This window comes from Streptomyces spororaveus (genome assembly GCF_016755875.1).
Lineage (GTDB): Bacteria > Actinomycetota > Actinomycetes > Streptomycetales > Streptomycetaceae > Streptomyces > Streptomyces spororaveus.
Genome location: NZ_BNED01000005.1, coordinates 7,810,313 through 8,036,537 on the forward strand (window position 1 = coordinate 7,810,313; position 226,225 = coordinate 8,036,537).

The window sequence follows — 226,225 nt, forward strand, 5'->3', positions numbered from 1 at the left end:
CGTGGCATCACGGGCCCGCGGTGGCACCCATGGGACATGCCGCCGGTGTCAGCGTTCCTGCGTACGGCAGCGTCGTACGCCTGGCGCCTGCTGGTGGTCGGCGCCGCCGTCTACGCGCTCTTCTCCGTGCTCGGCAAGTTCCACGAGATCGCCGTGGCGCTCTTCCTCGGCCTGGTCGTCGCCGCCCTGCTGTGGTGGCCGACCCGGCGCCTCGCGCGCGTCCTGCCCCGGTCGGTCGCCGTCGCCGTCGCCCTCCTCGGCAGCGCGCTGGTCCTGCTGGGCGTACTGACCCTCGTCGGCACGGCGGTGGCCGGGGAGAGCACCACCTTGGCCCGGGAGTTCCGCGAGGGACTCGACAGCATCGAGGAGTACCTGGAGCGACCGCCCTTCCGGCTGAACCCGAACGCGCTCACCGACCTCCAGTCCCGCCTCGGCGAGTACGTCTCGAGCCACCGCTCCACGCTGCTCAGCCAGGCGCTCAGCGGAGCCGGGCGCCTGGTACAGGTCCTGACCGTGCTCGCCCTCGCCGCCTTCTCCTCCTTCTTCTTCCTGCACGGCGGCGACCGGCAGTGGTCCTGGTTCTGCGCGCAGCTGCCCCCGTCGGTCCGCGCCCGCGTGGGCATCGGCGGCGCCGCCGCCTGGCGTACGTTCACCGGCTACACCCGCGGGATCATCCTCGTCGCGGCGACGAACGCGGTCCTGGTCGGCCTGGCGCTGTACTTCCTCGGGGTCCCGCTGGCCGTGCCACTGGCCCTGCTGGAGTTCTTCGCCGCGTTCATCCCGCTCGTCGGATCGCCGGTCGCGCTGGCGGTCGCCGCGGTGGTCGCGCTGGCCGCCAAGGGGCCGCTCGTCGCGGGCCTGGTGGTCGCGCTGATCGTGGTCATCGGCCAGATCGAGGGCCATCTGCTGCATCCGCTGGTGATGAGCCGGGCGGTGAGTCTGCACCCGCTGGTGGTGGCGATCTCGGTGGTCGCGGGGGCCATCGCCGCCGGGGTGGTCGGCGCGGTGGTCGCGGTCCCGCTGGTCTCGGTGACCTGGTCGGTGCACACGGCGCTGCGCGACGCCCGCCTCGCGCCCGAGGGTCCGGCGGCCGGCGACCCGACGGCCGGCGACCCGACGGCCGGCGACCCGACGCCCGGCGGCCCGCCGGGCGACGACGGCTGAGGGCCGGACGGCGGACACCGCCGGCCGCTTCCTGCACAATCGCCTGATGAGCGATGAAGACCCCTACCTGTGGCTGGAAGACGTATCCGGCGACGCCGCCCTCGCCTGGGTGCGGGAGCGCAATGCCGAAACCGTGGACGAGCTGACCGGTTCGCCCGGATTCAAGGTCCTCGAACAGGAGATGCGCGAGGTACTGGACGACGACGGCCGGATCCCCTGGACCGTCCGCAGAGGCGGTCACCTCTACAACTTCTGGCAGGACGCCGACCACGTACGCGGCCTGTGGCGCCGGACCACGCTGGAGGAGTACCGGACGGACCGCCCGGCCTGGGAGGTGCTCCTGGACCTCGACGCGCTCGCCGAGGCCGAGGGTGAGAAGTGGGCCTGGGCGGGCAGCCGGGTCCTGGCCCCCGAGCACCGGCACGCCCTCGTCCTGCTGTCCCGGGACGGCGCGGACGCCTGCGTGGTGCGCGAGTTCGACCTGGAGACCCTCGCCTTCGTCGAGGACGGGTTCGCCGTCGCCGAGGCCAAGACCCGGATCGGGTGGATCGACCACGACCGGGTCTGGATCGGTACGGACTTCGGCGCCGGCTCGATGTCCTCGTCCGGCTACCCGCTCCAGGTACGCCGCTGGCGGCGCGGCACGCCCCTCGCGGACGCCGAGCTGGTCTACGAGGGCCGGCCCACGGACCTGTCCGCCTCCGGATGGCACGACGACACCCCCGGCTTCGCCCGGGACTTCGTCCACCGGCAGATCGACTTCTGGAACCACGAGCTCTTCCTGCTCCAGGAGGACGCCGCCGGCCCGCCGCTGAAGATCGACGTCCCGGACGACGCGGGCGCCTCGGTCCACCGCCGGTGGCTAACCGTCACCACCAAGTCCCCGTGGCTCGGCCACCCCGCGGGCAGCCTGCTCGCCTTCGACTTCGACGCCTTCCGGGCGGGGGAGCGCGAGGCCGAGGTGCTGTTCACGCCGGACGAGCGCACCGCGCTCGCCGGGTACAGCTGGACCCGCGACCACCTCATCCTCAGCACCCGCGCCGACGTGTCCTCCCGGATGGAACTCCTCACCCCGGGCGGCGAGGGCCCCGGCGGCTGGCGTCGGGCCCCGCTGCCGGGCCTGCCACCGCTGTCCACCGCCTCGGTCACCGACACGGACCCGGACGTCGGCGACGAGTACTTCCACCAGGTCTCCGGCTTCCTCCAGCCCGCCACCCTCTACCGGGGCACGGCCGGCGACGGCCGCGAGAGCGAGAGCCTCAAGCAGAGCCCGGCGCTCTTCGACACCGCCGGCCTCGCCGTGCGCCAGTACTTCGCGACCTCCGCGGACGGCACGAGGGTGCCGTACTTCGTCGTCGGACCCGAGGACCGCCCGGGCCCGGGCCCCACCCTGCTCTACGGGTACGGCGGCTTCGAGATCTCCATGGTCCCGCAGTACAGCGCGGTCACCGGACGGGCCTGGCTCGCGCGCGGCGGCACGTACGTCGTCGCGGGAATCCGGGGCGGGCACGAGTACGGGCCCGGCTGGCACAAGGCGGCGCTCGGCGCGAACCGGGTCCGGGCCTACGAGGACTTCGCCGCCGTCGCCCGGGACCTCACCGCCCGGGACATCACCACCCCCGCCCAGCTGGGCATCGAGGGCGGCAGCAACGGCGGGCTGCTCATGGGCGCCATGCTCACCCGCGACCCCGAACTCTTCGGCGCGGTCGTCGCGCACGTGCCGCTGCTGGACATGCTGCGCTTCCACAAGCTGCTGGCCGGAGCCAGCTGGATCGCCGAGTACGGGGATCCCGACAGCCCGGCCGACCGGCCGCACCTGGAGGGGATCTCCCCGTACCACCGGATCAGGACGGAGGGGCCCGCGTACCCGCCGCTGCTCCTGCTCACCTCGACCCGCGACGACCGGGTGCACCCGGGCCATGCCCGCAAGATGGCCGCCCGACTGCGTGAGCACGGGCATCCCGTCCTCTTCCACGAGCACCTCGGGGGCGGTCACGCGGGCGCCACCGACCACCGGCAGACGGCCTTCAACGAGGCCCTCGTCCACACCTTCCTGTGGGAGCGGCTGACCCCGCGGAAGTGACCGGTCCCGGGCCGGAGGTGAACGGCAGGCATCCGTACGGGGGATTTGCGGGGTCAGACGCTGCCGAGGGCCGGGTTTTGCCCCACCATCGGCGGATGCGACCCCGGCCCGGGAGGACCCCATGAGCACCCCGTACGCGTCCGCCGCCCCGTACTACGCCCGCTACCGTCCGCCGTACCCGGCAGAGCTCTACGCGCTCCTCGCGGACCGGTTCGCGCTCGACGGCTCCCGGACCGTCCTGGACCTCGGCTCCGGGCCGGGCACGCTCGGCCTGCCGCTGGCCGCGCTGGCCGAGCACGTCTACGCCGTCGACCCGGAGCCGGCCATGCTCGCCGAAGGGTGCAGGCTCGCCGAGGAGCACGGCCTCGGGAACATCTCCTGGCTGCGGGGCGACGCCGCCGGGATCGGCAGGCTGTGCCTGCCCCGGATCGACCTGTGCGTCATCGGCGGGGCGTTCCACCTGATGGACCCGGCACGGGTACCGGCCGACCTGGACGCCGTGCTCGCGCCACGTGGCGGGATCGCCGTCGTCACCTCCCTGGCGGCGGCCTGGCCGGCCGTCGTCGACGAGGTGTGCGCCCGCTTCCTCGGAGGGGTGGACGCACCGTACGACGCGCGGGACGTCCAGGACGTGCAGGGCGTGGGGGACCTGCGGGACGTCGAGGACCGGCTCGCGAAGTCGCCGTTCTCCCGCGTCGAGACCAGCACGTGGGAGAGGTCCACGCGGTACAGCGTGGACCAGGTGGTCGGCCTGCAGTTCTCCCGCGCCTGCTCCGGCCCGGCCCTGTCCGGCGACCGGAAGGACGCCTTCGAGGCCGAGCTGCGCCGCGCCCTGCTCGACCACGACCCCGGCGGCACCTACGTCCGGACCGTCACCGTCGCGGCCACCGTCGCGACCAGGCCGCGGCGTTGACCGCGGGCCCCGCCCGCCCGGCCCGCACGCCTCACCCGGCTCGCTGATCCTGCCCGGCCGCGGGCGAGCGGTGCGCGAACCGGTCGGCCGCGCGCCGGCCGCGGCTCTCCAGGGGCAGTACCCCGGTGGCCGCGGCCAGCCCGAAGGGCGGCATGTCGAAGTAGATCGACTCGTACGAGCCCTCGGGCACGATGTAGGACTCGTGCCACAGCCCCACATGGCGGCGCAGCCGCCCCGCGCGATCCTTGCGGTTGACGATCGACCAGGCCTTGTGGTGGAGCATGTCCGGGGCCGCGGCGTACGCGTACAGCTTCTCCTTGGACTCCCAGTACTGGACCACGTAGTACGTGCGGGGCGACGCGGTGAGCAGGACGTGGCCGAGCAGCCCCCGGGCAGGTTGCCTGGCGAGTTCCCGGAGCATGCGCGGCATGGCGAGGATCACCGGCACCCAATGGTGCACGGCCCAGAAGTGGTTGATGCGCATTCCGATGAGCAGGACGACGACGTCCCCCTCGGCTGCTGCGGTGGTACGGCCCGGTAAGGGTTTCGCGAACACGTCGGCCTCCCGATCGCCTTGTTGGATAGCGCTGCTGTCCAACCGTCACGTGATGGGATAGTGGCACTCTCCAAAGGAAGGTTCAAGAGAGTGCGGCTCGCGGAACTGAGTGAGCGGAGCGGCGTGGCCATCGCCACCATCAAGTACTACCTGCGCGAAGGGCTGTTGCCGCCGGGCCGCCGCGTCGGCGCGACGACCGCCGACTACGACGAGGGCCATCTGCGCAGACTGCGGCTGGTACGCGCGATGATCCAGGTCGGCCAGGTGCCGGTGGCGCGGGTCCGCACGGTGCTCGCGCACGTCGACGACGAGTCCCTGGGCCGGACGATGCGCCTGGGCGCCGCCCTGTGGGCCCTGCCCCACGAGCCCGGGCCGGCCGACGGCGAAGGCGAGGGCACGGACGGCGCCGAGGGCGACGGCGGGGACGCGGTCATGGCCGCCGCACGCGCCGAAGTGGACGAGCTGCTGAGGACGTTGGACTGGTCCAGCGCACGCGAGCTGGGTGGGATCTCCCAGGTGCACCGTTCGCTCGTGGCGGCGGTGGCCACGCTGATGCGGCTCGGCTATCCGTGGGACGCCGCGCTCATGGCCCCGTACGCACGGCTGATGCACCAAGTGGCCGTGCGCGACCTGGACTTCGTGGAGACCTTCCCCTCGGAGGCGGAGAAGGTCGAGACCGCCGTGGCGGCGACCATCCTGTTCCAGCCGGTGCTGAACGCGCTGCACCGGCTGGCCCAGGAGGAGGAGTCGGCCCGGCGGTACGGACTGGAGTGAGCGGCCACCGGTGCCCCGGTCCCCGGCCGTCGGGTTGGTGCGTCAGGGCGCCGGGGGCCCGTCCACGGGCGGGACCTCGGCGGGAAACGGCGGCCGGACCCGGTCGACGCGCCGCCGTTCGCTCGCGCCGAAGGCGCGGTAGTTCTCGCGGGCCGCGCGGAGCGTGACGTGGTTGGGGCCGCCCACGTAGTGGTCCGGGTCCCGGTAGTCCCCGCCGTCGTCCTGCCAGCCGCAGACGGGGCAGATCTCGTGGTGCCCAGGCACCCCGACGGTCAGGTTCCCGCAGACGGCGCACGGGAAGGGCCCCGAGGGCGCCGCGCCGGCGAGCGCGGTGAGCAGTTCCTGCTCGCGGGCCGTGCTCAGACCGGCCCGGCGGGGCCGCTCCAGCCCCTCGGCGCGCTCCCACCGCAGGAGGTCCTCCAGCATGTCCGAGCGCGGGCGGTCGCGCAGCCCGGCCGCGTGCGCGGCGGCTCCGCTGCGGGCGCAGAAACCGGCCCACTTCGGGTCCGGCATCCACATCGCCATCGACTCCGGGCCCATGAAGACCCCGACGCCCTGATCCAGGAGCCACTGCGGGTCCGCCACCGCCACCGGTCCGGTGTACCCGGCCACGCGCGCCGACAGGCCGACCCAGGTGTCGAAGGGGACGACGGGCCCGACGGCGTCGAAGGTCCCGGTGGTGCCCGCCTGGGCCAGGTCCAGCAGCCAGGCGGACAGATCACGCACGTCGACGGCCTGGGTCGGCACGTCGGCGGACCGGGGGAGGAGCACGGGCTGGTCCACCTCACGGGCGAAGCGCGCCGCCCAGTACCCCGACCGTCCGCTGTGATCGCCCGGGCCCCCGATCAGACCGGCCCGGGCGATGACGAGACGGTCTCCCACCGCGGCGCGCGAGGCCTCCTCGCAGGCGACCTTGGCCTCGCCGTACTCCTCCCGCCCCACGTACGCGCTCCCGGCCGGCGGCAGCAGCGCGGCCGTCTCGTCGGCGCCGACCGTGCCGTGGTCGGCGTAGGCGCTGATGGAGGAGACGTACGTCCAGTGCCGGGCCCGCCCCGCCAGGGCCGCGAGCGCGCCGCGGACGAAGGCCGGCTGCCAGGACACCTCGATGACGGCGTCCCAGTCACGGTCGAGGAGTTCCGCGTAGGCGGACTCCTGGTTGCGGTCCGCGGCCACCAGCCGCGCACCGGGTGCGACGGCGCCGCTCTCGCCGCGCGCCAGGCAGGTCACCGCGTGACCCCGCTCCAGTGCCTGCCGGGTGATCTCACGCCCCAGCCATGCGGTCCCGCCGAGTACAAGAAGATCCATCAGGTCACCTCAGCACATCGCGGGCACACCCGCGACGCCGGTTCGCGCTCGGCGGAGAAGGACGGGCGGGCGCGTCCGCGTGCCGGCCGTCACAGGTCCCGGCGCATGCAGACGCGCGGCCACCGGTCCAGGCCGTGAGCCGCCTCCCGTGCGCGGATCTCCCGGAGGCCGGGAGTGAGCCCCGCGTCGTCCAGCGGCCGGAAGCCGCAGCGCGCGTAGTACGGGGCGTTCCACGGGACCTCGGTGAAGGTGGTGAGGGTCAGGGCGGGCGCGCCCGCGCGCACGGCGAACTCCGCCAGGTGCTCCAGCAGGCCCCGGCCGAGCCCGCGGCGCGCACGGTCCGGACGGACGGACACCTGCTCGACGTGCAGATTGCCCTCGACGTACTCGGCGATCAGATAGGCGCCCGGGGCATCGGCCCCGTCGACCGACACCCACGCCAGCCCGGCGCGTTGGCAGGCGGCGAGCTCGTCGAGCGTCGGCGGCTCGTCGTCGGCGATCTCCGGCATGCCGATGTCCCGGAAGCAGAGCCCGGCGGCCCTTTCGATGTCCTGGAGGAGGGTCAGCTCGTCCAGCCGTGCTGTGCGGATGGCCATGGCCGCATTGTCGCGGGCGGCCGGGCCCGAGGGCATCCGAGTATCGAGCCCGAATCCGTTCCCCGCCCGTCCGGGGCGGGTTCTGTGCTCCGTCCGGGTTCTCTTGCATGCCCGTTCGGACGCAGCGCCGAGGGAATGATCATCATTTAGGCGCCCCATCGCTTTGATACGGCTATGCCACGAATGCGACGGAGACAACCGACCAAGGCGTGGGGCGCCGTGGCTGCGGTGACGGGGGCCATGCTGGTCGTCGCCGCAGCGCCGGGCCGGGCGCCCGCCACGGACACCGCGGACGGGGTCGCCGCGGGCCCCCCGCGGGAGGCCGCGGTCACCCTGCTGGTCGGGAGGGTGCTGGACGAGGGCCAGGAGTCCGGCGAAGGGCCGTGCGCGGTGCGCATGTTCCGGCCCGGACTGTGCAGCGGCTGGCAGGAGCAGCGCGTACGGGCCACCGCGCGCGGGGTGGGGTCCGTCGTGAAGGAGCCCGCCCTCGGCGGCACGGCGCGCACCGCCCGGACCGGGGTGCTTCCCACCGACTCCGGCGGGCCGCTCCAGATCGCCCTCGCGGAACCCGGCCGCCTCACGGACGTGACCGTGCGCGACGGCCGCGGCCGCCATCTGGCCGGCGAGCTCGCCCCGCACGGCGAGCGCTGGCTGAACAGCGAGCCGATGCGGGCGGGGGAGACGTACACCGTGCAGGTCGGCGCCCTGGACGCGGACGGCACCGCGGTCGGCGTGACCATGGCGTTCCGGACCGGCGCCGCGCCGCCCGCGGACGACGGCAGGCTGACGGCCGAGTTCGGCCCGGGCCCCGGCACGTACGGCGCGGGGGAGATCGTGACGGCGAGCCTGAGCCGCCCGGTGCCCGCCGACGACCTCCCGGCCCGCGCCCGACTGGAGCGGGCACTCCAGGTCACCTCGGAGCCCCATGTCGAGGGCGCGTGGCACTGGGTCGACGAATCGACCCTGCACTACCGGCCGCGTACGTACTGGCCCGCCCACACCGTCGTCCGCGTGCGCAGCGGTCTCGACGGGGTCGAGGTCGGGGACCACGACTACGGCGGCCCCTCCGACGCCGTGCAGTTCACCATCGCGGACCGGATCGAGGCCGTCACCGACTCCGCCACCCACCGGATGACCGTACGCCGCAACGGACGGGTCATCAGGACGATCCCGGTCACCACCGGCAAGGCGGGCTTCAGGACCCGCAGCGGCATCAAGGTCGTGCTGCGCAAGGAGCCCAAGGTGCGGATGCGCGGTGACACCGTCGGCATCCAGCGCGGCACCAGCGAGTTCTACGACCTGCCCGTCTCCTACGCGACCCGGGTGACCTGGAGCGGCGAGTACATCCACGCCGCGCCCTGGTCGGTCGAGGCGCAGGGCGAGGAGAACGTGAGCCACGGTTGCACGGGCATGAGCACCGAGGACGCCGCCTGGTTCTTCGAGACCGTACGGGAAGGAGACATCGTGGAGGTGGTCAACAGCGGCGGAGCGAAGATGGCCCCCTTCGACAACGGTTTCGGCGACTGGAACGTGGACTGGCGGACCTGGCTGGCGGGCAGCGCCCTGGCCGCCGTCGACGGGAGTCCGGAGGGTTCACCGTCCTCCACGTCCGTCGCGTCCCGGCTGCACCCGACCACCTGATCGCGGACTACGATCAGCAGATGATCAAAGGAGTGATGTTCGACTTCTCCGGCACGCTGCTGCGCGTCGAGCCGACCGAGGAGTGGCTCGCCGCCGCCCTCGCGGAGACCGGTACCCCGCGCGTCGAGGAGGAGTTCGGCGAGACGGTCCGGCGGTTGACCGAGTACGGTGCCCTGCCCGGCGGCGTGTCGCCCCGGCACCTGCCGGCGCACCTCGAAACCCTGTGGGGCCGGCGCGACATCAGCGCCGAAGAGCACCGGGCCGCCTACGGCGGCCTGACCCACGCCGCGGGTATCACGGACCCGCGGCTGGCGCAGGCGCTCTACGACCGCCACATGACCCCCGCTGCCTGGCGCCCCTACCCGGACACGGAACCGACCCTGCGCGAACTGCGCCGCCGCGGGCTCCCGGTGGCCGTGGTCAGCAACATCGGATGGGACCTGCGGCCGATCTTCCGCGCGCACGGACTCGACGAACTGGTCGACGCCTATGTGCTCTCCTTCGAGCTGGGCACCCAGAAGCCCGATCCGGAGATCTTCCGGACCGCCTGCGAGCGGCTGGGCCTGGCCCCCGCCGATGTCCTGATGGTCGGGGACGACCGCCGTGCGGACGGCGGGGCCGCGGCGCTCGGCTGCCCGGTGCACTTCGTCGACCACCTCCCGGTCGACCGGCGGCCCGCGGGCCTGACCCCGCTCCTGGACCGGCTCGGGTCCGCGTAGCCGCCGTCGGCCGTCGGCCGTCCGTCACCCGGTCTGGCGGCGGCCGACACCGCCCGCCGTCCGACTGTGGCGGCCGCGCACATGGGAGCGGCCCGGGGGTGTCCCGGATGATTCCGGGCATGACAAGCGGAAACCCTCCCGGGCCCCACGGAACGGCCGCCGCCGCGGGCGTCGACCTGACCGGCCGCACCGCCCTGGTCACCGGCGCAGGCAGCGGTATCGGGCGGGCCTGCGCCACGGCGCTCGCCGCGGCCGGGGCCCGCGTACACGTGGTGGACATGGCCGCCGCCGCGGCGAACACCGTGGCCGAGGCGATCGGCGGGCGGGCGCACGTGGTGGACCTGGCCCGGGCCGAGACCGTCGGGGAGCTGCCCGCCGACGTCGACATCCTGGTCAACAACGCCGGGCTGCAGCACGTCGCCCCACTGACCGAGTTCCCGCCGGACCGCTTCGCCCTCATGCAGCGCGTGATGGTGCACGCGCCGTTCCTGCTGATCCGCCGGACCCTGCCCCACATGCGCGCGCACGGCTGGGGCCGCATCGTCAACGTCTCCAGCGCGCACGGGCTGCGCGCCAGCGCGTTCAAGGCCGGGTACGTGACCGCGAAGCACGCCCTCGAAGGGCTGAGCAAGGTCGCGGCCGTCGAGGGGGCCCCGTACGGCGTCACCAGCAACTGCGTGAATCCCGGCTACGTCCGCACACCGCTGGTCGAGAGGCAGATCGCGGCCCAGGCCGCCGCCCATGGTATCGATGCAGGTCAGGTGGTGTCCGACGTGCTGCTGAGCCGCTCCGCGGTCAAGCGGCTGATCGAACCGGAGGAGGTCGCCGCGGCCGTCCTGTGGCTCTGCGGCCCGCACACCGGCTACGTCACGGGTGCCTCGATCCCCCTGGACGGCGGCTGGACCGCCGCCTGACCCCCGCCGCGGCGGTCGGAGCAGGTCAGAGGCCGGTCAGAGGCCGGTCAGAAGCCGGGCCGGGCGTCCGTGGCGCGGTCCCACGCGGAGCGGGTGGCTCCGAAGCCGCTCTCGTGCACCCAGACGTGCGTGCACCCGGGGCACTGGAGGTGGAGCATGCTGCCCGTGTTGGTGAGCAGGTAGCGCCAGTGCGTGGAGCAGGTACGCCGCTGCTCGCAGGGTTCGCAGCCGTGCGCGTCCGCACACCTCGGGCAGGCCACCCAGGCACGGCGCCCGGGGTCGGCCTGCGGGTCAAGCGGCAGCACGGCCGTCTCCCCGGCGGGGCAGTACACCGGCCGCGACCAGGTCGTCGTAGAGGCGCTGCTGTCCGGCGTCGAGCCCGGAATAGAGCAGGTCGTAGGCGGCCTCCTCGCCGAGGAGCACCTCCATCGGATCCCAGTCCGGGCCGAGGGCCGCCATCACCTGGGCGCGCCGGAGCACCTCCTGCGAGGTGAGGTCGACGGCGAAATCGACCAGCTCGGACGCGTCGGGGGCGCCGGAGGCGTCGGAGGGAGGGGTGCGGTCGTGGGGGGCCATGACATCGAAGTTAGGTAGCCCTTCCTTCTCCGGTCAAGGGAGGGTGGGCGGAGTCACAGCCCGTGGATCGGGGCACCGTGGGACGTCGCGGCCGCGCCGGGCTCCGTGACAAATGTAATGGCCTGTCAAGGTGCTTCTCCTTCTGGAGGTTGATGCCCGGTTCGTCCTGGCGGACGAGGTCGCGCCCCGGGCCGGGGCGAAAAATGGGGAGTGACCAAGATCGCCGGGCCCCACCGGGCCACCGACGAGGAGCCGCCGTGCCCCACATCCGTCCCGCAGACCGATCCGCACCGCGACTGCGTCGCGCCGCCTCGGCCACCGCCGTCGCCATAGCCCTGCTGGCAGGCCTCGCGCCGGCCGCGAGCGCCGCCGTCCGGGAAGCGCCCGGCGCCTACGGCACGGACGCCGGCCGGCGCCTCGACCGGACCCGGCTGCAGGCCGGGCTGAACGCGATCCAGGAGGCCGGCGTGTACGGCGTCTACTCCGGGGTCCGCGACGGCCGCGAGCGCTTCGACGGCGCCGCCGGCCTCGCCGACACCGCCACCGGGCGCAAGGTCCGCCCCGACCTCAGGCACCGCGTCGGCAGCGTCACCAAGACCTTCACCGCCGTGGCCGTCCTCCAGCAGTCCGCGAAGGGCCGGGTCGACCTGGACCGGCCGGCCGGCGACTACGTGCCCGAGCTGCTGCCCGGCGAGCGCGGCCGCAAGGTGACCGTACGCATGCTCCTCAACCACACCAGCGGCATCCACGACTACATCGGCGACGCCTTCCCCTCCCTCCTGAAGGGGACCACGGAGAGCCTGGACGAGCACCGGTACCGCACGATCGGGCCCGCCGAGCTGATCGGCTACGGGGTGGCCAGGCCGCAGCTGTTCGAGCCCGGCACCAGCTGGTCCTACTCCAACACCAACTACCTGCTCCTCGGCGAGGTGCTCCGCAAGGTCACCGGTCAGGACCCGGAGCGGGTGATCACCCAGGACGTGATCCGGCGGGCGGGGCTGCGCGACACCTACTTCCCCGGCACCGACCCGCGCATCCGCGGCGCCCACGCCCGCATGTACGAGAGCTTCTACGGGATCATCGACCCGCCGCGCGACTACAGCGACTACAACATGACCTGGGCCGGCACCGCCGGAGCCCTCGTCTCCACCCCGCAGGACCTCAACACCTTCTACCGGGCCCTGCTGGGCGGCGACATCCTGCCGCGCCGCCAGCTGGACCAGATGCGCACCACCGTCGACGTCAAGGACGAGACGGGCGCCGTGGCCATGCGCTACGGCCTCGGCATCTACTCCATGGACACGCCGTGCGGCCCGGCCTGGGGCCACGACGGGGGAGTCTTCGGTGCCGGCACCTGGGCCCTGTCCAGCCCGGACGGCAGCCGTCAGTTCGCCATCGGGTACAACCTGATGAAGTACCAGCGCCTCAACGAGGCCGGCACCGCCTTCGACCCGCACCCGGCCGACGCCGCCATGCGGGACTACCGGGACCGCGCCCTCTGCGGCACCACCGCACCGCAGACCCCGGATCCGGCCGCGAAGAACCGTCCCTCCGTGCCCTCCGTGCCCTCCGCGCCCCAGGCGCCGTCGGCGCAGGGTCCTTCGGGTGAGGCCCCGGCCGCCCCGCGCGCACTGCCCCCGGTCATGCCGGCACTCCCCGGACCGCTGTCGGGCCCCATCCGCTGAGCAGGCCGGACGGGCTCCCCGGAGGTTCTTACGGATCCGTGACGTGCGGCCCGGTGAGCACGTCACGGGGCCGTGGGACGCCTACCGTCGGGGCATGCGCGTACTGGTGACCGGAGGCGCGGGCTTCATCGGCTCGCACATCGTCGACGAACTGACCGACCGCGGCCACGAGCCGGTGGTCTTCGACCTGGCGGTGGACGGACGGGAGGACGTACGGGACCCGGATGCCGTGGCGGCGGCGCTGGCCGGCGTGGACGCGGTCTGTCACCAGGCGGCCAAGGTGGGGCTCGGCAAGGACTTCGGGGACGCGCCCGGCTACGTGTCGGCCAACGACCTGGGCACCGCGGTGCTGCTGGCCGGGATGGCGCGGGCGCGGGTACCGCGGCTGCTGCTCGCCGGGTCGATGGTCGTCTACGGCGAGGGACGCTACGACTGCCCCGACCACGGCACGGTCCGGCCGGGCCCGCGGGCCGAGAGCGATCTGCGGGCGGGGCGGTTCGAGCCGCGCTGCCCGTTCTGCGGCGCCGACCTGGCGCCGGGGCTGGTCGCGGAGGACGCCCCGGCGGACCCGCGGAACGTCTACGCCACGACCAAGCTCGCCCAGGAGCACCTGGCGTCCTCCTGGGCCCGGGCCACCGGCGGACGCGTCATCTCGCTGCGCTACCACAACGTGTACGGGCCGGGGATGCCCCGCGACACCCCGTACGCGGGGGTCGCCGCGCTGTTCCGGTCCTCCCTCGCGCGGGGCGAGGCGCCGCGCGTCTTCGAGGACGGCGGGCAGCGCCGGGACTTCGTCCACGTACGGGACGTGGCCGCGGCCAACGCGGTCGCGCTGGAGTCCCTGGTACCGCAGGCCGCGCACACGGACACCGCACCCGGACCCGGCCCCGAGGGCTTCACCGCGTACAACGTCGGCAGCGGCGACCCGCGGACCGTCGGCGACATGGCGGCCGCGCTGGCCGCCGCGTGCGGGGGCCCGGACCCGGTCGTCACCGGCGAGTACCGCCTCGGCGACGTCCGGCACATCACCGCCGACTCGGCCCGCCTGCGCCGTGAGCTGGACTGGCGCCCCGCGGTCCCCTTCGCCGAGGGCATGGCCGAACTGGCCACGGGCCAGGCCGCTTCCCTTGCGACGGGACCGTGACACAGCCGTGGCCGACCTTGATCATCCGCCGGGATAGAGTCGCCCCTGCCTGTCGGCGCTGAGCCGCCGCGGGCCATCGTGATCAGAGAACCTCGGGGGATTCACACCATGCTGACCAACCGTCTGCTCCGCGCTGCCGTGCCGATGGCCGTGACGGCCCTGGCGCTCACGGCCTGCGGGCCGGAGGACGACGCCGGCCCCGCCGCCACGCAGAAGGGGACCTTCACCGAGCCCCTCGCCCTGAAGACGTCGGCCGACGTGTCCGAGACCCACTTCCCGGACAACGCGAAGACCCAGCTGAGCGTCACCCCGGTCTCGGTCGTCAAGGGCGACAAGGCCGCGGTCGAGAAGCTCGGCGTGGGACTGCTGGAGGGCAAGACGCCCTACTACGTCACCACCACCTACGCGCACAAGGGCGGTGCACCGGACACCGGCAGCTTCAACTTCAAGCTGCTCCTGCACGGCACCGACCAGCAGCGTGCCTACTTCTTCGCCCCTGCCTGGGGAGCCAAGTTCGAGCCCTGCCAGGAGGTCGCGGAGTCCGAACTGCCGCTGGCCGCCGGAAAGTCCGTCACCACCTGCGAGATCTACCTGGTGCCGGAGAACGTGCAGCCCCTCTTCGTCGGCTTCCAGGGCGACCGTGACAACCGCTCCCCGAGCCACGAGACCGGCAGCGCGGCCGAGGTCGTCTGGAAGGTGGGCTGACGGTCCGTCGCCCGCCCCGTCCCCGGTGGTGTCCGCCGCTCGGCCACCGGCAGCCGCACCGGCCGCATCCGGCCGCTGACCCGCCCGTCCCTCACCACGTACCTGGCGGTGCAGCCGGGGCCGCCCGGACCGGCCCTGCGCCAGCTGCTGGCGGCGGCCGGCCGTCCCCCTGGATGTCCTGCCGACCTCGACCTGAGGACGTGCAGGTCTGCAGACCTGAGACACCCCTAGGGGGTGCCCATGGCCGCGGGCAGGGTCAGTTCGAAGCGGCAGCCGCCGGAGACGTTGCGGACGTCGGCGTGGCCCGCGTGGGCCTCGACGATGCCCCGGACGATCGCGAGGCCCAGACCCGCTCCCGACGGAGGGGTACGGGCGGGGGTGCCGCGCCAGCCCGTGTCGAAGACGCGCGGGAGGTCCTCTTCGGGGATGCCTCCGCAGGCGTCGGTGACCGAGAGCACCACGGACTCCGCACGGCGTTCGGCGGCGATCGCGACCGTACCGTCGGCCGGGGTGTGGCGGATGGCGTTGACCAGGAGGTTGGACAGCACCCGCGTCATCTCCTTGCCGTCCACCTCCACGGGCAGCGAGGCGACCCCCTCGCCGACCAGCCGTACCCCGTGCTCGCGGGCCAGCGCGTCGGTGCCGGCCAGGGCGTCGCCCACCAGATCGTGGAGGGACATCCGGGTCAGGGTGAGGGACAGCGCGCCCGCGTGGATGCGGGAGAGTTCGAAGAGGTCGCCGACCATGGAGTTGAGGCGGTCGACCTCAGTGCGGATCTGCCGGTGGTAGCGGGCGGGATCGGCCGCCATGCCGTCCTCCAGCGCCTCCGACATGGCGCGCAGCCCGGCCAGCGGGGTCCGCAGATCGTGCGAGATCCAGGCCACGAGCTCGCGCCGCGAGGCCTCCAGGGCCCGCTCGCGCTCACGGGAGGCGGCCAGCCGTTCGCTGGTGAGAGCCAACTCGCGGCTCAGCGCCGTGAGTTCGGCGGGGGCGGGTATCACCGGCGCGGCGAAGCTGCCCTGTTCCCCGAAAGCCCGGGCCGCGGCGGCGAGTTCCCGGCAGCGCCGGACGACCTGGCGGCCCAGCAGCAGCGCGGTGGCCATGGAGACGGCCGCCGCCGTGGCGACGACCATGGTCACGACGGCCAGGTCGTGGGAGGACAGGAACATCGCCCAGGCCACCGTCAGCGTCCCGGCGAGCATCGCGGACACGGCGACCGCGGCGACGATCGCGAGGGAGACGGCGACGCTGCGCCGGCGCAGCAGGCGCAGGGCCGCGGCCCCGAGCAGCCCGGCGGCGCCCGCGCCGAGGAGCGCGTACAGGGCGATCAGCAGAAGGTCACGCATCGCCGTCCTCTGTCCGGAGGGCCTGCCTGGCCCCGGTGTCCGGGGCCGCCTCGAAGCGGTAGCCGGCGCCCCAGACGGTCCGGATCAGCTGCGGGTTCCCCGGATCGTCCTCGATCTTGCCGCGGAGGCGCCGGACGTGCACGGTGACCGTCGAGAGGTCGCCGAAGTCCCAGCCCCAGACCTCGCGCATCAGCCGTTCCCGGTCGCAGACCTGGCCGGGGTGGCGCAGGAAGAAGGCGAGGAGATCGAACTCCCGCAGGGTGAGCGCGAGTTCGCGGCCCTCCTTGTGGACCCGGCGAGCCGCCGGATCCAGGACCAGCCCCGCCACCGCGAGACGCGGCGCGCCCTCCGGACCACCCTCGGGACCGCCCTCCGGGGCGCCGGCCTGCGCCCGCCGCAGGACCGAACGCACCCGCAGCACGAGCTCCCGCGGACTGAAGGGCTTGGTCACGTAGTCGTCCGCGCCCACCTCCAGGCCCAGGATCCGGTCGTCCTCGTCACCGCGTGCGGTGAGCATGATGACCGGGACGGGCCGGCCGCGGTGCTCCCCGGCGCGCAGCCTGCGGCAGACCTCCAGGCCGTCCATCCCGGGGAGCATCAGGTCGAGGACCATCAGGTCCGGGCGGTGCTCCTCGGCGGAGCGCAGGCCGGCCGGGCCGTCCGCCGCCAGGCGCACCGCGAAACCGGCCCGCTCCAGGTACCCGGCCACGACCTCCGAGACGACCGGGTCGTCGTCCACCACCAGAACGCCGCCCAGAACGCCGCCCTGGGCGCCCACCTGCGGGTCCGCCGCCGCGCCGGGCCGCTCGTCCGTACTCTCCGCCTTGCTCTCTGCCATGCCCCCAGGCTGTCACCCGCCGGGGCCCATGTGTGGCGCGGACCCCCTCCCGTGCGACGGCGTCCGCGTTTCGTAAGGTCTGCGGGCCCCGGTTCCCCGGTTCCGATTCCTACGGTGTGGAGGGTGACTTCATCAGCTAGTGCTCCGCCCCGCGCGGACCTCGTACTGCCGTGCCTCGACGAGGCGCAGGCGCTTCCCTGGGTACTGTCCCGCGTACCGGCCGGGTGGCGCGCCATCGTGGTCGACAACGGCTCGACCGACGGTTCGGCGGAGCTCGCCCGGAGCCTCGGTGCCACCGTCGTGCACGAGAACCGGCGCGGTTTCGGCGCCGCCTGCCACGCAGGGCTCCTCGCGGCCCGCGCCGACCTGGTCTGCTTCTGCGACTGCGACGCCTCCATGGACCCCGGGCTGCTCGCCCCCATGGCGGTCCGGGTCGCCTCCGGCGAGGCCGACCTGCTGCTCGGCCGCCGCCGGCCCCAGGGGCGCGGCGCCTGGCCCGTGCACGCCCGTGCCGGGAACCTGGCGCTGGCGCGGATGCTGCGCCGCCGTACCGGACTGCGGCTGCACGACCTTGGACCGATGCGGGTCGCGCGCCGCGAGGCGCTGCTCGGGCTGGAACTGACCGACCGGCGCAGCGGCTACCCGCTCCAGATGGTCGTACGGGCCTGCGACGCCGGCTGGCGGGTCGCCGAGACCGACGTCCCGTACCTGCCCCGCTCCGGGAAGTCCAAGGTCACCGGCACCTGGCGGGGCACCTGGCAGGCGGTACGGGACATGCGCAAGGTGCTCGCCGAGCCGCCGGGCGTCCGGCCCGCGCCCCCCGAGGGGGTGTCCGCGTGAGCACCCTCCTGGTCATCGCCAAGGCTCCCGTCGCGGGCCGGGTCAAGACCCGCCTCACCCCCCACTTCACCCCCGAGCAGGCCGCCGGGCTGGCCCGCGCGGCGCTCCAGGACACCTTGGCCGCCGTACTCGCCACCCCCGCCCGGCGGCGCGTACTCGTACTCGACGGGGCGACAGGTCCCTGGCTGCCCCGCGGTATCGAGGTCGTCCCGCAGTGCGCGGGCGGGCTCGACACCCGGCTGGCCGCGGCCTTCGCCCAGGCCGGCGGACCGGCCCTGCTCATCGGCATGGACACCCCGCAGGTCACCCCGGACCTCCTCGCGCGCGGCCTGGACTTCGGCGAGACGGACGCCTGGTTCGGCCCCGCCGACGACGGCGGGTTCTGGGCGCTCGGCCTGGCGGAACCCGACCCGGCCCTGCTCCTGGGCGTGCCCATGTCCCTGCCGACCACGGGCGAGGCGCAGCGCGGCCGGCTGACCGCCTCCGGGCGGGCGGTACGGGACCTCCCCGAACTGTGCGACGTGGACACCCCGGCCGACGCGGCGCGGGTCGCCGCCGCCGTCCCCGGTACCCGCTTCGCCGCCCTGCACTCCGACCTCCGCACGGTGACACGATGACCGCCCAGCTCGCCGAACCCGCCCTCGCCTGGCGGGCCGACCCCTACGCCGACGCGCTGCGCGCCGGCCGGGGCCCGCTCTACCTGCGGCGCTCGGACGGCTGGCTGCTGCCGCTGGACGTGGAGCGGTGGTGCGCCGAACCGGACGAGGCGGACGAGGGCGTCCTCGCCCGCTGCACGGGGGCCGTCCTGGACATCGGCTGCGGCCCCGGGCGCCTCGTCGCCACCCTGGCCGCACGCGGCCACCGGGCGCTGGGTGTGGACGTCACCCCCGAGGCAGTGGCCCGTACGACGCGGGCGGGCGGCACCGCGCTGTGCCGGTCGGTCTTCGATCCGCTGCCCGGCGAGGGCCGCTGGGGGACCGTCCTGCTCATCGACGGCAACATCGGCATCGGCGGCGACCCGGCCGCGCTGCTCCACCGCGCCGCTCGACTCGCCTCACCCGACGGCACTTTGCTGGTCGAAGTGGCCACCGCCGACGTGGACGAACGCGTCGAGGTGCACGTCGTCGACGGCCGCGGCGGCCACGGGGCGCCCTTCTGGTGGGCCCGGCTCGGCGCCCGCGCCCTGTGCGCCGAGGCCGCGGACGCCGGCTGGACCCGGTCCACCGCCTGGCAGGCCGCGGGCCGCGCCTTCGTGGGCCTGCGGCGCTGACAGGACAGCGCGAAGGGGGAGCCGGTACCCGCGCCGGCACCGACTCCCCCTTCGCCACCCCGCCTCAGCGCTGCCGGGCCGCGTGCCGCCGCCGCGCCCACGCGCGCGCTCCCAGGTACCCGGCCGTGAGCACGGCGACCGCGGCCATCGCCAGCAGCCAGTTCCGCGGATAGTCCAACGGCAGCACCGACGCGTTGGCCACGCCCCGGCGCCCGTGGAGCGGCGCCCTCCTGGTCACCGGCTGGGCCTTCGTGCTCCTCACCCCCGGCTACTCCTGGTATGCCCTGCTCCTGATCGCCCTCGTGGCCCTGGACGGACGCTGGGAATGGCTCGGCATCGCCCTCGCGGGCGCCGCCGTGTACCTCCTCGCACCGGTCTTCGGCCACCGGTCGGCGCTCGGCGCGACCGCGTACGGCACCGCGGTCCTCCTGATCCTGGCCGTCCCGGCGGTCCGCGGCTGCGCGACCGGGACCGTTGCCCGGACCGGGGCCGCGGCCGGGGCCGGGGCCGGGTCAGGACGTGAGGACGACGAGTCGCTGCGTCGCCCGGGTCATGGCGACGTAGCGGTCGACCGCTCCCTCGACCCCCGTACCGAACGCCTGCGGGTCGACGAGCACGACGAGGTCGAACTCCAGACCCTTCGACAGCCCGGGGGTCAGCGACCGGACCCGGGAGGTCTCCCGGGCGGCCCCGGCCCCGGTGCCGTCGGCGCTGATGACGCAGGCGACCCCGTCGGCGTGCGCGTCCAGCCAGCCGTCGAGGACGGAGTCCAGGTCCGTGACGGACCCGTGCACGACGGGGATGCCGCTGCTGCGGACGGAGGTCGGCACATTGGCGTCCGGGAGCGCTTCCCGGACGGCCGGCTCCGCCACCGCCATGACCTCTTCGGGCGTCCGGTAGTTGATGCTCAGGGACGCCACGTCGATCCGGTCGAACCCGATCCGCTCCAACCGCTCCCGCCACGACTCCGTGAACCCCTGCCGGGCCTGGGCCCGGTCCCCGACGATGGTGAAGCTCCGGGACGGGCAGCGCAGCAGCAGCATCTGCCACTCCGCGTCGCTCAGTTCCTGCGCCTCGTCCACGACGATGTGCGCGAACGGTCCGGCGAGCAGGTCCGGGTCCGTGCCGGGCAGCGCGCCCTCGTCGACCAGGCTGTCCTGCAGGTCCTGGCCGCGCAGCATCGTCACCGCGCCCTCACCGTCGTCGTCGGCCGCGAGCAGGTCGTCGATGACTCCGGCCATGCGTTCACGTTCGGCGGCCACCGAGGCGGCCCGCCGCCGCAGCCGCCGTGCCGACTCAGGGTCGCCGAGCCGCTGCCGCGCCGCGTCCAGGAGCGGCAGGTCGGACACCGTCCAGGCCCGGGCGTCCGGGCGCTGCAGCTTCGCCACGTCCTCGCGGCCGAGCCAGGGAGCGCACATCCGCAGGTAGGACGGTACCGACCAGAGGTCTCCGACGAGGTCGGCCGCGTCGATCGTCGGCCACGCGCGGTCGAGCGTCCCGGCCAGCTCCTCGTCGTACCGCAGCGCTCTGCGGAACACGTCGGGCGAGAGGTCCTCGTCGTCGAACTTGTCCAGCAGGATCGTCAGCAGCTCCTCCCAGATCTGCTCGCGGGCCTCGTTGTGCGGGGTGCCGGCGGCGGCCTCGAACGCCTCGGCCCAGTCGTCCGGGCTCAGCCAGACGTCGGACCAGGGGGTGGTGACCGTCATCCCCTCGGTGGGCGGTTCCTCGTAGATGCCGACGGCCTTCTCGATCGCCTTCACCATGTCCGCGGACGACTTCAGGAGCGCCACCTCCGGGTCGGCCTCGGCCGTGGCCGCGGCCCCCTCGGCGACGAGGTCCCGCACGGTGCAGGTCTGCACGCCCTCCTCACCGAGGCTGGGCAGGACGTCGGCGACGTAGGCCAGGTAGGGCTGGTGCGGACCGACGAACAGCACCCCGCCCCGACGGTGCCCCAGGCGGGGGTCGGAGTAGAGGAGGTGCGCGGTGCGGTGCAGGGCCACCACGGTCTTGCCCGTGCCCGGACCGCCGTCGACGACGAGGGCGCCGCGGGAACCCGCGCGGATGATGGCGTCCTGGTCGGACTGGATGGTGGCGAGCACGTCGCGCATCCGCGGCGACCGGCTTCCGCCCAGTCCGGCGATGAAGGCCGACTGGTCGTCGAGCGCCGCATGCCCCTCGAACCCGGCGGTGGTGAACACCTCGTCCCAGTAGTCACCGATCCGCCCGCGGGTCCAGCGGTACCTGCGGCGGCTCGCCAGACCCATCGGGGTGGCGTGGGTCGCGGCGAAGAACGGCTCGGCGGCGGGCGAGCGCCAGTCGATCAGCAGCCGGGTGCCCGCGCCGTCGGTGAGGCCGAGCCGCCCGATGTACACGGGCTCCGGGTCGTCCTCGCCGACCATGCGCCCGAGGCACAGGTCCAACCCGAAGCGCCGCAGCGCCCGCAGACGGCCCGTCAGCCGGTGGATCTCCACGTCCCGGTCCATCGCCTCCCGGCCCAGGCCGCCGGGCGCCCGGCGCAGAGCCTCCAGGCGGTCGGACAGCTCGGCGATCGTCCGCTCCAGGCTCTGCGCGACGGCCGCGAAGTGCCTCTCGTCGCCGCCGATCAGCGCCGGGTCGGCCTTGGGGGAGAGGCGGGCGGGCAGGTCGAACGCACTGGTGGTGAGGGAGTCCATGTCAGCAGCTCCGATCTGCGGTGGCACCCGCGAACTCATCGAACGACCCGTCAACCGACAACAGCACACGCACTATGGGGATCTCCCGTTTCCGCAGGTCCTGGCTTCGAGGAGCGATTCTGCGGTACGAGAGGGGCCTTGCCGCAAGCCCCCCTGTGCGTTATAACTTGAGAGTGGAAAGGAGTGGGTACTCCTCCCTTCCCTTGATCGTCCGCTCCGTACGGACGTCCTCCCCGCCGAGTGGCAGCGCGCAGCGCGCACACCCCGGCCTCTCCTCACCGTCCTGTGAAGCCGGCGACCCCGGCGAACCCCGCGCATCCACCGCGTTCATTCGTACGGCCGAACTGCGGATGCCGCACCCGGCGCGCCCGGGCAGGCTGTGGGGCAAGGGGAGCCGCCTGCTCCGGCGCAGGTTCAGCGTCATCCACCGATCCTCCGGGATCCACGGCTCCCGACCCCGTAGGAGGTCAGCCATGCAGGGTGACGAAAGCGCGGGCGAACTCGCGGCACTCCGAGCCAGGGTCGCCACCCTGGAATCGGAAGCCGCGCAACGGACTCCGCCGAAGCACCGGATGAAGTCGCTGCTGTCCGCCGTCCTGATCATCATCGGCTGCGTGCTGGCCCCGCTGGGCATCGTCGCGTCCTGGACCTCCAGCATCGTCGGGGACACCGACCGCTACGTCTCCACCGTCGCCCCGCTGGCCTCCGACCCGGATGTCCAGGCGGCCGCCGCGAACCGCGTCACCGCCGCCCTCATGGAACACCTCGACCTCGCCACCCTCCTGGAGGACGTGGCCCCCGACCAGCGGCCGCTGCTCCAGAAGGCCCTGGGCAAGCTCGGCGGTTCGCTGGAGGGCGCGGTCAGCAGCTTCGTCAAGGAGAAGGCGCAGGACGTCATCGCCTCGGACCAGTTCGAGACGATCTGGACCAACGCCAACCGCACGATCCACACCTCACTCGTCAAAGCCCTGACCGGCAGCGGCGACGGCGCGGTGGAGATCAAGAACGACGCGGTGACCATCGACCTCGCGCCGGTGATCGAACAGGTGAAAACACGGCTCGTGGACGCCGGTATGGGCGTCGCGGCCAAGATCCCGGAGATCCACACCGACTTCACCGTCGTCCAGTCCAACGACATCGGACGGGTCAAGACGGGCTTCCGGCTCCTCGAGATCCTCGGGCTGTGGCTGCCCATCATCGCCGTGCTGCTCGTCGCCGCGGGCGTCCTGCTCTCCGCCCACCGGCGCCGCGTCCTGGTCACCGCGGCCCTCGCGGTCGCGTTCGCCGTCGCGGTCCTCGGTCTCGGGCTGACCGTCTTCCGTACGGTCTACCTCAACGCGCTCCCGGACACCGTCAACCAGGCCGCCGCCGGCTCCGTCTACGACGCGATGATCCGCCTGCTGCGCACGACGATCCGCATGGTCGTGGTCCTCGGCATCGTGATCGCCCTCGCCGCCTGGCTCTCCGGCCCGGGCAAGTACGCCACGGCCGCCCGCCAGATCTGGCACTCCGGCATCGTCGCCACCCGCGCCACGGCGGACCGGCTGGGCCTGCGCACCGGTCCGGTCGGCCCGTTCATCCGGCGCCACCGCGCCTGGTTCACCTGGGGCCTGGTCGCGATCGCCGTCATCGTCTACGTCCTGTGGTCCTACCCCACCGGCTGGGTGGTCGTGGGCCTCGCCCTCGCCCTGCTCTTCGCGCTCGCCGTCGTGGACTTCCTCGCCGAGGACACCGCCGTCCCCGCGGACGAGACGCCCCCGACCGCGAGCCCGCACCCGTCATGACGGGGCGGCACCGGCCGGACCGCGCGCCGCGGACGGCTGGGCCGCCGGGATGCGCTGGGTGAAGAAGAGGGCGAGCAGCGCCGCCAGGGCGAGGAGGGCGAGTGCGGCCCGCAGCCCTTCGATCCGTGCCTTCTCGTTCGCGTCGAGTGCGGCCTGAGCCACCACCGGGTCCGTGCCCGCCTCTTCGAGGGCCGTGGTGAGCTGCTCGTCCGAGAGGAACGGGGCGCTCCCGGCGAGGGCGGTGTGCGCGTGGGTCTTGACGTCGGCCGGGATCGCCGGGTTCTGGTCGACGGTGGTGAGGAACGAACTCGTCAGCACGGCGATCATGATCGACCCGGCGAGGGCGGTGCCGATCGAGGCGCCGAGGTTGGTGACGGTGTTCTGGATGCCGCCGACCTCGGCGCTCTGCTCGTCCGGTACGGCCGACACGGTGACGGCCCCCAGCTGGGAGGCGAGCAGTCCGATCCCCAGCCCGATGAGCAGCATGGGGACGGTGACGACCTCCGCGCCGGAATCCGGGGTGAGGGCGCCCATCAGGATGGCGGCTCCGGCGAACATCGCCAGGATGCCCCAGCGCACGACGCGCCGGGGGGAGGCGTTCGGGCTGAACCTGGGGACCCCGATCGCGGCGGCGAGCAGCGTGATGGAGAGCGGCAGGATCAGCGCGCCCGTGTGGAGGGCGGACAGGCCGAGCGCGACCGACAGGTAGAGCGGGACGACGAAGAACACGCCCATCTGCACGAGGTACTGGAAGAGGAACATCGTCAGTCCGCCGGAGAGCTGCCGGTTCTTCAGCAAGTCCGGGTCGACGAGCGGTTCGGTACCCCGCGCCACCAGGCGTGCCTCCCAGCGGAAGAACAGCCAGACCAGCATCAGCCCGGCCATCACCAGCCAGACGACGGGCGAGACGCCGAACCACGAGGGGCCCCCGGCCTTGGGCCGGAACCAGCCCCATTCGCTGGTCCGCAGGATGCCGAAGACGAACAGCCCGATGCCCGCGGCGGACAGGATCGCGCCGAGTACGTCGATCCGCGGCCGGTGTTCCGGGGGCGCGTCGGTGATCGGGCGGGCCAGCAGCAGGATGACGAGGACCATCACGACCTCCCCGGCGAACACCCAGCGCCAGGAGAAGAAGGTGGTCGCGGCGCCGCCGATGAGCGGTCCGACCGCGATCGCCACGGCTGCTGCCGCCGCGACCAGGCCGTAGGCGGCGGGCCGTTGCTCCTTGCCGAAGTTGGAGGCGACGAGCGCCACGATCGCGGGCAGGATCAGCGCCGCCCCCACGCCCTCCAGGAACGACCAGCCCAGCAGCAGGACCGTCAGGTTCGGGGCGAGCGAGGTCGTGAGGGACCCCAGCCCGTAGATGACACAGCCGATCATGAACGCCCGTTTGCGGCCGATGAGCGCGCCGACCTTGCCACCGCTGATCATGAGCATCGCCATCACCAGCGTGTAGGCGGTGATGGCGCCCTGCATTCCGCTCACCGTGGTGCCGATGTCCTCCGCGACCGTGGCGATCGAGACGTTCATGACCGAGCTGTCCAGTGCCATCAGGAACTGCCCGGCCGCGAGTGTCAGCAGGATGAGCTTCGTGTTACCCGCGTTCCCCGCCGCCCTGGCCGGTCCCGCCTTCGCTGCCGTCATGGGCGCAGCGTGCCATGGCCGCGGGAGGCGGCCGGGCGCCTCGCCCTCCGTGTCAGCGGTGTCAGCCGACTGGCCGAAGCGCCGGCCCGGACCGGGCCCGGATCGCCCCGGCCCGGTCCGGGCCGGCTCAGGCCGCGACGGCGGTCAACCGGCCGGACGCGATGGCGTCCACCAGACGCTGGTGGTCGCGCTCGTTCAGGTCGGCGTAGCTCTCCGCGAACCGCACGAGCGCCCGGTCGAAGACGTCGCCGCCGCCCAGGTACGCCGCGATGGCGATCCGGTCGCCGGACCGGGCGTGCGCCCGCGCCAGGGTGACCCCGCACAGGCCGGCGAACACCCGCATACCGCGCGGCACCATCCGGGCGGGTTCCGCGATGCCCTTCCAGTCGCGCAGCTGGCGCACGTAGAAGTCCCGGTCGACGCCGTCGAGCCCGTGCGTCTGCTGCCAGCCCAGGAAGATGTCGCTCGCGGCCTGCATCAGCCGCTGACCGGCCACGACCCGCTCGCCGCCGGTGGCGTACCCGCTGGCGCCCACGTACGGGGCCAGCACCGATTCACCGGCCTCCTTGGCCTGCAGGATCAGCGGGTCCTCGCCGTCGCGGCCCAGCAGCAGTACGATCCAGCACCGCGTGCCGACACTGCCGACGCCCACCACCTTGCGGGCCATGTCGACGATGGAGTACTGCTCCAGCAGGTGCCTGCGGTCCGTCTGGAGACTGTCCCCGTACCGTGCGACGAGGTCCCGGATCTGGTCCTCGATCGCCGCGCCCTCCTGATCCGGCAGCAGTTCGGAAGCCGGTGTGATCAGCTGCGGCACGGCGGCGAAGCGGCGGCGACCGTCGACCACCTCGGTGAGCTTCTCGAACGCCTGCAGGCTGTCGCGCCCGCGCGCCTTGCTCAGCGCCTCGGTCAGGTTCTTGCGGCCCCGGGTGTGGAGGGCGCCCTCCGCCACCGCCTGGAGGTGCGACTCGTCCACCCTCGCGTACCAGACGTCGAGGTTGTTCATCCGGGCGAACGTACGCATCTGCTCGCGGTAGCCGGCCACCGCCGATGTCACGATCGACGCGCGCTCGCTCTCGGAGAAGCCGTTCTCCCGCCCGGCGATGACCAGGCTGGTCGCGAGCCGCTTGACGTCCCACTCCCACGGTCCGGGCAGCGTCTCGTCGAAGTCGTTGATGTCGAACAGCAGGTTCCGCTCCGGTGAGCCGAGCAGCCGGAAGTTCAGCATGTGCGCATCGCCGCACAACTGGACCCGGATACCGGAGTCGGGTGTCCCGGCCAGATCGCCCGCCATGATCGCGGCGGCGCCCCGGTAGAAACGGAACGGCGACTCCGACATCCGGCCGTAGCGGATCGGCACCAGCTCCTGCAACCGGGTGGCGGACTGCCGCTCGATGACATCCATCGGATCCAGCCGGTCGGCCGACGGCTCGAAGTCCCCGTGGGCGGATCTCGGGGAGGCGGCCCGGGCGGTCCGGCCGTTCACGGCCCGGTCCTCCGCGGAGAGCCGGGGACCACCGCCCGTCGCCGTCGTGGCCGCGGTCACTGTCGTGTCGCGCATCGTCATCGTCGTCGACCTCCCGGCCACCAGGACCCCCGCCTCCCAGCATGGCACTCACCCCACACCGCTGCCCCACGGCGCCGCCGCCGTCCCTCAGTCATCCTCCAGCCGCATCCCACCCGGCGCCGGACTGCCCAGCCGCCGGGCCAGGTACGGCTCCTGCGCGAGGGCCGCGCCCAGGGTGATGCCGACGGCGACCGCCACGCACAGCACGATCAGCCACGACAGGATGACGAACACCGAGCCGGTGGACCCGTACGTGTCGAGCGACCGGTTGAGGGCGATCGGCATGTAGACCCGCGCGCCCAGCGACAGCGCGGTCACCGCGGCGGCCGTGATGAGGGCGCCGGGCAGCAGCGGGGGCCACCGGATCACTCCGCCCAGCAGGAGGTGCTGGCTCCACCACCAGGCCGCCGTCTGCAGGAGGAGCGTGAGGGGGATACCGAGCCACAGGCCGAGTCCGAATCCGTCGCGGACCGGCCCCTGGAAGATCAGCAGGACCATCCAGGCACCGATCCACGCGAACCAGCGCCAGATCGCGATCCGCGTCCCACCCCGCGGGATCTGCCAGGCACGCTTGCACAGCCGCTGCATGGCACGGCTCACCGCGGTCGCCGACAGCAGCACGATCACGGCGCCGACCGCTCCCACGGCGTTGCGGATGTCCTCCTCGCCGGAGCCGTCGAGCACGTCGCCCAGCTGATCGCTCGCCTGACCGGTGAGCCCGAACATCGTGCGTACGGAGGAGACCAGCTGGTCGCGTACCCCCTCCGGCGCGAACGAGGCGACGACGAAGAGCAGGGGCACGGCGGTCAGGAAGCACTGGGCGGCCAGGCGGGTGGCGGAGTCGAAGATGTTCACGCCGATCATGCGCTCCGTGACATGGGTGATCACGGGGAACCGGGTCTCGGCCCGCTCCTGCGTCCGTTTGGCGGCCGCGGCCAGCTCCCGGGAGCGCGTGCGCCACCGTTCCTTGCGCTCCTGCCACATCAGCGGCCCGCAGCGGGGCGCGGCACGGACCGCGGATGCCGGGTCGTCGTCATGGCGGCCTCCTTCGTCTGCGTCCAGGTTGGTGGACGCGGACCAGGGCGGCATCTCGGTGGGCAAAAGGTGTCGGAGCCCGGTCCGGTGCGTAGTGTCGTATGTCGTCGCACGATTGGGGCGCCATGGTCCTCGACCTCATGCTGATCGCGTTGGCGATCGCCCTCTACCCGCTGCCCATGATGGCGTTCATCCTCGTGGTGTCGTCGCCCAGAGGCGTGTGGAAGGGGCTGGCCTTCCTCCTGGCCTGGCTGGCCAACCTCGTCGCGGTGATCGCGATCGTGCTGGCGCTGACCGGCGGCCAACCCCCGGCGCCCCGGTCCCCGCCCGGCGTGGCGGCTCTCGCGCTCAAGCTGGCCATCGGGGTGGGACTGGTGGTCTACGGGGTACGCCGTTACCGCCGCCGGAAAGTGAAGGCCGCCCGGGACGCCACCCCGAAGCCCTCCCACGTGGACGTCGGCTCGGTGTGGGCCGCCGCGGGCCTGGCCGTGCTGATCCAGCCCTGGGGCATGGTCGCGGCGGGCGCGACGACCGTGATCGAGGCCGACACCTCGCACGCGACCACGTTCATCGCCCTGCTCGGCTTCTGCCTGCTGGCCAGCTCCGGCCTGCTGGCCGCCGAGCTGTACATGGTGTTCGCACCGGAGGCCGCCCAGACCCGGCTGCTGCGGATGCGCACGTGGATGGAGGGGCACAAGGACGAGGCCATCGTGTTCGTCTGCCTGCTGCTGGGCCTGTGGCTGACCGCGCAGAGCATCTACGAGCTGACCGGTTGACCGTCCGGCGGGACCGGCCAGACATGCGGGGGCGCGGGCGGCGTGCTGGAATGAAAAGACCTTCCCCCCTCTGCGACAGGAGCTGCCATGAGCAGCGAGACCGAGCCGCGAGCCGATTTCGGCGACATCGACGAACTCGGCCCGGTCGACTACATCGTGGTCGAGTTCCCCGGCAACCGGATGACGGGCGAGGGGTTCCCGATCCTCGTCGACCTCGTCGACCGGGGCATCATCCGCATCTTCGACTTCGCCTTCATCCGCAAGGAGGAGGACGGCACGGTCACCGCGCTGGAGCTCCAGGACCTCGGTGGCGGCGAGGTCGACCTCACCGTGTTCGAGGGGGCATCGTCCGGCCTGCTCGACGGCGGCGACATCCAGGAGGCCGCCGCCGCCCTGGAACCCGGCAGCTCGGCCGGGGTCATCGTGTACGAGAACACCTGGGCGGCGCCTTTCGCCCGTGCCCTGCGACGCGGCGGAGCGCAGCTCGTGGCCGCCGGACGGATTCCGGTTCAGGCCCTGCTGGCGTCGCTGGACGCCCTGGAGGAACCGCCCGCCGGACCGTAGTCACACACCTGGAGATGAGCAGCATGCCCGGACTTCTTCGCGGGGTCGCCCGCACCGCCGTCATCGCGGGCACCGCCACGGCCGTGTCCAACCGCGTGTCCCGCCGCCAGGGCGGCCGATGGGCGCAGCAGGACGCCCAGCAGCAGGCACAGCAGGAAGCCCAGCAGCAGGCGGCGGCACCCCCGCCCCCGCCTCCGCCCGCCGAGGCACCGGCCGACGACATGACCACCAAGATCGAACAGCTGAAGCAGCTCAGCACCCTCAAGGAACAGGGCGTGCTGACCGAGACGGAGTTCGCCGAGCAGAAGCGCCGGCTGCTGGGCTAGCGACTGGGAGCCCGGGAGGGGGTACGGACAGCGGTCCGTACCCCCTCTTCGGCGCGTGCGGGTCAGGAACCCGTGTTGACGTTCGCCGAGGCGACCGCCCCCGTTCCCGCACCCCACTTGTCGAGTGCCTTCTTGTACGAACCGTCCTCGATGATCGCCGCGAGCGCGGCCTTCAGCGCGTCGCGCAGTTCCGGCCGGTCCTTGGCCACAGCGATTCCGAAGGGGCCGGCCTCGATCTGGTTGCCGACGATCTCGAAGGCGTTTCCGCCGTCGGCCTTGAGAGCCAGGTAGGCCGCCACCGGGTAGTCGTTGACCCCGGCGACGGCGCCGCCCGCCTTGACGCGGGTCTGCGCCTCGGCATCGGTCGGGAAGGACTCGATCGAGACGGCCGGCTTCCCGGCGGCCTCGCACTCCTTCGACCGGGTCCTGGCCACCTCCTCGAAGGTGGTGCCCCGCTGCACGGCGGTCTTCCTGCCGCACAGATCGGCGATCGACTTGAGCCGGTGGGGGTTGCCCTTCTGGACGTACACGACGGAGCCCGCGACGAAGTAGTCGACGAAATCGACACCGTTACCGGTCTTGGCTCCCTTGTCGTCCAGACCCTGCTGGCGGGCCGTCGTGTCGCTCATCGACGACATCACGACGTCCTGCCGTCCGGAGTTGAGGGACGTGATGAGGCTGTCGAAGGTGCCGCTGGTGAAGACGAACCTCACGCCGAGCTGCCGGCCGAGCGCCGCGGCGACGTCCGGGTCGACACCGACGATCTTCCCGTTCTCGGTGAACTCCATCGGCGCGTACGTGGCGTCCGTGCCGACCTTGATGACACCGGCCCGCCGGATGTCCGCGGGCAGCCTGGCGAACAGCGGTGCGTCGCTCTTCCCGCCACCGGTTCCACCGCCTCCGCCGGCGGCGGCGCTCCGGCCCGCTTCGGTCTGGTCCCCGCACGCGCCCAGCAGCAGGGCGGCGGTGGTGGCGGCGAGGACGGCGGCGATCGTCCGCCGGGTCGGTATGCGTGCGGCCATGGCTGTGCTCTCTCTCGGGGCGGTGTGACGGGAAGCGCCGGGGGTGCCGGCGGGCGGGACGGCGCGACGTGCCCGGCGGCTCAGGCGACGACGCGCAGGCGTGTCACGCCCGGGTCGAGCGCGCCGCGGACATGGCCGTTCGGCGCGGCCGCTGTCCGCTGGAGGAACTCCACGGCCTCGGCGGTGACGACTTCGCCCGGCAGGACGTTGGGGATGCCCGGCGGGTACGCCGCCAGGGTGTCCGCGGAGATCCGCCCGACGGCCTCCTCCGCGGCCACGACCACCGCCGGGCTCAGGAACGCCTCGCGGGCGGTGAGCTTCGTGGCACCGGGAGCCGGCAGCCGCAGCACGCCGTGCGCGTGGGTGTGGGCCGGGCCGGTGGTGAGCGGGGAAGGCAGGGTGTGCAGCGCCTCGACGAACCGGTCGGTGTCCGGGACGGTCCCCGCCCCGATCACGGCGACGATCGCCGCGTCGGTCGCCACCTCGACCATGATCTGGTGGTCCCGGAAGAGTCTCCGCCTGGCCTCGTGGCCCGTGATCCCGCCGGCCCGGGTGTCGATCGCGATGCGCAGCGGGTCGGCTCCGACGATGTCGGTGAAGGCGTGGAACCCGTCGCTCACCACAGTGAAGCGGCCCAGCGCGCGGACGGCGGCCCGTACCCGGTCCGCGGCCCCGACCGAGCTGCCCGTCGCGGCGGCCGCGGTGACCAGACTCCTCCGGGCGAGATCGAGCGACGCCGTCAGCAGCGCACTCGCGCTGGTGGACTGCACGAGCCGGAACGCCCGGTCCACGAGCGGTTCGAGCAGGCCCGCGAAGGGGCCCTCCGCCAGGTGGAGCATCGCCGACTGCGTCAGGCTGCCCGCCAGTTTGTGCGTACTCGAAGTCGCCAGGTCCGCGCCCGAGGCGAGGGCGTTCGCGGGAAGGCCTGGGTGGAAGCCGAAGTGCGACCCCCACGCCTCGTCGACGATCAGCGGTACCCCCGCGGCGTGGGCGGCGTCCGCGATGGCGCGCACGTCGGCCACCGCGCCGAAGTAGCTCGGGGACACGATGTACACGGCGGCCGCGTCCGGTGTCCGTTCGAGCGCCTCCGCCACGTCCGCCGCGGTCACACCGTGGGCGATGCCCTGCTCCGGGTCGACGGACGGCTGGACGAAGACGGCGTCCAGGCCGGACAGCACCAGCCCGTCGATCACGCTGGAGTGCACGCTGCGCTGCACGACGAGCGTGCGTCCCAGGGCGGGGGCGACCATCGAGGCGATCTGATTGCCCTGCGAAGCGCCGTTCGTCAGGAACCAGGTGCGCCGCGCGCCCCAGGCCTCGGCCGCCAGCGCCAGCGCCCTGTCCAGCGGGGTGTCCGGGCCGAGGTCGATGCCGTCGAGCAGCGGCGGGAAGTCCAGGGCCGTGATCCGCGGGCCGAAGAAGCCGGCGAGATCCGATCCGGGGACGGCGGCATGGCCGGGGACGTTCAGTCGCAGCCAGTCCCGTCCCGCATGGCCGAGCACGGCCTCGGCGTACGGGGCGCACAGCTGGCCGCCGTTCCGGCGGGAGGGGGTGGGGGAGGGGGTGCGGTGATCGGTGGTTCTGTTGTTCACCCGTGGAGCGTGACAGCCGTCCGGTCATTGAGGAATGGTGGACTTTTCGTTACCCCTCCATACGATGTCTATATGCTCGACGTCAGGCATCTCCAGGTGCTCCGCTCCATCGCGCAGGAGGGCTCGCTCGCCGCGGCCGGCCGCGCACTGCACTACAGCCAGCCCACGATCACCCACCATCTGGCCTCCCTGGAAGCCCACTTCAACGCCCGGCTCGTCCAGCGCGGACCGCGCGGCGCCACCCTGACCGAGCTCGGCGAAGCCCTGCTGCCGCACGCCGAGGCCGTACTCGACCGCCTGCGCCACGCCGAGCTGGAGGTGCGCAACCTCGCCGAGCGCGGTGCGCGCACCCTGCACATCGGCACGTTCCCCACGGCGGGCGCCCTGCTGCTGGCCCCTGCGGTCAAGCGCCTCCACCAGCAGGGGGTCCACATCTCGCTCACGGAAGGCGAGCTTCCCCTGCTGCTGCGCGGGTTGCGTGCCAAGGAGCTCGACGCCGCCCTCGTCTTCTCACAGCCAGGCGACAGCCTCGACCTCGACGAGGACTTCGAGATCCACCCGCTGCTGTCCGATCCGCTGCTCCTGGTCATGCCGGAGGACCACCCCTGCGCAGCGCGGGACAGGGTGTCCCTCGGTGATCTGCGGGACACCGCATGGGTGGGCGCCGCAGACCCGCACGACCCCTGCGACCGCGTGCTGGCATGGGCGTGCGGCCAGGAGGGGTACGAACCCCTGCACGTGATGCGCACCGACGACTACGCGGTGGTCCAGGGCCTCGTGGCCGCGGGCACGGGCGTGGCCCTCGTCCCGCGGCTCGCCCTGGGGCCGCACCGCCCCGACCTGGCCGTCCGGCCCCTGGCCACACCCGCGCTCGCCCGCGAGATCAGCGTCGCCGTACTGCGGTCCACCTCGGCCACCGCAGCCCAGGAACTGATCGAGGCGCTGCGCGAGCAGGCCGCGCTGATCACGGACCGCTGGGCGGGGGCCTGACCCCGGCGCGACGGGGTACGCGTCGCCCTCGCCGAGCGGGGCGCCGGCACGGGGCGGGTGGTCAGTACCCGGCGGCCGGCCCTCGCCCCGTACGGGCGTCGAGGACCGAGCCGGTGAAGCCCGCCAGCTGAGCCCGGAGCTCCTCGCGGGGCACGCCCTGCTCGCCGGCCAGGTACGCGACCAGGTCCGCCCGGGTGGCCGCGAGCAGGGCGTGGGCGCAGAAGTCGGTGTCGGCGGGTCCGGGGATGAGCCGCAGCAGGTCCCGGAGCAGCGTGTGCCACTGCTCGTAGTGCTCCGTCCGGTAGGGGCTGTCCGCGCCGCTTCCCTCCAGTGCCAGGGCGAGGTGGCGGTTGTCGAGCTTGAAGCACAGGAGGGCGTCGAGCAGGGCCGGTACGCGACGGGGTGCCGGGGTGGCCGGCCCCAGCGGCTCAGGGCCCTGCTCGACCGCTTCCCGGATCGGTTCGAGCCGGGCCTCGTAGAGCGCGCGGATCAGTCCGTCGCGGTCACCGAAGGCGCGGAAGAGCGTCGCCTTGCCGACACCGGCGGCTGCCGCGATGTCGGCCATGGTGACTTCCGCGGGGCTCCCGCAGTGGGCGAAGAGGGTGTCGGCGGCGGCGAAGACGGCCGCCCGGTTGCGGACCGCGTCCTTGCGCGGCTTGCGTTCGACGGTCATCGGGTTCCCTCCGGTTGCGATACGGACCGCCGGTCCGTATCTTTCGGGGGAGAGAAACGGACCGTCGGTCCGTATCGTAGTGGACGGAGAACCGTCGTGCCCGCAACCACCTCACCCCCGGACCTGTACCGCCACAGCCTCCGCCTGCTCCTGGACAAGGACATCGCCTCCTGGGTCGGCCTGTGGGCCGAGCACGGCGCCATGGAGTTCCCCTTCGCCCCTCCGGGGTGGCCCGCGCGGCTGGAGGGGCGCGACGCCGTCGCCGCCTACATGCGGGACTATCCCGACCACATCGACCTGCACGACTTCCCCGGCCTGCGGATCCACGAGACCACCGACCCGGAAACCATCGTGGTCGAGATGCGCGGAGTGGGCCGTCTGGTCGCCACCGGTGCCCCCTTCGACATGACGTACATCGCCGTCGTGACCGTCCAGGACGGGCAGTTCACCTCCTACCGCGACTACTGGAACCCCCTTGCCGTCCACGAACCCGGGGCGGCCTTCACGACGGACCCCAACCCCACGAGGAGCAGCGCCCGATGACCGCCACCGCCACCACCCCGACCGGCACCACGCCGACCGGCACCACCCTGGTCATCGGCGCCACCGGCACCACCGGCAGCCGCACCACGGCGCACCTCGTCGCCGCCGGTCGGCGCGTCAGGGCCGGCAGCCGCCGGGCCACGCCGCTCCCGGGCACCGAGCCCGTCCGTTTCGACTGGTACGACCCCACCAGCTTCGGCGACGCCGTCGCCGGGGCCGACCGCGTCTACCTCGTCCCGCCCGTCGGCGACCCCGACCCGGCCGCGGTCATGCTGCCCTTCCTCGACCGGGCCCGCGCCGCCGGCGTACGCCGCGCCGTACTGCTGAGCTCCTCGGCGATCCCCGAGGGCGGCCCGGCGGTCGGACAGGTGCACCGGGCCCTGCCCGGCCTGTTCGACGAATGGGCGGTACTGCGCCCCTCCTGGTTCATGCAGAACTTCACCGGCACGCACGCCCACGCCGACAGCATCCGTGCCGACGGCGTCATCCTGACCGCGGCCGGGACGGGCCGGGTCGGATTCGTCGACGCCGACGACATCGCCGCCGTCGCGGCCCGCGCCCTCACCGACGACCGCGCGCCCGGCACCGACCTGGTCCTGACCGGCCCGGAGTCCCTGAGCCACGACGACATCGCCGCACTCCTCACCGAGGTAACCGGCCGTCAGGTCGTCCACCACCACCTCACCTTCGAGGCCATGCGCGACCGCCTGGCCACGGCCATCCCGCCGGCGTTCGCCACGATGCTGGCCGGGATGGACCGGTCCATCGCCGAAGGAGCCGAGGACCGCACCACGGACACCGTCCGCCGCCTCACCGGCCGCCCGCCCCACGACTTCCGCACGGTCGCCGTACGAGAGCTCTCGGCCTAGGGGGTGTTTTGCCGATCAGGCCGGGCTCGCGGTGGTCGGCACCGCGCCTCGCCGCGTTGTCCTCGGTCGGCGACGCTCCGCGTCGCCTCCCTCGTCCGCCTTGCGATCCTTCCCCTCGGCCCTGGCGGGCCTGGGGAGACCCCATGGCACCGACCACCGCTCCCTGATCCACCCTGATCGACAAGACACCCCCTAGTACCGCGACGGTGTGTACCGTGGCGGCCGCGGGAGTCGGCTCTTGCCTACATGCGGGGGCTGATGGCTCCGCTGGAGCGGAAGAACGGCTGGACGCTGGCGGAGGAGGCCGGGCATGCGGATCCGGACCGGATCCACCGGCTGCGGGTACCGGATCGACTGGGACGCGGATCAGGTCCTGGACGACGTGCGTGACGACGTCGTCGAGCATCTCGGCGACCCGGAAGCGGTGCTGATCGTGGATGACACGGGGTTTCTGAAGAAGGACCGGATCCCGTTCCGGTGGGTGACCGCCGACGCCGCCTACGGCTTCTCCAAAGGCCGGCGGTCCGAGCTCGGCGGCCGGATGTCTTCCACGTCATGGCCACCACCTGCCACGACACCGCCGTCACCCGCTGGGCCATCGACCACCCCGTCCACGACCTGTTCCCCGGGCTGCCCGGCAGAAGTGGTCGCGGTGGTCGTAGCAGTCGTTGCAGGCCCGCTGGAATACTGGCGGTCATGACGAACACCCCTGCCACACCCGCCCCGTTCTCCCGGATCAAGATCCGGACCGGGGCGCTGGTGTTCTGCGGCGACGAGGTCGCTCTCATCCGCCGCGACCGCGCCGACTCCACCCACTACACCCCGCCCGGCGGCAACGTCGAGCACGGCGAAGACCTGACCCTCGCCCTCGCCCGCGAGCTCGCCGAAGAACTCGGCCTGGACACGGCGGCGGCCGAGGGCGGGGACCTGATGTGGGTCGTCGACCAGCGCGTGACCCGCCCGGGACCGACCCCGCCGCCGCGCAAGCTCCACCTGATCTACCGCTTCCACATCAGCCCCGACATCCGCGCGACCCTCGCCGAAGAGGAGCTGGACGAGCTCCCCGACGGCAGCCACGAGGTCGGCGTCATCGAGTGGATCGACTACCGCAAGACCGCCGAGCTGCCCATCTTCCCGCCCATCGGCCCCGCCCTCGCCGCCCTCACCGACCCGCATGCCGCCGTCACCAACGCAGCCCTGGACGCCGTCACCGACGCGAACTACACCTGGGTGTAGCGCTCAGACGCCCCGGCCCGTGGCCGGCCCGGCACCAGGCTCTCCCCGCGCGAACCGGCCGCGGCGATACGGCGGACACCGATGCTGACCAGGTCAAGGCCCCCGGGGTCGGGGCCGGGGGGACCTCAGACGTTCGGGGAAGCGGTGTAGTCGTGTTGCTGGTGGCCGCGTCCGTTGCCGTGCCAGTCCAGGAACAGCACCGCGTCGGCCAAGGCCCGGTTCCCGGCGCGGTGGCTGATCGTCGAAACCAGTTCGGACTCCGGGATCGTGGCCTTGATCCGGCGCCTGCGGAGGTAGGCGCGGAAGGCTCAGGAGAAGTAGCTCTTGTCCGCGATGACGCGCTCGGGCCGCGCGCGGGGTCGTCCGGGCCCGCCAGCCGGATGACGATGACGGTCTCGGCCTGCTCCCACCCGCATGCAGCACCCTCCTCGAACTCCGACGCCTGATGAGCCGCCTCACCCGGCCCCGCCCGAGCATCGACCACGTCCTGCACTGGGCACACCGGCGACGGCGACGACAGTTCCAGGCACGTGTCAGCCGCTGCAAACAACGTGGTCACACACCAGCAGAGGCCAACAAACCATCACGGCAAACACCGTTGCAGTACTAGTTGGAGGAGCCCGCGGCAGTGTGCTCGAGGATCGCGGCGGCGATCGTCGCCCAGTCGGCTCGCTCGACCCCGTGGCCGGCATCCCGCAGAGCCAACAGCCGGGCCCCGGGGATCCGTTGCGCGAGTGCCTCGCCGTGCCGGAGCGGGAACATCGGATCGGCGGTTCCGTGGATCACCAGCGTGGGCACGGTGATCGAGGACAAGGGGGCCTGTGAGACCTCGCCGTCCGCGAGCGAGTCGTGGTTGCGGGCCGCGCCGAAATCGTGCGCGCGCTCGACGTCGCGGCGGACCAGTCCGAGGGCCGCGGCCTCGTCGAACGGGCGCCGACCTCCCGCGAGGACACGCGCGTAGGCGACCTGGTGGTCGATCACCGCGCCGGCATCCGCCGGATCGGGTGGGGCGGCCACGGCGAACCGGGTGAACTCCTCCGCCGGCGGGGGCAGCTCCTCGTCGCCGGGCACGGCGGAGGACGTACTGATCAGGACGAGCGACCGGACACGGGCGGCGTGATCCAGCGCCAGCAGCTGCGCGAGGGCTCCGCCGGCCGAGACGCCCACGACGTGCGCGGCCGGGACCTCGTGGGCGCGCAGCACGCGGACGGCGTCGGCCACCAGGTCCGCGGCGTCGTACCCGGGACGGCCCGGCGCGTAGGTGACCGACCGGCCGGTGTCGCGGTGGTCGTAACGGATCACGAAGCGCCCGCCCGCCGCGAGCATCCGGCAGAAGCCCTCCTCCCACCAGAGCATCGAAGCCCCCAGGCCCATGACGAGCAGGACGGGCGGATCGGAGGGATCGCCGAAGGACTCGGTGCACAGCTCGATGCCGTCCACCTCGATCACGCGCTCAGCCATCGCCGCTCCTCCTCGCCCGTCCCATCATGCCCACGCGCGGGAGGCACCGGTCAGTCGGAGGATCCCGCCGCCGACAGCAGTACGTCCACCAGCCGGTCCGCGGCGTCCGGCCTCCCGTACGCACGCGCACGCTGCGCCATCGCCGTCCGCCCGGCGGCGTCGGTCAGCAGCGGACCGACCGCCTCCGCGAGGGTCCGCCCGGTCACCTCACCGAGCAGGGCCACCGCGGCGCCCGCATCGGCCAGGTGCCGCGCGTTGTGCGCCTGCTCGTTCCCCGCCGAGGTGGCCAGCGGCACGAACACCGCGGGCTTGCCCAGCGCGGTCAGCTCCGCCAGCGTGCCCGCCCCGGACCGGGACACCACCACATCGGCGAGCGCCAGTACGTCGGGCAGCTCCGGCCCGACGAAGCCCGTCAGGTGGTACCGGCCGGCGAGGACCGGATCGAGTGCCGCGGCGGCGGACCGGAGCTCGTCGACGTTGGCCGGGCCGCACTGGTGGATGACGTTCGCGTGGCTCAGCAGCCACGGAAGCACCTCTCGCACCACGCCGTTGATCTGCTGGGCGCCCTGCGCCCCGCCGGTGACGTAGACCGTCGGCAGGCGCCTGTCGAACCCCGTCAGGTTCAGCGCCTGCACCGCCTTGTCGGGGTGCCCGGTCAGGATCTCGGGCCGCACCGGATTGCCGGTGACGACCGCCCGGCCGCGCACCTCGTCCGGCAGCAGCGGCAGCGACGACTCGGAGGACACCGCGATGCGCGTCGCAGAACCGGCCAGCTTCCGGTTCGCCAGACCCAGCCGGACCGTCTGCTCGTGCAGCACCAGGGGGCGCTTGCACAACCGGGCGGCGAGCCCGGCCGGGACGGCGACGTAGCCGCCTGTCGCGAGGACCACGTCCGGCCGGAACTCGGCCACGACCGTACGGGCCTGGGCCACGCCGAGCGGCACCCGCGCCATGTCCTTGACGTTCGCCGCGGAGAGCATCTTCAGGGGATTCGCCGATCTGCGGATCTTCCCCGTGGCGACCGTCCTGAACGCGATGCCCTCCGCCGGGGCGACCCGCGCCTCCAGACCGTCCGCGGTTCCGATCCACAGCACGTCGAGCGCGGACCCCTGGGCGGCGAGGCGGCCGCGCAGCGTGCGGATCGCCGTCAGGGCAGGGTAGGTGTGTCCGCCGGTCCCGCCGCCTGTCACGAGCAGCCGGAAGGGACGGGAGAGCGAGGAAGCGTCCATCCGGCCACCCTACTGTCCGGTCCGCCCGCGGCCTCCGATGGGGCACGGGCACCTGCGAGGCATCCGCCGGGCACCCGCCAGGCACCCGCGACCTGCGCGTATTCGCCCGGACGGCCCAACGGGCGCAGGCTCCGGGGGACGCCTACGCTGAAACGGCCACCCGCCGGCACGACCCCGGTCCCGCGGCCGGGGTCGGCGCGTCCGGCTCAGTTCAGCACCGAAAGGCGGTTCCGACATGGCCACCAGGTCTGACGCTCCCGTTCTCGACACGCTCGCCGCGATGACCATCGACTCCATCGAGCACTGCGGCATGGACGAGAAGACACTCATCACCACCCGCATCGCCGCCCTCGTGGCCATGGACGCCCCGGCCATCTCCTACCTGGCCCACATCAGCCCCGCGGTCAAGGCCGACTTCACCGTCGAGCAGCTGCAGGACGTGCTCGTCGCGATCGCCCCCGTCGTGGGGACCGCGCGCGTCATGTCGGCCGCCGGTCACATAGCCCAGGCGTTCGGCGTCGCCATAGCCATGCTCGAAAGCGAAGCAGAAGCCATGGCCAACGCCGAGGCCGAAAGCCGCCACAAGACCTGATCCCTCCCGACGGAGCCCGCGCGCGAGGCGGGTCGGCCGATCCTCCGGGCGGCCGAACCCGCCTCGCGCGCCGTGTGCGCAAGGGGGAGCCTGACGGGAACAGCCCTGTCCCCGGAGGCCCCCTTGAGCGCGATGGATGTTCCCCTTCCGGACGAGCGGCCGCAGGGCAGGCCGACGGAGGCCGCAGCGGCCAGGACCGGCACCCCCACGCTCACGTGGGTGACCCTCGCGATGATGACGACGGCCTCCGTCGCCAGCCTCCGCGCGGCGCCCACCATGGCCGTGTACGGCCTGGCCTGCGTGTTCCTGTACCTGGTACCCGCGATCGTGTTCCTGCTGCCGACCTCGCTGGTCTCCGCGGAACTCGCGTCGGGCTGGTCGGGCGGCGTGTACCGCTGGGTGAGCGAGGGACTGTCCAAGCCCCTCGGATTCGTCGCCGTCTGGTGCCAGTTCGCCATGACGATCTTCTACTATCCCAGCCTGCTGGCGTTCGTCGCGAGCACGCTGGCGTACGTCATCAACCCGGCTCTGGCCTCCAACGGCATCTACACGGCCATCGTGATCGTCGTCCTGTACTGGACGGGCGTCTGGATCTCCGCGCAGGGCACGAAGGCGCTGTCCGGCCTCGCCTCCTGGGGCCTGATCATCGGCACACTGATCCCCGGCACGCTGCTGGTGGTCCTCGGCATCGTGTTCCTCGGCCAGGGCAACCCGTCCGCGGCCCCGATGACCGCCGCCAACATCCTCCCGGCCTGGACGGGCCTGGCCAGTCTGGTGCTCATCGTCAACAACTTCCTGAGCTACTCGGGCATGGAGATGAACGCCGTCCACGTGTCGTCGCTGAAAGACCCACCGCGCGAGTTCCCCAAGACGATGTTCCTCGCGATGGGGATGGTGCTGCTGATCTTCGTGCTGCCGGCCCTCGCCATCAGCTGGGTGGTTCCGGCCGATCAGCTGTCGCTGACCGCAGGCGTCATGCAGGCCTTCGACGCGTTCTTCTCCTACTTCCACATCGGCTGGCTGACCCCGATCGCCGCGGTGGCCCTGGTGTCCGCCTCCCTGGGCGGAATGCTCACCTGGCTGGCGGGCCCCTCGAAGGGTCTGCTGCTGATCTCGCGTCAAGAGGGCTACCTGCCGCCGTTCCTGCAGCAGCTCAACGGGCACGGCGTCCAGCAGAACATCCTCGTCACCCAGGGCCTCGTCACCACGGTGATCGCGCTGGGCTACGCGCTGATCCCCGACGTGTCCAGTGTCTACTGGATCTTCTCGGTGATCACCACCCAGGTGTACTTGATCATGTACCTGCTGATGTTCCTGGCGGCCATGCGACTGCGCAAGCTCCAGCCCGATCATCCGCGCGGCTACCGCGCCCCGGCGCTGAGCCTGGTGTGCGTCGTGGGCTTCCTCGCCTCCGCCGCAGCCATGATCATCGGATTCGTGCCGTCCTCGCAGTTCGGCGGCGGCAGCGTCTGGGCCTACATCGGCATCGTCGGCGGCGGCCTGCTGCTCCTCGGAGTGGTCATCCCCTGGCTGTGCCTGCGGCTGCGCAAGCCCAGCTGGCGCACCCCGGCCGCGGAGTCGACGGGAGACGCGGCATGAGCCCCACCCGCTTCGCCTCCCGGCACAAGTGGATCTACATCGGCGCCATCGTCCTGCTCGTCGGCTTCGTCGTGGTGGGGCTGATCCAGTACAAGGCCGTACGGTCCACCAACCAGTCCCTGGACAAGGCCAACCAGCTCGCCGACGAGCTGGCCGCCGCCGGCTTCACCCGGCCCGATCCCGCCACCCTGGCCCGCGCGCTCGGCGAGGACGGGGGCATCGTCTGCGAGGACCCCGCGTCGGCACTCAAGTCGGCCCTGTGGAAGATCAACCTTTCCAACGGGGCCACCGGCCCCGGCCAGCGTCCGGTCATCGCCGACCGCCGGGCCGTTCAGGCGGAGGCGCTCGTGCTGAAGGTCTACTGCCCCGACCAGCTGCAGCGCGTCCAGGACGAGATCGACGACCTGAAGACCGAGCAGACGGTGAGGCGCGGCAACGATGGCTGACCCCGCCCGCGACGTGCCGGACGCCCGCGTCCTCGCCGAGCGCATCGACGCGCTGATGTCCCGCGCACAGTCCGACCTGGCCGAACTGGTCGCCCTCCGCTCGGTGGCCGACCCGCGGCAGTTCCCTCCCGAGGAATGCGAGCGGGCCGCCCGGTGGGTGGCCGACGCGTTCACCGAGGCGGGCCTGGACGACGTACGCCTGGAGGAGACCCCCGACGGCAGCCATGCCGTCCTCGGCCACCGGCCGGGCCCGGAGGGCTCCCCGACCGTGCTGCTGTACTGCCACTACGACGTACAGCCCCCGCTCGGCGAAGCCGCCTGGACCTCTCCGCCGTTCACGCTCACCGAGCGCGACGGCCGCTGGTACGGACGCGGCGCCGCCGACTGCAAGGGCAACATCGTCATGCACCTCACGGCACTGCGGGCCCTGGGCGACGCACTGCCCGTGGGGCTGAAGTTCGTCGCCGAGGGGTCCGAGGAGCAGGGCACCGGCGGGCTGGAGCAGTACGTGGCCGCGCACCCGGGCGACATCTGCGCCGACGCGCTCCTCATCTGCGACACCGGAAACGCCGCCGTCGGCCGCCCCACCGCCACCACCGCGCTGCGCGGCCTCGCCAACGTCGTCGTCACCGTCACCACCCTCCGCGGCGACCTGCACTCGGGCATGTTCGGCGGTCCCGCCCCCGACGCCCTGGCGGCCCTGATCCAGATGCTCTCCACCCTGCGCGACGCCGACGGCGGGACCCGCATCGACGGCCTCGACTGCACCGGCACCTGGACCGGGGTGCCGTACGAGGAGGAGCAGTTCCGGGCCGACGCGTCCGTCCTGGACGGGGTCCGTCTCACCGGCTCGGGCTCGGTGGCGGACCGGCTCTGGGCGCGCCCGGCCGTGACGGTGCTCGGCATCGACTGCCCGCCCGTGGTCGGCTCCGCCGCCGCCGTACCGGCGAAGGCCCGGGCCCGGGTGAGCCTGCGCGTGCCCCCGGGGACGGCCTCGGAGGCCGCGCTCGCCGCCCTCACCGCGCACCTGTTGGCCGCGGCACCCTGGGGCGCCCGCGTCTCGGTCGAGAAGGAGGGCACCGGCTCGCCGTTCCGCCCGGCCACCGACGGGCCCGCCTACCGGGCCATGGGGCGGGCCATGGAGCAGGCGTACGGCCGCCCGATGGAGTTCCTCGGCCAGGGAGGCTCCATCCCCCTGTGCAACGTACTCGCGGGAGCCTGCCCGGATGCGGAGATCATCCTCATGGGGGTGGAGGAGCCCCGCTGCCTGATCCACGCGCCCGACGAGAGCGTCGATCCGAGCGAGATCCGCAACATGGCCCTCGTCGAGGCGCTCTTCCTCCTCGGCTACGCGTCGGCGCGCTGACACAGCGGAAAGCCGGAGCCGCGACGTCTCGCGGCTCCGGCAACCGGCCCCGGGGGGAGGGCCGTTCTCGGTGGGCGATGGGGGGACGCGCCAGAGCGCGATCACATCCCCCGCCCAGGGTCAGCCCGCGGAGCCCTCCAGGGCGGTGTCGGGGATCCAGGAGCCGTGGATGCCGGCGGTGACGCGGTGGGGGAGGTGGACGGTGGCGATGCGATCGAGGCCGGCGGCGTCCAGCACGAGGAGCTGCGAGGCGTTCTGCTTGAGGTCGGAGACGACGGTGAGGAGGTAGCCGTCGTCCTCGCGGGCGGTGCCGGCGGCGGGGACGAAGACCGCTTCGCTGGGCAGGCGGGCGTCGCCGACCTGGTGGATGCGGCGGGCGCCGGTGGTGCGGTCGTACTTGACGATGCCGTAGCCGCCGAAACCCTTCTCGTCGGGGAAGGAGATGGCGTACTGGTAGCGGTTCTCGGCGCCGGTGTAGTCCTCGTTGATGGTGGGGAACTCGACGGGGAGGTCGTCGATGATCTGTTCGTCGACGGTGCCGGCGGTCAGGTCGAGGACCCAGCGGCGGGTGTAGGAGCGGGCGTTGGGCTCGCTGCCGCGTCCGGGTGCGCCGACCCACCAGTTCCAGGAGAGGCGGAAGCCCTCGCGGTCGACGGTGGGGCCTTCCAGGACGATGCGGCCCTGGCCGTCCTCGTAGGCGTTGGAGACGTGGAGCATGTTGCCGGGCTCGATGGAGAACCAGCGGGTGTGGCGGGCGCCGTCCTCGCCGCGGGGCATGACGCCGATCCGGGAGGGCTGGTGGTCGCTCCAGCTGTAGGGGATGCCGGAGGTCTCGGTGTGGTCGAAGGTGACGTTGCCCTCGACGAAGACGACGTGGCTGCGGGTGATGGCGAAGTCGTGCTTGAGGGCGGCGGTCGCTCCGGGGACCTCGGCGCTGTGGGTGATGGCGCCCTTGGCGTCGGAGACGTAGTAGGTCAGGAACGGGGGGAAGGGCGAGGAGGCGAAGAAGTGGAGCTCCCCGGTCACGGGGTCCTCCTTGGGGTGTGCGGTCATGGCGGTGCGCAGTGTGCCGTCGAAGTCGTAGGCGCCGACGGTGTCGAGGTCCGGGGTGAGCTCGAAGGGCAGGTTGGCCTCGCACAGGGCCAGGAGGCGTCCGCCGTGTTCGATGACGTGGGTGCCGGCGGGGCTGGCGGTCAGGTCGGGGCCGTGCTCCGTCATGTACGGGGCGCCGTCGAGGGCGGGGGTCTGGACCCAGCGGTTGCGGTACCACTCGGCGCGCCCGTCACGGAGCCGGATGCCGTGGACCATGCCGCTGCCCTTGAACCAGTGGGTGGGGGTGACACCGGGCTTCGGGTTGTGCCCGTTGCGCAGCAGCCGGCCCGTCAGCTCGGGCGGCAGCGTGCCCTCGACGGTGAGGCCGGTGGCGGTGACCTCCTCGACGACGGGGGTGTAGTGGCCGGTCAGGTACGGCGGGGTGGTCGTCATGGCGGGAATCCCTCTCATGGATACGTGGATGCGTGGAACTGCAGGTGCGCGCAGGCGCGGATGGGGTGCCCGGTCAGGCGGACTGTTCGGCACGGCTCTTGAGGTGGGCGAGCCAGCCCTCCAGGGAGTCGTGGAGCGCCTTGCCGAGTTCGTCGGTCTCGGCGTCGACCGGGGCGCCGCTCCAGGACTCCTCGGTGTGGACGACGACCCCGGCGCCGGACTGTTCGAAGGTCCACACGTGGATGCCGACGATGCCGGCGACGGTCCCGCCCCAGACGATCCGCTCCCCGGGGACCAGCTCCTGCACGGTGGAGGTGATGTCCAGGCCGTGGGTGAGCCAGCTGAAGGACCTGCCGGGCTGCAGCGGTCCGTCGACCTCGGTCCGGTCGATGTCCGTGTTCCAGGCGGGCCAGGCCGCGACGTCGGTGTGCAGCGCCCACACGGTCGCGAGCGGGGCGTCGATCACGGTGCTCAGGCGGACGATCACGGGAGCCGTCTCGTCGATGGTGACCATGGCTGTACTTCCTGTCTGGATGAGATGGGTCGGTGGTGCGGCTGTGGCGGATCCAGGGGGTGTCCGGCTAGCGGGCCGGCCCCGTGGGGGAGAGCGGGGAGGCTCCCGGGTCCGTGGCGGGCAGGGCGGTGGCGGCGGCCGGGGTAGGCGCCCCGGCCGGACGGGTCAGGAACAGTGCGAGGAGTGCGGTGGCGGCGAGGACCGCGGCGGAGACGGTGAAGGCGGCCCGGTAGCCGGCGGTGAGGGCTTCCAGGGGAGGCTGACCGGTGGCTGCGCGGGAGGTGACGGAGCCGGCCAGGGTGGCCAGGGCGGCGAGGCCGATCGCGCCGCCGACCTGCCGGGTGGTGTTCACCAGTCCGCCGGCCAGCCCCGCGTCCTGGCGCGGTACGCCGTCCACGGCGAGCGCGGTGAGCTGGACGAAGGCGATGCTCAGGCCCAGACCGACCAGGATGCTCGGCCCGAGGACATCGACGAGGTAGCTTCCGTCCGCCCGCATCCACGACAGCCACAGCAGACCGGCCGCCTCGGTCAGCAGGGCCGCGGTCACGGTCGCGGTGGCACCGATGGCCCGGGCGATGCGCGGGGCGAGAGCGGAGCCGATCATATGGGCGACGGCGAGCGGGAGTTGACCCACCCCGGTGACCAGGGGGCCGGACCCGAGGACCTGTTGCTGGTAGAGCGGCAGGAAGAAGAACAGGGCGATCCATACGGACCCCAGCAGCGCCATCAGCACATTGCCCGCGGCGACGCGGCCGGCGGTGAGCAGCCGCGGCGGAACGAGCGCGTTCGGCCGACGCCGCTCGATCACGCAGAAGGCCGCGAGCAGTACGGCGGCGCCACCGAGGGAACCCAGCACCCGGGCGTCGGTCCAGCCGGCGCCGCGTGCGGTCGTCAGCCCCCAGACCAGGCAGGTCAGGGCCAGGGTGACGGTGACGGTACCGAGCAGATCGAACCGGCCGCGCCGCCGCTCGTCCTTTCCACCGGCCGCCGCCGACGCGTCCCGGGGCACGAGTGCCACCACGGCGGCCAGTACCACCGCCGCTCCGAGCGCCACCGAGTGGAAGATCCAGGGCCAGCCCCAGGCCTGGGTGAGCGCACCGCCCAGCAGGACGCCGCCCGCCGCTCCGGCGCCGGAGACCGCTCCCCACACGCCCAGCGCCCGGCCGCGCCCCGGGCCGGGCGGGAACCGGTCCATCACCAGGGCGAGGGCGGCCGGGGCGATCGCGGCGGCGCCGACGCCCTGCACCGCACGGGCCGCGATCAGCACACCGGAGGAGGTGGTCAGTCCCGCCGCCAGCGAAGCCAGCGCGAACAGGGCGAGCCCGGCGGACAGCAACCGGCGGCGGCCGAGCAGGTCGGCCACCCGTCCGCCAGCCAGGAGCAACGCGCCGAACGCCAGGCCGTAGGCATTGACCACCCAGGTGGTCCCGCTGTCCGAGAGGCCGGCTCCCGCACGGATCTGCGGGAGCGCCACGTTGACGATCGAGGTGGCGAGCATGACGGTGAACTGGGCCGCGGCGAGCGCGGCGAGCACAGCTCCCGGCCCGGGGGCCGGGCGTGCCGACCGGCCCGTCTGCGTGAGTGCAACGTTCATGCCGCACAGACTCGACGCGGCCGGTGTCCACTATCCAGGCCCGGCGGGAGCGGCCACTGTCCATTCCTGTCCGCACCTGTCCACCCGGTCCCGGCGAAGGCGCGCGTCCGCCGTCACCGACGGGGGTCGTGCAGCTCCTGCTGCCACAAGACCTCGCAGAGCAGGTCCAGGCCCTGGCGCAGATGGCGGCGGTAGGTGCCGTACGGAAGGCCCAGGCGGCGGGCGGCGGCCTCCTGCGTGGGCGCGCCGGAGAAGTAGCCGGCCGCCAGGGCCTCACGGGCGCGCACCCCGCGCGGGTCGAGCGCGAGGTCGTCGACGGCCCGGCGCAGCAGGGCGCGCAACTCCCCGACAGGATCGCCGAGGTCGGCCGCGAGACGGGCACGCATCAGGGCGCAGGCGGCGAAGGCGTCCACGTCACGCCAGTGCGCGAGCGCCTCGCGCACGGCCTGGTCGAACGCGGAACGCGACACGGGAGACGGCCCGGACGGGGCTGCGGGCGGCTCGGTGGCCGATATGAAGTTCATCAGCCATGCCTCCACCGGCAGTTGACGCCAGTCGACGGCGAACAGCCCGTAGGTGTACTCCCCGACCCGCGGCCGCGCCCCCGTGTCCGCCAGGGTGCCCTTGACGCGTTCGGCCCACGTCTCGGCGTCCCGGAAGACGGCGAAACCGTACGCGCGCCCGCGCGCGCGGGCCGCCTCCGCCTGGGCCCGGGAACTGCTCAGGTCGATGACGCGCGAGGGCACCTGGTACTGCTCGGGGTAGACCGAGAAGCGGCTGACGCCGATGTGCTCACCGGGGCCGACCGGCGCGGCGGCCTCGGTGTACCGCCAGGCGGCGGCCACGACGGGATCGGTGGCCAGGTCCTGGGCGTCGGGAGGCGACGGCAGGACCAGTCGCGCCGTGAACGCCACGATCCGGCCCGTGCTCACGAGCCGGTAGACGCTGAAGGCCTGCGGCTGACGGTGCGCCCAGTAGCGGACCAGGTCCGCGGAGGCGGCCCCTTCGGTCTCCGTGGCCATGCGCAGGATGACATCGATGTCCTCCGGGCGCAGGGGACGGTCGTGGACCTCGTCCTCGCGGGACCAGGAGCGCAGCCGGGCCAGCGTCGCACCCTCCCGGAACAGGTAGAAGAGATCGTCCGTGACGGTCCACACCCGCTCCTCGGGCGCCTCGCGCAGGATGCGCAGGTATTCGTCCGCGAGGCGCTGGCGCACCGCCTCGAAGGCGTTGGGCGCCCGCCAGCGCAGGTCGGCGGCCAGCGTCTCGCGGGCCGCGTCGTGCGGGTGCAGACCCCGCAGGGTGGATTCGATGAAGGGCAGGTCCCGCAGCCAGGAGAAGAGCGGATGGACGTCCTCCCCGGGGAGCACCGCGGCCAGCAGCTCCTCGGACGTCGAGTGGGCCTGCGCCGCCACCTCCAGGGCGCGACGGTGGGCCGCCGTGGGCACTTCCCCGATCAGCCCCGCCAGCAGGGTGCGCAGCACGTCCGCCGTGGGGGCCCAGATCTCCTCCCGGCCACAGCCCGCCGATCCGGCCGCGGCCGCCAGCGACAGCGCCAGCGGGTTGCCGCCGGCGAAGCGCAGTACGCGGTCCCGCAGTTCGGGCCGGATCTCCGCGGCCACCAGCAGACTCCGGGCCTGCTCCGCGGAGAACGGCTCCAGCTCGCTCACGTGCAGGAGCCCGGACCAGGCGGGGTCGGCGGTCCACTGCGGCTGCGGAGCGCGCCGGCCGCCCAGGACGACCAGGGTGTCGTCCGCGGCGCGCGGCAGGAAGTGGTGCCACAGCCAGCTCTCCAGCCACTGGCAGTGCTCGAAGGAGTCCACGAACAGGACCGTCCCCGGAACGTCCAGGAACGGTCCTGCGGCGCGCTCGAAATCGGCCGGGTCCCGGCTGACGAACCGGCCGTCGAGTTCGACGAGCAGCCGGCCGGCCGCCCGGGCGTGGTCCGCCAGGCGCCGCAGCAGCGTCGACTTGCCGATGCCGCCCGGCCCGTACACGTAGAACGCGAACGGCGCATGCGGATCACCGGCCAACGCCTCACCGAAGCGGCTGAGTTCCTCCTCCCGGCCGAGGAAGGCCCGGACGCGCGCCCTGCTCAGTCTTTCCCCTACGGACACCATGGTTGCTCCATCTCTTCGTTCCAGCGGCGGACAGCGACGGCGGTTCGCGAAGCGGCGCTCCGCGAAGGCCCGTTCACGTCATTTGACGAGTCCGAGGTTCCCGTCGTCGGCGTGACCGCTGACCAGGAGGGTGGTCTCCTCCACGCACCGGAAGCGGCCGTCGGGGGCCATCCGGGCGAACAGGTAGACCTCGGTACGGGAGGTGTGTCCGTCGTGGTGGACGAGGGTGACGGTGTGGCGGTCGGCGTAGCGCGGTCCGTCGCGGAGCTCGTCGTGGACCTCGATGTGCCCGCTGCGGATCAGGGTCCGCAGGCGCGTCATGTGCTGGATGAAGGAGGCCCGGTCACCCCACACGCCGTTGGTGCGCTGGCGGTAGTCAGGGGTGAAGTGCCGGTCGACGGCTTCGGTGAGGTCGAGGCTCCGGTCGAACAGCAGATCGTTGATGGCCCGGGTGATGTCGGTCGATGTCATGGTCGTCTCGCCTGGGTGAGTGGGGGGTGGGTGGGGGGTGGGTGGGACGGGTGGGAGCGGGTGGGGATGGGTGCGGTCGGGTGGAGGGCGGGCGGAAGGGGTACGGAAGCCGGGCACGGCCGCCGGAGCCGCGTCAGCGGACGGGGGTGAAGTCCAGCGACAGCGAGAGCGGACCCCGGGTGTACAAGCCGCTCTCCTGGTACCGGAAGCCGGGGCTGTAGCGGACCTCTTCGAGCAGCGGCAGGAGCATCGCGGCGACGGTCTCGATCTCGGCGCGCGCGAAGGCGGTGCCGACGCACTGGTGGAGTCCGGTACCGAAGGACAGGTGCTCGGCGGCCGCGGTGAAGGAGCGGGCGGTGCCCAGGTCCGGGCGGTGGATGTCGAAGGCGTCCGGAGCGGTGAAGACGCCGGGGTCGCGGTTGGCCGCCCCGATCATGCAGAAGACGGTGGCACCCGCCGGGACGGTGGTGCCGGCGAACACGGCGTCCTGCGCCGCCTGTCGGGGAATCAGCTGGACGGGCGGGGTGTAGCGCAAGGTCTCGGCGATCGCGGCGGCCAGCAGGTCCGGGTCCTGGCGGACCTGCGCCAGCTGATCGGGGTGGTCGATCAGGTGCTTGAAGAGCAGGGCCAGCGTCTTGTCGGCAGGCTCGGCGGACGCGGCCAGAACGTTGATGATCAGTGCGGTGACGTCGCGATCGGTCATGGTGACACCGTCGATCGCGGTGGTGCACAGCTTCGATATCAGGTCGTCGCCGGGGTCGCGGCGCCGCTGTTCGATCACGGGGCGGAGATAGGCCTCCAGCTGCTCGGCGCACTCCACGCAGTCGCGACGGCGCTCCGGGGTGAGCGTCAGACCGGTGATGAACTCGATCACTCCGCTGTGCCAGGCTGCCACCTGCCGCCAGTCCCTCCGGTCCAGGCCCAGGACGTCGAGCGTCACGTTGAGGGCGAAGGGTTTCCCGAAGTCGTTGACCAGGTCCATCCGGCCCTGGGGGAGGAAGGGGGCCATGAGTTCGGCGGCGTTGGCCCGGATGACGCGTATCTGGTCCTGGAGCGCCCGGCCGGTGAAGGCGCGGACGACGATTCTTCGTTTGGCGGTGTGCTCGGCCCCGGTCATCTGGGCGAGGACCGGCCCGCGCATCACCGGTTCGGCGCGCACCTGCAGGGTCTGCGTGGTGAACGCCTCATGGTCGGTCAGCACCCGCTTCACGTCCTCGTGGCGGGAGAGGAAGTAGCCGTCGATCAGCGGTTCGTGGTGCACCGGGTCCTGGTCCCGCAGCTGTGCGAAGTAGCGGTAGGGGTCGGCGGCGAAGTCCTCGGACAGGACGCTGGGACGGTTGTCGACGACGGGCACGGTGCGGGCCTCTCCAGTGGTGCGATGCGCGGCGGGGCAGGCTGTTCTGGCTGCTAGACGGGTGAACACCAGTATGGGTTGCGTGAGTTGGGCCGACTTCTGACCAGGCAAATGGCCTGAAGTCGACGCAAGATTCGCGTCTCTCGTCGCCCGTCGGGCCGGGTGTCGTCCGCTGTCGCAGGGCTCGCTCGTGCGCATACGGTGTCCGGAGCGGATCAGGTCGGGGGTCAGCCGTGTTGTACAGGCGGATCATCGCCGGGAGGTCGGCCGGCGCGCCGCTGCGGACACCCGGTACCGCCGCATCCGCTACGCCGCCCGCCGCGCGTTCGACGTTGCGTACGGGGACGATCAGCCGGCCCTCGGACACGGCACTCGCCAAGCCGGAGGCGTTGTCGGTGCCGGGTGAGACCATCCGGGCATGAGCGGCGAATTCTTCAACTGGCAGGCGTTCCTCGGACGGTGGGACGAGGAGTGGGTTCCGCGTGCGGGCGAGGACAGCGGGGAGGCTCTCGTCCGCCCGGGGCGGCAGGGGGCCGACGAGGCGGCGATCGCGGCGGCCGAGGAGCGGCTGGGGCGGCGCCTGCCGCCCTCGTACCGGGCGTTCCTGGCCGTGAGCGACGGCTGGCACGTGGACCAGACGGCCGGCGTCTATCAGCTCGGCGGCGCCGCGGACATCGACTGGTTCCAGGATCCGTTCGACATGACCCCGCTGTACGAGGAACAACTGGACGACAGGTCCAGCGAGGCGGAGATCCTGCTGGCCGGCATGTGGCAACGGGCTCTGCGGCTGGAGACGGACTCCGACATCACGTACGCCCTGCTCGACCCGGGCGACACCGACCGGGACGGGGAGTGGGCGCTCTACGTCTACAAGGGCTGGAGCGGTGAACTGCCGGACCGGTACCCCTCGTTCCGTGCCTACATGGAGGCCATGTACCGCGGCTTCCACTCCGACCGGGTGGAGAGGCCGGACTTCGAGAACGCGACCACGCGAGCCCAGGACGCCCGTGTGGCGCAGGCCCGTCGGCTGGTCCTGCTCGGACAGTACGAGGAGGCCCTGCCCCTGCTGGAGGAGGCGGCGTCGTTCGCACGGCCCGGGTGCGCCGTCCTGCTGTTCCAGCTCCGGCAGATGCTCGCCCCGGACGGCACCCGGGACTACGGCCTCCTGGCGGCCGACCCGCGCTACCTGCCAGAGGTCCTTCCCGTGCAGGCCATGGCACCGGCGCGCGAGGAATGGCGGACCGGCGGGGACGGCCACTGGCTCGGGATGATGGCCGCCCGCGGGGTCCCCCGGGAGACGGCCGAAGCCGTACTGGGCGCGCTGCGGGACGGCACCCATCGCTACGCACCCCCGGGTCCGTGGGGCCGAGCCGTCGACGCGGCCCGGGAGTCGGCCCGCTGGGGGGCCACCGACGCCGCGTGGCGGATCCTGCGGGACGCGGTGGGGCTGTGGGAGGCTCCCGGACCCGAACTGATCGCCCCGATCGGTCTGCTCGCCGATCCGCTGCTGGGCCCGCTGATCACCCCGGAGCGGGGGCGGGAAGTCCTCGCGACGCCGAGGGCCGGGCGGAACGGCCCGGCTCCCGAGCGGGTTCCCGTTCCCGATCGGCCGCCCGTCTCCGGGCGGGTCCCTGATCTCGACCCGCCGGGCCTCGCCTGGCTGACGGAGCCCGAGCCCGCGCCGAACCGCCGTCCGCTCGACGGATACCGCTGCATCTGGGTCGAAGGGATCGACCCCGCCCGCCTGCCCGCCCTGATCGGTGACGAAGGCGCCGAACTGACCGGGCCCACGGACCGGCACGCCGCCCGGCGCGGGTCCGGGCCCTACGCGCGTGACGGACGCGGGCGCGGGGGAGCGGAGCCCTGGGAGGACCGGGCCGTGGTCGCCGTCGGCCGCGCCGGCGACGGGTGGGCCTTCGCCTTCGACGGCGACTCGCCGCACCTGAACCACCTGTTCCTGTCCCCGGCCCAGGCGGCCTCCCCGGCCGGCCGCGCGGTGGTCGTCTGGCGGGACCCGAGGCGCTCGTACCCGGGCGAACACCCGGACACGTTCCACCTGTCGGTGGCCGAACGGGGCGAGGAGCTCTACGCGTTCACGGTCCGCGGTACTGAGATCCGGAGCACCGGCGCGATACCCGAAGCCCTCGACCCCGCACGGCTGTTCCGCCCGGAAGACCCCGCGCCGGTCAACGAACTGCGGGTGTTGGAGGCCCTCCACGCCGAACTCGGACTCTCGCTTCCCCGTTTCGCGCTGACCCGGGGCAGGCTCCACACCCTCACCACCCGGTCCTGGACCCGGGCGCCGCGCGCGGGCGAGACGTTCGCCTACGCGGTCATCACGCGGCACGGGACCTGACCGCAGGGCGCGGCGCGGACGGGCTCTGCGCCGCTACCACCAGCGGACGGGGTACCGGGCCGCTCCCCGGCGTACGCGGGACGCGGCGAAACCGCCGAGGACGAGGACCACGGTCGCGCCGAGCAGCAGGGGGACGAACCGGGCCGCCGCCGGGGTCTGCAGCACGACGACCACGGCGGTGGCGCAGGCGGGGGAGTGCGGAGTCCGGGCGAGGGTGGTGGCGGCGAACGTCAGCCCCCCGGCCAGCGCCGCGCTCCAGGGTCCGCTGCTCTGCGACAGCGCGAGGACCAGGTAACCGGCTCCCGCGCCCAGGAGGTGCGCGACGACGACACTCCGGGGCTGCGCCACGGGCAGGGTGGGAGTGCTGTGGAGGACTCCGGCACTGGCGGCGAGGGACGGTATGAGCACCGGTTCGCCGATCACCGCCCCGATGGCCGCGAGCAGCAGCAGAACGGTGGTGACCGCGCCGACGCCGTGAAGGGCGCCCACCGCGCTGTGCCAGGCGGAGTTCCGGCGCCCGCGCCCCGTCGGGAGCGGTGGGTCGGCGCGAGGCGCTCCGGGGCCGGGCAGGCGCGGGCGGGGCAGCACGGAGTCAGCGTTCACGAGGGCGGCTCCTGGCACGGCGGTACACGGGGCGGAGGTACGACGGGAGAGGTCGTACCTCCGGCCACCCTGCACCGCCGATCTGTCACCGGCCTACAACGGCCCTGCCTCTAGGAGTTGTCTTGCCTTCTAGGACCGCGTCGCCTTCCCGCACTCGTCCCCGGCGGACCCGCCCTGCCCGACCGGCGCGGTGCGGTCGTACGGGTCGATCTCCGTCCCGGCCGCGTCGGCCTGGCGGTCCGAGCCGAAGGGCGGGTCGAAGTACCCCGTGGTGGCGCCGCAGCCGGCGTTGGTCATGTGGCTCTTGTACGAGATCATCGAGAACGTGCCCGGCGCGGTGAGTACCTTGTCGGGGTCGTCCCAGCTCAGGACCAGCTCGCGCCGGACGATGGTGCGCACGATCTCGTCGTCGTCGCCGCCCGCGCGGGTGACCGGGTAGACGAAGGTGACGTCGGCGGTCACCTGGAGCGCTCCCCGCTCGCCCTCGCGGTATTCGAGCCGGCCCCGGGTCTTCACGACGTCGCCGACGAGGTGGGTACGGGAGGGCTGGAAGCGGCTGAAGAGGAGCAGCGGGTCGTTCTTCTCGCTCGGGCTCTGGAACGCGGTGCTCAGAAGGGCCTGCATGTCCTTCTGCTGCGGGTTGATCAGTGCGATCGCATTCTCCGGGCGCTCGCCCCGCAGCACCCCGCTCTCCACGCCGGACGCGACGAGGAAGTCCCGGCTGCGGGCGAGGGCCTGCTCGACCTCGGCCGCGCTCATCCAGCCGACCGCCCTGGCCTCCGGCACGGTGATCCCCGCCGCGCCGCTCGCCCAGCCCTCCGCAGGCGAGCCGCGGAACGGCTCGTCCTTGGTGGGGCGCAGGGCCGCCTCCGCCGGGGGCGCCTTGGTCGGGCGGGCGGTCTCGGCCGCCGACGGCGGGGAGTCGGGGCCGTCGCCGGCGAACAGGTCCACCACTCGCCCCGGCGCGAACGTCACCACCAGCAGCACCAGCGCGGCCAGCAGACCGGCCGCGTACCAGCCCGTGCGCCGCTTGGGCCGCGCGGGCGTGTGGGTACGCCAGCCCTCCGCGCCGCGGCCGGGCTCGTCACGCAGCCGCTTCGCCACCTCGCGGGCGCGCGCCGAAGGCTCCTTGGGCGCGTCGGAGGCCCCCGCCATCGACTCGCGCAGAAACCGCTCCCACTCCTCGTCGGACCGTGACGAGCCGTCAGGCTCCGTACCCGCTCCCATCCTGAACCCCCTGGTCATTGAACGATCGCGCCCACTCCCCTGGGGAGCGTCCGCATAATGACACAGAGCCCCGACAGCGAGACCGGCCGGCCGTGCGGCCCCGGCGCGCCACCCTCTGTCAACTGGTCAACTGGTCAGTTCTGGCCTGGCTTCCGTACGGTCCGGGGAGTCGGGAGGCGTCCGGCCGTCGTGTGCCTTTGGATGGGGCCGTACGCGGACGGACGCCCACCAGTTCCCGGAGACCGGTATGAGGAAGATCAAGGCGCAGCTGTTCATTTCGCTCGACGGCGTCGTCGAGGCGCCCGATCAGTGGCACTTCCCCTACTTCAACGAGGAGATGGGGGCGGCCGTCGACGCGACCCTCGGCGAGGCCGACACCCTGCTGCTCGGCCGCAGGACCTACGACAGTTTCGCGGGCGCCTGGCCGGAGCGGGAAGCGGCCGGCGGGGAGGACGCCCCGTTCGCCAAGGTGCTCGGTGACGCCCGCAAGATCGTGGTGTCGAACAGCCCGCTCGACTTCACCTGGCGGAACTCCGAACAGCTCGCCGGTGACCTCACTACGGCGGTCGCCGCGCTGAAGGACGAGCCGGACACCGATGCCCCCGTCTGGATCAGCGGCTCGGTCTCCGTCGTACGCCGCTTGGTCGCCGCCGGGCTCCTGGACGAGCTGAACCTCCTGCTGCACCCGATCGCCGTACGCACCGGCATGCGCCTGTTCGAGGAGGGCACCCCGTCGGTCCCGCTGGAGCTGCTGTCCGCCGAGACCTTCCGGACCGGCGTCCTGAACCTGTTCTACTCCGTGGCCGCCGCGCCCGGCGAGGGGACGTACGAGGATGCCAAGACCTACCTGCCCCAGCACTAGGAAGCGTCGGATTCGGCCGGTCGGGTCATGAAGGAGACCCCGCGCGGTGCCCGGTCCGGTCGGGGGAGATCCGGCCGCCTCCGCGCCTTCGGGATCGCGGCGGTGGCGGGCTGCCTGGTCGGGCTGGTCGGCGGCGCCTTCCGGTGGTGCCTGGCGCACGCCGACGCGCTGCGCGGTTCCGTTCTGGAGACGGCCGCCGCGCTGGGGCCGGCGGGCCGGCTGATTCCCGTTGCCCTGACCGCACTGGGCGCCGCGGTGGCCTGCGCGATCGCCCAGCGGGTCCCGCACGCCGCCGGGAGTGGGATCCAGCACGTGGAAGCCGTGTGGCGGCAGGAGGCCGAGGCCCGTACGGCCTGGCTGGTGCCCGCGAAATTCGTGGGCGGCCTCATCGCCATCGGCTCGGGCCTGGTTCTCGGAAGGGAGGGTCCGATCGTCCACATGGGCGCCGCGATCGGGTCCGCGGCGGGTCGGCGCGGCGGCCTGGACGCCGAGTACGCCGAGAAGGCTTCTGACGCCGACGATGCCCGCATGCTGCACACCGCGCTCGGCGGCGCGGGTCTGGCGGTGGCGTTCAGCGCTCCGCTGGGCGGGCTGCTGTTCGTCTGCGAGGAAGTGACCGGCACCGTCCGGCCGCGTCTGGTGCTCCTGACCCTCGTCGGCACCGTCACGGCGGTGGCCACCTCCCGACTCCTCGTGGGTGACGGCCTCGTCCTGCCGCTGGCGGCCCTCCCCGCCCCACCGCTGGGGACGCTGCCGGTCTTCCTGCTGTCCGGAGTGACGGCCGGGGCGCTCGGCGCCGCTTACAGCGCTCTGGTCGTACGGACCCTGGAGGTGTGCGACCGGCTGACCCGGGTGCCGCTGGTCGCCCGTGCCGCCGTCATCGGGGCCGGGGTCGGCGCACTGATGGCCTTCGACCCGCTCCTCACGGGCGGCGGTGACCAGCTGAGCGAGCGCCTGCTGACGGGCGGCACCCTGACGGTGGGGGCGTTGGTTCTCTGCCTCGCCGTCCGGTGCGTGGCCGGGCCGCTGAGCTACGCCGCCGCGACCCCCGGCGGGCTGTTCGCCCCACTGCTGGCCCTGGGTGCCCTGTGGGGGACGCTCACGCACGCGCTCGCCGCCCCGCTGCTCCCGGCCGGCTCGGCGGGCATGGGCACGGGCGCGGCCGCGTTCGCGGTGGTGGGGATGGCCGGGGTGTTCACGGGCGTCGTACGGGCACCCCTCACGGGCGCCGTCCTGGTCGTGGAGATGACAGGCGCCGAGGCGCTCCTGCTGCCGTTGCTGATCGCGTGCTTCGCCGCGACCGTGACCGCGGACCGGCTGGGGAGCGAACCCGTCTACGACACCCTGCGCCGCCGGATGCTCGAACGTGCCTGACGGGCCGAGGCGGCAGGCCCCCGAGGCGGCAGGCCCCCGAGGCGGCAGGCCCCCGAGGCGGCAGGCCTCAGGAGGGCACCTCGTACCTACCCGGAGAGCTCCGCCCGCCACTGCCGTGGCCACTGCCCCGACGGCGGTGGAGCTCCCGCTATCCCGAGGTCGCGCCGCGCGCTCTCGTAGAAGGCGTCACGCGCCGCACTCACGAGCCGGTGCGCCTTGGTCCACCGCTCGCCGTCGACCGAACCCTCCCGTACGAGCAGCTCGACGGTCCAGACCGTCTCGTGCCAGTGCCGCGCCGCCGCGATCGTCGCCGCGTCCCCGACGAGCAGGACGGACTCCCACTCCGTGGCCCGGTGGGACTCCGCCTCGGCGAGCAGGGGCAGCCCCTCGGCCGGCGCCAAGGGATCCGCCACGTCCGCGAATCCGAGGGAGGCGCCGATGCGCTGGGCGACGCGTAGCTGTGCCTTGAGGGCGTTGGCGTAACGGCCGTACGTCTCGAAGCGCTTCTCGTCCCACCGCTCCTCCCGCTGCCGCCTCCACCGCCGGCGCTCGGTCAGGGTCTGCACGGCGTAGGAGCCGAGCGAACCGACAACGACGCCTATCAGAGCGGGCAGTTGATCGAGCAATGCCACAGTCCCTCCCCGAACCGGTTCCCTGATGCCGCACGATATCCGTACCGCGGCGGGCGGGTGCCGGCCGTGGGCGACGTGGCTGAACCCGACCCAGGAGGACCGGCATGGCCGGCATAGTGATCGCCCAGACGACCATGGACGACGAGACGAAGGCGTACGAGATGGCCCGCGCCGCCGTGGAGGCCCGGCTGGCGGCCGGCGTGCACGTCGACGCGCGGATGACCTCCTTCTACTGGTGGAAGGACGCCGTGCAGCACGAGCGCGAGTACCGGGTCTCCTTCAACACCAGCACGGAGAAGGTCGCCGAGCTGGAGGCGTGGGTGCACGAGCGGCACCCGTACGGGGTGCCGCAGTGGATCGTGCTCCCGGCCGGCGCGGCCTCGCAGGAGTACCTGGCGTGGGTGGTGAAGGAGACCACGACGGAGTAGTCCCGCCACCGACGCGAAATTCATGAGCGACGGCGACAGGCCCGCGTTATGGTTGGCCGCATGAACGTCACCGGCCTCAGCACCACCGCGACCGCGCGAGCGACCAGCTCGCCGGTTGCCGCCGCCTGACCTTCCCCCTCTCCCCGGCGACCGGACAACGGTCCGTCGGTTGTGCCGTGGCGTTCCCGCCACCGGTCGGAGACTGAACGGTTCCGTTCTCCGGTGCCTCTCCCGCTGTCATGCGAAGGAGTCACCCCATGAAAACCGAGAACCTGCTCAGCACGTTCGTCGAGTACTTCGAGGAGCGCGGGCATCGCCGTATCGTCGGCTCGACGCTGCTGCCACCGCCCGGCGACCCCGTGCTCTTCACCACCTCCGGCATGCATCCCCTCACTCCGTACCTGGAGGGCCGCCCCCACCCGCTGGGCAGGCGGCTGGTCAACGTCCAGCGATGCCTGCGCACCACGGACCTGGAGGAGGTCGGCGACGCCACCCACCTGACGGTCTTCGAGATGCTCGGCACGTGGTCGCTGGGTGACTATGACGGCCCGCTCAGTCTCGACTGGGGATACGGGCTCCTCACCGAGGGGCTGGGCGTGGATCCGGGCCGGCTGCACGCCACCGTGCACGCCGGCGACGACCGGACCGGGCCGGACACGGCTTCCCTGGAGCTCTGGCAGAGCCGCGGGGTTCCCGTCGAACTCACCGTGGAGGACAACTGGTGGTCGAACGGACCCGTCGGACCGTGCGGCCCCGACTCGGAGATCTTCCTGTGGAGCGGGGACGGCCCGCCCGAGTCGACGCCCACCCGCGACGACCGCTGGGTGGAGGTGTGGAACCACGTGACGATGACCCACCGCCGGCTCGAAGACGGTTCCCTGGTACCCCTTCCCCAGCGCAACGTGGACACCGGCCTCGGCCTGGAGCGGCTCGCCTCCCTGCTTCAGGGCAAGCCGTCCGTGTTCGAGTGCGACGTGTTCGATCCCTGGCGCAGCCTCGTACCGGTCCTGTGGCCCCTGGACGAACGGTCGCTGCGCGTGGTCTGCGACCACCTGCGCTCGGCCGTCGTGGTACTCGGCGACGGCGTGCGCCCGGCCAACACCGGCCAGGGCTACGTACTGCGACGCCTGGTGCGCCGGATGCTCACCGTGCTGTGGCGGGACGACCCCTCGCGCGGCATCGGGGACCTGCCGAGCGAGCTGGTACGGCACACCCTGGACCACTTCCGGCAGGACATGGACCCGGGCGACGTGCTGAGGGTCCTGTCGGAGGAGGAGCGCCGGTTCCGCCGGCTCCTGGAGCGCGGGCGACAGGTGCTCGCCCGGCCCCGGTTCCGAGGCCCGCTGACCCGGGAGGACTTCCACTACCTCCACGACACCCATGGGCTGCCGACCGAGCTGGTCACGAGCCTGCGGCAGGGGTGACGACGCGAGGTGCGGGCGGGGCGGGCCGGTGCCCGGTGACCGGTGGACCGTCGTGTCCACCGGTCACCCGGGCCGGTACATCTAACCGGCGCTGATGGCCGCCAGGTGCGTGGAGCCGTCACGCAGGGCGGTGATGCGGACCTGCCCCGCGGGGAAGGGGTCCCTCCCGTTCGGGCCGGGTATCTGCGAGAAGGGGGTCCAGGAGCCGTCCGGCAGCCGGACGTTGTGCCAGAGCCGTCCGTCGAGCCCCACCGCCACGACCTGGGCCGAGCCGTCCGGTGTCCCGGCGATGCCGATGGCGCTGGCCCCCATGGTCGCCGTGCTGACGCCGCGCGGGGGCCGGAAGCCGGTCCACGAGCCGTCCGTCCGCCGCGACTGGTGGTACACCATCCCGTCGAGCCCGATCGCGAGGACCTGGGCGGACCCGTCGGGCATCCCGGTGATCGCCAGGGCCGGACCGGAGAACGCGGGGGCACCGCCGTAACCGGCCATGCGGCCCCAGGCCGTCCATACGCCGTCCCGCCCGCGCACACAGTGGTACATGGCACCGTCCGTGCCGTAACTGAGCAGGTGGGCCGACCCGTCGGGCATGGCGGCGATCGACACCTTCGTGGCGCCCCAGCCGCTCTTCGCGGTGAGGCCGGGCAGGGCCCGGAACCCGGTCAGCCCGCCGTCGGCGCGGCGCTGCTGCCAGATCGTGGTGCCGTCCATGGCCGTCGCCACGATCTGGCAGGTGCCGTCGGGGAAGGCCGCGATGTCCGCCTCCCGTACGGTGAATCCGTTCGCGCTGTCCGGTCCCGCGAGGCGCTGCCAGGGCTGCGGTGCGGCCGAACCCCGTACGGCGGTCAGCCACAGGCCGTTGTCGGGCGCGATGCCCAGCATCACGACCGAGCCGTCCGGCATACCGGCCACGGCGCTCTGTACCCCCGCGAACGATCCGGACCCGGACCCGGAGCCGGACCCGGATCCGGCGGGACCCGGCAGCGGACGCATTGCGCTCCACGATCCGTCGGGCCGGCGCTCGGTGTGGAAGAGCACCCGCCGCTCGACGTCGTACGGGGGCAGTTGGGCGGAGTAGAACCACACCGGGTTGGTGATGGCCACCAGTTGGTCCAGCGTGGTGGAGGCGGGCTTGAGCCGGCGCACCTCGGCCCGGGCGAACATGGAGGCCTTGCCCCAGCCGCGCCAGCGCAGCTGCCCCTTGCCGCCGGCGTCGATGCAGGTGGCGGCCATGATGCCCCACTCGGTGTACAGGGTGGCGATGGTGTCCGGGGCGCCCGTCACGTTCAAGGTCACGTCGACGGCGTCGAAGAACGACAGGGGCAGTTCCTGGCCGGGTCCCGCGACCGCTCCGCCGGTGCGGGCGGTGAAGTCCAGGGTCACGGCCGCGGATTCGACCGCGTACGAACGGCCCTGGCGGAGGGCGTCCAGTACGGCCGACGTCGACAGGCTGGAGGCGTAGACGACGTTGTGGGGCCGGCCGACGGCGTCCGAGGGGCTGTGCGCGTCGCTGTTGCCGACGGCGGCGACCCGTTTGCCGAGGCAGAGCATGACGTGCCAGGCGGCGATGTTGGCGGCGTCGTCCAGAGTCCACGGCCCGTTCCACACCTCCAGTGCGTCCACGCGGTCGAGGCCGAATTCCCAGAAGGATCCCGCCGCCGGGGTGAGCGGGTGGGCGGCGATCGTCAGTCCGCCCAGGCTGTGCACGCGCCGGGCCTGACTCTCGAAGGCCCCCTGGTTCGCGGGGCCGTAGCGCCAGTCCACCCACTCGCCCTGCGGCAGGCCGACGGCCAGCCAGTGGCCGTGGCGGGTGGTGACCTCCTCGGCGTTGACGACCAGCAGGTCTCCCGGGACGTTGCCGCGCCAGGTCACGCCGGTGGAGCTGGTGTTGTGGTCCGAGGTGGCGATGAAGTGCAGCCCTTCCCGGCGGGCGGCCGTGACGATCTCGTCCACCGTGCGCTGCCCGTCGGAGTGGACGCTGTGCAGGTGCAGGTCGCCCCGGTACCAGCCGGGCCCCTGCCCCGGCACCGACGCGGGCAGGATGTCGTACGGGGTCCGGGGCAGCGGGTCGCCGTGGTGCAAGGTCACGTCGACCTGCCATGCCATACCGCCGGTGCTGCCCACCATCGGCCCCAGGATGACGGACCAGGCGCCGGGCTCGACGGGCCCGGGTACGTAGCCGGGAGTGGCGTCCGCCGCGGACAGGGTGAAACCGGACCGTGCGCCGCCCGACCAGCCGCGGAAGCCGGACGGGCCGAAGACGCCGAGGTCCAGGATCCCGGCCGCCGCATCGTGGGTCGTGGCGACGGAGATCCGCTGGACTCCGGCGGGGACGTCGAAGGGGACGTACGCCCACTGGTCGTTGCCGTAGGGGGAGCGGCCGCGGTAGGTGGTGGTCACGGTGTCGGTGCCCTGCCCCCTTGTCGCGGCGTGCGCGATCGGTGCGGGAACCAGCGCGGCGGCTCCGCCCGCGGCCAGCAGGGCTCCTAATCGGAGCAGGGACCGGCGCTCGACACGCGGGCCGGAGCCGGGGGCGGGGCCGTAACCGGGGGAGGGGCAGGGGTCGGGTGCATCGCTCGGTGGACGTTCACTCGGCACAGCCGTGCTCTCCGTTCACGTGGGTGGCTTGGAAGGCGTGCGTGCTGGTGCGAGGGCGCGAGGGTGTGACCGGCCTAGCGGCGTGAGCGCTGCGCCTCGACGATCTGTCGCACGGAGCCGTCGACGTCCGTACGCGCCTGGACGCGCTCGGCGAACCCGGGGAACTGGCCGGCGATGGCGCTCAGCAGCCGCAGCTCCAGCGGTGCGACGTTGACCTCGCACCGGTCACGGCGGACGGCCCGTACGACGCCGTCGGCGACCTGGCCGGGCGTGACGGTCCTGATGCCGTTCGGCGGGGTGGCACCGGTGGCCGCGAACATCCCGGCGTCACGGACGAAGCCGGGCTGGACCAGGGAAACCCCCACCCCCGTACCTCTGAGCTCCTGGCGCAGCGCGAGCGCGAATCCGCGCAGCCCGAACTTCGTCGCGTTGTACAGGGACGTCGACTTGGTCGCCGCCTTGCCGGAGAGGGAGCCGACCAGCACGATGTGGCCGCGGCCCCGGGCCACCATGTGCTCCGCGAGCAGCCGGGACAGCAGGACGGGCGCGCGAAGGTTGACGTCGAGGGCGCGGTCGAGCTGATCCTCGGCGTAGTCCAGCAGGTCGCCGCTGGCGGGCAGGGCGGCGTTCGCGACGAGGATGTCCGCCTCCGCGCAGCTCTCGGCGAGGTGTACGACGTCGGACCGTACGGCCAGATCGGCGACCACGGTACGGGCGCCACAGGCGTCGGCGGTGGCCTTGAGGGCTTCCTCCCGCCGCCCGGTGACCGTGAGGCGGGCACCTTGCGCGGTCATGCGCGCCGCCAGGGCGGCGCCGATGCCTCCGGTGGCGCCGGTGAGCAGAACGTTCGATCCGGATATGTCCACGACCACTCCCGTGCGGCTGGCGACGTCCTCAACTGTTCGTTCGAACGAACAGTATGGACGGCTCCGCTCCTTGTCCACACCTCCGCCGTCCCCAACTCCCCGCCCCCACCTGGGCGGCCGAGTCGGCCGATGGGGCAGAATTACGCCATGTCCCCTGCTTCCGACACCCGCCAGAGCATCATCGACGCCGTACTGCGGATCATCGGGCAGGACGGCATCGCCGCCGTCACCAACCGTCGGATCGCGAAGGAGGCCGGAGTCTCGCTCGGTTCCGTCACCTACCACTTCGCGACCCAGCACGAGCTGCTGCGCGAGAGCCTGCTGCACTTCGTGGCCGAGGAGACCCGGCACTTCACGGCGCTCGCCGACGAATGCTCCGACGAGCACTTCGACATCGGGCAGGCCGCCGAGGTGGTGGCGCAAGTGGCGGGCGGCAATGCCTTCGACAGCCGCCACATCGCGCCGTTCGAGCTGTACGTCCAGGCCGGCCGCGACGAACGGCTGCGCGCCGCCGCGGCGGAGTGCTTCGCCGCCTACGATCTGCTGGCCGCCCGGATCCTGACCCAACTCGGGGTCCCGGATCCCGAACGCCTGGCCGGCGTGGCCGTCGCCCTGGTCTTCGGGCAGCAGTTGCGGCGCCTGGCGACCGGCGCCCCCGCCGAGGACCTCGTCGACACCCTGCTGATCCTCACGAAGTTCGCCCCGACGCAGACCTCGTAGTCCGGGGAGGTCCGCCGGGGCGAGTGGGCCGTGTCCGATCGGTCCCCGTCCATACGCCCGGTCCGGTCGCGGTCGCGGTCGCGGCCGCGAGGAGCGCCGGCGGCGACCGGAGCCGGGCGTGAGCGTCGCGCGGTGTGCGCGGCTGCTTCAGTACGTGTAACCCACGTGCGCGAGAGCCTGCTTCAGCAGCGCCGCGTGACCGCCGGGCATCTCGCCCTGCACGGCTGCCGAGAGGGCTTCCTGCGGGCTGAACCAGACCAGGTCCAGGGCGTCCTGCCGGGGGCGGCAATCGCCCGTCACCGGCACGATGTAGGCGAGTGACACCGCGTGCTGGCGAGGGTCGTGGTAGGGGGTGACGCCGGCCGTGGGGAAGTATTCGGCGACCGTGAAGGGCTGGAGGGACGCGGGAATGCGGGGCAGGGCCACGGGACCCAGGTCCTTCTCCAGGTGGCGGAGCAGCGCGTCACGGATCCGCTCGTGGTGCATGACACGGCCGGACACCAGGGCCCGGCTCATCGCCCCGTCCGCGCCGATGCGCAGGAGCAGTCCGATGGTGGTGACTTCGCCGGTGTCGTCCACGCGTACGGGGACGGCCTCGACGTACAGGATCGGCATCTGGGCCCTGGCCATTTCCAGTTCGTCACTGGTCAGCCAGCCGGGTGTGGTTTCAGTCGTGTCGGACATTCCTTGATCCTACTTTCCAGGGCGGGTTCCGGCCCAGATCACACGTCCACCCGGCTCGGGGAGAGTGTGGCCCGGGAGTCGTCCGCACGATCCGGACCCGCCCGAATTCTGCCGTGCGAGGAGCTGACGTAACGTTTGGGCATGAGCACGCCGCCACCCCAGCAACCTCCCGGCCCGTACGGGCCCCCGCAGTCCGCGCATCCGTACGGTGGACAGCCGTACGCCGCACCACACGGGCAGTCCGCACAACCCCCGCACCAGCAGCCGTATCAAGGCCAGCCGTACCAGGGCCAGCCGTACCCCGGCCAGCCGTACCCCGGCCAGCCGTACCCCGGTCAGGGAGCGTGGGGGCAGTACCCGACGGGCACGCCGCCGCGGAAGAACCGGGTGGGCATGGTGATCGGGATCGTCGCCGGAGCGGTGGTGGCCTTCGGCGCGGTCGGCGCGGTCGGTGCCAGGGTGAGCGGATCCGGCTTCCCCGAGGCCGAGTACCGGCTCACCGTTCCCAAGACGCTGGTGGACGGCAAGTACCAGCTGGTGCAGGACCTTTCGGCCACTGAGGGCAAGGAAGCGCTGAAGGGCACCTCCGACTCGAAGATCCGCAACCCGAAGCCGGTCGTCGGACAGTACGCCTCCGAGTCTCCGCAGGAGGCGGGCGCCCTGGCCGTCTCGGGGATGTACGGCCAGTTCAAGGACCCCGCGAGCGCCCGCAAGAAGATGCTGCGCGGGGCCGCGGAGGCCGACGGTGCGACCCTGGCGGTCGCCGCGCGGGACATCACGCCCCTCGGCTCCGACGTCACCCTGTCCTGTCAGGTGGTGACGGTGCGGCGGGCCGGGGTCGACAGCTCTCTGCCGATGTGCGCGTGGGCTGACGGGAACACCGGTGCCACGGTCGCCGTCGTGGGTGAGGAGACCGCGCAGCAGAAGCCCGGGTCCGTCGACCTCACCAAGACCGCCGAGACGACCCTCAAGGTGCGGGCCGAGACCCGGCAGCCGATCGGCTGAGCCGCGCCTCCTCCGGAGCGGACGTCGTCGGCGGCGGCAGCGGTAGAGGTGGCGGCGCTAAACCATCGCAGAGTTATGCCCAAAAGGTGACTTTCTGCGACCTGAACCGGTCGGATAGCAATGACACGGTGCCTGGTGAGGCCCGCCGACGGTCGGCGGTGACCCCTGCCGCACCGAGGAAGGAACGTCTCGTGATCCGCATCCGTCACGCCGCCGCCCTGGCCACGATGGCCGTCACCGCCCTGACCATCGCCGTGAGCCCCGCCTCGGCGGCACCCGGGGACACGCTCACCATGTGTTCCAGCACCCTCACCCCGGACGGCTGGGTGGACGCCCAGTGGTGGAACAGCGGCGGGTGCGGCTCCGGCTTCAATCCCAACACCAAGCAGATCAAGGACCTCAGGGGCTACCCGGTCGGCACCCAGGTCAACGCCTGCGCGTCCACGTGGCCGCCCGCCGGCTGGACCATCACCAGCACCTACTACTCCAGTGGCTGCCGTTACTCCGCCGTTCCCAGCTTCAACCCCAACACCTGGACCCTGAAGCGCACCTCCTGACGGGTCGAGCGGGTGGCCCGTACGGCGTGTCCGTCGACCCGGGGCGGGACCGACCCGGCCCCGCTGCCTACCGTGGCGTCATGAGCACACGCCCAGCAGCGCCGTTGGCCGGGTACGGGATCCGCCCGGCCCGGCCCGCCGAGTCCGGGGCGGTCGCCGCGCTCCTGGCCCGCGCCTTCGCCGACGACCCGGTCATGGCATGGATGATTCCCGCCGCCGGCCGGGAGCGCGGGATCGCCCGCTACTTCCGGCTGGCCCAGCGGCAGCAGCGGCCGCGCGCCGGCGCCGTCCGGGTCGCCGCGACGGCCGAAGGGCGGCTTCTGGCGGCCGCGCTGTGGTCGGGTCCCGGGCGCTGGAAGCCCTCCGCGGTACAGGAGTTGGCGGCACTTCCCGGGTACGCGGGCATCTTCGGCCTCCGTGGGATGCCGCGGGCCGGGGAGGTCCAGGAAGCCATGCACGAGGCCCACCCGCGGGTGCCGCACTGGTACCTGCCGTCCGTGGGGACGGACCGCGGGCTCCAGGGGAGGGGAGTCGGGTCCGCGCTGCTCGTCCAGCAGCTGGCCGACTGCGACCGGCTCGGGCAGCCCGCCTATCTGGAGTCCAGCAACGTCACCAACATCCCCTTCTACGAGAAGCTGGGCTTCCGCGTCACCGGGGAGATCCGGCTCCCGGGCGGCGGGCCGACCCTGTGGCCGATGTGGCGGGACCCGTCGCCCGAGCGCTGAGCGGGCACGACGGCGGGGCCGTCTCCTGCGGATCAGGCCCGGCCGGGCCTGATCCGAAAGAGACACCCCCTAGCGGATACCGGAACGTACGCGGACCTCGGGGGTCTCGGTCACCTCGGCCGCCGTGTCCGGCGCCACCCCCGGGTGGTCCTGTTCGAAGGTCCGGAGCAGGTCCGCCGCGACGCTCACCGCGATCGTGGCGGGTTCCTTCCCGGTGATCTCGGTCATTCCGATCGGAGTCTTGATCCGGTCGATCGTGGCCGCGTCATGGCCGCCCTCGGTGGCCAGGCGCTTGCGGAACCGCACCCACTTGGCGGCCGAGCCGATCAATCCGATCGAGCCGAGACCGGGCGTGCGCAATGCGGCGTCGCACAGCGCGGCGTCCTCGGCGTGATCGTGGGTCATGATCAGGACGTGGGCGCCGGGCGGCAGCTGCGTGAGCACCTCCTCCGGAAGCAGCGGCGTGTGGTGCACGTGGATCTGCGCCACCGCGTCCGCCAGCACACCGAGCCGTTCGTCGGTGAGCATGTCGGAGCGGGTGTCGATCAGGTGCAGATCGAGGTTGTGGCGGGCCAGGATGCGTGCCAGCTCCAGTCCGACGTGCCCGACGCCGAAGACGGCCACCGCCTGGACCACCGGCAGCGGTTCCAGGAGCAGGCTGACGGCGCCGCCGCAGCACTGCACACCGTGGGGTCCGATGACCTTGTCGTTGAGGGCGAACTCCATCAGTTCCGGCTCCGGATCGGGCTCGACGTTGAGCTGTCGGGCCCGGTCGATGGCGACGGCCTCGATGTTGCCGCCGCCGATCGAACCCCAGGTCTCGGTCTGTCCCACAACGAGTTTGGCACCGGCCCCACGGGGCGCGTGGCCGCGCACGGTCGCGACGGTCACGAGCACGCCGGGCTCCCGGCGTGCTCGCAACCGCGTGACCGCGGCGATCCACGTCATGTCAGGCATTGCTCAAAGCGCTTGAGTCGGTACGGATCCCGCTGCCGTTGCGGACGTGGCCGTTGCCGCTGGGCAGGTCGTCCTTCTCGCGGACCGATTCGATCGCCCAGTAGACCGCCTCCGGCGTCGCGGGGGCGGCGAGTTCCACGCTGACCCCGGCGGGCCCGAACGACGCGGCGGCCTGCCGCAGCGCTTCGCGCACGCAGAACGCCAGCATCAGCGGAGGCTCACCGACCGCCTTGGACCCGTACACCGCGCCCTCTTCGGTGGCGTTCTCCATCAGCGTGACGTTGAACTCCGCGGGCATCTCCGAGAAGCTCGGCAGCTTGTAGGTGCTCGCGGCCTGGGTGAGCAGCCGGCCGCGGTTCGGCCCGTCACTGGTGTCCCAGCGCATGTCCTCAAGCGTCAGCCAGCCCGCGCCCTGCACGAACCCGCCCTCGACCTGGCCGATGTCGATCATCGGGGACAGGCTGTCGCCGACGTCGTGCACGATGTCCACCCGGCGGATGCGGTACGCGCCGGTGAAGCCGTCCACCTCCACCTCCGCCGCGGCGGCGCCGTAGGAGAAGTACTTGAACGGGGAGCCCCGGAAGGACTTCGCGTCCCAGTGCAGACCCTCGGTCCGGTAGTAACCGGACGCCGACAGCTGAACGCGCTGGAAGTACGCGGTGTGCACGAGGTCGTCCCAGGCCAGCTCCTTGTCGCTGCCCAGCGTACGGGCGACACCGTCGACGATGCGCACGTCCGAGGCGTTCGAACCCAGCTGGCTGGCGGCCACCTGCAGCAGCCGCGTACGCAGCTGCTCGCAGGCGTTCTTCACCGCACCACCGTTGAGATCCGCCCCGGAACTGGCGGCCGTGGCGGAGGTGTTGGGCACCTTGTCGGTCCGCGTGGGAGCCAGCCGCACCTTGTGCAGCGGGATGCCCAGCGTGGTCGCGGCCACCTGCAGCATCTTGGTGTGCAGGCCCTGGCCCATCTCGGTACCGCCGTGGTTGATCAGGACGGAGCCGTCCTTGTAGATCAGCACGAGGGCGCCGGCCTGGTTGAAGGCCGTGAGGTTGAACGAGATGCCGAACTTGATGCCGGTGATCGCCAGCGCCCGCTTGGTGTGCGGGTGCGCGGCGTTGAAGGCCGCGATCTCGCGCTTGCGGTCGGCGATGCCGCCGTTGTCCTCGACCTGCTGCCAGACGGCGGCGATCCGTTCGGCCTGCGGGACCGGCTGGCCGTACGGCGTCGCCTGGCCGAGGCCCGGCTGGTAGAAGTTGCGCTTGCGCAGCTCCATCGGGTCCAGGCCGAGCAGCGGCGCGACCCGGCCCAGGATGTCCTCGATCACCAGCATGCCCTGCGGTCCGCCGAAGCCGCGGAAGGCCGTGTTGGAGACCTTGTTGGTCTTGGCGATGCGACCGGCGACCCGCGCGTTGGGAATCCAGTAGGTGTTGTCGATGTGGCACAGCGCGCGGGCGCACACCGGCTCGGACAGGTCCAGGCTCCAGCCGCCGTCCGCGGTCAGCGTGGCGTCCAGGGCCTGGATGCGGCCATCGGCGTCGAAGCCGATCTTCCAGTCGGCGTGGAACCCGTGCCGCTTGCCGGACATGGTCAGGTCCTGGGTGCGGTTGAGCCGCACCCGGACCGGCCGGCCGGTCAGCTTGGCGCCGAGCGCGGCGATGGCCGCGAAGCCGTGCGGCTGCATCTCCTTGCCGCCGAAGCCGCCGCCCATCCGCAGGCACTGCACGGTCACCTCGTGACTGTGCAGACCGAGGACGTGCGCGACGATCTCCTGGGTCTCCGAGGGGTGCTGGGTGCTGCTCTGGATGAACACCTGCTCGGCCTCGTCGATGTAGGCCAGCGCGGCGTGCGTCTCCAGGTAGAAGTGCTCCTGGTCGGAGAACTGGAACTCGCCGGAGAACACGTGCGCGGAGTCGGCGAAGCCGGCGTCGATGTCGCCGGTCACCATCAGGGGCCGGGCACCGTGGAAGCTCTCGGCCGCGATCGCTTCCTTCAGCGTGATGACGGAGGGCAGTTCGTCGAGTTCCACCTCGACGGCCGCCGCACCGAGCCGGGCCGCTTCCAGGGTCTCACCGAGCACCCAGGCGACCGCGTGGCCGTGGAACATGACCTCGTCGGGGAACAGCGGCTCGTCGTGCTTCATGCCGGCGTCGTTGACGCCGGGTACGTCGGCGACGGTCAGTACGCGGACCACGCCGGGCACGGCGAGCGCCGGCTCGGTACGCAGCGCGGTGATCCGGCCGCGGGTCTTCATGACCTGGACCGGGTAGGCGTGCAGCGTGTCCTTGGTGCGGTACACCAGGTCATCGGTGTAGAGCGCGGTGCCGGTGACGTGCAGCACGGCACTCTCGTGCGGCATGGAGACGCCGACCACCGGCTTCTCGGGACGCTCGGACAAATGGCTCATGAAGACACCGCCTCGGTGGTTTGCGCGTGCAGCTTCAGCAGGCTCTGGCCGAGCATCGCGGAACGGTAGACGGAGCTGGCACGGTGATCGCTCATCGGCGTGCCCTCACCCCGCAGCACCCGGGCCGCGGCCTCGACCGTCTCCGCCGACCACGGCTTGCCCTCCAGGGCGGCCTCGGTGGCGAGGGCACGGATCGGGGTGGCGGCCACGCCGCCCAGACCGATGCGCGCCTTGCGGACGATTCCGCCCTCGATGTCGAGCGCGAATCCGATCGCCACGCTGGAGATGTCGTCGAAGCGCCGCTTGGCGATCTTGTGGAAGGCCGTGACCGGCGACAGCGGCAGCGGGATGCGCACCGCACGGATCAGCTCATCGGGGCGGCGCACGCTCTGCCGGTAGCCGGTGAAGTACTCCGCGAGCGGGACGACGCGCTCACCGTCGGCGTCGGCGAGCACCAGCGACGCCTCCAGGGCGAGCAGCACCGGCGGGCTGTCACCGATGGGGGAGCCGGTACCCAGGTTGCCGCCGAGGGTGCCGCTGTTGCGGATGAGTCGGGAGGCGAACTGCGGGAACAGCTCGGCCAGCAGCGGGACATCGCCGTCGAGGCGGCGTTCGATCTCGGTGAGCGTGACCGCCGCCCCGATCTCGATGTGGTCGGATTCGACGCGCAGCTCCCGGAGTTCGGGCAGCCGGTCGATGGCGACCACGCATTCCGCCCGGCGGGAGCGGATGTTCACCTCGACGCCGTAGTCGGTGGAGCCGGCGACCACGACCGCGTCGGGCCGCTCGCGCAGCAGCTGCAGCGTTTCGGCCAGGGTGTCCTTCCGCAGGAACGTGGCGCCGTCCTGCGTGTACTCGGTGGCGACCGGCGCGGGCGGGTCCTGCTCGCGACGCTGCGCCAGCGGGTCGTCCTCGGTGGGCTCACCGACCGCGAAGGCGGCGTCGCGGATCGGGCGGTAGCCGGTGCAGCGGCACAGGTTGCCGCTCAGCGAGTGCAGATCGAAGCCGTTCGGACCGTGCTCGTGGTCGCCGCCCTCGGCGGCTTCCGTGTCGGGTCCGGCGTGCGCGCAGCGGTCGGGCCGGTAGTACTCGGAGGCCATGCTGCAGATGAACCCCGGGGTGCAGTACCCGCATTGGGAACCGCCGCGGACCGCCATCTCCTCCTGTACCGGGTGCAGCGTGGGCCGCGTACCGGGTTCGCCGACCACGGCGAGACCTTCGGAGGTGATGATCTCCTGGCCGTCGAGCGCCGCGGCCGGCACCAGACAGGCGTTGACCGCCACCCAGTCGGTGGGCTTGTTCACGCCGGGACGGGCCACCAGGACCGAGCAGGCGCCGCACTCACCCTCCGCGCAGCCCTCCTTGGTACCGGTCAGGCCTCGATCGCGCAGGAGATCCAGCACCGTGGTGTGCGGTGCGGCCGGTGAAATCGGTGTTTCTTTCCCGTTGACCGTGATCCGGGCCTCTACCATGGCACATCCTCATTTCGGTGCATGGTTGAGCTGATTATGCTAGTAGCCATTTCAGGGGCTTTCTATTTCGCTGGCGCAGCCCGGGAAGAGCCCGGAGCGCGACTCGGCACGCGACGACGTGCCGCAGGCGGTGTGAGAAATCGAAAGATGCCGGGGCCACAGAGACGGGCACTCCGGAGAAGAAGGCTGTTCAGCAGCCGTGTGCTACGAGACCCGGAGTCCAGGCGACCTGATGGGCGGGGCGGTGCAGTTCGGAGATGATCGACATCCGACTCCGCCTCCTTCCGATCAGTTCACGGTCCGGTCGGCTCGAAGTTACGTTGTCGCAGGTCCATCGGTCAAGCCGCCGTGCGGAGACCATCTGGGCGGACGGTTGTCCGCGCCGGGTGGACGCCTCGCGGGTCGGGGCCGAGGAGGCGGGCCGGCTCCTGCGTGAAGCCGTACAGGGCGTCCGGGCCGCCGGACGCAGCGGGGAAACGGTCGGGCGCGTCCTGGGAATGGGCCGGCAGGCCGCCCGGCAGAGGTTCGCGGGCGCAACCGCGCCCGTCGGCGGGCCGGCCGGGGAACCCCGGTGAGCTCCGGATGGTGACAGCGCGGCCGGCCGCAGGTCCGGTGACCGGCCCGGCCCCGGCCGTCTCGGCGGGGGCCGGGGCAGCCGGGGCCGGGACAGCCGGTCAGGGAGTCTGGAGCTTGTCCAGGATCCACTCACCGAGCTCCTCGGTGATGACCGTGTGTCCCTGGTTGTCGCTCGCACACTTGAAGTGGTCGAGCTCGCTGTCGGCCGGGTCGATCTTGCTGTAGAGCGCGTCGCGGTCGTCGATCGCGCCCGCGGCCACGGCGCTGACGCTCGGAACGAACGTGGTCGCGTTGTACGTCAGTTCCGCCGGCTCGCCTTCGAGGAGTCCGGCCAGCATGGCAGCCGTTCCGAAGTTGCCCGGACGGCCCGGCAGGTTCAGGGCCTCGGGGAACAGTCCACCGGGAGCGCCGTCGATGTCGGGCAGGTTGCGGGTGTTGATCGGGATCTCGGGGGATCCGGTCTTCTTCAGGATGGCGACGGTCTGCTCTCCCGTGTTCTGCGTGTCCAGCCGGGTGCCCGTCAGCTCCGCACCGGTGGTGCGCATCGCCGTCACGCCGGCCGGAATGTTGTTCCCGGCGCCGGTGCCCGTGCCGTTGGCGACCCCGAGCCGACGCACGCCGGGGGGCCAGCTGCCCACCCGCTCCAGCTCCGCCAGGAAGTCGGTGCGGGCCTGGTCCTGGCGGACCTCCGCGGAGACGGTCTCGATGTGCCAGCGCAGCAACTGGCGGGCGGCCTGGCTGTTGACCATCCGCGAGAAGCTGCCGAGGAGCTCGCCGAATCCGGGGAGATCGCCCCAGTTGTCCTTGACGAAGTGCGCGAACGCCTGAACCGAGATGGGCAGCCAGGCTCCGCAGTGCGGGGTGTCGTAGGAGAGGTACGTCGAAGTCTCGTGTTCGTCGCCGTCGTGGTGCATCTTGGCGAGGGCGTAGCGGGTGACCAGGCCTCCCATGCTGAAGCCGCCGACCGTCAGCCGGGCCTCCCCTTCGCGGTCGGCGATCGTCTTTTCGATGCACTGGATGGCCACGTCGGCGTTCACGGTGATCGACGCGGACCGCTCGTCGAAGCCGAGGAGCACCAGGTCGAAGCCGGCTTCCCGCAGCTTGGAGATGAAGGGGTACTCGCCGTTCTCCAGGCCGTTCCACAGGGCGTCGGGGTCGCTCTTCCCGGCGGAGAATCCGTCGGCGAGGATCACCGGCTTCCTGACCCGGGTCTGCCCTGGGTTGCTGTAGAACACCCAGGCGGTTCCTCCTGTGAAGGGCCAGACGGCGTCCCACGCGGATGCCCTCGGGTGGTGGGGCTGGGCGCCAGGGATGGTGTTGTCCCAGATGCTCACAACAGGCATGGACATGTAGTCCGGCTCCTCTGTCTCATGGTGCGGTACGGCTGGCACATGACAGCGGCCGCGTGCCGATGTCATGTGTGAACCGGAACCATGATCCCGAAGCCGGTATCCCAAAACCAACGATTCCCGACCATGTCACTCGTATGGGGATACCACCTTCCTTGCAGGTCACGGCGCTGCAAGGGAAGAAACGATGATGCGGTCCCGACACGGTTCGGGGTGTCGGGACCGTGGCCGTCGGCCTCCGCCGGGCGGGGGAGGTCCGGACCCGGGGGTCGTGGGCGCGGACGGGTGTCGCCGTTCGCGGGCTACTTCTCCGCCCACCCGCTCGGATCCGTCAACGGCGCACCCGGTAGCGCAGGTGAAGCACCCGGTTGCCCTGAATCGGCACGTCGGGATCCTCCAACAGGTGCTGCGCGTTCACCGACCCGAAGTAGCGCTTGCCGGACCCGAACACGACCGGTACGACGTCCATGCGCACCTCGTCGACCAGGCCCGCGGCAAGCACCTGGCCACCGACGTCGCCGGCGGCGACCTCGACCAGGCGGTCGCCGGCAAGCTCCTGCGCCGTGGCTACGGCTGCCTCGACGCCGTCGACGAAGTGAAACGGCGCCTCGGGGTCCCAGCCCTCGGGCGCCGGCCGGTGCGTCACGACGACCACGTGGTCGATCCCGCCCGGAGGCTTCCCGTCCCAGCCGTCCGTCATGTCGAAGACGTGGCGGCCTACGACTGTCGCCCCGATCCGGTCCCAGTACGGCCGGATGTAGTCGTAGGACGTCTGCGACACCTTCACCTCGCCGCTCTCGTCCAACGGGACGTCACCGCCGGACAACCAGTCGAACAGAGGTCCGGGCTGGTCGTCCTCGTCCGCGACGAAGCCGTCCACCGACACCGAGCCGTACATGACCACCTTGCCCACGGGGCTCTCCTTGCTTCGGGGTGCCCCAAATTAGCCTGAGGTGAGCTGTCGCCCTGGTAGAAATCGACCGGCCGGCAGGGGCCGGCCGTCCGGCACACGGCCGGGATGTTGTTCGCGCGGGAACCGCCGCCGGACTCGGACGTCCCGGGTCGGTGTGAGCCCGGTGAACGCCGGGAACCTGTGGCCGAAGTGGCCTGGTCGAAGCCGCCCGCGTCACCGGCGAGGTCGGACCTGGGATGGTTAAGCGCAGATCAACTCAACCTTAAAGATGTCTTTGGTCCGCTCGACCCGCGCCGGACAAGACCGTCGTCATGAGCGCCGCACGCACCTCGACTCACAGGATCGCCGGGGCCGTGACCTGCGTCTTTGAACGTGGCCCCATGAGCCGTGAGCCCCTCGGCGAGGGCCCGCGCAGCGCTCCAAACCTCCGGACGGCCCGATTCGTAAAAAGGCAACAGGACTGAACTCGCCGGAGAACTCGGCCGTATGCAGGACGTCAGGGGGGCAACGTCCATCGGATCGAGGAGTGTCAGGTGTCCAGGAAACGGACCATGAGTCTCAAGAAGAAGTTCGTACTCTCTGCCGTCGCGGGAGCCCTGGTGATCGGCGGGGTCGCCGCCACGGTTGCGATCGGCAATGCCGCCGTTCCCGACGTCGTCTGCCAGGGGTCGACGGTGACGTTGTCGGGTGAGGGGGGTGCGCCCGCGGCGAGTAGTGGGACGTTCCCGGTGGGGACCAAGTTGAAGGTGACGAATCTGGACAACGGTCAGTCGACGACGGTGGCGGTGAGCGGTCCGTCGGGTAGTTGTGTGCTGCTGAACAATGCGGCGTTCGAGAAGGTGCGGGAGCCGGGCAAGAACCTGATCCGGCGGGCGCGGATCGAGCGGGTGGGTGGTGGCGGTGACGCGGCGGCTCCCGCGGCTCCGTCGGCTCCGGTGGCGGGTGCGGCGGGTGCGTCGGGTGGGGCGGGTGCGCAGGTGCCGTCGGCGACCGGTGAGGTGGTGTGTCCGGGGTCGACGGTGACGTTGTCGGGTGAGGGGGGTGCGCCCGCGGCGAGTAGTGGGACGTTCCCGGTGGGGACCAAGTTGAAGGTGACGAATCTGGACAACGGTCAGTCGACGACGGTGGCGGTGAGCGGTCCGTCGGGTAGTTGTGTGCTGCTGAACAACGCGGCGTTCGAGAAGGTGCGGGAGCCGGGCAAGAACCTGATCCGGCGGGCGCGGATCGAGCGGGTGGGTGGTGGCGGTGACGCGGCGGCTCCCGCGGCTCCGTCGGCTCCGGTGGCGGGTGCGGCGGGTGCGTCGGGTGGGGCGGGTGCGCAGGTGCCGTCGGCGACCGGTGAGGTGGTGTGTCCGGGGTCGACGGTGACGTTGTCGGGTGAGGGGGGTGCGCCTGCGGCGAGTAGTGGGACGTTCCCGGTGGGGACGAAGTTGAAGGTGACGAATCTGGACAACGGTCAGTCGACGACGGTGGCGGTGAGCGGTCCGTCGGGTAGTTGTGTGCTGCTGAACAATGCGGCGTTCGAGAAGGTGCGGGAGCCGGGCAAGAACCTGATCCGGCGGGCGCGGATCGAACGCGTGGGCTGAGCGACCAGGGCCCCTCCGGGGCCGCCCGACTACGGCGGGGTACGGGGCATACCGAGCCCCGTACCCCGCCGTAGCACTGGCGGCCCCGGCGCCCCACCCCCGTACGGTGCACCCCGCGACGGACGGCCAAGTGAGACCGGCCCGGGCCCGGGTCAGGGCCGCAAGCCGGCCCGCCTGAGCGCGAGCGTGGACAGGTCGCCGATGACTTGCCGGTCCCCGCGTCGCCACGCGTCGGCGAGTCCGCCCGGCGGGGTGGGGAGCGCGGCCAGGTCGCTCAGCCGGCCGGTGAGGGCGCGCAGGGCGAGCAGGTCGGCGCCGCCGGGGGCGTCGAGGAGGCGCCGCATGACGATGCTCCGCCGGATCCAGCGCAGGCGTGCCGGGAGCCACAGGAGCAGTACGACGGTCACGGGGAGAACGATCAGCGCCACGGTGACCAGGGTGGCGACCTGGCTGACGGCGTCCTGGAGCGACTGCCCGGCGTCGGCGATCCCGGTACTGGCGCCGGCGGCGGACTGGAGCGGCTTCTGCAGGAGGTCGCCGACGAACGGCACCTTGGAGGCCGCGTCGCCGGCGTTGCCGAGCTCGGTGGCGAGGCTGTCGCCCGAGCTCTCGACCCGACGCCCCGGCTCGGCCAGCAGCATGATCGCATCATGGACGGCCAGGGCGAACCACACGGCGGCGGACACCAGGGCCACCGCGATCAGGTCGGCGAGGATCTGGCGGTTCCGACGTGCTGGGGTCTGTGCGTAGACGCGCATCGGCGGGCTCCCGTTCGGGTCGGACGTCGAGGAGAACCGGCCCCGCCGGGTGCGGCTCGGCCGGTCGCTCGACCGTACGCCGGACTCGCCCTTTCCACCGGGCTCTGTGGATGAACGTCCGTGGCACGACGCCTGGTCGGCGCACCGGGCTCGGAGCCGCACGCAGAACGCGGCCCAGCGACGTCGTCGTCGACGCCCCGGCGGCTGCGCCGTACGGATGGACTCGGGCCGTACGGCGGCGAGTACGGGGCCTCGCCGGGCGCGGCGGCCTACCTTCGCACTGCCCGACCACCCCTCCACGAAAGGCCGTACTCGTGCGATCGATCCGTTGCGCCCTGACCGCTCTCGCCGCCGGCGGCATCCTCCTGGCGGGCGCGTCCGCTGCCTCCGCCGACGACGCCTTCACCCTCTACGCACCGGTCAGCAACACGTACTCGATCGTCTTCGGCGACCTGAGCCAGGTGGCCGGCGACGACGTCTTCAACGCCGGCCACGACAACACGGTCGGCTCCCACAACGGCGCGGCGCCGGCCGGTGACATCGGCATGGCGTCGGTGCCCGGGACCCAGGTCCTGAGCAACGAGGCCCTGATGAAGGGCGCGGCTGGTCAGTGGACCGGCACCATCATGACCAAGTAGCTCCCGGCACGGGCTGTCCGCCTGCGGTACCAAGGCCCCGCCGCACGGCGGCCGCCCCCGGGGGTCAGCGGCGGCGGTTGAGCTCGCCGGGCGGGATGTAGAACCTGCGCGCGGGGGACAGTTTGTCGAAGCGGGCCTGTTGGCGGGCCTGTTCCTCCATCTGCAGCCCCTCCAGGTTCTTCGTGCGCGTGGCTCTGTCGGTCCACAGCAGGAACCCGACCAATGCGGCGATGGGCCCGCCCACACAAGCATAGAAAACGAGCATGTCCTTCGTCCCCCCTGGCGAAGATCATCAAGTGTGCCGAGTCTGCTGGAGCCGCGGGGCGTGCGTCAAGACGCCACGGGTGCGTCATCACCCTTGATTTCGGTGCGAGTTGACAGCAGCGCCACTCCTGCACCACCCTTTCACTACTTACCTAGTGAAAGGGTGGTGTTGGCGTGCTGGAGTACCGCATCGACCGGCGCAGCGGCATCGCCACGTACGTCCAGATCGTCCAGCAGACCAAACGGGCCCTACGCCTCGGCCTGCTGGAGCCGGGCGACAAGCTGCCGACGGCGCGCGAGGTCGTGGAGGCCACCGCCATCAACCCGAACACCGTCCTCAAGGCCTACCGCGAACTGGAACGCGAAGGCCTCGTCGAGGCGAAGCGCGGGCTGGGCACCTTCATCCAGAAGTCCCTGGGCAGCACCCCGGCCGACTCTCCGCTGCGCGGCGAACTCGCCGACTGGGCCCGGCGGGCCCAGGACGCCGGTCTGGAACGCGACGACGTGGCCGCGCTCTTCACATCCGTACTGGAACAACTCTTCGAGGGGGACGACGAAACATGACGGAAACCGTGATAGAGGCGGAGGGCCTCGGGCTGCGCCACGGACGCCGGGGAGGCTGGGCGCTGCGCGACTGCACCTTCCGCCTCCCCGAGGGCCGGGTGTGCGCGGTCGTCGGCCCCAACGGCGCCGGGAAGTCCTCTCTGCTCGCCCTTGCCGCCGGCCTCCTGCTCCCCACGGAGGGCACCCTGCGGACGGCGCCGCGCGAGACACTCGCGTACGTCGGGCAGGACAAGCCGCTCTACCCGCAGCTCACCATCGGCGAGACCCTGCGGATGGGCCGCGAGCTCAACCCGGAGCGCTGGGACGCCACGACGGCGCAGCGGATCGTCGAGGCCGGGGGGCTCGACCCGCGCACCAAGGTCCGTACCCTCTCCGGCGGGCAGCGCACCCGCGTGGCGCTGGCTCTGGCCCTCGGAAAGCGACCCGTCCTGATGCTCCTCGACGAGCCGATGGCCGACCTCGACCCGCTCGCCCGGCTTGAGCTCATGGGCGCCCTGATGGCCGATGCCGCCGAGAACGGCACCTCCGTGGTGATGTCCTCGCACATCCTCACCGAGCTGGAGGGCGCCTGCGACCACCTCCTCCTCGTCGACCGCGGCCGGATCCGCCTGTGCGGCCCCATCGACGAGGTCGGCGCGGCCCACCGGCTGCTCACCGGCCCCGTCGCCGCCGCCACCCAGCTCGCCGCCCACACCGTCGTCGAGTCCCGTACGACGGGCCGCCAGCTCACCGCCCTGGTGCGGCCGACGGGGCCGGTCGACAGCCGGGTCTGGCAGCCCGAGAACCCGACCCTGGAGGAAATCCTGCTCGCCCACCTGCGTTCCCCCGATGCCCCGTCCTTCACCACCGGGGACTCCCTCACCACGACAGGAGTGCGGGCATGAGCGGCCTGGCGCTGAAGGGCCCGTACTGGGTCGCCGCCCGTCAGCACCGGCGCGCACTGTGGGGGGTGCCCGCCGTCGTGGCCGCCGGTCTCGTCGCCGTGGTCGCCCTGCGTTCCTGGGCCGAGGGCCCGAACTCGGGCGGGGCGGGCGGGCCGGTCCCGAACGACGGCTACCAGATGCTGCGCCTCTGCATGGAGTACGCCGGTACGTGCCTGCTGTTCCTGCCGTTACTGGTGGGGGCCTTCGTCGCGGGTCCGGTGACGGCCCGCGAGCTGGAGAGCGGCACCTGGCGGCTCGCCCTCACGCAGTCGACCACCCCGAAGACCTGGCTCGGCTCGAAGGTCGCGGTGGCGGCAGCCGTGTCGGTGCTGGGCGGGGCCGCCCTCGCCGGGGTCTACCGCCTCGGCTGGGCACGGGTGACCGGCAGCTACCAGCTCCACTGGGCGGACCGCGGGGTGTACGAAGCCTCCGGCCCGGTGCTCGTCGCCTACTGCCTGCTCGGCGTCGCCCTCGGCGTGCTCGTCGGCCAGCTGGTCCGCCGCACCCTGGCCGCCATGGCGCTCACCGGGATGCTCACCGGCCTGGTGATGCTGGGCCTCGGCGCACTGCGGTGGTCGCTGCTCCCCGTGGAGACGGCCACGATGCCGGTGCGGGGGAACCTCTTCGAGGTGCTGCCGTCCTCCGCCCTGATGACGGACACCGGGCTGCTCACCTCCACGGGTGAGCGCCTGCCCGAGTACGCCTGCTTCGAACGGACCCACCACCTGAGCACCTGCCCGTCGGACATGGACGTCACGGGCTGGTACGTGGAGTTCCACCCGGCCTCGCACTACTGGCCGACGCAGCTCCTGGAGAGCTCGCTGGTCCTGGCCCTGGCAGGTGCCGCGCTTTTCTTCGCCTTCCGGCTCGTGGGCGCCCGGCGCGCCTGAGCCGTCGGCGGCCCCGCGGTCAGCACGCTTGGGGCATGACCACACCCGCCGCCAGTCCGGTCCGGCCTGCGTCGAAGGCCCGGCCGGACGACGCGCGCCGGGCGCTGGTGGCGGGATCTGTCGGCAACTTCATCGAGTGGTACGAGTTCGGGATCTACGGCTACTTCGCCACCGTCATCGCGGCGCAGTTCTTCACGCCGGAGGGCGGCAGCGAGGCGGAGGGGCTCGTCAAGGCGTACGCGTCGTTCGCCTTGGCGTTCTTCTTCCGGCCGGTCGGGGCCGCGGTGTTCGGGCGGTTCGGTGACCGGGTGGGCCGGCGGCCCGCGCTCGTCCTGGTCGTCTGTCTGATGACCGGCGCCACGGCGGCGATCGGCGCGCTGCCGACGTACGCCACGATCGGCGCCGCCGCGCCATGGCTCCTGACACTCCTGCGGATCCTGCAAGGGCTGTCGGCGGGCGGGGAGTTCGGCGGAGCGGTCTCGGTCATGACGGAATGCGCCCCGCCGGGCCGCCGGGGCCTGTACGGGGCCTGGCAGTCGTTCACGGTCGCGCTCGGCCTGCTCGCCGGAGCCGCGGTGGCGGTGGTCCTGGCGAGCGTCCTGACCACGTCGCAGCTGCACGGGTGGGGCTGGCGGGTGCCGTTCCTGCTGACCCTCCCCCTGGGGCTCGTCGCGCTGCGGCTGCGGTTGCGGCTGCCCCCGGACGAGCCGCCCCCGCCCGCCCCGCCCGTCCTCGCGCCTCCCGCCCCCGGGCCGCGGACGCGCGCGGGGGAGACGGTACGGGCCGTGGTCCTGGGCGTCGGGCGGATGATGGGCTGGTCGGCCGCCGGCTACACGTTCCTCGTCGTCCTGCCCTCCTACCTGCAGAGCACGCTCGGTACCACCTTCCGCCAGGCCCTGCTCGGCACGGTCCTGGCGAACCTGGGATTCGCCGCGTCGATCCTGCCCGCCGGCCGGCTGAGCGACCGGATCGGGCGGCGGACGGTGATGGTGACGGGCGCCCTGCTGGTGGCCGTGCTCGCGCTCCCGCTGCTGCACCTGGTGCAGGATCCCGGCAGACCGGCGTACGTGAAGGGAGCGGCGCTGTTCGCCGCGGGCGTCTGCGTCGGCCTGATGGCGGGGCCGGGGCCCGCGATGCTGGCCGAGATGTTCCCGGCCAGGGTGCGCTGCACCGGGCTCGGCCTGGCGTACGCGCTGTCCAACGCCGTGTTCTCGGGCTGCGCGGGACTGATCATCACCGAGGTGGTCGGGCGGACCGGGAACGTCGACGTCCCCGGGTACTACGCCGCGGTGACCTGCGCGGTGAGCCTCGCCGCCCTGCTGACCCTGCGCGGCGACGACCACGAGCGGGCACTGCGGTGAGCGCCCTGCGCGTGGTCGGGCTGATGTCCGGCACCTCGTACGACGCGATCGACGCGGCCGCCGCCGACCTCTCCCTCGACGGCGACACACTGGTGCTCACGCCCCTGGGAATGATCAGCACGGCCTACGACGACGACCTGCGGGCGGAGTTGGCCAGGACCCTGCCGCCCGGCCGGACGGACCTGGCCGCGGTGTGCCGGCTCGACACCGGCATCGGACGGGCCTTCGCCGCCGCGGCGGTGCGAGCGGACGAGGAGCTGTGCGGCGGACGGGCCGACCTGGTGGCGTCGCACGGGCAGACCGTCTACCACTGGGCCGAGGACGGCCGGGTGAACGGGACGCTCCAGATCGGCGAGGCGGCCTGGATCGCCGAGGCGACCGGCCGGCCCGTCGTCTCCGGCTTCCGTACCCGCGACGTGGCGGCCGGGGGACAGGGCGCGCCCCTCGTCAGCATCGTCGACGTGATGTGGCTACGGGGGCGGCCCGGGGTGCCGGTCGCACTCAACCTGGGCGGGATCGGGAACGTGACGGTCGTGCCCGGCGGGGCGGAGGGCACCGCGGGCGAACCGCTGGCCTTCGACACCGGCCCCGCCAACGCGCTGATCGACGCGGCGGTGCGCGCCCTGGCCGGCCGCGACGCCTCGGGCGAGGCGTACGCGATGGACGCGGGCGGAGCGCTCGCCGCGCGGGGCGTGGTCCACCCGCCGCTGCTGCGCAGGCTGCTGGACGACCCGTACTACGCCCGCCCCGCACCGAAGACGACGGGCAAGGAACTGTTCCACCTGCCCTATCTGCGCTCCGCGCTGGCCTCGTCCGGACCGCTGCCCGCCGAGGACGTCGTGGCCACCCTGACCCGGCTCACGGCCCGGACCGTCGCCGAAGCGATCCGGCCCTTCGGGGCGACCGAGGTGATCGCGTCGGGCGGCGGGACCCGCAACCCGGTCCTGATGGACTGGCTGCGGGAGGAACTGGACGGGTCATGCGGGTCTGCCGGGTCTGCCGGGTCCGTCGGGTGCGTGGTGCGGTCCTCGGACGAACTCGGGCTGCCCGCGGGCGCGAAGGAGGCGTACGCCTTCGCCGTCCTGGGCTGGCTCACGGCGCACGGTCTGCCCGGCACCGTCCCTTCGTGCACCGGCGCCCGGCACGCGAGCGTCCTCGGCTCGATCACGCCCGGCGGTCCCGGACTGCGCCTGCCGCGGCCGCCGGCGACGGCACCGGTCCGGCTGACCGTCGCCGAGCCCGCCGCGAGGTGCCGTACCCGGTGACGCGGAGCGCGGTCGACCGACCGCGCGTGCTTCGGGCGAGGCGGTGTGGTCACGGCACCGGCACGGGCGCACACTGGTGCTCCCTGTCCCGCGGAGCCAGGAGTGACGTGCCCGTCCCGATCATCATCGACTGCGACCCCGGACATGACGACGCCCTCGCGATCATGCTGGCCGCCGGGGACCCGGCGGTGGACCTGCTGGGCATCACCACCGTCGCGGGCAACCAGACCCTCGACAAGACCACGCTCAACGCCCGCCGGGTCTGCACGGTCGCCGGGATCACGGACGTCCCCGTCGCGGCCGGTTGCGACCGGCCGCTCGTCCAGCCGCTCGACGTGGCGGCCGAAGTGCACGGGCCCACCGGACTGGACGGGCCGATGTTCCCGGATCCCACGGTGGACGTGGTCCCCGAACACGCCGTGGACCTCATCCACCGGTTGCTCGCCGAGCATCCCGAGCCGGTCACCCTCGTCCCGACCGCGCCGCTGACGAACATCGCCCTGCTGCTGACGCGGTACCCGCGGGACGCCTCCCGGATCCGCGAGATCGTCCTGATGGGCGGCTCGACCGAGCGCGGCAACCGGACCCCTGCCGCCGAGTTCAACATCCTCACCGATCCGGAGGCCGCCGACATCGTCTTCCGCTCAGGGGTACCGATCACCATGTGCGGGCTCAACGTCACCCACCAGGCACTGGCGACCCCCGAAGTGGTGGCCCGGTTCGTGGCCCTGGGCACACCCCTCGGGCGAACCTGCGCGGAACTGCTGACCTACTTCGGGTCCACCTACCGCGCGCTGTTCGGGTTCTCCAGCCCGCCGCTGCACGACCCCGTGGCGGTGGCCCGGGTCATCGATCCCCGGCTGGTGCACTGTGTGGACGCCGCGGTCGCCGTGGAGTTGCGGGGCCGGTACACGCGCGGCGCCACCGTGGTGGACCTGCACCACTCCACGGGCCGCCCGGTCAACGCGAGCGTGGCCGTGACCCTGGAGACCGGCCCGTTCTGGGACCGGATGGTCGGCGCCGTCGAGGCTCTCGGCGCGCGTGCCCACGGGCCGACGCCCACCTGACACCGGGCCCGGTCAGCGCGGCAGGCCGACGGCGTCCAGCAGCGCGTGCAGGCGTACGGCCGGCAACCCCGGGTTCGCCGCGGCGCCTTCGGCCGTCGCCGGGTCCTGGAGCAGTCTCTCCAGGGCGTCTCCGGAGAACAGCGGGTTGGACGCCGCCGCCCGGCGGACGCGCGGGTCCGGGTCCGTCAGCAGTTCGACCGGGGCCCGCCCGGTCGGATCGGCGGCCGCCAGCGCCCGGACCTCCGGGTCCTCGTGCCCGAGCAGGTGGGCCAGGCCGGTCCGCGGCAGCCGGGACTGCACGAGCAGGTGGGGGCGTTGCCGGGGGCGGGCCACGAATGCCGCGAGGACGGTCTCGGCCGGGGCCAGGGGGTGGCAGGAGGCCAGCCGGTGGCGCACGCTCTCGTCCGGGTCCTCCGCCAGCCGTGCCACCAGGTCGGAGGGGAGTGCGGCGCACGTGGCGGCCGCCCGGCGCAGCGCCACCTCCTCGGACACCGCGCACGCCCGGTACCAGTCCAGGTCCGGCTCCTCGTACGGCTCCAGGATCGGGCAGGTGCAGTCGTTCTCGCCTTCGCCCATCTCGTGGTCGACGGCCAGGCACTGCGCCCGGGTGCGGGGCAGCGGCTGTACCCGGGCACGGGTGCGGACCCGCTCGTCGGGGTCCTCGGCGAGCTCCGCCCACAGCGCGGGATCGAGGTCGGCCCGCTGGGCGACGCGTTCGCGGACCTGGGGGTCCGCGTCACGGGCGAGCCGGGCGAGGGCGTCGCGGGGGGTGTACGGGTTGCCGGCGATGGACCACCGGCACTGCGGATCGGCCAGGGACGCCTCGACGACCGCGTCCGACAGCGCGTGGTTGTTGAGGATCACCCACCGGGCGTGGCCGCGTTCCGGGAGGTCCGCCTCCATGGCCGCGGGGTCCGCGCTCCGTACGTAGTGCCCGGCGGATGCCCGGACGTCCGGGTGCGGGTCGGTCAGCAGGGCCTCCCGCTGCGCCGGGGTGAGCCAGGACCACAACCCCGTCGTGAGGGACCGCAGTGCGGGATGCTCGTGCCCGAGCATCCTGTACCGGAAGGCGAGGGTCACCTGGAAGGAGCCCAGCAGCTCCCACACGATCTCCGAGGCGGTCAGCAGCTGGGGATCATCGTCCTCGGCGGTCAGCAGGGCGATGAGGACGTCGTCGGGCAGCGGTGCGGGTTGGCGTGGGCGCGGGTGGGGACCTGAGGCGAGTTGCGCGCGGACCAGATCGTGGGGGTCCGCGACCAGCCGGCCGCGCTGGGCCGGCGGGACGTGGGGGTTGCGGGCGAAGGACCGGCGGACCCTGAACTCGGGGTGCGCGACCACCGCGTCCATGACCTCCTGGGGCAGGCCGCGTTCCTCGCAGAGGATCCGCCGTGCTTCCGCGACGGCCGGGTCCAGCAGCCGCAGCAGAACGCCGGCCGGGGCGCCCGGGTTGGCCGCGACCCCGCGTGACCACAGTTCCGCGAGAGCGGAGGAGGAGAGTGACATCCGGCCATCCTGTCAGCGTCTCCGGCGAGGTTCCCGAGCCGGGTGTTTGACCTTGCCACTGGCGGCAGGGTTGAACGATGTCGGCATGGACCACGACGCCGAACGGCACAGCAGCAGGATCGTCCTCGTCACCGGGGCCGGCACCGGGATCGGCCGGGCCACCGCCCGCGCCTTCGCGGCCGAGGGAGCCCACGTGATCGCGGTCGGACGCCGGCCCGAACCACTGGGCGAGACCGCCGCGTCCGACCGGGCCCGGATCACGCCGCTGGTCGCCGACATCACGGCCGAGGGCGAGCCCGAGCGGATCGTCCGGAGGGTGCGGGAGACGTACGGGCGGCTGGACGTACTGGTCAACAACGCGGGCATCGTACGGAGCGGCGCCCTCGGCGCCCTCACGCCGGAGACGATCGCGCCTCAGATCGCCACCAACCTGGTCGCCCCCATCCTGCTGGCGCAAGCCGCGCTGCCCGCGCTGGAGGGCACCAAAGGGCTGATCGTCAATGTCAGCACCTCCGTGGGCCAGCGGGCCTGGCCGGGCAGCTCGGTCTATGCCGCGACCAAGGCCGCGCTGGAACTGCTGACCCGGAGCTGGGCGGTGGAACTGGCACCCCGGGGGGTCCGGGTGGTGGCGGTCGCCCCGGGCGCGGTCGAAACCCCGATCGGCGAGCACCAGGGCCTGACGCCCGAGCAGGTGGGAGCGGTGCGCGCGTGGCAGCTGGCGCACACCCCGTTGGGCCGGATCGGCCGGCCGGAGGAAGTCGCCTGGGCAATCACCCAGCTTGCCGCGCCCGGCGCGTCGTTCGTGACCGGCGTGGTACTCCCGGTCGACGGCGGGGCTGTTGTGGCGTGATAGGAGTGGCCACCGGAGGTGGCACAGATGCGGATAGGCGAGCTGGCGAAGGCGACCATGACGACGGCCCGTGCGTTGCGGCACTACGAACAGGCGGGACTGATCTCCTCGGAGCGGGCCCCCAACGGCTATCGGGTCTACGACGAGCGGGCGGTCGTGCGCGTCCGTAACATCCGCTGTCTGCTGGTCGCCGGGCTCACCCTGGACGACGTGCGTGTGTTCGCCCCGTGTCTGGACGGGAACGTGGCGGCGGCGACGCCCTCCGCGACGGGCCTACGCGTCGCGATGGAACGGCTCGCGGTCCTCGACGAGCGCATCGCCGCCCAGACCGAGGCCCGCGACCGGCTGGCCGCCTCCCTGCGGCAGGTGGCCGGTGACCCCGTTCGGCCGACCGTCTGACGGTCACCTCCACCACCGCACCGGATCGGAAGGGCGAAGGCCTGCGACGCCGAACGGGGCCGCGCTGCCCTTCCCGGGCGCCGGCCCCGCCGCGGGGTGTGCGTCAGCGGTCGCGGTCCCAGCGCAGGGCGGCGAACGTGGCGGGGAACGCGATCAGGGCCCAGATGGCCACCGCCATGCCCGCGGCCGTCCACGCGTCCCACATCGTGAGGGAGAAGAACGACACGGCCAGCGGTACGACCACGATGGGCAGGGCTTTCGCCAGGCCGAAGCCGACCCGGGGCGTGACGGGACGGCCGGTGGCGTGGCAGCGGGCCCGGCGCGCACTGCCGAAGGCGGCGATGAAGACCAGCCCCGTCGTCCAGACCGCGATCAGCGTGAGTCCGACATACATGGTGGCCTCGTCGGGCAGCCCGGGGAGCGTCTCCGTCACTCCGTCCTGGCGCACGGAGACCTGGACGTTGCGCCAGGTGGTGACCTCCACCTCTTCGCCGGGCTCGACGAGTTGCGCCAGATCGCCGTTCGATGTGAGGTCGAACGGCTGGTCCGCGGGGGCCGGGACGGGGGCCCGCAGCGTGATCCGGAAGACGTCCGCGCCCCTGGAACCGCTCTTGGCGTCCTGCGCGGAGCGGACGGTGGCACGGATCGTGCGCAGGCAGTCCTCCTCCGTCCCCGGCACCTCCCGCGCTCCGGCGCACGGCTGAGCCCTCAGGAACGCCTCCTCGTCGGCGATCTGTCCCGTGATCAGGCTGCCCACCGCAGCCGAGAGTGCGAGCAGTACCAGCCCCAGCAGTGCCCAGGCCCCCGAGAGCAGCCATTCGCGCCGGGCCCGGCCCCGGGCCTGCTCGGCCTGCTCAGCCTGCTCCGTGATGTCCGCGGTCATATCCGTCCTCCCCCTCCGCAGTGGGTCCGTCGACCCACTTCCCCCGCCCCGCCCGAACCCCCGTTCGGCGGCAGCGCTGCATCGAGTATGGCTCCCTCGGATCACCGTGGCGCACCTGGGCCGGTGAGGTGAACGAGGACGCCGGATGGCGGCGGGGCGGGGTGGCAGCGGTGGCAGTTCGCCGGGGCGGACCGGAGGCTCGTTCCCGGAGACCAGCGCGAGGAAAGGGCCGCAGCCAATGCCGCATGCCAAGGAGGAGGGCGTCGCCACGCGCCCGATCGGTACGGTGGATCAGCCTAGGAGCCGAGCCGTGCACCTGCGTACCGCGATCACGCGGACCAATCTGCTACCGGCGTTCCTGGTGCTCACGGTCATGATGGTGGCTCTGTGGCTGACGGGTATGCCGTTCCTTCAGGCCCTGACGATCTCCACCGCGGTGAAGATCTCGGTGGCTCTGCTCGAACTGCGTCGGCTGCCCGGCCCTGCCGACAACTGACCCGAACCCCGCCACCCCCTGCCCCCGTTGGGCGCCTCTGCCCTCGGAGATCGCCCGGAGCCGGGCGTCAGGCGGACCGGCGGCGCAGGGCCGGGCGGACCACGTACAGGACGACGAGCAGCACGATCACGACGAGCAGGATGATCAAGAGCTTCTTGAACAGCCCGCTCTTCTTCTTGCTCTTGCCCTTCTTCTTCCCGGTGACGGCCCGGGCCTGGGACGACATCGGTGTGTGGACACCGGTCGCCACGCCCGCGCTGGCGAGGAGACCGCTGTGCGGGAGCGCCGCCGCGGCAGGGGCCTGGCGGGCGGCCGGAGCGGCCGCCGAGGCGGTCGTCGCAGGGCCGAGCAGCAGCCCGGCGACCACGAAGAGCGGGATGAGTGCCGCCGCGACCATCGGGCGCTTCTTCGGAATGCTGTTCGTTGTCACTGTCTCCCCTGTTCTTCCCTGCCCCGGCCGGGTCCGGTGGGTTCCGGACGGCCGGGGCGCGGCCTGGGAGCATCGTCGACGAGTTCGACCGCCGCGGCAAGGACGTGGGCGGCGCGAGGTCACGTCGACGGCCGCCGACGCCCGCCGAACTTCCGGCAGCGGACGCGGTATCGCCGGTCCGCTTCCTTCTGTTACGCGGTCATGACATTCCCTCACTTTTGAACGCGATCAACAATTGCTAGATTCTTGAACGTGATCAAAATTGAGTACGGTGCATGGGTGCGTGAGTTCGAGGCCGAGCGGGAGCGCAGGGCGGCGCTGGGTGACCCCGCCTGGGGGAAGGGTGCGCAGCTGCCGGCCGAGATCGTCCGCAGCATCCAGAAGTTCCAGGTCGGCGAGGACGGCGACGGCTCCGCGCTCTCCGGGAAGGCCGACCTCGCGGGCGATCCCGTCTACTCCGAGGCGGTCCGGCTCTTCATCGCGGAGGAGCAGAACCACGCGCGGATGCTGAAGCTGCTGCTGGAGGCCGGCGGGGCCGGCACCCTCGACGGGCACTGGAGCGACGCCGCCTTCGTCCGGGTCCGGCGGCTGCTCGGACTGCGGGTGGAGCTGCTCGTTCTGATGATCGCCGAGGTGGTGGCCCTGGCGTACTACCAGGCCCTGCGCGACGGCGTCACCGACCCGCTGGCCTCGGAGGTCGCGGGCCGGATCCTGGCGGACGAGGAACGGCACGTCCCCTTCCACTGCCTGCGCCTGCGGGAGGGGCTCGCCGGTCTGCCCCGGCCCGCCCGCCGGGCGGTGACCGCCGGGTGGCGCGGACTGCTGGGCGGTGCCGCCGCCCTCGTCGCGGTGGACCACGGTCCGGCTCTGCGGGCCCTCGGGGTGAGCCGCGGGGCGTTCGTCGCGCGAACCCTGCGCTCCTCCGGGTGGATGGCCCGCGCGATGTCCGGCGGCCCGCTTCCGGCGTCGGCGGAGCGGGGCGCAGGGGTCGGCGCGGGAGTGTGACCGACCCGGTGGGAGGCTGCGATCCGTCCGCCTGTTCCGTCCGCCGATTCCGGTCGCCCGCTCCGGACGGGCCGGACGTCACATCGAGGCGCCCCGGGAGGGAACGGCTGCGGAACGCCGCGGCCCGCGCTCGGCGGCGTCATCCGTAGCCAGGCCCGCGAGCAGGCGCAGGCCGTCCTCGGCCGGACTGCCGGGGGAGCGGACAACACGATCAACTCCATGCCCGATTCACCCGGCAGCAGCGCCTGCTCACCCTGGAGTCGACCGAGCCGATCGCGTACCGGCGGCAGAACTTCGGTGACTACGAGATCCCCTCCCTGCACCTGAAGGAGGGACTGGAGTCCGCCGGCCGCACGGGTTTCGGGCTGCACCGGCGGGGCTGAGCGGAGCCCGAGACCCGCCGCACGTCACCCGTGCCGCGAGCCGCCGCCCGGCTGCGCGGCCCCCGGCTCCGGTGCGGAGGACGGCCGGAGCAGCGCCCGGGTGAGCTCCGGCGCATGGGCGGCGAACGGGCCGAGGTCGGTGGCGCGAGGGTAGGCGGGGTGGTCGCGGTAGGTGTCGAGCCGGTCCAGGGCGCGCAGGCCGTAGTACGCGGACGGCTCCGCCGTCACAGCGCGTACGGGGTGGGCGCTTCCGGCGGCGACCGCCGGGAGGATCCGCTCGAACAGGGCCTGGCAGGCGCGGATGCCGCGGAGCATGACCTGGTGGTAGCGGTCCTCGGGCCCGATGGGGAAGCGGTGTTCGGCCAGGACCGGACCGGTGTCGATCCCGGCGTCGACCTCGTGCGCGGTGGCGCCGTACTCGGTGTCGCCGTGCAGCAGGGCGAACAGGACGGCCACGGAGGGCAGTCCGCGATGCCGCGGCAGCAGTCCGTTGTGGATGTTGAGGATGCGCGGGCCGTCGGCCCGGAGCAGGGGTTCCCGGAAGATCTGTTTGTTGTTGAGGGACCAGACGATGCCGTCGGTGCAGGCCCGGGTCAGCGTGCCGGCGTGGGCGTTGACGTCCGCCGCCGCGAGGTGGGGCGCGCCGGCGGCCACGGCGTCCAGCGGGTCGGCGGAGCAGACCAGGTCGACCGGGTGGCCGAGGCCGGCCGCGTGGGTGACGGCACGACGGAGCAGGGCTCCCTCTCCGACGAAGATCATGCGGACACCTCCTCGCGGGCGGCGGCCAGGTGCTCGCAGACCTGCGCGAGCGTCAGGTCGCGTACGAGGCAGTCGAGACGGCCCGTGAACCGCTGGGCCTGATCGGGGGTCAGCAGCTCGGAGGAGACGGCGGTGAGCATCTCGACGAGGGCGAGGGAATCGCCGCCGAGGGCGTGGAAGTCGGAGTCCGCCGACAGCAGCGCGCCGTCGACGCCGAGGATCTCCGCCCAGTGGTGCCGGACCCGCGCTTCCGAAGTGACGGGTGCGGGCGCGTGTACGGGCGCGGGTGCGACCGGAGGGGAAGGGGCGAACGGGTCGGGGAAGGCGTCCAGATCGGCCTTGCCGCTGACCGTGCTGGGCATGGAGTCGATCACGACGACATGGGCGGGGACGAGGTGGGCGGGGAGCGTCCGGGTGAGCTCGGTCCGCAGGGCGCGGCCCAGGTCCTCGCCCGCCGCGGGACCACCGGCGTGCGGCAGTACGTACGCGCAGAGCACGGTCGCCGTGGAGTGCGGGCGGTGGCGGGGCACGACGACGGCGCGGTGGACGGCCGCGTGGGCTTCGAGGGCGGCGACGACCTCGGCGGGGTCCACGCGGTGCCCGGCGATCTTCACCTGCTCGTCGATGCGCCCGGCGAACTCGACGGTCCCGTCGGCCAGTCGGCGGCCGAGGTCACCGGTCCGGTAGGCGCGGACGCCGTCGGGGCCGGTGCTGAAGGGCGAGGGCGAAGGACCGGCGCCGGACGTACCGAGGTAGCCGCGGGCGACCTGGACCCCGCGGACGACGATCTCGCCGGTGCGGCCGGTGTCGCCCGGTCCGCAGCCGATGCTCTCGCCGTTCTCGGCGACGAGGTCGACCCGGGCGTACGGGCCGGGTCGGCCGATCGGGACGGTGGCGCCGTCCTCACCGCCGGCCACGGTGTGGGCGAGTACGGCGACGGTCGCCTCGGTGGGCCCGTACGCGTTGACCACCTGGCAATCGGACCCGAAAGCGGTGTGCGCGGACCGTACGGCGGTGGGGGTGAGGGCTTCGCCGCCCAGCAGCAGGGTGCGCAGGCCGTGCGCGGGGCCGCTGCCCGGGGTGCCGAGGAGAGCGAGGTGGGAGGGCGTGAGCGCGAGGGTGTCCGCGCGGTGTTCGGTGACGAGCCCGCGCAGGGCGGCGGGCGAGGACGCGCCGGGGGAGAGGACGGTCGTACCACCCGCCAGCAGCGGCAGGAAGAGCGGGAAGCACGAGATGTCGAAGGCGTAGGAGGAGGTGAAGCCGAAGCGTGTGCGGCCGGTGACCCGGCAGACGCCGGTCATCCAGCGGACGAACCCCATGAGGCTCCCGTGCTCGATCTGCACGCCCTTGGGGCGGCCGGTGGAGCCGGAGGTGTGGATGACGTACGCGAGGTCCGCGGGCCGCACATCGGCCGCTGCGCAGGATCCGTCGACAGGTCCGTCGACAGGTCCGTCGACAGGTCCGTCGAGCAGGTCCTCGACGGCGATCAGGGTGCCCGGTACGAAGGGGGCGAGGCCGTCGGCCAGGTGTCGTCGGGTCAGGCAGAGAGCGGTGCCGGAGCTCCGGAGGATCTCCCGGATCCGTGCGCCGGGATGGCCGGGGTCCAGTGGTACCCAGGCGGCGCCCGCCTTGAGGATGCCCCACAGGGCGCACACCCCGGCGGGCGTGCGGTCGACGACCAGTCCCACCAGGTCCTCGCGTCCGATGCCGCGCCGTCGGAGTCCGGCCGCGACGGCGTCGGAGCGCCGGTCGAGTTCGGCGTACGTGACCACGCCCTCGGGCCCGTCGAGCGCGGGCGCGTCGGGGTTGCGGGCGGCCTGGGCGCGGAAGGCGTCCACGACGGTGAGCCCGGGCACCAAGGGGTCGGGGTCGTCGGCCGGGGCCGGGACCGCCGGGGCCGGGACCGCCGGAGCCGGGACGGCCCGAGCCGGGCGCTCTGCCCGTGGAGCGGCGGGGCCCGTGGCCACGGCGTCCGCTCCGGCCGGGCGGACCCCCGCGGCCGTGTCCTCGGCTTCGAGCCCGGCCAGGACCGTGTCCAGCAACTCCGCCGCGCGGGCGGCGAGGTCAGGGCCCCCGCCGCGGACGCCGAGCGTGATCTCGGTCGCGCTGCCGCTCTCGGCGGCGACCAGGGAGAGCGGGACCAGCGGGGCGTGCACCGGCAGCGCGTAGGCCGTGGCCGCCGTGAAGCCGCCGCCGGAGAATTCGGCCACGTTCAGGCGCCCGAGATGGGAGACGACGGCCGAAGCGAGATGACGGTCGGTACGGGACGCCACGGCCTGGGCGGTCCGCAGCAGCGCCGCGGTCACCGGCAGCGGCAGCGGTGCGAGGGCCGTCTCGAACCCGGCGGCGAGCTCGCGGTGCCCGGCCAGGGCGGTCAGCAGCCGGGTGTGCACGGCCGTCCAGTCCTCGCCGGGGCGCAGGTCCAGGAACAGCGGCAGGCTCAGGTTGCCCGTGGCCGCGATCCCGGGGCGGTGCCGGCGCAGGTCGACGGGGACCATGACCCGGGTGTCGAGCCGTGCGGCGTCGGTCAGGGCCTGGGCGAGGCGGGCGGTGAGCGCGGGACGGCGGCCCGGCAGCGTGCGGCGCAGCCACAGCGTCCGCAGCGGACGGCGGCGGCCGCCGCCGTCCGGGCCGAGCGGGGAGCGCCGGGGAGGCGCCGGTGCGGGCCGCGGCCCGGTGCTGCCGAGCCGGCGCAGCAGCCCGGCGTCGGTGTCCGTGTCGAGGGCGGGCCGGGCGGACTCGCCGCGCAGGGCCCGGAAGACCTCCCGTACCCAGGTCAGGGCGCCGTGACCGTCCATGACGGCGTGCGAGGCGCTGAAGACGACGGTGGTGCTCGCCGTCCCGGCCGCGCCGGGCACGATCAGCACCTCGCAGCCCGGCGGCTCGGTGCGCCGCGACGGCCCGGGCGGCAGCTCGAACGTCCCGGGCGCCGAGTCGGCGTACGCGCCCGGGCGCGGCACCTCGTACCGCACCGGCGGTGGCGGCCCCGCGGCGGTCCACACCGCCCCGACGCGCACGAGCCGTGACCCCGGGCAGGACTCGGCGGCCCGTGCGAGGGCCGCCCGGAGGTCCTCGGGGTCGGGTACGCCGTCGCCTTCGACGACGATGCGCAGGGCCATGGCCCCGCGGGCGTCCCCGGCGCCGAGGTAGAGGCGTTCGGTGGGGGACACCGGACGCCGGTAGCGGGCGCCTGCCGGGGCCGCGGCGTCTGCGGCGGCACGGGCACCGGCATCGACCGGTTGGGATGTCATGACTTCCTGTTCCCTCGTTCGGTGTGGTCGGGTGCGGGGCGGGCCGACGCGGCGGCGCCGGTCGAGGTGGCCGGGCCGGCGGTCCAGGCGGCGACGCCGCCCGCCTCCGTCACCCACTCCCGCAGCGCCCGCACGCCGTCGGCCCGGGTGCGCGGAGCCGCGTAGCCGAGGTCGTGGCGGGCGGCGGTGGTGTCGTAGGTCGCGGACCGGGTCAGCAGGGCCATCATGTAGCGGCTCAGGGGCGGAGTCGTTTCCGTGCCGCCGTCCGTGGACCGGTGGCGCAGCCGCCAGCCCGTCTCGACCGCCGCGGCCAGCCCGCGGCCGAGGACGAGCGGGATGCGCGGGGCAGGGGGCGGGCAGTCGAAGAGCGCTCCGACCCCGGCCAGGAACGGCCACAGGTCGGTCTCCTCGCGGTCCACGACGAAGTAGGCTTTGCCGCCGACCCGTTCGGCAGGGGCCGACACGGCCCGCAGGCAGGCGTCCACCGCGTTGTCGACGTGGCAGAGCGAGACCAGGACCCGTTTGCCGCCCGACAGGTCGGGCAGGCGGCCCGCCCGCATGGCGTCGACCATGCGCGGCAGGAACCCGGCGTAGTCGCGCGGCCCCCAGATGCCGCGCGGACGTATGGCGCAGGTGGTGAACTCCGGACCGTCGACCGACCGTACGTACTGTTCGGCGATCGCCTTCGTCTCGCAGTAGTGGTTGAACCACCGCTCCGGGAACGGGGTGCTCTCGTCGATGCCGAGACGGTCGCCCTCCCGTACCCGCATCAGCGCGCTCGGGCTGGAGACGAACACGAACCGCCGCGCCCCCGCCGACCGCGCCGCCGCCAGCAGCCGCTCGGTTCCGGTGACGTTGGCGGTCTCGAACTGCGCGCGGCTGCCGTGGTCCACGACCCGTGCCGCGCTGTGCAGCACCGCCTCGCAGCCTTCGGCCGCCCGCGCGAGCGAACCGCCGTCGGCGAGGTCGCCGGTGACGACCTCGACGCCCGGGAGGGCGGCCAGTCGTACGGCGTCACCGCCGGGGCGCACCAGGGCGCGGACCTGATGTCCCTGGCGCAGGGCGCCGTCGACCAGGTGCCCGCCCAGGAATCCGGATGCTCCGGTGACCAGGATCTTCACCGTGCCCGCCACCAGGTCGCGCCGTAGAGCATGGTCCGCCAGACCACCGAGGCGGTGCCGTGTCCGGCCTCCCGGCCGCGCGGCAGCGCGAGCGGGATCTGCGCGGCGTGCACGCCGATGCTGAGGAAGGCGTCGGCCCACCACAGCCACCGCAGCACCGGGACGTCGGGGACTTCCCCGGCCGCGGCCCACACCGCTCCGCCGACGAGGTACGCCCATCCGGCGAGCGGAACGATCCGGACCGCCCGCCGGCCCGGGGACGACGCGGTCCGGGCCTGCTGCCGTTCGGCCCAGCGGGCCAGCTCCTCGCGGCCGATCTTGGCGTTGTGCCGGATGTCCACGGGGAAGCCGGGGTGGCGCAGGAACTCCTGGAGGCCGGTGGTCGGGGCGTGGGCCCCGGCCATCGTGCGCAGTTCGGCGACCAGCTGCGTCCACGTCCCCTCGCCGAGCGGCGCCCCGTCCGGCCCGGGCTCGGTCTCCACGCAGACGACGGGCCGTTGCGCGCCGGCCGGACCGACGCCGACCAGGGCGGTGCGCCGGACCAGCGGGTGGGCGTTGAAGACCCCCTCGCAGCGCACGGTGTACAGGTCCTGCCGGCCGGTACGGACCCGCTGCGCGGCGCGCCCGGCGAACCACAGGCGTCCTTCGGCGTCGAGGTGGCCGAGGTCGCCGGTCCGGTGCCAGACGCGGGGCGCTTCGCCGCCGGGCCGGTCCTCGGTCGCCTTGTGCGCGGCGTCGGACCGGGGTGCGCGGTGGTAGCGCCGGCTGACGGAGTCGCCCTGGACCAGGATCTCGCCGACGTGCCCGGCCGGGAGGCCGGTCGCGGGGTCGAAGCGGGCGAGGGGGCCGTCGGTGACGGGGGCGATGCCCACCCGGGTGCCGGGGACGGGCCGGCCGACGCAGGTGCCTTCACCCGCGGCGGCACCGGCTGCCGTACCGCCGACCGCGGTACCGGTCCCGGCGCGCTCGGGACCGGCGTCGGTTTCGTCGTCGCCCAGGATCTCGGACGCCTCGATCGAGGTGATCGGCAGTACCTCCGTCGCCCCGTACGTCACATGGATCCGCGCCTTCTCGTCGAGCACGCCCCGCAGCGCGGACACGACCGCGTCGGGCACCGGGGCCCCGCCGGAGACGACGCAGCGCAGGTCGGGCAGCGGGTGGCGGCCGCGGGCGGGGCCGGTGAGGTGCCCGGCCAGGTTCCGCAGCAGGGCGGGGGAGGCGAACATCGTGGTGACGCGGAAACGTTCCAGCGCGTCCACGAGCAGCACCGGGTCCGCCTGGGCGACCCGGGCGGGCGCCAGCGGCGCGAGGACCAGGGTGGATCCGTAGACCAGGTCGAGCACCCCGTAGAAGGGCAGGGTGACCAGCGAGACGTCGTCGCGGGTGCGGCCGTGGACGGCCTCTATCTGGCGGGCGATGGACAGCGCCATGCGGTGGGTGTACTCGACTCCCTTGGCGGGGCCCGTGCTTCCGGTGGTGAAGCCGATCATCAGCAGGTCGTCGTCCCCGGCGGCCGGCGCGTCCGCGTCCGCGGTCCTCCCGGTCGCGGGGGTGGCGCGCAGCGCGGCCAGGGTGTGGCCGCGGCCGAGCCGGCGCCGCCCCAGGGTGACGGGCACGCGTACCCCGGCGAAGGTACGGCGGCCGAGGACGCGCACCAGCTGGGCGAGGGGCGGCCCGATGAACGCCTCGGCGCCCACGGCCCGGTAGCAGTGCAGCATGCGCCGTACGCCCATGCCGGGATCCACGACGACGGGCACGGCCCCGACCCGGAACAGCGCGAAGCAGAGGGCGAACAGCTCCGGCCCGGGTGGGGCCATCAGCACCGTTCTGGTGCCCCGGGTGATTCCGGCGCGCCGGAATCCGCGGGCCAGGTCCTCGACGGACCGCTGCAACTCGCCGTAGGTGAGGGTGTCGTAGCCGCCGGAGCCGCGGCCGTCGGGGTGGATGACGGCCGGCTTGTCGGGGAAGGCACGGGCGTTGAGCTCCAGCCACCCGGCCACGCCGCCCGTGACGGTGGCCGGTCGCTCCACGTCGTCCAGGCCGCCGGTGAACCCTGTCCGCGGCACGGTGCTCACCGTCCCTCGGGCCGGTAGAGCGCGCAGGCCGCGCTGGGGCCGGCGCCGACCGACACGAAGAGGAACTGGTCGCAGGCGTCGCTTCGTACGTCCTCCAGCGCCCGGAGGTAGCCGAGCACCGGCGCCGCGGTGTGCGGCTCCCCCCGGCCCCCGGCGTCGTCGACGGCCGTGGACGGGCCGATCACCAGCGTCCGGTCGAGGTCGATGCCGAACTCCTGCGCGTAGTCGGCGGCGGCACGCGCCGCGCGTTCGCCCAGCCGCTCCGCGTGGCCCGGCTCGCGCCGGACGGTGATCGTGGTCCGCCCGTGCCGGCCCATGGTGCCGGTGTCGAGGTAGCCCTCGACATCGGTGGGCCGGTCGGCGGTGTAGTGGCGCACCGGCCCGAACCCGGCGCAGGGGTCGGCGCTGCGCTCCAGCAGGAGGGCGCCGGCCAGGTCCGCGTACGGGTAGTCGGCGTCGAGGCGCGCGTCGCCGCCGGGGTGGACGTCGGCGGCCGTGATGAGCAGCCGCTCGGTGCTTCCCGTGTCCAGCAGTGCCTGGCCCACCTGGACGGCGTTGAGCACGCCGCAGGCGCCGTTCATCAGGTCGAAGGAGAAGCCGGCGGCCGGTTCGGGGTCGGCGATGTAGTCGAGGTTGATGCCGACCTCCTTCTGGATCAGGGCCGCCATGGCCGGTTCGAAGGTGTTGTGCTCCCGGTAGACGCCGACGTTGATGAGGGTGCCGATGGAGGAAGCCGGCACCCGGGCCCGGGCCAGGGCGCCGCGGGCCGCCCGGCCCGCGAGGTCCACGACCGAGGCGGGTGCGGACGGGTCGGGGAGGACGGTGGCGGCTGCGGTGATGACCATGCCCATGGCTCACACCCCCACGTTCGTGAGCGTTGCGGACAGGGCGCCGGTGACCACGCCGGAGGCGGCGGGCACCAGCAGGTACTTGGCCCCGGGGCGGGCGCTGCCCGCCCTGAGGTGCTCGCACAGCGTCAGGAAGTGCGAGGTCGTGGCGGTGTTCCCGTACCGCTCCACCACGGCGAGCGAGGTGGGCATGGGCGCGGCGAACTCGGCCTCGGCCGTCTGGTTGGCGTAGTCGATGAAACGGGTGCCGACCTGGTGCTGGATGACGAAGTCGAACTCCTCACCGGCGAACGCCCGCCCCCTCTTGGCCAGGAAGTCACCGTGGAACCGCGGCCACAGCTTGAGCCGGTCGCGGTCGTGCATCTTCTTGTTGTCCGTGTAGAGGGAGATGCCCGGGGTGCGGTCGCTGGGCATGCCCATGCACAGGTGGGAGTACTCGGAGCAGGTCATCAGCTCGATGTAGTGGATGCGGTCGGCGGCGTCGGTGGAGACGTCCAGGACGACGGCGGCCGCCGAGTCCCCTACGGAGAGCGAGGCGAACTGCGGGTCGTAGGAGTCGGTCATCTCGCGTGCGGCGGTCTGCGCGACGCGGGTGGCCTGTTCGCCGCTGACGACCAGGCCGCGCCGGACGGCACCGGAGCGGATCATCCGGTCGAGCAGCCACACCCCGGTCATCATCCCGGCGCACGCGTTGGAGACGTCGAAGTGGATGGCGGAGCGGGCGCCCAGCTCCCGGGCCAGCATGGCGGCGAAGGACGGTTCGAAGGTGAAGCGGTCGCCGTCCTTGAAACGGGTGATCGAGGCGGAGATGACGATGTCGAGGTCGGCGGCCCCGTAGCGGGAGGACTCCAGCGCGTCCCGGGCGGCGGCCAGGGCCATCCCGAACGAGTCCTCGCCGGACGCCGGTTCGGGGTCGTACACGCGGCGTTCGGTGATCCCGGTGATCTTCTCGATGTCGACGTCTCCCAGCCCCGGGACCAGGGCGGCGAGCTGCGGGGTGGTCTGGACTGCTGCCGGAAGGCAGACGCCTAAGGCTTCTATTCGGCTGTGTGCGGTGGTGCTCATGTGTGTCGCTCTCCGTGGCGGTCCGCCCAGGGCATGGGAGTGCCCGGACGGTGGTTGACAGAGGGATTGAAAGGGCGTCCGGGGAATAACGGACAGTCAAGTTACCGTAGCGTACGGAGATGTCGACGGTGTGTCAGGGCTTCGCAAATCAGGAACATGTGGTCGAAATTCGGCCACCCGCCTCCGCCCGCCCCTGCCGCGGCATCAAGCAGAATGGGAGCTTCCGCCCCGCCGGGTGGGGGTTCACGCCTTCGAAAACCTGTCCGGAACCACTCGGTCCACCTCGCGGGGGGTGACCGGCCCGGGATCGGTGCGGTAGTCGATACGCAATCGGTCGGCCAAACTGGTGATCGATTTCCGGCCGCCGTGTGGGTATGATCGCCGCCAGCAAGGCCGTAGCGCAGAGGTCGTCGCGCCCACGCATCGAGCTGGAGGACGTCGGTTCGAATCCGACCGGTCTTGCGTCTACTTCCGCAGTTCTCCCTTCAAGTCGTGATGGCCGCCGGGCACCGGCGAATGAAACCGGTGGAGTGGTGATGACACAGCCGACACCCGTACGGTGCCCCGCGATCGAGCACCCCGACCTGCCGCCGGCCGACCCGGCCCGCCTCGCCCCGCTGCTCACCCGGCTCGCCGAGGACCGGCCCGTCGACACCGACGAGACCTTCCCGCTCGGCACCCTGCGCGCCGACGGCCGCGTCGACCTCTGCAAGCAGGGGCTCGGCCCGGCCGGAGCGGCCCGCCTGCTGCCGGTCGCCGCCACCTCCGCGCACGCCAGTCACCTGCTCCTCGGCACCAACGCCATAGGCGACGCGGGCGCCGTCACCCTGGCCGAAGTCCTCACGGGCGACCACGGGCTGCACACCCTCTACCTCGGCTGCAACCGGATCGGACCCGACGGGGTGGCCTCCCTCGCCGCCGCCCTCGGCGAGGACACGACCGTCCGCGCCCTCTGGCTCAAGCGCAACCCGCTCTTCGCGGACGGCGCCCGCACCCTGGCCGCCCTGCTGCGCCGCAACACCACGCTGCGCACCCTCGACCTGGTCAACACCGGGATCGGCGCCGACGGCGTACAGCTCCTGCTCGACGCCCTGCTGGAGCGCGAACAGCCCCTGGAACGGCTTTTCCTCGGCGGCAACGGCCTCGGCCCCGACGCCGCCCCGCCGCTGGCCGCGCTGATCCGGGAGGCCGGGGTCCGCGAGCTGTACCTCCCCGCCAACCACCTCGGTGACGAAGGCGCGGCGGCCCTCGCCTCCGCCGCGGCCGACGCCGCCCACCCGGTGCGCCTCGGCCTCGGCGGCAACGGCATCGGCGCCGCCGGAGCACGTTCGCTGGCCGCCTCACTCGGCGGCATCGAAGCGCTCGACCTCGGACGGACCATGTCGGAGCGCAGCCTCGGAGCCCCCGGCAACGACCCCGGCGACGAAGGGGCGTACGCCCTGGCCGCGGCCCTCCCCGGCAGCCCCCTGCGCCGACTGGAGCTGCGCCACACCGGCCTCACCGGACGCGGTGCGAAGAGCCTGCTCGCGGCGGTGCCCGCCGACAGCGCCCTTGAGTACGTCGGCCTCGGCCCCGGCCTGCCGCGCCGCGTGAAGCGCTCCTTCACCGAACGGCTCCGCCCCGCCCGGGCGGCCCACCCTGACGTGCGCGCCATCGGCAGCGTGTACCGGTGAGCCGGGCGCACGCAGAACTCGCCGGCGGGTTCCAGGCGGAGGACGGCCCTGCCTGGCAGCGGATCCGCCGTTACGCGGTGCCCGGCTGGATGATCGAGCAGGCCACCGCTCACCGGCTGGCCGGTGACTGGCGGGCGGCCTGCGCGGCCGCGGCCGTGGACATCGGCTTCGAGCTGTCCGAGCTCGCCGCCCGCCACGGCGCCGCCGTGGCCGAGGCGGTGACCGAGGACCTGCTGCACCTCGCCCCGGACCTGCTGCGCTGGCACCTGCCGCGGTACCTGGGCGGCCGCACCACCATCGCCCCAGGACTGAGGATCCTGCTCGCCTCCTACGGCGGCCCCGGGGGCCCGGCCCTGTCGGTCACCACACCCCTCATGTCCGAAGGTGCGCAACGGCTGCGCCTGCACTGCGCGCCGGTCGTCGCCGAGAAGCGGCGCCGGTACGCGGGGCACGACTTCGTCCCCGAGGACTGGAGGGCGATCCGGCCGTTCTGGGACGCCCGTCGCGCGTCCGAGCTGGGCGCACGCTTCGCCGTCCCGGACGGCCTCGCCGAGAACCTCACCTGGATGCTGGCCGGAGGGGAGACGGAGGACGCCTATGCGGCGGCGGGCATCGAGTGCGACCTGACCGCCCCCGCCGCGCGGCCGTACCAGCGCCAGGTGGACCCGAAGGCCCTCCTCGCGCGGATGCCCGTCGACCTCACCCGGCTCGCGCCGGAGGTGGCGCGGCTCGTGGCGGCCGGAGCGGGCGACCGGTTCCGGATCGCGGCCGGCTGGCGCTCCCACCTCCTGCTGGAACACGTCGCCCCTGCCGGGCTCCGCGCCCGCGTCGTCGAACAGGCCGAGGCGGCCGACGTCCCGGCCCTGCCGCGGTACGCCTGGCAGAGGCTTCCCGATCTCGAACTGGTCCGGACCGGTCTGATCGCCCCGGGCGGGCTGCACCCGCTGGTGGCCCCCGCGCTGTTCCCCGACGCCGGCCCGACGGTGGGCCCGCCCGGCCCCGACACGGGCGCGCCGGTCCGGGTGCGCTGCCGCGGCGGGTGGCACGAGGTGCGCTCGCGGGGTGGCGTACTCGACGTTCCGCACACCCCCGAGGAGCAGCAACGGGAGCGCGCGATGCGGGCGTTCGGCGGTGCGGTCTCGGGGTGCTTCGCCGTACAGCAGACCTGGACCTCGGGGAAGGGGCGGCTGCCGCGGGGGCTCCAGACCCAGCGGCACGAGTTCTTCCTGCGGGTCCAGCACGGCGACGACCAGGGCGTGGTGGCGCTGCTGGACGCCGGTGTCGACCCCCGGATCCGGGACGCCCGCGGCCGCGGCCTGCTGCACGCACTCCACCTGCTCGACCACGAGGCGCTGCTGCCCCGGCTGCTGGCGGCCGGACTCGACCTGGAGGCACGGGACAAGAACGAACGCACCCCGCTGCTGTCCGCCGTGCACTGGGGCGGCTCGGCGGACCTGGTCAGGGCGCTGCTGGCGGCCGGCGCGCGGATCGACGCCATCGATGAGACGGAACTGTCGCTGTCCCAGGAGATCCGCCGCTACCGGCGCACCGACCTCACCTTCCTGCGGGACCGCGTCGACGAGGAGTTCCCCGGGATCGGCGCCGACTGGTTCGACGAGTACATGGACTACCGCGAGGAAGAGGGCGACGAGGGAGCGGACGACGAGGGAGAGGACGACGCCGCATGAGTGCGCCCCAGCCACAGCCCGCCCGGGCCCTGGCCGCCGCCGACGCCCTGGGCGCCCGGCTGAGCGCCACCCGTACCGAACCCGCCACCCATCCCCAACTGGAGGCGCTGGCGCTGGCCGTGACGGCCAACCAGCCCGTCCTCCTCTGGGGTGAGCCGGGCATCGGCAAGTCCGCCGGCATGGAGCAGCTCGCCACCGCGCTCGGCATCCCGCTGGAGACCGTCATCGCCAGCGTCCACGAGCCCTCCGACTTCGCCGGGCTGCCCATCGTCGGCGACGACCCCGCCACCACCGGTGTCCCCATGGCGCCGCCGGACTGGGCGGTACGCCTGGCCCGCACCGGCCACGGACTGCTGTTCTTCGACGAGCTGTCCTCCGCCCCGCCCGCCGTCCAGGCGGCCCTGCTGCGCGTGGTCCTGGAGCGCCGCGTCGGCAGCCTCGAACTGCCCGCAGCGGTACGGATCGTCGCCGCGGCCAATCCGCCCGCCAGCGCCGCGGACGGCTGGCACCTCAGTCCGCCGCTCGCGAACCGCTTCGTCCACCTCGACTGGACGCACGACCCGCGCACCGTGGCCCGCGGCATGGCCGGCACCTGGCCCGAGGTGGCGATCCCCACCGTCGATCCCGCCAGGATCTCCGGCTCGGTCGCCCGAGCCCGCGGCGCCGTGTCCGGCTTCCTCACCGCCCGGCCGGGCCTGGTCCACCACATGCCGGCCGAGGCCGCCGGACGGGGCCGCGGCTGGCCCTCCCCGCGGACCTGGGAGATGGCCCTGCGGCTGCTGGCCACCGGGTACGCGGCCTCGACGGGCCGGGAGGGGCTGGCCGCCGCGCTCACCGGCGCCGTGGGCGAAGCCGCCGGGATCGAACTGCTCTCGTACCTCGAACACCTCGACCTGCCCGACCCGGACCGCGTACTGGCCGACCCGGACGCCTTCGCCCTGCCCGAACGCGGCGACCGGCAACTGGCCTTCCTCATCGCCGTGGTCGCGGCCGTGCAGAGCGAGCTCACCCGCCCCCGCTGGGAGGCGGGCTGGGCCGTCCTCGCCAAGGCCGTGGACGCGGGCGTGCCCGACGTCGCCGCCCGCGCCGCCGCCGACCTCGCCGCCATGCGCGACCTCGACTGGCCGGTGCCCGCCGGCATCGACGCCTTCGTGGAACTGCTCCAGCTGTCCGGCTCGCTGCCGGGCGGTGACTGAGCCCGGGCCGCCGTGGGCCCGGAGCTGGACCGCGCGAAGCTGCTGGCGGCCCGGTACAAGGCTGCCGAGACCCGTCCGTACCTCGCCTCCGCGCTGTACGCCCTGACCGTCGTGCCCTCGGCCGGGGTACGCACCATGGGCGTCGACCGGCACTGGCGCTGCTACGTCTCGCCCGCCTTCGTCGAGGCGACCCCGGTCGCCCTGCTGGCGGGGGTGTGGATCCACGAGGTGGCGCACCTGCTGCGCGACCACCACGGCCGGGCCGAACGGCTGCCCGCCGCCGACCAGAGAGACCACGTCCGGGTCAACATCGCCCAGGACTGCGAGATCAACGACGACCTGCTCGCCGACGGACTGGCGCTGCCCGAGGGCCGGATGGAGCCCAGGCTCTACGGCCTGCCCACGGGCGGCCTGTTCGAGACGTATCTGCCGGCGATTCCCCCGACGCCCCACGGGCCGGACTGCGGCTCCGGCGCGCACGGCACCCCCATGCCCTGGGAGCTGGGGGAGGGCGGTGGCCCCGCCCGGGTCGGCCGGGTGGAGGCCGAGGCCCTGCGCCGGCAGACCGCGCAGGCCGTACGGGCCCACCTGCGCGCCCGGGGCCGGGTCCCCGAGGGCTGGGCCCGGTGGGCCGAGGAACTTCTGGAGCCCTCCGTCGACTGGCGCCGGGCTCTGGCGGGAGCGGTCCGTGAGGCCGCCGCCTGGGCGGCCGGCGCGGTGGACTACACCTACCGCCGGCCCTCGCGCCGCACGCCCGCCCTCGGCGGCCGGGTGGTGCTGCCCAGCCTGCGCAGGCCGCTGCCACGGGTGGCCGTCGTCATCGACACCTCGGGATCGATGGGCCCGGACGACCTCGCCGCCGCCCTCGGCGAAGTCACGGGCGTTCTGCGGGAGGTGGGCGTCGGAGGCAACCGGGTCGCCGTCCTTGCCTGCGATGCCGACGTGCACGCCGTGACCCGGGTGAGCAAGGCCGACGAGGTGACCCTGGCCGGTGGCGGGGGCACGGACATGCGGGTCGGCATCAGCGCGGCCCTGGCCCTGCCGGACCGGCCGAACGTCGTGGTCGTGCTGACCGACGGCCACACGCCGTGGCCGCAGGAGACACCGTCCTGCCGGCTGATCGCCGCACTGGTCGGGGATGCCCCGCCCGCACCCCCGCCCTGGGTGGAGACCGTACGCGTCGGCCCGGTCGCGTGACGGGTCGGCCGGACGGCCGTGACGCCACCGCCGACGGCGGGATCAGACCCCGCGCGCGACCTTCGCCAGGGTGTCCTTGACCTCCTGCACCACGCGGGCGGCGTCCTCGGGGTTGTTCACCACATCGGTGTGGTTCATGTCGATGACGAGGACCTCGCTGGCCGAGTAGTGCTTGTGCACCCAGTCGTCGTAGCCGGACCACAGCGTCCGGTAGTACGCGACGAGGCTCTCGTCCTGTTCGAAGTCGCGGCCCCGCAGCCCGATGCGGTGCAGCACCGTCTCGAAGTCCGCCTTGAGGTAGACCATGAGGTCGGGTGCCTTGCGGTACGGCAGGCCGTCGATCTCGCGCATCATCTCGGCGAGCAGCCCCTCGTACACCTGCATTTCGAGGGAGCTGATCCGGCCCAGGTCGTGATTGACCTTGGCGAAGTACCAGTCCTCGTAGATGGACCGGTCGAGGACGTTGTCGCCCTGCTTGTACGCGTCCTTGATCGAGGCGAACCGCGTCTGCAGGAAGTAGAGCTGGAGCAGGAAGGGGTAGCGCTTGGCCTGGATCTCCTCGGGGCTCGCCGTGTAGAAGAGCGGGAGGATCGGATTGTCGTCCACGCTCTCGTAGAAGACTTCGCTCCCCAGCTCCTTGGCGATCAGCTCGGCCACGCTCGTCTTGCCGATGCCGATCATGCCTCCGACGCAGATCACTGGCATACCTCACTTCTCCCTGGGGGTCTTCTGTTCGTGGCGGGTGAGCCGGGCGCCCCACACCGGTGGGGCGCACGCCTGCGGTCACGTGATGGCCGGGATCTTCGTGACCGGCGTCAGTGGTCCCCGTCCGGACCGAGGCCCTGCCCCAGGCCGCTGTCCTCGACCGGCCCGACCGTGCCACGGTCGTCGCCGACAGCGACGCACCGCAGCCCCGAGGCCGCCCTGAATCTTAAATGACGATCCGCTCCGTGCAGGCCAGAGCTCCTGCGCCGCCCGCACGTGCTTCCCGGTCCCGCTCCCGCTCCGGGTCCCGTTCCCGGTCCTAGTCCTTGGCCGCGGCCTCGGCATTGCGCCAGACCGTCAGGTCGACGGTGATGAACCTGGTCTCGTCCTTCGAGCCCGACGCGCCGCGGAACGTCGCCAGGGTGATGTGGCCGGCCTTGCTCAGCACGCAGACTTGCGACCCGTCCGTGAGCTGGTCGAGGCCGACCTTCTCGGTGAAGCGGGTCACGGCACGGCAGGTCTCCAGCGAGCCCTTCTCGGAGTTGTTCAGCAGGACGAGCTTGCCGTTCGTGGTGCCGAACTTCTCGTCCCCGAAGAGGGTGTCCCGGTAGAAGAAGAGGTCCGCGTGCCCGTAGAGCACCCCGGCGCCGGTCGGCTCCTCGGCCGGGCGCGGCGGGTTGTCGGCGAACATCAGCTGGTGGTTCTGGGGCACCTCGATGTGCTGGTACGAGACCGGCTGCGGGTCGGGCCGCTTCTGCGCGCCGCCCGAAGAGGTGCTGCCGCCGCCCGAGGCCTTGTCCCCGCCGCCCTTCCCGGAGCCGTCCGGGAGCAGCGACCCGAGGACCACGAGCCCGACGACCGCCGCCGCCACGGCCCCGACGACGATCAGCGCCGTCCGCCGGGGGCGCGGCGCAGCGGGCGGACCGGGAGCGAAGCCCTGGGGGTGGAACGGCGGCGGCGTGCTGTGGCCCGGGGCGTACGTGGGCTGCGTGTACGGGGGCTGGTGGTACGGCGGCGGGGTGTGCTGCGGCTGCGGGTACGAGGACTGCGCGTACGGGGGCGGCGTCCGGTAACCCGGCGGCACGGCCCCCGGAGCACCCGGAGCACCCGGAGCACTTGGAACACCCGGCGCCCCTGGTACCGGAGCCGGAGCCGCCTGCGTCGGCGCGGCGGCCGCGCCGGCCGGCGCGTACCCGGGCGCGGCGGGTGCCGCAGGCGCACCCGGCGCCGGGGCCGGCGGTGAGACCTCGGTCGGCGTCGGAGCCGCAGCCGGGGTCGGGGCCGACGTGGCCGTCGGAGGCTGCGGCGGCGGGGTGGGCGCCGGCGCGGGCAGCCGCAGCCGCTCGGTGATGAAACCGGCGACGGCCCGCGGCAGCCAGTCCTCGCCCTGGCGCAGCGGCGCCTCCGAGGCCGCGTTGCACAGCTCGATGACCTCGGTCAGGGTCGGCCGGTCGGCCGGGTCGCGGCTGAGGCAGCGGGTCACCACCGGCCGCAGCTCCTCGGGCAGGGCGCTGAGGTCGGGGTCCTCGTGCACGATGCGGTAGAGCACCGCGTGCGAGGGCCCGTCGCCGTAGACGGAGGCCCCGATCGCGGTGAAGGCCGCGATCTGGCCGAGGGCGAAGACGTCGGTGGCCGGGGTGACGGTGCCGGCCGAGGCCTGTTCGGGCGCCATGAACGCCGGGGTGCCGACGCTGACGCCGGTACTGGTCAGGGCGGTGGAATCGGCGGCCCGGGCGATGCCGAAGTCGATGACGCGCGGGCCGTCGGAGGCCAGCAGCACATTGGCGGGCTTCAGGTCCCGGTGGACGATGCCCGCGCCGTGGATGACGTGCAGCGCCTCGGCGACCCCGACGGTCAGCAGCAGCACGCTGCGCACCGGCAGCGCGCCGTGCTGGGCCACGGCGTGGGCGAGCGAGGGACCGGGTACGTAGGCGGTGGCCAGCCAGGGACGGGCGCCTTCGGTGTCCGAGTCGATGACCGGTGCGGTGTAGAGCCCCTGGACCCGCTCGGCGGCCCGCACCTCCTGCTGGAAGCGCCGCCGGAACTGGGGGTCCTCGCTGAACTCCGGCCGGATCACCTTGATGGCGATGGGCCGGCCGCCCGGCGTGTGGGAGAGGTAGACCTTGCCCATGCCGCCCGCGCCCAGCACGGCCGCCAGGCGGTAGCCGCCCACGACGGCCGGGTCGTCGGCTCCGAGCGGCTGGAAGAACTCGGCGGAAGGTGCACTGCCCATGGGGACCCATCTCTGATTGCGGCGATTCAGCACCTGCCGGCGCCCCGAAGTCAACCGAGAGCGTACCCAATGCCCGACCGTCCCCCGCCCCGGACAGCCGGGCGTCCGGATCGCCGTGCCGCCGTGCCGTCCGCGGGAGTTGGCGGCCGGCCGGATCGCCGGCTACCAGCCGAAGCGGCGGTCGACCACGGCCGCGAACTCCTCGTACGTCAGCACGCGGTCACCGTTCTGGTCGGCGGCGTCGAAGAGCGCCGAGGATTCGTGGGTGTCCCCGACACCCCAGAAGGGGATCGCTCCCTGTGCCGCGAGGGTCGGGCCCTTGGAGCGCAGGGCACCGATGACCTCGGCACGGGTCAGTGTGCCGTCCTGGTCGAGGTCGAGGGCGTCGAACAGGCGCCGGGCCTTCTCACTCATCACGTGGTCCTCTCAGCGGTACACGCGCCGCCTCCCGGGCAGCGCGTTCTGTACGGGAGGACGTCGTGGGCCGCCGCGGGGTTGCTCCGCCCGGGTGTCTGTTCCGGCGCGGCCGGGCGGAGCGCGGCCGGGCGGTTCGCGGAGGCCGGCTCGCGGGGGTGACCGGTCGCCGCGTCACCAGGTGACGTACAGGGCCTGCGGTGAGCGGTGGATCAGCGTGGGCCGCATCCGCGGCCGCGGACGGTCCGGATCCAGTCGCAGCCCCGGCATCCGACGCAGGAACAGTTCGAGGGTCAGGCGGAGCTGATCGCGGGCCAGCTGGGAACCGGGGCAGCCGTGGGTCCCGTACCCGAAGGCGAGGTGCTGCCGGTTCACGGGCCGGGTGACGTCGAACTCCCGGGCCCGCTCGTACCGTTCCTCGTCGCGGTTGGCCGAGCCGTACGCCACCAGCACCGTGGCCCCCGCGGGCAGTTTCGTGCCGGCGAGCGTCACCGGCCGGGTGGCCGTCCGGCGGAAGGCCTGGATGGCGGTGTCGTGGCGGACGGCCTCCTCCACCGCCGCCGGGACCAGGGACGGATCGTCGCGGAGCATCCGCCACTGCCGCCGGTCGCCGAGCAGGTGCAGCAGCATGGTGCCGATGAGCGCGCTGGTGGTGAGGAATCCGGCGATCAGCAGGTTCTGCAGGCTCGTCACCAGTTCGTGGCGCTGCTCCAGGGTGAGCTCGGCGTCACCGGGAGCCAGGGCGGCCACCATGGTCGAGCACATGTCGTCCCGCGGGTGGGCGCGCCGGTCGCGGACGTACCCGTCCAGCAGGTGCTGCAGCGCGACCACGTCCTCGGCGGCGGCCACCTGCCCCTCCGGCGGCAGCGGGCGGAACAGCAGCTCCTCGGCCCGGTAGCCGCCGTGCACGGCCGCGGGCACGTCGGCGGGGTCCAGCCCGATCAGCCGACCGACCACCATCCCGGGCAACCGCCGGGCGTACGCCTCCACCAACTCCGCGGACCCGTCCGCCGCGAAGCCGTCCGTCAACTCCTCTGCGCACGCGCGGGCGTACGGCAGCAGGGCTGCCACCCGGGCGGCGGACAGCCCCCGGTTCAGCGGGGCCCGGTGCCGCCGGTGGGACGCGCCGTCGCTGGACACGACCGTGGGCCGGGGGCCGAACCCCCGGGGCAGGACGCCGAGCGCCGCTTCCGAGAGCGAGATGTCCGGCAGGAGGGCGCCGGCCGAGGAGAAGTCCTCCGCACGCAGCAGCACCTCGCGTACGTCCCGGTCGCGGGCCACCAGCCAGGCATCGAACTCGGGTACGAACGTCAGCCCCTCCGCGCGGCGGGCGCGGTCGTAGAGCGGATAGGGGTCCCGGTACAGCTCGTCACGCCGCTCCTGGTCGTCGTGCCACGTCACTGGGACCTCCGGATCACGGTCGGGACCGGGCGGGGGCCACTGCCGCGGGTGCCCTCCGGTGCGCCGGGTCATCCTGCCCGACATCCGGCCGGCCCGGTAGGGCGCCTGCCGGAGGCCGGAATTCCGGCAGGCTGCCACGGGCTACAGCCGCCCTCCGGTCATCCATATACGTGACATCGCATCGGCCAGGGCGGGATATCGGGCGGCTTCGCAGAGCATTTCCGAGAGCACGAGCATTCCGTGTGCGGTGCTCCGCGGATCGCGGTTCTGGTGCAGCCTGATCACCGCGTCGCTCAAAGGCCGGCGCCCGAGCAGGATTCCCGAACGCCGGACGGCGGCGGCCGTCTCCAGCTCGGCGCGGCCGCCGCCGAACGGCAATGCCTCCGTTCGGCGCAGGCCCGGGGGAGCGGCCGAATCCCGTACGTGCCGGAGGTATGCCTCCGGCGGGGCCTGGCCGTTCTCGAAGATGTTCCGGAATCCGGCGATCCGCAGGCTCGTATTGCGTGGGCGGAGCTCGATGTAGAGCTCGACGAACAGGCCCCGCAGCTGGACGTGGAGGGAAAGGTAGGGCATGTCGCCCTCTTTGCGTCCGGCTCCGCCGAAGAATCCCTGCGCGTCCTGCGCCTTCGAACGAATGGTCGAGGTCAGGGAGCGGTATTCGTCGGCCGTGGCGAGTGCTGGGGAGAACAGCATCGGTATCAGCATGGCCGGCCTATCGAGGGAGGGGCACGGAAGTCGGACGTCGCGTCGTCGATCTGGCGGAAACCGCCTGGAATCTGCTGCACTCACGCATGCACATCACCACCTTCGCCATATTCCGAATGCTCCGACGACGGGTTGATCACCCGATCGGTTCGGGGTCCGGTCCGATGCGTTCCTTTGTAGTCGTACCGACGGTGGCCGAGAGAATTGTTGACCTCTGATGCTAAGAAATCATGGCGTGATCCGGGCTGCCCGGACGCCCCCGGGCTCCCGAGCGGGCAGCGGGCAGCGGGCAGCGGGCGGCGGTCGCTCAGCGTCACGACCGCGGTGGCGGGGCGCGGGGTGAGCGCCGGGCCCGGATACGCCCCGGTGGCCTCGAACGAGCTGTCGGCTCGCATGAGAAGTGGCTGTGATTTGGGAAAACAGGACTGCGGACCCTTGCGTGGATCGTAAACAAAAGGAAACGTATCGCTGAACAAGTTGTCCACCACGCTCCTGATCGCGCCGCTCGTGCTCAGGGCACTCAGAACACCGGCAGCCGCTCATCAGCGCCGCACACCGAGGACGTACATGCAGGGGATACGCCGCCTTCCCGTTCCGGCCGGGCTCCGCAGACTCGTCCGGACGGTGCGTCGCCGCGGCGGGATCCCGCGTCAGCCGGTCGGGCTGGAGCGCAGGGGCGAGGCTCCCGCGCCGCTCAGCCGGGCCGCGGTCCGCGAGGAGGAACTGCTGGCGACCGTGCCGGGACTGGTCCGCCACTGCGGACGTCTCGCCCTGGTGCGGGACGACCTGCTCCCCGCCGATGCCCGCGACGCCTGCCTCCGGTCCCTCGCCGAGGCCCTGGAGGCCGCCTCCGTCCCCTACGGACTCGTCCCCGACGGCCGGCTCACCCACCGCGTGGCCATCGCCCCGGGCGACCGGGCCGCCGCACTCAAGGCCTGCGCCGCGGCGTTCGAGGGGCTCCCGCTCTACGCCCGCCTCATCACCGCCGACGGCGAGGCCGGGGACGTACTGGCGGAGGACCTCATGGCGGCGGTCGAGGCCGCCGAGGCGGTCCCCGCCCACGGCGACCGCGAGGGCGGGGAGACCCCGGACCCCGCCCACGTCCGGGCCGTACGCCTCCACCACCCGGTCGTCACCTCCGGCCGGACCCTGACCTACGGCCCCGAGACCGGCTGCGACCTGGAGTTCTGGGAGGCCCCCGACTCCGGGGAGGGCGCCCTGGCCACGCTGCGCGAGACCCCGTACGGCTGGTGGGTCCCGTCCCTGACGGCCTCGGCCACCCGCCGGGTCGGCGACCGGGACTACCCCGTCGTCGACTGCTTCTCCGGCCGCTTCCCGGACGACATCGACTTCCCCGTCGACGCCGTGATCACCTGGGTGGACGCCGCCGACCCCGCCTGGCGCCGGCGCAGGGACCGGGCCGCCGAGGCGGCGGCCGGCGCCACCGGTCGCCGCACGGGGATCGACCTCGCCGACAACCGGTACCGCGACCGCGGCGAGCTCCGGTACTGCCTGCGCTCCATCGCCGCTTACGCACCCTGGATCCGGCGCGTCTTCCTCGTCACGGACGACCAGGCCCCCGACTGGCTCGACACCTGTCATCCCCGCGTCACCGTCGTCGACCACCGCGAGCTCCTGACGGACCCCGACGCTCCCGAGGTGTTCAACTCCCACGCCATCGAGAGCAGGCTGGACCGCATCCCCGGCCTGGCCGAGCACTTCATCTACTTCAACGACGACATCTTCCTCGGCCGTCCGCAGCGCCCGCAGGACTACTTCCTGGCCTCGGGACTGCCCAAGGTGTTCCACGACTGGCGTGCCGTCGACCCCGGCAGCCGGACCGGCGACGACGTGTTCACCGCCTCGCAGAAGGTCACCCGGCAGGCCGTCGAGGAGGCCGTCGGACGCACCTATCCGCACATCCTGGCCCACACCCCGTACCCGCTCACCCGCTCCCTCTACGCCCGCGTCGAGGAACTGCTGCCCGGCCGGCTCGCCGTCACCGCCCGCTCGGTCTTCCGCAGCACCGAGGACCTGGCCCCCGTCACCCTCGCCTCCCACCTCGCGCTCGCGGAGGGGCACGCGGTGGAGGGCCACCTGTCGCACACCTACGTCAGCACCGCGCGCCACGACGTGGTCGAGACGCTGCCGCCCCTGGCCGCCGAGCGCGGCCACGACGCCTTCTGCCTCGCCGACGACGAGGACGAACCCACCGAGGCCGGAGCGGGTGCCGGAGCCCCGGCCGGACTGACCGCGACGCAGCAGCACAACATCGTCGCCGCCTTCCTGGAGGCCTACTTCCCGGTGCCCTCCCCGTTCGAGTCGCCGTAGCGCAGGCCGCAGCCGCCCGGACGGGGGACGCTCCCCGCCCCGGGCGGCCGGGTGACCGGCGGCGGCGACTTACGCGGCCAACCGGGGGGTCGTGGCGCGTGCCGTGGACGCGGCGTGCCGCTCGGGCTGCTACTGCTGGGCCGGGCCGGGCGCCGTCCGCCCCGGCCGACCCCGCGCACATGAGGAGCCACGTACATGCCGACCTGTGCCCGTGCCCGTGCCCGCCGTATCCGCCTCCGCACCGGCCTGTCCGCCGCCGTCCTGACCACCGCCGCGCTCGGCGGGCTGCTGCAGCCCGCGCAGGCGGCCGGTGACCCGGGTCCGGGCGACGGCCGCCCGCGCCACGACAAGGGCCTCCAGCGGCAGCTCGACGGGCTCGTCGCCCAGGAGGACGGCCCTCCCGGCGTGATCGCCATGCTCACCCGGGGCGACCGTACGGAGGTGTACACGGCCGGAGTCGGAGACATCGAGACCGGTCGGGCCCCGCACCCCGACGACCACATGCGCATCGCCAGCATCGCCAAGGCGTTCAGCGGGGCGGTCGCCCTCCGGCTCGTCGACCAGGGCCGGCTCTCCCCCGACGACACCATCGGCAAGATCCTGCCCGAACAGCCGGAAGCCTGGCACGCGGTGACGCTGCGCCAGCTCCTCCAGCACACGAGCGGCCTGCCGGACTACTCGGCCGACCCCGGGTTCCTGGAGATCCTCACCGCCGACCCGCGCCACGAGTTCGACCCCCGCACCCTCCTCGACTTCGTCGCCGACGAGCCGCTGCTCTTCGCCCCCGGCTCCCTGTACGAGTACTCCAACTCGGACAACATCGCCGTCGCGCTGATGGCCGAGGCCGTCACCGACCGCCGCTACGAGGACCTCCTCAAGGAGCTCGTCTACCGCCCGCTGGGACTGCGCCGCACCAGCCTGCCCCTGGGCTACCGGCTCCCGCGCCCGTACCTGCACGGCTACGACGTCGAGCCGCCGGCCCGACCCGAGGACATCAGCGAGGCGTTGAGCGCATCAGGGGTCTGGGCCTCGGGCGGCATCGTCTCCACCCCCAGGGAACTGGGCGCCTTCATTCGCGCCTACGCCGGCCCCGCCCTGCTGTCGGCACCGACCCGCAAGGAGCAGCTGACCTTCCGTCCCGGCGACTCCTCGGAGCCGGCCGGCCCCGGCACCAACGCGGCCGGGCTCGCGATCTTCCAGTACACGACCCGCTGCGGCGTGCTCTACGGCCACACCGGGAACTTCCCCGGCTACACCCAGCTCGCCGCCGCCACGCCCGACGGCACCCGGTCGCTGACCTTCTCGATCAACACCCAGACCAGCAAGGGCAACAAGCCCGCGCTGCTCGCCCGACTGCGCACCGTGCAGGAGAACTTCGTCTGCGCCCTCCTCAAGGGGCACTGACGGCAGCGGCGGAGGCAGGGGAACCGCGGCGGCGCGGCGGCGTGGCGCGAAAACGATCACGCCGGCCCGCGCCGCCACCCGCGATCCCTATGCTGACGCCATGCTCGACATACCCCTTTCAGCGCTGGAAGTCGCGATGGTGCAAACGGGCACCCGGGCCGCCGACACCCTGCGGGACACCACGGCCTTCGCCCGAGGGGTGGAAAGCCTCGGCTACCACCGCATCTGGTACGCGGAGCACCACCACTCTCCGGCGATCGGCGCTTTCCCGCCGGTCGTACTGACGGCGCACGCGGCCGCGTCGACCTCGGCCATCCGTCTCGGTTCGGGCGGGGTGCTGGCACCCAACCACGCCCCCCTCACGCTGGCGGAGCAGTTCGGCACGCTGGCCGCCCTGCACGAGGACCGTATCGACCTGGGCATCGGCCGCGGTCCCGGCACGTTCGACGACGCCATCGCCCGGGCGCTGCGCCGCGGCGCGGGCCCGGCGACGGATGCCGAGTACCGGGACGACGTGGCCGCGATCCTGACGTTCCTGGTGGACGAGGTGGCGCTGGGACCGCTGCCGGAGCCGTGGCTGCTGGCCTCCAGCCCCGCGGGCGCCGCGCTCGCCGCGGAACTCGGCCTGCCGGTCGCGGTCGCCCACCACATCCGGCCGGACAACACCCGTGCGGTGCTGGAGCGTTACCGGTCGGACTTCACCCCGTCCCGCTGGTGCGAGCGGCCCCGCGTCCTGCTGTGCGTGGAGGCGGTGTGCGCGGAGACGGAGGAGGAAGCCGTCCGGCGCGCGGGGCCGATGAACGTGGTCAAGGCCGGCCTCCTGAAAGGCGAGAGCCGGATGCCCTTCCCCACCCCCGAGCAGGCGGCCGGCCACCCCTTCACGGAGCAGGAACGTCAGGCGCTGGCCGCCTTCCGGGCCCAGCAGGCCGTCGGCACGCCCGAGACCGTCGTGGAGCGGCTCGCCCACCTGGCGGCCGGGACCGGGGCGGACGAGCTGATGCTGACCACGCCCGTGTACGACCTCGGTGACCGCCTCGCCTCGTACGCGCTGATCGGGAAGCACTGGGGCACCGCGACGGCACCGTAGGCCGAGGCCCCCCGCCCCGCCGCCGGCCGTGACACTGCTCACACGCGACGCGGCACCACGGAAACGCCGGAGCCGTTGGCACTCCGAGGGTGTCGGCCTCCCGCCGGGGGACGGGTGTGCACTGAGCCACACAAAACGGGCCATTCAGCCCAACGGGTACTCCGAACGGATGACCTAGCCTGGACCGACCAGCGAGATCCGGGGGCTGAGGGCAAAGGAAGAGCACGTCCATGCGCATCACCACCAGTGCCGCTCGTCGTCGACGGGCGGGGTACACCGCTGCGGCCGCCCTTCTCGGGCTCCTGGCGGCGGCCGGTTCTCCGGCGTACGCCGCCACGGACGGCTCGGTGGACCGCGTCCCGGACGTGCCCCCCTCCGGCCACGCGGCACCGGCCGGAACCGCAGGCTCCGCCCAGGGCGCTGCCCACGAGGCTGCTCAGGGCGCTGCCCACGAGGCCGCTCGGGGCGCCTCCGGGGTCCCCCTGGGAATCTCCCGGCTGGCCGAGGGCGCGGGCCGCCAGGTCGCGATCACCATCGACGACGGCCCGGACCCCCGCTGGACCCCCCAGGTCCTGGCGACACTGCGAAAGAACCACGTCAAGGCCACCTTCTGCATGATCGGCACCAAGGCGCAGAAGTACCCGGAGCTGGTGCGTGCGGTCGCCGCCGACGGGCACCAGCTGTGCGACCACTCCGTCGACCACGACGTCACGATGGACCACAAGCCCGTCGCCTACCAGCGGCAGCAGATCCTTGAGGGCAAGGCCATGATCGAGAAGGCCGTCCCCGGGGTCCCCGTCACCTACTACCGCGCGCCGGGCGGAGCATTCACCCCCGACAGCCGCGCGATCGCCGCCGCGAGCGGGATGCGCCCGCTGGGCTGGAGCGTCGATCCCCAGGACTGGAGCAGGCCGGGCCTGAAGGCCATCCTCTCCGCCGTGGAGGGCAAGCTCCCCCAGCAGCCGACGGTCCTCTTCCACGACGGCGGCGGCGACCGCAGCGAGACCGTCGCCGCGCTGAAGGAGTACCTGCCCTGGCTCACCGAGCAGGGCTACCGCTTCTCCTTCCCGGCGCGCACGGCCCCCTAGGGCAGCCGGAAACCGTTGAAGAGGTCGTCCATGCCGCGCAGGGCCAGCCGGGCCGGGGTGGCGCGGACCGCGAGGTCGCGGGCGGCCACCGCGACCGGAGCGCGCAGCACGCCCAGACGACCCACGCGGCGGGCCCGCAGGCGCACGGCGTCGGTACGGTCGCGGCGGGCGGCGGTGTACGCCGCGAGGGCCGCCTGAACGGCGGCGTCCCCATGGTCCGCGCGATCCGCGCCGTCCACGTCGTCCGTGCGCTCTCCGGCGGGCAGCAGATGGGCGAGGACCACCGCGTCCTCGATGGCCTGGCAGCCGCCCTGGCCGAGATTGGGGGCCATGGCATGGGCCGCGTCGCCCAGCCAGGCGATCCGGCCGTGGTGCAGGCGGGGGAGCGGGGCGGCCAGGTCGTAGAGGTCGTTCCGCAGGACGTCGGCGGGATCGAGGCGTCCGACGCGCTCCAGCAGGGCCGGAATGGGTTCGTGCCAGGCGCCGAAACGCTGCCGCAGCTCGGTGCGCGGGTCGGCGAAGCGGGTGTCCGGCGGGACGACCGCGGTCGCGTAGAGGTAGTAGCGGCCGTCCACGAGCGGGGTCACGCCGAATCGCCTCCCCCGCCCCCACGTCTCGCTCATGGCCGGTATCCGCAGATCAGGGGCGTCCACGATGGTCCGCCAGGCCGTCTCGCCTAGGTAGTGCAGCCCGGGGTGCGCCGGGAAGTACGCGCGGCGCAGCGGACTGTGGATGCCGTCCGCGGCGACGACCAGATCGGCCCGAAGGTCCGGGCCGCCCGCCGTACGGACGCGCGGTCGGCCCCCGGCATCGTCGACACCGGTCACCTCGGTGCCGTGACGAACGGCCGATGACGGCAGAGCGGCTGCCAGGGCGGCGGTGAGGGCCCGGCGCGGGACGGCGAGGGGCGCCCTGCCGTAGCGGGCGGTCATGTCCGCGGTGCCCGCCCGGGTGAGCCACCGGCCGTCGGGGCGGCGTACGCCCATCGACGCGGGTACGGCGCCGCCGATCGCGCGGGAGACATCGACGCCGACGGCGTCGAGCGCGCGCAGGGCGTTGGGGGCGAGGCCGATGCCGGCGCCGGTGACGGGAGGTTCGGGGGCGCGTTCGCAGACGGTGACGCGCCAGCCCCGGCGGTGCAGCGCGACGGCGGACGTGAGGCCGCCGATTCCGGCTCCGACCACCACCGCGTGACGGTTCGTCATGGCCCACCTCTCCGTTCGGGACCCTCACTCTAGAACGGTGGCGTGACGGGGCCCGCGCCCGTCCCGGCGGTAGGGTGCCGACCGTGTCCGAGCAGCAGCGCGATCTCGTGGGATACGGCGCCTCCCCGCCCCGTGCCGCATGGCCCGGCGGCGCCCGCGTCGCCGTCAGCCTCGTCCTCAACTACGAGGAGGGCGGCGAGCGGAACGTCCTGGAGGGCGACCCCGCATCCGAGGGCTTCCTCCACGAACTCGTCGGCGCACCCCCGGTGGTCGGCGGGCGCGAGCTGAACGTCGAGTCGATGTTCGCCTACGGCTCGCGCGCCGGCTTCTGGCGTATCCACCGCACGCTCCTGGCGCACGGCGCGCCCCTCACCGTGTACGCGGTCGGGCAGGCCCTCGCCCGCAACCCGGAGGCGGCGAAGGCGATGGGTGCCGCGGGCTGGGAGGTGGCGAGCCACGGCTGGCGCTGGATCGACTACCGGCACGTCCCCGAGGAAGTCGAACGCGCCGACATGGCCCGCTCGATCGCGACCATCGAGCAGCTCGTCGGCCGTCGGCCCGTCGGCTGGTACACCGGCCGGACGAGCCCGCGCACGCGCCGCCTCGTCGTCGAGGAGGGCGGATTCCTCTACGACTCCGACGACTACTCGGACGACCTGCCGTTCTACGTCGGGACGGACGAGGGGCAACCGCACCTCGTGGTGCCGTACACCCTCGACGCCAACGACTTCAAGTTCCTGATCGTCCACGGCTTCACGACCGCGGACGACATGCTCACGTATCTCGTCGACACCTACGACACGCTCCACGCCGAGGGCGCCGACCGTCCCCGGATGATGAGCGTCGGCATGCACTGCCGGATCATCGGGCGCCCGGGCCGGATCCGCGCGCTCGACGGGTTCCTGGAACACGTGGCACGGCGCGGCGGAGCCTGGATCGCCACCCGCGAGCAGATCGCACGCCACTGGCTCGCCGCCCACCCGCCGGAGACCCCCTAGGGACGGGGACCTGCGGCGCGGCGGAGCCGGTTGGCGATCGCCGGACCCAGACCCTCCTCCACGGGCAGCGAGGCGACGATGAGGTCGCACCCCTGCCGGTCGAGCTCGCGCAGGAACCCGTACAGGCCGCGCGCGTAGGCGGTCATGGAACCGGGGACCCGTACCACGGCGTGCGCCCGCACCGCGGTGTCCGCGCAGTCGGCGGGAAGGAAGACGCCCACCCGCCGGCCCGACTCCCGCGCGAGCTCCGCCTCCTGGACGACCTTGTCCGGCTCGACGAGGACGACCCGGGCGCGCGGCGCGTAGTGGGACGGATGCTGGCCCGGCACCCGGACGGGGCTCGCCCCGGGGGCCGCGAACGGGCGTCCCCACACCGCTTCGAGGTCCTCGCGCGCCACGCCGCCGGGGCGCAGGATGGCCGGGACGTCGCCCGTGGTGTCGACGATCGTCGATTCGACGCCCACCTCGCACGGCCCGCCGTCCAGCACGAAATCGACGCCTTCGCCGAGCTCGGTACGGACATGGTCCGCCGTGGTGGGGCTCACCGAGCCGAAGCGGTTGGCGGACGGGGCGGTGACGCCGCCGCCGAATGCCGTGAGCAGCGCCAGGGCGACGGGGTGGTCGGGCACGCGCACCGCCACCGTTTCCAGTCCGCCGGTCGCTTCGAGGGGCACACGCGGACCGCGCCGCAGCACCAGGGTGAGCGGCCCCGGCCAGAACCGCTCGGCCAGCAGGCGCGCCGCGGGCGGTACTTCCTGGACCCAGTCGTCCAGCTGGGCGGCGTCGGCGATGTGGACGATCAGCGGGTGGGAGGGCGGACGTCCCTTGACCCGGAAGATGCGCGCGACGGCGGCGGGATTCTCCGCGTCGGCGCCCAATCCGTAGACAGTTTCGGTCGGGAGGGCCACCAGGCCGCCGGCGCGCAGCACACCGACCGCCTTCTCGATGTCACTGTCTGTCGCCGTCACCCTCGTCATCCTAGAGGTGTCGAGGACCCGCGGCGGCCGTGACCGAGGTCGGCGCCGACCACGGTGAGTCGGTGGCACGCGCCTGACCTCCTGGATCCTCTGCGAGGATGAGCCGCATGACCGTGCGGAACAGGAATCATGTGCGGGTGTCCGGCCTGCGGGGCGGCCCCGTGGTGATGCTCGCGCACGGGTTCGGGTGCGACCAGAACATGTGGCGCCTGGTGCTGCCCGCGCTGGAGCGCGAGTTCACGGTCGTGCTCTTCGACCACGTGGGTGCGGGCCGGTCGGACCTGTCGGCGTGGAGCAGGGAGCGGTACTCCGGCCTGGACGGCTACGTCGAGGACGTGCTGGAGATCTGCCGCGAGCTGGACCTGGGGCCGGTGACCTTCGTGGGGCACTCGGTGAGCGCGATGATGGGCGTACTGGCCGCGGGACGCCACCCCGGGTACTTCGACGGGCTGGTCCTGCTCGCGCCCTCCCCGTGCTTCATCGACGACCCGGCCGCAGGCTACCGGGGCGGGTTCACCGCCGAGGACATCGAGGAACTGCTCCAGTCCCTGGACGCGAACTACCTCGGCTGGTCGGGGGCCATGGCTCCGGTCATCATGGGCAACCCGGACCGTCCCGAGCTGGGCGAGGAGCTGACGAAGAGCTTCTGCGCCACCGATCCGGACATCCAACGCGTCTTCGCCCGCGTCACGTTCCTGACCGACAGCCGGACCGACCTGGACCGGGTGACGGTGCCCACCCTGGTCGCCCAGTGCTCCAGCGACGCCATCGCCCCGCCGGAGGTCGGTCCCTACGTCCAGGACCGGATCAAGGGCAGCCGGCTGGTCACCCTGAACGCGACCGGGCACTGTCCCCAGCTCAGCGCCCCCGAGGAGACCGCGGAAGCGATCGCCGCGTTCACACGGGCCTTGTCCTGATGTCGCGGACCGACGAGCAGGACCATCCGAACCCGGAGCGCTGTTCGGACGAGGACCGGCGTTCTCCGCCCTGTTGGAGGACAGCGCCGAGGACCTGTACGAGAACGCCCCGTGCGGGTACCTGTCCACGCTGCTGGACGGGCAGATCGCCAAGATCAACACCACCCTGCTGAACTGGCTGGGCCACCGGCGGGCGGACCTGGTGGGCAGGAGGAAGTTCTCCGACCTCCTCACCGTCGGCGGCCGCCTGTACCACGAGACGCACTTCGCGCCGCTGCTGCACATGCGGGGAGAGGCCAGCGGCATCGCGCTGGAGCTGAAGGCGGCCGACGGCCGCCGGATCCCGGTGCTGGTGACCTCGACCGTCAAGACCGGCGGGGACGGCCGGCCCCTGCTGATCCGCACCACCGTCTTCGACGCCCGCGACCGGCGCGCCTACGAGGAGGAGCTGCTCCGGGCCCGGCGGGAATCGGAGCGCGAACGCGAACGCCTCCAGCAGCTGACCTCCACCCTCCAGCAGACCCTGCTCCCCCCGGCCCTGGCGAACGTCCCGGGCCTGGACGTGGCCGCCCACTACCACATCGCCTCGATCGACGAAGTCGGCGGCGACTTCTACGATCTGTTCCCCCTGGCCGCCGGCGCCTGGGGCCTGTTCCTGGGCGACGTCTGCGGCAAGGGCGCGGCCGCGGCGGCCGTCACCTCACTGGCCCGCTACACCCTGCGCGCCGCCGCCGTCTACGACCCCGACCCGGCCGCGGTCCTCGGCAACCTCAACACCGTCCTCAACCACGAGTACAACGGCAACGACCCGCGGTTCTGCACCGTCGTCTTCGGGCTGCTCACCCCCGACGAGGAACGGGGCGGCTTCCGCATGACCCTCGCCAGCGGCGGCCACCCCCCGGCCCTGCTGATGCGCGCCGACGGCACCGCCGACTACCTCCCCACCCCCGGCGGACAGCTCATCGGCGTCCTGCCCGACGCCCACGTCGCCACCACCACCTTCCACCTCGACCCGGGCGACACCCTTCTCCTGCACACCGACGGCCTCACCGAAGCCCACACCACCACGACGGACGAGGACCGCTACGGCGAGGAAGCGCTCCTCGCCCTCGGGCGCGAGCTGGCCCCCACCACCGCCGAGCACACCGTCGCCGCGATCCGCGGACTCCTGGACGGCCTGGGCACCGGGGTCGACGACGACACCGCCGTCCTGGTCGTCAGCGTGCCCTCCCGCCCCGACCGTGAAGAGCCGCAGTGACCCAGCTGAGCATGAACACCCGCACCACCCCCGCCGGCCCCGTCATCGAACTCGCCGGAGACCTCGACCATCACAGCGCCGTCCAGGTCCGCGGAGCTCTGCCCGGACTGGCTGTCGGGGAAGGCCAGCAACTCGTCATCGACCTGGCGGGACTCACCTTCTGCGACTCCAGCGGAATCACCGCTCTGATCGCCGCCCGCAACCACGCCCTCGCGGCCCACGCCACCATCGCCCTGGCCGCGGTACCCGAAAGAGTCACCAGGATCTTCCGTGTCGTCGGCCTCGACCACGTCTTCCCCACGCACCCCACCGCACAGGCGGCCGAAGCCGCCTGGTCACCGGCAACGGAATGAACGGCCCCCCGGCCGTCCCTCGGCCAGAGGCCGGGACAGCGGTGTCCGCCCTGCGGGCCGTTGTTCACGGGCTTGGGAGGCGCCCGGAACCTCGGTCGGGTGATGTCCATGAGTCGCAGCCGATGGCCCGTGGCATCATCAGGCCCGTGAGAGGACGAGTTGTGCGGACCCCGGCCGAACGTCTCAGCGGATACCGCCGCGTTCTTGAGGCGAGGAGTCCGGACGTGACCGCTGAGCGTCTGCGTTCGCTCGCGGTCGATGAGATTCGACCGGTGCGGCTGTGGACGGCGCGCAGTCCCCTGGCACCGCCTGATGCGTTGGATCGTCTCGCACGGGACGTGGATTCGTCGGTTCAGTGGAATGCGTTGATCAACCCGAACCTGCCGGACACCGCACTGCGCTGGCTCGCCGATCTGGAGGCGAAGCGGGCTGGCACGAGGTGGTTCATTCTTCGCCAACGCATCGTTCATCACCCCAACGCCTCGGAGGCCCTGCGGGCGGAGCTCGTGGCACTTGGAGCCTGCAGCTGCCCGCGGCTGTGCGGCCGGCACGTCTATGACCGACAGACTTCGACGGTGGCCGAGTAGGGCCGCCCTTGGCGTAGGCACCCGCCCAGTCCCGGCAGATTGATCTCGACGCCAGGGTGGCGGACCAACCACGCGGCCAGTGGCCCGGCTTCACGGGTCGGCAGCACATCCCTGCAGCACGGCGGCGGCTGCCTGCTGCGCGGCGAGCAGGCGGCCGGCTCGCCGCGTCCTCCGCTTCCAGGGCGCTCCACCTGACCGGCCTGGCGGGCATCCACCAGCTCCTGATCGACATGCAGCCGCGCTGATGTGGCTTCGTTCAGGCCCTGTTCGGCCCTGAATGGCCCGGTCCGGACAACTTGGTCAGGCGGGAGAGCGGCGCTCTGGCGCGACCTGATGAGCATAGATCCTGACGGCGTGCACTTCGAGGACGGAGATTCGGGAAGCGCCCTCATCGCCACGAGCGACAAAGCGATCGTCGGCCTCATGAGTTTCGGAGCAACAGCCGGTGACGAGACCTACTGCCTGGCTTCCCGGATCCCACCGGAAGGCTTTAGCCCGTCGCGGAATTCCCCCCAGGGTGGTCCCCCACGTCCACGACGACACTGCGGCGTCGACCGTGCCTCGTACCTCGACGGCCGGTCACGTTACGTCGGAGTGACTGATGCCTTGCGCGGGTCCCGAGCCATAGCGTCAGTGACGTCACCAAGCGCCAAGCGCCAAGCGCCAAGCGCCAAGCACCGAGCACAACGACAAGCAACGAAAGCAGGACGTGTGCGCAAGCTCACCTACTACGTCGGCACCACCCTCGACGGATTCATCGCGGGCCCCGACGGTCAGTTCGACTTCTTCCCCTTCGAGGGCGATTTCGCCGCCGCACTGCGGGCGGAGTACCCCGAGACGGTCCCGGCCCACGGTCGGGGGCCGCTGGACCTCGACGGGGTCCCCAACAAGCGTTTCGACACGGTGCTGATGGGCCGTGCCACCTACGAGCCCGGTCTCGCGGTCGGGGTGACCAGCCCCTACCCCCACCTGAAGCAGTACGTCTTCTCCCGCACCCTCGCCCGGCCCGACCCGGCCGTGGAGGTCGTCGCCACCGACCCGGTGGCGTTCGTCCGCGGCCTCAAGAAGCAGGACGGGGAGGGCATCTGGCTGTGCGGCGGGGCGAACCTGGCCGGGCAACTGCTGGAGGAGATCGATGAGTTGATCATCAAGCGCCACCCGGTCGTCATCGGCTCCGGCACACCGCTCTTCGACGCGCCGTTCCGTCCGGACAGCTTCAGGCTGACCGACTCCCGGGTCTTCAACACCGGCGCCACCATCACCACCTACACCAAGGAGACCGACATCCCGGTACTGATCCGCCCCACCGGCGAAGCCGACCTCGACCGTGTCACCGCCGTGACGGTCGACGAACCGGTCGGCTGGATCCCCGCCGACCGGTACCTGGAGGAACTCAAGGAGGGCATGTACCGCCCGGAGTGGACCTGGATCGCCGAGCAGGACGGCCGGGTGGTCGCCCGGGCCCTGTGGTGGGGCCGGGCCACCAGCGAGCACCCGGTCGCGCTGGACTGCCTGTACGTCGACCCCTCGGTCGCCGACCGCTCGGCCCTCGGAGCCAGGCTGATCAGCGCGGGCCTGCGCGCCTTCGCCGAGCAGGGCGCGCCCAAGCTCCCGCTCTACAACCTGACCCTGCCGAACGGCTGGCGCGAGGACCCCGCCACGGTCGCGGCCGCCGACTGGCGGCGGGACGCCGCGCTGGCGGCCGGGCTCACCGACGTGGTGGAACGACTGCGTCTGGAATGGACCCCCGATGCCGGGCTGCCCGCCTCCAGCGGGCGGCTGACCTTCACCGAGGGCACCGACGAGGAGTTCCTGGACGTCTTCCGGCGGATCGCGGTGGGCAGCCTGGACGGCGAGACCCGCCGCAATCTCGCGCTGATGGGGCCCGAGGCCACCGCGCAGGAAGAGGTGGACTTCTACCTCGGCTGCCCCGGCGAGCGCTCCTGGTGGCGCCTCGCCCGTACCCCGGACGGCGAGGTCGCCGGGCTGGCCCTGCCCTCCGCCACGCCGTACAGCCGCAACGTCGGCTACCTGGGCGTCGTGCCCGAGCTGCGCGGACAGGGATACGTGGACGACGTACTCGCCGAGATCACCCGGGTTCAGGTGGAGGCGGGGGCCGAACTGATCACCGCCACCACCGACACCGACAACGCGCCGATGGCCGCGGCGTTCGCCCGCGCGGGCTACCGGACCGCGCAGACCCGGCTGATCTGGTCGGCGCCGGAGCAGGGTCCCGCCTCATGAGGCCAACAGGCCGGCGAGCTCGGTGCGGGAACTGATGCCCAGCTTCGGGAAGGCGCGGTAGAGGTGGTGCCCGACCGTGCGCGGGCTCAGGAACAGCTGGGCGCCGATCTCCCGGTTGCTGGCGCCGGCCGCCGCCAGCCGAACCACTTCGCGCTCCTGCGGGCTCAGCAGACTGATCGGCCCGTCCTCGTGAACGGTCAGCCCGGTCTCCCCTCCCGCGGCGCCGAGTTCCGTACGGGCCCGGTCGGCCCAGGGCCGCGCACCCAGCCGTTCGAAACCCTCCAGGGCGGCACGCAACTGGTCCCGGGCGTCGATCTGGCGGCGCAGGCGCCGCAGCCACTCCCCGTACAGCAGCGCCGTACGGGCCCGGTCGTACTCGCTCCCGCCGTCGTGCAGGGCCAGCGCCGCGACGAAGTGCTCCTCGGCCTCATCGTCCGGCCCGGTCAGCGCCAGGCAGCGGCGGGCCGACGCCGCGAGGGCGTCCTGTCCCAGGGCGGTCGCCCACTCCCCGAGCGACCGGGCCGCCTCCGAGGCCCGCTCCGGGCGGCCGGCCCGTACCGCGGCCTCGATCACATCCGGCAGCAGAGGCAGGCGGAGCAGCGGGTGGGTCACCTCCCGACCCGCCGCCTCCAACTGCTCCAGAGCCGCATCCGCCCGTCCGAGGCCCAGTTCGAGCACGCCGCGCGCCCACAGGGCGTCCGCCGTGCCCCGGCCCACCCCGCGCGGCCGGGTGTACTCCGACGCCGCGCCGGTCAGCTCACGGACCCGCTCCTCCTCGCCCCGGACGGCGGCCGGCATCGCCAGGGCGGCACGCAGGTGGGCGGCCCGGTGGGCCAGGTCGTAGTACTCGGCCAGCTGGAGCGCCTCGGCGGCCCGTACCGACGCCTCCTCGTGGTGGCCCAGGGACAGCTCCGTCTGGACCAGGAGGTGCAGCGCGGTGGGCAGCCAGCCGCTGACGCCCTGGTCGCGGCAGTGCGCGACGACTCCGGCGGCCGCCTCCCGGGCCGCCCTGTGATCGCCGGTCAACTGCAGGTAGATCCCGGTCATCAGGCGGTCCATCACGCCGTCGGCCGGCATGTCGACGAGGGCGCGGACCGCCTCCAGCCCGCCGTGCACGTCACCGCCGAACAGCCTGGCCGGTACGGCGAGCACGGGCAGCGCGGGGGAGCGGAGCGCGATCTCCTCGATCAGCGCGGCGTTCCCCGCGGAGAACGCCGCGTGAACCGCGTCGGTCAGCAGCGAAGCCACCATGTCCGGCCGCCGGGCACCCGTCAGGTCCGCGCTCTCTACCAGGATCCGAGCCGCCTCCTCCGGCCTGCGGAAGCCCAGCTCGACCACGGCCCGGGCGCGCGCGAAGTTCGCTGCGACGCCCGGGTCCTCCAGCGGCAGCGGCACCTGGTCGGCGAGCACGCCGCACCGCTCGTCCTGTCCGGCGTCGGCGGCCCGCTGCGCCGCCGACACCAGCCGCCGCGCCCGCGACCGCGGATGGGCCGTGAGCTGCGCGGCACGCTCGTACGCGGCCGACGCGGATGCCATCGCCTGCCGCCTGTCGGCCCACTCGGCGACTCGTTCCAGCTCCTCGGCGACCTCCTCGTCGGGGCCCGTCGACGCGGCGGCCAGGTGCCAGGCACGCCGGTGTGCCTGGCCGGCCTCACCCAGCGCCCCGGCCAGCGCCCGGTGCGCGGCGATACGCCGGGCGAGCGGGGCCCCCTGGTACGCGGCGTACCGCACCAGCGGGTGCCGAAACCGCAGCGCCTCCCCGGAGAGCAGGACGAATCCGGCGCGCTCGGCCGGCTCCAGGTCCTCGACCGCCGCGCCGAGCCGGCCCGACGCACGCAGTACGACGGTCAGGTCCCCCGTGTCGTCGGCGGCGGCCACCAGCAACACCACCTGGGCGGCCTCGGGCAGTCGGCGGATCTGTTCCAGGAAGCCGTCCTGGAGCCGGCTGGGGAGCCCGGCGGTCGCGTCGGGCAGCGCGGACGGGCCGAGCCGTCCGGCGCGCTGGGCCGGGGTGAGCGCGGCCGACAGTTCGATCAGGGCCAGCGGATTGCCACGGGCCTCCTCGACGACGCGGTCCACGACGTACGGGGGCAGGCCCGGCACCAACTCGGCCGCGTCCGCCCGGTCCAGGCCCTCCACCAGCATCCGGGGCAGCCCCCTCACGGCGGCACCGGGCGCTCCGTCGCGGACCGCGAAGAGCATGACCACGCCCTCGGCCCGGAGCCGGCGCGCGGCGAAGGTCAGCATGTCCACCGACGGCTGGTCCAGCCATTGCGCATCGTCGACCAGACACAGCAGCGGGCCGTCGGCCGCGGCCTCCGACAGGAGCGTGAGAACCGCGAGCCCGACGCTGAAGCGATCGCGTACGCCGTCACCGCTCAGGCCGAACGCCGACCGCAGCGCGGCCGCCTGGGGCTCCGGCAGCAAGCCGGCCAGATCCATCACCGGGAGAAGAAGCTGGTGCAGCCCACCGAAGGCCATCTCCATCTCCGACTCGATGCCCTCCACCCGCAGCACCCGCACCCCGTGCGCGCGCCCGGCGGCGTGGTCGAGCAGGGCGGTCTTCCCGATCCCGGCCTCACCGTGCACCAGCAGGACACCGCTCATCCCCCGGCGGGCGTCCGCGAGCAACTGCTCGATCCGCTCCCGTTCCGCGTACCGCCCCTGCACGACCTGCCCCCGCGTTTTCCCTGTACCGAGCATTCCGCCCGGGCCCGTGGGACCCGAGACAGCCCCCGGAGACTACCCCGACGATCTTCGCCCCACCTGCACCAGGGCCACGCCGCTCACGGAGACCCGGGAGGGAACGTGCGGGCGACTCATCGCGGGCGGGGCCCGTGTGAATGTCAGTGCTGGCTCGTACCATCCGCAGCAAAAACGGTAGTGGGACGCGTTTCGGGCAGGGCCCGCCGGTGCAAGCCGGCACGCTCACAGCCGGTCAATTGTGGATGAATCCCGGTCAATCCAGGGTGCGGTTTCCGGCCACGTGGTCGGATGTCCCCTTCTGCCGGATCCGGCGAGTGCGAGGCGCAGCATGGCAGCGACGACCGAAGAGCCCTTCAGGGCTCTCCTGGAAGCGGCACCGGACGCGATGGTCATCGTGGACGACGCCGGGGTGATCCGTCTGGTGAATGCACAGACCGAAGCCCTGTTCGGCTACCCCCGCGAGGAACTCCTGGGACACTCCATCGACGTCCTGGTGCCCGAGCGCTTCCGCGGCCAGCACCCCGGCCATCGGATCGGCTACGCGGCCAGCCGCCAGGTGCGCCCGATGGGAGCGGGCCTGGAGCTCTACGGGCTGCGCCGGGACGGGCGCGAGTTCCCCGTGGAGATCAGCCTGAGCCCGCTGGAGACAACCGAAGGCCTGCTGATCTCCGCGGCCGTACGGGACGTCAGCGAGCGCAGGGCCGCCGATGCGCGCTTCCGGGCCCTGCTGGAGTCGGCGCCCGACGCCATGGTGATCGTCGACGAGAGGGGCGCCATCCAGCTGGTCAACGCTCAGACCGAGGCGCTCTTCGGCTACGCCCGCGAGGACCTGCTGGGGCGGGCCGTCGAGGTGCTCGTACCCCCCCGGTTTCGCGGCCGCCACGCCGACTTCCGGCAGGGTTATTTCGTCAACCGGCAGGTCCGGCCGATGGGTGCGGGCCTGGAACTGCACGGGCTGCGCAGGGACGGGGGCGAGTTCCCGGTCGAGATCAGTCTCAGCCCCCTGGAGACCCCTGACGGCACCCTCGTCTCCGCGGCCATTCGCGACGTCACCGAACGCAAGGCCGCCGAGGAGACGCTCGCCCAGCTCTACGAGCAGCAGCGTCATGTCGCCCTCACTCTCCAGCGCAGCCTGATGGGCTCACCGCCCGACGTGCCGGGGATGTCGACGGCCAGCCGCTACTTCCCAGCCCGGCAGGGTGCCGGGGTGGGTGGCGACTGGTTCGACCTGATCCCCCTGGGCGGTGGTCGCGTCGGCGTCATGATCGGGGATGTGATGGGACGCGGCCTGGATGCCGCCGCTGTCATGGGGCAGCTGCGATCCGCCTCCCACGCCCTGGCCAAGACCGGGATGCCGCCCTGGCAGCTGATGCGCGCCCTCGACGCCGTGGTGAGTGAACTCCCGGACCAGTTCGTCACCTGCTGCTACCTCGTCGTCGACGCCGACGCGGCTGAGGTCACCGTCTGTTCGGCCGGACACCTGCCCGTCCTGTTGGCCGGTCCCGGGGGCGAGGTGACCCGGCTCCCGGCGGACGTGAGCGTTCCGCTCGGGGTCGGCGAGGTACCCCACCACGAGAGCCGGCACAGAGTCGCGCCCGGCTCCGTGCTCGCGATGTACACGGACGGGCTGGTGGAGACACCGGGAAGCGACATCGAAGGGCAGGTCGACGAACTCGCCACCGTGCTCGAGAAGGGTCTCGCGTCGACCGGATCCCTGGAAGCCGCAGCCGACAGGCTGCTGGGCGAGCTCCTGCCGGACATCGACGACAACCCGGACGACGTCACTCTCCTGCTCGTGCGCATCCCGGAGATCCCGGCCACTTCGCGGACCGTGGTCCTGGACGCGGATCCGAGCAGCGTGGGTGAAGGCCGTCGGTTCCTGCGCTCCACGCTGGCCGCGTGGGGCAAGGACGACGAACAGCTGCGAGAGACGGCTTGTCTGCTGGTCTCCGAACTCCTCTCCAACGCGGTGCGCCACGGCCGCGGCCCTCTCCGGCTCCGGCTGCGGCAGGCCGGACGGGAGCTGGGGGTCGAGGTCTGCGACGGGAGCCCGGTGCTTCCCCAGGCCCGCTTCGCCGCGCCGGACGCGGAATCGGGCCGAGGCCTGCTCCTCGTGGACTCCATGGCCAGCTCCTGGGGCACCCTCCCGACAGCGGAGGGCAAGGCCGTTTGGTTTGCCCTGCCGTTGCCCACCCCACGTCGTTGACAGAGGGTGGCGGCCGCCAGATGTGCGCTCAGCACGGCCGGTGCCGGTTCGCGGGCGCGGCGTGCCGGTGATGTGCGCACGGTTCCAGGCATCGTGGCGGACGCGCCGGTCGTCCGTGGCCCGGCACCGAAGCCGCGGGTGGCCCGGTCGTGGACTTCGGTACGTAACTGGCCGGACCCCCGACGGCTCGCCGGCACCGCTCCCGGCCGTCGAACCTGGCAGTGGCGAACAACGGAGGACTTCGGGGATCTCCAGCCCGGTGCGGAGCAGGCGCACCACGACCTCCGCTCCTCCCGGCCGGACCGGCACGTACAGAGGTCCGGCCGGGATCTGTTCTTCCGGTTGGGGATCGTCGTCGTACCGGAACAACACCTGGGACCCTCCCTGAGGAACCACGAGTGGTAGGTGTCGCCCCGGGTGCGGGGAGGCAGTCCGGGGCCCGGGTCCGACGCCATCTCCGCCTCCCCGCACCCATGGCCACCCCGTAACGAGACCCATACGGGGCCGGGCCAAGTCCTGACGGATCACTGACGCCGAAGGGTTGCGGCATCAGAAACCCGTCATGGTCAGGGATCTCCGCGCTAGGAGCCCGTCAGCAATCGCACCTCATCGTCCGACGAGGCCCTTTCATGGGGACCGTCGGACGAGACGAGAGGGAAGAGGCCATGCGGAGAGTCGTGGTCGGTGTGACGGGAACGGCGGGCAATCTGGCCGCGTTGCACCGGGCGGCCGCGGAAGCGCGCGTACGTGGTGCGGACCTGTGGGCCGTCCTGGCCTGGCAGCCACCGGGCGGCGAACTCGGAAGCCGCAACGGCCTCGGGCCCCATGCCCTCGCCCAGTGCCGTGGCGCAGCCGTCGAAAGACTCCGCGAGGTCCTCGAGACGGCCTTCGGTGCCGTGAAGCCCGGTGTCACCCTAGAGGGTTTCACGGTACGGGGGACCCCGGGCGCGGCCCTCGTGGACGTCGCACGCGATCCGGAAGACCTCCTCGTGGTAGGCACGGGATCCCGCGCGCCGCTGCGCCGCCTCGTCCGGCCCTCCGTGGCCCGCCACTGCTTCGCGCACGCCGCCTGCCCCGTCCTGGTGGTTCCCCCATCCCCGCTCCAGGCCGAGCTCGACGCGGTGCACCGCCGCAACTTCTGGAGAATGCCGCTGGACCCGCGGGAGCTCGCGCAGTGAGTCGCACTGATCGCAGCGCGGAGGGGATGAGACGGGTTGAGGGGCTCGTCCGCTGCCGACGCCGGCATCATCGGCCGCAGTCCGAACCGCACCTTCGAAGTCGCATCGAGCCTCAAGTATGAGTTCGCCTCCATACGTGCGGCTGTCCGGGTGCTTGCAGGGATCGGTATGGCGAGCTCGGCTGACAGTTCCGCGCTGTCCTCGTCCTCCAGGAGGAACACGACCTCAATGGGCGTGAAGTCGTCGGGCTTCTCCTGCCTGCGACCCCCGGGCCAGGCTGCGGGCGGGCTAGGTTCTGTCCGACGGATCTTGCGACTGTCGGCTTGTCCGGTCGTTAGGTCGGTCATGGGGCGGGGTGATCTGACGAATGCGGAGTGGGTGCGGCTTGAACCACACCTGCCTGCCGTCGGACTGCGCGGCGGACGCTGGAGTGACCACAGGCAGATGGTCAACGGGATCCTCTTCCGGGTGCGGACCGGGATCCCGTGGCGGGATCTTCCCGAGCGATTCGGCAGCTGGAAGACCGTCTACGAACGTCACCGGCGCTGGTCAGCCGACGGTACTTGGGATCGGATTCTCCGGGCGGTTCAGGCCGATACCGACCTGGCGGGCCGACTCGACTGGAGCATGGTGGGCGTCGACTCGACAATGTGCCGGGCCCACCAGCACGCGGCCGGGGCCCGCAAGACCACCCCGAGGGTCCCGAAAAAAGAACGACGCCTCGAAACCACCGCCCCGACGAGGGACTCGGCCGGTCCCGGGGCGGCCTGACCTGCAAGATCCACCTCGCCGGCGAGGGCGGCTGCCGCCCGCTCGCCCTGCTGGTCCCCCGGGCCAGTGGGGCGATGCACCCCAGTTCACCGAAGTGCTCGCCCGGATCTTTGTCGCCCGACCAGGGGGCGGACGCCCCCGCACCAGGCCGGACCACGTCAGCGGCGACAAGGCATACAGCTCACGCCGCAACCGCAGTTACCTGCGGTGACGCCAGATCAAGCACACGATCCCCGAACCGAAGGACCAGCGGGCCAACCGCAAACGCCGCGGGAGCAAGGGCGGCCGGCCCACCGGCTTCGACAGCGAGCTCTACAAGCGCCGCAACGAAGTCGAACGGACCATCAACCGGCTCAAACACCACCGGGCCGTCGCCACCCGCTACGACAAACGCGTCTACGTATTCCAGGGCACCGTCGTCGCCGCCTCGATCCGCCTCTGGCCCCGCCCGTGATCCGCCGAATGGCTACTCGCCCGAGCTCGCAGCCAAGGGTGGTACCTCAAGGATGAAGAAGAGGAAGCAGGGTTTGGCCGAGAGGGCGTGGAAGTCATCGGGGAACAGCTCACGGGCGGCTGGGTCGGGTTGCGGCTCGCTGATGACGGAGAGGCGGAAGCCGGCGGTGGTGAAGGCCTCGGTCATCGCGTGCAGTGGCTTGCGCCAGAACCTCATCGGGGCGGACTGCCCGCTGAAGGTCCAGTCGAAGGTATAGCTGGTGGTCGCGAAGTAGTCGGGCCGGGGATCCTTGATCGTGTAGGCCACGAAAGGGTGGTCCACCGACGCGATCAGTCGGCCGCCGGGCCTGATCACTCGCCGCAACTCGGCCAGTGTCGGCCCCCAGTCCTCAAGGTAGTGCAGCACCAGCGACGCAACCACGTCGTCGAACGCATCATCGTCGAACGGCAGAGGGCCGTTCAGGTCGACCGCGCGCAGGGCGACGTCATTGCCCAGCCGCCGTCTCGCCAACGCCAGCATCCCGGCGCTGGCGTCGATGCCGGTGACGACCGCGCCGCGGTCGCGTAGCGCGGCGGACAGCGGGCCCGAGCCGCAACCCGCGTCCAGGACCTGACGGCCAGCCACGTCTCCGGCGAGGGCCAGCATCGCGGGCCGCTCGTAGTACGCGTTCACCAGACTGTTCTCGTTCTCTGCCGAGTACGCCTCAGCAAAACTGTCGTAGTCATTCGCCAGGACCGGGACTGCGGGCTGGGCGAGAACTTCTGGCCGGTTGGGTAAGCGTTCCATCGTCGCAGCCTAGTAGTCACATGATCCGCCGGACAGGCTCTAGTCGACCGTCAAGTCGAAGCGATCCGATCCGTTCGCCGGGTTCGGGCGCTGCAGAGCCTTCAGGACCGTTGTCTTGCCCGGTTCGTTCTTGCCGATCAGGCAGGTGACGTCATTCTCGACCGTCGTCACGAACACGAACGGTCCGTTCGGGCAGCCCGCGCGGCGGCGTGGTGCAGTACGGCGTGGGCGATCAGTCCGAAGTCGGGGCCGGCTGAGCGGTGGATCCGGCAGCCGGGGACACAGAAAGCCGCACCGTCGTTCCGCATCGACGGGGACCGTGGCGTAACGGTGTGGTCGTCGACCGATCACCCTGGTCTCTCCCTTCCTCCGCCCTCGTCTTCCGTCTCGCCCACACGATCCGGGAGCCTCGGATGATGGCCACCCGCAGTGCGCATCCGCCCAACGGCGCCGCACGTCAGCGACGGCGTTCGGGATCTCGTGGGGCGTCGTCCACTCCTCGGCGTGGACGAGGTGCAACGGCACCTTGCGGAGGTATGCCTCACGGGCGGCCCAGTGGGCCGCCGCGATGTGCTTCCATCAGCCTGGCGGCTTCTGCCACAGTCCAGTCGGGCTTCGCACACACGGCAGGAGCCGACATCAGTTCTTCGGCCCGCAAAGCCTCCGCTTCGTCCTGCTCCCAGGACTCGCGCGCGGGAAGCGACCGGAAGTACTCGCCCTGATCCGCGGACTTCGCCAGCAGGTCCCTCTCCGAGATGACGCCCAGGGGCCGTCCGGCGGCGTCGACGACCGGGACTGCTGATACCTGCCGCTCGGTCAGCGTTCGGACGATGTCCTTGAAGGCCGCATTCGGGGGGACGGTGATGGCCTTCCGGGTCATCAGTTCGCGTACTTCTCGATGTCTCATGGTCATTTCCTAGCGCTCGTTGGCGGTCGGCGCTCCGACCGACATGCCATTGAACGTGGCGGCCGACCTGACGCCTGCGGACACCGCGGACGAGAACAGGGCTGTGCCTGCGCACCTACGCAGCGGCCGGCGCTTGGAGCCGACAGCGGACATCGACGATTCCTTCGACCGACCGGGTGAGGTGTTCGGCCATCGGGATCACGTCGCGGTCACAGACCTCGCCGGTCAGGGCGGCGATGCCCTGGGAGACGGTGACTCCCACCGCTTCGTGGGAGAGGGGGAAGAGGCGCTCGACGACGTCGTGGCGGATCTCGGCGGCCAGCTCCTCGTCGCTGCGGAGGAAGACCTTGAGGAGGTCGGTGCGGCTGACGATGCCCTGGAGTGTGCCGTCGGCGTCGACCACCGGGAGTCGCTTGATGTGGCGGTGCGCCATCAGGCGGGCGGCCCGGGGCAGGGTGGCGTCGGGGCGGATCGTGACCGCGGGTGTCGTCATCAGCTCCTCGGCCCGCGTGGAGCCGGCCTTGGCGGTGTCGCCGAGGCGGCGCATCTGTTCGATCAGGCCGGGGTTGCGCTCGTGGAACTCCTCCTTGGCCAGAAGGTCGGCCTCGGAGACCACGCCGACGACGCGGCCCTCGCCTTCGACAACGGGGAGGGCGGTGACCTTCCACCGCTCCATCGCGGCGGCGATGTCCTTGAAGCCGGTCGAGGGGGTGACCGCGATGACTTTGCTGGTCATCACGTCGGCGACGGTGTACGGGGTGGAGGTCATGGCGAGTCCTCAGCGTGCGGAGGCGAGCGGGGCGCCGCTGCCGAAGGGGGCGAAAAGATCGAGGAGGCGGGTACGGGCGGTGCCGAGCCGATGGAAGATGACGGCGCTCACGGCTCCTTCGTTCCCACCCTGCCTTGCCGGGTACGGCACCGCGAGGGCCGCACGGGTCAGGCCGCAGGGCCATACGGCCCGGGTCAGCGGACCAGGACGGCCTCGCCGGATTTGGGTACGACGGCGGTCCATCCCAGCTCGTGGTCGATGCGGTCCCGAAGGGCCTCGGCCGCGGTCTCCTCGCCGTGGACGAGGTAGGTGGCGTGCGGGGGTGGGGCGGCGCGCAGCCAGTCGATGATCTGGTCGGCGTCGGCGTCGGCGTCGGCGTGGTACTCGCCGAACATCTTGAGCGTGCGGGCGCCGTCGGCCAGGTCGCGGGCGCGGGTGCCCTCGGCGGCGAAGCCGACGATGACCACGGCGTTGCGCGGGTCGGGCAGGATCCGGTGGAGGTGGTGCAGGACGCGGCCGCCGGTGGCCATGCCTGCGGACGAGACGATGATCGCCGGCCCGCTGGCGTTGTTGATGTCGATGGATTCCTGCACGGTGCGGGCGGCCAGGAAGGGCTCGGGGCTGATGGATTCCTCTCCGTGGGAGAGGATCTCCGGCCGGATCTCGGGGGAGCGACCGCGCAGGGCGTCGCGGTAGACGTCCAGTGCGGCCAGGGCCATGGGGCTGTCGACGTAGACCGGAACGTGGCGGGGCAGGGTGCCGTCGCTGCGCAGAGCGGCGAGTTCGTGCAGGACGACCTCGGTGCGGTCGATCGCGAAGGCGGGGATGACCACGGTTCCGCCCCGGGAGAGTGCGCGGGTGATCACCGAGGCGAATGCGTGCCGTGCGCTCTCGTGGTCGTGGCGACGGTTGCCGTACGTCGACTCCATCAGCAGGACGTCGGCGCCGGAGAACGGCTCGGGCGGCAGGAGCAGCGGGTGGCCGGGGAGGCAGAGGTCGCCGCTGACGGCGAGGGGGTGGCCGTCCTCCAGGGTCAGGTGCGCCCAGGCGGAGCCGAGGATGTGACCGCCGTGGTGCAGCGTCAGCTTCGTGCCGGCCATGATCTCGATCTCTCTGCCCACCGGTACCGGGTCGAAGTACTCGATCGTGCGGTCGACGTCGTCATCGTCGTAGAGCGGTTTGGCGGGCCGGTGCTTGGACCAGCCGTGCTGGCTGGCGTGCTCGGCGGCCTCCATCTGGAGGCGGGCGCTGTCGCGGAGGACGATCTCGGCGAGGCGGGCGGTGGTGGCGCTGGTGAGGATCGGTCCGCGGAATCCGTGTCGCACCAGGCGGGGCAGGTATCCGCAGTGGTCCAGGTGGGCGTGTGTGACGACGACGGCGTGGATGTCGGAGGCGTCGCAGGGCAGCTTGTCCCAGTTGCGGCGTCGCAGGTCCGCGACACCCTGGAAGAGTCCGCAGTCGACGAGGATCCGGGTGTGGTCGCTCTCGATCAGGAACTTGCTGCCGGTGACCGTCCGGACACCGCCGAGGAACCTCAGCAGCGCAGGACGGGAGGCGGGAGGCGGGGTCGACCGGGACATGACAGCGGCCCTCCTTTCGCGGACGAGTGCCGGAGTCACCAGCGCATCCACCCACCCCGACACGACAGAGAGACCCCACTGGTCCCCTGGGAGGGGCCGACCGGCCCATGCGGGACCGAGGTCTGTGGGCACAGCCTGGCGGTGACCCCTTCCCGCGCAGCACAGAGAGGCCGCAGTCATGAAGGCACTCGTCTTCCAAGGCCCCGGGCAGACCTCCTGGCAGGACGCCCCGGACCCCGCGATCAAGGACGCTGCCGACGCGATCGTCAGGGTCGACGCCGTCACCATCTGCGGCACCGACCTGCACATCGTCAAGGGCGACGTACCCGAAGTGACACCCGGCCGGATCCTCGGCCACGAGGCCGTCGGAACCGTCGTCGAAACCGGCGGAGACGTGCGCAACGTGCGTCCCGGCGATCGCGTGCTGATCTCGTGCATCTCCTCCTGCGGCCGCTGCCGCTTCTGCCGAGAGGGCCACTACGGCCAGTGCCGCGGGGGCGGCGGCTGGGTCCTGGGCCACACCATCGACGGGACCCAGGCCGAATACGTACGCGTTCCGTTCGCCGACCTCTCCGTCCACCCCCTTCCGAGCGCCGTGAGCAGCCACGATGCCGTACTGCTCGCCGACATCTTCCCGACCTCCTACGAGGTGGGCGTACTCAACGGGAACGTGCGCCCCGGCGACACGGTCGTCGTCGTCGGTGCCGGACCCATCGGCCTGGCCGCCATCGCCACCGCAGGGCTCTACAGCCCCGGACGGATCATCGCCGTCGACCTCGCCGCATCCCGGCTCAGCGCCGCGCGGGACCTCGGTGCCGACGCGACCGCGAACGCGGAGGAGGAGCCCGAGCGTCTGGTGGAGGACCTGACCGAGGGGCTCGGCGCCGACGTGGTCATCGAGGCCGTCGGCGTACCCGAGGCGTTCGAGATGTGCACCCGCATGGTCCGCCCCGGCGGACGCGTCGCCAACATAGGCGTCCACGGAAAGCCCGCCACCCTGCACCTCGAAGACCTCTGGATCAAGGACGTCACCATCACCACCGGCCTCGTCGACACCCACTCCACCCCCATGCTGCTGCGCATGATGGCCGCAGGCCGCCTCCCCGGGGCCGAGATGGTCACCCACCGCTTCGAGCTCGACCAGATGGAAGAGGCGTACGACGTCTTCTCCCACGCCGGCGAAACCGGCGCCCTCAAAGTCGTGCTCGGCGGACCGCAGCACGACACGGTCGCCGTACCGCCCCAGGAGCGGTGAGTGCCGTGAAGAGCACGCCGAGCACCCGCCCCCAGCCGGCCGGCGAGACGGCCGGACGCACCGACCTCGGCCGCCGCATCGCAGCGCGCCGCACCGCCCTCGGTCTCAGCCGCGAAGAACTGGGCCGGAAATGCGGAGCCGACGTCCACTACATCACCTACCTGGAGGAGTACGCGGCCGCACCGGAGGTCGGCACGCTCCTCCGCGTCGCCGACGTGCTCGGTGTCAGGGTCGACGACCTGACCGGTGCGAGCGCCGGCCGAGTCCACGGGCGTTCCACCGCCCGCCGCGACACCGCGCTGGTCCCGCTGGAGGAGGACGAGTGCCGCATGCTGCTGGGCACCCACGGAGTGGGGCGCATCGCCGTCTTCACCTCTGAAGGCCCGGCTGTCCTCCCGGTCAACTATCTGATCGCGGGCCCCGACATCGCGTTCCGCACGGCGGTGGACGCCCTCGCGGCCAGAGCGGCGGGCACACAGGTCGCCTTCGAGATCGACAACATCGACGACGTCACCGCAGGCGGCTGGAGCGTCCTGGCCGTGGGCGAACTGGAAGCCGTCACGGAGGCCGGAGAGATCCAGCACCTGACGGCTACGGCCCGCTCCCAGCCCTGGGCGGGCGGACCGCGCACCCACTGGATGAAGCTCACCTCCGTCCGGCTGACCGGCCGTCGCGTGGTGCACGAGTCATGAGCGAAGTGGACGCGGTCGTCTTCGACACCGACGGGGTGCTTCTCGCGACGGCGGTCCGCCACGCGGCCGCGTGGAAGACGGCCTTCGACGGCTGCCTCACGCAATGGCGGCCTTCCCCTTCCGGCGAACCACCTCGGGCGTTCGACGCCGTCCGCGAGTACCGGGACCTGGTCGACGGCAGGTCCCGCCTCGACGGCGTACGCGCGTTCCTCGCCTCACGCCACATCGACCTGCCTCCCGGCACGCCGCGGGACCCGCCGGGGTGCGCCACCGTCCACGCGGTCGCGGCCCGCAAGGAGCAGATCTTCTCCGAGGCGCTCCGGACCCGCGGTGTCGACGTCTTCGACGACGTCCGCCCCACGCTCCGGCGGCTACGGGAGACGGGCGTCAGGTGTGCGGCCGTCTCGGCCTCCCGGCACGCCCGCCTCCTCCTGGAGGTCACACGACTCGACGGCCTCTTCGACGCCGTGGTGGACGGTCAGGACGCCGCCGCACTGGCCCTGCCGGGAAAACCCGACCCCGCCCTCTTCCTCGAAGCCGCAGCCCGCCTCGGCACGGATCCGGCGCGGGCCGCCGTGGTGGAAGACGCCCTCGTCGGCGTGGAAGCCGGGCACCGGGGGCGTTTCCACCTGGTCGTGGGACTCGACCGGGATGACGACGCACACACGGACGAGGCGCTGCTCGCGCACGGTGCCCACCTCGTGCTCCCCGGCCTGACCGGACTGCCCGCCGCCCTCGAAGACGGCCGCCCGTGAACGCCCCGTGGTGCTGGGAGTACCACCGCTACGATCCCAAGACCGAGCGGCTGGTCGAGTCCCTGTGCACCCTCGGCAACGGCCGCTTCGCCACCCGGGGATCAGCCCCCGAGAGCGTCGCCGACGACATCCACTACCCGGGCACGTACCTGGCCGGCTGCTATGACCGGCTCACCTCCACCGTCGCCGGGCGCAAGATCTCCAACGAGGACATGGTCCGACTGCCTGACTGGACCGGCCTGCGCTACCGCTGCCTGCCCGACGACGCACCGCCCGGCGACTGGCTCACCCTGGACCACCCCACCCTGCGCCACTGTCGCGTCACGTTGGACCTGCAGGCGGGAACGCTCACCCGCCGCATGCTCTTCCACGATGCCGAAGGTCGCCGCCTGGCCGTCACCCACACCCGCCTCGTCCACATCGGTGATCCGTACCTCGCCGCACAGCGCACCGCCTTCAGCGCATACGGCTGGCACGGCAGGATCGAGATCGAGTCCGTGCTCGACGGGGACGTCGCCAATGCGGGCGTGGACCGCTACCGCGCGCTGGCGGGGCAGCACCTCGTCGAGCACCGGGCCGGAGTGGAGGCGGAAGGCACCGCCTGGCTGGCCTGCACCACCGCCACCTCACGGTTGCGGATCGGGCTCGCCGTACGCACCTGGGCACGGCCGGCGGCCCCCGCCGGGAGGGCCTGTACGGCCACCACGGCCCGGCAGACGTACGTGCTGCCGATCAGGCGCGCGAAGCCCGTGGTGGTCGTGAAGACCGCGGCCCTGTGCACGTCGCTCGACCGTCCCTGGGACGACCCCGTGAGGAACAGCGTCGAGCACGCGGGACACGCCGCGGACTTCCCCACCCTGTTGGCCTCCCACCGGGCGTCGTGGCAACGACTCTGGAACGAGGGAGAGGTGGAAGCACCGGGAGAGACCGGTCGGGTCCTGCGCCTCCACGCCTTCCACGTCCTGCAGACCCTCTCGCCGCACACCGTGGAACTCGACGCCGGCGCCCCGGCCCGGGGCCTGCACGGCGAGGCCTACCGGGGCCACGTCTTCTGGGACGAAGTCTTCGTCCTGCCCTACCTCGCACTGCACTTCCCCGAAACCGCCCGCGCCCTGTTGACGTACCGGCACCGACGCCTCCCCGCAGCCCGGGCGGCCGCTCGCCGGGCCGGGGCGCACGGGGCGATGTTCCCGTGGCAGAGCGGCAGTTCCGGAGCCGAGGAGACGCAGCGCCTGCACCTCAACCCGCACTCCGGCCGCTGGCTGCCCGACCACTCCCACCTCCAGCACCACGTGGGCTCCGCCATCGCCTGGAACGTGTGGCGGTACGGGGAGGCCACCGGCGACACCGGTTTCATGCACGGTCCCGGCGCCGAACTCCTCTTGCACATCGCCCGCTTCTGGGCCGGCGCCGCGAGCTGGGACACCGGCCTCGGCCGGTACCGCATCCGCGGCGTCGTCGGCCCCGACGAATACCACGACGCCTACCCGGATGCCCCTGCGCCGGGCATCGACGACAACGCGTACACCAACGTCACGGCAGCGTGGGTGCTCGCCCGCGCCCTGGACCTGTACGGAACACTGCCCGCGGCCAGACGCGCCGAGCTCCGCACGCGACTGGCCGTCGGCCCCGACGACCTCCGCGATTGGGAAGACGTCTCGCGCCGCTTGTTCGTGCCGTTCCACCGCGACGTGATCAGCCAGTTCCACGGCTACGGCGACCTCGCCGAGCTCGACTGGGACGCCTACCGCTCCCGCTACCACGACATTCGCCGCCTTGACCGGATCCTCGAGGCGGAAGGCGACACGCCCAACCGCTACCAGGCGTCCAAGCAGGCGGACACCCTCATGCTCGGCTACCTCTTCCGGCCCGTGGAACTCGCCCGCCTGTTCTCCCGCCTCGGCTACCGCTTGGACGACGAGATCTGGCGGCGGACGGTGGCTTACTACCTCCGGCGCACCTGCCACGGCTCGACGCTCAGCAGCCTCGTCCACGGCTGGATCCTCGCCCGGCAGCAGGGCGGGGGCGCGTGGCGCTACTGCCAGGAAGCCCTGCTCAGCGACATCACCGACGTCCAGGGAGGCACCACCGGCGAGGGCATCCACCTCGGCGCCATGGGCGGCACGCTCGACCTCGTCGAGCGCGGCATCGTCGGCCTCGACCCGGCCACGGACGGACTGCACATCGACCCGGTACCGCTCTCCGAGGTACCCGCCTCCTCGTTCTCGGTGTGCTACCTCGGACACCGGGACGTCCGCATCAGCTTCCGGCCCGGCCGGATCGGCGTCAGGGTTCCGCCGTCCCCGCTGGGCCCCGTGCCCCTCGTGCTTCCAGGAAACAGGCGAGCGAGCGTTTCAGCAGGTCAGGAGAGGTGGTTCAGCCTGCCCAAGCAGTAGACAGAGCCCGCCGGCATCCGCCGGATCGGGCAGCGGTCGCGGCCACGGCTGTGTCGCATGGCGGGGTGCACCCGCCTCGCGCACTGTGGTTGTACAGCATGGAAAGGGTGAGCCGGGATGGACGAGCAGCTTGAGATTCCGCGGGTCGTCGTGGGGGTCGACGGATCGGCTTCCTCCCAGGCCGCGCTGCGCTGGGCGGTCCGGTACGCAGGCCTGGTGGGCGGGAAAGTGGAAGCAGTGACGGCCTGGGACCTGCCCGGTGCCGGAACGTGGTCGGCTCCTGCGGTCGACACCGACTTCGACGAGGAGGAGGCCGAGCGGCGCCTGGTGGAGGAGGTCCGCACGGTCCTCGGAGAGGGCGGCGCAGGCCAGGTCCACGAGCGCCTGGTACGGGGCAACCCCGCCGAGGTCCTGGTGGACCAGGCAGAGGGTGCCGACATGCTGGTCGTGGGCAGCCGCGGCCACGGCGGCTTCCGCCGGGCCCTGCTCGGTTCGGTCAGCCAGCAGGTGGCACTCCATGCCCCCTGCCCGGTCACGATCATTCGGCCGGACGCACCCGCCGAGTAGCTCCCTCTCGCGCTCCGCGTGCGGACCGTCAGTCGGTGCACCCCGGTACCGTCCCCGCGGGGGGCGGGGCGGTCCGTGGCGTGGCCACCACTGATCGTCGTGCGGGTGAGCGTGAGGTTTCCCGCCGGACTGACGAAGAGGATCCGGAACTTCGGCACCTTGTGTCCGTGATCGTCCCGCGGTTGGTGACCGGGGAGTCGGCCGGCATCTCGGCCGCCAACAGCACGCGGCCGGCCCCGAAGAGAGCGTTACGGGGTGGACCGAATGGCCCCAGCCGGGATCCGTCCGGCCCATGCGGTATCGCCGAAGGTTGCGTGACAGTGACAGCAGACCCTCATCACGCAGCCGAGGAGTACCCGTCATGAGTCCCAAGCGCGTTCTGGTCGCTTACGGCACCAAACACGGTGCCACTGCAGGTATCGCCGAGCAGATCGGCAAGACCCTCCGCGAGGATGGACTGGAAGCCACAGTGTTGCCCGCAGACGATGTCCGGGACGTCCGCGCCTACGACGCCGTCGTTCTCGGAGGTTCCCTCTACGCCGGGCACTGGAGCAGCAAGGCCAAGCACTGCGCGGAACGCAACGCCGACTCCCTCAGGCACCGGCCGGTGTGGCTGTTCAGCAGCGGTCCCCTCGACCGTTCCGCCGAGGAGCAGGAGATCCCTCCGGTCGCGGCTGTCGCCCGGCAGATGCAGCTCATCGGGGCGCGCGAGCACATGACCTTCGGCGGCAGCATCACGGCCCGGACCCCCGGGTTCCTCGCGAAGGCACTGACCCGCCAGGGCAAGGGCGGCGACTTCCGTAACCCCGAGCGGATCCAGACCTGGGCCCACCACATCAGTGCCGAGCTTGCCGCCTGAGCAGGAGTCCGGCCCGGAGGCAGCACGGAGGAGCGCTATGTACCACCGCAGGCTCGAGGTGGAGAAGAAAAACCCGCTCAAGCGCGGTGCCGACCGTACCCGGGCCCGGCTGCGAGCCACCTTCATGCTGGCCTGCCTGTTGGCCGTGATCTGCGGTGCCGTGGTCGGAGAAAGGGCCTGGACGGACACCCGCCGCACCGCGGCAGAGACTGCACGCCACCGGCATTCCGTCACGGCGGTGACCGTCGGCGAAACCACCTACCGAGCTGGGTCGGGACCGAGCACCCGCCCTGTCCCGGTGGCTCCCGCAACCTGGCGTGATACCTCGCACCGCGTCCACACGGAAACCGTGCCAGTCCCGGCAGCGACCCGAAACGGGGAAACCGTCCGCCTCTGGGTCGACGACCAGGGCAATGCGACCACCGCCCCACCCGGCACGGCCCACATCGCTCTGAACGCCATCAGTCTCGGCGCCGGCGCCTCGGCCGGAATCGCGCTCGCAGTGGGCGCCATGGTCTACGCACGTCTGCGGATCGTCGACGCACGCAGCGGACAAGCATGGGAAAGCGAATGGGAGAGCGTCGAGCCCCGGTGGTCCGGTCGTCTGCGACCCGAACAGGGAGCCGACGATGACTGAGATCGCCGCAGGTCGGCAGCTCAGACCAGATGCCTTTCCCGACCCACCGCTGGTTCGGGGAATGGACGAGTTCCGCTTCTGGGCCCGGCACCGCCACCGACCTTGATCGTACGGAGGGCATCATGTCGCACACGATCGAATGGAAGACGCGCGTCTACCTGTTCGAGGAGGGCCGCACCACCAAGGTCCGCGTCGAGCTCGACACCGGAACCACCCGGCTCACGGGGCATGGCACCGCCCACTGCAACCCCGTGGACGAGGACGTGCCCGAGATCGGCGACGAACTCGCGGCAGCCCGCGCACTGGAGGATCTTGCCGCTCAGCTCAAGCGCTTTGCCTACGGCGACATGGTCAGGATCGGGGCCGCACCGCGGGAGGTGTCGCTCATGCCCTACAGCGGCTGGATGAACGATGCGGTCGGGTAGCGATCAGGCGGTCGCCCGGGCAAGAGACGAAACTGGAAGCATGAGTGACGGACCGGCGATCGAGCTGACCGGCCTGACCAAGAGGTACGGGCAAGTGACGGGGGTCGACAGGTTGAGTCTGGCCGTGCGATCCGGGGAAGTGTTCGGCTTCCTCGGGCCGAACGGCGCGGGGAAGACCACCACACTGCGCTGTCTCATCGGCCTTCTCCGGCCGAGCGAAGGACGTGTCAGAGTGCTCGGGCTGGACCCGTTGACCGATCACCGCCGGGTGGCACCGCATCTCGGGTACCTGCCGGGCGAACTGCGCTTCTACCCGGAACTCTCCGGAGCGGAGACCCTCGACCTGCTGTCCGCGTTGCAAGGCGCCGCCGTACCCCGCCGCCGGGAGTTGTGCGACCGGCTGGGGCTGACGCACGCGATTCTCACCCGCCCTGTAGGAGGTTACTCGCGCGGCATGAAGCAGAAGCTCGGCCTGGTGCAGGCGATGCAGCACGATCCGCGACTGGTCGTACTCGATGAACCGACCGAGGGGCTCGACCCCTTGGTACAGGAGACGTTCTTCGCCTTGCTCCGGGAAGCGGCCGCCGCCGGGCGCACCGTCCTGCTCTCCAGCCACATTCTGCCGGAGGTGCAGCGCACGTGCGGGCGGGTGGCGATCATCCGGGACGGACGGCTGGTGACCGTCCAGAGCGTGGCCGGCCTGCGCGAGGCCCGCGCCCGGAGGATCCGGCTGGCCTTCGTGGACGGGAAGGGGGCCCGGTCCCTGGGAGGCGCGGAGCGGTGGACCCCGCGCTGGCACGGTGACCGGGTGGAGCTGCTCGTGCCGCCGAGCGAGGTGGTGGGCGCGCTGCGCGACCTGCTCGGCCTGCCGGTGGCCGACGTGACGGTGGAGGAAGCCGGACTCGACGAGGCATTCCTGGACCTCTACCGGACCGGCAAAACGGAGGATCGGCCGTGATGCGGCGATGGCCACTGTTGTGGCTCGCGTTGTACCGGCGGCGCAGAATGCTGGCCGCCCTGGTCGTCGGGATGGTCGTCTTCGAGGCGCTCATCGTGGTGGTCGCCAACGCGATCCCTCCTGGCCAACTCTTCACGGCGGGCGGCAAGGGCCCGCCCTCTGCCTACCAGGCGTTCAGCGGGTCGAGTGGCGACGTGTCCATCGCCAGCCATCCCGGGCTGCTGGGGGCCGGCCTCACCCACCCGTTCTGGATCGCCATGCAGCTCACCGCGATCGGTTCGCTCGCGGCCGCCGCCGTGGCGGCGGACGTGGAGTCCGGGACGGTGGAACTGGTGATGGTGCGTCCCGTCAGCCGTACCCGATTGCTGACCGAGCGGACCGCAGCACTGGTGCTCGCGGCGCTCGCCCTGAACGCCGCAGCAACCCTCGCCGTAGCGGTGGGGGTGGCGCTGTCACCGGACATCCACAGGCAAGTGCCGATCGGCGGAGTGTTTGCTGCCGGCCTCATGGGGTGGGGATTCGCCCTGTGTCTGATCGGGCCGGTGATGGCCGTATCGGCCGTCGGACGACGGCGGGCCCAGGTGATCGGCGCGACGATCGCGATCGGGGCTGTGGGATTCGCCGTCAACTTCATTGCGCTGGCATGGTCCCCGGCAGCCCCTCTGAGGTTCCTCAGCCCGTTCCACTACTACACGCCGGGAGACGCCTTGGCCCAAGGCGGGGTGCTCTGGCCCCAGCTCGGCATTCTGGTCGGTGCCGGGGTGCTGGGGCTGGTTTTCGCTCATCTGGTGCTGCAGCGCCGCGATCTTGCGCCCTGAGGGGTGTTCACTCGCGGATCTCCAGAACGTCTGTGACAGGGCGGCGGGGGGTTTCGGGCCCGGTGGGCCCGTAGCCGAGGCGCAGGACCATCTGGACGTGGCCCATGACCTCCAGCGGGTCGCGGACCGTCCACCGCAGTTCGGGCCATTCGAGGGGCTGTGAGGTCATCGAGGTGGCCAGGCCGTCGGCGGTGGCCTGGAGGAGGACACGTTCCAGTGCCTGTCCGGCCCGCATCCAGTCGACTCGCGTGTCGGCAGGGGTGCCCAGCAGGGCCAGCTGCGGCCGCCGCTCGAACACGGCCCAGCCGCGATCCGCCACAGGACGGTCCCGGCCGAAGTCGCGTACGGGGGAGGGGCCTCGGGAACTGCGCGGACCGAACGCGGCGGTGGGAATGCCGTCACTGCGTGTTCCGTGTGTTCCGGTCGAGGCGTGTACATCGGAAGCCCAGGCAGAGGTTTCTGCCCGGACGAGCGGATCGATGTCCTCCCGGTGCTCCGCGTCGCGCACCAGCCCGAGCACGGTCTCGATGTGCCAGTCGCCCGGGACGGTCAGCCGGCAACCCTCAAGGCGGGCGGCGCTCTTCAACCCGTCCATGAGAGCGTCCGGGACCGGCTCGTCACCGAACGGGAAGCGGCTGGTGTGGCGGCGCCGGAGAGCGGTGTGCAGGGCGGCGAGCTCGCGGTCCTGGTCGGCAGGTCCGTCGAGGGCTGCCGTCGCCAGCAGCCACGGTCGGGAGCCGTCGGGCAGCAACCGCACGCGGGCCCGGAGTCCGTGGTGGACCGCGGACACGCGCAGGTTGAACAGGGCCGCCGCACAGCCGAGGTGGAGGGCTCGGTGGTGCGGATCGGTGCGTGTCATGGCGCGGTCCGGATCACCGTGCAGCTCGATGACATTGCCCTGAGGGCTGAACACGAACTTCCACGGTTGTGCGTTGTGCATGGAAGGGGCGGTGACGGCGTCGCCGACGAGCTCGGCGACGGTGCCGGTGGCGAGGATGGTTGCGGTCACGGGACTGTTCCTGTCTGTGCGGCCTCAGTCGTGTGCCACGACAGCGACCGGTGAGCGGGAGTGGTGCATCACCGCGTGGGTGATGGGGCCGATGCGGGTGCCGAGCGCCGAGCGGCGGATGTGCCTCCCGACCACGACGAGTGCCGCGCCGGCGGCCGCCTCCAGGATCTGAACGGCGTGCTGCCCGATGACGGTGCGCGCGTCGACGGCGAGACTCGGGTACTTCTCCTTCCAGGGACTCAGCAGCTCCCGGAGGGTGGATCTGAGTCCGTCGGCGATCTCCCCCTGCACACCCGGGTCGAGGACGAGCATGTCGGCATCCGCCGCGGCAGATGCGAGTGCGGTGTCGGCCGCGCCCTGGGTTCCACGGGTGCTGACGGCGAGCGTGCTGTGTGCGCGCAGTAGCCGCTCCCGGGTGAGTGCGAGAAGGTCCTCCGCCCACTGATGACGCGGTTCCGGGAGCGGAGCGGCGAAGGGGCCGTACTGCGCCCAGTCCTCTGCATGGACCGGCTCCAGATCAGCGCTGCGCAGTTCGGCCTCGCACGCGGCCCAGTCGGCTGCCGCGCCGGCGGCGCCCGATCCGTCCAGACCCACCGTGATCCGGTTCGCCATGGCGTTCCTCCTGTGGCTGATCCGCTCTTCCAGGTTCCGCCGTTCGCCGTGCTCCTGGTAGGGCCCGAGCGGCCCTACCAGGGACCGAACGGCCCTTCGATCCAGGTCGGCGATCCTGCGGTGGCCCGTGCCGCCGGCGCCTCACGCGCATACGGGGATGGTGAAGTCGGTCCTGACCTCCACTACGCCGGGCACGGTGCCGACAGCGCGCACGACGGTGTCTTCCACTGCGGGCTCAGGAAGTGATCCGTTCAGGTAGACGACACCGTTGGCGACGTGCACACGCACCTCGGCGGAGCCCCGAGGAATCAGCTGGTACATGATCATCTCGCGGATCTCGGCAGCGATGTCCGCATCGGGGCGCAGGTAGACCTTCAGCAGGTCACCACGGCTGACGACGCCAATCAAACGGTTGTCGCCGTCGACGACGGGAAGGCGTTTCAGGTGGCTGCGGGCCATCAGGCGGGCCGCGGCGGGGATGGCGGCGTCCTTGGCCACGGTCACGGCCGGGCGGGTCATCAGCTGCTCTGCGGTAGTGGCGCCCGCGGTGTCGGTGCCCGGTTCCCTGAGCAGCAGGTCGGCTTCCGAGACGACACCGATGACGCGCCCGTCGTCGGACAGGACGGGCAGGGCACTGACGTTCCACATCCGCAACACCTCCACGATGTCCTTGAACGCCGTCCCGCAATCGATGGAGGCGGCGCCATGGGTCATGACGTCATCAACGGTTCGAAGGTGTTTCATGGCCTTGTGCTCCGTGGGGATGCCGTCGCGGCTTCGACGGTGTGAGGGGTGCTCCGGCCGTCTATGCGTGGGCGACGACGGCCACTGGAGCGGCGGCATGGTGCAGGACCGCGTGGGCGACAGAGCCCAGATGCGTGCCGAGGGGGGAGCGGCGCGAGTGGCGCCCGACGACGACGAGTCCGGCGCCTTGGGAAGCCCGGACCAGATGGTCGCCCGCGGAGCCCATGAAGACGCTGTGCCTGACCTCCACGTCCGGGAACTTGTGCCGCCAGGGCAGCAGCATGTCGTCCACCATGCGCGTGACGCTCCTGCCGATGTCCTTCTCGTCGTCCGGGTCGAAGAACGGTACGTACGTGTACGCGAGCGGCATTTTCCAGCCGTGGACGGCCCGTAGCGCGCAGCCCCGCCCGGCGGCCTCTTCGAAGGCGAAGGCGAGCACACGGTCGCAGGACTCGTGGATGTCGACCCCGACGACGACCTCGGAGCCGGAAGCGCTCCGAGGGCCCTCCGCGTCGTCGGCGACCCGGACCATGACGACCGGGGTGTCCGTGGCCACCAGGGCGGACACCGCGACCGAGCCGACGAGGAACCCCACCAGCCCGCCCAGGCCCCGTGAACCCAGGACGAGCAGTCCGGCGTCGGCGGCTTCGGCCGCGAGGGCCGCCGCAGGCCGGGCCGCGAGGCAGCGAGTCGTGATCTCCAGCTGGGGATGGCGTTGGCGCAGCTCCTCCGCCGCCTCGGTCAGCGCCCGGTCGGCCCAGCGATCCACGTCCTGGCGGCCCAGACCCGGAAACACCGGGTCCAGGGGCCAGTCGACGGCGTGGACGAGTCGCAGGGGTACGTGCCTCAGAACGGCTTCCCGTGCGGCCCAGCGCGCGGCTGCCCGGCTCTCGGGGGAGCCGTCGACTCCGACGGTCACGTGGTGCTTCATGACTGCAACCTCTCCCATCCCGGTCGACACCTCTTCACCACGGCTGCGCATCGCGTGCGTGGCCGGCGTGCGCGGCCAGTGTGTCGTCGGTCCGGGCTCCGACGTGCGATGCCACGGCGACGACCCCATCCAGTCGTTCGACGAGGCCGAGGAGCGCAGTCAGCTGACTCCGGCGCTCGACATGGCCGTCCAGGGTGACGCAGCCGTCCACCACGTGGACGTCGATGTCGCCGGCCGGCACGCCGAGCACCTCCGTGAGGACCTCGTCGGTGACGCGCCGGCGTATCTCGGAGTCGGGGCGGACGAACAGGCGCAGCAGGTCCCTGCGGGTGACGATGCCGACCAGCCGGTCCTCCTCGTCCACGACGGGCAGCCGCTCGATACCCCGGCGGGTCATCAGCCGGGCGGCTTCGGCGGCTGTCTCTTCGGCGTGGACGGTGACCGCGGGTGCGGACATGACGTCTCCGGCAGTCGGCGGCCCTGCCGGCCGGGTGGTCTCGTCGGCGGGGTGCGGGTCCGGCGCCGCGTGGGCCAGGATGTCCGTCTGCGAAACGACACCCACGACCCGGTCCTCGTCGTCCAGGACGGGCAGTCCGGAGACGCCGTACTGGGCGAGGAGCTTGGCGACATCCTTGAAGGCGGTGTCCGGAGCCACGGAGACGACCTCGTCCGTCATCAGATCCGCCACCTTGATGTGCTTCATGACGCCCTCCTGCTCCGCCGTGTCAGGCGAGGCCTGTGTCTGAGTTGGGTCTGCCTCCACCATCCGCCTGTGCCGGCAGAAGATCGAGGGCCGAACGGCCCCGTCCGGGGGCCGTCAGGGCCATGCGGGCCGGAGGAACGGGGCGGCGCCGGGGCCATGGGGACCTTTGGTCCCGATCGTGGTCCCGTGGGGCCCTCTGCATCGGGCGCCGACGGTGCCAGCGTGAGTGGTGTCCGCATCGGCTTCTCGGTTGGGAGGAACCGTGGAAAGCACATTCCGCACCCCGGACACGAGCACGGTGGTCGTAGGCGTGGACGGCTCGGACACGGCCCGCGCCGCCGCCATGTGGGCAGCGGGGGAGGCCGTACGCCGCGACAGGCCCCTGCACATCGTCTATGGAGCCGACACCGACGGCAGGGCCCTCTACTTGGCGGCGGAGACCATCGAACGAGTCCGCGCAAATGGCCGGCAGCTCCTGGACGACACGGCGAAGGCTGTGACGGACGAGTACGCCGGTCTGCGCGTGAGCACGGAGTTCAGCGGCGCGGACGCCGCCCATAGCCTGCACCAGGCCGGAGCCCTGCACGGCACGATCGTGGTGGGCAACCGCGGCCTGGGCGGCTTCAACTCCCTCCTGCTCGGCTCGGTCGGTCTGGACGTCGCCGCTGCCGCCATGACCCCGGTCATCGTCGTCCGCGGCATCGACGGGGCGGAGGAGACCGGCACCGTGCTCGCCGCCGTCCGTGACGAGCACGACCTTCTGCACGCCCGGTACGCCGCGCGCGAGGCCGAACTGCGCAAGGGATCCCTCAGGCTCCTGCACGTGTGGAACGTGCTGGAATCCGTCGGCGAGGTGGTCGGCATGCTCGACGGCGTCGACGAGATCGCCAGTGCGCACGCCGATGCCCTGCGGGCCGTCACGGACGCGGTCCGCGACGAGTTCCCCGATCTTGAAGTGCGGGCCGACGCCGAGAAGAGCATCTCCGTCGCCGGTGTTCTGGTCGAAGCTTCCCGCCACGCCGACCTGCTCGTCATGGGCGGCCGCCGTGTCCCCAGCGCCCTCGGACTCGCTCGCAACCTCGGGAGGGCGACACACAGCGTGCTGCACCACGCGCACTGCCCCGTCCTCCTCATCCCCCGGACCGGCAGCGACTTCGGGAACCGGCCATGACCGGCCACCGAGGCCATGACGTCGTCGTCGGAATCGACCCGGCCAGGGACTGGTACCTGCCCCTGGCCTGGGCCGCCGACGAGGCACAACGTCGCCGGCTCCCCCTGCGCCCGGTGCTCGCGGTGCCGCCCCAGCACGACACTCACCACGTCGACGACACACCGGGCCGGACAGCTCTGCGGCAGGCGGGAGCCGACAGGCTCGAACAGGCCTGCGTTCTGGGCAGCGTGGCCAAGGAAGCCCGCTTCGTCGTTCTCGGCAGAGGAGGCCACTTTGCGGGCTCAGCGCACCTTGCTCTCCGAGGTCACCGCCGGCCTGTCGGACAAGTACCCGGACGTGCACGTCACCCACGAGGTCCTGACCGGCCACCCTGTCGAGGAGCCGGCACGCGCGGCCGAGCACGCCCTGGCCGTCGTTGTGGGCCGCCGTGGCCGCGGCGGCTATACCGGCATGCGGCTCGGATCCGTCGGGTCACCTGGCCGTGACGGCGAGGTCATCGCCCTGCACCACGACGACGGCACCCCGCCCTACGCTGTGCGCTGGTCGGACACGGGCCGCACCACCGTGTTCTTCCCCGGACCGGACGCCCACGTCCGGCATCTGCACCCCGAGTCGCACGTGTCCCACCGTATGCAGCAGTAGGAACCTGCTGGGAGGGAACTCCGCTCCTGCCGCGACTACGGTGAAGGAGGTGGCGACCCACCGTTCCTGCCGGCCGGAGGTGTGACATGTGCGCAGACGGTCGGCCCGCCGCGGGCGGCGTGCCACGGCTGCGGCTGGACGAGCTGCTCGACGAGCTCCAGGCGCGGATGGACGAGGTCCGGGGGACCCGAGACCGGGTGAACGGCCTGCTCGAGGCCGTCATGTCGGTCGGCCGCGAGCTGGACCTTCCCCAGGTCCTGCACGGCATCGTCGAGGCCGCCGTCGTCCTCGTCGACGCCGAGTACGGAGCCCTCGGCGTCATCGGCGACGACCGCAAGCTGGCGGAGTTCCTGCCCGTCGGCATCACGGACGACCTCCGTGCGCGGATCGGCGACCTGCCCTCCGGCCACGGCATCCTCGGCGAGCTGATCCGGCACCCGGAAGCCCTGCGACTGTCCGAGCTGTCCGAGCATCCCGCCTCCTACGGCTTTCCGGCCCACCACCCGCCGATGCACTCCTTCCTCGGCGTCCCCATCCGCGTACGCGAGGCCGTCTTCGGCAACCTCTACCTCACCGAAAAGCGCGGCGGCGCCGCCTTCGACGAGGAGGACGAGGCGGTCCTGTCCACCCTCGCCGTCGCCGCCGGCATCGCCATCGAGAACGCCCGCCTCTTCGAAGAAGTCCGCCTGCGCGAGCGCTGGCTGGCCGCCAGTTCGGACATCACCAGCGCTCTGCTCTCCGGCGCCCCCCAGGACGACGTCCTCGAAGGCATGCTGGAGCGGGCCAAGGACATCACCAGAGCGGACATGGGCGTCTTCTACCTGCTCGGACCATCCGGAGAACTGCGCGGCTCTTTGGCCCTGGGTGATGGCGCCGAGGCACACCGGGGCATGGTCCTGCCGAGCACCGCAGGGACCCTGGCCGAGGCCGCCGTGGCGAGGGGCGGGCTGATCACGGTCGCGGACGTGGCCACCGACCCGCACGTCACCGTTCAGCCTGAGCGGTGGACGGGGTTCGGCCCGGCTGTCGCCGTCACGGTCGGCACCAAGGAAAAACTGAGCGGAATCCTGGTCCTGGCCCGGCGCCACGGCCGCGCCGGGTTCGCCACCGCGGAAGTCGCCGCCCTACCCGGATTCGCGAGCCAGGCGGCCCTCGCCCTCGAACTGGCCGAGCGGCGCCGCGACGCCGAGCAGATGAGCCTGCTCGAGGACCACGACCGCATCGCCCGCGACCTCCACGACCTGGCCATCCAGCGCCTCTTCGCCACCGGCATGACCCTCCAGAGCGCCCGGCGCTTCGTCGACCACCCCCAGGCATCCGAACGCCTGGCCCGCGCCATCGACGACCTGGACGCCACTATCAAGATCATCCGTTCGACCATCTTCGGGCTGCGCGATCACGAGGCGCCCGGTGCGACCCCCAAGCTGCGCTCCCGCACGGTCCAGGCTGTGGACGAAGCCGCTGCTGCCCTCGGATTCGCCCCGGCCCTGCGCATGGAGGGGCTCATCGACACCGACGTACCGTCCGCGGTCGCCGACGAGGTCCTCGCCGTCCTCGGAGAGGCCCTGACGAATGTGGCCCGCCACGCCGAGGCCACCCGTGCGGAGGTCTCGATCGTTGCGGCCGGCGGCGTCCTCACCGTCACCGTGGCCGACAACGGCATCGGCCTGCGCGAAGGCGGCCGACGCAGCGGCCTGAGCAATCTCGCGGAACGCGCCGACAAGCTCGGCGGCAGCATGGAGGTCAGCTCACGGGTGGCCGACGAGTCGGGCACCCGCCTTGAGTGGTGGGTGCCGCTCGCCGCACCGCCTGTGTGACCGCCACCGCCGGCCGAGGCCTGTGGCCCGAGGCCACAGGTACCGGCCGCTGCCGTAGGACGCGTACAGACCGAGCAGGCGGAACCGAGCGGCTTGCAGCCGATGGGCGAAGCCTGCCCGACCCGGTGGCCGAGCCCCGAGCCGAACCCGCAGTCGGCCTCCCTCAGCACGCGGGCGCCCAGGGCGTCGAACTCGTGGGCGCGGACCGGCATCATGGCTTCGGCACCCAGGCGCGAGGCGTACGGCTTGAACAGCCACGACCAGCCGACCAGCTCGCCGCTCCCGAGAGTCTCGATGACGGCGGCGTGTCGCCCGGGCACGTGCTTCAGTCCGGGCCGGCTGCCATGCCCCTGGTATGGGTCCTGTCGGCCCCCGGAGGGGACCGAACGGCCCATGTCCGGATCGGCGGAACCGTAGAGCCTGGGGGAGGAGACGGCCTGTTCCTGACCTGCTGAACGGAGGGCGCTCGCCATGGAGAACCATCCGGTCAACAAGGCCATGGCTGTGCCTGCCTCCGGCACGCCGGAGCGGCGGACGGAGGACCTCGCCGCCGATGAGGCGCTGGAGCTCTTCGGAACGGTCGGGCTGGGCCGCATCGTCTACACGAGAAATGCCCTGCCCGCCGTACGCCCCGTCAATCACCTCCTCGACGGGGGTGACATCGTCGTCCGCGTTCAGGACGATTCGACACTGGCGGCCCTGCTCTCGACGCAGGACGGTTCGGAGGTGGTCGTCGCCTATGAAGCCGATGCCATCGATCCCCACACTCATCTGGGCTGGAGTGCCGTTGCCACCGGCTATGCCGGCGCCGTCACCGACCCGACCGAGCTGAACCGCTACGCCCGACTCCTGGAGCCCTGGGCCGAAGGGCCGGTATCAGGCGCGGTCCGGATCAGGCCCGGGGTGGTCACCGGCTTCCGGATCCGTGCGGACGACTCGAAAGGCTCGGCCTGAGCCATGGGTACTTGAGATCGACGACTCCGTGCGGGTTCCCCCGGTTACGGGCGGCCTTCCGCTCTGGCTACGCCGAGAAGCAGATCCGCGGCCACCGCCGCCCCGTCGACACGGATGGTGTCGGCCACGGCGGCGGCTCGTGTCCGGGTCCGAGGTGACAGGGCCGTGGTGAGCGCCGCGGACAGGGAGTCGACGGTCGGCGTCGCGCCCTCGTGTGCCACGCCGATGCCCAGCTCGGCCACTCGGGTGGCCCACCAGGGTTGGTCGCCGATCATGGGGACCACAACCTGGGGCGTGCCGGACCGGGTGGCCGTCGTCGTCGTGCCCGCGCCACCGTGGTGCACGACGGTGGCGACCCGGGCGAACAGTGCCTGCTGGTTGACCTCGCCGACGAGGAAGCAGTCGTCGGCGTCGTCGATCGGGGCCAGCCCGGCCCAGCCGCGGGCGAGCAGGACCCGGCGGCCGTGTGCGCGGCTCGCCTCGATGGCCACTCGGGCAGCGTCCTTCGGCGCGCTTGGAGGCGAGCCGGACCGCGTCCTCCGACGTCGGCGGCTTCTTGCCGGCGACCACCGAGCGCACCGTTGGGCCGAGCGGCACCAACGGCACCCCGGCGCGAGCCAGCAGCGTCACGAACTCCTCGTCCGGTGCCGCGCACACCACCGTCTCCGCGCCCAGCCGTCGCAGTGCCACCGCCAGTCCCACCAGCGGTTCGACATCTCCGCGGGATCCCCACGTCGTCAACAAAGCGCGCATTTTCTGAATGTTCCATCCTCATATAAGGGTGAATGAGTGAGAATGGGTTCTTTCGTCACCATCTGATCCGCTTTGACGGCATCCGTGGCACGACCCCATTCGGGGCGGCGACCAGCTGGTGACTCGGGGATGTTCCATCACCTGCACGCTCTTGGTCGTGGACCTGGGCGGCGATGACGGCTGCCTGGACCCGCCGTTCGACCCCCAGTTTGCCCAGCAGCCGGGAGATGTGGTTCTTGACGGTCTTCTCCGACAGGTAGAGCCGTTTGGCGATCTGGCGGTTGGTGAGGCCGTCGCCGATCAGTTCGAGGACGGCGTGTTCCCGCTCGGAGAGGGCGGCCAGGCGGGTGTCCTCGGGCACCTTGGTGGCTTCGGGGTCGCGCAGTGAGTGCATCAGCCGGGCGGTCGTGGCCGGGTCGAGCATGGACTGTCCTGTAGCGACCGTACGAACGGCGGAGACCAGGTCGGACCCCTTGATCTGCTTCAACACGTACCCGGCGGCCCCGGCCATGATCGCGTCCAGCAGGGCGTCCTCGTCGTCGAACGACGTCAGCATCAGGCAGGCCAGATCCGGCATCCGGGAGCGCAGCTCCCGGCAGACCGAGATTCCGTCACCGTCGGGCAGTCGTACGTCGAGGACGGCGACGTCCGGGCGGAGCGCCGGCCCGCGGGCCAGGGCTTGCTCCGCCGTGCCCGCCTCGCCCACCACGGTGATGTCCCCCTCGGCATCGAGGAGGTCCCGCAACCCGCGCCGGACCACCTCGTGATCGTCGAGGAGGAACACCTTGATGGAGGCCTCCGCGGAGGCGCCCGGTACGTCGGACATGTTCGCCGCCTGATCCGGATGACGTTGCGCATGCTTCCACCCGGATTGTCTCAGCGTGGGGTGATATCCACCTGCTAGGCGGGTGAGACGGCCCCGTCGAACTCCATCCGGACGTCGACGACACCCTCGACGCTGCGGATCGCCCGGGCCAGGAGGGGGACCAGAGCGCGGTCCCTCAGCGGTCCCCGGAGGGCGACGACTCCGTCCTGTACGAAGAAGTCCAAGCGTGCGCCCGGTGCGAGCTCGGCCAGCACGGCCTGGCGGATTTCCTCCTCCAGTTCCTCGTCGGGACGCAGGAACACCTTCAGGAGGTCGCTGCGACTGACGACGCCCTCCAGCATGCCGACCTCGTTCACCACCGGAAGGCGCTTGACGCCCTTGCGGGCCATGATGCGGGCAGCCTCCGCGGCAGTGGCGTCGGCGTGGACGGTGACCGCGGGGCTCGACATCAGGTCCTCGGCGAGCACGGCGCCGGCCTTGGAGGCTTCGTCGAGCTGGTCCGGCAGGACGGGCTCCTCGCGGCGGAACTCCTCCTTGGGCAGGAGGTCCGCTTCGGAGACGACCCCGACGACGCGACCCTCACCTTCCAGGACGGGGACCGCACTGACCTTCCATTCGTGCAACAGTTCGACTATCTCCTTGTAGGACGCTTCACGGCCGATGGCGATGGCGGTGTGCGTCATGAGGTCACTGACGGTGGACTGAGAGGCGGGCATGACCGGCTCCTTCGCCGTGGTCGATCGGTAGGGTCCCGACACTTCCAGTGTCGGCATTCGGACGTGCGCGTCGGCAGGGTCCCTGTGGGCCAAGGCGGGGACCGACCGGCCCCGTGGTCGGTCCGGCGCTCCCCGTTCGGCGCGTGTTCAGTACGGCCAGGACCAGTCCGCGACCTCTGGCAGGTCGGTGCCGTGCTCGCGGATCCAGGCATGGTGGCGGATGCGCTGGTCGGCCATGGCCTGGCGCAGTCCCTCGGCGCGGCCCGCGAGGCCGGGTACGCGATCGATGACGTCCATGACGAGCCGGTAGCGGTCCATGTCGTTGCGCACGACCATGTCGAAGGGGGTGGTCGTGGTGCCGGACTCCTTGTAGCCGCGGACGTGCAGCTGGGGGTGGCCGGTCCGGCGGTAGGCGACGCGGTGGATGAGCCACGGGTAGCCGTGGTAGGCGAAGATCACCGGCTTGTCGGTGGTGAAGAGGGCGTCGTACTCGGGGTCCGTCAGGCCGTGGGGGTGTTCCTCGTGGGGCATGAGCCGGGCGATGTCGACGACGTTGACGACGCGGACGGCCAGCGAGGGGAGGTGCTCGCGGAGCAGGGCCGCTGCGGCCAGCACTTCCATGGTGGGTACGTCGCCGGCACAGGCGAGGACGACGTCCGGTTCGCGGGAGCCGTGGTCGGTGCCGGCCCACTCCCAGATGCCGGCGCCGCGCGTCACGTGGGTGCGGGCCTCGTCGATGGGCAGCCAGTCGAAGCAGGGCTGTTTGCCGGCGACGATCACATTCACCTGGTCGCGGCTGCGCAGGGCGTGGTCGGCCACCGCGAGCAGGGTGTTGGCGTCCGGCGGCAGGTAGACCCGTACGACCTCGGGACTCTTGTTGAGGACGTGGTCCACGAATCCGGGGTCCTGGTGCGAGAAGCCGTTGTTGTCCTGGCGCCAGACGTGGGAGGTGAGCAGGTAGTTGAGGGAGGCGATCGGCGCGCGCCAGGACAGCTCGCGCGCGGTCTTCAACCACTTGATGTGCTGGCCGACCATGGAGTCGACGATGTGGGCGAAGGCCTCGTAGGTGGAGAAGAGACCGTGGCGGCCGGTGAGGAGGTAGCCCTCCAGCCAGCCCTGGCAGACGTGTTCGGAGAGGATCTCCATCACCCGGCCGTCGCGGGACAGGTTCCGGTCCGTGGCCTCCGTGATGCCCTGCCAGGCCTTGCCGGTGGCCCCGTACAGGTCGTCCAGCCGGTTGGAGGCGGTCTCGTCCGGACCGACGACCCTGAAGTCCCGGCGCCCGGCCGTGTCCCGCATGATCTGTGTGAGGAAGCGGCCGAGGACGCGGGTCGGTTCGTGGAGGGTGCGGCCGGGCTTGTCGACGGGGACGGCGTGCTGGTCGAGCGCGGGCAGCGGGAGCGGCCGCAGGAGGCGGCCCCCGTTCGCGTACGGCACGGCGCCCAAGCGGTGCTCGCCGTCCGGCACGCAGGCCAGGACCTGGGCCGTCGGCCGGCCGTCGGCGTCGAAGAGTTCCTCCGGCCGGTACGAGCGCAGCCAGTCCTCCAGCTGTCGCAGGTGCGCGGGGTTCTCGCGCACCCCGGCGAGCGGGACCTGGTGTGCACGCCACGTGCCCTCGACGGGATCGCCGTCGACGATCGCCGGCCCGGTCCAGCCCTTGGGCGTGCGCAGGACGATCATCGGCCAGCGTGCGTACTTCCGGCCGGGGTCGGTGCCCGCCGTCCGTGCCTCTTGCTGGATGAGGGCGATGCGGTCCAGGGCGTGGTCCATCGCGCGGGCCATGGCGTGGTGCACCTGGGCGGGGTCGCTGCCGGTCACGTACAGCGGGTCGTGGCCGTAGCCGCGCAGCAGCGCGTCGAGCTCGTCCTCGGGGATCCGGGACAGGACCGTCGGGTTGGCGATCTTGTAGCCGTTCAGGTGCAGGATCGGCAGGACCGCGCCGTCGTGGACCGGGTCGAGGAACTTGTTCGAATGCCAGGACGCGGCGAGCGGTCCGGTCTCGGCCTCGCCGTCGCCGATGACGCAGGCGACCAGCAGGCCGGGGTGGTCGAAGGCGGCTCCGTAGGCGTGGGCGAGGGCGTAACCGAGTTCGCCGCCTTCGTGGACGGAACCGGGGGTCTCCGGCGCCACGTGGCTCGGCACGCCGCCGGGGAAGGAGAACTGCCGGAACAGCTTGGCCATGCCGTCGGCGTCGCGGCTCACGTCCGGATAGGTCTCGCCGTATGTCCCTTCCAGCCAGGAGTTGGCCAGGACGGCCGGACCTCCGTGCCCCGGACCCCAGACGCACAGGGCCTCCAGCGAGCGTTCCCTGATCACGCGGTTGAGGTGCGTGTGCACCAGGTTGAGGCCGGGCGAGGTGCCCCAGTGGCCCAGCAGCCGCGGCTTGATGTGCTCCGGCCGCAGCGGTTCGGCCAGCAGCGGGTTGCCCATCAGGTAGATCTGGCCGACGGCCAGGTAGTTGGCGGCGCGCCAGTGGGCGTCCAGCTGCGAGATCGAGTGCGCGGTCAACGCGGTCATGTCCGCTCCTGCGTCTGAGGGTCCGGGACGTTCGTCGACGGGGCCGATACCGACACCCTGCCCCTGCCGTGGTGCGGCCGCGAGAGGAGGACCGGCCCTTGAGGAGGGACCGTTGGCCCTTCTGCGCCCCTGCCCGGCACGAGCAAGGTGAATCCCGGTGGCGCCGGTCCTTCCCCCGGCCGGCGCCGCCCATTCCCGCCGGCCGATCCCGATGCCTCTCGCATCAGTACGGAGGACAGACCTGTGAAGCGCACCCTCGTTGTCGGAGTGGACGGATCCCCGGAAAGCCGGGCCGCCGCGGACTGGGCCGCGCGGGAAGCCGTACGGCGTGACCTGCCGCTGCACGTGGTGCACGCCTGGCTGTGGCAGCCGCTCGCCGTCCCGATCGTCCAGGACCGCGAAACCGAGTCCCGCAGGGCCGACGACATCCTGAAGGAGGTCGAGCAGGAGCTCACCCATCGGTACCCGGGGCTCGCGCTCACCGCGGAAGTCCTGTGCGACGCGCCCGTGCCGGCCCTGCTGCGCACCGCCAAGGAAGCCGAGATGCTGATCCTCGGCACCCGCGGGCACGGAGCCCTGCTCGGCTTCCTGCTCGGCTCCTACGGTCAGCAGGTGATCGCTGCCGCCGAGTGCCCCGTCGTCTCCGTCCGCTCCGCCCACGGCAGGCCGCTGGCCGTGCCGGAGGAGGGCGAGGTCGTCGTGGGACAGCAGGGTGGTGTGGAGGAGTCCGCCGAGGTACTGCGCGTCGCGTTCGAGGCGGCCGCGGCGCGCAAGGTCCCGCTCCGTGCCGTCCGGGCCTGGAACCTGCCCCCGGTGTACGGATACAGCCCCGGCTCGATGTGGATCGCCGAGCAGTTCGGCGGTCTGGAGCCGTTCGAGAAGGCCGCGCTGGACCAGGCGCTGGAGCCGTGGCGGCTGAGGTTTCCCGAGGTGGAGGTCGTCGCGCACGTGGAGCGGGGCAGCGCCGGCCACGTGCTGCTGTCCGAGGCTTCGGACGCCCAGCTGGTCGTCGTCGGCCGCCGGGTCCGCGAGTCGGCGGTGGGTACGCGCATCGGTTCGGTGGCCCATGCCGTGCTTCACCACGCCGCCTGCCCCGTCGCTGTCGTCCCGCACGACTGACGCCGATCGACGGTTGAGGCCGGGCCCGCCGCCGCACGGTGTGCCCGGCCCTTCCCGCGTCGAGCAGGAAGAGCACGCAGCTCCTGCTCTGCGGCGTACCACCCCGGCTGGTCAAGTCCATGCAGGTGCTCGGTGTCGACCGCGGCCTGCCGCTCGCCGTGACGTGATCGAGGGGGTGTCCGAATCCTGCCCCTGGACGGGGACCGTTCGGCCCTGGTTCTCCCGTGGATCGCGGTGAAGGCTGGGACGCGGAAGCCGCAAGGGCCCATCGGGGCCGGACGAAGGTAAGCAGCATGGATCACGAAGGCAACCCACTACGGGCCCGAGAGGTCGGTGACATGACAGCCCGCCGCTCCATGCGGGAGCTGGACAGGGCCGAGGCCCTGCGGCTGCTCTCGACGGTGTCCCTGGGGCGCATCGTCTTCACACAGCACGCGCTGCCCGCCGTCCGCCCGGTGAACCATCTCGTCGAGAACGAGGCCATCATCGTCCGGATACATGAGGACGGGGCATTGGCCTCCCTGGTGGCACCCGCCGACGCTCCCGGTGTGGTGGTGGCCTACGAAGCGGACGTCATCGATTCCGTCACGCACCTCGGTTGGAGCGTCGTCGTCACCGGTTACGCGAGGGTGGTGGCAGATGCCGACGAGGTGGACCGGTACGCGCACCTGCTGCGTCCATGGGTGGCGCACCGGATGACCAGCACCCTGCGGATCCGTCCGGATCTCGTCACCGGGTTCCGGCTGGAAGCGGACCCGACGCAGCCCGTGCCCGCGGCCCGGGGCTGACGCCCTTGCCCCGGTCCTCAGCCCCCGGTGGAGAGGGGAGCCCGCCAGACGAGCCTTGTACCCCCGTCATCCGGAGTTTCGTGAGTGAAGGAGCCGCCCAGGCTCTGCGCCCGCTCGTCGAGGTTGCGCAGGCCGCTTCTGCGGCCTTGGGCCGGAATGCCCTTCCCGTTGTCCGAGACGGTCAGCACGACCTCGCCCCGGCCGGCCTTGAGGGTCACGCCGACCCGGGTCGCCTGTGCGTGGCGGGCGGCGTTGCTGAGGAGTTCGCCCAGTACCGCCATGACGTGGTCGGCGATCTGCGGGGGTACGTCGGTGTCGAGCAGGCCTTCCATGCTCAGGCGCGGCGGGTGACCGAGGGTGGTGGCCGCGTCGCCGACGGCACGGGCGGCGCGTGCCCGCAGACCAGGGCCGCCCTCGCGGTCCTTGGTACGCAGCCCGAAGATCGTCGACCGGATGATCTTGATCGTTTCGTCCAGGTCGTCGACCGCCCGGCCGACCCTTTCGGCGGCCCCGTCGTGCTCGACGAGCCGAGCGGCGCTCTGCAGGGTCATGCCGGTGGCGAAGAGCCGCTGGATGGCCAGGTCGTGCAGGTCGCGGGCGATCCGGTCGCGCTCCTCCAGCAGTGCTATCTGCTCGGCGTCCCGGCGCCGCTCCGCCAGCTCCAGCGCGAGTGCGGCCTGACCCGCGAAGGCGACGAGGGGCTCCAGCTCGCCCTCGCCGAACGCCGGTTCTCCCGACGCGCGCGCAAGCAGCAGGACACCTCTGCTTTCGCCGCCCGCGGTGCCCAACGGGACGGCCACGGCGGGCCCCAACCCTTCCTGAACCTGGGACTCAGCGGGATAGCGCTCGTCGGCCCAGGCCTGCACCGCTGTGACGGGTTTGCCGGCCAGGTGCGCCGCTCCTGCGAGCGTGCCCGCGAAGGGGACGACGAGACCTTGCCTCTCGGCTCCGTCCGCGTCGGCCGCGAACTCCACGACCAGGCCGTCGATACCGGTCACGGGCATGGCGATGTCCGCGAGGCGTGCCGCGGTGATCTCTTGTGCGCGGCGGGCGATGAGCTCCAGCACCGCCGGCCGGGAGCTGCCCGACAGCAGGCTTTCGGTGATCTCCGCATTGGCCTTGAGCCATCGCTGCTGGCGCTGCGAGCCCTCGTAGAGCCGCGCGTTGTCGATCGCGACACCCGCCGCCACCGAGAGGGTGGAGATCACCGTCTCGTCCTCGGTGTCGAAATCGATCCCGCCACGCTTGTCGGTCAGATAGAGATTGCCGAACACCTCCTCGCGGACCCGGATCGGCACGCCCAGGAACGTACGCATCGGCGGGTGATGGGCCGGAAAGCCGTAGGACGAGGAGTGCGCGCCGAGATCCGTCAGGCGCAGCGGCTCCGGGTGGTGGATGACCTCCCCCAGCAGGCCGTGGCCCGCCGGCAGGGGACCGATCTCGGCGATCTCCTCATCCGTGAGCCCCACGGTCAGGAACTGCGAAAGCGTGCGGCCGTCGGGGCCGATCACTCCCAGAGCGCCGTATTCGGCGTCGACGAGCAGCGCGGCCGCCTCCACGATCCGCCGCAGCACCTGGGCGAGATCAAGCTCCCGCCCCACCGACACCACGGCCTCCAGGAGGCTGTGCACCCGGTCCCGCGTACCGCGCACTTCGTCGATGCGCACCTGGAGCTCGTCCAGCAGCTCGTCCAGCCGCATCCGCGGTACCTGCGTCAACGGATCCCTCACACCCACGCGCTTCCCCTCCGACGGCCGCTCGGTTGCCCGATCCACGGCCAGGGTATCGACACGCGCAGGCCCGAAGGGCGTCGTTGCGCGCGGATGCCAGCCGAGACTGACGTGACCGAAGCGCCGGACGACGACGGGGAGGAGACAGCATGGGCCTGAAGAAGGCGGTCTACGAGGACGAGCTGCTACGGCTCCAGACGGAGCTGATCAAACTCCAGGAGTGGGTACGTGCGGAGGGCGCCCGGCTGGTGTTCGTCTTCGAGGGCCGTGGCGCGGCGGGCAAGGGCGGCACGATCAAGCGTGTACCAGCTCCTGCACGCATGGCCCAACGACGAAGCGGCTGGATGGTCACTCAACTGCAAGAAGACCGGATCTCGCTGCCGACTTCGACGGGGGCGAAGACCCTCAGCGTGTTCTCGATGTCTGTGCCGTCGTAGAGCGGTTCGGCAGGCCGGTGTTCAGGATCGGGCCTCGAAGCCGGGCTTCTCCCGGTTGCGACGACGCAGGTCCGCGGAATCCTTGAAGCGCCTGCAGTCGACCAGTTGCAGGCGTGGGTGCTTTCGATGGGGAACTGCCCTTTCATGAAGCCGAGTCGACTCCGGCGGGGCAGGCTCTGACCACCAAGGGGGCCGCACGGTTCGGCCTCGGACGTCCGGCCCGTGACCTGGTCGCCGTTACGCACGCTGCACGGCACCACAGCCAGCCGCCCGCGGCCTCGTACCTCATGCAGACGCGTGACCGCGGGTTCGCCCCGCTGCGCCGCGGTCGCTTCGCAGGGCCGAAGGGCCCTGCGAAGCGACCGAACGGCTCCCCCCGGAGAGTGCCGACCGGCCCGCCGCCAGGGACTGTTGCCGCCGGGAACGAGGGGGCGCGAGTGACAGAGTTCAAGTGCTCCCCGAGGCGCCCCCAGAGGACGCCCGGCCGGGCGCACATCCCATGACGGCGCCCGTCGAGCGCACCTTCCGTCTCACCTCCGGGGGACCCCATGACGTTTCACGTCGACTCCGAGACCGGCCGGCTGCGGCAGGTCATCCTGCACCGCCCCGACCGCGAAATGACACGCCTCACACCCACCAACAAGGACGAGCTCCTCTTCGACGACGTGCTGTGGGCCAAGCGCGCCCGCGACGAGCACGACGCGTTCGCCGATGTCCTGCGGGACCGCGGAGTGCGCGTGCACCTCCTGGCGGACCTGCTCACCGAGACGTTGGACGGCATCGAGGCGCGGCAGCTCGTGCTGGACCGGGTCTTCGACGAACGCGAGTTCGGCCTCCTCGGCACCGACCGGCTCCGCACGTACTTCGACTCCCTGGAGCCGGCCGCCCTGACCGCCTGCCTCATCGGCGGAGTCACGAAGGCGGAACTGCTCGAGCGCACGGGCCGGATACCGAGCGTACGACTGCACGCCATGGCGCCCGACGACTTCCTCCTCGCGCCGCTGCCCAACCATCTGTTCACTCGCGACACCTCGTGCTGGGTGTACGACGGTGTGAGCGTCAACCCGATGAACAAGCGGGCACGCCGCCGTGAAACGGTTCACTTCGAAGCCCTCTACCAGCACCACCCCCTCTTCGCGAAGGGGGAGTTCCACCGGTGGGCCGACGGGCAGGCGGCCTATCCCGCCACCATCGAGGGCGGCGACGTCCTGGTCATCGGCAACGGCGCGGTGCTCGTCGGCATGAGCGAGCGCACCACGCCTCAGGCCGTGGAGAATCTCGCCCTGCGCATGTTCGCGGCGGGTTCCGCCCAGCGGGTCGTGGCCGTCAGCCTGCCGAAGAGCCGCAGCTTCATGCACCTCGACACGGTCATGACGATGGTCAGCGGCGACACCTTCACCCGATACGCCGGCCTCGGCATGCTGCCTTCCTCCACGATCGAAGCGGGGGCAGGCGGGGAGGGGCTGAGGGTCACCGACCACGCCCCCGAGGACATGGACCGGGCCATCGCCGACGCGCTGGGTCTGCCGTCCATCAACGTCCTCACCCCGAGCCAGGACCTGCGGTCCGCCGAGCGGGAGCAGTGGGACGACGGCTGCAACGTGCTGGCCGTGGAGCCCGGCGTGGTCGTCGCCTACGAGCGCAATGTGACCACCAACACCCACCTGCGCAAGAGCGGCATCGAGGTGATCACCGTTCGAGGCAGCGAACTCGGCCGGGGTCGTGGCGGCCCGCGGTGCATGACCTGTCCCATCGAGCGCGAGGCCGCCTGACCACCCCTCCCGCGCCCCCGCGTCCCCGTCATCCGCCCGCCGCACACACCCCGTACACATCAAGGAGCCCGCCATGCACGACGACCTGCACCAGCGCCCGTTCGTAAAGGAACTCGACTTCACTCCCGAGGAGTTCCACCACCTGCTGGAACTCTCCGCCTCCATCAAGACGGCCCGCCGCGAGGGACGCGAGGAGCAGCGGCTGCGCGGCAAGAACATCGCCGTCATCTTCGAGAAGACGTCGACGAGGACCCGATGCGCCTTCGAAGTGGCCGCGCACCAGCAGGGCGCGCACGTGACCTACCTCGACCCGGCCGGCTCCCAGCTCGGGCACAAGGAGTCCATCAAGGACACCGCACGCGTCCTCGGCCGTTACTACGACGGGATCGAATACCGGGGCAGCGACCAGCGCCTGGTGGAGGAGCTGGCTCAGCACGCCGGCGTTCCGGTCTGGAACGGCCTGACGGACCAGTGGCACCCCACCCAGTCACTCGCCGACGTGCTCACCATGTGGGAGCACACCGACAAGCCGCTGAACCAGGTGTCCTTCGCCTACCTGGGCGACGCCAGGAACAACGTCGGCAATTCCCTGCTGATCGTCGCGGCGATGCTCGGCATGGACGTACGCATGGTCGGCCCGCGATCCCTGCACAACTCCAACGATGTCGTCGACCATGCGAGGCGGGCGGCGGCCGTCAGCGGTGCGCGCATCACCCTGACCGAGGACGTGACCGAAGGCGTGGCCGGCGTCGACTTCGTCTACACCGACGTATGGCTCTCCATGGGAGAGCCGCCGGAGATGTGGGACGAGCGCATAGCCCTGCTCAAGCCGTACCAGGTGACAGCGAAGACCCTGGAGGCGACGGGCAACCCGGCGGTCAAGTTCATGCACTGCCTTCCGGCCTTCCACAACAGCGACACCACCGTCGGCGCCAGGATCGCTGCGCGGACCGGCATGACCGCACTGGAGGTCACCGAGGAGGTGTTCGAGTCCTCGCACTCCATCGTGTTCGACCAGGCCGAGAACCGGCTCCACACCATCAAGGCCGTCCTCGTCGCCACCCTCGGCGACTGAACGGCATCCCCTCGACCTCCGGAGAACACGTCATGCGTGTAGTCGTCGCATTGGGCGGCAACGCCCTGCTCCGCCGCGAGGAGCGGCCGGACGCCGCCGTGCAGCTCGCCAACATCCGCGCTGCCGTGTCCGCGCTCGCCCCCCTCGCGCACGAGCACGAACTCGTCATCACCCACGGCAACGGACCTCAGGTCGGCGTGCTCGCTCTCCAGAGCGCCGCCGACCGCTCCCTGAGCAGCCCCTACCCCTTCGACGTCCTCGGCGCGGAGACCCAGGGCATGATCGGCTACTGGCTGCTCCAGTCCCTGCAGAACGCCCTGCCCGGACGGCAGGTCTGCGCCCTGCTCAACCAGACCCTCGTCTCCGCTGCCGACCCCGCCTTCACCGACCCGGCCAAATTCGTGGGCCCGGTCTACGACCGGACCGAAGCGGAGCGACTGGCCGCCGAACGCGGCTGGACGGTCAAGCAGGACGGTGCCCACTGGCGACGCGTCGTACCGTCCCCCCGTCCACAACGCGTCGTGGAGACACGGCTCATCCGGCTGCTGCTCCACTCGGGAGCGGTGGCCGTGTGCGCCGGAGGCGGTGGCGTGCCGGTGATCCGTGACGAACAGGGGCAGCTGACCGGTGTCGAAGCCGTGGTGGACAAGGACCTCACCGCCGCCCTCCTGGCCGAGGCGCTCGACGCCGACGCGCTCCTGCTCCTCACGGACGTTCCCCACGTCTCGCTCGGCTACGGCACCCCCGGCGCCGAGCCCGTCGGACGGACCACGCCCGCGGCCCTGAGAGCCCAGCAGTTCCCCGCCGGATCCATGGGACCCAAGGTCGACGCCGTGTGCCGGTTCGTCGAGGTCACCGGCGGCATGGCGGCCATCGGTGCTCTCGAAGACGCCCGAGCCATCCTCGACGGAGCCGCCGGCACCGTCGTCACACCCAGCGGCAGCTACCGCGAAGCCCGCCACGACGGAACACAGGACCTGACATGACTCTGCAGAGCGCACCCGCATCCCCACAGCCGGCCAGAGCCAGAACGGACTCCGGCGCGCCCGGCGCCCCACGGCGGCGGCTTCGGTTCCCGTCCGCCTTCACCGTCCTGTTCGTCGTCACCGTCGCAGTCTGGGCCCTGACGTTCGTCATCCCCGCCGGCCGCTACGACACCAAGGACGGCAGCCCCGTACCGGGCACCTACCACTCCGTAGAACTGACCACCGGATTCTGGGAGCGTCTCAAAGACCTGTTCCTCGCCCCGGTCAACGGTCTGTACGGCGTCACCGATGCCGGGACCGGCCTCACCGCACCCGGCGGGACCGGCTCCTTCGCGGGCGCGGCCGGCGTGTTCCTCTTCATACTGGCCGTGGGCGCGTTCATCACCGTCACGATGCGCACGGGGGCACTCACGACGGGAGTGGCGCGCCTCGCGCAGCGTCTGCACCACCGCAGGACCCTGCTGCTCGTGGTGCTGCTGACGGTGTTCTCCCTCGGCGGGACCACGTACGGCATGGCCGAGGAAACCCTCGGCTTCTACGGGCTGATGATCCCCCTGATGCTGGGCCTGGGCTACGACCGCATGGTCGCCGCGACGGTCGTCATGGTGGGAGCCGGGGTCGGCACCCTCGCCTCGACCGTCAATCCCTTTGCCACCGGAGTGGCTTCCGACAGCGCCGGCATCGGTACGGGAGACGGCATCGTCCTGCGACTGGTGATGTGGGCCTGCCTGACGGCCCTGTCAGCCGCGTACGTCGTGCGCTACGCCCGCCGCGTCACCGAGGACCCCTCCCGGTCGCTGACACCCCTCACCGAAGACGACCTCCGCATGAAGGCCGAGGGTGGCGAAGCGGCGGCGAAGCTCACGAGTCGCCAGCGCACGGTCCTGTACCTCTTCGCGACCACGTTCCTCTTCATGATCTTCGCCGTCGTCCCCTGGTCCGATCTGCACGTCACCTTCCTGCCCACCCTCGGTTGGTACTTCCCTGAACTCGCCGCCCTGTTCATCGTCGCGGCGGTCGCCGTGGGGCTGGTCGGCGGCCTGGGCGAGAAGGGAACGGTGAACGCCGTCACCGCCGGCGCAGGGGACTTCATCGGAGCGGCGTTGATCGTCATGCTGGCCCGGGGAGTCACGGTGATCATGAACAACGCCAGTGTCACCGACACCATCCTCGACGTCCTGCGGAGCGCGGTGGCCGACACGTCCTCCGGCGTGTTCGCCGTACTGATGTTCGTGGTGAACCTCCCGCTGGCCTTCTTCGTCCCCTCCTCGTCCGGCCACGCGGCCCTCGCCATGCCCATCCTCGCCCCCCTGGCCGACTTCGCCGGAGTGAGCCGGGCCCTGGTGGTGACCGCGTACCAGTCGGCTTCCGGATGGGTGAACCTCGTTACGCCCACCTCGGCCGTCGTCATGGGAGGCCTCGCCCTTGCCAAGGTCCGCTACGACCGGTACCTGCGCTTCATGGCACCACTGATGGGTGCTCTGCTGGTGGCCGTCGCCGGATTCCTCGCACTCGGTGCGGCAGTGCGCTGAATCGCTACGGGGCAGGCACGTGGCCGGCTGGTCGGGACACCGACCGGCCGGCCACCGTCGTGTGCCCGGCACGAGGCGGACCTGTGGGCTCCGCCGGACGGCGCCAACAGGGCACAGGGCGCTCGCCCCACCGGATCGCCGTCTCGCTGCTGCCGCTGATGCGGATACGCTCGCGGCGTCGGGCGGCCACCCATCGGGGTGGGCAGGCCTGAGAGTTGCGCCGGCGCAGGCGGGCGGGCAAGGCCTGCACGGACGCTTTGGCCGAGGTGGTGGGGACGGGCGGGGACTGCCGCAACGGTCCTTCCCGGCCGGCCTGTGCACCCGGACCGACCGCCCCATCGCGCCCCTCGCCGCGGTCGCTTCCGTCTTTTCCACCCGGTACGACAAGCAACGCACCGACCACTGCGGTCGCAGCACACCAGGAGCCCTCGTCGCGCAGCTGCGCGACGAGGGCTCCTGGTGTCAAGGGGCGGCGGCGTCCGTCGGGAGACCGCGGCCGGGGCGTATCCGTCCTCGGTGAGGCTCGCGACGATCAGAGATGAGGGACGACCGCCACGGGCGTCGTGGCGTGGTGCAGCACTGCGTGGGTGACCGGGCCGATGTGCGCTCCGACCGCTGCCCGGCGTATGCGCCGTCCGACGATCAGCAGCGAGGCTTCCTTCGACGCTTCCACGAGGTGGCCCGCGGGCCGTCCCACCAGGCACTGCTCCTTGACCTCGACCTGGGGGAACTTGCCGCGCCACGACCGCAGTACGTCGGTGAGCGCGCTCGCCTCGCGCAGTCCCAGCGCGACGCCGTGGCCGGGATCGGCCGCCGCAGGGTCGTACCCTTCGACCACCGGTACGCTCCAGCCGTGCACGACCCGCAGGGTGGCCGCTCGGGCAGCGGCGGCCTCGAAGGCGTACGCGAGCAGCTCGTCGCACGGCCTGGAGAGGTCGAGGCCGAGCACCACGTCGAGGCACTGCCCCTTGCGGTCCCCGTGGTCGCCCGTCCCGGGGAGCGGTGCACACTCGGCCCGTTCCCCGGCCCGTACGGCGACGACCGGACGCTCGGCGTGCGCGATGACGGGCAGGGACACCGATCCGGTCAGGAAGCCGGCCAGGCTGCCCAGCCCTCGTGAACCCACGACCAGGACTTCCGCCTTCTCTGCGGCGGACAGCAACACCTCCGCGGGGCGGCCGTGCACCTGCTCGACGCTGATCTCCAGGCCGGGGTGCGCCGCCCGCAGCCGGTCGGACGCTTCGTGGGTGACCTGCTCGGCGTAGTGCTGAGCGGCGGTCGCCGCCCCCTCACAGGGCGTGGTGTCCAGGCCGGTGAACGGGGCGTGGGCGAAGGCCCGTGACCAGTCCTGCCAGACGTGCAGGAGGTGCAGGGGCAGACGGCGCATCTGTGCCTCGTGGGCGGCCCAGTCCGCGGCGGCCAGCGACTCGGCCGAGCCGTCCACAGCGGCGATGACGGTACGTGACATGATTCCTCCGGGCGAGGGGTCTTCGGGTGGTTTGCGGCACTGGTCCGGGGACCGGCGGCCGGGCGCGCGGCGTCGCCCGGAACGTGTTACCGGGACGGAGTGATCAGCCCGTAGTGGCCGTCGTAGCGGTGGTAGAGGACGCAGCCCCGGCCGGTGGCCGTGTCGTTGAAGAAGACGAAGGGCAGCCCGGTGAGGTGCAACCGTGAAACGGCCTCGGTCACACTGCTCGTCGGCACGGGAACCGTGCTCACGCCGAGCAGACCGTCGACCTCCCGTTCCTGGCCCAGAGGTCCCAGCGAAGCCATGCGATGCCGCCCGGTACGGACGTCGCGGTAGACGATGCTGTCGCGCCCGGAGGCCAGGTCCGTGAAGAGCCAGAAGTCGTGGTCCATGGCCTCCAGGTCGATCACGGCGTCCTCAGGCGTCTGGTGGACCAGGCTGAAGGACTTGTGCCGCACGATCCGGCGCTCTCCGGCGGGAACGTGATGCCGGTGCGGACGGTGGTCGTGCCCTGCGCCGTCCCGCGATGTCCGGCTGGGCGTGCCGTTGCGGTGGGGGCCGCCCGCCGCATACCGCCGTGGCCGGGTGAGTCGGGCAGCCAGGCGCTCCTGCAGGAGGTCGACCGCTTCGAACATGCTGTTCGCGGCCACGTGGGCGCGAACCATCCGGCCGTTGACGTCCACCACGGCCTGAGCCGTGGCCGGGCGGTTCGCCGAAGTGCTGGCGGCTTGCGTGAGCTTCACCCGCACGGTCAGCACGGGTCCGCGCACGTGGCCGATCACCGCGAGCATCTTTCCCTGGGCGTACACGTCCGCGCCATCGGGCACCTGCCCTCGGTTGCGGACCTGGACGTCGGCTGTCCGGCTGGTCTTGAGACCGCTCATGAGAACTCCTCCTCGATCCCTTCCAGCCTGTCTGTCGGCGGCCGCTCCCGGGCAGAGCCGTCCGGACCCCGCCACGGCGCCACTGGTACCGACACCACCCGGGAAACCGGGACTTCCGGTCGGCCGGGCAAGGCCGTTCGGCCTACAGACCCCGGGACGGGCAAGTCGACGAGCCCCGGCCTGCTATCGCGTGACGTGCCGGACCGACAGCACGGCTCGGGTCGGCGGCTCCGGGTCGCCGCAACCGGCCGCGGTGACCGGCCGCGGTGGCCGCCGCCGCTCAACCGACGGAAGAGCCCGTGGTGTCCCGCCCTGTTGTCAGTGATCGCTCTCGCGGCCGGTTGTCAGCCGGTTCATCACACCCACCACACCGTCCACGCGCCACGTGACCCTGATCAACGCCGCTGTATCGATAGCAGGTTCGGATGATCCCGCCATGGTGACCATCCCGTCGCGAACGTCGATGCGGAGCCCGTCGATGCGGTGCGCGGCCGGCGCCCGGCCGGAGACGGCATCGGCGACGTCCGCGAGGATCTCCTCGTCCGTCCTCAGGAAGACGCGCAGCAGATCACGTCGCGTGGTGATGCCGATCAGACGGTCCTCCTCGTCCACCACCGGCAACCGGTCGACGTGGCGACGTTCCATGATGCGCGCGGCGTCGGCGACGCGCTGTTCGGGATGCACGGTTACAGCCGGGCTGGTCATCAGCTCGCCTGCCGCCATGGCGGGTCCCGCGACGGAGTGGGCGTCGGCCGGTCGCCGTGGTGTGTGCGCCATCCGATGCCGCCCGAAGCCGTGCCGGCCGAGACAGCCCTGTTGCCTGGCAAGGTCTTTCCGTGAGACGACGCCCATGACCTTGTCGTCGTCATCCACCACCGGCAGCCCGCCGATCCGATGGGCGATGAGCATGCGAGCCAGTTCTTCGAAGGAGGTGTCCGGGCGGGCCTGGACCACCTCGCTGGTCATGACTTGGCCCACCGTCCGTTCTTCGGCCACGGTGCTCATCTCCACTCGTCTCGCAGGTGTCCGGATACCGCCGATGGCGCCCCGGCCTCTGACTGCCCGCCGACCGCTGTGCTCAGCGCGCCGGGGGCCGGGAAGCCCCGGGTTCGTCTGCTCCTCGTGCTTGCCGTTGCTTCCAGAGTGGGACGGAGGACGGCCGGGGGACAGAACCGGTCAGGACCCGCACGCCGGGCCGTTCGGCCCGTGACAGGCCGGGCCGGGCGGGGCCCGCCGGGGAGAGGGCCCAACAGCCCTGGCGTGCCCCCCGTTCGACCCCTGCCCGGACGGCCACCACCTCGATGGGGGTGCCGTTGCCCGTCTCCGCGCGTTCCATGACGCAGCGCAGATAGTTCCGGCCGATACGTCCGAAGCCGGTGGACGCCGTAGGGGCGCGGAAGGGCCGGTGGTGGGGCAAGCCTCTGCGCTGCCACAGCGGCCGGAGACCATCGGGCCCCGTCGAGGGACCTTCGGGACCTCAGCCGAGGACGCGTCCCGGGCAAGGCTGTAGGTGACAGGACGGAACGGGTGGCCACCCCGGTGGCCGGCCACGTGTGGCCACAGCGCCACCCACACCCAGGGAGCTTTCCATGACACAGGCGACCAGCGACCCCCGCACCACCACCGACGGCACCCCGTCGGACACGCTCATCGCCGTGAACCTCCTGGTCGACAACGCCTCCAAGGCGCTCGCCGACTTCGAGTCCTTCACGCAGGAGCAGGTCGACCACATCGTCGCCAAGGCGTCGGTGGCCGCCCTGGACCAGCACACCGCCCTGGCCCGCTCGGCGGTGGAGGAGACCGGGCGGGGTGTCTTCGAGGACAAGGCGGCGAAGAACATGTTCGCCTGCGAGCACGTCACCCACAGCATGTCCCGGGCGAGGACGGTCGGCGTCATCGGCCGCGACGACATCGAGGGCATCATCGAGATCGCCGAACCCGTAGGTGTGCTCTGCGCGGTCACGCCCGTCACCAACCCGACGTCCACCACCATCTTCAAGGCGTTGCTGGCGCTGAAGACACGCAACCCCGTCGTATTCGCCTTCCACCCCTCCGCGCAGGCATGCAGCACCGAAGCCGCACGCATCGTGCGGGACGCCGCCGTCGCCGCCGGAGCGCCCGCGCACTGCGTGCAGTGGATCGAGGCTCCCTCCGTCGAGGCCACGAGCCTCCTCATGCGACACCCAGGCGTCGCGCTGATCCTGGCGACCGGCGGCAACGCCATGGTCAAGGCCGCCTACTCGGCCGGCAAGCCCGCCGTCGGCGTCGGCGCCGGCAACGTGCCCGCCTACGTGCACCACAGCGCGGACCTGCGCCGGGCGGTCAACGACCTCGTCCTGTCCAAGTCCTTCGACAACGGCATGATCTGCGCGTCCGAGCAGGCGGTCATCCTGGACACCGACGTGTACGACGAGGCGCTCGCCGAATTCCGGCGCCTGCACGCGTACGTCGCCACGGCCGAGGAGAAGCGGAAGCTGGAGACCTACCTCTTTCCGCCCGACCCGGCCGGCCGACAGGGCCGCGTCAACCCGGCAGCCGTCGGACAGAGCCCCGACCGGATCGCCGAGCAGGCCGGGTTCACCGTACCCGCGGACACCTCGCTCATCCTGGCCGAGGCGAGCCACGTCGGGCCCGACGAGCCGCTGACGCGGGAGAAGCTCTGCCCCGTCCTCACCGTGCTCCGGGCAGCGTCCACCGAGGAGGGCTTCGATCTCGCGGCCGACATGGTCGACTTCCACGGGCAAGGACACAGCGCGGTGATCCACACCGGGGACCCGGCCCTCGCCGAGCGCTACGGCCGTCGTATGAAGACCGTACGGATCATCGTCAACTCGCCGTCCTCGCAGGGAGCGATCGGCGGCATCTACAACCGTCTGGTCCCGTCCCTGACCCTGGGCTGCGGTTCCTGGGGCAGTACTTCGGTCTCGGACAACGTCTCGGCCGCCCAGCTGCTCAACATCAAGCGCGTCACCACCCGGCAGAACAACATGCAGTGGTTCAAGGTGCCGCCGAAGATCTACTTCGAGCCCCAGGCCATCCGCTACCTCGCGGCGATGCCCGACGTCCACCGCGTCACCGTGGTCACCGACGCGACCATGACCCGGCTCGGTTACGTGGAGCGCGTCAGCCGTGTCCTGCAACAGCGGCAGCAACCCGTGACCATACAGGTCATCGACGACGTCGAGCCGGAGCCGAGCATCGACTCCGTACAGCGTGGCGCCGCCCTCATGCGCGACTTCCGGCCGGACACCATCATCGCCCTGGGTGGCGGATCCCCCATGGACGCGGCGAAGGTGATGTGGCTGCTGTACGAACAGCCGGACGTCGACTTCGCCGACATGCGGCAGAAGTTCTCCGACATCCGTAAGCGTGCCTTCCGCTTCCCCGTGCTCGGCAAGCAGGCCCGTCTCGTCTGCGTTCCCACCACCTCGGGAACCGGCGCCGAGGTCACCCCCTTCGCCGTGATCTCCGACCCGGCGACCGGCAAGAAGTACCCGCTGGCCGACTACGCCCTGACCCCCAGCGTCGCGATCATCGATCCCGTCCTGACCAACGACCTGCCGGCGTCGCTCGCCGCCGACAGCGGCTTCGACGCCCTCACCCATGCCACCGAGGCGTACGTCTCCGTCTATGCCAACGACTTCACCGACGGTCTGGCGCTGCACGCCATCAGGCTGGTCTTCGACCACCTCGAGGCGGCGGTCACCGGCGAGTCGGCACGGCGGAGCGTGGCACGGGAGAAGATGCACAACGCGGGCACCATCGCCGGCATGGCCTTCGGCAACGCCTTCCTCGGCATCGTCCACGCGATGTCCCACACCCTGGGCGCCACCTTCCACATCGCCCACGGGCGGACCAACGCAATCCTCCTGCCGCACGTGATCCGCTACAACGGCACCGTTCCCGGCAAGCTGACGGGATGGCCCAAGTACGAGAGCTACCGCGCGCCCGAGAGGTTCCAGGACATCGCCCGTGCCCTCGGGCTCCCCGCATCCACCCCCGCCGAGGGCGTGGCCTCGTACGCCGCCGCGGTGGAACGCCTGCGGGACGCCGTGGGCATCGAACCGTCCTTCCGCGCCCTGGGACTTGACGAGGCCGCCTTCATCGGCGCGCTGCCGCAGCAGGCACTGAACGCCTATGAGGACCAGTGCGCCCCGGCCAACCCGCGCATGCCGATGCTGGACGACATGGAGGACATCATGCGCGCGGCCTACTATGCCGGGCCGCGGCCCCTTCCCTCCTTCTGACGGCGCGTAGGGCGGCGGCCCCTCTGCGGGCGGGCCGCCGAGACCGTGTGGACCCGGGGTCCAGGGCAGCCATCTGGGGCGCGGCCGCGTATGAGGGCCATCCGGCCCTGGCCGAAGGTCCCGCTCGCACGGCACGATGCAGTGGATCCGCCGGCGGGCGGAAGACTCGGCGAACTCGGAGTGTGCGATGACGGACAGCAGCGGCGGCCTCACCGGGAAGGAACCGGTCAGGGTCTTCCTCCTCGACGATCACGAGGTCGTGCGCCGCGGTGTGCACGATCTGCTGGACGCCGAGCCGGACCTGACCGTGGTAGGGGAGGCGGGCACGGTCGAGCAGGCGCTCGTCCGTGTGCCCGCGCTGCGCCCGCAGGTCGCCGTCCTGGATGTGCGCCTGCCGGACGGGGACGGCGTGAGTGTCTGCCGGGAGCTGCGCTCCCGCATGCCCGACCTCGCCTGCCTGATGCTGACGTCATTCGATGACGAGGAGGCGCTGCTCGACGCGATCATGGCCGGCGCGTCCGGATACGTGCTCAAGCAGATCACCGGAACCGACCTGGTGAACGCCGTGCGGACGGTCGCCTCCGGCCAGTCCATGCTGGACCCCGGCGCTACGGCGCGGGTGATGGCCCGGCTGCGCGGCGGACCTCAGCAGGAGGAGCTTCCCCAGGGTCTGCCCGGCCTGACGGAGCGCGAGCGTGAGATCCTCGCTCTTGTCGGGGAAGGGCTGACCAATCGTGAGATCGGTCAGCGGCTCTACCTGGCGGAGAAGACGGTCAAGAACAACATCTCCCGGCTGCTCGCCAAACTGGGCGTCGAACGGCGAGTGCAGGCCGCCGTCATCGCCACGCAGGCTCTGGCCGCCCAGGGAGACCAGAGCGGGCGGCTCGGCAAGGTGTGACGGCTGTGCCGGGATCCGAGCGCAGGTTCACGCGCCCGCGAAACGGCTGAGCGGCCCGGCCCGGCGTCCTTCTCGGACGTCGGGCCGGGCCGCTTCCGCATGTCTGCCGGAGAGGCCGGCCGGGGCCGTCCCCGAAGCGGGGCGGGGCCGTCAGGCGTGCGGCACGACAGCTACGGGGCAGCGGGCGTGGTGCCAGAACCGGATGAGCGACCGACCGCCCGGCGGTGTGCGGTCGTGTGGGGCCTACAGGACCCGCAGCAGGGACCTGTGGCCCCTCGGCGGGTGGGTCGTGGGCAGGCCACTGTGGAGATGCAAGGCCCTTCCCCGTTCTCCCGAGGAGCCGTTCATGTCCCGCACCGTCACCGTCGGCTTCGACGGATCCCGTGAGAGCCTCGCCGCCGTGGACTGGGCTGCCGGGGAGGCAGTGCGCCGCGCGGCGCCGCTCCGGATTCTCCAGGTCTGGAGCAAGGACGACGATCCGCGTACCCGCCTGGTGGCGCCGGCGACCGCTCAGGGGTGGGGTGAGCGGGCGCTCGGTACGGCGGGGAGGCGACTGCGCCGGCGCCACCCGGGTCTGCGGACCGAGACGCAGTGGGTCTGCGGTGACCCGGTGGAGGAGCTGTGTGCCGCCGCGGACGAGGCGGAGCTGCTGGTGCTCGGCTCCCGTGGCCTGGGCGGGCTGGCCGGCTTCCTCGCCGGATCCGTCTCGCTGGCCGTGCTCGCCCGGACCCGGGGCCCGGTCGTTCTGGTCCGCCCGCACAACCGCCCGGCGGCCGGGGAGGACGGGCCGGCCGGAGAGGTCGTGGTCGGCCTGGACGTGTCCGCACCCGGCGACGAGGTGCTCGCCTTCGGCTTCGCGGCGGCCGACCGGTACGGCTGCGGTCTGCGGGTACTGCACACCTGGGCCGTTCCGTCGCTCTACGGAGCCGACATGGGCGCCGCCCTGCAACTGATGTGGGCGGAAGTCGCGCAGGACGCGCGCCGGGCGCTCGACGAGGCGCTGGCCCCGTGGACGGAGAAATACCCCGGTGTTTCCGTCGTTCGTGAATGCCGCCAGGGCCGGCCGGCGCAGGACCTCGCGGAAGCCTCGCGAGGGGCCCGGCTGGTCGTGGTGGGTCGCCGGAACCGGCGTGCGCGGATCGGCACGCACATCGGGGCCGTCACCCACGCCGTCATCCACCACTCCCTGGCTCCCGTCACGGTCGTGCCGCACGACTGACCGACCGAACCGGCCGCTACCGTGCGGCATGCCGCCCCGCTTCCCGGGACCCGACATCCACCGAAGAGACAGGCGAGCAGCCATGACCACCTATGTGTACGACTTCTCCGAGGGCCGCCGGGACATGGCCGGTCTCCTGGGAGGCAAGGGAGCGAACCTCGCGGAGATGGCGCGCATGGGCCTGCCCGTGCCGCCCGGCTTCACCGTCACCACCGAAGCCTGCCGGATCTTCCTCGCCACGGGGCAGGCTCCGGACGGCCTCGACCGGCAGATCGGCGAGCATCTCGCGGCGCTGGAACGAGCCTCCGGGAAGCGGCTCGGCCAGGTGGACGACCCGCTCCTGCTCTCCGTCCGCTCGGGGGCGAGGTTCTCGATGCCGGGCATGATGGAGACCATCCTCGACATCGGGCTGAACGATCTCTCGGTCCTGGGCCTGGCCAAGACCCCCGAGCGCGAACGCTTCGCCTGGGACTCCTACCGGCGCCTCGTGCAGATGTTCGGCAGTACGGTCATGGGCGTCGACGGCTCCCACTTCGAGGCGGCGCTCGCCGCCGTCAAGCAGCAACACAGCCGGGGCGACGACACCCAGTTGGACACCTGCGACCTCATCCGGATCGTCGAAACCTTCAAGGACCTGATCCACGAGCGGACCGGGGAGGAATTCCCGCAGGATCCGGCCGAGCAACTCCGGCGGGCGGTCCTCGCCGTCTTCACCTCTTGGAACGGTGAGCGCGCACGTCTGTACCGCCGGCGCGAGCACATCCCGGACGATCTGGGCACCGCGGTCAACATCCAGACCATGGTCTTCGGCAATCTCGGTCCGGACTCAGGCAGCGGCGTCGCCTTCACCCGGGATCCGGCAACCGGCCGACCGGGCGTCTACGGCGACTACCTGCCCAACGCCCAGGGGGAAGACGTCGTCGCCGGCATCCGCAACACCGTGCCCCTCCAGGACCTGGCCGGTCTCGACCCCGCGTCGTTCGCGCGACTGCGCGGCTACATGGACCGGTTGGAGGCCCACTACCGCGATCTGTGCGACATCGAGTTCACCATCGAGCGCGGCACACTGTGGATGCTCCAGACCCGCGTCGGCAAGCGCACGGCCCAGGCCGCCTTCGCCATCGCCTCCCAGCTCGCCGACGAAGGACTGATCAGCGAGCGGGAGGCGCTGGGCCGGGTCGGCGGCGAGGCGCTCGCACGGCTGATGTTCCCCCGCTTCGCCACCACGGACTCGAGCGAGGTCATCGCGCGGGGCGTGCCCGCCTCACCGGGAGCGGCCGTGGGCGCCGTCGTGTTCGACTCCGCGGAAGCGGTCCGCAGGGCGGCCGCCGGCGAGAAGGTCGTTCTCGTACGTCAGGAGACGACGCCCGACGACCTGCCGGGCATGGTCGCCGCCCAGGCGGTGCTCACCAGCCGGGGCGGGAAGACCAGCCACGCCGCGGTCGTCGCGCGCGGCATGGGCAAGGTGTGCGTGTGCGGGGCGGAGGGCATCGTCGTGGACACCCGGCAGCGGCGCTTCAGCGCCGGTGGCGTGACGGTCACCGAAGGCACGGTCGTCTCCGTCGACGGGTCGGAAGGCGTGGTGCGCCTCGGCTCCGTACCCCTGGTCGACTCCGACGTCATGCGGTACTTCGAGGAGGGCGGCGTGCTGCCGGCCGACGGCACGGCCCGGCAGCCGGTGCGTGATGTGCACCGGCTCATGCGGCAGGCGGACGCCGTGCGGGGCCTGGAGGTCCGGGCGAACGCGGACACCCCCGAGGACGCGGCCCGCGCCCGTCGCTTCGGTGCCCAGGGGATCGGCCTGTGCCGTACCGAGCACATGTTCCTCGGCGACCGGCGCCCCCTGGTCGAGGCAATGATCCTCGCGCACGGCGACACCGAACGAGAGGCGGCACTCGCGGCGCTGCTGCCGCTGCAGAGGCAGGACTTCACCGGCATCCTCGAAGCGATGGACGGCCTGCCGGTCACCGTCCGGTTGCTCGACCCGCCACTTCACGAGTTCCTGCCGGACCGCACGGAACTCGCCGTCCGTCTCGCACGCGGCGAAGCGCTCGGAACACCGGCCGATCCGCACGACAGCGAACTCCTGGCGGCCGTCACGCGCATGCACGAGGAGAACCCGATGCTCGGCCTGCGCGGCGTGCGCCTGGGGCTGGTGGTGCCGGGGCTGGTGGCCATGCAGGTACGGGCCCTCGCCGAGGCAGTCGTGGCGCGCAGGCATGCGGGCGGAGACCCTCGGGCGGAGATCATGGTCCCGCTGGTGGACGCGGTCGAGGAGCTCCACCTCGTACGGGAGGAAGTGGACCGGGTCCTGGCAGAGGTTTCGCTGGAGACCGGCGTCGACGTCACCTGCCCGGTCGGAACCATGATCGAACTGCCCAGGGCGGCTCTCACCGCCGGCCGGATCGCGAAGGAGGCGGCGTTCTTCTCCTTCGGCACGAACGACCTGACACAGACCACCTGGGGATTCTCCCGCGACGACGTCGAAGCCGCGTTCTTCTCCGCGTACCTCGACAAGGGCGTCTTCCCCGTCTCCCCGTTCGAGACGATCGACCGTGAAGGCGTCGGCCGGCTGGTGCGGATCGCGGTCGAGGAGGGCCGGGCAGCCCGTCCGGACCTGAAGATCGGCGTGTGCGGGGAACACGGAGGGGACCCCGCTTCGGTCCACTTCTTCCACGGGGCCGGCCTGGACTACGTCTCCTGCTCGCCCTTCCGCGTCCCGATCGCCCGCCTTGAGGCCGGCCGGGCAGCCCTGGAATCGAACGGCACCGACGCGAGCGCATAGCCCCGCACCGTGCTGCCCGGGGGCGCGGAGAGCCACGTCGTCATGGACCCGTACCCGCCGCGGCTGCCGGGTGGGGCTCGTGACGCTCTGCGGGAGGGCCCATGGTCCCTCGCCCCGACGGGACCACAGGCCCTCCCGCCCCGCTCACCGGGGCCGGTCAGCGGGATCCGCCTTGCCTCTTCGACCCTGGCCGGCGACACAGCCGGCGGGAACCATCAGCAGGGAGAAAGGGCGATCGCCCACCTCGCCTCCGTCCCGGCCCAGGAGATGACGACATGACCGTGACCGTCCAGCACTCTGCCGACCCCGGCCCCCTCGTCACCCGGTCGTGGCGTGGTTTCACCGGCGAGGAGTGGCAGCGACACATCGATGTCCGTTCCTTCATCCAGGCCAACTACACGCCCTACGAGGGCGATGCGGCATTCCTCGCCGGTCCCACGGAGCGCACCCGCACCGTGTGGAAGACCGTCACCGCGCTCTTCCCGGAGGAGCGCCGCAAGGGGGTGCTCGACGTGGACACCGCCATGCCGTCCACCATCACCTCCCACGCGCCCGGCTACATCGACCGCGACCTGGAACTGATCGTCGGATTGCAGACCGATGCTCCGCTGAAGCGGGCGATCATGCCCAACGGCGGGCTGCGGATGGTGGACAACGCGCTGCGCGCGTACGGCTTCGAACCGGATCCGTTCGTCACCAAGGTCTTCGGCACGTACCGCAAGACCCACAACGACGGTGTCTTCGACGCCTACACCCCCGAAATGCTGGGCGCCCGCAGGGCCGGCATCATCACCGGCCTGCCAGACGCCTACGGGCGAGGCCGCATCATCGGCGACTACCGCCGCGTCGCGCTGTACGGAACCGCCCGGCTGATCGAGGCCAAGCGAGCCGAGCGGACCCGGCTCGACGAGACACCGTCCACGGCCGACGTGATCCGCGACCGCGAGGAACTGGCCGAGCAGATCAGGGCACTGGGCGAGCTGGAACGGATGGCCGTCTCCTACGGCTGCGACGTGTCCCGTCCCGCAGCCACCGCGCACGAGGCCATCCAATGGCTCTACTTCGGCTTCCTCGCCGCCGTGAAGGAGCAGAACGGCGCGGCGATGTCCCTGGGCCGCACCTCCACCTTCCTGGACGTCTACCTTCAGCGTGACCTCGACGAAGGGACAATCGACGAGAGCCGCGCCCAGGAACTCATCGACGACTTCGTGATCAAGCTGCGGATCGTGCGGTTCCTGCGCACACCGGAGTACGACGCGCTGTTCTCCGGCGACCCCACCTGGGTCACCGAGTCCATCGGCGGCATCGGAGAGGACGGCCGCTCCCTGGTCACCCGCACGTCCTTCCGCCTTCTCCAGACCCTGTACAACCTCGGCCCCGCCCCCGAGCCCAACCTGACCGTGCTGTGGTCCCCCCGGCTGCCGGCGGGCTTCAAGCAGTTCTGCGCCCGGACATCCATCGACACCAGCTCCATCCAGTACGAGTCCGACGACCTCCTTCGCCCCCGCACCGGCGACGACACCGCGATCGCCTGCTGCGTCTCCGCGATGGCGGTGGGCAAGCAGATGCAATTCTTCGGTGCCCGTGTGAATCTGGCCAAGGCGCTGCTGTACGCCATCAACGGCGGCCGCGATGAGATGAACGGCGAGCAGGTCGCCCCGGCGACGGCCCCGCTGACCGGCGAGCAGCTCGACTACGCCGATGTGGCCGACGCGTACGACCGCACGCTGGACTGGCTCGCCGCGACCTACGTCAACGCGCTCAACGTGATCCACTACATGCACGACAAGTACGCCTACGAGCGCATCGAGATGGCCCTGCACGACCACCCGGTGCATCGGACGATGGCCTGTGGCATCGCTGGGCTGTCCGTGGCGGCCGACAGCCTCTCGGCCATCAAGCACGCCCGTGTCAGAGTCATTCGGGATGCCACCGGGCTCGCCGTCGACTACCACGTCGCAGGCGACTACCCGACCTACGGCAACGACGACGACCGCGTCGACCGCATCGCGGTCGACCTGGTCCGCTCCTTCATGGCCAAGGTGCGCCGCCACCCGGCCTACCGGGGTGCCGAGCACACGCAGTCGGTGCTCACCATCACCTCCAACGTCGTCTACGGCAAGCACACCGGCAACACCCCCGACGGCCGCCGTGCGGGTACACCCTTCGCCCCGGGCGCAAACCCGATGAACGGACGTGACCGACACGGGATGGCGGCATCGGCGCTGTCGGTCGCGAAGATCCCGTATGACCAGGCCCGCGACGGCATCTCCCTGACGTCCACCATCACACCGGAGGGCCTGGGGCACGATCCGGCCGAACGTGCGGAACACCTCGTCGGGATCCTCGACGCCTACACCGCCGCAGGCGGTTTCCACATGAACGTCAACGTCCTCGACCGAGCCACCCTCGAGGACGCCATGGAACACCCGGACAACTACCCCGACCTGACCATCCGCGTCTCCGGCTACGCCGTCAACTTCGTCCGCCTCACGCGCGAACAGCAACTCGACGTCATCAACCGCACCTTCCACGGTGCGCGATGACCACGGGCCGCATCCACTCCTGGGACCTGTCCACCGGCGTGGACGGGCCCGGCACCCGGTTCGTTCTCTTCCTCAGTGGCTGTCAGCTGCGCTGCCTGTACTGCGCCAACCCCGACACCTGGCACATGCGCGACGGGCAGCCGGTCACCGTGGACGAAGTGGTGGGGCGCATTGAGCGGTACAGGCAGTTCACCACCCTGGCCGGTGGAGGCGTGACGCTGACCGGAGGCGAGCCTCTGCTCCAGTCCGCCTTCACCGCCGAGGTGTTCCGACGCTGCAAGGAGCTCGGCCTGCACACCGCACTGGACACCTCCGGCGCCCTCGGCACCCGCGCCGACGACGCGCTCCTGGCCGATACCGACCTGGTCCTGCTCGACATCAAGTCCTTCGACGCCGGCGTCTACATGCGCCTGACCGGCGGCCACCTTGCACCCACCCTCAACTTCGCCACCCGGCTGAACCGCCGCGGCGTCCCGACCTGGATCCGCTACGTCCTGGTTCCCGGCTGGACCGACGATCCGGCTGCCATCGATGGTCTGGGCCGCTTCCTCGCGGAACTGGACAACGTCGACCGCGTCGACGTCCTGCCTTTCCACAAACTCGGTACCCATAAGTACGACTCGCTCGGCATTCCCTTCCCGCTCCGCGACAATCCGGTTCCGGACGCCGCACTGGTCGAGCGCGTTCGCGACCAGTTCCGGTCACACGGCTTGCGGGCACGGTGAACCAGCCGAATGCGCGTCACACGAGACAGCGTCGGCCTGTCCGCGGACGGGCTCCTGTTCCGCCTTGGGACGCGTCACAACCAGCGTTGTACGGTTCCGGCCCAGCACATTCCGGCGCCGACAGCGGCGTGCAGAACGGTGCTCTCCGGGTGGAGGCGGCCTTGCTCCCGTGCCACGTGGAGTGCCATGGGGATCGAGGCCGCGCCCGTGTTGCCGAACGCATGCGCGGTGACGACCCTCGATCCTGGACAACCGAGACCGCCTCCCAATGGGCTGACCGAGAAACCTGGGCGGGGACCTTCGGCCCCTACGAGGTACCTAGGGCCCCTCTTCTGTCCGGCGCTGGGGTGTCAGCGTGGAGCTGTCCCCAAGAGCGGTCGGCCAGGAGGAGCTATGGAAAGCAACAGCAGAGGTCCGGACCTCGGATCGGTCATCGTCGGTGTCGATGGGTCCGAGCCTGCCCGGTGGGCGGCGCTCTGGGCGTCGGACGAGGCTGCGCGGCGCCGTCGCCCCCTCCACATCGTGTACGGGTCCGATGTCGACGGCCGGGTCCTCGAGCTTTCGGACGAGGACATGGAGAGGGTCCGTGTCGCAGGGCGTGAACTGCTGGACGTTACGGCCGAGGCCGTCCGGGCCCGGCATCCCGCGCTCTCGGTCACGACGGAGTTCAGCCGTAGCGGGCCTGCGATGAGCCTGCGCCGGGCCGCGAGCGACCGCGGCACCCTCGTCGTGGGCAACCGGGGGCCGGGCGGATTCAGCCCCTTGACCCTGGGCTCGGTCGGCCTCAAGGTCGCGGCGGACGCTCGTACACCCGTGGTCGTCGTGCGGGGGAGCGAGGACGAGGCCGCGCACGGTGTCGTGCTGGCCGCCGTGCGCGACGAGCGCGATCTCGATTGCGTCCGTCACGCCGCGCGCGAAGCAGAGCTGCGCAAGGCCTCGCTGCGGCTGCTGTACGTACAGGGCGTCCTGCAGTCCGTCGTCTCCGCGACGGGAGCAGCCGATGGTCAGAACGGGGTCGCCGGCCACCACGGGCAGAGCGTGAAGGCCGTAGCCGAGCAGATCCGGGCCGAGTGCCCCTCGCTGACGGTCCAGGCGGACGCGGAGAGGAGTGTGTCCGTCGCCGGGGTGCTGGTGGAGGCCTCCCGCCACGCCGATCTGCTGGTCATGGGTGGGCGCCGCTCGCCCGGCTACCTCGGGCGCACCCTGGGGCGCGTGACGCACAGCCTGCTGCACCATGCGCACTGCCCCGTCGAGCTGATCCCGCGGCACGCCGACGAGCACAGGAGCGAGGCGTCATGACGACCACCGAGACGGCCACCACCGAAGCCGGCGAGATTCTCGTCCGCATCGACCCGGCGGAGAACTGGTACGCGAGCTTGGCTCGGGCGGCAGCCGAGGCCGAGCAGCGCGGGCTGGGGCTTCGCCTCGTCCTCGCCACAGCCCCTCAACAAGATCTGCCCCCTGCCGCCGAGAGCCGAAGTGCCACGACCGGCCAGTGCCCTTCAGAGGCGGAACGGTGGGGCGAGGAGGACGTCCGCCGTGAAGAACGGGGCACAGGCGGAACGCAGTAGCGGCAGGCACACGCCGAGCCCGGCCGGTGGCCATCACCCGGCCGGGCTCGGCGCGCATGGGTTGCTCCGAGATCTGTGGTCAGCCGCGGACGGTCAGGGCAACCCGGCACACGTGATCGCTTCAAGGGTGCGGCACGAACGCGACCGGGACTGTGGCGTGGTGCAGGACAGCGTGGACGACCGGGCCGAGACGGGTTCCGATGGCGGAGCGGCGTATCCGCCGGCCGACGTCGACCAGTGAGGCGTCTGCCGAGGCTTCGACGAGCCGGTTCGCGGGTTGTCCCACGGAGCAGTCCACTTCGACACGGACTTCGGGGCCTCCACCAACCTTCGCGCGGGGTGGCCGGGGCGGATCTTCCTGGTGACGCGCAGGCCGGGGTACGCATGCCGCCACTGCTCGATCACCTGCGTCAGGTCTCGTGCGGTCCTTGCGTCTGCAGCTCCGGGCGCCATGGCCGAAGCGGTCAGCGCCGCATCGCTGCCGAGCCCGCGCTGGGTATGCGGGGTGTGTACGACTCGCAGGGGTACACCGAGCCGGTGGGCCCGGGAGAAGGCGTGGTCCAGAACATCGTCGTACCCCTCCTGCCGGGTGCGAGAGCCGACGAGCGGTGAATGGACGTCCGGTTCCAGGCTCCACACGTGCAGGAGGCGAAGGGCGAGACCGCGTCGGCGCGCTTCGCCCGCCGCCCAGGCGACGGAGGCCAGGCTCTCGCGAGATCCGTCGAGCCCGACGGTGATCGCCCGGGACCGGCGGACCCCGAGATCGGGTGGCGAGGCTGGCACGGGGTGGAACACGGAAGGACCGCCGGGCTGAAACGGCGAGCCGTGCTGTCGGGAGAGGCGAGCCACAGCTCAGGCGAAGACGGCCTTGAGGGCCCGCAGCGCCGTCAACGGGTCGGACAGCGCGTGGTAGACGGCCGGAACCTCCTGGTCGACGCCCAGCAGTTCGTACACCGCGTGCATAGCCCCGCGGACGGAGTACTCGACGGTGAAGACGACGTCTTCGGGGATCTCGGTGAACTGGCCGAGGAAGGCGAAGTTGGCCGACCCGGAGGGGACCACCAACGGCCGGTCGTGGAAGTCACGGCGCTCGAACTGGCTGGTGATGTAAGGCATCATCACCGTCGTGACGGCAGTGGTGGCGCACACCTCGTCGGCGATGTCGTCGAAGCCGAGGTGCCCGAGCAGTTCGATGAGGATCTCCTGTCCCGTGGCCTCCGACATCTTCTTGCCGGTCAACTCGCCCGGCTCGTCCACGAACAGTCCGTACCCCCAAAGGGTGAAGACGTCCTCGGGCTGGCCGGCGAAGTGCGGCTGGTGGGGCACGACCACCGACATCAACCACCGGGAGTCCTTGAACGTCATCAGCGCCCCGGTGCCGGGGGCATTGCCGGAGAACTCCTCGATCCGCTTGAGCAGCGCCGGGCTGCGCATCGTCAAGGTGAACGACTCCCACTTGGCTTCGTCGACGTTGCCGTTGAAGGCTCCGGGCCGACCGAAGTCGGGGGCCTTGCGGGCCAGCGTCTCCCACAGGTTCCAGGCGCCGTCGCGCTTGTCGCGGACCAGCTCGGGGACGGTGTCGTCGCCTCCGTAGCGGGCGTCCGCGGTCATGGAGCCGATGGTGATGAACGCGTAGTCCCGCGGCCCGAGTCTGTACGACCCCGCTGTGCCGTCCCGCTCGAAGAGGATGCGCTCGGCCCGGCGCTCGCCCGCCCCGCCGACGGCGAACTCCACATCGGTGACCCGGATTCCGCGCTCGATACGGACCCCCTGCCGCTCCAGCCACGCCTGTACCGGTCGAACGATCGAGTCGTACTGGTTCAGCCGGGTGCGCCGTACCCCGGCGAGGGTGTGGATACGGGGGAGTTCCTGGAGGAAGCGCAGGAAGTAGCGCTTGAGCTCGATGGCGCTGTGCCAGTTCTGGAAGGCGAAGGTGGTGCGCCACATCGCCCAGAAGTTGGTGCTGAAGAAGTGCTCGGAGAAGAAGTCCTCGATCCGGCGTGCCCCGATGACGGACTCGGGCAGTGTGAGGAGCCGGGCCATCTCCACCCGGTCGGCAGTGGTGAAGCCCAGCTCGGAGGCCTCGAGGATGTTGCCGGACGCGTCGATCAGTCGGGCGTTGGCGTGGGTGAGCCAGCGGGCGTTGAACTCCTCGGTCTCCTGCAGGACCGACACGCTGTCGTCGCCGAGCGTGGGGATCGTCTGCAGAAGGTTCCACAGGCAGACGTAGGCTTCGTCCTCCAGCATCCGGCCACCCCGGGCGACGTAGCCGGTGTCCGGTGCGCCACTGCCGTCGAGTGCGCCGCCGGCCTGAGGCAGTTCCTCGAGGATGCGGATGTTCCCGCCGGGCATTCCCGCGTCCCGTACAAGGAAGACCGCCGCGGCCAGCGAGGCGATTCCTCCGCCGACCAGATAGGCGTGGGAGCTATGGGTTTCGTTCGTCATGGCCAAGCCCTTCGAAGGGCGAGGTGCCTCCCCGCCACTCCGTCCAGTCAACTCACCTGCCAGCACGGCCCACAGGAGCCGAGGGGCCTGGTCGCCAGGTCCGTTGGTCCCTGCGTACTGCTGGAGATCCCGTATCCGGGAGGACGTACACGTGCCCGCCTTGCGATGCGTCGCGTGTCGGCAGCCGGTCCTCACCGGGGCAGGCCAGTCGGCCTTCCGGTACCGCTGCCCTGACGGTCCAGGCTCATGGCGGCAGAGAGAGCGATGAGGCCGACGGCCATCATGATCAGTCCGACGAGCGGCCGGTCGGCGCTGCGCCATTGCCAGTCCACAGCGAACGTGAGGATGGCGCCGAGACCGATCGACGTGATGGCGCCGATGGCAAGGAGACCGGCCATGGCACTCACCTCCCTTTTCCGTCGTCCACGAGACTCCTTGCCCCGTGCGGACCCCACTGTTGCGAACGGTGCACCGGCCTCCCAGGGGCCTGTCGGCCCCTCTCTCGGCCAACAGGGCCCTCACAGCGGCCAGAGCGATTCTTCCGGCCCCCGCATTTCGACCCCGCCTCCGAGATCGGCGGTGAACCACGCGGCCCTCAGGGACCATTGGCTGCGTGGCGCAGGCCCTTCGCCCCCATGGCCCCGCCCCCTCCGCGTGGGGACATTGGCCATGGGCACGCACAGGGCCTGCCCATGAGGAAAGGTTCCTACGACATGGCTCTCCACCAGCACCAGCACCAGCACCGTCAGCTGGGAATGCGCTTCGCCGGGTGGCGCAAGGCCACCTCGGCCAAGACGTCCGGTATCGCGGCTGACGAACTCACCACGTCTCTGACCGTCGCGCGGGTCGCGGCAGCGACCCGGCTGCTGACCGCGTTCACGTTCCTCTGGGCTTTCGGCGACAAGACGTTCGGCTGGGGATACGCGACCCTGGCGGGCAAGGGATGGATCGATGGCGGGTCTCCGACCAAGGGCTTCCTGAGCCACGTCTCTGCCGGGCCGCTGGAGGAGACGTTCCACTCCTGGGCCGGGGCGGCCTGGGCCGACGGGACCTTCATGCTGGGACTGCTCGGCATCGGTATCGCCTTGGCGAGCGGGGTCGCCCTACGCGTCGCGGCTGCTGCGGGCACCACGATGATGGCGCTCATGTGGGCCGCCGAGTGGCCCCCTGCCAGGCACCTCTCGGACGGCAGCCTCAGCTTGTCCACGAACCCGTTGGTGGACTATCACGTCCTGTACGCGGCGGTCCTGGTGACGCTCGCGGCGATCGGAGCGGGCCGCACCTGGGGCCTGGGCAGACTCTGGCAGAGCCTGCCCCTCGTCCGCGGCAAGCGCTGGCTCCTTTGAGACGCCGGAGGACGATCCAGGGCCGCCGCAACGGTGGCGGCCCTGGACCGGCTGCAAACGATCAGGGTCGAACGGTCCTGACGGTTCTCGGCCTGCCCGGCAGCACCGGGTCACCCGACACCGCCGGTGTTGCACCTCTCGTGGCCGTGTAACGCGAGTTCATCGCGTCGGGGGATCCTGCAAACGACGCGGTATCAGTACGAGACGAGCATGCGTCTCCACGTGGAGCCGTACTTTGGCGGCACCGCTATGGGGGCTGTCAGACCGAAGCACCTTCAGGCGTGGCTGAAGTGGAGGGTAGAGGAACGTGGTTACAGGGAGTCTTCACGCGCGAAACCGAGCTGGGCCTGCCGCTCGAGTTCGAGGCCGTGGTCCACCTGCGACCTTGACGGCGGCTGAAGCGTCTGCGCGGATCCGTGGCGGATCTTGTGCCCACGTGACAACAGCTCCTGATTCCTGTCCTCGGCCTGGAGCTGGGCGACGGCAGCGTCGATGTGCTTCGTCGTCCAGAGCGCGATGGCGTCGGCCGACCAGACCGCTCTTGCCGAGCTGGTCCTCCATTCCTTCGCGGTACGCCTGGTGGATAGTGCCGCGCTTGCCGTGGCGCACGTCCCCTCGCGAGCTAGTGAGGGTACTTCTGTACGGTGAGATGTCGGTTCGTCTGGCGGCGGTAGGTATCAACGGCGGGAGCGACCACCTGCGGCAGACTCGGTCTGCGCAATCTTTCCGTACTTCGCGAACGCCGCCCCAGGGAAGTTGGACTCCTGCGCGCCCGAGCATGCACAGCAGGTCGTAGCCCCGGACCGGGTTGGTGACTGCAGAGCCGGCGACCATGGGCATGTCCGACCACTGCGTGATCACCTTGTTCAGGCCCGCGCGGTTGCGTGCCAGGTCCGCGGCGCCGTACGTGTCCGTCTCGGCGCCGGGCATAGTGGCCGCTAAAACCGCTGGTCGTCCTGGTCGGTCGCGTCACCGTTGGGTGAAGTTGCAGCCGAGGATCCAGGGCAGTCTGAATACCTCGGGAGGCCGCGCTTCGCGCCGACTGGCGGTGCTTTGGGTGGGTGTCGCTCAGGTGTTGCGCTGGCCGTGGGTGGTCTGGCGGAGTTGTTCGGTGTGCTGGGTCAGGGCATCGATGCTTGCGGCGAGTTCGGCGTCCTGGGGTCGTAGGTGGTTGCGGGTGTCGGTCAGGGGGCGCACGAGGCGGGCGGCGTCGTCGTGGCCGAGGGCCTGGTTCAGGGTGCCGATCGCGTCTGCGGCGCTGGCGGGGAGGCCGGTGAGGGCGGTGATCTGTGCGGCGAGGCGTCGGAGGTCGGCTGCGTTGTCGCGGGCCCAGGCGGTGACGGTGCGGTCGGCGGCGCGGGTGTCGCGGGTGGCCTGGACGCGTTCTTCGCCGGTGGAGCCTGGGGTGCCGGGGCGCAGGCGGAGGTAGCGGCGTTCGGCTGCCTGGCGGCTGGCGACTCCGAGGGGGCCGGCGAGCTCGGCCCAGCTGGCGCCCTGGGTGCGGGCCGTTTCGATCAGGGCGCTCTCCCAGCCGGCGAGCTGTTCGCGGACCTCGCGCAGCGTCAGCAGTGCGGCCAGGGCCGGGTGCGGGCCGGAGCCGGCCGCGGGTGCCGCTGGGGTCGCAGGCGTTTGCGCGGAGGGCTGCTGCGCTTCCTTTACGGACTGGTTGATGGCCTCCAGTGCTGCCGCTGCGGCAGGGAAGGGAACAGGTGTGGCCTGCGGGGCGGGTTCGCTCATGGGACTCTCCGTCGTCTCGTCATCCTCCAGATGACCACGTGCTTGTCATCGTTTCGATGACATGTTACAACGGGAGCACGTTGAAGCGCATTGGCAGTTTCTGCCTGAACCAACTGGAGGTGTTTCGCGATGTTGATGCGCACCGACCCGTTCCGCGAGATGGACAGGATTGTCCAGCAGCTGTCGGGTACGTCCGGGACCTGGTCCAAGCCGTCGGTCATGCCGATGGATGCCTACCGCGAAGGCGACGTGTACGTGATCGCCTTCGACCTTCCGGGGGTGAGCCCCGAGGCGATCGACATCGACGTCGAGCGGAACATGCTGACGGTCAAGGCGGAACGCCGGCCGGCCGCCAAGGGCGACACCGTGCAGATGGAGCTCTCCGAGCGGCCCCTGGGTGTCTTCTCCCGCCAGATCATGCTGGCCGACACCCTCGACACCGAGCGCATCGAGGCCGACTACGACGCGGGTGTCCTGACCGTGCGGATCCCGATCGCCGAGCGCGCCAAGCCCCGCAAGATCAGCATCGGCGGCGAGAGCGGCCGCAAGCAGATCTCCGGCTGACCCCCCGTACCAGCCGGCGGCGGAGGGCGGGGGAGAGCCGATTCCCCCTCCGGCACCCCGCCCTCCGCACCCCTCTTCAGACCCCCTTCACCCCTTTCCGGAGGTGATGTGATGTCGATGCGCAGGGAGGCGTTCCTGGCCCACGTCCAGGAACGAGGTGAGTACGAGACCTTGCAGGACGCCGACCGTGTGGCCCGCGTCGTCCTGGCCCTGCTCGGCGCACACCTGGTGGGCACCGTGCGGGCCGAGCTCGCCGCCCGGCTGCCCGAGACGTACGCCCTGATCCTCCTGAACCCGTTGCAGGCGGCGGAGCCGCTCTCGCCGGAGCGGTTCGTCCGTGCGACCGCGGCCTGGATCGAGGGCGCCACAGAGAGGACGGCCCTGTGGGACATCGGCGCCGTCCTGTCCACCGCGGCCGCCGCGGCGGGTGACGTGCTGACCCGCGAGGTCCTGCTCCAGCTCCCGCACGGCTACGACCTCCTCTTCGGCCACCCCCAGCCCACCTGACCCTCCATCCCATCCGTCCACCGGCCGCAGGGCCGGACCCTTCGCAGAGAAAGGCAACCACAGCCGTGTACGACCAGCCTCGACCGAACCGGGCCGCCCCGCCATGACGTTCGACCAGATGCTGGAACGCGTGACGTCGATTCCCAGCGCGTCGCCGACCTGCCGGGCCATCACCGGTCCGGCCGCCTGCCGCACGGCGGCAAGAATGCGCTGGTAGTCCGGCGGGGGCATGGTCTCCTCCACATTCGGCGTGCGTGCGGGATCAGCATCACCGCTCGTCCGCCCACCCGCCCACCCGCCCACCCGCCCGGGCGTCGGCGCGGCCGAGGCGCGTTCGCCGGCGAGCTGTTCGCTCATCCGCTCAAGGACACGTTCGGCGACGGCGAGTTCATCCCGCTCAGCCCGCACCTCCGCCAGCTGCTCGGTCAGCTGTTCTTCGAGTTCGTCCCGCTCCGCCCGCCGCGCGGTGGTCCGTTCCAGCAGCTCGGGATCCATGTACCGGATCGTTGAAGGCCACCCGGCCGCAGCGAGTAGGAATCAGCGAACCGCCCTCCGTCAGATGATCTACTCCTCAGACAGCTGCCCCCGACCAGCGTGAGCACTCCAGGGACCGGTCGCACCAGCCCTTTGACCTGCGACTTCAAGTTGGCGGAGGCTCCTTGTCGGGGATCGTGCACAGCTGGCCTTGAGCAAGATTCGGCCCACGCTGGAGGGGCGCGTTTCCGGGACGGATCCGAGCTCTGTTGGGGCAGGGCGGCGAGGGCGCCGCCCTGCCGCTGTCAGCCTGTCCTGAGCATGGTGCGCATGTGGGTGATCTCGGCGGTTTGGGAGGTGATGATGTCGTCGGCCAGGGCCTTGGCGGGGCCGGAGGAGCCCTGCTGCTTCTCCGTCTTGGCCATGGCGATGGCGCCTTCGTGGTGCTCGATCATCATGGTCAGGAACATCGTGTCGAAGGCGTTGCCCCTGGCGTTGCCCAGCCGGTCCATGTCCTGGTCGTCCATCATCCCGGGCATGCCGGAGCCGTCGCCGTGCCCCATGCCGTCCATGCTGACGCCGGTGGGGACCTTCTCGCCCCACGCATTGAGCCAGCCGGACATGGTCTCGATCTCCGGGGCCTGTGCCTTCTTGATTTCTTCTGCGAGTGCCTTGACGTCGGGGGATGTGCCGTGGGCGGCAGCCATGTCGGACATCAGGACGGCCTGGCGGTGGTGGGGGATCATCCCCTGCGCGAAGGTGACGTCCGCCTGGTTGTGCCGGTCGGCTTCTGGCGGCGCCGGGGCGGTCGTGGTGGCCGGAGCGGCGCCGGCCGTGTTCGTGGTGTTGTCGCTGCCGCACGCGGCAAGGACCAGGCCGGCGGCGACCGCGGTGGCCGCCAGGGCAGCCCTGCGCGGCAGGGATCGGTTCGTGTTCATGTCGCTGAGCTCCAGTGGTTCGGATGAGGGAGGGGCTGGCTCTCCGTGGCTGACGCGCTCGGGCGTGTGCCACGGGAGGAGTCCCTACGTCCGCAGGACCTGGAGGTCGGCGAGCAAGGGCGGTGCCCGCCCTCCGGCGGGTTCGTGGGCGAGTGCGAGCGACGGAGCGGGCTGGGCTCGGACATGGCCGCTCGGCATGCCGGTGAGGGGCGCGGTATCCGGCGTGGCGACGCTGGGAGCACCGGGCAGGGCCGCGGATGCGCACATCTGGTCCGCGTGATCGGCGTCGCGGACCGGGACCTGGTGCTCGTTGCCGCCGCAGAGATACAGCGGGTCGGCGGCCGTCGCGTGGTGGGACACATGCACCGTCACGCCCGTTGTCGGCAGCGAAGAGGCGGTGCCGAGACCGTGCATCCCAAGCAATCCGATCAGGAGGGCGAGGGCGAGCAACGGCCCGAGCCGCGGCACCGGCCGGGACTGCGGCTGCGTGCGGGGCTCGTGACCGGCCACATTTCCCACCGTAAGACGCATCCGCACGCGGCGCAGAACGGCCTGGGGGCACGGGGTTACCCGCCCTGGCCATTGTCTCCGTCAGCAGAGACCGCAGGGGCCGGGCCGGGCAGGCGGAGGCGTTTGAGGGCGAGGGCGTTGACGGCGACGATGACGCTGGATCCGGACATGGCCAGGGCGGCGATCTCGGGGCGGAGGATCAGGCCGGTGGAGGGTTCGAAGACGCCGGCGGCGATGGGCAGGGCGATGGCGTTGTAGCCGATGGCCCAGCCGAGGTTCTGGCGCATCTTGCGCACGGTGCCTCGGCCGATGCGCAGGGCGGTGGGGACGTCGAGGGGGTCGGAGCGCATCAGGACGAGGTCTGCGGTCTCGATGGCGACGTCGGTGCCGGCGCCGATGGCGATGCCGAGGTCCGCCTGGGCGAGGGCGGGGGCGTCGTTGACTCCGTCGCCGACCATGGCGACCTTGCGGCCGCCGCGCTGAAGTTCGGCGATGGTGGCCGCCTTGTCGCGGGGGAGGACCTCGGCGATGACGGTGTCGATGCCCAGGCGCTGCGCGATGCGTTCGGCGGTGGCCCGGTTGTCGCCGGTGAGCATGACGACCTCGACGCCGAGGCCCTGCAGGTCGGCCACTGCGGCGGCGGAGGTTTCCCGGGGCGCGTCGGCGATGCCGATCAGAGCCGCCGCCCGGCCGTCCACAGCGGCGATGACGACCGTGCGGCCGGTGGCCGCCAGCTCCTCGCGACGAGCGGACACGGCCGCGAGATCGACACCTTCTCCTTCGATCAGGCGAAGGTTGCCGACCGCGACCCGGTGGCCGTCCACCACGGCCGTCGCGCCATGGCCCGGCATGTTCTCGAAGTGGCGGGCCTGCGCAGCGGCGATGGCGCGCGTGGCGGCGTATCGTACGACCGCGTCGGCCAGCGGATGCTCGGATTCCCGCTCGACGGCCGCAACCAGCCGCAGTACCTCGTCCTCGTCGCCACCGACGCTGATCACGTCCGTCACTTCGGGTTCGCCTCGGGTGAGGGTGCCGGTCTTGTCCATGACCACGGTGTGGATGCCGGCGGACGCCTCCAGAGCCATCGCGTTCTTGAACAGCACACCCCGCCGAGCGCCCAAACCCGCACCAACCATGATCGCCGTGGGGGTGGCCAGGCCCAGCGCGTCCGGGCAGGTGATGACGACCACGGTGATGGCGAAGAGCATGGCCGAGCTGAAGGGCCGGTCGGTGGCGAGCAGCCACACGGCGAGAGTGAGCGCGCCCCCGACGAGGGCGACGAGGACGAGCCAGAACGCCGCCCGGTCGGCGAGCCGCTGGCCGGGGGCCTTGGAGTTCTGGGCCTCTTGGACGAGCTTGACGATCTGGGCCAGCGCCGTGTCCGCGCCGACCTTGGTCGCCCGTACGCGCAGTGTGCCGTTGGCGTTGAGCGTGGCGCCGACCACCGGGGATCCGGGGCCCTTGTGCACGGGCAGGCTCTCGCCAGTCACGGTCGACTCGTCGACCTCGCTCTCACCCTCCTCGACGACCCCGTCCGCGGCGATCTTCGTCCCCGGGCGTACGAGGAGCAGGTCCCCGGCAGCCACCTCGGCGGTGGCGACCTCCACAGGCAGGCCGTCCCGCAGGACCACGGCTTTCGCCGGGGCCAGATCCAGGAGGGTGCGGATCGCGTCGTTCGCTCCGCCGCGGGCCCGCATCTCGAACCAGTGGCCCAGCAGAACGAAGGAGGCCAGCACGGTGGCCGCCTCGTAGAAGACGTCCCCGCCCCCCGTGAGGGTGACGATCAGGGAGTACAGCCAGCCGGCACCGACACCGACCGCCACGAGCACCATCATGTCCAGGGTCCGGGCACGTAGGGCCCCGACAGCGCCGCTGAAGAAGATCGAGCACGAATAGAAGATCACCGGCAGGCTCAGCAGCAGCGCCCACACGTCCTGGCGCAGGCCGAACGGCACGGGCGCATGCCAGCCGAAGACCTCCTCGCCGATCGGCGACCAGACCACGATCGGGACGGAGAACGCCACCGCGACCAGGAAGCGGTTGCGCATGTCCGCGACCATCGCAGCTATCGAGATCCCGCCGTGACCGCCGTGACCGCCGTGACCCATCGCCTCGTCGGGCGGAGGCCGGCCTGCGGCCCCCTCAGGTGCGCTGCGGATGCGCTCCGGAGGCGAGGCCGTGAACCCGGGTGGGTCCGGTTCCTGCATCGGATCGCAGATGTGCGAGGGCACCGACTGACCGGCGCAGTGGTAACCGCATGCGGTCACCCAGTTCCGCAACTCGGCGAGAGAGGTCCGCTGCGGGTCGAAGACGACCGTGGCCGACTGTGCCACGGGGTTGACTTCGACACCGAGCACGCCCGGCCGGCGTCCGAGTACAGCCGCGACCGTGCTCTGCTGGGTCGCGCAGACCATCCCTCGTACATCCAGCACCGCCGTGCTGCGCTCTTTGCCGGTCGTGTGGCGGTCTGCGGGGTGTGTCATGCCCTCGCTCACCTTCCATCAAGGGTTCGTCTCCGCCTGTACAGCAGCCTGCGCTTCTGGTGAGGGCGCCGCAACGGCTGCTGCTACGCCGGGAGCCGGCGGGCGCCGCTGTGGTCGGCTCCGCACCGAGAGGGGCAGTCGGCGGGGTTGCTGGCGCTGGTCGCCCATCTGCTGCGCCGCTCCGTCGACTTGTTGGATCGGGTCACGTTTTCTCCCGCGGCGCTGCGAGCCGACCTGGGGTCCGAGCGGTATGCCCCTGCTTACCTCTTCGCGGCGTCCGAGCTGCTCGATCGGGCGGCGGATCTCCTCGCGGAATCGGCAACGCTTGTGCGCGACAACGAGCGGCGGTGGCGTGTGTTCGGCGCTCGCGTGCGCGGGCTGCGGTCCGGCTGAAGCGGCTGCGTCGGGGGCGTCGTGCAGCGCGTCCGCTCACCTCGCGCAGACGGCCGACGATGCGTGGGCCGGCATGCGACCAGGCGTCAGGTTGTTGACGGCGGAGGGAGGGAGCCGTGCGGCTGCGCGTCGGCCTGGGCCGGGGCACAGACTGGTGGGGTGGGTGCCATGGATACGATCGAGCTCAGGGGACTGACCAAGCGCTACGGGGCGGTGGTCGGGGTGGAGGGTTTCACGCTCGGCATGGGTCGGGGCGATCTGTACCGCAACGGCAAGGCGGAAGGGCGCGCGCCATGAAGACGCGGTGGCCCCTGCTGTGGCTGGCACTGCACAGGCGTCGGCGGATGCTGGTGGCCCTCGGGCGCTGGCCGCGGCCGCGGTGGCGGCCGACGTGGAATCAGGGACGATCGAGCTCGTCGTGGTGCGCCCCGTGAGCCGCAACCGGCTGCTTGCCGAGCGGACCGCTGCCGTGGTGATCGCCGCCCTCGCCCTCAACGCCGCAGCGACGCTGACGGTGGCGGCGGGCGTCTGGTTGTCCCCGGACATCCACCGGGACGTGCCGTTGAGCGGTGTCTTCGCGGCGGGGCTGATGGGGTGCGGCTTCGCGCTGTGCCTGGCCGGACCGGCCCTGGCCGTTTCGGCCTGGGGGAGCCGACGCGCGCAGGTGATCGGTGCGACGATCGCCATCGGGGCGGTCGGCTTCGCGGTGAACTTCATCGCGCTGGCCTGGTCGAAGGCGGCGCCCCTGCGTTTCATCAGCCCCTTCCACTACTACACACCGGGTGACGCGCTGGCACAGGGACATGTGCTGTGGCCGCAGCTGGTAGTTCTGGTCGGGGTCGGAGTCGTGGGGCTCGTTCTCGGCCACGCGTTGCTGATGAAGCGGGACCTGGCCCCGTAAGGCCGACATGGCGCTTACGCCGAGGCAGGGCCTTCGAGCCGGCAGTGCACGCCGACCACACCTTCGACGGCCCGGGCGAGGCGCGTGGCCACGGGGATGAGGTGCGGGTCGCGGGTCCTTCCCGACAGGGTGACGATCCCGTGCGTGACGTCGACCGTGATGTCACGGTGCGAGAGGGGGAAGAGACGGTCGACGACCTCGCGGCGGACCTCGGCGGCCAGGTCGTCGTCGGCGCGGAGGAAGACCTTCAGGAGGTCGGCGCGGCTGACGATGCCGAGGAGGGTGCCGTCGGCGTCGACGACGGGAAGCCGTTTGATGTGGCGGTCGGCCATCAGGCGGGCGGCCTGGGGGAGCGTGGCGTCGGGGCGGATCGTGACGGCGGGTGTGGTCATCAACTGCTCGGCGCGGACCGATCCGGCCTTCGCGGTGTCGCCGAGGCGGCGCATCTGCTCGATGAGGCTCGGTCCGTGTTCGTGGAACTCCTCCTTGGTGAGGAGGTCGGCTTCGGAGACGACGCCGACGACATGGCCTTCGCCTTCGATGACCGGGACCGCGGTGACCTTCCAGCGCTCCATGGCGGTGGCGATCTCCTTGAATTCGGCGGCGGCGGTGACGGTGACGACGGTCTTCGTCATGACGTCGTTGACGGTGTACGGGGTGGAGGTCATGGCTGGTCCTCAGCGGGCGTAGGCGAGCGGCATGTCGCTGTGGTGGGGCGCGAACAGGTCGAGGATCCGGGTACGGGCCGAGTCGAGGCGACGGGCGATGACTGCGGCGACAGCGGTCGATATGCAACGGCCCACGGCGGCGTTCTCGTCGCAGAGCTTCCGTACGGCCTCGGCGTCGAATTCGAGTGCCCGAACGGGGTGAGTGGTGACGGCGCCGAGGTGCCAGGAGTAGGGCGGGACCATCCATGACCAGCCGAGGAGCTCTCCTGAACCGAGGGTGTCGACGACGGCGGCCTTGTGGCCGGGGACGTGCAGGTCGAGGTCGACGGTGCCGTTCTCGATGATCCAGAAGCGGTCGGCCCGCTGCCGTTCCTTGAAGATGCGGGTTCCGGCGGGGATGTCCACGCGGTGGGCGTGGGCGAGCAGAGCCTGGCGTGCTTCGGGTTCCATCTCGTCGAGGAGAGTGGTCATGGTGTGCCTCCAGCCGTTCCCCTTCAGGGTCGTGCCGGTCTCTTGGGGTGCGGGAGGGCCTCGCGGTGCATACCGCAGGGCCCATACGGCCCGGGTCAGCGGACCAGGACGGCCTCGCCGGATTTGGGTACGACGGCCGTCCATCCCAGCTCGTGGTCGATGCGGTCCCGTAGGGTCTCGGCGGCGGTCTCCTCGCCATGGACGAGGTAGGTGGTGTGTGGGGGCGGGGCGTCGCGCAGCCAGTCGATGATCTGGTCGGCGTCCGCGTGGGCGGAGAAGTGGGGTACGTCGGCCACCTCGGCGCGTACGGGAACGTACTCGCCGAACATCTTGAGGGTGCGGACTCCGTCGACGAGGTCACGCGCCCGGGTGCCGGCCGCGGCGAAGCCGACGACCACGACAGCGTTGCGGGGGTCGGGCAGCAGCCGGTGCAGGTGGTGCAGGACCCGGCCGCCGGTGGCCATGCCGGCGGAGGAGACGATGACCGCGGGGCCTGTGGTGCTGTTGATGTCGATGGACTCCTGGACGGTACGGGCGGCCAGGAAGGGCTCTGGGCTGAACACCGCCTCGCCCTGGGCCAGGATCTCGGGCCGCAGTTCGGGAGCGCGGGACCGCAGGGCGTCGCGGTACACGTCCAAGGCGGCCAGGGCCATGGGGCTGTCCACGTAGACGGGCACGTGGCGGGGCAGCGTGCCGTCGCCGCGCAGCTCGGCCAGCTCGTGCAGGACGACCTCGGTCCGGTCGATCGCGAACGCCGGGATGACGACGGTTCCTCCTCGCGACAGCGTTCGGGTGATCACGGCAGCGAACTCGCGCCGTGCCGTCTCGTGGTCGTGGCGGCGGTCGCCGTAGGTGGACTCCATCAGCAGCACGTCGGCGCCGGTGAACGGCTCCGGGGGCAGCAGCAGGGGGTGCCCGGGACGACCGAGGTCGCCACTGACGGCCAGGGTGTGGCCGTCCTCCAGCGTGAGGTGGGCCCAGGCTGAGCCGAGGATGTGTCCGCCGTGGTGCAGCTTCAGCTTCGTTCCGGCCATGATCTCGATCTCGCTGCCGACCTCGACCGGGTCGAAGAACTTCAACGTGTTCTCGACGTCCGAGTCGTCGTAGAGAGGCTTGGCGGGGCGGTGCTTGGACCAGCCGTGACGGTTGGCGTGCTCGGCGGCCTCCATCTGGAGGCGGGCACTGTCGCGGAGCACGATCTCGGCGAGGCGGGCCGTTCCGGGGGTGCAGAGGATCGGACCACGGAAGCCGTGCCGGACCAGTCGCGGCAGATAGCCACAGTGGTCCAGGTGAGCATGGGTCACGACCACGGCGCGGAGATCGGAGGCGTCGAAGCCGGGCTTGTCCCAGTTGCGACGGCGCAAGTCCGCGAAACCCTGGAAGAGCCCGCAGTCGACCAGGATGCGGGCGTGGTCGCTCTCGACGAGGAACTTGCTGCCGGTGACCGTGCGTACTGCACCGAGCAAGCGCAGGAGTGCGGGTCTGGGCGAGGCGGTAGCGGGGCGCGGGGCTGTCTCGGACATGACCCGCCCTCCCTTCGGTAAGGGGATCCGGTTCTCACCATTGCACCGTGTGTAAGGGCCGACAGGGGGCCGACAGGCCCACGCAGGGGACCGACCGGCCCATGCGCGGGCGGTCGAGCCCGGTCCAGCCTGGCGGTGCAACCTCCTTAACGTATGCAAGGGAAGAGGGGAGCGTCGTGAAGACACTCGCCTTCCAGGGCCTGGACAGACGCAGTCGGCGCGATCGGCCGACGCCGACGCCGTCACCGTCCGCGGCATCGACGAGCGCATCGCCGAAGGCGACGTGCCCGAGGTGAATTCGGTCAGGATCCTCGGCACGGGACGTATCGGCCTGGCACCCATCGCGAACGCCGGTCTCCACAGCCCCGGCACACATTGTCACGGTTCCGGCCACCCAGCCCCGACACCGAGAGGACGTGAAGACGATGAGGAGAACCCAGCACGAGCCGGGCGCCACAGAGGCGCCGGCCGGACGTACTGACCTCGGGCGGCGGATCGCCATGCACCGTGAGGAACTCGGCCTCACCCGGGACGAACTGGGTGAGCGCTGCGGCGCTGACGGCGCGTACATCACCTACCTGGAGGAACACGCGGCAGCGCCGGCGATCGGCTCCCTTCTGCGACTCGCCGACGCGCTCGGGACGACCGTCGCGGAACTCTCCGGCGCGACGACGGAGTACCCGCCAGGGAGAGGAACGGCCATGCTGGATGCCAAGCTGGTCGAGTTGTCCGAAGCCGAGTGCCGACGGCTGCTGTCCACGCACGGCGTGGGCAGGGTCGCCGTCTTCACCCCGGAGGGTCCGGCGATATTCCCGGTCAACTACGTGGTGGCGGGCCGCGACATCGCATTCCGGACCTCGGGTGACGCGGTGCTTGCACGGGCCGCCGGCACCGAGGTGGCCTTCGAGGTCGACCATATCGACGACGCCACGCGCCTGGGCTGGAGCGTTATGGTCGTAGGCGAGGCGGGAGGCGTCACTGACGCGGAGGAGCTCGGTCGGCTTGACGCAGTCGCGTACTCCCTGCCCTGGGCCGGCGGCCCGCGGACCCATTGGATGAAGGTCACCGCGATCCGGATCACCGGACGCAGGGTGATCCGGCAGTGAGCCGGCTTCGAGCCGTCGTCCTGGATACAGAGGGGGTCCTGCTCGACTCCGCCGCGCTGCATGCCGTTGCGTGGAAGTCCGCTTTCGACGGCTGCCTCGACGGCTGGGCGGCGGGCACCGGCCGCCCGGCGCAGCTGCCTTTCGACGCCGAGCGGCAGTATCGGGAGATGCCGGACGGGAGACCCCGTCTCGATGGTCCGGGCCCGCACTCGAAGCGCTGCGTGCCCAGGGGATGCGATGTGCCGCCGCCTCGGCATCCAGACATGGCCGCCCATTTGCTGCAGTCGGCCGCAATCGCCCCCTCGTCGACGTGCTCGTGGACGGGACGGATGCCCACCGGATGAACCTGGTGGGCAAGCCGGACCCCGCCCTGTTCCTCGAAGCGGTACGCCGGCTGCGCGTGGACCCCGTCGACGCGGCCATGGTCGAAGACTCCCTGGCCGGGGTGGAGGCAGGCCGACGCGGGCACTTCGGCCCGGTGATCGGCCTCGACCGGACCGGCGGCACGTCTGCCGCAGCGAACCTCCGGGCTCGCGGCGCGGATGCAATCACCCGGCACTCGGACCCCGAACGTGCGTCCGGCCTGCGAGAACGTTCCTACGTGGGGCTTTCGGGCGGTGGTGTGGCGGGTCCCTTCGTGACTGCTGCATACCGCCCGCCCTGACTGGCACGTAGTGGCACTCTGGGGGCCGAGCTCTATGGCCTTGCCTCCCAGGACCGCCTGATCGCCCCAGTCACGAACCTGACGGCGTCCGGCAATCTCCCCGCGCAGACCTCACAACGACGCCGCCCGGCCGCACCCTGCGGTTCCAGGAGGCCGACGGGCCACGAGAAAACACAGGCTGGGAGCAGGCCATGTGCCGACACGGATATTGGCCATGGCTGTGCCGGTCGCAGCTCACGCGCGCTGCCTGCCCCGACAGCCCGACGACACGCCGGACACGGTTTGATTACTCACTGTGCATATTGAGTAACGTTGAGTGAACAAACGGTCGACGCCCTCGGGCTGCAGAAGGCGAGAGAAATGATCGCGCGAAGAGACCTGCTCGTAGCCGGGGCCGTTGGTGGAGCGGCCCTGGTCCTTCCGGCCCCTAATGAGGCGGTGGCACTCCCGAATGAGACCACGGTGGTCCCGGGGGCCAGGTCTGTCGGGAATTTCCAGGTCTCCACTCTGGACCCCACGACCATCCCGAAATATGTCACCGACCTGGTGATCCCGCCGGTGATGCCGAAGGCCCGCCACTCGGAGCGGCACGGCATCGATACGTACGTCATCGGCGTCCGGCAATTCAGCCAGCAGGTATTGCCTCCCACTCTGCCGTCCACCACCGTGTGGGGATACGGCTCGCTCGGGGACAGCAGCACGTTCAACTACCCGTCGTTCACCATCGAGGCCAAGACCGACCGGCCTGTCCGGGTGACCTGGGTGAACGATCTCGTCGACAGCCAGGGTCGTTTCCTCCCGCACTTGCTGGCGGTCGACCCGACCCTGCACTGGGCGAACCCTCCGGGCGGAACGAGCGGGCGTGATTCCCGGCCGACGTTCACCTCGACGCCGGGTCCGTACACGGGCCCCGTACCGATCGTCACCCACCTGCACGGTGGGCATTCCACCGAGGAGAGCGACGGCTACACCGAAGCGTGGTACCTGCCACGCGCGAACAATATTCCTGCTGGATTCGCCACCGTCGGCTCGTTCTACGACGAGTTCCGGGAGAAGTTCGCCGATGGACACGGCCTCAAGTGGGACCCGGGTACCGCGACCTTCCAGTACGCGAACGACCAGCGGGCGTCGACCCTCTGGTTCCACGATCACACCCTTGGTCTGACCAGGCTCAACGTCTACGCCGGGCCCGCCGGCTTCTATCTGCTGCGCGGCGGTGACGGTGACCTGCCCAAGGGGGCGCTGCCCGGCCCGGCGCCCGCCTTCGGAGACCGGCCGGGCACCCGGTACCACGAGATCCCCCTGGCCATCCAGGACCGCTCGTTCAACTCGGACGGCTCGCTGTTCTACCCCACGAGCCGGGAGTTCTTCGACGGTTTCGCGGGGCCGTACATTCCCACCACCGATGTGCCTCCGATCTGGAACCCCGAATTCTTCGCCAACACCATGGTGGTCAACGGCCGGACATGGCCGAAGCTCGAGGTCGAACCGCGTCGCTACAGGCTGCGCTTCCTCAACGGATGCAATGCCCGGTTCCTCATCCTGAAGATCGCAGACAGCCCGACCGTCCGGCCGGCCCGGTCGGCCGTGCCGTTCTGGCAGATCGGCAACGAAGGCGGGTTCCTGCCCGCACCCGTGCGGCTGGAGCGGCTGCTGCTGGCCAATGCGGAGCGGGCCGACGTCATCGTCGACTTCACCGGGATCCCGGAAGGCACCGAGCTGTACCTCATCAACGAGGGCTCGGACGAACCCTTCGGCCGGGGCGAACCGGGCGTGGCCTTCCCCGTGGCGGATCCGGCCACCACCGGTCAAGTGATGAAATTCGTGGTCGGACCGTTGGCGAGCAAGGACACCAGCGTGCCGCCGGACCGGCTCAGGCTGCCCATGATCAGGCCACTCGGCTCGTCGAGCGTCACCCGTCGGCTCTCCCTCAACGAGGCGAACTCCACCAATCCCCTGGTGCCACCGGGAACGCCGGTCCAGAACCTGCTCGGGACGGTTGACTCCGCCGGCAATCCGGTGTTGCTCGAGTGGGACGACCCGGTCACGGAGAACCCGAGGCTGAACGCGACCGAAACATGGGAGCTGTACAACTTCACTGTGGACGCCCACCCGATCCACATCCACGAGGTGGCGTTCGAGGTGGTGAACCGGCAGCCGTTCACCGGGTCCCCCACTCCGCCGGAGAGTTGGGAGCGCGGCTTCAAGGACACCGTGATCGCCTACCCAGGAGAAATCACCAGGGTGAAGGCACGGTTCGATCACCCTGGTCGCTTCGTCTGGCACTGCCACATCGTCGAGCACGAGGACAACGAGATGATGCGGCCGCTCCAAATCGGAGGCAGGCGCACGGAGGGCCACTGACAGGTCGGGGGTGGCGATATGCGCAGAGCACCGGTGACGCAGGGTTCCGGTACGGCCCCGGCGCCGAACTGCTCCTGAGTATTGTCCGCTATTGGTGAGTGGCCGCCGAGCACGACGCGGACCGGCAGCCCTACCGGATCCGCGGGATCATGGGCTCGGACGAGTACCACGATGCCTGCCCCGGGGCGGCCACACCCGGGGTCGACGACAATGCCTACACGAACGTGACCGCCGCATGGATGCTGGCCCGTAGACTCGAGTCGGCAGCAGAGCCGCCGCGGACGCGCACGCGTCAGCTTGAGCAGCAACTCGGCCTCGATGCGGAGGCGCTGAACTCCTGGGAGGACGTCTCCCGCCATCTCTACGTCCTGCCGCGGCACGGCATTTCCTCAGTCAGTTCGAGGGCTACGGAGATCTGGCCGAGCTGGACCAGGATGCCTACCGAAGGCGGTACACGGAAGACATCCGCCTCGGAGCCATGGCCGGCGCTTTCGACCTCATCGAACGGGGCATCGTGGGGCTCGAGGTCGGCCCGGAAGGACTGGGCATCGCCCCCCGTCACCGTGGCATTCGCATCCGGTCCGTCCCCGGCAGGCTGGGTATCACTGTTCCCTTGTCCCCAACGGCCCCTCCCCTTCCGCTGTACCTGCCCGGTGGACGTGCCGCGTCCGTGGCCCCCGGTCGGCAGCGGTGGTTCCGCATGGAAGTCGGCTGACCAGCGGATCCCGTTCAGCGGCTCCTGTCTCCGAGGCCGACCGATGTCGCAGGTCCACGAGGTCAGCCTCGAAGCGGGCTCTGGCCGAGGCGAGGGTGTCGGGAAGGCCGGTCCCGCGGCCGTCCCGCATCACCGTACGGAGCAGGGGCACCGTACCGTCGGGCGGTTGCTCGTCGGACAGACCGATCACATCCGCGCAGGGGCGGTGACCTCCAGCAGGGGCTCCCCGGCGAAAACGAGGTGGCCCTCCGGAATCGCGCGGACTTCCCCGTCAAAGCGCAGGCCGAGCAGGCCGGACACTTCCTCGGGTGGTCTGTGGAGCGCGACGGCGGAATCGTGGACGTCATCCGTGCTCATCCGGAAGTGGGACAGGTAGTCCAGGGACGGCTCCAGCCCGGCGGAGACGAGGAATCCCCGGCCGGGCGGCAGATCCTGGACGAACAGGCTGAAGGTGACCGGGGCGCGCATCCCCTCTCGCAGGTGAGACATCGCCAGCGTCACCTGGTAGACGTGGGTGGTCGTCGTCTCGGACATGCCCCAAGCCGCACGGTCTTCGGCCTGTCGGGCATGAGCCTTTTGATCCCTTGCTCGGTCTGCCATGGGCCGGTCGGCCCCTCCCCGGCACGGCCCGGTCGGCCCCTTGCCGCTGTACCTCTCGGCACTGGGGTGCAGCCACCTCCCGGTGTGATCGTGGAATCCGGATGCCGATACGGGCTCCGTTTCCTCAGGAGGTGGGCACCATGCAGCGCATCCGGATCCAGTCCCGCCAGAAGCAGCAACACAAGCTCGCGCCGCTGGACCTGCGAACCCCGTCCGGCCGCCCGCTCCCCTATTGAGCCCGGAGGTCGTCATGGCAAGCACGCGGCGCGTCATACCGTTCGCGGAACTCGGCCGTAAGGAAGTCGGCAGTGTCGGGGGCAAGAACGCCTCACTGGGCGAGATGACCGCCCACCTGGCCGATGCCGGCGTGCGCGTCCCTCCGGGGTTCGCAACGACGGCCGCCGCGTACGGAGAGCTGCTGGACGGACACGGACTCCGGGGGCGGATCGAGGAACAGATCGCGCGCCTGCACGAGGGCGCCGCGCTCGATGAGGTCGGGGCCGCGGTACGGTCGATGACCCTCGCCGAGCCGCTGCCCCCAGGGCTGCGGGCCGAGATCGTCTCGGCGTACGAGCAGCTGGGGCGCGACGAAGGCCGCGCGGACCCCGAGGTCGCCGTACGCAGCAGCGCCACCGCCGAGGACCTGCCGGAGGCGAGCTTCGCAGGCCAGCAGGAGACCTACCTGAACGTGCGCGGGACCGCCCAATTGCTGGAGTCGGTGCATCGCTGCTACGCGTCCCTCTACACCGACCGAGCCATCGACTACCGGGAGCGGATGGCCTTCGACCACCTCCAGGTCGCTCTCTCGGTCGGTGTTCAAATCATGGTCCGGTCGGACCTGGCCGGTGCCGGGGTGATCTTCACCCTCGACCCGGAGAGCGGATTCCCCGAGGTCATCGTCATCAGCGCGGCGTGCGGACTGGGCGAGACGGTCGTCAGCGGGCAGGTCGACCCCGACGAGTACACCGTCTTCAAGCCGAGCCTGAAGGACCCGGATCTGGACCCGCTGATCGACGTACGTGTCGGAGCGAAGCGGCGGAAGGCGGTCTATGCGGAACCTGGACTGACGCGGACCGTCGACACCACCGACGAGGAGCGCTTGCAGAGGGTCCTGAACGACACCGAAGTGAGGCTCCTCGCCGACTGGGCGCTGACCGTCGAAGGGCACTACGGCTGCCCCATGGACCTGGAATGGGCCAAAGACGGCCTCACCGGCGACCTGTGGATCGTGCAGGCCCGGCCCGAGACCGTTCAGTCCCGCCGCGCCGCCTCCACCCTGCGCCGCTGCCGCCTGACGGCCGTGCCAGGTACGCCTCTCGTGGACGGCATCGCTGTCGGCGAGGCCATCGGCAGCGGGCCCGTCGTCGTCCTGGACTCGCCCGTCGACCTCGACCGCTTCCCGTCCGGCGGGGTGCTCGTCACCGGCATCACCGACCCGGACTGGGAACCGATCATGAAGCGGGCCTCCGCCATCGTCACCGATCACGGCGGCCGCACGTCCCACGCTGCGATCGTCAGCCGCGAACTCGGCGTCCCCGCCATCGTCGGCACCAGCCGTGCGACTCAGGCCCTCCACGAGGGACAGAAGGTGACCGTCTCCTGTGCCGAAGGCGGACGCGGCAAGGTCTACGACGGGCTGCTCGCCTATGAGGAGACGGAGACCGACCTCGCGGACATCCCCGCCACCCGGACACACGTCATGCTCAACCTGGCCGACCCGTCCGCCGCCTTCCGGTGGTGGCGCCTGCCGGCCGATGGCGTCGGCCTGGCCCGGCTGGAGTTCATAGTGGCCCACCAGGTCAAGGTCCACCCCATGGCCCTGCTGCACCCCGAACGCCTGGAACCTGCCGACCGCTGCGCCGTCGACCAGCTCACCGAGGGATACCTCGACCGCACTCGCTACTTCACCGATCGCCTGGCGTACGGCATCGCCCGGATCGCCGCCTCCCGGTGGCCCGCCCCCGTCGTCGTACGGACCAGCGACTTCAAGACCAACGAGTACGCGCGCCTTGTCGGCGGTCGGCCGTTCGAGCCGGTCGAGGCCAACCCGATGATCGGATGGCGGGGCGCGAGCCGCTACTACAGCGACGGATACCGCGAGGGCTTCGCCCTCGAATGCCGGGCCCTGCGCCAGGTCCGCGACGAGATGGGCCTGACCAACGTCATCGTCATGATCCCGTTCTGCCGCAGCCTCGAAGAGGCCGACCGGGTGCTTGGTGTCATGGCCGAGGAAGGCCTCCGCCGTGGGGAGAACGGGCTGAAGGTCTACGTCATGGCGGAGATCCCCGCCAACGTCATCCTGGCCCAGGACTTCGCCGAACGCTTCGACGGCTTCTCCATCGGCAGCAACGACCTCACCCAGCTCACCCTGGGTGTCGACCGCGACTCCGAAGCCCTCGCCCACGTCTTCGACGAGACCAACCCCGCGGTCACCCGGAGCATCGAGATCCTCGTCCCCCGCGCCCAGGCAGCGGGCCGCCCCGTCGGTCTCTGCGGCCAGCGCCCCAGCGACGACCCCGTCTTCACGGAGTTCCTGGTCAAGGCCGGGATTGACGCCATCTCCGTCGCCCCGGACAGTTTCGCCGCGGTCAAGCAGCACGTGGCCGCCGCCGAATCGATCCGGTACGGGGAGGGCCGAACGGCCCCATCAGGGACCCGATGGTCCCAAGCGGAGCAGCCGTCCGTCTCGTGAAAGTGGAGGAAGGCAACGCATGAAGGCGCTGACCGGGCGCCGGAACGGAGCACACCATGTCAGGAACGCACCTGGAGCGCAGGCGCAGCCCGTTCCCCGACTTCAGGGACTGGTTCGGCACCGAATTCCCACGGTTCCCGCTGTGGCGGTCGTCGTTCGACACCTTCCCGATCCCGATCGAGGTGACCAACAAGGAGGGGCAGTACACGCTGCGCGCCGAACTTCCCGGGATGGACCCGGACAAGGACATCCAGATCACGGTTGAGGGGGACACCCTCACCGTCAGCGCCGAGCACACCGAGAGCAAGGAGGAGAAGGATCACTCGGAGTTCCGCTACGGCTCCTTCCAGAGAGTTGTGCGCCTGCCCGGGCCGATCCCCTCCGACGAAGTCGAGGCAGCGTACGAGGACGGCATCCTCACCGTGCGCGTGCCCATGCCGGCCTCGCCCGAGGAGTCCAAGCGCAGCATCCCCGTCAAGCGCACCACGGCGGACGGCAAGGGAGACTCGTCATGACGTCCAACCGCGTCCTGGTCGCCTACGGCACCAAGCACGGTGCGACCGCCGGAATCGCGTCCGAGATCGGCAGGACCCTGCGTGAGGACGGCCTCGACGCCGTCGTGGTCCCCGCCGACGACGTGGACGACGTACGCGGGTACGACGCAGTGGTGCTCGGCGGCGCCCTGTACGCCGGGCACTGGAGCGGCAAGGCCAAGCGCTGCGCCGAACGCAACGAGCACTACCTCCAGCACCGCCCGGTCTACCTGTTCAGCAGCGGCCCCGTAGACAGTTCCGCCGCGCAGCACGACATCGCGCCGGTGCCTGCGGTGACCCGCGAGATGGAGCGCCTCGGCGCACGCGAGCACATCACCTTCGGCGGCAGCATCACCGCCAGTACGCCCGGCTTCATCGCCCGGGCCATGGTCCGCGCGGGCAAGGGAGGAGACTTCCGCAACCCCGAGCGGATCCGGACGTGGGCCCACCACATCAGCGCCGAACTTGCCGCCCCCCACTGAGCGGCCGGGCAGTACCAGAGCGCGGAGGTGCACGATGTCCGAGGCTGGCACGCCCGGCGACGGGCCTACGCGATCGCGCCCGGCGACGGTCGGCAGCGTGCGTCGGCTCTTCGGCGGACGTCCGAACGAGCTGCGTCGTCCAGCCGACCGGACCCGGCGCCGCTGGAACATCGCCTTCGTGCTCTCCTTCCTGATCGCCCTGTCCTTCGGCGTCGTCGTCACGACGGCCGTCTGGGACGCCGAAAGCCGCACTGCCCGGGAAGCGGCCCGCCACCGGCACCGGATCGAGGCAACGACGGTCGGCGCCGTGGAGCGCGCGGTCTCCAACCGTTCCGGCGGCACCTCCCGGACGGTTGCTCCGGCCGTCTGGGAGTACCCCGCCGCTCACCAGCACTCCGCCACGATCTCCGTCCCGTTCGGCACACCAGCCGGCCGGACGGTCACGATCTGGGTAGACGACACGGGCAGGGAAGCGCAGAAGCCGTCGTCCGAAGCCCAACGCGCCCTCGCGGCCGCAGCCGCGGGAGCCGGATCATTCACCCTGCTCGCACTTGCCACGGGGGCAGTGGTCCGCCTTCGTCTGCTCCGCGTCGAGGCCCGCAGCCGGGCCCAGTGGGAGGACGAGTGGGAGGCCGTGGAGCCACGATGGTCCGGCAGGCTTAAGCGCGAACAGGAGTCCGGCGATGACTGAGGCAGCCACCCGGCCCCCCTCTCCGGCCAAGGGGCTGCCCCCGAGCCCTGACCCCCTCGAACCGTTGCCGCTCCTGAGGCGCGAACTCGGCACCGGGCCGAGCGGACTCTCCGCACGCGAGGCGGCCCGCCGCCTCGCCGTCTACGGCCCCAACGAGGTCCGCCGCAAGACCCGTACTTCCCTGGGCCGCGAACTCGTCCGCCAGCTCGTCCACCCGCTGGCCGTGCTGCTCTGGGCGGCTGCCGCACTGGCCTTCGTGGCGGACATAGCAGTCCTCGGCTGGGCCATCGTCGCCGTGGTCATGGTCAACGCCGCCTTCGCGCTCCTGCAGGAGCGCCAGGCGGAGCAGGCCGTGGAGACCCTGGCCCGATATCTGCCCGAGCACGCATGGGTGATCCGCGACGGCCAACCGTCGGCCGTCGAGTCGCGCGAGCTCGTGCCGGGCGACCTCATCGTCCTCGAAGAGGGCGCCAAGGTCCCCGCCGACGCACGCCTGACCGACGGCGGCATCGAGGTCGACCTGTCGATGCTGACAGGGGAGTCCGCTCCGGCCGAACGCGTTGCCGGCCCCGGTCTCGCAGGGGCTCCGCTGCTCCAGGAGCCGAACCTCGTCTTCAGCGGTACCACCTGCACCGAGGGCCAGGCCCAGGCGATCGTGTTCGCCACGGGCGACCACACCGAACTCGGACGGATCGCGGCACTCAGCCAGCGCACCCAGCGCGACCCCAGCCCCTTGGAGCGGCAGGTCAAGAAGGTCGCCTGGCTGATCGCCGCCGTCGCGGTCGCCATGGGCGCGGTGTTCCTCGTGGCAGGCGTGGCCGTAGGACTCCCGCTGACCGACTCACTGATCTTCGCCATCGGCCTGCTGGTCGCCAACGTCCCCGAGGGCCTGCTGCCGATCATCACCCTCGCCCTCGCCGTCGGGGTACGGGCCCTCGCCCGCCAAGGGGCTGTGGTCAAGCGGCTCAGCGCCGTGGAAACTCTCGGGTCCACCAACGTGATCTGCACCGACAAGACCGGCACCCTCACCCGGAACCGCATGCGGCTCCAGACCGTATGGACACCTGAACACGGCACGAGCACCGGCCCCTGGACAGACGAACTCGCCCGGACAGGCGCGCTGTGCACCACGGTCACGCGGGACGCCGAAGGCCAGCTGCACGGCGACCCGACCGAGATCGCCCTGGTCGAAGGAGCCGGCGCCCACGGCGCCCCCGTCGACCTGGTCCGCAGGGACGCCGACCGCCGGGCCGTCTTCCGTTTCGACCCGCGGCTGCGCCTGATGTCGGTCGTTCAGGAGGAACCGGACGGCGCCCACGTCATCGTCAAGGGCGCGCCGGAGGCGGTGGTGAGCGCCCTTGACGGCGGTGACCCCACTGCCGCGCTCGCCGCCGCGGACCGGCTCGCCCACGACGGTATGCGAGTCCTGGCCGTCGCCATGCGCGACCTGCCGAAGGGGGCCGCGACGCCGGCGCGGCGCCACGACGCGGAGAGCGGTCTGCGCCTTCTGGGGCTCGTCGGCCTGTACGACCCCCCGCGGCCCGAGGTCGCCGAAGCCGTCCGCCGCTGCCACGACGCGGGCGTCCGGGTCCATATCGTCACCGGTGACAACGGCGCCACCGCGGCCGCTGTCGCGCGGGAGGTCGGGATCGGAGTACCACGCCTCACGGTGGTGGCCCAGTCCGAGACGGTGGGCGACCAAGAGCTCGACCAGCTCCTGGCACACGGCGACACCGAGGTCGTTTTCGCCCGCTCCTCACCGGAGACCAAGCTGCACGTGGCCGACACCCTGCGCGCCCACGGGCAGATCGTGGCCATGACCGGCGACGGCGTCAACGACGCCCCGGCACTTCACCGTGCGCACATCGGGGTCGCGATGGGCAGGTCCGGCACGGACGTGGCACGCGAAGCGTCCACGATGGTGCTGACCGACGACAACTTCGCCACCATCGTCGCCGCCATCGAATCCGGGCGCCGCGTCTACGACAACGTCCGCAAGTTCATCGTCTACATCTTCGCCCACGCCACCCCCGAGGTCGTTCCCTTCCTGGTGTTCGCACTTTCGGCCGGTACCGTCCCCCTGCCGCTGACCGTCCTGCAGATCCTCGCCATCGACCTCGGCACCGAGACCCTCCCCGCCCTCGCCCTCGGCCGGGAACGGGCCGAGCCGGGCGTCATGAGCCGTCCGCCGCGACCGAGCTCGCAGGGAGTCATCTCCCGCGACATGCTCATCCGGAGCTGGGGATGGCTCGGCACGGTGTCCGCCGCCCTGGTCATGACCGCGTTCTTCTACGTGCTGTGGCGGGCGGGCTGGCACCCCGGCGACCCCACCGGCCCCGGCACGCCCCTCCACCACGCGTACGTCACCGCGACCACCGCCACGTTCGCCGGCATCGTCACCTGCCAGGTCGGCACGGCGATGGCCGCACGCACCGACCACGCCGCTCTGCGCGAAATCGGCCTGTTCTCCAACCACCTGCTTCTCGCCGGCATCGCCTTCGAGCTGGTTTTCACCGCGGCACTCGTCTACGCGCCGCCGCTGCAAGACCTGTTCGGCACTGCAGCCCTGTCCCTCGACGTCGTCGCGCTCATCGCCACCTTCCCCGTTCTCGTGTGGGGCACCGACGAACTCCGGCGCTGGGCCCGGCGTACTCGCCGAAGCACGAATGCCTGAACCCGTCCGGAGGCTCCCATGCCACACACAGCCGAATGGAAGGTCCGTCTCTACCTCTTCGAGGAGGACCACACGACGAAGGCACGCCTGGAACTCGACACGGGCACGAACCGGCTCACGGGCCACGGCACCGCCCGCTGCGCACCCCAGGACAACGACGTTCCGGAGATCGGCGACGAACTCGCCGTCGCTCGCGCCATGGAGGATCTCGCCCTGCAGATGAAACGAGCCGCCTACGGCGACATGCAGGCCGCCGGAGCGCCGTCCCTGCAGGAGTCCCTCAAGCCGTACAGCGGGTGGCTGGACACCACAGCGTGACCACGAAGGAGGCCCGACCGGGACCTTTGGCCCCCATGAAGGTCCTGAGCGGCCCTCTTCCCACGGGGGCCTGCGGTGTCACTGTGAGGTCAGACCCTCACTGGCCCTGGGCGAGGAGGAATCATGAAGCACACCGTCAGCGGTTCCGAACTCGGCTCCGTCGTCGTCGGCGTCGACGGCTCCGAGCCCGCCCGTCAGGCCGCGCTCTGGGCAGCGGGAGAGGCCGAACGCCGAGGGCGTCCGCTGCACATCGTGTACGGCGCCGACACGGACGGCCGGGCACTCTACGCATCTGTCGAGACCATCGAGCGCGTCCGTGTTGCCGGCCGCGGACTGCTCGACGAAATCGCTGCTGCGGTCAAGAAGCAGCACCCCGGCCTGGTCGCCACCACGGAATTCGGTCGTGGCGACCCCGTGGCCAGCCTGCACCGGGCAGCTGGTCGTCGCGGCACCATAGTGGTCGGTAACCGGGGGCTGGGCGGATTCAACTCCCTCTTGCTCGGATCCGTGGGCCTGAAGGTGGCGGCCGGTGCGAAGACGCCCGTCATCATCGTCAGGGGAACCGAAAGCGGCGCCGAGAGCGGGACGGTACTCGCCGGGGTCCGTGACGAGCGAGATCTGGACTGCGTGCGTTACGCGGCGCGCGAGGCCGAGCTGCGCAAGGCCGAGCTGCGGCTGCTCCAGGTGTGGAACGTGCTCCAGTCCGTCGGCGACGTGATGACCATGATGGACGACATCAAGGAGATCGCCGACGAGTACGTCCGGCAGCTGACCGCGCTGACGGAGCGAATCCGCCGGGAATTCCCAGACCTCAGCGTGCGGGCGGACGCCGAGAAGAGCGCGTCCGTCGCCGGTGTTCTCGTCGAGGCTTCCCGACACGCCGACCTGCTGGTCATGGGCGGTCGCCGGGCGTCCGCATACCTGGGACCCACCCTCGGGCGGCACACCCACAGCCTCGTACACCACTCGCACTGCCCTGTGCTGCTCATCCCGCGCCACCCGGACGAGCATGGGAGTGGATCGTGATGGCCACCGCCGAACGCCGCGAGATCGTCGTAGGCATCGACCCGGCCAGGGACTGGCACTTGCCCCTTGCCTGGGCGTCGGACGAGGCCCACCGTCGTGGGATCGGGCTCCGACTCGTCGTGGCCGTGCCTCCGCCGCAGCGTACGCGGCAGGTTGATGACACACCCCGCATGACGGCTCTGCGCCAGGCGGGCTCTGAAGCCCTCGCGGCAGGTTACGACTGGGCGCGGGAACGACACCTGGGGCTCGACGCGGCCACCGATCTGATCGAAGGATTCCCCGTTCCCGCCATCGGACGCCTGTCTCACCAGGCCCGCATGCTCGTGCTCGGATCCCGTCACCTGAGCCGGACCGCGGAACTCTTCAGCGCCGGTTCCACGGTGGTCCCGGTCGTGGCACAGGCGCACTGCCCCGTCGCCGTGGTGGGAAACCCCGAGCACATCACCCAGGAGTCGCCCTACCTGGTCGTCGGCATCGACGGCAGTGAGTCCTCGAAGGCGGCGCTGGCGCTCGCCTTCGAGGAAGCCGACCTGCGAGGCGCCGCGCTGCGTGCCATCGCGGTGTGGCAGCCGCCGGTCTTCCTGCTCCACGATGAGGAGGTCGCACTGCAGGCTCAGCGGCGGATGCTGGCCGAGACCACGGCCGGCTGGTCGCAGAAGTACCCGGACGTGGTGCTTTCCCACGAGGTCCCGATCGGGCACCCGGTGGAAGAGCTCGCGGAGGCTGCCGAGCACGCGCTGGCCGTGGTGGTGGGCCGCCGCGGACGAGGAGGCTACTCCGGCATGCGCCTTGGTTCCGTGGTCCACGGACTGCTGCACCGGGCGTTCTGCCCGGTGATCACGGTTCCGGCCGAATAGGACCACCATGGCCATGACCCCGGCCACCGCAGAGGTACCGGTACGCGCGCCTGGCGGGCTCACCGACATCGAGGCGGAACGCCGACTGGCCGAGCACGGCCGCAATGAGACCGCCCCGGCGACGCCCTGGCCGGCGAGGGTGCTGGCCCAGGGCGGCAGCGCTTCGACCTTCCGCCGCTCCAGTCGGTTCTGGAGACCGAACCACTGGGAGGGCCGGGCGTTGCCCTGGCGTCAGCCGCCCTCACCAGTGGCTTCGCGGCGGCCCAACTCGCACGGCACGCATTCCGAAGGAGATGATGGTTATGGAGACGCGCACGTCCGAGCACGGACCCCACGCTCGCGTCGGTGACGAGATTGTGGTGGGCGGGCCGACGGTGGGCAAAGCGGGTCGCGACGGCGAAGTCGTCGGTCTGCACCACGACGACGGCACTCCGCCCTACGACGTCCGCTGGTCGGACACCGGCAGGACCACCCTCTTCTTCCCGGGACCGGACGCACACATTCGGCATCTCGGCGCGGACGACTCCGGATGATGCCTTCAGCCTGAGCGGGAAGGTGGGGGCAGGGATACGGTGAAGAGGCAGGCCGAACTCCCCCGGGGCGCCGCTGGAGGTACGCATGGGCGGGGACGAGCTGGGTCCCGTGCGTCCTGGGCTTCCGCGGCTCCGGCTGGACGAACTGCTCGAGGAGCTCCAGGTCCGTATCGACGAGGTGCGCGGCACCCGGGACCGGCTGAACGGGCTCCTCGAGGCTGTGATGTCCGTCGGTCGGGAGCTCGATCTGCCACAGGTTCTGAGGGGCATCGTCGAAGCGGCTGTCGTCCTGGTGGACGCGGAGTACGGAGCTCTGGGTGTCATCGGTGACGACCAGAAGCTCGCCCAGTTCCTTCCCGTCGGCATCAGCGACGAGCTCCGAGCCGAGATCGGAGACCTGCCCTCCGGCCACGGCATCCTCGGGCAGCTCATCCGGCACCCCGAGACGCTCCGGCTCTCCGAACTGTCCGATCACCCCGCCTCCTACGGCTTCCCTCCCCACCACCCCCCGATGCACTCCTTCCTCGGTGTCCCCATTCGGGTCCGCGAGGACGTCTTCGGCAACCTCTACATGACCGAGAAGCGGGGTGGTATCGACTTCGACGAGGAGGACGAGGCGGTCCTGTCCACGCTGGCGGTGGCGGCCGGCATCGCCATCGAGAACGCCCGCCTCTTCGAAGAGGTACGCCTCCGGGAGCGCTGGCTGGCCGCCAGCTCCGACTTCACCAGTGCTCTGCTCTCCGGCTCGGCCGAGACGGAGGTGCTGGAGGGGATGCTGGAGCGAGCCCGCGACATCACGGGCGCCGACATCGGTGTGTTCTACCTCGTGGGCCAGAGCGGGGAGCTGCGCGGCTCGCTGGCCCTGGGGGAGGGCGCCGAGGCACATCGCGGCATCGTGCTGCCCAGCAGCGAAGGCACCATGGCCGCCGCTGCCCTCGGCGAGGAGGACGGACTGATCACCGTGGCCGACGTCGGGGCCGACGACCGGGTCACCGTGCAGCCGGAACGGTGGAAGGGTTTCGGCCCCGCCGTCGCCGTCACGTTCGGCACCAAGGAGAAGCTGAGCGGCGTCCTCATCCTGGCCCGCAGGCGCGGCCGCCCGGCGTTCGCCCGCGCCGAGATCGCAGCCCTGCCCGGCTTCGCCGGCCAGGCCGCCGTGGCCCTGGAGCTCGCCGACCGGCGCCGGGACGCCGAGCAGATGAGCATGCTGGAGGATCACGACCGCATTGCCCGTGACCTGCACGATCTCGCCATCCAGCGCCTCTTCGCCGCAGGTATGACCCTGCAGAGCGCGCAACCCTTCGTCGAGCATCCCGAGGCTTCGGAACGACTCGCCCGGGCGATCGACGACCTGGATGCCACCATCAAGATCATTCGGTCGACGATCTTCGGGCTCCGTGAACACGAAGTATCCGGAGTGCCGCCGAAGCTGCGGCTCCGTGCCGTTCAGGCCATTGAGGAGGCCGCCCAGGTACTCGGTTTCGCCCCGGCCCTGCGGATGGAGGGCCTGATCGACACCGACGTACCCGCCGAGACCGCGGACGAGGCACTCGCCGTGGTCGGGGAGGCGCTCACCAACGTCGCCCGGCACGCGAGGGCAAGCCAAGCGGAAGTGTCCATCGCAGCCGTCGAGGGCGTACTGACCGTACTGGTCATCGACGACGGAGTGGGAATGGCGGAGGGAGGTCGTCGCAGCGGGCTGCGTAATCTCAGTGAACGGGCCGAACGCCTGGGTGGTGAACTCTCCGTTTCGGCGCGCGGGCCGACCGGGCAGGGCACAAAGCTGGAATGGCGGGTCCCACTGGGCGGTGGAGGCCACTGCCCACCCTCCAGGTGAGCACGCCCCGTAGTCACTCAGCTCCGGCCCTTGCCGCGCTCCGGCTCGTGTTCATGGACCTGCGTGGCGATGACAGCGGCCTGCACCCGGCGCTCCACCCCCAGCTTGCCCAGCAGCCTTGAGATGTGGTTCTTGACCGTCTTCTCGGACAGGTACAGCCGCTTGGCGATCTGCGCGTTGGTGAGGCCCTCGCCGATCAGTTCGAGTACGGAACGCTCCCGCTCGGAGAGAGCGGCCAGCCGATCGTCATCCGGAGCCTTGACGGCCTCCGGGTCCCGCAGGGAGTGCATGAGGCGGGCGGTCGTCGCCGGGTCCAGCATCGACTGCCCGGTCGCCACCGTCCGTACGGCCGAGACGAGGTCGGACCCCTTGATCTGCTTGAGGACGTAGCCGGCCGCACCAGCCATGATCGCGTCGAGCAGCGCGTCCTCGTCATCGAACGAGGTCAGCATCAAGCAGGCGAGTTCCGGCATGCGCGAGCGCAGCTCGCGGCACACGGTGATCCCGTCGCCGTCGGGCAGCCGGACGTCGAGTACGGCGACGTCCGGGCGCAGCGCCGGTCCGCGGGCCAGCGCCTGCTCGGCGGTGGCGGCCTCGCCGACGACCTCGATGTCCGGCTCCGCGTCCAGCAGGTCGTACAGGCCGCGGCGTACGACCTCGTGGTCGTCCAAGAGGAAGACCCGGACGGTTCCCTCGTAGGAGGCTGCCGGTACGTCGGACATGTACGCCCCTGTGATCGATCCGCATTGTATGTTTCATACGAATTGTCTCAGGGGATCAGGCGGACGCACCTGGGCGGCGCCCCCGGGTTCCGGGGCGGTAAGAGGCCTCAGGAGGCCCCGGTGGGCTGCCCTTCCAGTTCCATCCGCACGTCCACCACGCCTTCCACGGCACGGACCGCACGGGCCATCAGCGGCACCAGTGCGCGATCACGGAGCGATCCGCGCAAGGTGACGACGCCCTCCTTCACCGACGCCTGCAGATGTACGGGAGGAGCGAGCCCGGCGAGAACCGAGTCGCGGATCTCCTCGCCGATCTCCTCGTCCGGTCGCAGAAACACCTTGAGCAGGTCGCTCCGGCTGACGACTCCCTCCAGCATCCCCACACCGTTCACCACGGGGAGGCGTTTCACGTGCTTTCGCGCCATGATCCGGGCAGCCTCGGCGAGTGTGGCGTCGGGGTGCACAGTCACGGCTGGGCTCGACATCAGTTCCTCGGCCAGCACACCCCCTGCCTTGGAAGCCTCTTCCAGCTGATCAGGAAGCACGGGGTCGTCCCGCCGGAACTCCTCCTTCGGCAGCAGGTCCGCCTCGGAGACCACTCCGACGACGCGCCCCTCGCCCTCCAGGACGGGAACAGCACTGACTTTCCACTGGTCCATCAGCTCGACGATCTCCTTGTAGGAAGCCTCGCGGCCGATGGCCACAGCCGTATGGGTCATGACGTCGCTGACGGTGTACCGGGACGCGGGCATGACGGACTCCTCACTGCTGGCGGTTCGGGTGGCCGACACCGGCCGCCAGGGATAGCTACCACTGCCGTGCCCAGGGCGACGATGCCCGTTCGGACGATCCAGTCCGCTCGGCCACCCCCGTAGGGGGAGTGGTCCTCATGGCAGCCTCCGGCCGACTCCGATTCAAGTCTGAGCGGCACTGCAGGTGCCGGGGATGGGCCGACCGGCCCCCGATTCCGCAGGACAGGGGACCATTCGGCCCTGGCACGGCGTGCGAGACGGAAAAGACGCTGAGTGAAGCCGAGGCCGACAAGACAGGGCCGGAGCGGAGGGCCGCGTGATGGATCACGAAACCGCCAGGAGACCGGACCACCGCCCTGCCCCGGACCCCGCGCGGTCCACGGAGCAGCTGGACCGCTCCGAAGCGTTGCGGCTCCTGGGTACCGTCTCGCTCGGCCGCATCGTCTTCACCCACCAAGCGCTGCCAGTCATCCGGCCGATGAGCCACATCGTCCACGGGGAGGACGTGCTCGTGCAACTCGACGGAGGCGCTTCACACGCGGCGCTGGTGGCGACGCCGGGCGAGCCCGGCATCGTCCTCGCCTACGAAGCCGACGCCATCGACCCCGACACGCATCTCGGCTGGAGCGTCGTGGTGGTCGGCTACGCCGAGCTCGTCGTGAACCGCGACGAAGCCGAACGGCTCGCGGCGCTGCTCGATCCGTGGAGGAACGAGGCGATGCCCCGCATCCTGCGGATCCGGTCCGAACTCGTCACCGGGTTCCGCCTGTGGCCGGAACCTCGGCCGATTCCGGCCGCCGGTGAGGTCCGGCCCCGCTTCTGACACCGGGGGACGGCGTGGGCTGCGATCAGCGACCACGGAGGTGCGCGAACCTGGGCGAAACGCAGCGGAAAAGGGGTTCCGGATGGATTGGCTGGTGACGGCCACGGGCGCCGCCCTGGTACTGCTGATCCTCCGGGACGTGTTCCACACGCTGTGGCACCCGACGCGTCACGGCGGGCTGAGCCGGCTGGTCATGACCACACTGTGGCGGCTGTCCTTCGCCCTGGGCACCCGTCGTACGGCGGCCGGCCTGGCGGGTCCGCTTGCCATGGTGTCTGTCGTCGCCCTGTGGGCCCTCACCGTGGCGGCGGGGTGGGCACTGATCTACTGGCCTCACATGCCCGACGCGTTCGTGTACGCGGGCGGGTTGCAGCCCGACGACCATGCGGGCCTGCTGGACGCGACGTACGTCTCGCTGGTCACGCTGTCCACGCTCGGTCTCGGCGACGTCGCACCTGCCGAGGGCTGGCTGCGCCTCCTCGCACCCCTGGAGGCGCTGGTCGGGTTCGCCTTGCTGACCGCGACGGTCTCCTGGATCCTCGGCATCTATCCGGCTCTGGCCCGCCGCAGGGCTCTTGCGTTGCGGCTCTCCCACCTCTCCCGTACCCACCCCTCGAAGGAACAAATCGACTCCCCGGCCGGGGCGGCCATGCTGGACGGCCTGGCCACAGCACTGTCCGTGGCAGCGGTCGACTTCCTCCAGTACGCGGAGTCCTACTACTTCCACGACGGCGACGACCGGACCTCCCTGGCCCTCCAGATCGGCTACGCCCTCGACATCGCCGATGAGGCTTCGGAGGCCGGGCACCGGGATGTCCGGCTCGCCGCCACGGTGTTGCGTTCCGCCCTGGAAGACCTCGCGGGCATCCTGGACGAGCGCTTCCTGCACACCCAGGGCCCGCCCAGGCAGGCTCTCGACGCGTTCGCGCGCGACCACGGACGGCAGGCGGGCACGGGTGATCGCGCCCTGCCGTGAGTCTCCGGCGTGGACGACCTCGTCCGTCCGCCCATCCGACGCCGCGGCGTCGACACCGCGTTGCCTGGAAGGCGTCGTTCGTGCGCAAGCCTGTCGTTGTCGACGGAGGAGGGGTCGTGCCGCCACGGGAGTGCGTCTGGAAGCCGCCCTTTCTTACCGGCTACCGGCGTGGCTGGCTGCGAGGGGACGCGCTCGCAGGTGTCACGGTCGCCGCGTACCTCGTGCCCCAGGTCATTGCGTACGCAGGCCTTGCGGGTCTGCCGCCCGTCGCCGGGCTGTGGGCCGTAGTTCCGGCCACGGTCTTGTACGCATGGTCCGGCAGCTCCCGTCTGCTCTCCATCGGCCCGGAGTCGACCACGGCGCTGATGACCGCCGTCGCGGTCGGTCCACTGGCCGCCGGGGACCCTGGCCGGTACGCGGTCCTCTCAGCGGAGCTCGCCGTCGTGGTGGGTGTGCTGTGCCTGGCGGCCTGGGCGTTGCGGCTGGGCTTCCTCGCGGATCTGCTGTCCCGGCCCCCGTGCTGGCCGGCTATCTGGCAGGTGTTGCCCTGATCATGATCGTGGACCAGGTGCCCCGCCTGACCGGCTTCTCCACCACGGCCTCGGAGTTCTTCCCGCAGCTGCTCGTTCTTCCGGTAGGCACCCCAGGTGCACTGGCCAACGGTGATCCTCGGTGCGGTCGGGCTGGCTCTGCTGTTCGCGCTGCCGCACGTATCGCATGACATCGACGACTATCCCCAGGCGCGAACCATCCCCGGGCGTCGACGAACAGCGCGAGTGTCGAGTGGTTCGTGCGGAACACTGGGGCCAACGTACAACCCAGCCCAACCGCTTTCCACGATCCGGTGCCCGGCTGATCGGAAGGCCAGTGGCGAACGGTCGCCTTCCACGGCTGTCAGTCCCATGATCGGCCTCAGCGCCTTGGTGCGGCGTCCCGCAATCGGTACCGCGCCATACGCCGTTTGCCCCGTGGCACAGGACCTCGTTCCGCGAGCAGGGCAGGCTCTGACTGGAGACGCCCGAAGAGGAAGTGGGTACCTGTGAAGCCGCTCGCCGGTGCTGCGGTCATCGGGATCGGAAACGAGTTCCGGCGCGATGACGGCCTTGGGTGGGCCACCATCGCCTTGTTGCGCGCACGGAAAGCGCAGCGACCTCTCCCGTCCGGCACTGAGCTCGCACTGTGCGACGGAGACCCCGGCCGGTTGATCAGCATCTGGGAAGGCAAGGCCCTCACGCTCGTCGTCGACGCCTGCTTCCCACCTGCGGCGCAGCCCGGGCGGACACACCGGTGGCGTGTGGCCCCCGGTGAGATGCTGCACCCGGCTGCCGCAGGCAGGCAGAGCACCCACGGGCTGGGGCTCGCCGAGGCCGTGTGCCTCGCCGACCGCGTCGGGCGCGGCCCCGGCCGTCTCATCGTGTACGCGGTCGAGGGCGCGGACCGCTCGCTGGGCGCGGGGCTCACACCCGCGGTGGCGGCCGCCCTGCCGTTTCTGGCCCTGCGCATCGAGGCGGACGTCCGCCTCGATGCGGCGAGGGGACTCGCCGGACCGGGTTCGAACCCAGGAGCCCGCAGGTCTGACATGCTGCCGGATCCAGGCACGTGGAGACCGAGAGGTGCACCATGACCGACGCTGCGGACGCCGGAGCCGTCCCCGACCACCAGGACGAGGCGGTTCTCGACCGCGACGGTCTGGACGCGCTCGTGCGTGTCCTGAAGCGGCGCGGCCGCACGGTGATCGGCCCGACCGTGCGCGACGGCGCGATCGTCCTCGCCGAGCTGGACTCCGCGGACGCGCTCCCCTACGGGTGGGGGGTCGAACTGGAGGCGGGGCGGTACCGGCTCCGCCGCCGCGAGGACGGGGCGGCCTTCGCGCACAGCGCGGGACCCCAGTCGTGGAAGTCGTTCCTCCATCCGGAGCGCGTCCGTCAGTGGTCCGCGGACCGCGGCCCGGACGGTTCTGCGGTCGTCCGGGAGGAGGAGCAGGAGAGCATTTCGTACGCGTTCCTCGGTGTGCGGCCCTGCGATCTGCGTGCCATTCAGATCCTGGACCGGGTGATGAGCGGAGGCAGGTACCGGGATCCCACCTACCTCTCCCGGCGCACGGGCGCCTTCCTGATCGCGGCCGAGTGCACCGAGCCGGGTGCCACCTGCTTCTGCGTCTCGATGGGGAGCGGGCCGGCCGCCGACGCCGGGTACGACCTCGCCCTCACCGAGGTCGTGGACGATGCCGGCCACCGCTTCCTGTGCCGGAGCGGGAGCGAGGAGGGAGCCGCGGTCCTCGCGGAACTGCCGGGGCGGAGCCCCGATGGCTCCACCCGAGCGGCTGCGACCCAGGCCGTGAGCGCCGCCGCCGAACGCATGGGCCGCTCCATGCCGCCGGTGGACCTGCGCACGCTGATGCGGGACAACCTGGAAGCGGAGCGCTGGGACGACGTCACCGCCCGGTGCCTCAGCTGCGGCAACTGCACCATGGTCTGCCCCACCTGCTTCTGCACCACCACGGAGGACGTCACCGACCTGACCGGCGATCACGCCGAGCGCTGGCGACTCTGGGACTCCTGCTACGACCTGGACTTCTCGCTCCTCCACGGCGGTCCGGTCCGGTCCACCCCGCGCAGCCGATACCGTCAGTGGCTCACCCACAAGCTGGGCACCTGGCACGACCAGTTCGACAGCTCCGGCTGTGTCGGATGCGGCCGGTGCATCGTGTGGTGTCCCACGGGCATCGACCTCACCGAGGAAGCCCACGCCCTGCACCAGGAGGCCACGCAGCGGGAGAACACGCCGTGACCCCGCATCCCGGTGGGGCTCCCGGCGAGGGTGTGCTCGCGGCTCTGGCGACTGAACACCGTGGGAGGCTGATGGCCCTCGCCCGGGAAGTCGCCCTTCCGGGCGGCACGCGGATCTTCGAAGAAGGGGAGAAAGCCGACCGCTTCTGGATCATCCGCTCGGGCACGGTCGCGCTCGACATCCACATGCCCGGTCGGGGGAGACAGGTCGTCGAGACCATCGGTGCGGGCAGCCTGCTCGGCTGGTCATGGCTGTGCCCGCCCCGGCAGTGGCACCTCGCGGCCGAGACGCGGGACCCCGTCCACGCCTGGGAATTCGATGCCGCCGCCGTCCTTGACCTGTGCGCCGAGGACACGGCGCTGGGCCTGTCACTGGTCACCGCCGTCGCCGAGACCATCGGCGACCGGCTGCGAGCCACCCGCACCCGGTTGCTCGACCTCTACGGACCGCCGGGACCGCAGGGGAGCGGAGCAGCACCATGACACCAGCACCGCTTTCCTATCGCGTGGTGGACCGCCGCGACGAGACGCACGACACGGTCACTCTCGTGCTGGAGCCTGGCGGGGACGCCTTGGACCCCTTCGTACCCGGCCAGTTCGCGATGCTCTACGCATTCGGTGTCGGTGAGATTCCGGTGTCCGTGTCCCGGCTCGGAGACGGGCACCGGCTGACGCACACCATTCGCGCCGTGGGGGCCGTCTCCCGCGCACTGTGCGGCCTGCGGACCGGCGGGTGGGTCGGCGTGCGCGGCCCCTTCGGTACCGCCTGGGACACGGCTGCCGCTCACGGCAACGACCTGCTCGTCATCGCAGGCGGCATCGGGCTCGCCCCGCTGCGTCCCCTCGTCGACACCGTCATGGCCGAGCCCCACGCGTTCGGGCGGCTGAACGTCCTCGCGGGTGCCCGGACCCCCGCCGATCTGCTCTACGGAGACGAGCTCCCCGCCTGGCAGGAGCCGTTCGGCGCCGTCACGGTCGACCGGCCCTCCAACGGCTGGACCGGCCGGGTCGGAGTCGTCACCACGCTGCTCCGCGAGGCCCGCTTCACACCATCGGACACGGTCGCCTTCGTCTGCGGTCCCGAGGTGATGATGCGCGCGACCGCCCGGGCACTGACCCACCAAGGAGTACGTCCCGACCGCATCCAGGTCTCCCTCGAACGCACCATGCGCTGCGCCACCGGCCACTGCGGACACTGCCAGCTCGGGCCCCTCCTTCTCTGCCGCGACGGACCGGTCGTCGGCTACGACCAGGCCGAGCCCCTGCTCACCATCCGGGAACTATGAGATGAGCACCCCCGTCCCACCCCAGCCTCCTGCCCGCCCACGCCTCGGCGTGTTCAAGTTCGCCTCCTGCGACGGCTGCCAGCTCACCCTCCTCGACTGCGAGGACGAACTGCTCGGCATCGCCGCCGAACTGGAGATCGCCCACTTCCTGGAAGCGTCCAGCGAGCCCGCGCCCGGCCCGTACGACCTCGTCCTCGTCGAAGGGTCGGTCAGCACACCTGAGCACGTGGAGCGCATCCGGCGCATCCGCGCCGATGCCCGCCACCTCGTGACCATCGGCGCCTGCGCCACGGCCGGCGGCGTGCAGGCACTGCGGAACTACGCCGATGTCGACGGGTACCTGGCGACCGTCTACGCCCGCCCCGAGTACATCGAGACCCTCGCGACCTCCACGCCGATCTCCGCCCACGTACCCGTCGACTTCGAACTGCGCGGCTGTCCCATCGACCGCGGTCAGCTCGTCGAGGTCATCACCGCCTTCCTCGCCGGGCGCAAGCCCGCCATCCCCAACCACAGCGTCTGCTTCTCCTGCAAGCGGCGCGGCAACGTGTGTGTCACCGTCGCTCACGGCACGCCCTGCCTCGGCCCCGTCACCCACGCGGGCTGCGGAGCCCTGTGTCCGACCTACGGGCGCGGCTGCTACGGCTGCTTCGGGCCGGCCGGAACCACGAACCTTCCCGCGCTGGTCCCGCTCATGCAGCGGGACGGGATGAGCGAGGAGGACGTCGGCAGGTACCTGCACACCTTCAACGTGACCGCCTTCACCGCCGTGGAGGAGCAAGAGCTGCCCGGTACGACCGACGGGGAAGGTCTCGGATGAGCGATTCCACGCCCCGGTCCCAGGAGCTGCGCATCCCTTCACTCGCCCGTGTCGAGGGTGAGACCGCGCTGCACCTGAGGATCCACGACGGCACCGTCATCGAGGCGCGGCTCAAGATCTACGAGCCGCCGCGGTTCTTCGAAGCCTTCCTCCGGGGCAGGGCGCACACAGAGCCACCCGATCTCACCTCCCGCATCTGCGGGATCTGTCCCGTCGCCTACCAGATGAGTGCCTGCCGTGCCATCGAGGACGCGTGCGGCGTTGTCGTCGACGGACAACTGGCCGCCCTGCGCCGCCTGCTGTACTGCGGTGAATGGATCGAGAGCCAGACGCTGCACATTCACATGCTGCACGCACCGGACTTCCTCGGCGAAGACGACGTGATCGGTCTGTCCCGCTTGCATCTGGAGCACGTCCGGCGCGGACTTCGTTTGAAGCAAGCCGGCAACGCCGTGGTCGAACTGCTCGGGGGCCGGGCCATCCACCCCGTCAACGTCCGGCTCGGAGGTTTCCACCGAGCCCCGACCCGCGCCGAACTCCGCCCCCTGGAAGAACGGCTGCGCACCGCCCTCGACGACGCCTGGGACACCGTGCGCTGGGTCGCCGGCTTCGAATTCCCGGACGCCGAGTGCGACGCCGACCTGCTCGCCCTCGCCGAGACCGGCACCTACGCCATCGAGTCCGGCGTCCCCACCGTGCTCCCGTACAGCGCGACGTCCCCGCCGTACAGCTTCCCCCTGCGGGACTTCACCGACCACGTGGCCGAGGAGCAGGTCGCCCACTCCACGGCCCTCCACTCCCGGCTGGACGGCCGAAGACATCTCACCGGCTCCCTCGCCCGCTGGGCGGTCAGCGGCCGCCTGCTGTCCCCGCTGGCCCTGCAAGCGGCACGGGAGGCCGGGCTCGGTGACCCGCCGTCGCACGCAGGTGCAGGGCGGGGAGGAGAGGTCTGCAGGAACCCGTACCGCAGTATCCTCGTCCGGGCGGTGGAGGTCCTGTACGCGGTGGAAGAGGCCCTCCGGATCATCGCGGAGTACGAGCGTCCCGCCCGCCCGTACGCAGAGGTGCCGGCCCGGGCCGGCACCGGGCACGGTGCCACGGAGGCGCCACGCGGCCTGCTCTACCACCGCTACACGTTCGACGGCGGGGGCCGTGTCACCGACGCATGCATCGTTCCGCCGACCGCCCAGAACCAGGGCGCCATCGAGGAGGACCTGCGCCGGCTGGTCCAAGCCGGGCTCGATCGGGGTGAGGGCTCCGAGGCCGAGCTCACCCGGCTGTGCGAGCGGGCCGTCCGCAACCACGACCCGTGCATCTCGTGTTCGGCCCACTTCCTGGAACTGGACATCGAGCGCATCCACTGATCCCGCCCAGCTGCTGCTCGGGTGACATGCGACCGTGTGCTCGGCGCGTTGGCGCAGTTGCTTCGGCGAGTACCGCCTACGGTCGCTGCACGGCTACCGGCGCGAGCGCGGAGACGACAGGGCTCCGGGCAGGCCGGACGGATACCTCACCGTCATTCCAGTCATCTACCAGACGGAGCAGTCGGCATGGAGCCAGTCGTCACCGTGGGCCTCGACGGTTCACCCGAGAGCCTTGCCGCCGCCCGTTGGGCCGCTGACGAAGCCGCCCGCCGCAAGCTCACGCTGCGGTTGCTGCACGCGTGGCCCCTCCTGGCGCCGGAACCGACCCATGTTCCCGCCGAGATGGATCAGAACTACTGGGCGAAGCGGATCGTG

The 226,225-nt window shown here is 71.8% G+C and carries 203 protein-coding genes and 14 pseudogenes (1 of these 217 only partly in view); 130 read left to right on the forward strand and 87 right to left on the reverse strand.

The window, feature by feature from the left end; genetic code table 11:
* The first annotated feature begins 36 nt into the window (after positions 1-36).
* The 3 genes from Sspor_RS37670 to Sspor_RS37680 all read left to right on the forward strand — a co-directional run bounded on the left by Sspor_RS37670 (position 37) and on the right by Sspor_RS37680 (position 4,160).
* Positions 37-1,164, forward strand: coding sequence for an AI-2E family transporter (locus Sspor_RS37670; RefSeq protein WP_202203120.1), 1,128 nt, complete (start codon positions 37-39; stop codon positions 1,162-1,164).
* Between the two features lie 46 nt (positions 1,165-1,210).
* Positions 1,211-3,247, forward strand: a complete 2,037-nt coding sequence (locus Sspor_RS37675) for a prolyl oligopeptidase family serine peptidase (protein WP_202203121.1) — start codon at positions 1,211-1,213, stop codon at positions 3,245-3,247.
* 121 nt (positions 3,248-3,368) lie between these two features.
* Positions 3,369-4,160, forward strand: coding sequence for a class I SAM-dependent methyltransferase (locus tag Sspor_RS37680; protein WP_202203122.1), 792 nt, complete (start codon positions 3,369-3,371; stop codon positions 4,158-4,160).
* 31 nt (positions 4,161-4,191) lie between these two features.
* On the opposite strand, the gene Sspor_RS37685 is transcribed toward Sspor_RS37680, so the two are convergent.
* Positions 4,192-4,716 (reverse strand): DUF4188 domain-containing protein, encoded by a 525-nt coding sequence (locus tag Sspor_RS37685; RefSeq protein ID WP_202203123.1) that lies wholly within the window; start codon positions 4,714-4,716, stop codon positions 4,192-4,194.
* Between the two features lie 90 nt (positions 4,717-4,806).
* Here Sspor_RS37685 and Sspor_RS37690 point away from each other — a divergent pair, with 90 nt between their 5' ends.
* Positions 4,807-5,490: a MerR family transcriptional regulator gene (locus Sspor_RS37690; protein ID WP_202203124.1), complete on the forward strand. Its 684-nt coding sequence runs from the start codon at positions 4,807-4,809 to the stop codon at positions 5,488-5,490.
* A gap of 42 nt (positions 5,491-5,532) precedes the next feature.
* On the opposite strand, the gene Sspor_RS37695 is transcribed toward Sspor_RS37690, so the two are convergent.
* Both Sspor_RS37695 and Sspor_RS37700 read right to left on the reverse strand, forming a co-directional pair.
* Complete coding sequence (locus tag Sspor_RS37695; protein ID WP_202203125.1) at positions 5,533-6,795, reverse strand: CPCC family cysteine-rich protein; 1,263 nt, start codon at positions 6,793-6,795, stop codon at positions 5,533-5,535.
* An 89-nt stretch (positions 6,796-6,884) separates the two neighbouring features.
* Positions 6,885-7,391, reverse strand: coding sequence for a GNAT family N-acetyltransferase (locus Sspor_RS37700; RefSeq protein ID WP_202203126.1), 507 nt, complete (start codon positions 7,389-7,391; stop codon positions 6,885-6,887).
* A 219-nt stretch (positions 7,392-7,610) separates the two neighbouring features.
* Between Sspor_RS37700 and Sspor_RS37705 the strand changes: the two genes are divergently transcribed.
* The 3 genes from Sspor_RS37705 (at position 7,611) to Sspor_RS37715 (ending at position 10,665) form a co-directional block, all read left to right on the forward strand.
* Positions 7,611-9,032 (forward strand): L,D-transpeptidase, encoded by a 1,422-nt coding sequence (locus Sspor_RS37705; RefSeq protein WP_237404203.1) that lies wholly within the window; start codon positions 7,611-7,613, stop codon positions 9,030-9,032.
* 20 nt (positions 9,033-9,052) lie between these two features.
* Positions 9,053-9,751, forward strand: a complete 699-nt coding sequence (locus Sspor_RS37710) for an HAD family hydrolase (RefSeq protein WP_202203127.1) — start codon at positions 9,053-9,055, stop codon at positions 9,749-9,751.
* A gap of 119 nt (positions 9,752-9,870) precedes the next feature.
* Positions 9,871-10,665, forward strand: a complete 795-nt coding sequence (locus tag Sspor_RS37715; RefSeq protein WP_202203128.1) for a 3-hydroxybutyrate dehydrogenase — start codon at positions 9,871-9,873, stop codon at positions 10,663-10,665.
* Positions 10,666-10,712: 47 nt separating this feature from the next.
* On the opposite strand, the gene Sspor_RS37720 is transcribed toward Sspor_RS37715, so the two are convergent.
* Together Sspor_RS37720 and Sspor_RS37725 are read right to left on the reverse strand one after the other, a co-directional pair.
* Positions 10,713-10,970: a hypothetical protein gene (locus Sspor_RS37720; protein WP_202203129.1), complete on the reverse strand. Its 258-nt coding sequence runs from the start codon at positions 10,968-10,970 to the stop codon at positions 10,713-10,715.
* Positions 10,957-11,241, reverse strand: coding sequence for a DUF6400 family protein (locus Sspor_RS37725; RefSeq protein ID WP_202203130.1), 285 nt, complete (start codon positions 11,239-11,241; stop codon positions 10,957-10,959). Before Sspor_RS37725 ends, Sspor_RS37720 begins: the two co-directional genes overlap by 14 nt.
* Positions 11,242-11,507: 266 nt before the next feature.
* Between Sspor_RS37725 and Sspor_RS37730 the strand changes: the two genes are divergently transcribed.
* The 3 genes from Sspor_RS37730 (at position 11,508) to Sspor_RS37740 (ending at position 14,775) form a co-directional block, all read left to right on the forward strand.
* The gene (locus tag Sspor_RS37730) at positions 11,508-12,926 is read left to right on the forward strand and encodes a serine hydrolase (RefSeq protein ID WP_372499804.1); all 1,419 of its coding nucleotides are present in this window, start codon (positions 11,508-11,510) and stop codon (positions 12,924-12,926) included.
* Between the two features lie 94 nt (positions 12,927-13,020).
* Positions 13,021-14,070, forward strand: a complete 1,050-nt coding sequence (locus Sspor_RS37735; RefSeq protein WP_202203131.1) for an NAD-dependent epimerase/dehydratase family protein — start codon at positions 13,021-13,023, stop codon at positions 14,068-14,070.
* Positions 14,071-14,178: 108 nt separating this feature from the next.
* Positions 14,179-14,775 carry a hypothetical protein gene (locus tag Sspor_RS37740; protein ID WP_202203132.1) on the forward strand — a complete coding sequence of 199 codons (597 nt, stop codon included), beginning with the start codon at positions 14,179-14,181 and terminating at the stop codon, positions 14,773-14,775.
* A gap of 227 nt (positions 14,776-15,002) precedes the next feature.
* Here Sspor_RS37740 and Sspor_RS37745 read toward each other — a convergent pair whose 3' ends face one another.
* Complete coding sequence (locus Sspor_RS37745; protein ID WP_202203133.1) at positions 15,003-16,121, reverse strand: sensor histidine kinase; 1,119 nt, start codon at positions 16,119-16,121, stop codon at positions 15,003-15,005.
* Positions 16,114-16,959, reverse strand: a complete 846-nt coding sequence (locus tag Sspor_RS37750) for a response regulator transcription factor (RefSeq protein ID WP_202203134.1) — start codon at positions 16,957-16,959, stop codon at positions 16,114-16,116. The genes Sspor_RS37745 and Sspor_RS37750 overlap by 8 nt, the downstream gene beginning before the upstream one ends.
* 123 nt (positions 16,960-17,082) lie before the next feature.
* On the opposite strand from Sspor_RS37750, the gene Sspor_RS37755 reads away from it, so the two are divergent.
* From Sspor_RS37755 to Sspor_RS37765, 3 genes are read left to right on the forward strand one after another with little or no spacing between them, the layout of a single operon-like run.
* The gene (locus tag Sspor_RS37755; RefSeq protein ID WP_202203135.1) at positions 17,083-17,799 is read left to right on the forward strand and encodes a glycosyltransferase family 2 protein; all 717 of its coding nucleotides are present in this window, start codon (positions 17,083-17,085) and stop codon (positions 17,797-17,799) included.
* A complete protein-coding gene (locus Sspor_RS37760; protein ID WP_202203136.1) occupies positions 17,796-18,416 on the forward strand; it encodes a TIGR04282 family arsenosugar biosynthesis glycosyltransferase in 621 nt (206 codons plus the stop codon). Before Sspor_RS37755 ends, Sspor_RS37760 begins: the two co-directional genes overlap by 4 nt.
* Positions 18,413-19,069, forward strand: a complete 657-nt coding sequence (locus Sspor_RS37765) for a class I SAM-dependent methyltransferase (RefSeq protein WP_202203137.1) — start codon at positions 18,413-18,415, stop codon at positions 19,067-19,069. Before Sspor_RS37760 ends, Sspor_RS37765 begins: the two co-directional genes overlap by 4 nt.
* A 64-nt stretch (positions 19,070-19,133) precedes the next feature.
* On the opposite strand, the gene Sspor_RS37770 is transcribed toward Sspor_RS37765, so the two are convergent.
* Complete coding sequence (locus Sspor_RS37770) at positions 19,134-19,331, reverse strand: hypothetical protein (protein WP_202203138.1); 198 nt, start codon at positions 19,329-19,331, stop codon at positions 19,134-19,136.
* A 250-nt stretch (positions 19,332-19,581) separates the two neighbouring features.
* On the reverse strand, positions 19,582-21,741 hold the full coding sequence (helR, locus tag Sspor_RS37775; RefSeq protein WP_202203139.1) for an RNA polymerase recycling motor ATPase HelR: 2,160 nt from the start codon (positions 21,739-21,741) through the stop codon (positions 19,582-19,584).
* A gap of 473 nt (positions 21,742-22,214) precedes the next feature.
* Between helR and Sspor_RS37780 the strand changes: the two genes are divergently transcribed.
* The gene (locus Sspor_RS37780) at positions 22,215-23,525 is read left to right on the forward strand and encodes a hypothetical protein (protein WP_202203140.1); all 1,311 of its coding nucleotides are present in this window, start codon (positions 22,215-22,217) and stop codon (positions 23,523-23,525) included.
* On the opposite strand, the gene Sspor_RS37785 is transcribed toward Sspor_RS37780, so the two are convergent.
* The 3 genes from Sspor_RS37785 to Sspor_RS37795 form a co-directional block, all read right to left on the reverse strand.
* The gene (locus Sspor_RS37785) at positions 23,520-25,169 is read right to left on the reverse strand and encodes an MFS transporter (RefSeq protein WP_202203141.1); all 1,650 of its coding nucleotides are present in this window, start codon (positions 25,167-25,169) and stop codon (positions 23,520-23,522) included. The two genes, Sspor_RS37780 and Sspor_RS37785, sit on opposite strands and share 6 nt — an antisense overlap.
* 127 nt (positions 25,170-25,296) lie before the next feature.
* Complete coding sequence (locus tag Sspor_RS37790) at positions 25,297-26,736, reverse strand: DUF2252 domain-containing protein (protein ID WP_373318885.1); 1,440 nt, start codon at positions 26,734-26,736, stop codon at positions 25,297-25,299.
* A gap of 87 nt (positions 26,737-26,823) precedes the next feature.
* Complete coding sequence (locus Sspor_RS37795; RefSeq protein WP_202203143.1) at positions 26,824-27,825, reverse strand: YhjD/YihY/BrkB family envelope integrity protein; 1,002 nt, start codon at positions 27,823-27,825, stop codon at positions 26,824-26,826.
* Positions 27,826-27,896: 71 nt separating this feature from the next.
* On the opposite strand from Sspor_RS37795, the gene Sspor_RS37800 reads away from it, so the two are divergent.
* The 3 genes from Sspor_RS37800 to Sspor_RS37810 all read left to right on the forward strand — a co-directional run bounded on the left by Sspor_RS37800 (position 27,897) and on the right by Sspor_RS37810 (position 29,437).
* On the forward strand, positions 27,897-28,547 hold the full coding sequence (locus tag Sspor_RS37800) for a GAP family protein (protein ID WP_202204098.1): 651 nt from the start codon (positions 27,897-27,899) through the stop codon (positions 28,545-28,547).
* An 87-nt stretch (positions 28,548-28,634) separates the two neighbouring features.
* On the forward strand, positions 28,635-29,111 hold the full coding sequence (locus Sspor_RS37805; protein ID WP_202203144.1) for a DUF6325 family protein: 477 nt from the start codon (positions 28,635-28,637) through the stop codon (positions 29,109-29,111).
* 23 nt (positions 29,112-29,134) lie between these two features.
* Positions 29,135-29,437: an SHOCT domain-containing protein gene (locus tag Sspor_RS37810; RefSeq protein WP_202203145.1), complete on the forward strand. Its 303-nt coding sequence runs from the start codon at positions 29,135-29,137 to the stop codon at positions 29,435-29,437.
* Between the two features lie 62 nt (positions 29,438-29,499).
* On the opposite strand, the gene Sspor_RS37815 is transcribed toward Sspor_RS37810, so the two are convergent.
* Together Sspor_RS37815 and Sspor_RS37820 are read right to left on the reverse strand one after the other, a co-directional pair.
* A complete protein-coding gene (locus Sspor_RS37815) occupies positions 29,500-30,459 on the reverse strand; it encodes an ABC transporter substrate-binding protein (RefSeq protein WP_202203146.1) in 960 nt (319 codons plus the stop codon).
* An 80-nt stretch (positions 30,460-30,539) separates the two neighbouring features.
* Positions 30,540-32,051: an aminotransferase class I/II-fold pyridoxal phosphate-dependent enzyme gene (locus Sspor_RS37820; protein WP_237404205.1), complete on the reverse strand. Its 1,512-nt coding sequence runs from the start codon at positions 32,049-32,051 to the stop codon at positions 30,540-30,542.
* Between the two features lie 72 nt (positions 32,052-32,123).
* Here Sspor_RS37820 and Sspor_RS37825 point away from each other — a divergent pair, with 72 nt between their 5' ends.
* Complete coding sequence (locus tag Sspor_RS37825) at positions 32,124-33,041, forward strand: LysR family transcriptional regulator (RefSeq protein ID WP_202203147.1); 918 nt, start codon at positions 32,124-32,126, stop codon at positions 33,039-33,041.
* A 61-nt stretch (positions 33,042-33,102) separates the two neighbouring features.
* Here the strand turns inward: Sspor_RS37825 and Sspor_RS37830 are convergent, their stop codons facing one another.
* On the reverse strand, positions 33,103-33,714 hold the full coding sequence (locus Sspor_RS37830; RefSeq protein ID WP_202203148.1) for a TetR/AcrR family transcriptional regulator: 612 nt from the start codon (positions 33,712-33,714) through the stop codon (positions 33,103-33,105).
* Between the two features lie 96 nt (positions 33,715-33,810).
* On the opposite strand from Sspor_RS37830, the gene Sspor_RS37835 reads away from it, so the two are divergent.
* The 4 genes and pseudogenes from Sspor_RS37835 to Sspor_RS37850 all read left to right on the forward strand — a co-directional run bounded on the left by Sspor_RS37835 (position 33,811) and on the right by Sspor_RS37850 (position 36,362).
* Positions 33,811-34,257: a nuclear transport factor 2 family protein gene (locus tag Sspor_RS37835; RefSeq protein WP_202203149.1), complete on the forward strand. Its 447-nt coding sequence runs from the start codon at positions 33,811-33,813 to the stop codon at positions 34,255-34,257.
* Complete coding sequence (locus tag Sspor_RS37840) at positions 34,254-35,126, forward strand: NmrA family NAD(P)-binding protein (protein ID WP_202203150.1); 873 nt, start codon at positions 34,254-34,256, stop codon at positions 35,124-35,126. The genes Sspor_RS37835 and Sspor_RS37840 overlap by 4 nt, the downstream gene beginning before the upstream one ends.
* Before the next feature lie 222 nt (positions 35,127-35,348).
* Positions 35,349-35,785: pseudogene (locus Sspor_RS41630) on the forward strand (transposase); the annotation flags it as partial.
* Positions 35,786-35,822: 37 nt separating this feature from the next.
* Positions 35,823-36,362, forward strand: coding sequence for an NUDIX domain-containing protein (locus tag Sspor_RS37850; RefSeq protein ID WP_202203151.1), 540 nt, complete (start codon positions 35,823-35,825; stop codon positions 36,360-36,362).
* Between the two features lie 606 nt (positions 36,363-36,968).
* Here the strand turns inward: Sspor_RS37850 and Sspor_RS37855 are convergent.
* Both Sspor_RS37855 and Sspor_RS37860 read right to left on the reverse strand, forming a co-directional pair.
* The gene (locus Sspor_RS37855; RefSeq protein WP_202203152.1) at positions 36,969-37,823 is read right to left on the reverse strand and encodes an alpha/beta fold hydrolase; all 855 of its coding nucleotides are present in this window, start codon (positions 37,821-37,823) and stop codon (positions 36,969-36,971) included.
* Positions 37,824-37,873: 50 nt separating this feature from the next.
* Positions 37,874-39,052: a UDP-N-acetylglucosamine--N-acetylmuramyl-(pentapeptide) pyrophosphoryl-undecaprenol N-acetylglucosamine transferase gene (locus Sspor_RS37860; protein ID WP_202203153.1), complete on the reverse strand. Its 1,179-nt coding sequence runs from the start codon at positions 39,050-39,052 to the stop codon at positions 37,874-37,876.
* A 235-nt stretch (positions 39,053-39,287) separates the two neighbouring features.
* On the opposite strand from Sspor_RS37860, the gene Sspor_RS37865 reads away from it, so the two are divergent.
* The 4 genes from Sspor_RS37865 (at position 39,288) to Sspor_RS37880 (ending at position 43,055) form a co-directional block, all read left to right on the forward strand.
* On the forward strand, positions 39,288-39,644 hold the full coding sequence (locus Sspor_RS37865; protein ID WP_202203154.1) for a carboxymuconolactone decarboxylase: 357 nt from the start codon (positions 39,288-39,290) through the stop codon (positions 39,642-39,644).
* A 123-nt stretch (positions 39,645-39,767) separates the two neighbouring features.
* Positions 39,768-41,243 (forward strand): glutamate/gamma-aminobutyrate antiporter GadC, encoded by a 1,476-nt coding sequence (gene gadC, locus Sspor_RS37870; protein WP_237404206.1) that lies wholly within the window; start codon positions 39,768-39,770, stop codon positions 41,241-41,243.
* Positions 41,240-41,689 (forward strand): hypothetical protein, encoded by a 450-nt coding sequence (locus Sspor_RS37875; protein WP_202203155.1) that lies wholly within the window; start codon positions 41,240-41,242, stop codon positions 41,687-41,689. Before gadC ends, Sspor_RS37875 begins: the two co-directional genes overlap by 4 nt.
* Complete coding sequence (locus Sspor_RS37880; RefSeq protein WP_202203156.1) at positions 41,682-43,055, forward strand: dipeptidase; 1,374 nt, start codon at positions 41,682-41,684, stop codon at positions 43,053-43,055. The genes Sspor_RS37875 and Sspor_RS37880 overlap by 8 nt, the downstream gene beginning before the upstream one ends.
* Before the next feature lie 120 nt (positions 43,056-43,175).
* Here the strand turns inward: Sspor_RS37880 and Sspor_RS37885 are convergent, their stop codons facing one another.
* The 6 genes from Sspor_RS37885 to Sspor_RS37910 all read right to left on the reverse strand — a co-directional run bounded on the left by Sspor_RS37885 (position 43,176) and on the right by Sspor_RS37910 (position 50,593).
* The gene (locus tag Sspor_RS37885; protein WP_202203157.1) at positions 43,176-44,540 is read right to left on the reverse strand and encodes a carotenoid oxygenase family protein; all 1,365 of its coding nucleotides are present in this window, start codon (positions 44,538-44,540) and stop codon (positions 43,176-43,178) included.
* Positions 44,541-44,613: 73 nt separating this feature from the next.
* Complete coding sequence (locus Sspor_RS37890; protein ID WP_202203158.1) at positions 44,614-45,054, reverse strand: SRPBCC family protein; 441 nt, start codon at positions 45,052-45,054, stop codon at positions 44,614-44,616.
* Positions 45,055-45,121: 67 nt separating this feature from the next.
* Complete coding sequence (locus Sspor_RS37895) at positions 45,122-46,648, reverse strand: MFS transporter (RefSeq protein WP_202203159.1); 1,527 nt, start codon at positions 46,646-46,648, stop codon at positions 45,122-45,124.
* Between the two features lie 113 nt (positions 46,649-46,761).
* Positions 46,762-48,768, reverse strand: coding sequence for an ATP-binding protein (locus tag Sspor_RS37900; protein ID WP_202203160.1), 2,007 nt, complete (start codon positions 48,766-48,768; stop codon positions 46,762-46,764).
* Positions 48,769-48,846: 78 nt separating this feature from the next.
* The gene (locus Sspor_RS37905; RefSeq protein WP_202203161.1) at positions 48,847-49,239 is read right to left on the reverse strand and encodes a nuclear transport factor 2 family protein; all 393 of its coding nucleotides are present in this window, start codon (positions 49,237-49,239) and stop codon (positions 48,847-48,849) included.
* Positions 49,240-49,372: 133 nt separating this feature from the next.
* Positions 49,373-50,593 carry a cytochrome P450, cyclodipeptide synthase-associated gene (locus Sspor_RS37910; protein WP_202203162.1) on the reverse strand — a complete coding sequence of 407 codons (1,221 nt, stop codon included), beginning with the start codon at positions 50,591-50,593 and terminating at the stop codon, positions 49,373-49,375.
* Positions 50,594-51,011: 418 nt separating this feature from the next.
* Between Sspor_RS37910 and Sspor_RS37915 the strand changes: the two genes are divergently transcribed.
* Positions 51,012-52,949, forward strand: coding sequence for an SMI1/KNR4 family protein (locus Sspor_RS37915; protein WP_202203163.1), 1,938 nt, complete (start codon positions 51,012-51,014; stop codon positions 52,947-52,949).
* 33 nt (positions 52,950-52,982) lie between these two features.
* Here the strand turns inward: Sspor_RS37915 and Sspor_RS37920 are convergent, their stop codons facing one another.
* Positions 52,983-53,552 (reverse strand): HPP family protein, encoded by a 570-nt coding sequence (locus Sspor_RS37920; protein WP_237404207.1) that lies wholly within the window; start codon positions 53,550-53,552, stop codon positions 52,983-52,985.
* A 129-nt stretch (positions 53,553-53,681) separates the two neighbouring features.
* Positions 53,682-54,779: a hypothetical protein gene (locus Sspor_RS37925; RefSeq protein WP_202203164.1), complete on the reverse strand. Its 1,098-nt coding sequence runs from the start codon at positions 54,777-54,779 to the stop codon at positions 53,682-53,684.
* Positions 54,780-55,026: 247 nt separating this feature from the next.
* Between Sspor_RS37925 and Sspor_RS37930 the strand changes: the two genes are divergently transcribed.
* Both Sspor_RS37930 and Sspor_RS37935 read left to right on the forward strand, forming a co-directional pair.
* Positions 55,027-55,641 carry a dihydrofolate reductase family protein gene (locus tag Sspor_RS37930; RefSeq protein WP_202203165.1) on the forward strand — a complete coding sequence of 205 codons (615 nt, stop codon included), beginning with the start codon at positions 55,027-55,029 and terminating at the stop codon, positions 55,639-55,641.
* A 27-nt stretch (positions 55,642-55,668) separates the two neighbouring features.
* The gene (locus Sspor_RS37935) at positions 55,669-57,015 is read left to right on the forward strand and encodes a ClC family H(+)/Cl(-) exchange transporter (protein WP_202203166.1); all 1,347 of its coding nucleotides are present in this window, start codon (positions 55,669-55,671) and stop codon (positions 57,013-57,015) included.
* 86 nt (positions 57,016-57,101) lie between these two features.
* Here the strand turns inward: Sspor_RS37935 and Sspor_RS37940 are convergent, their stop codons facing one another.
* Entirely contained in the window at positions 57,102-57,647 is a 546-nt protein-coding gene (locus Sspor_RS37940) for a hypothetical protein (RefSeq protein WP_237404208.1), read from the reverse strand.
* A 104-nt stretch (positions 57,648-57,751) separates the two neighbouring features.
* Between Sspor_RS37940 and cutA the strand changes: the two genes are divergently transcribed.
* Both cutA and Sspor_RS37950 read left to right on the forward strand, forming a co-directional pair.
* Positions 57,752-58,075, forward strand: coding sequence for a divalent-cation tolerance protein CutA (gene cutA, locus Sspor_RS37945; protein ID WP_202203167.1), 324 nt, complete (start codon positions 57,752-57,754; stop codon positions 58,073-58,075).
* Between the two features lie 257 nt (positions 58,076-58,332).
* Positions 58,333-59,499 (forward strand): alanine--tRNA ligase-related protein, encoded by a 1,167-nt coding sequence (locus tag Sspor_RS37950; protein ID WP_202203168.1) that lies wholly within the window; start codon positions 58,333-58,335, stop codon positions 59,497-59,499.
* Positions 59,500-59,580: 81 nt separating this feature from the next.
* Here the strand turns inward: Sspor_RS37950 and Sspor_RS37955 are convergent, their stop codons facing one another.
* Positions 59,581-62,097: a CehA/McbA family metallohydrolase gene (locus tag Sspor_RS37955; protein ID WP_202203169.1), complete on the reverse strand. Its 2,517-nt coding sequence runs from the start codon at positions 62,095-62,097 to the stop codon at positions 59,581-59,583.
* A 74-nt stretch (positions 62,098-62,171) separates the two neighbouring features.
* Positions 62,172-62,963, reverse strand: coding sequence for an SDR family NAD(P)-dependent oxidoreductase (locus Sspor_RS37960; RefSeq protein ID WP_202203170.1), 792 nt, complete (start codon positions 62,961-62,963; stop codon positions 62,172-62,174).
* 147 nt (positions 62,964-63,110) lie between these two features.
* Here Sspor_RS37960 and Sspor_RS37965 point away from each other — a divergent pair, with 147 nt between their 5' ends.
* A complete protein-coding gene (locus tag Sspor_RS37965; protein WP_202203171.1) occupies positions 63,111-63,683 on the forward strand; it encodes a TetR/AcrR family transcriptional regulator in 573 nt (190 codons plus the stop codon).
* Positions 63,684-63,830: 147 nt separating this feature from the next.
* Here the strand turns inward: Sspor_RS37965 and Sspor_RS37970 are convergent, their stop codons facing one another.
* Positions 63,831-64,367 carry an NUDIX hydrolase family protein gene (locus Sspor_RS37970; protein WP_202203172.1) on the reverse strand — a complete coding sequence of 179 codons (537 nt, stop codon included), beginning with the start codon at positions 64,365-64,367 and terminating at the stop codon, positions 63,831-63,833.
* Positions 64,368-64,508: 141 nt separating this feature from the next.
* On the opposite strand from Sspor_RS37970, the gene Sspor_RS37975 reads away from it, so the two are divergent.
* The 3 genes from Sspor_RS37975 to Sspor_RS37985 all read left to right on the forward strand — a co-directional run bounded on the left by Sspor_RS37975 (position 64,509) and on the right by Sspor_RS37985 (position 66,654).
* Positions 64,509-65,372, forward strand: coding sequence for a hypothetical protein (locus tag Sspor_RS37975; RefSeq protein ID WP_202203173.1), 864 nt, complete (start codon positions 64,509-64,511; stop codon positions 65,370-65,372).
* Positions 65,373-65,563: 191 nt separating this feature from the next.
* The gene (locus Sspor_RS37980; protein ID WP_202203174.1) at positions 65,564-65,929 is read left to right on the forward strand and encodes a hypothetical protein; all 366 of its coding nucleotides are present in this window, start codon (positions 65,564-65,566) and stop codon (positions 65,927-65,929) included.
* Positions 65,930-66,009: 80 nt separating this feature from the next.
* The gene (locus tag Sspor_RS37985; RefSeq protein ID WP_202203175.1) at positions 66,010-66,654 is read left to right on the forward strand and encodes a GNAT family N-acetyltransferase; all 645 of its coding nucleotides are present in this window, start codon (positions 66,010-66,012) and stop codon (positions 66,652-66,654) included.
* A gap of 69 nt (positions 66,655-66,723) precedes the next feature.
* Here Sspor_RS37985 and xdhC read toward each other — a convergent pair whose 3' ends face one another.
* The 5 genes from xdhC to Sspor_RS38010 all read right to left on the reverse strand — a co-directional run bounded on the left by xdhC (position 66,724) and on the right by Sspor_RS38010 (position 74,325).
* On the reverse strand, positions 66,724-67,602 hold the full coding sequence (gene xdhC, locus Sspor_RS37990) for a xanthine dehydrogenase accessory protein XdhC (protein ID WP_202203176.1): 879 nt from the start codon (positions 67,600-67,602) through the stop codon (positions 66,724-66,726).
* A gap of 1 nt (position 67,603) precedes the next feature.
* Positions 67,604-70,015 (reverse strand): xanthine dehydrogenase molybdopterin binding subunit, encoded by a 2,412-nt coding sequence (xdhB, locus tag Sspor_RS37995; protein WP_202203177.1) that lies wholly within the window; start codon positions 70,013-70,015, stop codon positions 67,604-67,606.
* Positions 70,012-71,487: a xanthine dehydrogenase small subunit gene (locus Sspor_RS38000; RefSeq protein ID WP_202203178.1), complete on the reverse strand. Its 1,476-nt coding sequence runs from the start codon at positions 71,485-71,487 to the stop codon at positions 70,012-70,014. The genes xdhB and Sspor_RS38000 overlap by 4 nt, the downstream gene beginning before the upstream one ends.
* 674 nt (positions 71,488-72,161) lie before the next feature.
* A complete protein-coding gene (locus tag Sspor_RS38005; protein WP_202203179.1) occupies positions 72,162-73,412 on the reverse strand; it encodes an esterase/lipase family protein in 1,251 nt (416 codons plus the stop codon).
* Positions 73,413-73,743: 331 nt separating this feature from the next.
* On the reverse strand, positions 73,744-74,325 hold the full coding sequence (locus tag Sspor_RS38010; protein WP_202203180.1) for a dihydrofolate reductase family protein: 582 nt from the start codon (positions 74,323-74,325) through the stop codon (positions 73,744-73,746).
* Positions 74,326-74,972: 647 nt separating this feature from the next.
* Between Sspor_RS38010 and Sspor_RS41635 the strand changes: the two are divergent.
* Both Sspor_RS41635 and Sspor_RS41810 read left to right on the forward strand, forming a co-directional pair.
* Positions 74,973-75,218: pseudogene (locus Sspor_RS41635) on the forward strand (RlpA-like double-psi beta-barrel domain-containing protein); the annotation flags it as partial.
* Entirely contained in the window at positions 75,213-75,911 is a 699-nt protein-coding gene (locus Sspor_RS41810; RefSeq protein WP_373318917.1) for an RlpA-like double-psi beta-barrel domain-containing protein, read from the forward strand. The pseudogene Sspor_RS41635 and the gene Sspor_RS41810, both read left to right, overlap by 6 nt.
* A 152-nt stretch (positions 75,912-76,063) precedes the next feature.
* On the opposite strand, the gene Sspor_RS38020 is transcribed toward Sspor_RS41810, so the two are convergent.
* The gene (locus tag Sspor_RS38020; RefSeq protein WP_202203182.1) at positions 76,064-76,669 is read right to left on the reverse strand and encodes a hypothetical protein; all 606 of its coding nucleotides are present in this window, start codon (positions 76,667-76,669) and stop codon (positions 76,064-76,066) included.
* Between the two features lie 314 nt (positions 76,670-76,983).
* Here Sspor_RS38020 and Sspor_RS38025 point away from each other — a divergent pair, with 314 nt between their 5' ends.
* Entirely contained in the window at positions 76,984-77,307 is a 324-nt protein-coding gene (locus Sspor_RS38025; RefSeq protein WP_202203183.1) for a hypothetical protein, read from the forward strand.
* Positions 77,308-77,371: 64 nt separating this feature from the next.
* Here the strand turns inward: Sspor_RS38025 and Sspor_RS38030 are convergent, their stop codons facing one another.
* On the reverse strand, positions 77,372-77,572 hold the full coding sequence (locus Sspor_RS38030) for a hypothetical protein (protein WP_202203184.1): 201 nt from the start codon (positions 77,570-77,572) through the stop codon (positions 77,372-77,374).
* A 173-nt stretch (positions 77,573-77,745) separates the two neighbouring features.
* On the opposite strand from Sspor_RS38030, the gene Sspor_RS38035 reads away from it, so the two are divergent.
* From Sspor_RS38035 to Sspor_RS38060, 6 genes are all read left to right on the forward strand, one after another.
* Positions 77,746-78,135 carry a GntR family transcriptional regulator gene (locus Sspor_RS38035; RefSeq protein WP_202203185.1) on the forward strand — a complete coding sequence of 130 codons (390 nt, stop codon included), beginning with the start codon at positions 77,746-77,748 and terminating at the stop codon, positions 78,133-78,135.
* Positions 78,132-79,019: an ATP-binding cassette domain-containing protein gene (locus tag Sspor_RS38040; RefSeq protein WP_202203186.1), complete on the forward strand. Its 888-nt coding sequence runs from the start codon at positions 78,132-78,134 to the stop codon at positions 79,017-79,019. The genes Sspor_RS38035 and Sspor_RS38040 overlap by 4 nt, the downstream gene beginning before the upstream one ends.
* Positions 79,016-79,948 (forward strand): ABC-2 membrane transporter-related protein, encoded by a 933-nt coding sequence (locus Sspor_RS38045; RefSeq protein WP_202203187.1) that lies wholly within the window; start codon positions 79,016-79,018, stop codon positions 79,946-79,948. Before Sspor_RS38040 ends, Sspor_RS38045 begins: the two co-directional genes overlap by 4 nt.
* A 35-nt stretch (positions 79,949-79,983) precedes the next feature.
* Positions 79,984-81,309 (forward strand): MFS transporter, encoded by a 1,326-nt coding sequence (locus Sspor_RS38050; protein ID WP_202203188.1) that lies wholly within the window; start codon positions 79,984-79,986, stop codon positions 81,307-81,309.
* Between the two features lie 5 nt (positions 81,310-81,314).
* Complete coding sequence (locus Sspor_RS38055; RefSeq protein ID WP_202204103.1) at positions 81,315-82,574, forward strand: anhydro-N-acetylmuramic acid kinase; 1,260 nt, start codon at positions 81,315-81,317, stop codon at positions 82,572-82,574.
* Positions 82,575-82,681: 107 nt separating this feature from the next.
* Positions 82,682-83,641 (forward strand): nucleoside hydrolase, encoded by a 960-nt coding sequence (locus Sspor_RS38060; protein ID WP_202203189.1) that lies wholly within the window; start codon positions 82,682-82,684, stop codon positions 83,639-83,641.
* Positions 83,642-83,653: 12 nt separating this feature from the next.
* Here Sspor_RS38060 and Sspor_RS38065 read toward each other — a convergent pair whose 3' ends face one another.
* On the reverse strand, positions 83,654-85,144 hold the full coding sequence (locus tag Sspor_RS38065) for a hypothetical protein (protein ID WP_202203190.1): 1,491 nt from the start codon (positions 85,142-85,144) through the stop codon (positions 83,654-83,656).
* A gap of 85 nt (positions 85,145-85,229) precedes the next feature.
* Between Sspor_RS38065 and Sspor_RS38070 the strand changes: the two genes are divergently transcribed.
* Complete coding sequence (locus Sspor_RS38070; protein ID WP_202203191.1) at positions 85,230-85,994, forward strand: SDR family NAD(P)-dependent oxidoreductase; 765 nt, start codon at positions 85,230-85,232, stop codon at positions 85,992-85,994.
* Between the two features lie 27 nt (positions 85,995-86,021).
* On the forward strand, positions 86,022-86,393 hold the full coding sequence (locus Sspor_RS38075) for a MerR family transcriptional regulator (protein ID WP_202203192.1): 372 nt from the start codon (positions 86,022-86,024) through the stop codon (positions 86,391-86,393).
* Positions 86,394-86,496: 103 nt separating this feature from the next.
* Here the strand turns inward: Sspor_RS38075 and Sspor_RS38080 are convergent, their stop codons facing one another.
* Entirely contained in the window at positions 86,497-87,276 is a 780-nt protein-coding gene (locus tag Sspor_RS38080) for a hypothetical protein (RefSeq protein ID WP_202203193.1), read from the reverse strand.
* Positions 87,277-87,586: 310 nt separating this feature from the next.
* Here Sspor_RS38080 and Sspor_RS38085 point away from each other — a divergent pair, with 310 nt between their 5' ends.
* On the forward strand, positions 87,587-87,772 hold the full coding sequence (locus Sspor_RS38085; RefSeq protein WP_202203194.1) for a hypothetical protein: 186 nt from the start codon (positions 87,587-87,589) through the stop codon (positions 87,770-87,772).
* Positions 87,773-87,839: 67 nt separating this feature from the next.
* Here the strand turns inward: Sspor_RS38085 and Sspor_RS38090 are convergent, their stop codons facing one another.
* Positions 87,840-88,202, reverse strand: coding sequence for a hypothetical protein (locus tag Sspor_RS38090; RefSeq protein ID WP_202203195.1), 363 nt, complete (start codon positions 88,200-88,202; stop codon positions 87,840-87,842).
* Positions 88,203-88,481: 279 nt separating this feature from the next.
* Between Sspor_RS38090 and Sspor_RS38095 the strand changes: the two genes are divergently transcribed.
* Entirely contained in the window at positions 88,482-89,207 is a 726-nt protein-coding gene (locus Sspor_RS38095) for a ferritin-like domain-containing protein (protein ID WP_372499560.1), read from the forward strand.
* Positions 89,208-89,443: 236 nt separating this feature from the next.
* Positions 89,444-89,590: pseudogene (locus Sspor_RS40885) on the forward strand (NAD(P)H-dependent oxidoreductase); the annotation flags it as partial.
* A 24-nt stretch (positions 89,591-89,614) separates the two neighbouring features.
* On the opposite strand, the gene Sspor_RS38100 reads toward Sspor_RS40885, so the two are convergent.
* From Sspor_RS38100 to Sspor_RS38120, 6 genes are read right to left on the reverse strand one after another with little or no spacing between them, the layout of a single operon-like run.
* Positions 89,615-90,349: a formyltransferase family protein gene (locus Sspor_RS38100; RefSeq protein WP_202203197.1), complete on the reverse strand. Its 735-nt coding sequence runs from the start codon at positions 90,347-90,349 to the stop codon at positions 89,615-89,617.
* A complete protein-coding gene (locus Sspor_RS38105; RefSeq protein ID WP_202203198.1) occupies positions 90,346-93,600 on the reverse strand; it encodes a non-ribosomal peptide synthetase in 3,255 nt (1,084 codons plus the stop codon). Before Sspor_RS38105 ends, Sspor_RS38100 begins: the two co-directional genes overlap by 4 nt.
* Entirely contained in the window at positions 93,597-94,733 is a 1,137-nt protein-coding gene (locus tag Sspor_RS38110; RefSeq protein WP_237404210.1) for an NAD-dependent epimerase/dehydratase family protein, read from the reverse strand. Before Sspor_RS38110 ends, Sspor_RS38105 begins: the two co-directional genes overlap by 4 nt.
* Complete coding sequence (locus Sspor_RS40890; protein WP_237404211.1) at positions 94,718-96,787, reverse strand: fatty acid CoA ligase family protein; 2,070 nt, start codon at positions 96,785-96,787, stop codon at positions 94,718-94,720. Before Sspor_RS40890 ends, Sspor_RS38110 begins: the two co-directional genes overlap by 16 nt.
* Before the next feature lie 5 nt (positions 96,788-96,792).
* Positions 96,793-97,647 (reverse strand): beta-ketoacyl-[acyl-carrier-protein] synthase family protein, encoded by an 855-nt coding sequence (locus Sspor_RS38115; protein ID WP_202203200.1) that lies wholly within the window; start codon positions 97,645-97,647, stop codon positions 96,793-96,795.
* 3 nt (positions 97,648-97,650) lie between these two features.
* Positions 97,651-98,709, reverse strand: coding sequence for a 3-oxoacyl-ACP synthase III family protein (locus tag Sspor_RS38120; protein ID WP_202203201.1), 1,059 nt, complete (start codon positions 98,707-98,709; stop codon positions 97,651-97,653).
* 389 nt (positions 98,710-99,098) lie between these two features.
* Here Sspor_RS38120 and Sspor_RS38125 point away from each other — a divergent pair.
* From Sspor_RS38125 to Sspor_RS38145, 5 genes and pseudogenes are all read left to right on the forward strand, one after another.
* Positions 99,099-99,171 (forward strand): annotated as a pseudogene (locus tag Sspor_RS38125).
* 74 nt (positions 99,172-99,245) lie between these two features.
* Complete coding sequence (locus Sspor_RS38130) at positions 99,246-100,382, forward strand: leucine-rich repeat domain-containing protein (protein ID WP_202203202.1); 1,137 nt, start codon at positions 99,246-99,248, stop codon at positions 100,380-100,382.
* The gene (locus Sspor_RS38135; RefSeq protein ID WP_202203203.1) at positions 100,379-102,070 is read left to right on the forward strand and encodes an ankyrin repeat domain-containing protein; all 1,692 of its coding nucleotides are present in this window, start codon (positions 100,379-100,381) and stop codon (positions 102,068-102,070) included. Before Sspor_RS38130 ends, Sspor_RS38135 begins: the two co-directional genes overlap by 4 nt.
* Entirely contained in the window at positions 102,067-103,266 is a 1,200-nt protein-coding gene (locus Sspor_RS38140; protein ID WP_202203204.1) for an AAA family ATPase, read from the forward strand. Before Sspor_RS38135 ends, Sspor_RS38140 begins: the two co-directional genes overlap by 4 nt.
* A gap of 12 nt (positions 103,267-103,278) precedes the next feature.
* Complete coding sequence (locus Sspor_RS38145) at positions 103,279-104,463, forward strand: vWA domain-containing protein (protein WP_202203205.1); 1,185 nt, start codon at positions 103,279-103,281, stop codon at positions 104,461-104,463.
* Between the two features lie 42 nt (positions 104,464-104,505).
* Here the strand turns inward: Sspor_RS38145 and Sspor_RS38150 are convergent, their stop codons facing one another.
* The 5 genes from Sspor_RS38150 to Sspor_RS38170 all read right to left on the reverse strand — a co-directional run bounded on the left by Sspor_RS38150 (position 104,506) and on the right by Sspor_RS38170 (position 109,909).
* Positions 104,506-105,168 (reverse strand): deoxynucleoside kinase, encoded by a 663-nt coding sequence (locus tag Sspor_RS38150; RefSeq protein WP_202203206.1) that lies wholly within the window; start codon positions 105,166-105,168, stop codon positions 104,506-104,508.
* Between the two features lie 319 nt (positions 105,169-105,487).
* Positions 105,488-107,401 carry a serine/threonine-protein kinase gene (locus tag Sspor_RS38155; RefSeq protein ID WP_202203207.1) on the reverse strand — a complete coding sequence of 638 codons (1,914 nt, stop codon included), beginning with the start codon at positions 107,399-107,401 and terminating at the stop codon, positions 105,488-105,490.
* 162 nt (positions 107,402-107,563) lie between these two features.
* A complete protein-coding gene (locus Sspor_RS38160) occupies positions 107,564-107,815 on the reverse strand; it encodes an EF-hand domain-containing protein (protein ID WP_202203208.1) in 252 nt (83 codons plus the stop codon).
* A gap of 174 nt (positions 107,816-107,989) precedes the next feature.
* The gene (locus Sspor_RS38165) at positions 107,990-109,216 is read right to left on the reverse strand and encodes a cytochrome P450 (RefSeq protein ID WP_237404212.1); all 1,227 of its coding nucleotides are present in this window, start codon (positions 109,214-109,216) and stop codon (positions 107,990-107,992) included.
* 141 nt (positions 109,217-109,357) lie between these two features.
* Positions 109,358-109,909, reverse strand: a complete 552-nt coding sequence (locus tag Sspor_RS38170) for a ribosome-inactivating family protein (RefSeq protein WP_237404213.1) — start codon at positions 109,907-109,909, stop codon at positions 109,358-109,360.
* Positions 109,910-110,398: 489 nt separating this feature from the next.
* Here Sspor_RS38170 and Sspor_RS38175 point away from each other — a divergent pair, with 489 nt between their 5' ends.
* The 4 genes from Sspor_RS38175 (at position 110,399) to Sspor_RS38190 (ending at position 115,831) form a co-directional block, all read left to right on the forward strand.
* The gene (locus Sspor_RS38175) at positions 110,399-112,252 is read left to right on the forward strand and encodes a stealth family protein (protein WP_202203211.1); all 1,854 of its coding nucleotides are present in this window, start codon (positions 110,399-110,401) and stop codon (positions 112,250-112,252) included.
* A 195-nt stretch (positions 112,253-112,447) separates the two neighbouring features.
* A complete protein-coding gene (locus tag Sspor_RS38180; protein WP_202203212.1) occupies positions 112,448-113,656 on the forward strand; it encodes a serine hydrolase domain-containing protein in 1,209 nt (402 codons plus the stop codon).
* A gap of 100 nt (positions 113,657-113,756) precedes the next feature.
* Positions 113,757-114,743, forward strand: a complete 987-nt coding sequence (locus tag Sspor_RS38185; protein ID WP_202203213.1) for an MsnO8 family LLM class oxidoreductase — start codon at positions 113,757-113,759, stop codon at positions 114,741-114,743.
* A 230-nt stretch (positions 114,744-114,973) separates the two neighbouring features.
* Complete coding sequence (locus Sspor_RS38190; protein WP_202203214.1) at positions 114,974-115,831, forward strand: polysaccharide deacetylase family protein; 858 nt, start codon at positions 114,974-114,976, stop codon at positions 115,829-115,831.
* On the opposite strand, the gene Sspor_RS38195 is transcribed toward Sspor_RS38190, so the two are convergent.
* Positions 115,828-117,036: an FAD-dependent oxidoreductase gene (locus Sspor_RS38195; RefSeq protein WP_202203215.1), complete on the reverse strand. Its 1,209-nt coding sequence runs from the start codon at positions 117,034-117,036 to the stop codon at positions 115,828-115,830. The two genes, Sspor_RS38190 and Sspor_RS38195, sit on opposite strands and share 4 nt — an antisense overlap.
* Positions 117,037-117,119: 83 nt before the next feature.
* Here Sspor_RS38195 and puuE point away from each other — a divergent pair, with 83 nt between their 5' ends.
* On the forward strand, positions 117,120-118,034 hold the full coding sequence (gene puuE, locus Sspor_RS38200; RefSeq protein ID WP_202203216.1) for an allantoinase PuuE: 915 nt from the start codon (positions 117,120-117,122) through the stop codon (positions 118,032-118,034).
* Here the strand turns inward: puuE and Sspor_RS38205 are convergent.
* Positions 118,031-119,011, reverse strand: coding sequence for an L-threonylcarbamoyladenylate synthase (locus Sspor_RS38205; protein ID WP_202203217.1), 981 nt, complete (start codon positions 119,009-119,011; stop codon positions 118,031-118,033). The genes puuE and Sspor_RS38205 overlap by 4 nt on opposite strands.
* A gap of 107 nt (positions 119,012-119,118) precedes the next feature.
* On the opposite strand from Sspor_RS38205, the gene Sspor_RS38210 reads away from it, so the two are divergent.
* From Sspor_RS38210 to Sspor_RS41370, 5 genes are all read left to right on the forward strand, one after another.
* Positions 119,119-119,928 (forward strand): alpha/beta fold hydrolase, encoded by an 810-nt coding sequence (locus tag Sspor_RS38210; RefSeq protein WP_202203218.1) that lies wholly within the window; start codon positions 119,119-119,121, stop codon positions 119,926-119,928.
* 40 nt (positions 119,929-119,968) lie between these two features.
* Positions 119,969-121,186, forward strand: a complete 1,218-nt coding sequence (locus Sspor_RS38215) for a PP2C family protein-serine/threonine phosphatase (protein ID WP_202204104.1) — start codon at positions 119,969-119,971, stop codon at positions 121,184-121,186.
* Positions 121,183-121,539, forward strand: coding sequence for an STAS domain-containing protein (locus tag Sspor_RS38220; protein WP_237404214.1), 357 nt, complete (start codon positions 121,183-121,185; stop codon positions 121,537-121,539). The genes Sspor_RS38215 and Sspor_RS38220 overlap by 4 nt, the downstream gene beginning before the upstream one ends.
* Positions 121,540-121,763: 224 nt before the next feature.
* Positions 121,764-122,126: a hypothetical protein gene (locus Sspor_RS38225; protein WP_202203219.1), complete on the forward strand. Its 363-nt coding sequence runs from the start codon at positions 121,764-121,766 to the stop codon at positions 122,124-122,126.
* Positions 122,127-122,837: 711 nt separating this feature from the next.
* Complete coding sequence (locus Sspor_RS41370) at positions 122,838-124,370, forward strand: dihydrofolate reductase family protein (protein WP_308445566.1); 1,533 nt, start codon at positions 122,838-122,840, stop codon at positions 124,368-124,370.
* Here Sspor_RS41370 and Sspor_RS38240 read toward each other — a convergent pair.
* Positions 124,365-127,040: an ATP-binding protein gene (locus tag Sspor_RS38240; RefSeq protein ID WP_202203220.1), complete on the reverse strand. Its 2,676-nt coding sequence runs from the start codon at positions 127,038-127,040 to the stop codon at positions 124,365-124,367. The two genes, Sspor_RS41370 and Sspor_RS38240, sit on opposite strands and share 6 nt — an antisense overlap.
* Positions 127,041-127,404: 364 nt before the next feature.
* Between Sspor_RS38240 and Sspor_RS38245 the strand changes: the two genes are divergently transcribed.
* The 3 genes and pseudogenes from Sspor_RS38245 (at position 127,405) to Sspor_RS38255 (ending at position 131,685) form a co-directional block, all read left to right on the forward strand.
* Positions 127,405-129,282 (forward strand): PAS domain S-box protein, encoded by a 1,878-nt coding sequence (locus tag Sspor_RS38245; protein WP_202203221.1) that lies wholly within the window; start codon positions 127,405-127,407, stop codon positions 129,280-129,282.
* A 665-nt stretch (positions 129,283-129,947) separates the two neighbouring features.
* Positions 129,948-130,460: a universal stress protein gene (locus tag Sspor_RS38250; RefSeq protein WP_202203222.1), complete on the forward strand. Its 513-nt coding sequence runs from the start codon at positions 129,948-129,950 to the stop codon at positions 130,458-130,460.
* Between the two features lie 345 nt (positions 130,461-130,805).
* Positions 130,806-131,685: pseudogene (locus Sspor_RS38255) on the forward strand (IS5 family transposase).
* 12 nt (positions 131,686-131,697) lie between these two features.
* Here the strand turns inward: Sspor_RS38255 and Sspor_RS38260 are convergent.
* The 5 genes from Sspor_RS38260 to Sspor_RS38275 all read right to left on the reverse strand — a co-directional run bounded on the left by Sspor_RS38260 (position 131,698) and on the right by Sspor_RS38275 (position 135,727).
* Complete coding sequence (locus tag Sspor_RS38260) at positions 131,698-132,471, reverse strand: class I SAM-dependent DNA methyltransferase (protein ID WP_202203223.1); 774 nt, start codon at positions 132,469-132,471, stop codon at positions 131,698-131,700.
* 39 nt (positions 132,472-132,510) lie between these two features.
* Positions 132,511-132,642 (reverse strand): ATP-binding protein, encoded by a 132-nt coding sequence (locus Sspor_RS40895; RefSeq protein ID WP_237404215.1) that lies wholly within the window; start codon positions 132,640-132,642, stop codon positions 132,511-132,513.
* Positions 132,643-133,012: 370 nt separating this feature from the next.
* Positions 133,013-133,378, reverse strand: coding sequence for a CBS domain-containing protein (locus Sspor_RS38265; protein ID WP_202203224.1), 366 nt, complete (start codon positions 133,376-133,378; stop codon positions 133,013-133,015).
* Positions 133,379-133,493: 115 nt separating this feature from the next.
* Positions 133,494-134,147 carry a CBS domain-containing protein gene (locus tag Sspor_RS38270; RefSeq protein WP_202203225.1) on the reverse strand — a complete coding sequence of 218 codons (654 nt, stop codon included), beginning with the start codon at positions 134,145-134,147 and terminating at the stop codon, positions 133,494-133,496.
* A 194-nt stretch (positions 134,148-134,341) separates the two neighbouring features.
* Complete coding sequence (locus Sspor_RS38275; RefSeq protein WP_202203226.1) at positions 134,342-135,727, reverse strand: MBL fold metallo-hydrolase RNA specificity domain-containing protein; 1,386 nt, start codon at positions 135,725-135,727, stop codon at positions 134,342-134,344.
* 178 nt (positions 135,728-135,905) lie between these two features.
* Between Sspor_RS38275 and Sspor_RS38280 the strand changes: the two genes are divergently transcribed.
* The 10 genes from Sspor_RS38280 (at position 135,906) to Sspor_RS38325 (ending at position 145,089) form a co-directional block, all read left to right on the forward strand.
* Complete coding sequence (locus tag Sspor_RS38280; RefSeq protein WP_202203227.1) at positions 135,906-136,982, forward strand: zinc-dependent alcohol dehydrogenase family protein; 1,077 nt, start codon at positions 135,906-135,908, stop codon at positions 136,980-136,982.
* A 5-nt stretch (positions 136,983-136,987) separates the two neighbouring features.
* Positions 136,988-137,674 (forward strand): helix-turn-helix domain-containing protein, encoded by a 687-nt coding sequence (locus Sspor_RS38285; protein WP_237404216.1) that lies wholly within the window; start codon positions 136,988-136,990, stop codon positions 137,672-137,674.
* Positions 137,671-138,429, forward strand: a complete 759-nt coding sequence (locus Sspor_RS38290; protein ID WP_202203229.1) for an HAD family hydrolase — start codon at positions 137,671-137,673, stop codon at positions 138,427-138,429. Before Sspor_RS38285 ends, Sspor_RS38290 begins: the two co-directional genes overlap by 4 nt.
* Complete coding sequence (locus Sspor_RS38295) at positions 138,426-140,825, forward strand: glycoside hydrolase family 65 protein (protein ID WP_202203230.1); 2,400 nt, start codon at positions 138,426-138,428, stop codon at positions 140,823-140,825. Before Sspor_RS38290 ends, Sspor_RS38295 begins: the two co-directional genes overlap by 4 nt.
* Positions 140,826-140,942: 117 nt before the next feature.
* Complete coding sequence (locus Sspor_RS38300) at positions 140,943-141,392, forward strand: universal stress protein (protein ID WP_202203231.1); 450 nt, start codon at positions 140,943-140,945, stop codon at positions 141,390-141,392.
* Positions 141,393-141,753: 361 nt separating this feature from the next.
* A complete protein-coding gene (locus Sspor_RS38305; RefSeq protein ID WP_202203232.1) occupies positions 141,754-142,251 on the forward strand; it encodes a flavodoxin domain-containing protein in 498 nt (165 codons plus the stop codon).
* A 37-nt stretch (positions 142,252-142,288) separates the two neighbouring features.
* Positions 142,289-142,888, forward strand: coding sequence for an Rv1733c family protein (locus Sspor_RS38310; RefSeq protein ID WP_202203233.1), 600 nt, complete (start codon positions 142,289-142,291; stop codon positions 142,886-142,888).
* Positions 142,889-143,010: 122 nt separating this feature from the next.
* A complete protein-coding gene (locus Sspor_RS38315) occupies positions 143,011-143,313 on the forward strand; it encodes a DUF1876 domain-containing protein (RefSeq protein WP_202203234.1) in 303 nt (100 codons plus the stop codon).
* Positions 143,314-143,353: 40 nt separating this feature from the next.
* The gene (locus tag Sspor_RS38320; protein WP_202203235.1) at positions 143,354-144,271 is read left to right on the forward strand and encodes an ABC transporter ATP-binding protein; all 918 of its coding nucleotides are present in this window, start codon (positions 143,354-143,356) and stop codon (positions 144,269-144,271) included.
* A 47-nt stretch (positions 144,272-144,318) separates the two neighbouring features.
* Positions 144,319-145,089, forward strand: coding sequence for an ABC transporter permease subunit (locus tag Sspor_RS38325; RefSeq protein WP_202203236.1), 771 nt, complete (start codon positions 144,319-144,321; stop codon positions 145,087-145,089).
* A gap of 7 nt (positions 145,090-145,096) precedes the next feature.
* Here the strand turns inward: Sspor_RS38325 and Sspor_RS38330 are convergent, their stop codons facing one another.
* The 5 genes from Sspor_RS38330 to Sspor_RS38350 form a co-directional block, all read right to left on the reverse strand.
* Positions 145,097-146,098 carry an Acg family FMN-binding oxidoreductase gene (locus Sspor_RS38330; protein ID WP_237404217.1) on the reverse strand — a complete coding sequence of 334 codons (1,002 nt, stop codon included), beginning with the start codon at positions 146,096-146,098 and terminating at the stop codon, positions 145,097-145,099.
* A gap of 24 nt (positions 146,099-146,122) precedes the next feature.
* The gene (locus Sspor_RS38335) at positions 146,123-146,710 is read right to left on the reverse strand and encodes a universal stress protein (protein WP_202203237.1); all 588 of its coding nucleotides are present in this window, start codon (positions 146,708-146,710) and stop codon (positions 146,123-146,125) included.
* 141 nt (positions 146,711-146,851) lie between these two features.
* A complete protein-coding gene (locus Sspor_RS38340) occupies positions 146,852-147,424 on the reverse strand; it encodes a CBS domain-containing protein (protein WP_237404218.1) in 573 nt (190 codons plus the stop codon).
* Between the two features lie 91 nt (positions 147,425-147,515).
* Positions 147,516-148,385 (reverse strand): universal stress protein, encoded by an 870-nt coding sequence (locus tag Sspor_RS38345; protein ID WP_202203238.1) that lies wholly within the window; start codon positions 148,383-148,385, stop codon positions 147,516-147,518.
* A 34-nt stretch (positions 148,386-148,419) separates the two neighbouring features.
* Positions 148,420-149,088 carry a CBS domain-containing protein gene (locus Sspor_RS38350; RefSeq protein ID WP_237404219.1) on the reverse strand — a complete coding sequence of 223 codons (669 nt, stop codon included), beginning with the start codon at positions 149,086-149,088 and terminating at the stop codon, positions 148,420-148,422.
* Positions 149,089-149,350: 262 nt separating this feature from the next.
* Between Sspor_RS38350 and Sspor_RS38355 the strand changes: the two genes are divergently transcribed.
* The 5 genes and pseudogenes from Sspor_RS38355 to Sspor_RS38375 all read left to right on the forward strand — a co-directional run bounded on the left by Sspor_RS38355 (position 149,351) and on the right by Sspor_RS38375 (position 153,672).
* Complete coding sequence (locus Sspor_RS38355; protein WP_202203239.1) at positions 149,351-150,259, forward strand: universal stress protein; 909 nt, start codon at positions 149,351-149,353, stop codon at positions 150,257-150,259.
* 15 nt (positions 150,260-150,274) lie between these two features.
* Positions 150,275-150,670 (forward strand): annotated as a pseudogene (locus Sspor_RS41765) (adenine nucleotide alpha hydrolase family protein); the annotation flags it as partial.
* Positions 150,671-150,709: 39 nt separating this feature from the next.
* Positions 150,710-150,862: pseudogene (locus tag Sspor_RS41770) on the forward strand (DUF1918 domain-containing protein); the annotation flags it as partial.
* A 125-nt stretch (positions 150,863-150,987) separates the two neighbouring features.
* Positions 150,988-152,718 carry a sensor histidine kinase gene (locus Sspor_RS38370; RefSeq protein ID WP_202203240.1) on the forward strand — a complete coding sequence of 577 codons (1,731 nt, stop codon included), beginning with the start codon at positions 150,988-150,990 and terminating at the stop codon, positions 152,716-152,718.
* 471 nt (positions 152,719-153,189) lie between these two features.
* Positions 153,190-153,672, forward strand: a complete 483-nt coding sequence (locus Sspor_RS38375; protein ID WP_202203241.1) for a pyridoxamine 5'-phosphate oxidase family protein — start codon at positions 153,190-153,192, stop codon at positions 153,670-153,672.
* 44 nt (positions 153,673-153,716) lie between these two features.
* Here the strand turns inward: Sspor_RS38375 and Sspor_RS41650 are convergent, their stop codons facing one another.
* From Sspor_RS41650 to Sspor_RS38395, 4 genes are all read right to left on the reverse strand, one after another.
* Entirely contained in the window at positions 153,717-154,163 is a 447-nt protein-coding gene (locus Sspor_RS41650; protein WP_373318888.1) for a glycosyltransferase, read from the reverse strand.
* A 317-nt stretch (positions 154,164-154,480) separates the two neighbouring features.
* Positions 154,481-155,251, reverse strand: coding sequence for a response regulator (locus Sspor_RS38385; protein ID WP_237404220.1), 771 nt, complete (start codon positions 155,249-155,251; stop codon positions 154,481-154,483).
* Positions 155,252-155,325: 74 nt separating this feature from the next.
* On the reverse strand, positions 155,326-155,967 hold the full coding sequence (locus tag Sspor_RS38390) for a CBS domain-containing protein (RefSeq protein WP_202203242.1): 642 nt from the start codon (positions 155,965-155,967) through the stop codon (positions 155,326-155,328).
* A 147-nt stretch (positions 155,968-156,114) separates the two neighbouring features.
* Positions 156,115-158,484 carry a phosphoketolase family protein gene (locus Sspor_RS38395; RefSeq protein WP_202203243.1) on the reverse strand — a complete coding sequence of 790 codons (2,370 nt, stop codon included), beginning with the start codon at positions 158,482-158,484 and terminating at the stop codon, positions 156,115-156,117.
* A gap of 243 nt (positions 158,485-158,727) precedes the next feature.
* On the opposite strand from Sspor_RS38395, the gene Sspor_RS38400 reads away from it, so the two are divergent.
* On the forward strand, positions 158,728-159,603 hold the full coding sequence (locus Sspor_RS38400) for a universal stress protein (protein ID WP_202203244.1): 876 nt from the start codon (positions 158,728-158,730) through the stop codon (positions 159,601-159,603).
* A gap of 338 nt (positions 159,604-159,941) precedes the next feature.
* On the forward strand, positions 159,942-160,391 hold the full coding sequence (locus Sspor_RS38405; protein WP_237404221.1) for a pyridoxamine 5'-phosphate oxidase family protein: 450 nt from the start codon (positions 159,942-159,944) through the stop codon (positions 160,389-160,391).
* Positions 160,392-160,408: 17 nt separating this feature from the next.
* Here the strand turns inward: Sspor_RS38405 and Sspor_RS38410 are convergent, their stop codons facing one another.
* The gene (locus tag Sspor_RS38410) at positions 160,409-162,091 is read right to left on the reverse strand and encodes a sensor histidine kinase (RefSeq protein ID WP_202204111.1); all 1,683 of its coding nucleotides are present in this window, start codon (positions 162,089-162,091) and stop codon (positions 160,409-160,411) included.
* A gap of 179 nt (positions 162,092-162,270) precedes the next feature.
* On the opposite strand from Sspor_RS38410, the pseudogene Sspor_RS38415 reads away from it, so the two are divergent.
* The 5 genes and pseudogenes from Sspor_RS38415 to Sspor_RS38435 all read left to right on the forward strand — a co-directional run.
* Positions 162,271-162,447, forward strand: a pseudogene (locus tag Sspor_RS38415) (polyphosphate kinase 2); the annotation flags it as partial.
* A 659-nt stretch (positions 162,448-163,106) separates the two neighbouring features.
* Positions 163,107-164,330, forward strand: coding sequence for an arginine deiminase (locus tag Sspor_RS38420; protein WP_202203246.1), 1,224 nt, complete (start codon positions 163,107-163,109; stop codon positions 164,328-164,330).
* Positions 164,331-164,403: 73 nt separating this feature from the next.
* Entirely contained in the window at positions 164,404-165,405 is a 1,002-nt protein-coding gene (gene argF / locus Sspor_RS38425; protein ID WP_202203247.1) for an ornithine carbamoyltransferase, read from the forward strand.
* A 32-nt stretch (positions 165,406-165,437) separates the two neighbouring features.
* On the forward strand, positions 165,438-166,391 hold the full coding sequence (gene arcC / locus Sspor_RS38430) for a carbamate kinase (RefSeq protein ID WP_202203248.1): 954 nt from the start codon (positions 165,438-165,440) through the stop codon (positions 166,389-166,391).
* Positions 166,388-167,923, forward strand: coding sequence for a YfcC family protein (locus tag Sspor_RS38435; RefSeq protein ID WP_202203249.1), 1,536 nt, complete (start codon positions 166,388-166,390; stop codon positions 167,921-167,923). Before arcC ends, Sspor_RS38435 begins: the two co-directional genes overlap by 4 nt.
* Positions 167,924-168,455: 532 nt before the next feature.
* Here the strand turns inward: Sspor_RS38435 and Sspor_RS38440 are convergent.
* The 3 genes from Sspor_RS38440 to Sspor_RS38450 all read right to left on the reverse strand — a co-directional run bounded on the left by Sspor_RS38440 (position 168,456) and on the right by Sspor_RS38450 (position 171,280).
* Positions 168,456-169,391, reverse strand: a complete 936-nt coding sequence (locus Sspor_RS38440; protein ID WP_202203250.1) for a universal stress protein — start codon at positions 169,389-169,391, stop codon at positions 168,456-168,458.
* 86 nt (positions 169,392-169,477) lie between these two features.
* The gene (locus tag Sspor_RS38445; protein ID WP_202203251.1) at positions 169,478-170,275 is read right to left on the reverse strand and encodes a sigma 54 modulation/S30EA ribosomal C-terminal domain-containing protein; all 798 of its coding nucleotides are present in this window, start codon (positions 170,273-170,275) and stop codon (positions 169,478-169,480) included.
* A 318-nt stretch (positions 170,276-170,593) separates the two neighbouring features.
* The gene (locus Sspor_RS38450) at positions 170,594-171,280 is read right to left on the reverse strand and encodes a CBS domain-containing protein (protein WP_237404222.1); all 687 of its coding nucleotides are present in this window, start codon (positions 171,278-171,280) and stop codon (positions 170,594-170,596) included.
* A 584-nt stretch (positions 171,281-171,864) separates the two neighbouring features.
* Here Sspor_RS38450 and adhE point away from each other — a divergent pair.
* The 6 genes from adhE (at position 171,865) to pflA (ending at position 182,695) form a co-directional block, all read left to right on the forward strand.
* Positions 171,865-174,522: a bifunctional acetaldehyde-CoA/alcohol dehydrogenase gene (gene adhE / locus Sspor_RS38455; protein WP_202203252.1), complete on the forward strand. Its 2,658-nt coding sequence runs from the start codon at positions 171,865-171,867 to the stop codon at positions 174,520-174,522.
* Between the two features lie 187 nt (positions 174,523-174,709).
* Positions 174,710-175,420, forward strand: a complete 711-nt coding sequence (locus Sspor_RS38460) for a response regulator (protein WP_202203253.1) — start codon at positions 174,710-174,712, stop codon at positions 175,418-175,420.
* Positions 175,421-175,766: 346 nt separating this feature from the next.
* On the forward strand, positions 175,767-176,639 hold the full coding sequence (locus Sspor_RS38465; protein ID WP_202203254.1) for a universal stress protein: 873 nt from the start codon (positions 175,767-175,769) through the stop codon (positions 176,637-176,639).
* Between the two features lie 82 nt (positions 176,640-176,721).
* On the forward strand, positions 176,722-179,424 hold the full coding sequence (ppdK, locus tag Sspor_RS38470) for a pyruvate, phosphate dikinase (protein WP_202203255.1): 2,703 nt from the start codon (positions 176,722-176,724) through the stop codon (positions 179,422-179,424).
* A 275-nt stretch (positions 179,425-179,699) separates the two neighbouring features.
* Positions 179,700-181,970, forward strand: coding sequence for a formate C-acetyltransferase (gene pflB / locus Sspor_RS38475; protein WP_202203256.1), 2,271 nt, complete (start codon positions 179,700-179,702; stop codon positions 181,968-181,970).
* The gene (pflA, locus tag Sspor_RS38480; protein WP_202203257.1) at positions 181,967-182,695 is read left to right on the forward strand and encodes a pyruvate formate-lyase-activating protein; all 729 of its coding nucleotides are present in this window, start codon (positions 181,967-181,969) and stop codon (positions 182,693-182,695) included. Before pflB ends, pflA begins: the two co-directional genes overlap by 4 nt.
* Before the next feature lie 74 nt (positions 182,696-182,769).
* On the opposite strand, the gene Sspor_RS41225 is transcribed toward pflA, so the two are convergent.
* A complete protein-coding gene (locus tag Sspor_RS41225; RefSeq protein ID WP_202203258.1) occupies positions 182,770-182,964 on the reverse strand; it encodes a 3-oxoacyl-[acyl-carrier-protein] synthase III C-terminal domain-containing protein in 195 nt (64 codons plus the stop codon).
* A gap of 124 nt (positions 182,965-183,088) precedes the next feature.
* On the opposite strand from Sspor_RS41225, the gene Sspor_RS38490 reads away from it, so the two are divergent.
* Together Sspor_RS38490 and Sspor_RS38495 are read left to right on the forward strand one after the other, a co-directional pair.
* Positions 183,089-183,994 (forward strand): universal stress protein, encoded by a 906-nt coding sequence (locus Sspor_RS38490; RefSeq protein ID WP_202203259.1) that lies wholly within the window; start codon positions 183,089-183,091, stop codon positions 183,992-183,994.
* Positions 183,991-184,266, forward strand: a complete 276-nt coding sequence (locus tag Sspor_RS38495) for a hypothetical protein (protein ID WP_202203260.1) — start codon at positions 183,991-183,993, stop codon at positions 184,264-184,266. The genes Sspor_RS38490 and Sspor_RS38495 overlap by 4 nt, the downstream gene beginning before the upstream one ends.
* Before the next feature lie 121 nt (positions 184,267-184,387).
* Here Sspor_RS38495 and Sspor_RS41375 read toward each other — a convergent pair whose 3' ends face one another.
* The 4 genes and pseudogenes from Sspor_RS41375 to Sspor_RS38510 all read right to left on the reverse strand — a co-directional run bounded on the left by Sspor_RS41375 (position 184,388) and on the right by Sspor_RS38510 (position 187,109).
* Positions 184,388-184,903 (reverse strand): universal stress protein, encoded by a 516-nt coding sequence (locus Sspor_RS41375; protein ID WP_308445578.1) that lies wholly within the window; start codon positions 184,901-184,903, stop codon positions 184,388-184,390.
* Positions 184,904-184,923: 20 nt separating this feature from the next.
* Positions 184,924-185,115 (reverse strand): annotated as a pseudogene (locus Sspor_RS41380) (hypothetical protein); the annotation flags it as partial.
* Between the two features lie 3 nt (positions 185,116-185,118).
* Positions 185,119-186,711: an oleate hydratase gene (locus tag Sspor_RS38505; protein WP_202203261.1), complete on the reverse strand. Its 1,593-nt coding sequence runs from the start codon at positions 186,709-186,711 to the stop codon at positions 185,119-185,121.
* 191 nt (positions 186,712-186,902) lie between these two features.
* Positions 186,903-187,109, reverse strand: coding sequence for a hypothetical protein (locus tag Sspor_RS38510; RefSeq protein WP_202203262.1), 207 nt, complete (start codon positions 187,107-187,109; stop codon positions 186,903-186,905).
* A gap of 315 nt (positions 187,110-187,424) precedes the next feature.
* Here Sspor_RS38510 and Sspor_RS38515 point away from each other — a divergent pair, with 315 nt between their 5' ends.
* Together Sspor_RS38515 and Sspor_RS41655 are read left to right on the forward strand one after the other, a co-directional pair.
* Complete coding sequence (locus Sspor_RS38515; RefSeq protein ID WP_202203263.1) at positions 187,425-188,057, forward strand: hypothetical protein; 633 nt, start codon at positions 187,425-187,427, stop codon at positions 188,055-188,057.
* Between the two features lie 126 nt (positions 188,058-188,183).
* On the forward strand, positions 188,184-188,456 hold the full coding sequence (locus tag Sspor_RS41655) for a tyrosine-type recombinase/integrase (protein WP_353963703.1): 273 nt from the start codon (positions 188,184-188,186) through the stop codon (positions 188,454-188,456).
* On the opposite strand, the pseudogene Sspor_RS41660 reads toward Sspor_RS41655, so the two are convergent.
* Positions 188,450-189,019: pseudogene (locus Sspor_RS41660) on the reverse strand (Tn3 family transposase); the annotation flags it as partial. The gene Sspor_RS41655 and the pseudogene Sspor_RS41660 overlap by 7 nt on opposite strands.
* Before the next feature lie 106 nt (positions 189,020-189,125).
* On the reverse strand, positions 189,126-189,794 hold the full coding sequence (locus tag Sspor_RS38525) for an HSP18 transcriptional regulator (protein WP_202203265.1): 669 nt from the start codon (positions 189,792-189,794) through the stop codon (positions 189,126-189,128).
* A 129-nt stretch (positions 189,795-189,923) separates the two neighbouring features.
* On the opposite strand from Sspor_RS38525, the gene Sspor_RS38530 reads away from it, so the two are divergent.
* Together Sspor_RS38530 and Sspor_RS38535 are read left to right on the forward strand one after the other, a co-directional pair.
* Positions 189,924-190,358: an Hsp20/alpha crystallin family protein gene (locus Sspor_RS38530; protein ID WP_202203266.1), complete on the forward strand. Its 435-nt coding sequence runs from the start codon at positions 189,924-189,926 to the stop codon at positions 190,356-190,358.
* A 111-nt stretch (positions 190,359-190,469) separates the two neighbouring features.
* Positions 190,470-190,865, forward strand: coding sequence for a DUF2267 domain-containing protein (locus Sspor_RS38535; RefSeq protein WP_202203267.1), 396 nt, complete (start codon positions 190,470-190,472; stop codon positions 190,863-190,865).
* Between the two features lie 779 nt (positions 190,866-191,644).
* Here the strand turns inward: Sspor_RS38535 and Sspor_RS38540 are convergent.
* The 3 genes from Sspor_RS38540 to Sspor_RS38550 all read right to left on the reverse strand — a co-directional run bounded on the left by Sspor_RS38540 (position 191,645) and on the right by Sspor_RS38550 (position 195,270).
* Positions 191,645-192,277: a DUF305 domain-containing protein gene (locus Sspor_RS38540; protein ID WP_202203268.1), complete on the reverse strand. Its 633-nt coding sequence runs from the start codon at positions 192,275-192,277 to the stop codon at positions 191,645-191,647.
* 84 nt (positions 192,278-192,361) lie between these two features.
* Positions 192,362-192,787, reverse strand: coding sequence for a DUF6153 family protein (locus Sspor_RS38545; RefSeq protein WP_202203269.1), 426 nt, complete (start codon positions 192,785-192,787; stop codon positions 192,362-192,364).
* Positions 192,788-192,843: 56 nt separating this feature from the next.
* Positions 192,844-195,270 (reverse strand): heavy metal translocating P-type ATPase, encoded by a 2,427-nt coding sequence (locus tag Sspor_RS38550; RefSeq protein WP_202203270.1) that lies wholly within the window; start codon positions 195,268-195,270, stop codon positions 192,844-192,846.
* A gap of 147 nt (positions 195,271-195,417) precedes the next feature.
* Here Sspor_RS38550 and Sspor_RS38555 point away from each other — a divergent pair, with 147 nt between their 5' ends.
* The 3 genes from Sspor_RS38555 to Sspor_RS38560 all read left to right on the forward strand — a co-directional run bounded on the left by Sspor_RS38555 (position 195,418) and on the right by Sspor_RS38560 (position 196,564).
* Positions 195,418-195,663, forward strand: a complete 246-nt coding sequence (locus Sspor_RS38555; RefSeq protein ID WP_237404224.1) for a hypothetical protein — start codon at positions 195,418-195,420, stop codon at positions 195,661-195,663.
* Between the two features lie 168 nt (positions 195,664-195,831).
* Positions 195,832-195,960: a hypothetical protein gene (locus tag Sspor_RS41230; protein ID WP_272934863.1), complete on the forward strand. Its 129-nt coding sequence runs from the start codon at positions 195,832-195,834 to the stop codon at positions 195,958-195,960.
* 19 nt (positions 195,961-195,979) lie between these two features.
* The gene (locus Sspor_RS38560) at positions 195,980-196,564 is read left to right on the forward strand and encodes an ABC transporter permease subunit (protein WP_202203271.1); all 585 of its coding nucleotides are present in this window, start codon (positions 195,980-195,982) and stop codon (positions 196,562-196,564) included.
* A gap of 14 nt (positions 196,565-196,578) precedes the next feature.
* On the opposite strand, the gene Sspor_RS38565 is transcribed toward Sspor_RS38560, so the two are convergent.
* The 3 genes from Sspor_RS38565 to Sspor_RS38575 form a co-directional block, all read right to left on the reverse strand.
* Positions 196,579-197,232: a CBS domain-containing protein gene (locus tag Sspor_RS38565; RefSeq protein ID WP_053613062.1), complete on the reverse strand. Its 654-nt coding sequence runs from the start codon at positions 197,230-197,232 to the stop codon at positions 196,579-196,581.
* Between the two features lie 9 nt (positions 197,233-197,241).
* On the reverse strand, positions 197,242-197,703 hold the full coding sequence (locus tag Sspor_RS38570; RefSeq protein WP_202203272.1) for a Crp/Fnr family transcriptional regulator: 462 nt from the start codon (positions 197,701-197,703) through the stop codon (positions 197,242-197,244).
* 95 nt (positions 197,704-197,798) lie between these two features.
* Positions 197,799-199,226, reverse strand: coding sequence for an MBL fold metallo-hydrolase RNA specificity domain-containing protein (locus tag Sspor_RS38575; RefSeq protein ID WP_202203273.1), 1,428 nt, complete (start codon positions 199,224-199,226; stop codon positions 197,799-197,801).
* A 425-nt stretch (positions 199,227-199,651) separates the two neighbouring features.
* On the opposite strand from Sspor_RS38575, the gene Sspor_RS38580 reads away from it, so the two are divergent.
* From Sspor_RS38580 to Sspor_RS41665, 4 genes and pseudogenes are all read left to right on the forward strand, one after another.
* Complete coding sequence (locus tag Sspor_RS38580; protein ID WP_202204114.1) at positions 199,652-200,332, forward strand: helix-turn-helix domain-containing protein; 681 nt, start codon at positions 199,652-199,654, stop codon at positions 200,330-200,332.
* Positions 200,333-200,564: 232 nt separating this feature from the next.
* Positions 200,565-200,996 (forward strand): HAD-IA family hydrolase, encoded by a 432-nt coding sequence (locus tag Sspor_RS41385; RefSeq protein ID WP_308445567.1) that lies wholly within the window; start codon positions 200,565-200,567, stop codon positions 200,994-200,996.
* Between the two features lie 312 nt (positions 200,997-201,308).
* Positions 201,309-203,360 carry a multicopper oxidase family protein gene (locus Sspor_RS38590; protein ID WP_202203274.1) on the forward strand — a complete coding sequence of 684 codons (2,052 nt, stop codon included), beginning with the start codon at positions 201,309-201,311 and terminating at the stop codon, positions 203,358-203,360.
* Between the two features lie 98 nt (positions 203,361-203,458).
* A pseudogene (locus Sspor_RS41665) lies at positions 203,459-203,716 on the forward strand (glycoside hydrolase family 65 protein); the annotation flags it as partial.
* Between the two features lie 557 nt (positions 203,717-204,273).
* Here the strand turns inward: Sspor_RS41665 and Sspor_RS38595 are convergent.
* Positions 204,274-204,609 (reverse strand): annotated as a pseudogene (locus tag Sspor_RS38595) (nicotinate phosphoribosyltransferase); the annotation flags it as partial.
* Positions 204,610-204,776: 167 nt separating this feature from the next.
* On the opposite strand from Sspor_RS38595, the gene Sspor_RS41235 reads away from it, so the two are divergent.
* The 12 genes and pseudogenes from Sspor_RS41235 to Sspor_RS38650 all read left to right on the forward strand — a co-directional run bounded on the left by Sspor_RS41235 (position 204,777) and on the right by Sspor_RS38650 (position 216,318).
* Positions 204,777-204,911 (forward strand): hypothetical protein, encoded by a 135-nt coding sequence (locus Sspor_RS41235; protein ID WP_272934864.1) that lies wholly within the window; start codon positions 204,777-204,779, stop codon positions 204,909-204,911.
* 14 nt (positions 204,912-204,925) lie between these two features.
* Positions 204,926-207,367, forward strand: coding sequence for a phosphoenolpyruvate synthase (gene ppsA / locus Sspor_RS38600; RefSeq protein ID WP_202203276.1), 2,442 nt, complete (start codon positions 204,926-204,928; stop codon positions 207,365-207,367).
* Between the two features lie 56 nt (positions 207,368-207,423).
* Positions 207,424-207,882 (forward strand): Hsp20/alpha crystallin family protein, encoded by a 459-nt coding sequence (locus Sspor_RS38605; RefSeq protein WP_202203277.1) that lies wholly within the window; start codon positions 207,424-207,426, stop codon positions 207,880-207,882.
* A complete protein-coding gene (locus tag Sspor_RS38610; protein WP_202203278.1) occupies positions 207,879-208,382 on the forward strand; it encodes a flavodoxin domain-containing protein in 504 nt (167 codons plus the stop codon). The genes Sspor_RS38605 and Sspor_RS38610 overlap by 4 nt, the downstream gene beginning before the upstream one ends.
* A 97-nt stretch (positions 208,383-208,479) precedes the next feature.
* Positions 208,480-209,073: an Rv1733c family protein gene (locus tag Sspor_RS38615; RefSeq protein WP_202203279.1), complete on the forward strand. Its 594-nt coding sequence runs from the start codon at positions 208,480-208,482 to the stop codon at positions 209,071-209,073.
* The gene (locus Sspor_RS38620; protein WP_202203280.1) at positions 209,066-211,747 is read left to right on the forward strand and encodes a cation-translocating P-type ATPase; all 2,682 of its coding nucleotides are present in this window, start codon (positions 209,066-209,068) and stop codon (positions 211,745-211,747) included. Before Sspor_RS38615 ends, Sspor_RS38620 begins: the two co-directional genes overlap by 8 nt.
* Positions 211,748-211,765: 18 nt before the next feature.
* Positions 211,766-212,065 (forward strand): DUF1876 domain-containing protein, encoded by a 300-nt coding sequence (locus Sspor_RS38625; RefSeq protein WP_202203281.1) that lies wholly within the window; start codon positions 211,766-211,768, stop codon positions 212,063-212,065.
* 123 nt (positions 212,066-212,188) lie between these two features.
* A complete protein-coding gene (locus tag Sspor_RS38630; RefSeq protein ID WP_202203282.1) occupies positions 212,189-213,091 on the forward strand; it encodes a universal stress protein in 903 nt (300 codons plus the stop codon).
* Positions 213,091-213,948: a universal stress protein gene (locus Sspor_RS38635; protein WP_202203283.1), complete on the forward strand. Its 858-nt coding sequence runs from the start codon at positions 213,091-213,093 to the stop codon at positions 213,946-213,948. The genes Sspor_RS38630 and Sspor_RS38635 overlap by 1 nt, the downstream gene beginning before the upstream one ends.
* A gap of 13 nt (positions 213,949-213,961) precedes the next feature.
* A complete protein-coding gene (locus Sspor_RS41670) occupies positions 213,962-214,297 on the forward strand; it encodes a cation-transporting P-type ATPase (protein WP_373318919.1) in 336 nt (111 codons plus the stop codon).
* Positions 214,251-214,460 (forward strand): annotated as a pseudogene (locus Sspor_RS38645) (DUF1918 domain-containing protein); the annotation flags it as partial. The gene Sspor_RS41670 and the pseudogene Sspor_RS38645, both read left to right, overlap by 47 nt.
* Positions 214,461-214,566: 106 nt before the next feature.
* Positions 214,567-216,318: a sensor histidine kinase gene (locus Sspor_RS38650; RefSeq protein ID WP_202203285.1), complete on the forward strand. Its 1,752-nt coding sequence runs from the start codon at positions 214,567-214,569 to the stop codon at positions 216,316-216,318.
* Between the two features lie 17 nt (positions 216,319-216,335).
* On the opposite strand, the gene Sspor_RS38655 is transcribed toward Sspor_RS38650, so the two are convergent.
* Positions 216,336-217,040: a response regulator gene (locus tag Sspor_RS38655; RefSeq protein ID WP_053613052.1), complete on the reverse strand. Its 705-nt coding sequence runs from the start codon at positions 217,038-217,040 to the stop codon at positions 216,336-216,338.
* Positions 217,041-217,147: 107 nt separating this feature from the next.
* A complete protein-coding gene (locus tag Sspor_RS38660; protein ID WP_237404449.1) occupies positions 217,148-217,759 on the reverse strand; it encodes a CBS domain-containing protein in 612 nt (203 codons plus the stop codon).
* Between the two features lie 352 nt (positions 217,760-218,111).
* Between Sspor_RS38660 and Sspor_RS38665 the strand changes: the two genes are divergently transcribed.
* From Sspor_RS38665 to Sspor_RS38710, 10 genes and pseudogenes are all read left to right on the forward strand, one after another.
* Positions 218,112-218,615, forward strand: coding sequence for a pyridoxamine 5'-phosphate oxidase family protein (locus Sspor_RS38665; RefSeq protein WP_202203287.1), 504 nt, complete (start codon positions 218,112-218,114; stop codon positions 218,613-218,615).
* A gap of 82 nt (positions 218,616-218,697) precedes the next feature.
* On the forward strand, positions 218,698-219,591 hold the full coding sequence (locus Sspor_RS38670) for a potassium channel family protein (RefSeq protein ID WP_202203288.1): 894 nt from the start codon (positions 218,698-218,700) through the stop codon (positions 219,589-219,591).
* A 116-nt stretch (positions 219,592-219,707) separates the two neighbouring features.
* Positions 219,708-220,298, forward strand: a pseudogene (locus Sspor_RS38675) (SulP family inorganic anion transporter); the annotation flags it as partial.
* A 332-nt stretch (positions 220,299-220,630) separates the two neighbouring features.
* Complete coding sequence (locus Sspor_RS38680; protein ID WP_202203289.1) at positions 220,631-221,215, forward strand: hydrogenase maturation protease; 585 nt, start codon at positions 220,631-220,633, stop codon at positions 221,213-221,215.
* Positions 221,212-222,381: a 4Fe-4S dicluster domain-containing protein gene (locus tag Sspor_RS38685; protein WP_202203290.1), complete on the forward strand. Its 1,170-nt coding sequence runs from the start codon at positions 221,212-221,214 to the stop codon at positions 222,379-222,381. The genes Sspor_RS38680 and Sspor_RS38685 overlap by 4 nt, the downstream gene beginning before the upstream one ends.
* Positions 222,382-222,452: 71 nt before the next feature.
* On the forward strand, positions 222,453-222,863 hold the full coding sequence (locus tag Sspor_RS38690) for a cyclic nucleotide-binding domain-containing protein (RefSeq protein WP_237404225.1): 411 nt from the start codon (positions 222,453-222,455) through the stop codon (positions 222,861-222,863).
* Complete coding sequence (locus Sspor_RS38695) at positions 222,860-223,666, forward strand: FAD/NAD(P)-binding protein (RefSeq protein ID WP_202203292.1); 807 nt, start codon at positions 222,860-222,862, stop codon at positions 223,664-223,666. Before Sspor_RS38690 ends, Sspor_RS38695 begins: the two co-directional genes overlap by 4 nt.
* Position 223,667: 1 nt before the next feature.
* The gene (locus Sspor_RS38700; RefSeq protein WP_202203293.1) at positions 223,668-224,486 is read left to right on the forward strand and encodes an NADH-quinone oxidoreductase subunit B family protein; all 819 of its coding nucleotides are present in this window, start codon (positions 223,668-223,670) and stop codon (positions 224,484-224,486) included.
* Entirely contained in the window at positions 224,483-225,850 is a 1,368-nt protein-coding gene (locus Sspor_RS38705; protein ID WP_202203294.1) for a Ni/Fe hydrogenase subunit alpha, read from the forward strand. Before Sspor_RS38700 ends, Sspor_RS38705 begins: the two co-directional genes overlap by 4 nt.
* A 186-nt stretch (positions 225,851-226,036) precedes the next feature.
* Positions 226,037-226,225 carry the 5' end (the start) of a universal stress protein gene (locus Sspor_RS38710; RefSeq protein ID WP_202203295.1) on the forward strand. 687 nt of this gene lie beyond the right edge of the window, so 189 of the gene's 876 nt are visible here — the first part of the coding sequence; the start codon lies at positions 226,037-226,039; the stop codon falls past the right edge of the window.

Bases quoted from the DNA above. Each gene is read 5' to 3' on its own strand.
- Sspor_RS37670 (WP_202203120.1), top strand. From the start codon at position 37: ATGCCGCCGGTGTCAGCGTTCCTGCGTACGGCAGCGTCGTACGCCTGG.
- Sspor_RS37675 (WP_202203121.1), top strand. From the start codon at position 1,211: ATGAGCGATGAAGACCCCTACCTGTGGCTGGAAGACGTATCCGGCGAC.
- Sspor_RS37680 (WP_202203122.1), top strand. From the start codon at position 3,369: ATGAGCACCCCGTACGCGTCCGCCGCCCCGTACTACGCCCGCTACCGT.
- Sspor_RS37695 (WP_202203125.1), bottom strand. From the start codon at position 6,795: ATGGATCTTCTTGTACTCGGCGGGACCGCATGGCTGGGGCGTGAGATC.
- Sspor_RS37700 (WP_202203126.1), bottom strand. From the start codon at position 7,391: ATGGCCATCCGCACAGCACGGCTGGACGAGCTGACCCTCCTCCAGGAC.
- Sspor_RS37710 (WP_202203127.1), top strand. From the start codon at position 9,053: ATGATCAAAGGAGTGATGTTCGACTTCTCCGGCACGCTGCTGCGCGTC.
- Sspor_RS37715 (WP_202203128.1), top strand. From the start codon at position 9,871: ATGACAAGCGGAAACCCTCCCGGGCCCCACGGAACGGCCGCCGCCGCG.
- Sspor_RS37725 (WP_202203130.1), bottom strand. From the start codon at position 11,241: ATGGCCCCCCACGACCGCACCCCTCCCTCCGACGCCTCCGGCGCCCCC.
- Sspor_RS37735 (WP_202203131.1), top strand. From the start codon at position 13,021: ATGCGCGTACTGGTGACCGGAGGCGCGGGCTTCATCGGCTCGCACATC.
- Sspor_RS37740 (WP_202203132.1), top strand. From the start codon at position 14,179: ATGCTGACCAACCGTCTGCTCCGCGCTGCCGTGCCGATGGCCGTGACG.
- Sspor_RS37745 (WP_202203133.1), bottom strand. From the start codon at position 16,121: ATGCGTGACCTTCTGCTGATCGCCCTGTACGCGCTCCTCGGCGCGGGC.
- Sspor_RS37750 (WP_202203134.1), bottom strand. From the start codon at position 16,959: ATGGCAGAGAGCAAGGCGGAGAGTACGGACGAGCGGCCCGGCGCGGCG.
- Sspor_RS37765 (WP_202203137.1), top strand. From the start codon at position 18,413: ATGACCGCCCAGCTCGCCGAACCCGCCCTCGCCTGGCGGGCCGACCCC.
- helR (WP_202203139.1), bottom strand. From the start codon at position 21,741: ATGGACTCCCTCACCACCAGTGCGTTCGACCTGCCCGCCCGCCTCTCC.
- Sspor_RS37780 (WP_202203140.1), top strand. From the start codon at position 22,215: ATGCAGGGTGACGAAAGCGCGGGCGAACTCGCGGCACTCCGAGCCAGG.
- Sspor_RS37785 (WP_202203141.1), bottom strand. From the start codon at position 25,169: ATGACGGCAGCGAAGGCGGGACCGGCCAGGGCGGCGGGGAACGCGGGT.
- Sspor_RS37790 (WP_373318885.1), bottom strand. From the start codon at position 26,736: ATGACGATGCGCGACACGACAGTGACCGCGGCCACGACGGCGACGGGC.
- Sspor_RS37795 (WP_202203143.1), bottom strand. From the start codon at position 27,825: ATGCCGCCCTGGTCCGCGTCCACCAACCTGGACGCAGACGAAGGAGGC.
- Sspor_RS37800 (WP_202204098.1), top strand. From the start codon at position 27,897: ATGGTCCTCGACCTCATGCTGATCGCGTTGGCGATCGCCCTCTACCCG.
- Sspor_RS37805 (WP_202203144.1), top strand. From the start codon at position 28,635: ATGAGCAGCGAGACCGAGCCGCGAGCCGATTTCGGCGACATCGACGAA.
- Sspor_RS37810 (WP_202203145.1), top strand. From the start codon at position 29,135: ATGCCCGGACTTCTTCGCGGGGTCGCCCGCACCGCCGTCATCGCGGGC.
- Sspor_RS37815 (WP_202203146.1), bottom strand. From the start codon at position 30,459: ATGGCCGCACGCATACCGACCCGGCGGACGATCGCCGCCGTCCTCGCC.
- Sspor_RS37825 (WP_202203147.1), top strand. From the start codon at position 32,124: ATGCTCGACGTCAGGCATCTCCAGGTGCTCCGCTCCATCGCGCAGGAG.
- Sspor_RS37830 (WP_202203148.1), bottom strand. From the start codon at position 33,714: ATGACCGTCGAACGCAAGCCGCGCAAGGACGCGGTCCGCAACCGGGCG.
- Sspor_RS37840 (WP_202203150.1), top strand. From the start codon at position 34,254: ATGACCGCCACCGCCACCACCCCGACCGGCACCACGCCGACCGGCACC.
- Sspor_RS37850 (WP_202203151.1), top strand. From the start codon at position 35,823: ATGACGAACACCCCTGCCACACCCGCCCCGTTCTCCCGGATCAAGATC.
- Sspor_RS37855 (WP_202203152.1), bottom strand. From the start codon at position 37,823: ATGGCTGAGCGCGTGATCGAGGTGGACGGCATCGAGCTGTGCACCGAG.
- Sspor_RS37860 (WP_202203153.1), bottom strand. From the start codon at position 39,052: ATGGACGCTTCCTCGCTCTCCCGTCCCTTCCGGCTGCTCGTGACAGGC.
- Sspor_RS37865 (WP_202203154.1), top strand. From the start codon at position 39,288: ATGGCCACCAGGTCTGACGCTCCCGTTCTCGACACGCTCGCCGCGATG.
- Sspor_RS37875 (WP_202203155.1), top strand. From the start codon at position 41,240: ATGAGCCCCACCCGCTTCGCCTCCCGGCACAAGTGGATCTACATCGGC.
- Sspor_RS37880 (WP_202203156.1), top strand. From the start codon at position 41,682: ATGGCTGACCCCGCCCGCGACGTGCCGGACGCCCGCGTCCTCGCCGAG.
- Sspor_RS37885 (WP_202203157.1), bottom strand. From the start codon at position 44,540: ATGACGACCACCCCGCCGTACCTGACCGGCCACTACACCCCCGTCGTC.
- Sspor_RS37890 (WP_202203158.1), bottom strand. From the start codon at position 45,054: ATGGTCACCATCGACGAGACGGCTCCCGTGATCGTCCGCCTGAGCACC.
- Sspor_RS37895 (WP_202203159.1), bottom strand. From the start codon at position 46,648: ATGAACGTTGCACTCACGCAGACGGGCCGGTCGGCACGCCCGGCCCCC.
- Sspor_RS37900 (WP_202203160.1), bottom strand. From the start codon at position 48,768: ATGGTGTCCGTAGGGGAAAGACTGAGCAGGGCGCGCGTCCGGGCCTTC.
- Sspor_RS37905 (WP_202203161.1), bottom strand. From the start codon at position 49,239: ATGACATCGACCGACATCACCCGGGCCATCAACGATCTGCTGTTCGAC.
- Sspor_RS37915 (WP_202203163.1), top strand. From the start codon at position 51,012: ATGAGCGGCGAATTCTTCAACTGGCAGGCGTTCCTCGGACGGTGGGAC.
- Sspor_RS37925 (WP_202203164.1), bottom strand. From the start codon at position 54,779: ATGGGAGCGGGTACGGAGCCTGACGGCTCGTCACGGTCCGACGAGGAG.
- Sspor_RS37930 (WP_202203165.1), top strand. From the start codon at position 55,027: ATGAGGAAGATCAAGGCGCAGCTGTTCATTTCGCTCGACGGCGTCGTC.
- Sspor_RS37935 (WP_202203166.1), top strand. From the start codon at position 55,669: ATGAAGGAGACCCCGCGCGGTGCCCGGTCCGGTCGGGGGAGATCCGGC.
- cutA (WP_202203167.1), top strand. From the start codon at position 57,752: ATGGCCGGCATAGTGATCGCCCAGACGACCATGGACGACGAGACGAAG.
- Sspor_RS37950 (WP_202203168.1), top strand. From the start codon at position 58,333: ATGAAAACCGAGAACCTGCTCAGCACGTTCGTCGAGTACTTCGAGGAG.
- Sspor_RS37965 (WP_202203171.1), top strand. From the start codon at position 63,111: ATGTCCCCTGCTTCCGACACCCGCCAGAGCATCATCGACGCCGTACTG.
- Sspor_RS37970 (WP_202203172.1), bottom strand. From the start codon at position 64,367: ATGTCCGACACGACTGAAACCACACCCGGCTGGCTGACCAGTGACGAA.
- Sspor_RS37975 (WP_202203173.1), top strand. From the start codon at position 64,509: ATGAGCACGCCGCCACCCCAGCAACCTCCCGGCCCGTACGGGCCCCCG.
- Sspor_RS37985 (WP_202203175.1), top strand. From the start codon at position 66,010: ATGAGCACACGCCCAGCAGCGCCGTTGGCCGGGTACGGGATCCGCCCG.
- xdhC (WP_202203176.1), bottom strand. From the start codon at position 67,602: ATGACGTGGATCGCCGCGGTCACGCGGTTGCGAGCACGCCGGGAGCCC.
- xdhB (WP_202203177.1), bottom strand. From the start codon at position 70,015: ATGAGCCATTTGTCCGAGCGTCCCGAGAAGCCGGTGGTCGGCGTCTCC.
- Sspor_RS38000 (WP_202203178.1), bottom strand. From the start codon at position 71,487: ATGGTAGAGGCCCGGATCACGGTCAACGGGAAAGAAACACCGATTTCA.
- Sspor_RS38005 (WP_202203179.1), bottom strand. From the start codon at position 73,412: ATGTCCATGCCTGTTGTGAGCATCTGGGACAACACCATCCCTGGCGCC.
- Sspor_RS38020 (WP_202203182.1), bottom strand. From the start codon at position 76,669: ATGCGCGTCTACGCACAGACCCCAGCACGTCGGAACCGCCAGATCCTC.
- Sspor_RS38030 (WP_202203184.1), bottom strand. From the start codon at position 77,572: ATGCTCGTTTTCTATGCTTGTGTGGGCGGGCCCATCGCCGCATTGGTC.
- Sspor_RS38040 (WP_202203186.1), top strand. From the start codon at position 78,132: ATGACGGAAACCGTGATAGAGGCGGAGGGCCTCGGGCTGCGCCACGGA.
- Sspor_RS38045 (WP_202203187.1), top strand. From the start codon at position 79,016: ATGAGCGGCCTGGCGCTGAAGGGCCCGTACTGGGTCGCCGCCCGTCAG.
- Sspor_RS38050 (WP_202203188.1), top strand. From the start codon at position 79,984: ATGACCACACCCGCCGCCAGTCCGGTCCGGCCTGCGTCGAAGGCCCGG.
- Sspor_RS38065 (WP_202203190.1), bottom strand. From the start codon at position 85,144: ATGTCACTCTCCTCCTCCGCTCTCGCGGAACTGTGGTCACGCGGGGTC.
- Sspor_RS38070 (WP_202203191.1), top strand. From the start codon at position 85,230: ATGGACCACGACGCCGAACGGCACAGCAGCAGGATCGTCCTCGTCACC.
- Sspor_RS38075 (WP_202203192.1), top strand. From the start codon at position 86,022: ATGCGGATAGGCGAGCTGGCGAAGGCGACCATGACGACGGCCCGTGCG.
- Sspor_RS38080 (WP_202203193.1), bottom strand. From the start codon at position 87,276: ATGACCGCGGACATCACGGAGCAGGCTGAGCAGGCCGAGCAGGCCCGG.
- Sspor_RS38100 (WP_202203197.1), bottom strand. From the start codon at position 90,349: ATGATCTTCGTCGGAGAGGGAGCCCTGCTCCGTCGTGCCGTCACCCAC.
- Sspor_RS38105 (WP_202203198.1), bottom strand. From the start codon at position 93,600: ATGACATCCCAACCGGTCGATGCCGGTGCCCGTGCCGCCGCAGACGCC.
- Sspor_RS38115 (WP_202203200.1), bottom strand. From the start codon at position 97,647: ATGGGCATGGTCATCACCGCAGCCGCCACCGTCCTCCCCGACCCGTCC.
- Sspor_RS38120 (WP_202203201.1), bottom strand. From the start codon at position 98,709: ATGAGCACCACCGCACACAGCCGAATAGAAGCCTTAGGCGTCTGCCTT.
- Sspor_RS38130 (WP_202203202.1), top strand. From the start codon at position 99,246: ATGACACAGCCGACACCCGTACGGTGCCCCGCGATCGAGCACCCCGAC.
- Sspor_RS38140 (WP_202203204.1), top strand. From the start codon at position 102,067: ATGAGTGCGCCCCAGCCACAGCCCGCCCGGGCCCTGGCCGCCGCCGAC.
- Sspor_RS38150 (WP_202203206.1), bottom strand. From the start codon at position 105,168: ATGCCAGTGATCTGCGTCGGAGGCATGATCGGCATCGGCAAGACGAGC.
- Sspor_RS38155 (WP_202203207.1), bottom strand. From the start codon at position 107,401: ATGGGCAGTGCACCTTCCGCCGAGTTCTTCCAGCCGCTCGGAGCCGAC.
- Sspor_RS38160 (WP_202203208.1), bottom strand. From the start codon at position 107,815: ATGAGTGAGAAGGCCCGGCGCCTGTTCGACGCCCTCGACCTCGACCAG.
- Sspor_RS38170 (WP_237404213.1), bottom strand. From the start codon at position 109,909: ATGCTGTTCTCCCCAGCACTCGCCACGGCCGACGAATACCGCTCCCTG.
- Sspor_RS38180 (WP_202203212.1), top strand. From the start codon at position 112,448: ATGCCGACCTGTGCCCGTGCCCGTGCCCGCCGTATCCGCCTCCGCACC.
- Sspor_RS38185 (WP_202203213.1), top strand. From the start codon at position 113,757: ATGCTCGACATACCCCTTTCAGCGCTGGAAGTCGCGATGGTGCAAACG.
- Sspor_RS38190 (WP_202203214.1), top strand. From the start codon at position 114,974: ATGCGCATCACCACCAGTGCCGCTCGTCGTCGACGGGCGGGGTACACC.
- Sspor_RS38195 (WP_202203215.1), bottom strand. From the start codon at position 117,036: ATGACGAACCGTCACGCGGTGGTGGTCGGAGCCGGAATCGGCGGCCTC.
- Sspor_RS38205 (WP_202203217.1), bottom strand. From the start codon at position 119,011: ATGACGAGGGTGACGGCGACAGACAGTGACATCGAGAAGGCGGTCGGT.
- Sspor_RS38210 (WP_202203218.1), top strand. From the start codon at position 119,119: ATGACCGTGCGGAACAGGAATCATGTGCGGGTGTCCGGCCTGCGGGGC.
- Sspor_RS38245 (WP_202203221.1), top strand. From the start codon at position 127,405: ATGGCAGCGACGACCGAAGAGCCCTTCAGGGCTCTCCTGGAAGCGGCA.
- Sspor_RS38250 (WP_202203222.1), top strand. From the start codon at position 129,948: ATGCGGAGAGTCGTGGTCGGTGTGACGGGAACGGCGGGCAATCTGGCC.
- Sspor_RS38260 (WP_202203223.1), bottom strand. From the start codon at position 132,471: ATGGAACGCTTACCCAACCGGCCAGAAGTTCTCGCCCAGCCCGCAGTC.
- Sspor_RS38265 (WP_202203224.1), bottom strand. From the start codon at position 133,378: ATGAGACATCGAGAAGTACGCGAACTGATGACCCGGAAGGCCATCACC.
- Sspor_RS38270 (WP_202203225.1), bottom strand. From the start codon at position 134,147: ATGACCTCCACCCCGTACACCGTCGCCGACGTGATGACCAGCAAAGTC.
- Sspor_RS38275 (WP_202203226.1), bottom strand. From the start codon at position 135,727: ATGTCCCGGTCGACCCCGCCTCCCGCCTCCCGTCCTGCGCTGCTGAGG.
- Sspor_RS38280 (WP_202203227.1), top strand. From the start codon at position 135,906: ATGAAGGCACTCGTCTTCCAAGGCCCCGGGCAGACCTCCTGGCAGGAC.
- Sspor_RS38290 (WP_202203229.1), top strand. From the start codon at position 137,671: ATGAGCGAAGTGGACGCGGTCGTCTTCGACACCGACGGGGTGCTTCTC.
- Sspor_RS38300 (WP_202203231.1), top strand. From the start codon at position 140,943: ATGGACGAGCAGCTTGAGATTCCGCGGGTCGTCGTGGGGGTCGACGGA.
- Sspor_RS38305 (WP_202203232.1), top strand. From the start codon at position 141,754: ATGAGTCCCAAGCGCGTTCTGGTCGCTTACGGCACCAAACACGGTGCC.
- Sspor_RS38310 (WP_202203233.1), top strand. From the start codon at position 142,289: ATGTACCACCGCAGGCTCGAGGTGGAGAAGAAAAACCCGCTCAAGCGC.
- Sspor_RS38315 (WP_202203234.1), top strand. From the start codon at position 143,011: ATGTCGCACACGATCGAATGGAAGACGCGCGTCTACCTGTTCGAGGAG.
- Sspor_RS38320 (WP_202203235.1), top strand. From the start codon at position 143,354: ATGAGTGACGGACCGGCGATCGAGCTGACCGGCCTGACCAAGAGGTAC.
- Sspor_RS38325 (WP_202203236.1), top strand. From the start codon at position 144,319: ATGCTGGCCGCCCTGGTCGTCGGGATGGTCGTCTTCGAGGCGCTCATC.
- Sspor_RS38335 (WP_202203237.1), bottom strand. From the start codon at position 146,710: ATGGCGAACCGGATCACGGTGGGTCTGGACGGATCGGGCGCCGCCGGC.
- Sspor_RS38340 (WP_237404218.1), bottom strand. From the start codon at position 147,424: ATGACCCATGGCGCCGCCTCCATCGATTGCGGGACGGCGTTCAAGGAC.
- Sspor_RS38345 (WP_202203238.1), bottom strand. From the start codon at position 148,385: ATGAAGCACCACGTGACCGTCGGAGTCGACGGCTCCCCCGAGAGCCGG.
- Sspor_RS38350 (WP_237404219.1), bottom strand. From the start codon at position 149,088: ATGAAGCACATCAAGGTGGCGGATCTGATGACGGACGAGGTCGTCTCC.
- Sspor_RS38370 (WP_202203240.1), top strand. From the start codon at position 150,988: ATGTGCGCAGACGGTCGGCCCGCCGCGGGCGGCGTGCCACGGCTGCGG.
- Sspor_RS38375 (WP_202203241.1), top strand. From the start codon at position 153,190: ATGGAGAACCATCCGGTCAACAAGGCCATGGCTGTGCCTGCCTCCGGC.
- Sspor_RS38385 (WP_237404220.1), bottom strand. From the start codon at position 155,251: ATGTCCGACGTACCGGGCGCCTCCGCGGAGGCCTCCATCAAGGTGTTC.
- Sspor_RS38390 (WP_202203242.1), bottom strand. From the start codon at position 155,967: ATGCCCGCCTCTCAGTCCACCGTCAGTGACCTCATGACGCACACCGCC.
- Sspor_RS38395 (WP_202203243.1), bottom strand. From the start codon at position 158,484: ATGACCGCGTTGACCGCGCACTCGATCTCGCAGCTGGACGCCCACTGG.
- Sspor_RS38405 (WP_237404221.1), top strand. From the start codon at position 159,942: ATGACAGCCCGCCGCTCCATGCGGGAGCTGGACAGGGCCGAGGCCCTG.
- Sspor_RS38410 (WP_202204111.1), bottom strand. From the start codon at position 162,091: ATGCGGCTGGACGAGCTGCTGGACGAGCTCCAGGTGCGCATCGACGAA.
- Sspor_RS38420 (WP_202203246.1), top strand. From the start codon at position 163,107: ATGACGTTTCACGTCGACTCCGAGACCGGCCGGCTGCGGCAGGTCATC.
- argF (WP_202203247.1), top strand. From the start codon at position 164,404: ATGCACGACGACCTGCACCAGCGCCCGTTCGTAAAGGAACTCGACTTC.
- arcC (WP_202203248.1), top strand. From the start codon at position 165,438: ATGCGTGTAGTCGTCGCATTGGGCGGCAACGCCCTGCTCCGCCGCGAG.
- Sspor_RS38435 (WP_202203249.1), top strand. From the start codon at position 166,388: ATGACTCTGCAGAGCGCACCCGCATCCCCACAGCCGGCCAGAGCCAGA.
- Sspor_RS38440 (WP_202203250.1), bottom strand. From the start codon at position 169,391: ATGTCACGTACCGTCATCGCCGCTGTGGACGGCTCGGCCGAGTCGCTG.
- Sspor_RS38445 (WP_202203251.1), bottom strand. From the start codon at position 170,275: ATGAGCGGTCTCAAGACCAGCCGGACAGCCGACGTCCAGGTCCGCAAC.
- Sspor_RS38450 (WP_237404222.1), bottom strand. From the start codon at position 171,280: ATGAGCACCGTGGCCGAAGAACGGACGGTGGGCCAAGTCATGACCAGC.
- adhE (WP_202203252.1), top strand. From the start codon at position 171,865: ATGACACAGGCGACCAGCGACCCCCGCACCACCACCGACGGCACCCCG.
- Sspor_RS38460 (WP_202203253.1), top strand. From the start codon at position 174,710: ATGACGGACAGCAGCGGCGGCCTCACCGGGAAGGAACCGGTCAGGGTC.
- Sspor_RS38465 (WP_202203254.1), top strand. From the start codon at position 175,767: ATGTCCCGCACCGTCACCGTCGGCTTCGACGGATCCCGTGAGAGCCTC.
- ppdK (WP_202203255.1), top strand. From the start codon at position 176,722: ATGACCACCTATGTGTACGACTTCTCCGAGGGCCGCCGGGACATGGCC.
- pflB (WP_202203256.1), top strand. From the start codon at position 179,700: ATGACCGTGACCGTCCAGCACTCTGCCGACCCCGGCCCCCTCGTCACC.
- pflA (WP_202203257.1), top strand. From the start codon at position 181,967: ATGACCACGGGCCGCATCCACTCCTGGGACCTGTCCACCGGCGTGGAC.
- Sspor_RS38490 (WP_202203259.1), top strand. From the start codon at position 183,089: ATGGAAAGCAACAGCAGAGGTCCGGACCTCGGATCGGTCATCGTCGGT.
- Sspor_RS38495 (WP_202203260.1), top strand. From the start codon at position 183,991: ATGACGACCACCGAGACGGCCACCACCGAAGCCGGCGAGATTCTCGTC.
- Sspor_RS38505 (WP_202203261.1), bottom strand. From the start codon at position 186,711: ATGACGAACGAAACCCATAGCTCCCACGCCTATCTGGTCGGCGGAGGA.
- Sspor_RS38510 (WP_202203262.1), bottom strand. From the start codon at position 187,109: ATGGCCGGTCTCCTTGCCATCGGCGCCATCACGTCGATCGGTCTCGGC.
- Sspor_RS38515 (WP_202203263.1), top strand. From the start codon at position 187,425: ATGGCTCTCCACCAGCACCAGCACCAGCACCGTCAGCTGGGAATGCGC.
- Sspor_RS38525 (WP_202203265.1), bottom strand. From the start codon at position 189,794: ATGAGCGAACCCGCCCCGCAGGCCACACCTGTTCCCTTCCCTGCCGCA.
- Sspor_RS38530 (WP_202203266.1), top strand. From the start codon at position 189,924: ATGTTGATGCGCACCGACCCGTTCCGCGAGATGGACAGGATTGTCCAG.
- Sspor_RS38535 (WP_202203267.1), top strand. From the start codon at position 190,470: ATGTCGATGCGCAGGGAGGCGTTCCTGGCCCACGTCCAGGAACGAGGT.
- Sspor_RS38540 (WP_202203268.1), bottom strand. From the start codon at position 192,277: ATGAACACGAACCGATCCCTGCCGCGCAGGGCTGCCCTGGCGGCCACC.
- Sspor_RS38550 (WP_202203270.1), bottom strand. From the start codon at position 195,270: ATGACACACCCCGCAGACCGCCACACGACCGGCAAAGAGCGCAGCACG.
- Sspor_RS41230 (WP_272934863.1), top strand. From the start codon at position 195,832: ATGGATACGATCGAGCTCAGGGGACTGACCAAGCGCTACGGGGCGGTG.
- Sspor_RS38565 (WP_053613062.1), bottom strand. From the start codon at position 197,232: ATGACCTCCACCCCGTACACCGTCAACGACGTCATGACGAAGACCGTC.
- Sspor_RS38570 (WP_202203272.1), bottom strand. From the start codon at position 197,703: ATGACCACTCTCCTCGACGAGATGGAACCCGAAGCACGCCAGGCTCTG.
- Sspor_RS38575 (WP_202203273.1), bottom strand. From the start codon at position 199,226: ATGTCCGAGACAGCCCCGCGCCCCGCTACCGCCTCGCCCAGACCCGCA.
- Sspor_RS38580 (WP_202204114.1), top strand. From the start codon at position 199,652: ATGAGGAGAACCCAGCACGAGCCGGGCGCCACAGAGGCGCCGGCCGGA.
- Sspor_RS41385 (WP_308445567.1), top strand. From the start codon at position 200,565: ATGCGATGTGCCGCCGCCTCGGCATCCAGACATGGCCGCCCATTTGCT.
- Sspor_RS41235 (WP_272934864.1), top strand. From the start codon at position 204,777: ATGCCGATACGGGCTCCGTTTCCTCAGGAGGTGGGCACCATGCAGCGC.
- ppsA (WP_202203276.1), top strand. From the start codon at position 204,926: ATGGCAAGCACGCGGCGCGTCATACCGTTCGCGGAACTCGGCCGTAAG.
- Sspor_RS38605 (WP_202203277.1), top strand. From the start codon at position 207,424: ATGTCAGGAACGCACCTGGAGCGCAGGCGCAGCCCGTTCCCCGACTTC.
- Sspor_RS38610 (WP_202203278.1), top strand. From the start codon at position 207,879: ATGACGTCCAACCGCGTCCTGGTCGCCTACGGCACCAAGCACGGTGCG.
- Sspor_RS38620 (WP_202203280.1), top strand. From the start codon at position 209,066: ATGACTGAGGCAGCCACCCGGCCCCCCTCTCCGGCCAAGGGGCTGCCC.
- Sspor_RS38625 (WP_202203281.1), top strand. From the start codon at position 211,766: ATGCCACACACAGCCGAATGGAAGGTCCGTCTCTACCTCTTCGAGGAG.
- Sspor_RS38630 (WP_202203282.1), top strand. From the start codon at position 212,189: ATGAAGCACACCGTCAGCGGTTCCGAACTCGGCTCCGTCGTCGTCGGC.
- Sspor_RS38635 (WP_202203283.1), top strand. From the start codon at position 213,091: ATGGCCACCGCCGAACGCCGCGAGATCGTCGTAGGCATCGACCCGGCC.
- Sspor_RS41670 (WP_373318919.1), top strand. From the start codon at position 213,962: ATGACCCCGGCCACCGCAGAGGTACCGGTACGCGCGCCTGGCGGGCTC.
- Sspor_RS38650 (WP_202203285.1), top strand. From the start codon at position 214,567: ATGGGCGGGGACGAGCTGGGTCCCGTGCGTCCTGGGCTTCCGCGGCTC.
- Sspor_RS38655 (WP_053613052.1), bottom strand. From the start codon at position 217,040: ATGTCCGACGTACCGGCAGCCTCCTACGAGGGAACCGTCCGGGTCTTC.
- Sspor_RS38660 (WP_237404449.1), bottom strand. From the start codon at position 217,759: ATGACCCATACGGCTGTGGCCATCGGCCGCGAGGCTTCCTACAAGGAG.
- Sspor_RS38665 (WP_202203287.1), top strand. From the start codon at position 218,112: ATGGATCACGAAACCGCCAGGAGACCGGACCACCGCCCTGCCCCGGAC.
- Sspor_RS38670 (WP_202203288.1), top strand. From the start codon at position 218,698: ATGGATTGGCTGGTGACGGCCACGGGCGCCGCCCTGGTACTGCTGATC.
- Sspor_RS38685 (WP_202203290.1), top strand. From the start codon at position 221,212: ATGACCGACGCTGCGGACGCCGGAGCCGTCCCCGACCACCAGGACGAG.
- Sspor_RS38690 (WP_237404225.1), top strand. From the start codon at position 222,453: ATGGCCCTCGCCCGGGAAGTCGCCCTTCCGGGCGGCACGCGGATCTTC.
- Sspor_RS38695 (WP_202203292.1), top strand. From the start codon at position 222,860: ATGACACCAGCACCGCTTTCCTATCGCGTGGTGGACCGCCGCGACGAG.
- Sspor_RS38700 (WP_202203293.1), top strand. From the start codon at position 223,668: ATGAGCACCCCCGTCCCACCCCAGCCTCCTGCCCGCCCACGCCTCGGC.
- Sspor_RS38705 (WP_202203294.1), top strand. From the start codon at position 224,483: ATGAGCGATTCCACGCCCCGGTCCCAGGAGCTGCGCATCCCTTCACTC.